Annotated in this window: 172 protein-coding genes, 4 tRNA genes and 1 pseudogene; 60 read left to right on the forward strand and 117 right to left on the reverse strand. The window is 69.2% G+C overall.

Features of this window, described 5'->3' with window-relative positions; all coding sequences use genetic code 11:
- From ABZ412_RS16830 to ABZ412_RS16860, 7 genes are all read right to left on the reverse strand, one after another.
- Window positions 1–23,089 (reverse strand): non-ribosomal peptide synthase/polyketide synthase (locus tag ABZ412_RS16830; RefSeq protein WP_357281663.1); only part of this gene is annotated, 23,089 nt, incomplete at its 3' end.
- A 301-nt stretch (window positions 23,090–23,390) separates the two neighbouring features.
- A complete protein-coding gene (cobM, locus tag ABZ412_RS16835) occupies window positions 23,391–24,149 on the reverse strand; it encodes a precorrin-4 C(11)-methyltransferase (RefSeq protein ID WP_357281664.1) in 759 nt (252 codons plus the stop codon).
- Window positions 24,150–24,171: 22 nt separating this feature from the next.
- A complete protein-coding gene (locus ABZ412_RS16840; RefSeq protein WP_357281666.1) occupies window positions 24,172–24,531 on the reverse strand; it encodes a DoxX family protein in 360 nt (119 codons plus the stop codon).
- The gene (locus ABZ412_RS16845; RefSeq protein ID WP_357281667.1) at window positions 24,528–25,136 is read right to left on the reverse strand and encodes a TetR/AcrR family transcriptional regulator; all 609 of its coding nucleotides are present in this window, start codon (window positions 25,134–25,136) and stop codon (window positions 24,528–24,530) included. Before ABZ412_RS16845 ends, ABZ412_RS16840 begins: the two co-directional genes overlap by 4 nt.
- Window positions 25,137–25,184: 48 nt before the next feature.
- A complete protein-coding gene (locus tag ABZ412_RS16850) occupies window positions 25,185–25,610 on the reverse strand; it encodes a PPOX class F420-dependent oxidoreductase (protein WP_357281668.1) in 426 nt (141 codons plus the stop codon).
- An 18-nt stretch (window positions 25,611–25,628) separates the two neighbouring features.
- On the reverse strand, window positions 25,629–26,264 hold the full coding sequence (locus ABZ412_RS16855) for a response regulator transcription factor (protein ID WP_357281670.1): 636 nt from the start codon (window positions 26,262–26,264) through the stop codon (window positions 25,629–25,631).
- Window positions 26,261–27,415, reverse strand: a complete 1,155-nt coding sequence (locus ABZ412_RS16860) for a sensor histidine kinase (protein WP_357281671.1) — start codon at window positions 27,413–27,415, stop codon at window positions 26,261–26,263. Before ABZ412_RS16860 ends, ABZ412_RS16855 begins: the two co-directional genes overlap by 4 nt.
- Window positions 27,416–27,544: 129 nt before the next feature.
- On the opposite strand from ABZ412_RS16860, the gene ABZ412_RS16865 reads away from it, so the two are divergent.
- On the forward strand, window positions 27,545–28,594 hold the full coding sequence (locus tag ABZ412_RS16865; protein ID WP_357281673.1) for an ABC transporter permease: 1,050 nt from the start codon (window positions 27,545–27,547) through the stop codon (window positions 28,592–28,594).
- Between the two features lie 35 nt (window positions 28,595–28,629).
- On the forward strand, window positions 28,630–29,355 hold the full coding sequence (locus tag ABZ412_RS16870) for an ABC transporter ATP-binding protein (protein ID WP_357281674.1): 726 nt from the start codon (window positions 28,630–28,632) through the stop codon (window positions 29,353–29,355).
- Between the two features lie 75 nt (window positions 29,356–29,430).
- Here the strand turns inward: ABZ412_RS16870 and ABZ412_RS16875 are convergent, their stop codons facing one another.
- Window positions 29,431–30,399, reverse strand: coding sequence for a YafY family protein (locus ABZ412_RS16875; RefSeq protein WP_357281675.1), 969 nt, complete (start codon window positions 30,397–30,399; stop codon window positions 29,431–29,433).
- A gap of 95 nt (window positions 30,400–30,494) precedes the next feature.
- Between ABZ412_RS16875 and ABZ412_RS16880 the strand changes: the two genes are divergently transcribed.
- The 3 genes from ABZ412_RS16880 to ABZ412_RS16890 all read left to right on the forward strand — a co-directional run bounded on the left by ABZ412_RS16880 (window position 30,495) and on the right by ABZ412_RS16890 (window position 32,898).
- Entirely contained in the window at window positions 30,495–31,643 is a 1,149-nt protein-coding gene (locus tag ABZ412_RS16880) for an epoxide hydrolase (RefSeq protein WP_357281677.1), read from the forward strand.
- Window positions 31,644–31,680: 37 nt separating this feature from the next.
- Window positions 31,681–32,262 (forward strand): TetR family transcriptional regulator, encoded by a 582-nt coding sequence (locus ABZ412_RS16885; RefSeq protein ID WP_357281678.1) that lies wholly within the window; start codon window positions 31,681–31,683, stop codon window positions 32,260–32,262.
- Between the two features lie 285 nt (window positions 32,263–32,547).
- The gene (locus ABZ412_RS16890; RefSeq protein ID WP_357281680.1) at window positions 32,548–32,898 is read left to right on the forward strand and encodes a DUF4254 domain-containing protein; all 351 of its coding nucleotides are present in this window, start codon (window positions 32,548–32,550) and stop codon (window positions 32,896–32,898) included.
- A 29-nt stretch (window positions 32,899–32,927) separates the two neighbouring features.
- On the opposite strand, the gene ABZ412_RS16895 is transcribed toward ABZ412_RS16890, so the two are convergent.
- Genes ABZ412_RS16895 through ABZ412_RS16920 form a run of 6 tightly spaced genes read right to left on the reverse strand, consistent with a single transcriptional unit; the run spans window position 32,928 to window position 40,968 of the window.
- Window positions 32,928–34,871: an acetoacetate--CoA ligase gene (locus ABZ412_RS16895; RefSeq protein WP_357281682.1), complete on the reverse strand. Its 1,944-nt coding sequence runs from the start codon at window positions 34,869–34,871 to the stop codon at window positions 32,928–32,930.
- A gap of 5 nt (window positions 34,872–34,876) precedes the next feature.
- Window positions 34,877–35,710: a CoA ester lyase gene (locus ABZ412_RS16900; RefSeq protein WP_357281684.1), complete on the reverse strand. Its 834-nt coding sequence runs from the start codon at window positions 35,708–35,710 to the stop codon at window positions 34,877–34,879.
- The gene (locus ABZ412_RS16905) at window positions 35,707–36,240 is read right to left on the reverse strand and encodes a MaoC family dehydratase (RefSeq protein WP_357281686.1); all 534 of its coding nucleotides are present in this window, start codon (window positions 36,238–36,240) and stop codon (window positions 35,707–35,709) included. Before ABZ412_RS16905 ends, ABZ412_RS16900 begins: the two co-directional genes overlap by 4 nt.
- Entirely contained in the window at window positions 36,237–37,397 is a 1,161-nt protein-coding gene (locus tag ABZ412_RS16910) for an acyl-CoA dehydrogenase family protein (protein ID WP_357281687.1), read from the reverse strand. Before ABZ412_RS16910 ends, ABZ412_RS16905 begins: the two co-directional genes overlap by 4 nt.
- On the reverse strand, window positions 37,394–39,397 hold the full coding sequence (locus ABZ412_RS16915; RefSeq protein ID WP_357281689.1) for an acetyl/propionyl/methylcrotonyl-CoA carboxylase subunit alpha: 2,004 nt from the start codon (window positions 39,395–39,397) through the stop codon (window positions 37,394–37,396). The genes ABZ412_RS16910 and ABZ412_RS16915 overlap by 4 nt, the downstream gene beginning before the upstream one ends.
- Before the next feature lie 8 nt (window positions 39,398–39,405).
- Window positions 39,406–40,968: a carboxyl transferase domain-containing protein gene (locus ABZ412_RS16920; protein WP_357281691.1), complete on the reverse strand. Its 1,563-nt coding sequence runs from the start codon at window positions 40,966–40,968 to the stop codon at window positions 39,406–39,408.
- Window positions 40,969–41,080: 112 nt separating this feature from the next.
- Here ABZ412_RS16920 and ABZ412_RS16925 point away from each other — a divergent pair, with 112 nt between their 5' ends.
- The 3 genes from ABZ412_RS16925 to ABZ412_RS16935 all read left to right on the forward strand — a co-directional run bounded on the left by ABZ412_RS16925 (window position 41,081) and on the right by ABZ412_RS16935 (window position 42,489).
- Window positions 41,081–41,674, forward strand: coding sequence for a TetR/AcrR family transcriptional regulator (locus ABZ412_RS16925; protein ID WP_357281693.1), 594 nt, complete (start codon window positions 41,081–41,083; stop codon window positions 41,672–41,674).
- Window positions 41,675–41,774: 100 nt separating this feature from the next.
- Window positions 41,775–42,185, forward strand: a complete 411-nt coding sequence (locus ABZ412_RS16930; protein ID WP_357281695.1) for a type II toxin-antitoxin system RelE/ParE family toxin — start codon at window positions 41,775–41,777, stop codon at window positions 42,183–42,185.
- Entirely contained in the window at window positions 42,178–42,489 is a 312-nt protein-coding gene (locus tag ABZ412_RS16935) for a helix-turn-helix transcriptional regulator (RefSeq protein WP_357281696.1), read from the forward strand. The genes ABZ412_RS16930 and ABZ412_RS16935 overlap by 8 nt, the downstream gene beginning before the upstream one ends.
- A gap of 331 nt (window positions 42,490–42,820) precedes the next feature.
- Here ABZ412_RS16935 and ABZ412_RS16940 read toward each other — a convergent pair whose 3' ends face one another.
- The gene (locus tag ABZ412_RS16940) at window positions 42,821–43,588 is read right to left on the reverse strand and encodes an enoyl-CoA hydratase (RefSeq protein WP_357281698.1); all 768 of its coding nucleotides are present in this window, start codon (window positions 43,586–43,588) and stop codon (window positions 42,821–42,823) included.
- A gap of 35 nt (window positions 43,589–43,623) precedes the next feature.
- Entirely contained in the window at window positions 43,624–44,067 is a 444-nt protein-coding gene (locus ABZ412_RS16945) for an SRPBCC family protein (RefSeq protein ID WP_357281699.1), read from the reverse strand.
- A 65-nt stretch (window positions 44,068–44,132) separates the two neighbouring features.
- On the opposite strand from ABZ412_RS16945, the gene ABZ412_RS16950 reads away from it, so the two are divergent.
- Complete coding sequence (locus ABZ412_RS16950; protein WP_357281701.1) at window positions 44,133–45,353, forward strand: TetR family transcriptional regulator; 1,221 nt, start codon at window positions 44,133–44,135, stop codon at window positions 45,351–45,353.
- A 19-nt stretch (window positions 45,354–45,372) separates the two neighbouring features.
- Here the strand turns inward: ABZ412_RS16950 and ABZ412_RS16955 are convergent, their stop codons facing one another.
- Window positions 45,373–45,576, reverse strand: a complete 204-nt coding sequence (locus ABZ412_RS16955) for a hypothetical protein (protein WP_357091198.1) — start codon at window positions 45,574–45,576, stop codon at window positions 45,373–45,375.
- 234 nt (window positions 45,577–45,810) lie between these two features.
- Between ABZ412_RS16955 and ABZ412_RS16960 the strand changes: the two genes are divergently transcribed.
- Window positions 45,811–46,686, forward strand: coding sequence for a hypothetical protein (locus ABZ412_RS16960; protein ID WP_357281703.1), 876 nt, complete (start codon window positions 45,811–45,813; stop codon window positions 46,684–46,686).
- 166 nt (window positions 46,687–46,852) lie between these two features.
- On the opposite strand, the gene ABZ412_RS16965 is transcribed toward ABZ412_RS16960, so the two are convergent.
- The 6 genes from ABZ412_RS16965 to ABZ412_RS16990 form a co-directional block, all read right to left on the reverse strand.
- Window positions 46,853–46,981 (reverse strand): hypothetical protein, encoded by a 129-nt coding sequence (locus tag ABZ412_RS16965; protein ID WP_357281705.1) that lies wholly within the window; start codon window positions 46,979–46,981, stop codon window positions 46,853–46,855.
- Between the two features lie 39 nt (window positions 46,982–47,020).
- Entirely contained in the window at window positions 47,021–47,167 is a 147-nt protein-coding gene (locus ABZ412_RS16970; protein ID WP_357281707.1) for a hypothetical protein, read from the reverse strand.
- Between the two features lie 120 nt (window positions 47,168–47,287).
- Window positions 47,288–47,506 carry an MbtH family protein gene (locus ABZ412_RS16975; protein WP_357091190.1) on the reverse strand — a complete coding sequence of 73 codons (219 nt, stop codon included), beginning with the start codon at window positions 47,504–47,506 and terminating at the stop codon, window positions 47,288–47,290.
- 28 nt (window positions 47,507–47,534) lie between these two features.
- A complete protein-coding gene (locus ABZ412_RS16980) occupies window positions 47,535–66,611 on the reverse strand; it encodes a non-ribosomal peptide synthase/polyketide synthase (protein WP_357281708.1) in 19,077 nt (6,358 codons plus the stop codon).
- Window positions 66,611–84,562 carry a non-ribosomal peptide synthase/polyketide synthase gene (locus ABZ412_RS16985; protein ID WP_357281710.1) on the reverse strand — a complete coding sequence of 5,984 codons (17,952 nt, stop codon included), beginning with the start codon at window positions 84,560–84,562 and terminating at the stop codon, window positions 66,611–66,613. The genes ABZ412_RS16980 and ABZ412_RS16985 overlap by 1 nt, the downstream gene beginning before the upstream one ends.
- Before the next feature lie 514 nt (window positions 84,563–85,076).
- A complete protein-coding gene (locus ABZ412_RS16990) occupies window positions 85,077–86,429 on the reverse strand; it encodes a GAF domain-containing protein (protein ID WP_357281711.1) in 1,353 nt (450 codons plus the stop codon).
- Window positions 86,430–86,736: 307 nt separating this feature from the next.
- On the opposite strand from ABZ412_RS16990, the gene ABZ412_RS16995 reads away from it, so the two are divergent.
- Both ABZ412_RS16995 and ABZ412_RS17000 read left to right on the forward strand, forming a co-directional pair.
- Entirely contained in the window at window positions 86,737–87,981 is a 1,245-nt protein-coding gene (locus ABZ412_RS16995) for a cytochrome P450 (RefSeq protein WP_357281713.1), read from the forward strand.
- The gene (locus ABZ412_RS17000; RefSeq protein WP_357281714.1) at window positions 87,982–88,308 is read left to right on the forward strand and encodes a nuclear transport factor 2 family protein; all 327 of its coding nucleotides are present in this window, start codon (window positions 87,982–87,984) and stop codon (window positions 88,306–88,308) included.
- Here the strand turns inward: ABZ412_RS17000 and mftF are convergent, their stop codons facing one another.
- Window positions 88,309–89,706, reverse strand: a complete 1,398-nt coding sequence (mftF, locus tag ABZ412_RS17005; protein WP_357281715.1) for a mycofactocin biosynthesis glycosyltransferase MftF — start codon at window positions 89,704–89,706, stop codon at window positions 88,309–88,311.
- A gap of 366 nt (window positions 89,707–90,072) precedes the next feature.
- On the opposite strand from mftF, the gene mftR2 reads away from it, so the two are divergent.
- A complete protein-coding gene (gene mftR2 / locus ABZ412_RS17010; RefSeq protein ID WP_357281716.1) occupies window positions 90,073–90,693 on the forward strand; it encodes a mycofactocin system transcriptional regulator MftR2 in 621 nt (206 codons plus the stop codon).
- 72 nt (window positions 90,694–90,765) lie between these two features.
- A complete protein-coding gene (locus tag ABZ412_RS17015) occupies window positions 90,766–91,821 on the forward strand; it encodes a ferredoxin--NADP reductase (protein WP_357281718.1) in 1,056 nt (351 codons plus the stop codon).
- Window positions 91,822–91,940: 119 nt separating this feature from the next.
- Here ABZ412_RS17015 and ABZ412_RS17020 read toward each other — a convergent pair whose 3' ends face one another.
- The 6 genes from ABZ412_RS17020 to ABZ412_RS17045 all read right to left on the reverse strand — a co-directional run bounded on the left by ABZ412_RS17020 (window position 91,941) and on the right by ABZ412_RS17045 (window position 97,831).
- Entirely contained in the window at window positions 91,941–92,525 is a 585-nt protein-coding gene (locus ABZ412_RS17020) for a transglycosylase SLT domain-containing protein (RefSeq protein WP_357281720.1), read from the reverse strand.
- Between the two features lie 323 nt (window positions 92,526–92,848).
- Window positions 92,849–93,607 (reverse strand): DNA alkylation repair protein, encoded by a 759-nt coding sequence (locus ABZ412_RS17025; protein WP_357281722.1) that lies wholly within the window; start codon window positions 93,605–93,607, stop codon window positions 92,849–92,851.
- A 102-nt stretch (window positions 93,608–93,709) separates the two neighbouring features.
- Window positions 93,710–95,239 carry a hypothetical protein gene (locus ABZ412_RS17030; protein WP_357281723.1) on the reverse strand — a complete coding sequence of 510 codons (1,530 nt, stop codon included), beginning with the start codon at window positions 95,237–95,239 and terminating at the stop codon, window positions 93,710–93,712.
- A 137-nt stretch (window positions 95,240–95,376) separates the two neighbouring features.
- A complete protein-coding gene (locus ABZ412_RS17035) occupies window positions 95,377–96,522 on the reverse strand; it encodes a lipase family protein (protein ID WP_357282030.1) in 1,146 nt (381 codons plus the stop codon).
- Window positions 96,523–96,700: 178 nt separating this feature from the next.
- Window positions 96,701–97,315, reverse strand: coding sequence for a TetR/AcrR family transcriptional regulator (locus tag ABZ412_RS17040; RefSeq protein WP_357281725.1), 615 nt, complete (start codon window positions 97,313–97,315; stop codon window positions 96,701–96,703).
- A 162-nt stretch (window positions 97,316–97,477) separates the two neighbouring features.
- Window positions 97,478–97,831 (reverse strand): SPW repeat protein, encoded by a 354-nt coding sequence (locus ABZ412_RS17045; RefSeq protein ID WP_357281727.1) that lies wholly within the window; start codon window positions 97,829–97,831, stop codon window positions 97,478–97,480.
- 157 nt (window positions 97,832–97,988) lie between these two features.
- On the opposite strand from ABZ412_RS17045, the gene ABZ412_RS17050 reads away from it, so the two are divergent.
- Together ABZ412_RS17050 and ABZ412_RS17055 are read left to right on the forward strand one after the other, a co-directional pair.
- A complete protein-coding gene (locus ABZ412_RS17050) occupies window positions 97,989–99,182 on the forward strand; it encodes an FAD-dependent oxidoreductase (RefSeq protein WP_357281728.1) in 1,194 nt (397 codons plus the stop codon).
- A 95-nt stretch (window positions 99,183–99,277) separates the two neighbouring features.
- Window positions 99,278–100,060: an aspartate/glutamate racemase family protein gene (locus ABZ412_RS17055; protein WP_357281729.1), complete on the forward strand. Its 783-nt coding sequence runs from the start codon at window positions 99,278–99,280 to the stop codon at window positions 100,058–100,060.
- A 153-nt stretch (window positions 100,061–100,213) separates the two neighbouring features.
- On the opposite strand, the gene tuf is transcribed toward ABZ412_RS17055, so the two are convergent.
- The 7 genes from tuf to hppD all read right to left on the reverse strand — a co-directional run bounded on the left by tuf (window position 100,214) and on the right by hppD (window position 107,401).
- The gene (gene tuf / locus ABZ412_RS17060) at window positions 100,214–101,404 is read right to left on the reverse strand and encodes an elongation factor Tu (protein WP_328602995.1); all 1,191 of its coding nucleotides are present in this window, start codon (window positions 101,402–101,404) and stop codon (window positions 100,214–100,216) included.
- A gap of 116 nt (window positions 101,405–101,520) precedes the next feature.
- A complete protein-coding gene (gene fusA / locus ABZ412_RS17065; protein WP_357281731.1) occupies window positions 101,521–103,626 on the reverse strand; it encodes an elongation factor G in 2,106 nt (701 codons plus the stop codon).
- Window positions 103,627–103,808: 182 nt separating this feature from the next.
- Entirely contained in the window at window positions 103,809–104,279 is a 471-nt protein-coding gene (gene rpsG / locus ABZ412_RS17070) for a 30S ribosomal protein S7 (protein WP_040813378.1), read from the reverse strand.
- Window positions 104,279–104,653, reverse strand: a complete 375-nt coding sequence (rpsL, locus tag ABZ412_RS17075) for a 30S ribosomal protein S12 (RefSeq protein ID WP_014353064.1) — start codon at window positions 104,651–104,653, stop codon at window positions 104,279–104,281. The genes rpsG and rpsL overlap by 1 nt, the downstream gene beginning before the upstream one ends.
- Before the next feature lie 278 nt (window positions 104,654–104,931).
- The gene (locus ABZ412_RS17080; protein WP_357281732.1) at window positions 104,932–105,495 is read right to left on the reverse strand and encodes a DUF3558 domain-containing protein; all 564 of its coding nucleotides are present in this window, start codon (window positions 105,493–105,495) and stop codon (window positions 104,932–104,934) included.
- A gap of 11 nt (window positions 105,496–105,506) precedes the next feature.
- Window positions 105,507–106,037 carry a DUF3558 domain-containing protein gene (locus ABZ412_RS17085; RefSeq protein ID WP_357281734.1) on the reverse strand — a complete coding sequence of 177 codons (531 nt, stop codon included), beginning with the start codon at window positions 106,035–106,037 and terminating at the stop codon, window positions 105,507–105,509.
- Between the two features lie 158 nt (window positions 106,038–106,195).
- The gene (gene hppD / locus ABZ412_RS17090) at window positions 106,196–107,401 is read right to left on the reverse strand and encodes a 4-hydroxyphenylpyruvate dioxygenase (protein ID WP_357281735.1); all 1,206 of its coding nucleotides are present in this window, start codon (window positions 107,399–107,401) and stop codon (window positions 106,196–106,198) included.
- A 163-nt stretch (window positions 107,402–107,564) separates the two neighbouring features.
- On the opposite strand from hppD, the gene ABZ412_RS17095 reads away from it, so the two are divergent.
- Window positions 107,565–108,083 (forward strand): Lrp/AsnC ligand binding domain-containing protein, encoded by a 519-nt coding sequence (locus ABZ412_RS17095; protein WP_357282032.1) that lies wholly within the window; start codon window positions 107,565–107,567, stop codon window positions 108,081–108,083.
- On the opposite strand, the gene ABZ412_RS17100 is transcribed toward ABZ412_RS17095, so the two are convergent.
- The 3 genes from ABZ412_RS17100 to ABZ412_RS17110 form a co-directional block, all read right to left on the reverse strand.
- Window positions 108,084–109,196, reverse strand: coding sequence for a winged helix DNA-binding domain-containing protein (locus ABZ412_RS17100; protein WP_357281737.1), 1,113 nt, complete (start codon window positions 109,194–109,196; stop codon window positions 108,084–108,086).
- 159 nt (window positions 109,197–109,355) lie between these two features.
- Window positions 109,356–110,330, reverse strand: a complete 975-nt coding sequence (locus ABZ412_RS17105) for an NADPH:quinone oxidoreductase family protein (RefSeq protein ID WP_357281738.1) — start codon at window positions 110,328–110,330, stop codon at window positions 109,356–109,358.
- 213 nt (window positions 110,331–110,543) lie between these two features.
- The gene (locus ABZ412_RS17110) at window positions 110,544–112,412 is read right to left on the reverse strand and encodes a protein kinase (protein ID WP_357281739.1); all 1,869 of its coding nucleotides are present in this window, start codon (window positions 112,410–112,412) and stop codon (window positions 110,544–110,546) included.
- Between the two features lie 241 nt (window positions 112,413–112,653).
- Here ABZ412_RS17110 and ABZ412_RS17115 point away from each other — a divergent pair, with 241 nt between their 5' ends.
- Both ABZ412_RS17115 and ABZ412_RS17120 read left to right on the forward strand, forming a co-directional pair.
- Window positions 112,654–113,433, forward strand: coding sequence for an acyl-ACP thioesterase domain-containing protein (locus ABZ412_RS17115; protein ID WP_357091144.1), 780 nt, complete (start codon window positions 112,654–112,656; stop codon window positions 113,431–113,433).
- A 137-nt stretch (window positions 113,434–113,570) separates the two neighbouring features.
- Window positions 113,571–113,795: a hypothetical protein gene (locus tag ABZ412_RS17120; protein ID WP_357281741.1), complete on the forward strand. Its 225-nt coding sequence runs from the start codon at window positions 113,571–113,573 to the stop codon at window positions 113,793–113,795.
- A gap of 168 nt (window positions 113,796–113,963) precedes the next feature.
- On the opposite strand, the gene ABZ412_RS17125 is transcribed toward ABZ412_RS17120, so the two are convergent.
- Window positions 113,964–115,631 carry an FAD-dependent oxidoreductase gene (locus tag ABZ412_RS17125; protein ID WP_357281742.1) on the reverse strand — a complete coding sequence of 556 codons (1,668 nt, stop codon included), beginning with the start codon at window positions 115,629–115,631 and terminating at the stop codon, window positions 113,964–113,966.
- A gap of 230 nt (window positions 115,632–115,861) precedes the next feature.
- Between ABZ412_RS17125 and ABZ412_RS17130 the strand changes: the two genes are divergently transcribed.
- Window positions 115,862–116,353, forward strand: a complete 492-nt coding sequence (locus ABZ412_RS17130) for a histidine phosphatase family protein (RefSeq protein WP_357281744.1) — start codon at window positions 115,862–115,864, stop codon at window positions 116,351–116,353.
- A 25-nt stretch (window positions 116,354–116,378) separates the two neighbouring features.
- On the opposite strand, the gene ABZ412_RS17135 is transcribed toward ABZ412_RS17130, so the two are convergent.
- Window positions 116,379–116,582, reverse strand: coding sequence for a hypothetical protein (locus ABZ412_RS17135; protein WP_357091136.1), 204 nt, complete (start codon window positions 116,580–116,582; stop codon window positions 116,379–116,381).
- A gap of 129 nt (window positions 116,583–116,711) precedes the next feature.
- Here ABZ412_RS17135 and ABZ412_RS17140 point away from each other — a divergent pair, with 129 nt between their 5' ends.
- Both ABZ412_RS17140 and ABZ412_RS17145 read left to right on the forward strand, forming a co-directional pair.
- Window positions 116,712–117,164, forward strand: coding sequence for a MerR family transcriptional regulator (locus ABZ412_RS17140; RefSeq protein ID WP_357281745.1), 453 nt, complete (start codon window positions 116,712–116,714; stop codon window positions 117,162–117,164).
- A 3-nt stretch (window positions 117,165–117,167) separates the two neighbouring features.
- A complete protein-coding gene (locus ABZ412_RS17145; protein ID WP_357281747.1) occupies window positions 117,168–118,178 on the forward strand; it encodes an aldo/keto reductase in 1,011 nt (336 codons plus the stop codon).
- 75 nt (window positions 118,179–118,253) lie between these two features.
- Here ABZ412_RS17145 and ribA read toward each other — a convergent pair whose 3' ends face one another.
- On the reverse strand, window positions 118,254–118,874 hold the full coding sequence (gene ribA, locus ABZ412_RS17150) for a GTP cyclohydrolase II (protein WP_357281748.1): 621 nt from the start codon (window positions 118,872–118,874) through the stop codon (window positions 118,254–118,256).
- A gap of 165 nt (window positions 118,875–119,039) precedes the next feature.
- Here ribA and ABZ412_RS17155 point away from each other — a divergent pair, with 165 nt between their 5' ends.
- The 3 genes from ABZ412_RS17155 to ABZ412_RS17165 are packed head-to-tail and all read left to right on the forward strand — an operon-like array spanning window position 119,040 to window position 120,846.
- The gene (locus tag ABZ412_RS17155; protein ID WP_357281750.1) at window positions 119,040–119,495 is read left to right on the forward strand and encodes a carboxymuconolactone decarboxylase family protein; all 456 of its coding nucleotides are present in this window, start codon (window positions 119,040–119,042) and stop codon (window positions 119,493–119,495) included.
- A gap of 3 nt (window positions 119,496–119,498) precedes the next feature.
- Entirely contained in the window at window positions 119,499–119,819 is a 321-nt protein-coding gene (locus ABZ412_RS17160) for a GNAT family N-acetyltransferase (RefSeq protein ID WP_357091126.1), read from the forward strand.
- A 40-nt stretch (window positions 119,820–119,859) separates the two neighbouring features.
- A complete protein-coding gene (locus ABZ412_RS17165) occupies window positions 119,860–120,846 on the forward strand; it encodes a pirin family protein (protein ID WP_357281751.1) in 987 nt (328 codons plus the stop codon).
- Between the two features lie 3 nt (window positions 120,847–120,849).
- Here ABZ412_RS17165 and ABZ412_RS17170 read toward each other — a convergent pair whose 3' ends face one another.
- On the reverse strand, window positions 120,850–121,689 hold the full coding sequence (locus ABZ412_RS17170) for a helix-turn-helix transcriptional regulator (protein WP_357281753.1): 840 nt from the start codon (window positions 121,687–121,689) through the stop codon (window positions 120,850–120,852).
- A gap of 168 nt (window positions 121,690–121,857) precedes the next feature.
- Here ABZ412_RS17170 and ABZ412_RS17175 point away from each other — a divergent pair, with 168 nt between their 5' ends.
- The gene (locus ABZ412_RS17175; protein ID WP_357281754.1) at window positions 121,858–122,865 is read left to right on the forward strand and encodes an aldo/keto reductase; all 1,008 of its coding nucleotides are present in this window, start codon (window positions 121,858–121,860) and stop codon (window positions 122,863–122,865) included.
- A gap of 2 nt (window positions 122,866–122,867) precedes the next feature.
- Here the strand turns inward: ABZ412_RS17175 and ABZ412_RS17180 are convergent, their stop codons facing one another.
- From ABZ412_RS17180 to ABZ412_RS17190, 3 genes are all read right to left on the reverse strand, one after another.
- Window positions 122,868–123,344, reverse strand: a complete 477-nt coding sequence (locus ABZ412_RS17180) for a DUF4442 domain-containing protein (protein WP_357281755.1) — start codon at window positions 123,342–123,344, stop codon at window positions 122,868–122,870.
- A 131-nt stretch (window positions 123,345–123,475) separates the two neighbouring features.
- Window positions 123,476–124,981 (reverse strand): malate dehydrogenase (quinone), encoded by a 1,506-nt coding sequence (gene mqo / locus ABZ412_RS17185; RefSeq protein ID WP_357281757.1) that lies wholly within the window; start codon window positions 124,979–124,981, stop codon window positions 123,476–123,478.
- 127 nt (window positions 124,982–125,108) lie between these two features.
- A complete protein-coding gene (locus tag ABZ412_RS17190; protein ID WP_357281759.1) occupies window positions 125,109–125,645 on the reverse strand; it encodes a CGNR zinc finger domain-containing protein in 537 nt (178 codons plus the stop codon).
- Between the two features lie 39 nt (window positions 125,646–125,684).
- On the opposite strand from ABZ412_RS17190, the gene ABZ412_RS17195 reads away from it, so the two are divergent.
- Together ABZ412_RS17195 and ABZ412_RS17200 are read left to right on the forward strand one after the other, a co-directional pair.
- Complete coding sequence (locus tag ABZ412_RS17195) at window positions 125,685–126,638, forward strand: DMT family transporter (protein ID WP_357281760.1); 954 nt, start codon at window positions 125,685–125,687, stop codon at window positions 126,636–126,638.
- A gap of 117 nt (window positions 126,639–126,755) precedes the next feature.
- Window positions 126,756–127,409 carry a hypothetical protein gene (locus ABZ412_RS17200; protein WP_357281761.1) on the forward strand — a complete coding sequence of 218 codons (654 nt, stop codon included), beginning with the start codon at window positions 126,756–126,758 and terminating at the stop codon, window positions 127,407–127,409.
- A gap of 18 nt (window positions 127,410–127,427) precedes the next feature.
- Here ABZ412_RS17200 and ABZ412_RS17205 read toward each other — a convergent pair whose 3' ends face one another.
- The 18 genes from ABZ412_RS17205 to ABZ412_RS17290 all read right to left on the reverse strand — a co-directional run bounded on the left by ABZ412_RS17205 (window position 127,428) and on the right by ABZ412_RS17290 (window position 149,834).
- Window positions 127,428–127,895 (reverse strand): hypothetical protein, encoded by a 468-nt coding sequence (locus ABZ412_RS17205; protein ID WP_357281763.1) that lies wholly within the window; start codon window positions 127,893–127,895, stop codon window positions 127,428–127,430.
- Window positions 127,896–128,034: 139 nt separating this feature from the next.
- Complete coding sequence (locus tag ABZ412_RS17210; RefSeq protein ID WP_357281764.1) at window positions 128,035–131,988, reverse strand: DNA-directed RNA polymerase subunit beta'; 3,954 nt, start codon at window positions 131,986–131,988, stop codon at window positions 128,035–128,037.
- A gap of 103 nt (window positions 131,989–132,091) precedes the next feature.
- Complete coding sequence (locus tag ABZ412_RS17215) at window positions 132,092–135,580, reverse strand: DNA-directed RNA polymerase subunit beta (RefSeq protein WP_357281766.1); 3,489 nt, start codon at window positions 135,578–135,580, stop codon at window positions 132,092–132,094.
- 577 nt (window positions 135,581–136,157) lie between these two features.
- Window positions 136,158–136,901 (reverse strand): hypothetical protein, encoded by a 744-nt coding sequence (locus ABZ412_RS17220; RefSeq protein ID WP_357281768.1) that lies wholly within the window; start codon window positions 136,899–136,901, stop codon window positions 136,158–136,160.
- Between the two features lie 12 nt (window positions 136,902–136,913).
- Window positions 136,914–137,588 carry a hypothetical protein gene (locus ABZ412_RS17225; protein ID WP_357281770.1) on the reverse strand — a complete coding sequence of 225 codons (675 nt, stop codon included), beginning with the start codon at window positions 137,586–137,588 and terminating at the stop codon, window positions 136,914–136,916.
- Between the two features lie 29 nt (window positions 137,589–137,617).
- Window positions 137,618–138,862, reverse strand: coding sequence for an MlaD family protein (locus ABZ412_RS17230; protein ID WP_357281771.1), 1,245 nt, complete (start codon window positions 138,860–138,862; stop codon window positions 137,618–137,620).
- Window positions 138,859–140,085 (reverse strand): MCE family protein, encoded by a 1,227-nt coding sequence (locus tag ABZ412_RS17235; RefSeq protein ID WP_357281772.1) that lies wholly within the window; start codon window positions 140,083–140,085, stop codon window positions 138,859–138,861. Before ABZ412_RS17235 ends, ABZ412_RS17230 begins: the two co-directional genes overlap by 4 nt.
- A complete protein-coding gene (locus ABZ412_RS17240) occupies window positions 140,082–141,341 on the reverse strand; it encodes an MCE family protein (RefSeq protein WP_357281774.1) in 1,260 nt (419 codons plus the stop codon). The genes ABZ412_RS17235 and ABZ412_RS17240 overlap by 4 nt, the downstream gene beginning before the upstream one ends.
- Window positions 141,342–141,344: 3 nt before the next feature.
- Window positions 141,345–142,352: an MCE family protein gene (locus ABZ412_RS17245; protein ID WP_357281775.1), complete on the reverse strand. Its 1,008-nt coding sequence runs from the start codon at window positions 142,350–142,352 to the stop codon at window positions 141,345–141,347.
- The gene (locus tag ABZ412_RS17250) at window positions 142,352–143,428 is read right to left on the reverse strand and encodes an MCE family protein (RefSeq protein ID WP_357282033.1); all 1,077 of its coding nucleotides are present in this window, start codon (window positions 143,426–143,428) and stop codon (window positions 142,352–142,354) included. Before ABZ412_RS17250 ends, ABZ412_RS17245 begins: the two co-directional genes overlap by 1 nt.
- Window positions 143,429–143,436: 8 nt before the next feature.
- Complete coding sequence (locus tag ABZ412_RS17255; protein WP_357281777.1) at window positions 143,437–144,771, reverse strand: MCE family protein; 1,335 nt, start codon at window positions 144,769–144,771, stop codon at window positions 143,437–143,439.
- 70 nt (window positions 144,772–144,841) lie between these two features.
- Window positions 144,842–145,645 (reverse strand): ABC transporter permease, encoded by an 804-nt coding sequence (locus tag ABZ412_RS17260; RefSeq protein ID WP_357091363.1) that lies wholly within the window; start codon window positions 145,643–145,645, stop codon window positions 144,842–144,844.
- Between the two features lie 65 nt (window positions 145,646–145,710).
- The gene (locus ABZ412_RS17265) at window positions 145,711–146,505 is read right to left on the reverse strand and encodes an ABC transporter permease (RefSeq protein ID WP_357091085.1); all 795 of its coding nucleotides are present in this window, start codon (window positions 146,503–146,505) and stop codon (window positions 145,711–145,713) included.
- Between the two features lie 10 nt (window positions 146,506–146,515).
- Window positions 146,516–147,574 (reverse strand): ATP-binding cassette domain-containing protein, encoded by a 1,059-nt coding sequence (locus ABZ412_RS17270; RefSeq protein ID WP_357281778.1) that lies wholly within the window; start codon window positions 147,572–147,574, stop codon window positions 146,516–146,518.
- Window positions 147,575–147,852: 278 nt separating this feature from the next.
- Window positions 147,853–148,233, reverse strand: a complete 381-nt coding sequence (gene rplL, locus ABZ412_RS17275; protein WP_357091083.1) for a 50S ribosomal protein L7/L12 — start codon at window positions 148,231–148,233, stop codon at window positions 147,853–147,855.
- A gap of 63 nt (window positions 148,234–148,296) precedes the next feature.
- Entirely contained in the window at window positions 148,297–148,860 is a 564-nt protein-coding gene (gene rplJ / locus ABZ412_RS17280) for a 50S ribosomal protein L10 (protein ID WP_357091081.1), read from the reverse strand.
- A 355-nt stretch (window positions 148,861–149,215) separates the two neighbouring features.
- The gene (locus tag ABZ412_RS17285; RefSeq protein WP_357281779.1) at window positions 149,216–149,518 is read right to left on the reverse strand and encodes a hypothetical protein; all 303 of its coding nucleotides are present in this window, start codon (window positions 149,516–149,518) and stop codon (window positions 149,216–149,218) included.
- A 1-nt stretch (window position 149,519) separates the two neighbouring features.
- Complete coding sequence (locus tag ABZ412_RS17290; RefSeq protein ID WP_357281781.1) at window positions 149,520–149,834, reverse strand: hypothetical protein; 315 nt, start codon at window positions 149,832–149,834, stop codon at window positions 149,520–149,522.
- 108 nt (window positions 149,835–149,942) lie between these two features.
- Here ABZ412_RS17290 and ABZ412_RS17295 point away from each other — a divergent pair, with 108 nt between their 5' ends.
- Complete coding sequence (locus tag ABZ412_RS17295; RefSeq protein WP_357281782.1) at window positions 149,943–150,194, forward strand: hypothetical protein; 252 nt, start codon at window positions 149,943–149,945, stop codon at window positions 150,192–150,194.
- 93 nt (window positions 150,195–150,287) lie between these two features.
- On the opposite strand, the gene rplA is transcribed toward ABZ412_RS17295, so the two are convergent.
- The 10 genes from rplA to ABZ412_RS17345 all read right to left on the reverse strand — a co-directional run bounded on the left by rplA (window position 150,288) and on the right by ABZ412_RS17345 (window position 155,281).
- Window positions 150,288–150,998, reverse strand: coding sequence for a 50S ribosomal protein L1 (gene rplA / locus ABZ412_RS17300; protein ID WP_357091073.1), 711 nt, complete (start codon window positions 150,996–150,998; stop codon window positions 150,288–150,290).
- A gap of 70 nt (window positions 150,999–151,068) precedes the next feature.
- Window positions 151,069–151,503: a 50S ribosomal protein L11 gene (gene rplK / locus ABZ412_RS17305; protein ID WP_357091071.1), complete on the reverse strand. Its 435-nt coding sequence runs from the start codon at window positions 151,501–151,503 to the stop codon at window positions 151,069–151,071.
- A 163-nt stretch (window positions 151,504–151,666) separates the two neighbouring features.
- A complete protein-coding gene (nusG, locus tag ABZ412_RS17310; protein WP_357281784.1) occupies window positions 151,667–152,470 on the reverse strand; it encodes a transcription termination/antitermination protein NusG in 804 nt (267 codons plus the stop codon).
- 138 nt (window positions 152,471–152,608) lie between these two features.
- A complete protein-coding gene (gene secE / locus ABZ412_RS17315; protein WP_357281785.1) occupies window positions 152,609–152,998 on the reverse strand; it encodes a preprotein translocase subunit SecE in 390 nt (129 codons plus the stop codon).
- A 29-nt stretch (window positions 152,999–153,027) separates the two neighbouring features.
- A tRNA-Trp gene (locus ABZ412_RS17320) sits at window positions 153,028–153,100 on the reverse strand.
- A gap of 180 nt (window positions 153,101–153,280) precedes the next feature.
- A complete protein-coding gene (locus ABZ412_RS17325) occupies window positions 153,281–154,324 on the reverse strand; it encodes a fused (3R)-hydroxyacyl-ACP dehydratase subunits HadA/HadB (RefSeq protein ID WP_357282035.1) in 1,044 nt (347 codons plus the stop codon).
- 200 nt (window positions 154,325–154,524) lie between these two features.
- Window positions 154,525–154,695: a 50S ribosomal protein L33 gene (gene rpmG / locus ABZ412_RS17330; RefSeq protein WP_029925945.1), complete on the reverse strand. Its 171-nt coding sequence runs from the start codon at window positions 154,693–154,695 to the stop codon at window positions 154,525–154,527.
- A 42-nt stretch (window positions 154,696–154,737) separates the two neighbouring features.
- Window positions 154,738–154,810, reverse strand: a tRNA-Met gene (locus ABZ412_RS17335).
- A gap of 81 nt (window positions 154,811–154,891) precedes the next feature.
- Window positions 154,892–154,964, reverse strand: a tRNA-Thr gene (locus tag ABZ412_RS17340).
- 235 nt (window positions 154,965–155,199) lie between these two features.
- Window positions 155,200–155,281 (reverse strand) — tRNA-Tyr (locus ABZ412_RS17345).
- 138 nt (window positions 155,282–155,419) lie between these two features.
- On the opposite strand from ABZ412_RS17345, the gene ABZ412_RS17350 reads away from it, so the two are divergent.
- Window positions 155,420–155,911: a YajQ family cyclic di-GMP-binding protein gene (locus ABZ412_RS17350; RefSeq protein ID WP_357281786.1), complete on the forward strand. Its 492-nt coding sequence runs from the start codon at window positions 155,420–155,422 to the stop codon at window positions 155,909–155,911.
- Window positions 155,912–155,990: 79 nt separating this feature from the next.
- On the opposite strand, the gene htpX is transcribed toward ABZ412_RS17350, so the two are convergent.
- On the reverse strand, window positions 155,991–156,872 hold the full coding sequence (htpX, locus tag ABZ412_RS17355) for a zinc metalloprotease HtpX (protein WP_357281787.1): 882 nt from the start codon (window positions 156,870–156,872) through the stop codon (window positions 155,991–155,993).
- 190 nt (window positions 156,873–157,062) lie between these two features.
- Entirely contained in the window at window positions 157,063–158,085 is a 1,023-nt protein-coding gene (locus ABZ412_RS17360; protein WP_357281789.1) for a polyprenyl synthetase family protein, read from the reverse strand.
- Window positions 158,086–158,264: 179 nt separating this feature from the next.
- On the opposite strand from ABZ412_RS17360, the gene ABZ412_RS17365 reads away from it, so the two are divergent.
- Both ABZ412_RS17365 and ABZ412_RS17370 read left to right on the forward strand, forming a co-directional pair.
- Window positions 158,265–159,539, forward strand: coding sequence for a geranylgeranyl reductase family protein (locus tag ABZ412_RS17365; RefSeq protein WP_357281790.1), 1,275 nt, complete (start codon window positions 158,265–158,267; stop codon window positions 159,537–159,539).
- Window positions 159,536–159,955 carry an AraC family transcriptional regulator gene (locus ABZ412_RS17370; RefSeq protein WP_357281791.1) on the forward strand — a complete coding sequence of 140 codons (420 nt, stop codon included), beginning with the start codon at window positions 159,536–159,538 and terminating at the stop codon, window positions 159,953–159,955. The genes ABZ412_RS17365 and ABZ412_RS17370 overlap by 4 nt, the downstream gene beginning before the upstream one ends.
- A gap of 56 nt (window positions 159,956–160,011) precedes the next feature.
- Here the strand turns inward: ABZ412_RS17370 and ABZ412_RS17375 are convergent, their stop codons facing one another.
- Window positions 160,012–161,655 carry a hypothetical protein gene (locus ABZ412_RS17375; RefSeq protein WP_357281792.1) on the reverse strand — a complete coding sequence of 548 codons (1,644 nt, stop codon included), beginning with the start codon at window positions 161,653–161,655 and terminating at the stop codon, window positions 160,012–160,014.
- A 202-nt stretch (window positions 161,656–161,857) separates the two neighbouring features.
- Between ABZ412_RS17375 and ABZ412_RS17380 the strand changes: the two genes are divergently transcribed.
- Window positions 161,858–162,307 carry a VOC family protein gene (locus tag ABZ412_RS17380; RefSeq protein ID WP_357281794.1) on the forward strand — a complete coding sequence of 150 codons (450 nt, stop codon included), beginning with the start codon at window positions 161,858–161,860 and terminating at the stop codon, window positions 162,305–162,307.
- Between the two features lie 57 nt (window positions 162,308–162,364).
- Here ABZ412_RS17380 and ABZ412_RS17385 read toward each other — a convergent pair whose 3' ends face one another.
- The gene (locus ABZ412_RS17385) at window positions 162,365–162,868 is read right to left on the reverse strand and encodes a DUF2505 domain-containing protein (protein WP_357281795.1); all 504 of its coding nucleotides are present in this window, start codon (window positions 162,866–162,868) and stop codon (window positions 162,365–162,367) included.
- 39 nt (window positions 162,869–162,907) lie between these two features.
- Here ABZ412_RS17385 and ABZ412_RS17390 point away from each other — a divergent pair, with 39 nt between their 5' ends.
- The 4 genes from ABZ412_RS17390 (at window position 162,908) to ABZ412_RS17405 (ending at window position 170,029) form a co-directional block, all read left to right on the forward strand.
- Complete coding sequence (locus ABZ412_RS17390) at window positions 162,908–163,402, forward strand: DUF3592 domain-containing protein (protein ID WP_357281797.1); 495 nt, start codon at window positions 162,908–162,910, stop codon at window positions 163,400–163,402.
- 150 nt (window positions 163,403–163,552) lie between these two features.
- On the forward strand, window positions 163,553–164,266 hold the full coding sequence (locus ABZ412_RS17395) for a demethylmenaquinone methyltransferase (protein WP_357281798.1): 714 nt from the start codon (window positions 163,553–163,555) through the stop codon (window positions 164,264–164,266).
- Window positions 164,267–164,412: 146 nt separating this feature from the next.
- Complete coding sequence (locus ABZ412_RS17400) at window positions 164,413–168,843, forward strand: bifunctional nitrate reductase/sulfite reductase flavoprotein subunit alpha (protein ID WP_357281799.1); 4,431 nt, start codon at window positions 164,413–164,415, stop codon at window positions 168,841–168,843.
- Window positions 168,844–168,961: 118 nt separating this feature from the next.
- Entirely contained in the window at window positions 168,962–170,029 is a 1,068-nt protein-coding gene (locus tag ABZ412_RS17405; protein WP_357281801.1) for an alpha/beta hydrolase family protein, read from the forward strand.
- A 4-nt stretch (window positions 170,030–170,033) separates the two neighbouring features.
- Here ABZ412_RS17405 and ABZ412_RS17410 read toward each other — a convergent pair whose 3' ends face one another.
- Window positions 170,034–171,068 carry an aldo/keto reductase gene (locus ABZ412_RS17410; RefSeq protein ID WP_357281803.1) on the reverse strand — a complete coding sequence of 345 codons (1,035 nt, stop codon included), beginning with the start codon at window positions 171,066–171,068 and terminating at the stop codon, window positions 170,034–170,036.
- An 85-nt stretch (window positions 171,069–171,153) separates the two neighbouring features.
- Here ABZ412_RS17410 and ABZ412_RS17415 point away from each other — a divergent pair, with 85 nt between their 5' ends.
- Entirely contained in the window at window positions 171,154–171,786 is a 633-nt protein-coding gene (locus tag ABZ412_RS17415) for a TetR/AcrR family transcriptional regulator (protein ID WP_357281805.1), read from the forward strand.
- A 64-nt stretch (window positions 171,787–171,850) separates the two neighbouring features.
- Here ABZ412_RS17415 and ABZ412_RS17420 read toward each other — a convergent pair whose 3' ends face one another.
- Window positions 171,851–172,429: a TIGR03086 family metal-binding protein gene (locus tag ABZ412_RS17420; protein WP_357281807.1), complete on the reverse strand. Its 579-nt coding sequence runs from the start codon at window positions 172,427–172,429 to the stop codon at window positions 171,851–171,853.
- 173 nt (window positions 172,430–172,602) lie between these two features.
- Here ABZ412_RS17420 and ABZ412_RS17425 point away from each other — a divergent pair, with 173 nt between their 5' ends.
- Window positions 172,603–172,836, forward strand: coding sequence for a hypothetical protein (locus ABZ412_RS17425; RefSeq protein ID WP_357281808.1), 234 nt, complete (start codon window positions 172,603–172,605; stop codon window positions 172,834–172,836).
- Window positions 172,837–172,924: 88 nt separating this feature from the next.
- Entirely contained in the window at window positions 172,925–173,179 is a 255-nt protein-coding gene (locus ABZ412_RS17430) for a hypothetical protein (protein WP_357281809.1), read from the forward strand.
- On the opposite strand, the gene menD is transcribed toward ABZ412_RS17430, so the two are convergent.
- The gene (gene menD / locus ABZ412_RS17435) at window positions 173,176–174,810 is read right to left on the reverse strand and encodes a 2-succinyl-5-enolpyruvyl-6-hydroxy-3-cyclohexene-1-carboxylic-acid synthase (protein WP_357281811.1); all 1,635 of its coding nucleotides are present in this window, start codon (window positions 174,808–174,810) and stop codon (window positions 173,176–173,178) included. The genes ABZ412_RS17430 and menD overlap by 4 nt on opposite strands.
- Window positions 174,811–174,898: 88 nt before the next feature.
- Between menD and ABZ412_RS17440 the strand changes: the two genes are divergently transcribed.
- Window positions 174,899–175,726, forward strand: a complete 828-nt coding sequence (locus ABZ412_RS17440; protein ID WP_357281813.1) for a siderophore-interacting protein — start codon at window positions 174,899–174,901, stop codon at window positions 175,724–175,726.
- 100 nt (window positions 175,727–175,826) lie between these two features.
- Here ABZ412_RS17440 and ABZ412_RS17445 read toward each other — a convergent pair whose 3' ends face one another.
- The gene (locus ABZ412_RS17445; RefSeq protein WP_357281814.1) at window positions 175,827–176,273 is read right to left on the reverse strand and encodes a hypothetical protein; all 447 of its coding nucleotides are present in this window, start codon (window positions 176,271–176,273) and stop codon (window positions 175,827–175,829) included.
- 351 nt (window positions 176,274–176,624) lie between these two features.
- Here ABZ412_RS17445 and ABZ412_RS17450 point away from each other — a divergent pair, with 351 nt between their 5' ends.
- The 8 genes from ABZ412_RS17450 (at window position 176,625) to ABZ412_RS17485 (ending at window position 183,179) form a co-directional block, all read left to right on the forward strand.
- Window positions 176,625–177,518: a 1,4-dihydroxy-2-naphthoyl-CoA synthase gene (locus ABZ412_RS17450; RefSeq protein ID WP_357281816.1), complete on the forward strand. Its 894-nt coding sequence runs from the start codon at window positions 176,625–176,627 to the stop codon at window positions 177,516–177,518.
- Between the two features lie 73 nt (window positions 177,519–177,591).
- Window positions 177,592–177,984: a VOC family protein gene (locus ABZ412_RS17455; protein WP_357281818.1), complete on the forward strand. Its 393-nt coding sequence runs from the start codon at window positions 177,592–177,594 to the stop codon at window positions 177,982–177,984.
- Between the two features lie 90 nt (window positions 177,985–178,074).
- Window positions 178,075–179,283, forward strand: coding sequence for an inorganic phosphate transporter (locus tag ABZ412_RS17460; RefSeq protein ID WP_357281819.1), 1,209 nt, complete (start codon window positions 178,075–178,077; stop codon window positions 179,281–179,283).
- Window positions 179,284–179,292: 9 nt separating this feature from the next.
- Window positions 179,293–179,562 carry a hypothetical protein gene (locus ABZ412_RS17465; RefSeq protein WP_357281821.1) on the forward strand — a complete coding sequence of 90 codons (270 nt, stop codon included), beginning with the start codon at window positions 179,293–179,295 and terminating at the stop codon, window positions 179,560–179,562.
- A gap of 25 nt (window positions 179,563–179,587) precedes the next feature.
- Window positions 179,588–179,965, forward strand: coding sequence for a DUF3349 domain-containing protein (locus ABZ412_RS17470; RefSeq protein ID WP_357281823.1), 378 nt, complete (start codon window positions 179,588–179,590; stop codon window positions 179,963–179,965).
- Between the two features lie 58 nt (window positions 179,966–180,023).
- Entirely contained in the window at window positions 180,024–181,160 is a 1,137-nt protein-coding gene (gene menE / locus ABZ412_RS17475; RefSeq protein ID WP_357282036.1) for an o-succinylbenzoate--CoA ligase, read from the forward strand.
- 169 nt (window positions 181,161–181,329) lie between these two features.
- A complete protein-coding gene (locus ABZ412_RS17480; protein ID WP_357281824.1) occupies window positions 181,330–182,343 on the forward strand; it encodes an ATP-binding cassette domain-containing protein in 1,014 nt (337 codons plus the stop codon).
- Window positions 182,340–183,179: an ABC transporter permease gene (locus ABZ412_RS17485; protein WP_357281826.1), complete on the forward strand. Its 840-nt coding sequence runs from the start codon at window positions 182,340–182,342 to the stop codon at window positions 183,177–183,179. Before ABZ412_RS17480 ends, ABZ412_RS17485 begins: the two co-directional genes overlap by 4 nt.
- 64 nt (window positions 183,180–183,243) lie before the next feature.
- Here ABZ412_RS17485 and ABZ412_RS17490 read toward each other — a convergent pair whose 3' ends face one another.
- A complete protein-coding gene (locus tag ABZ412_RS17490) occupies window positions 183,244–186,918 on the reverse strand; it encodes a BTAD domain-containing putative transcriptional regulator (RefSeq protein WP_357281828.1) in 3,675 nt (1,224 codons plus the stop codon).
- 149 nt (window positions 186,919–187,067) lie between these two features.
- Here ABZ412_RS17490 and ABZ412_RS17495 point away from each other — a divergent pair, with 149 nt between their 5' ends.
- The gene (locus ABZ412_RS17495) at window positions 187,068–187,523 is read left to right on the forward strand and encodes an SRPBCC family protein (RefSeq protein WP_357281829.1); all 456 of its coding nucleotides are present in this window, start codon (window positions 187,068–187,070) and stop codon (window positions 187,521–187,523) included.
- Window positions 187,524–187,583: 60 nt separating this feature from the next.
- Window positions 187,584–188,453, forward strand: a complete 870-nt coding sequence (locus tag ABZ412_RS17500) for a 1,4-dihydroxy-2-naphthoate polyprenyltransferase (RefSeq protein ID WP_357281831.1) — start codon at window positions 187,584–187,586, stop codon at window positions 188,451–188,453.
- A gap of 23 nt (window positions 188,454–188,476) precedes the next feature.
- Here the strand turns inward: ABZ412_RS17500 and ABZ412_RS17505 are convergent, their stop codons facing one another.
- The 4 genes from ABZ412_RS17505 to ABZ412_RS17520 all read right to left on the reverse strand — a co-directional run bounded on the left by ABZ412_RS17505 (window position 188,477) and on the right by ABZ412_RS17520 (window position 190,038).
- Entirely contained in the window at window positions 188,477–188,857 is a 381-nt protein-coding gene (locus ABZ412_RS17505) for a phage holin family protein (RefSeq protein WP_357281832.1), read from the reverse strand.
- 67 nt (window positions 188,858–188,924) lie between these two features.
- Complete coding sequence (locus ABZ412_RS17510; RefSeq protein WP_357281834.1) at window positions 188,925–189,515, reverse strand: Clp protease N-terminal domain-containing protein; 591 nt, start codon at window positions 189,513–189,515, stop codon at window positions 188,925–188,927.
- The gene (locus ABZ412_RS17515; RefSeq protein ID WP_067817856.1) at window positions 189,515–189,736 is read right to left on the reverse strand and encodes a helix-turn-helix domain-containing protein; all 222 of its coding nucleotides are present in this window, start codon (window positions 189,734–189,736) and stop codon (window positions 189,515–189,517) included. Before ABZ412_RS17515 ends, ABZ412_RS17510 begins: the two co-directional genes overlap by 1 nt.
- A 68-nt stretch (window positions 189,737–189,804) precedes the next feature.
- Complete coding sequence (locus ABZ412_RS17520) at window positions 189,805–190,038, reverse strand: hypothetical protein (protein WP_357281836.1); 234 nt, start codon at window positions 190,036–190,038, stop codon at window positions 189,805–189,807.
- Window positions 190,039–190,233: 195 nt separating this feature from the next.
- On the opposite strand from ABZ412_RS17520, the gene ABZ412_RS17525 reads away from it, so the two are divergent.
- Window positions 190,234–191,118, forward strand: coding sequence for a helix-turn-helix domain-containing protein (locus ABZ412_RS17525; protein ID WP_357281838.1), 885 nt, complete (start codon window positions 190,234–190,236; stop codon window positions 191,116–191,118).
- 38 nt (window positions 191,119–191,156) lie between these two features.
- Here the strand turns inward: ABZ412_RS17525 and ABZ412_RS17530 are convergent, their stop codons facing one another.
- Together ABZ412_RS17530 and ABZ412_RS17535 are read right to left on the reverse strand one after the other, a co-directional pair.
- Window positions 191,157–192,242 carry a PLP-dependent cysteine synthase family protein gene (locus ABZ412_RS17530; RefSeq protein ID WP_357281839.1) on the reverse strand — a complete coding sequence of 362 codons (1,086 nt, stop codon included), beginning with the start codon at window positions 192,240–192,242 and terminating at the stop codon, window positions 191,157–191,159.
- Window positions 192,239–192,550: a DUF4229 domain-containing protein gene (locus tag ABZ412_RS17535; protein WP_357091000.1), complete on the reverse strand. Its 312-nt coding sequence runs from the start codon at window positions 192,548–192,550 to the stop codon at window positions 192,239–192,241. Before ABZ412_RS17535 ends, ABZ412_RS17530 begins: the two co-directional genes overlap by 4 nt.
- Before the next feature lie 253 nt (window positions 192,551–192,803).
- Between ABZ412_RS17535 and ABZ412_RS17540 the strand changes: the two genes are divergently transcribed.
- From ABZ412_RS17540 to ABZ412_RS17550, 3 genes are all read left to right on the forward strand, one after another.
- Window positions 192,804–193,034, forward strand: a complete 231-nt coding sequence (locus ABZ412_RS17540; RefSeq protein WP_357281841.1) for a BldC family transcriptional regulator — start codon at window positions 192,804–192,806, stop codon at window positions 193,032–193,034.
- Window positions 193,035–193,116: 82 nt separating this feature from the next.
- Window positions 193,117–193,305, forward strand: a complete 189-nt coding sequence (locus ABZ412_RS17545; RefSeq protein ID WP_357281842.1) for a hypothetical protein — start codon at window positions 193,117–193,119, stop codon at window positions 193,303–193,305.
- A 172-nt stretch (window positions 193,306–193,477) separates the two neighbouring features.
- Window positions 193,478–193,678, forward strand: coding sequence for a hypothetical protein (locus ABZ412_RS17550; RefSeq protein WP_357281844.1), 201 nt, complete (start codon window positions 193,478–193,480; stop codon window positions 193,676–193,678).
- Between the two features lie 8 nt (window positions 193,679–193,686).
- On the opposite strand, the gene ABZ412_RS17555 is transcribed toward ABZ412_RS17550, so the two are convergent.
- The 7 genes from ABZ412_RS17555 to hemL all read right to left on the reverse strand — a co-directional run bounded on the left by ABZ412_RS17555 (window position 193,687) and on the right by hemL (window position 201,727).
- Window positions 193,687–194,877 (reverse strand): Rieske 2Fe-2S domain-containing protein, encoded by a 1,191-nt coding sequence (locus ABZ412_RS17555; RefSeq protein ID WP_357281845.1) that lies wholly within the window; start codon window positions 194,875–194,877, stop codon window positions 193,687–193,689.
- Between the two features lie 140 nt (window positions 194,878–195,017).
- A complete protein-coding gene (gene ccsB / locus ABZ412_RS17560; RefSeq protein ID WP_357281847.1) occupies window positions 195,018–196,007 on the reverse strand; it encodes a c-type cytochrome biogenesis protein CcsB in 990 nt (329 codons plus the stop codon).
- Complete coding sequence (locus ABZ412_RS17565) at window positions 196,007–197,626, reverse strand: cytochrome c biogenesis protein ResB (RefSeq protein ID WP_357281849.1); 1,620 nt, start codon at window positions 197,624–197,626, stop codon at window positions 196,007–196,009. The genes ccsB and ABZ412_RS17565 overlap by 1 nt, the downstream gene beginning before the upstream one ends.
- Window position 197,627: 1 nt before the next feature.
- Window positions 197,628–198,452, reverse strand: a complete 825-nt coding sequence (locus ABZ412_RS17570) for a cytochrome c biogenesis CcdA family protein (protein ID WP_357281851.1) — start codon at window positions 198,450–198,452, stop codon at window positions 197,628–197,630.
- Between the two features lie 5 nt (window positions 198,453–198,457).
- Window positions 198,458–199,096, reverse strand: a complete 639-nt coding sequence (locus tag ABZ412_RS17575; protein WP_357281852.1) for a TlpA disulfide reductase family protein — start codon at window positions 199,094–199,096, stop codon at window positions 198,458–198,460.
- Window positions 199,097–199,184: 88 nt separating this feature from the next.
- On the reverse strand, window positions 199,185–199,790 hold the full coding sequence (locus tag ABZ412_RS17580) for a histidine phosphatase family protein (RefSeq protein ID WP_357282038.1): 606 nt from the start codon (window positions 199,788–199,790) through the stop codon (window positions 199,185–199,187).
- A 599-nt stretch (window positions 199,791–200,389) separates the two neighbouring features.
- Window positions 200,390–201,727, reverse strand: coding sequence for a glutamate-1-semialdehyde 2,1-aminomutase (hemL, locus tag ABZ412_RS17585; RefSeq protein ID WP_357281854.1), 1,338 nt, complete (start codon window positions 201,725–201,727; stop codon window positions 200,390–200,392).
- Window positions 201,728–201,999: 272 nt separating this feature from the next.
- Here hemL and ABZ412_RS17590 point away from each other — a divergent pair, with 272 nt between their 5' ends.
- Complete coding sequence (locus ABZ412_RS17590) at window positions 202,000–202,383, forward strand: hypothetical protein (protein ID WP_357281855.1); 384 nt, start codon at window positions 202,000–202,002, stop codon at window positions 202,381–202,383.
- Window positions 202,384–202,429: 46 nt separating this feature from the next.
- On the opposite strand, the gene ABZ412_RS17595 is transcribed toward ABZ412_RS17590, so the two are convergent.
- From ABZ412_RS17595 to hemB, 5 genes are all read right to left on the reverse strand, one after another.
- Window positions 202,430–202,654 carry a hypothetical protein gene (locus ABZ412_RS17595; protein WP_357281857.1) on the reverse strand — a complete coding sequence of 75 codons (225 nt, stop codon included), beginning with the start codon at window positions 202,652–202,654 and terminating at the stop codon, window positions 202,430–202,432.
- Window positions 202,655–202,771: 117 nt separating this feature from the next.
- Complete coding sequence (locus tag ABZ412_RS17600; RefSeq protein WP_357281859.1) at window positions 202,772–203,008, reverse strand: hypothetical protein; 237 nt, start codon at window positions 203,006–203,008, stop codon at window positions 202,772–202,774.
- Entirely contained in the window at window positions 203,008–203,520 is a 513-nt protein-coding gene (locus tag ABZ412_RS17605; RefSeq protein ID WP_357281860.1) for a hypothetical protein, read from the reverse strand. The genes ABZ412_RS17600 and ABZ412_RS17605 overlap by 1 nt, the downstream gene beginning before the upstream one ends.
- 279 nt (window positions 203,521–203,799) lie before the next feature.
- A complete protein-coding gene (locus ABZ412_RS17610; RefSeq protein WP_357282039.1) occupies window positions 203,800–204,309 on the reverse strand; it encodes a hypothetical protein in 510 nt (169 codons plus the stop codon).
- A 31-nt stretch (window positions 204,310–204,340) separates the two neighbouring features.
- Entirely contained in the window at window positions 204,341–205,318 is a 978-nt protein-coding gene (gene hemB / locus ABZ412_RS17615; RefSeq protein WP_357281862.1) for a porphobilinogen synthase, read from the reverse strand.
- A gap of 184 nt (window positions 205,319–205,502) precedes the next feature.
- Here hemB and ABZ412_RS17620 point away from each other — a divergent pair, with 184 nt between their 5' ends.
- On the forward strand, window positions 205,503–205,823 hold the full coding sequence (locus ABZ412_RS17620; RefSeq protein WP_357281863.1) for a hypothetical protein: 321 nt from the start codon (window positions 205,503–205,505) through the stop codon (window positions 205,821–205,823).
- A gap of 87 nt (window positions 205,824–205,910) precedes the next feature.
- On the opposite strand, the gene ABZ412_RS17625 is transcribed toward ABZ412_RS17620, so the two are convergent.
- The 6 genes from ABZ412_RS17625 to ABZ412_RS17650 form a co-directional block, all read right to left on the reverse strand.
- On the reverse strand, window positions 205,911–206,153 hold the full coding sequence (locus ABZ412_RS17625; protein WP_357281864.1) for a hypothetical protein: 243 nt from the start codon (window positions 206,151–206,153) through the stop codon (window positions 205,911–205,913).
- Window positions 206,154–206,481: 328 nt separating this feature from the next.
- Window positions 206,482–208,044: a bifunctional uroporphyrinogen-III C-methyltransferase/uroporphyrinogen-III synthase gene (locus ABZ412_RS17630; RefSeq protein WP_357090970.1), complete on the reverse strand. Its 1,563-nt coding sequence runs from the start codon at window positions 208,042–208,044 to the stop codon at window positions 206,482–206,484.
- Window positions 208,041–209,069, reverse strand: coding sequence for a hydroxymethylbilane synthase (hemC, locus tag ABZ412_RS17635; RefSeq protein ID WP_357282041.1), 1,029 nt, complete (start codon window positions 209,067–209,069; stop codon window positions 208,041–208,043). The genes ABZ412_RS17630 and hemC overlap by 4 nt, the downstream gene beginning before the upstream one ends.
- 8 nt (window positions 209,070–209,077) lie before the next feature.
- Window positions 209,078–210,466 (reverse strand): glutamyl-tRNA reductase, encoded by a 1,389-nt coding sequence (locus ABZ412_RS17640; protein ID WP_357281866.1) that lies wholly within the window; start codon window positions 210,464–210,466, stop codon window positions 209,078–209,080.
- Window positions 210,463–211,275: a redox-sensing transcriptional repressor Rex gene (locus ABZ412_RS17645; RefSeq protein ID WP_357281868.1), complete on the reverse strand. Its 813-nt coding sequence runs from the start codon at window positions 211,273–211,275 to the stop codon at window positions 210,463–210,465. The genes ABZ412_RS17640 and ABZ412_RS17645 overlap by 4 nt, the downstream gene beginning before the upstream one ends.
- Window positions 211,276–211,618: 343 nt before the next feature.
- On the reverse strand, window positions 211,619–211,879 hold the full coding sequence (locus ABZ412_RS17650; RefSeq protein ID WP_357090964.1) for a glutaredoxin family protein: 261 nt from the start codon (window positions 211,877–211,879) through the stop codon (window positions 211,619–211,621).
- A gap of 183 nt (window positions 211,880–212,062) precedes the next feature.
- Between ABZ412_RS17650 and ABZ412_RS17655 the strand changes: the two genes are divergently transcribed.
- The gene (locus tag ABZ412_RS17655) at window positions 212,063–213,016 is read left to right on the forward strand and encodes an HAD-IB family hydrolase (RefSeq protein WP_357091350.1); all 954 of its coding nucleotides are present in this window, start codon (window positions 212,063–212,065) and stop codon (window positions 213,014–213,016) included.
- Between the two features lie 62 nt (window positions 213,017–213,078).
- Here ABZ412_RS17655 and ABZ412_RS17660 read toward each other — a convergent pair whose 3' ends face one another.
- From ABZ412_RS17660 to ABZ412_RS17700, 9 genes are all read right to left on the reverse strand, one after another.
- Complete coding sequence (locus tag ABZ412_RS17660) at window positions 213,079–214,098, reverse strand: lysophospholipid acyltransferase family protein (RefSeq protein ID WP_357281869.1); 1,020 nt, start codon at window positions 214,096–214,098, stop codon at window positions 213,079–213,081.
- A complete protein-coding gene (locus ABZ412_RS17665) occupies window positions 214,095–215,126 on the reverse strand; it encodes an NAD-dependent epimerase/dehydratase family protein (protein WP_357282042.1) in 1,032 nt (343 codons plus the stop codon). Before ABZ412_RS17665 ends, ABZ412_RS17660 begins: the two co-directional genes overlap by 4 nt.
- Before the next feature lie 222 nt (window positions 215,127–215,348).
- Window positions 215,349–215,450 carry an AURKAIP1/COX24 domain-containing protein gene (locus ABZ412_RS17670; protein ID WP_003402602.1) on the reverse strand — a complete coding sequence of 34 codons (102 nt, stop codon included), beginning with the start codon at window positions 215,448–215,450 and terminating at the stop codon, window positions 215,349–215,351.
- Window positions 215,451–215,645: 195 nt separating this feature from the next.
- Window positions 215,646–215,891, reverse strand: coding sequence for a helix-turn-helix domain-containing protein (locus ABZ412_RS17675; protein ID WP_154790969.1), 246 nt, complete (start codon window positions 215,889–215,891; stop codon window positions 215,646–215,648).
- A gap of 208 nt (window positions 215,892–216,099) precedes the next feature.
- Window positions 216,100–216,921, reverse strand: coding sequence for a pyrroline-5-carboxylate reductase (proC, locus tag ABZ412_RS17680; protein WP_357281871.1), 822 nt, complete (start codon window positions 216,919–216,921; stop codon window positions 216,100–216,102).
- 59 nt (window positions 216,922–216,980) lie between these two features.
- Window positions 216,981–217,877, reverse strand: coding sequence for a thioesterase family protein (locus ABZ412_RS17685; protein WP_357281873.1), 897 nt, complete (start codon window positions 217,875–217,877; stop codon window positions 216,981–216,983).
- 102 nt (window positions 217,878–217,979) lie between these two features.
- Window positions 217,980–218,900 (reverse strand): sugar phosphate isomerase/epimerase, encoded by a 921-nt coding sequence (locus ABZ412_RS17690; protein WP_357282043.1) that lies wholly within the window; start codon window positions 218,898–218,900, stop codon window positions 217,980–217,982.
- A gap of 22 nt (window positions 218,901–218,922) precedes the next feature.
- The gene (locus tag ABZ412_RS17695) at window positions 218,923–220,737 is read right to left on the reverse strand and encodes a hypothetical protein (protein WP_357281874.1); all 1,815 of its coding nucleotides are present in this window, start codon (window positions 220,735–220,737) and stop codon (window positions 218,923–218,925) included.
- Entirely contained in the window at window positions 220,734–221,726 is a 993-nt protein-coding gene (locus ABZ412_RS17700; RefSeq protein ID WP_357281876.1) for a Ppx/GppA phosphatase family protein, read from the reverse strand. Before ABZ412_RS17700 ends, ABZ412_RS17695 begins: the two co-directional genes overlap by 4 nt.
- Before the next feature lie 119 nt (window positions 221,727–221,845).
- Between ABZ412_RS17700 and ABZ412_RS17705 the strand changes: the two genes are divergently transcribed.
- Window positions 221,846–222,709: a hypothetical protein gene (locus tag ABZ412_RS17705; RefSeq protein ID WP_357282044.1), complete on the forward strand. Its 864-nt coding sequence runs from the start codon at window positions 221,846–221,848 to the stop codon at window positions 222,707–222,709.
- Between the two features lie 109 nt (window positions 222,710–222,818).
- Window positions 222,819–223,439 (forward strand): annotated as a pseudogene (locus ABZ412_RS17710) (hypothetical protein); the annotation flags it as partial.

Raw genomic sequence — 223,439 nt, forward strand, 5'->3', positions numbered from 1 at the left:
ACACCAGACGGTTCACGATCGCCGAATGCGGCACCGCCACACCCTTCGGGCGACCCGTCGAACCCGACGTGAAGATCACGTACGCGGTGTTCGAATCCCGCAGCGGCGCACGGCGATCGGCGTCGGTGAGCGGCGCGGCCGAGTAGCTGGACAGGTCCAGCTTGTCGATGCGCACCTGCGCGGTGTCGACCGGCAGATCCTCGCCGGAGGTCAGGACGGTCACCGGGTCGGCGGTCTCGAGGATGTACTCGGTGCGCTCGGCCGGGTGGTCCGGGTCCAGCGGCACGTAGGCGGCGCCGGTGACGGCGACCGCGTACATACCGACGACCAGATCCAGCGAGCGGCGCATACCCAGCGCCACGAACGATTCCGCGCCCACGCCACGCTCGACCAGCCAGCGGGCCAGGCGGTGCACGCGCTCGGAGAACTCGGCGTAGGACAGACTCGTCCCCTCGAACGCGACGGCGGTCGCCTCGGGAGTCCGCTCGGCCTGCGCCTCGAACATGGCGACCAGGGTGGCGTTCTCGGCCGCCAAGCGCGGGGAGGCGGAGCGATCGGTGAGCACGGCCTCGACGTCGAAGGCGGTCTCGTTCCAGGTCTCGACGACCTGGGTGCGCTCGGCGGCGTCGACCAGCTCGATATCGCCCACGGCGGCAGCGGGATCGGTGGTGATCGCGGTGAGGACCCGGATCAGGCGGTCCGCGATGCGCTCGACGGTGGCCTCGTCGAACAGGTCGCGCAGGTAGCCCGCGCGGATGCGCAGCCGGGTGTCGAGCTGGGCGATGAGGGTGAGCGGGTAGTGGGTGGCGTCCGCGGCGTCCAGGCCGGTGACGGCCATGCCGTCGATGTCGGCGGCCTGGGACCGGATGCCCTCGGCGTCGACGGGGTAGGACTCGAACACGACCAGGGTGTCGAAGAGTCCGCCGATGCCCGCGGCCGACTGGATGTCGGCCAGGCCCATGTAGTGGTGGTCGAGCAGGTCGGCCTGCTCGCCCTGGGTGCGGGTGAGCAGCGTGCTCGCCGCCTCGGCCGGGTCGAAGGCGACCCGCACCGGCACCGTGTTGATGAACAGACCCACCATGGACTCGACGCCCGAGAGTTGCGCCGGGCGACCGGACACGGTGGTGCCGAACAGCACGTCCTCGCGGCCGGTGAGGCGGCCGAGCAGGACGCCCCAGGCGACCTGGAGCACGGTGTTCGGGGTGACGCCGAGTTCGGCGGCCAGCCCGGTCAGGCGCGCGGTCGCGGCTTCGTCCAGGTCGAAGAAGTACTCGCCGGACAGCGCGGTGATCTCGCGGCCGGTGTCGGGGCGGGTGAGCAGGGTCGGCTCGGAGACGCCGAGCAGCGACTTCTGCCAGGCCGCCAGCGACGCCGAACGATCCTGCTGCGCAACCCATTCCAGGAAGTAGCGGTAGGACCGCACCGGCGGCAGCACCGCGGTGTCGGAGTGCGTGGCGTAGAGCACCAGCAGGTCCTGCATGAGCAGCGGCATGGACCAGCCGTCGAGCAGGATGTGGTGGTTGGCCACGGCCAGCTGGTAGCTGTGGGCGTCGGTGCGCACCAGCGTGTAGCGGATGAGCGGCGGCGCGGTCAGGTCGAAGCGCTGGACGCGGTCCTCGGCGATGATCTCCGCCGCGCGGGCCGCGCGGGCGTCGGCGTCGGCGATATCGGTGAGGTCGTGGTTGGTCCACGCCACCCGCACGCCGTCGATGACGACCTGCACCGGCACGCCGGACGCGTCGTTCACGTAGGCGGTGCGCAGGATCTCGTGACGCTCGATGAGCGCCTGCGCGGCCGACCGCAGCCGGGCGGCATCGACGCGGCCCTCGAGGGTGAGCACCGCCTGCGCGGTGTACACGTCCACCGAGGTAGCGGCCAGCTGGGCGTGGAAGAGCAGACCGGCCTGCAGCGCGGACAGCGGCCACACCTGGTGCAGGGAGCCGTAGCGCTTCTCCCAGCCGTCGATGTCGCGCTGGGTGACGCGGACCAGGCCGAAGTCCGACGGGGTGTGCCCGCCCTTGGCCGAATCGGCGTGCGCGGCAACGGCTTCCAGAGCCGACACCCACAGGGCGGCGAACTCGGCGATCTCCGCGGCGGAGATCAGCGTGCTCGGGTAGCCGATCTGCGCGGTCAGCTGGTCGCCCGCGACGATGGCGTTGATGTCGATCGGGGCCATGGCGGGCATGTCGGCGTCGTAGGAGCCCGCCAGGTCGGCCAGGTCGGCCGCCGGGATCCAGCCGAAGCCGCGCAGCGCCTCGGGCACGTCGCCCTCGTTGACCCGGCCCAGGTAGTTGAAGCTGACCTGGCCCGGCAGCTGCTTGGGCAGCTGGGCGGCGGTGTCGGAGTTCATGTACCGCAGCAGGCCGTAACCGATGCCCTTGTCGGGCACCGCGAGCAGCTGCTCCTTGACCGTCTTGATGGCCCGGCCCATGGCCGCGCCGCCGGTGAGGGCGGCGTCCACATCGATCCCGGACAGGTCGAAGCGCACCGGGAAGATGGCGGTGAACCAGCCGACCGTGCGGGACAGGTCGGCACCGGGCACGACCTCTTCCTCGCGACCGTGGCCTTCCAGGCGGACGAGGGCGGACTTCTCCCCCAGGCCCTTGCCGGCGCGGAACTTGGCCACCGCCAAGGCGAGCGCGGTCAGCAGACCGTCGTTCACGCCGCCGTGGAACAGGGCGGGCACGGTGGTCAGCAGCGAGCGGGTGGCCTCGGCCGACAGCTCGACGCGGTGCTTGACGATGGTCGCGGTGACGTCGACGGCCGGGTCCATGGCGCGCTCGGTGAGCAGCGGGTCCGGGCTCTCGACGACATCGCGCCAGAACGCGAGCTCGGCGACACGCTCCTCGGTGGCGGCCTCCCGCTCGAGGGCGTGCGCCCAGGTGCGCATGCTGGTGGCGGGGGCGACCAGCTCGGGGGTCTGCCCGGCGGACAGCTGGCCCCAGGCGGCGACGAAGTCCGGCACCAGGATTCGCCAGGTGACGCCGTCGACCACCAGGTGGTGACCGGCGACGATCAGGCGTCCGGCGCGGCTGTTGTCCGAGGGCTCCAGCCACACGAACCGGATGACCTGGCCCGCGGCCGGATCCAGCTTGTCGAGCGTGGCATCCAGTGCGGCCGCGGCGATCTCGAACAGCCGCTCGTCGGTGACGGCGGCGTCGAACCCGGTGCGGTCGATCAGCGAATCCGCGTCGATGGTTCCGGGCGCGGCGGTCTCGACGATCCAGTCCGCGTCCGGCACCCGGCGCAGGCGCGCCCGCAGCATGTCGTGGCGGTCGATGACCGCGCCGACAGTGGCGGCGATGCCGGCGCGGTCGATGCCGATCGGCAGCTCCAGCGCCATGGTCTGGTTGAAGCGGCCGAACTCGCCCGGCCGTCCCGCCATGAACCGCACCACCGGGGTCAGCGGCATGACACCCACGCCACCGCCCGGGAGCTCGGTCAGCTGCGGGGCCGAATCGCCCTGGCCGTCCGAGGTTTCGGCGATGGCGGCCAGACCGGACACGGTGCGCTGCTCGAACACGTCGCGCGGCGAGAACACCACGCCGCGCGCCTTGGCCCGCGACACCAGCTGGATGGAGACGATGGAGTCACCGCCGAGCGCGAAGAACGAGTCGTCGATGCCGACCCGCTCCAGACCCAGCACCTCGGCGAACACCTCGGCGATGGTCTGCTCGAGGGCATTGCGCGCGGCCCGGAAGACCACCTCGGTGGCGAAGACCGGCTCGGGCAGCGCCCGGCGGTCCAGCTTGCCGACCGGGGTCAGCGGCACCCGGTCGATGATCATGACCGAGGACGGCACCATGTACGCGGGCAGACGCTGCTCGACGTGCGCCGTCACGGTCGCCACATCGATCGAATGACCCGGCGTGGCAACCACGTACGACACCAGCGAGGTCGCGCCCGCGGCGTTCTTGTGGCCCACGGTGACCGCGAAGTCGACCGTCTCGTGCGAGGCCAGCGCCGCGTCGATCTCACCGAGCTCGATACGGAAACCGCGCACCTTGACCTGGAAGTCGGAGCGGCCCACGTATTCGACCAGGCCGTCCGGGGTCCAGCGCACCACGTCACCGGTGCGGTACATGCGCTCGCCGTCCACGTACGGGTTGGCGACGAAACGGTCAGCGGTCAGGCCCGGCCGCGCGTGGTAGCCGCGCGCCAGCTGGATGCCCGACAGGTACAGCTCACCCGCGACACCCACCGGCACCGGGCGCAGGCGGTTGTCGAGGATCAGCGACTGCATGCCCCGGATGGGACCGCCGATGGTGACCAGGTCACCCGGCACCAGCGCGTCGCTGATGTTGGTCATGATGGTGGTCTCGGTCGGGCCGTAACCATTGTGGAAGGCACGCATCGTGCCGTCCGCCAACGGAACCGCCCACTTCTCGACCAGATCGGCGGGCACCGCTTCACCACCGGCGACCAGCACGCGCAGCGAGTCCAGGCCCGCCGGTCCGAAGGTGGACAGCGCGGCCGGGGTGATGAACGCGTGGGTGGCCCGCTCGCGGCGGATCAGCTCGGCGAGCTCCTCGCCGCCGTAGGTGCCCGGCGGGACGACCACCAGGGTGCCGCCCTTGCCGATGGCGAGCAGGAATTCCAGCATCGACGCGTCGAACGAGGGCGACGCGAAATGCAGTGCGCGCGAGGAGGAGTCGAGCGCGTAGCGCTCGGCCTGCTCGACGGTGAAGTTGGCCAGACCGGCGTGGGTGACCACGACGCCCTTGGGCACACCGGTGGAACCGGAGGTGTAGATGACGTAGGCCGGGTGCTCCGGGCGCAGCGGACGCACCCGCTCGGCGGCGTCGATCGCGGTGTCCGCGAACGCGTTCAGATCCAGATCGTCCAGCACCAGCCACTCGACCGAGTCCGGCATGTCCGCGCGCACCGACGCCACGGTGAGGCCGACCGGCGAACCGGAGTCGGTGACCATGTGGGCGATGCGGTCGGCCGGGTAGTTGGGGTCCACCGGCACGAACGCCGCACCGGTCTTGGACACCGCCCATTCGGCGAAGTAGGAGTCGTCCGATCGCGGGACGGCGACGGCGACCAGGTCCTCGGCGCCGATGCCGCGCTCGATGAGCAAGCGCGCCAGGCGGTTCGAGCGGGCATCCAGCTCGCCGTAGGACAGACTCCGGCCCTCGAACACCACCGCGGGCGCGGCGGGGTCGATGGCGACGGCGTCGGCGATCAGCTCGGGCAGGGTGCGCGCCGGGACGGCGGGCAGGCCGAACCGGGCCACCAGATCGGCGCGCTCGCCGGAGTCCAGGATGTCGATCGCGCCGACACCGATCTCCGGGTTCGCGGCGACGGCCTCGAGCACCCGCACCCAGCGCTGCGCGAACCCGGCCGCGGTGGCCGCGTCGAACAGATCGGTGGCGTAGGTCAGGGCCAGGGCCATGCCGGAGTCCTGCTCCGACAGCGTGAACTGCAGGTCGAAGCGGGAGATGTTCTCGTCGAGATCCAGCGTGGAGACCGTGAGGCCCGGCAGTTCGATGCCGGCGCGGTCCAGGTTCTGGAAGGCCAGCATGACCTGGAACAGCGGGTTGCGGGCCTGCGAGCGCTCGGGCGCCAGCAGTTCCACCAGCCGCTCGAACGGCACGTCGGCATTGCCGAAGGCGTCGAGGTCGGTGTGGCGCACGCGGTCCAGCAGGTCGGTGAACGACTCGCCGGGCTCGATGCCGGTGCGCAGCACCAGGGTGTTGACGAACATGCCGACCAGGTCGTCGAGCGCGGCCTCACCGCGACCGGCGACCGGGGTGCCGACCGCGATGTCGTCGCCGCCGGACAGGCGGGCCAGCAGCACCGCGAGGGCGGTGTGCATCACCATGAACAGCGACGAACCACGCTGGCGGGCAACGTCTTCCAGCGCCGCGATCAGCTCGGGCGACAGCGTCCGCTGCAGGGTCGCGCCGCGGTGCGAGGCGATGGCCGGCCGCGGGCGGTCGGTGGGCAGGGCCAGCTCGTCGGGCACGCCGCCGAGCACGCGCTGCCAGTAGGCGACCTGGCGGGCCATGATCGAGGACGAATCCTCTTCCGAGCCCAGCACTTCGCGCTGCCACAGCGCGAAGTCGGCGTACTGCACGGCCAGCGGGGCCCAGCCGGGCACCGCGCCCTGGGTGCGCGCGGTGTAGGCGACCATGACGTCGCGGGCCAGCGGGGACATGGAGAAGCCGTCACCGGCGATGTGGTGCACGACCACCACGAGCACGTGCTCGGTGGCGTCCTCGCCGCCCGCACGGAACAGGCGGGCGCGCAGCGGAACCTGCTCGGCCACATTGAAGCCCAGCGTGGCGAACGCGGTCACGGTGGCGGTCAGATCTGCGGGCGCGACCGTGACCGGCCGCAGATCGAGGGCGATCTCCTCGGCCGGGACGACCACCTGCGTCGGGGTGCCGCCGTGCTCGGGGTACTTGGTGCGCAGCGACTCGTGGCGGCGAACCACGTCGGCGACCGCGAGTTCCAGTGCGGCGGTGTCGAGTTCACCGGTGAGGCGGATTGCCAGCGGCAGGTTGTAGGCCGCCGACGAGGTGTCGTACTGGTTCAGGAACCACATGCGCTGCTGCGCGAACGACAGCGGCACCGGCTCGCCGGGAATCCGGGTGCGGGCGGTCAGCTTGGCGCGCGAGGCGCCGTCGGCATGCGATTCGATGCGGGCCGCGAGGGCCTCGACCGTGGTCGCCTCGAACAGGGTGCGCACCGCGACCGTCGTGTCGAGGGCCGCGCCGATGCGCGACACGACACGGGTGGCGATCAGCGAGTTGCCGCCCAGATCGAAGAAGTCGTCGTCCAGGCCGACCCGCTCCAGGCCGAGGACCTCGGCGAAGACGGCGGCGACCGTCTCCTGGGTCGGGGTCTCCGGCGCGCGGAAGGCGCGGGCCTGCGCGGCGGGGGCCGGCAGGGCGCGACGGTCCAGCTTGCCGTTGACGGTCAGCGGGATCCGGTCCAGCACCACGATCGCGGACGGGACCATGTAGGACGGCAGCAGTTCGGCCGCGCCGTCGCGGACGGCGTCCACGGCGGGCGCGACACCGTCCTGCGGCACCACGTAGGCGACGATGCGCTGATCGCCCGGCTGGTCCTCGCGCACGATGACCGCGGTCTGCGCGACCCCGGCCTGCGCCAGCACCGCGGACTCGATCTCACCGAGCTCGATGCGGAAACCGCGGACCTTGACCTGATCGTCGGCGCGGCCCAGGTATTCGAGCTCGCCGAAGCGGTTCCAGCGGGCCACGTCACCGGAGCGGTACAGGCGGGTGCCCGGCGCGCCGAAGGGGCTGGCCACGAAACGGGCCGCGGACAGGTCCGGGCGGCCCAGGTAGCCGCGCGCCAATTGGGCGCCGGCGACGTACATCTCACCCGCGACGCCGACCGGCACCGGGTGCAGGCGATCGTCGAGGACGTACACGCGCAGACCGGCGATGGCCCGGCCGACCACCGAACCGGTGGCGGCGGCGATGGTGTCGGCGTCGAGCACCCGCACCGACACGTGGACCGTGGTCTCGGTGATGCCGTACATGTTCACCAGGTACGGGGTGGAATCCCCGTGGCGGGCAACCCAATCCGAGAGGCGACGCAGCTCGAGGGCCTCACCGCCGAAGACGACGTAGCGCAGGGCCAGGTCCTGCTGGTCGCCGGCGGTGGCCGCGATGCGGTCGGCCTCGGCCAGCTGGTAGAACGCCGACGGCGTCTGGTTGAGGACGGTGACCTGCTCGCGGCGCAGCAGTTCCAGGAACTGCTCCGGGGAGCGCGACACGTAGTAGTCGACCACGACGAGCTTGCCGCCGTAGAGCAGCGGGCCCCACAGCTCCCACACCGAGAAGTCGAAGGCGTAGGAGTGGAACAGCGTCCACACGTCGTCGGGTCCGAAGCCGAACTCGCGATCGGTGTTCGCCATCAGGCGCACCACATTGCGGTGCGCGACCGCGACGCCCTTGGGGCGGCCGGTCGAACCGGAGGTGTAGATGACGTAGGCGACGTGGTCCGGGTGCAGCGCCGAACGGCGGTCGGCATCGGTGACGGGGCCGTCGGCCGCGTCCACGATGTTCCCGGCCTCCAGCGAGAAGCCGTCCAGGAGAACGGTGTTCAGCTCGGCCGGGAGTTCGACCTGCACGGTCGAGTCGGTGATCACGCTGGTGGGCTTCGCGTCCGAGAGCACGAAGGCGATGCGGTCGGCCGGGTAGGACGGATCGATCGGCACGTAACCCGCACCGGTCTTGATCACGGCCAGCAGCGCCACGACCAGGTCCGCGGAACGCGGCAGCAGCACCGCGACCAGCGACTCCGGACCGGCGCCCTCCCCGATCAGCCTGCGCGCCAGCACGTTCGCGCGGCGATCCAGCTCGAAGTAGGTGAGCTCCTCGTCGCCGAACCGCACCGCGACCCGCTCCGGGTGGGCGGCCACGGCCAGGTCGAACAGGCCCGAGATGGTGGCCTCGGACGCGGCGAACGGGCTCGCCAGCGCTTCGAGGGGGTTGGGCAGGCGCTCGGCGGCCCCGCCCAGCGCGGCCAGCGCGGCGGCCTCGGGCGCGATGCCCGAGATGCCCTCGGCGACGGCGAGTTCGGCCTCGGCGACCGCGGCGCGCGCGGTCTCGGCCAGCTCCACGATGTCGTCGCCCGCGGAGACCCAGTACTCGGCCACGTCGTGGCGTTCGCCCTCGCCCAGCAGGTCGATGTCACCGATCAGCGCCGACGGGTCCTCGGCGACGGCGCGCAGGATGCGAACCAGGCGCTCGGCGAAGGAGATGACGGTCTCGGCGTCGAACAGATCGGTGGCGTAGTTCCAGGACAGACCCAGCGACCCGTCGGCGCGCTCGCTCACCGTGAGCTGCACGTCGAACTTGGCGGTGCCCGGATCGAATTCGACGACGTCGAGGGCCAGGTCGGGCAGCTCGACGGCGGCCGCGTCCTTGGCGCTCGCGGCCTCGAAGGTCAGCGCCACCTGGAACAGCGGGTGGTGCGCCTGCGAGCGGACCGGGCTGAGCACGTCCACCAGCCGCTCGAACGGCACGTCGGCGTGCGCGAAGGCGGCCAGGTCGGTGCGGCGCACCTGCGCGAGCAGATCGCGGAAGGCCGCGTCCGGCCGCACCTCGCTGCGCAGCACCAGGGTGTTGACGAACATGCCGACCACGTCGTCGAGGGCGCGTTCACCGCGGCCCGCGATCGGGGTGCCGATGGCGATGTCGGTGGACCGCGACAGGCGCGCGGACCAGGCCGCGAGCGCCGCGTGGACCAGCATGAACAGGGTGACGTCGTGTTCGCGGGCCACGCCGGTGAGGGCGCGGTGCAGGTCGGCGTCGATGGAGAAGTCGTGCACGCCACCGGCATTGGTGGCGACCTCGGGCCGCGGCCGGTCGGCGGGCAGCTCCAGCTGCTCGGGCAGGTCGGCCAGCTGGGTGGTCCAGTAGCCGATCTGCTGGGCGGCGATCGACTCGGGATCGGTCTCCGCGCCGAGGATCTCGCGCTGCCACAGCGTGTAGTCGGCGTACTGCACCGGCAGCGGCGACCAGGCCGGGGCCTCGCCGGCCGCGCGGGACAGGTAGGCGGCGACCACATCGCGCAGCAGCGGCCGCAGCGACGCGCCGTCGGCGCTGATGTGGTGCAGCACCAGCACGACCACGTGCTCGGTCTCGCTGAGGCTCAGCACCGTGGCGCGGAACGGCAGTTCGCGGGTGACGTCGAAGAAGACGCTCGCCAGCTGGGTGATGCGCGCGGTCAGGTCGGCCGCGGTGACGGACTCGGTCCGCACCTCGAAGTCGATCTCGGACAGCGGCAGGATGCGCTGGTAGCCGTCGCCCTCGATCTCGGGGTAGACGGTGCGCAGCGACTCGTGCCGGGCCAGCACGTCGCCCAGCGCGGCGGTGAAGGCAGCCGCGTCGATGGCGCCGGTGAGCTTCAGCGCCACCGGGATGTTGTTGACCGCGGTGCGGTTGTCGAAGCGGTTCAGGAACCACATGCGCTGCTGCGCCAGCGACAGCGGCACCAGCTCCGGGCGCTCCTGGGCGACCAGGGCCGCCCGGGCGCCGGTGCCGACGCGCGATTCCAGCTGTGCGGCGAGGGAGGCCACGGTGGAGGCCTCGAACAGCGCGCGCAGCGGGATGTCGGCGTCCAGCGCCGCGGACAGGCGGGCGATCACCTGGGTGGCGATCAGCGAGTTGCCGCCGAGCTCGAAGAAGTCGTCGTCCAGGCCGACCCGGTCCAGGCCGAGCACATCGGCGATGACGCCGGCGACCGTCTGCTGCACCGGGGTGGCCGGGGCGCGGAAGGTCTTGGCGGCGAAGGTCGGCGCGGGCAGCTGCTTGCGGTCCAGCTTGCCGGAGGCGTTGAGCGGGAAGGCGTCCAGCACCATGAAGGCGGCCGGGACCATGTAGGCCGGAAGCTGTTCGGAGAGCACGTCCTTCACGGCGTCGAGGTCGAGGTGACCGTCGGCGGCGATCAGGTAGGCGACCAGCTGATCGCCGGTGCGCTCGTCGTGGCGGACCACGACCACGGCCTGCGCGACCGCGGGCAGCGCGGTGAGCGCGGACTCGATCTCGCCGAGCTCGATGCGCAGACCGCGCAGCTTCACCTGGAAGTCGGTGCGGCCCAGGTATTCCAGCTCACCGTGGCCGGTCCAGGTGACGAGGTCACCGGTGCGGTACATGCGCGCACCGTCCCCGAAGGGGTTGGCCACGAAGCGGTCCGCGGTCAGGTCGGGGCGGGCCACATAGCCGGTGGCCAGCTGGTCACCCGCGAGATAGAGCTCACCCGCGACACCCACCGGAACCGGGTTGAGGCGCGAATCCAGCACGTACACCTGGGTGTTGAACACCGGCGCGCCGATCGGCACCGAGGCGACGTCGGCGTCGACGACCTCGTGGAAGGTCACGTCGACCGCGGCCTCGGTGGGGCCGTACAGGTTGTGCAGGCGCGCGCCGGTCAGCCGGCGCAGCTTCTGCGCGGTCGGCGCGGGCAGGCCCTCACCGGAGGCGAAGACGTTGGTGAGGCTGACACAGTCGGCGGCGGCCGGCTCGGCCACGAAGACCGCCAGCATGGACGGCACGAAGTGGGTGACCGTCACGCCCTCGCGGACGATGATCTCGGCCAGGTAGGCCGGGTCGCGGTGGCCGTCCGGCTTGGCGACCACCAGGCGCGCGCCGACCTGCAAGGGCCAGAAGAACTCCCACACCGACACGTCGAAGGTGGCCGGGGTCTTCTGCAGCACCACGTCGTAGGCGGCCAGGCCGTACTGGGCGTGCATCCACACCAGGCGGTTGACGATGGCCGCGTGGCTCACCGCCACACCCTTGGGGCGGCCGGTGGAGCCGGACGTGAAGATCACGTAGGCGGTGTTGCCCGGGCGCAGCGGCGAGCGGCGCTCGGCATCGGTGACCGGGCCGTCGTCGAACGCCGACAGGTCCAGCTCGTCGATCCGAACCTGGCGGGCCTCGATGCCTTCCGCTCCACCTCCCAGCGCTTGGTCGTCACCGGAGGTGAGCACGCAGACCGGCTGCGCGGTATCGAGGATGTACTGGGTGCGCTCGGCCGGGTGATCCGGGTCCAGCGGCACGTACGCGCCACCGGCGACGGCCACGGCGTACATGCCCGCGACCAGGTCGATGGAGCGGCGCATGCCCAGCGCCACAAAGGATTCCGGTCCGACGCCCTCCGCGATGAGCCAGCGCGCCAGCTTGCGCACCCGGGCCGCGAACTCGGCGTAGGACAGACTTGTCCCCTCGAACGTGACAGCCGTCGCGTCCGGAGTCAGCGCGACCTGCGCCTCGAACAGCGACACCAGCGTCGCCGCCGCGCCCTCTTCGATCTCCGGCAGCGCGGTGTCCAGCTCGAACGCGGTCTCGTTCCAGCCGACCAGCAGCTGACGGCGCTCGGTCTCGCTCAACAGCTCGACATCGCCGACCAGCCGGGCCGGATCCGTGGCCACGGCGGTCAGCATGGCGACGAAGCGCTGCGCGAACACGTTGGCGTAGGCGGCGTCGAAAAGATCTGTCGCGTAGACGAGTTCGGCGTCCATGGCAGAGTCGCCGTCGACGACTTCGCTCAGCGTCATCTGCAGATCGAACTTGGCCGACTGCTGATCGATGGCCAGCTCGGCGACGCTCAGGCCCGGTAGCTCCAGCGAGGCACGCCCCAGGTTCTGGAACGACAGCATCACCTGGAACAGCGGGTGGCGCGCCTGCGAGCGGGCCGGGTTGAGCACCTCGACCAGGCGCTCGAACGGCACGTCCGCGTGGGCGAAGGCCTGCAGGTCGCGCTCGCGCACGGACTTCAGCAGGTCGGTGAAGCTCGCGCCGGTGTCCACCGGCGACCGCAGCACCAGGGTGTTGACGAACATGCCGACCAGGTCGTCGAGCGCCTGCTCGCCACGGCCCGCGACCGGGATGCCGACCGCGATGTCGTCGGTGCCGCTCAGGCGGGCCAGCAGCGCGGCGAAGGCGCTGTGCACCACCATGAACAGGGTCGTGCCATGGGCCTGTGCCACCCGGTTCAGTCCGGCGATGAGCTCGCCCGGCACCTGGAACCGGTGGGTGCCCGCGTCGTAGGAGGCCACGGCCGGGCGCGGGGTGGTGGACAGGCGCAGCTCGTCCGGCAGGCCGGACAGGGTGTCACGCCAGTAGTCGAGCTGCTCGGTGATGAGCGAGCGCGGGTCCTCTTCCGAGCCCAGGGTCTCGCGCTGCCACAGCGCGTAATCCGCGTACTGCACCGGCAGTTCGGTCCAGCCCGGGGTCTCGCCCTGGCTGCGCGCGATGTAGGCGGTCATCAGGTCGCGGACCAGCGGCGTCATGGAGAAGCCGTCGGCGGCGATGTGGTGGGCCACCAGGACCAGCACGTGCTCGTCGGCCGCGAGGCGGTAGGCGCGCAAGCGCACCGCGGTCTCGGTGGTGACGTCGAAGCCCTGCGCCGCGAACGCGTAGACCGCGGCGAACAGCTCGCCCTCGGTCACGTCCAGGACATCCAGCTCCGGAATGGCGCGGCCGGTGGGCAGCACCTTCTGGTAGGCGACGCCCTCGTGCGACGGATACAGGGTGCGCAGCGACTCGTGGCGCGCCATCACGTCGGCGATCGCGCCGCGCATGGCGTCGAGATCCAGTGCGCCGGTGAGCCGTACGGCCGCCGGGATGTTGTTGGCCGCCGATTCGGGATCGAACCGGTTGAGGAACCACATGCGCTGCTGCGCGAGCGACAGCGGCGGGTACTCGGGGCGGGTGCGGACCGTGAGCGCCTGGCGCACACCGGTTCCCGCGTGCGACTCCACCCGCGCGGCCAGCGCGGCCACGGTCGGGGCCTCGAACAGCACGCGCACGCCGATCTCGGCGTTCAGCGCGGCCGACAGGCGGGCGACCACCTGGGTGGCGACCAGCGAGTTGCCGCCCAGTTCGAAGAAGTCGTCGTCCACGCCGACGCGCTCGGGGCCGTTCTCCGTTCCGGAGATGCCGAGCAGGTCGGCGAAGATCTGCGCGATGATCTCCTCGATCGGGGTCGAGGGGGCGCGGAACCGCTTGGCCTCGAACACCGGCGCGGGCAGCGCCTTGCGGTCCAGCTTGCCGGAGGCGTTGACCGGGAAGGCGTCCAGCACCACGAGCGCGGCCGGAACCATGTAGGCGGGCAGCGAGGCGCTCAGCGCGGCCTTCACGCCGTCGACGTCGACCGCGGCGCCGGGCTCGCGGACCACGTAACCCACGAGCTGGTCGCCCGCGTGCGCGTCGGTGCGGACCACCACGACGGACTGAGCGATGGTCGGCTGCGCCAGCAGCGCCGCCTCGATCTCGCCCAGCTCGATGCGCAGACCGCGCAGCTTCACCTGGAAGTCGGTGCGGCCCAGGTAGTTCAGTTCACCGGCGGCGGTCCAGGAGACCAGGTCGCCGGTGCGGTACATGCGGTCGCCGGAGACGAACGGGTTGGCCACGAAGCGGTCCGCGGACAGGTCCGGGCGGCCCAGGTAACCGCGCGCGAGCTGATCGCCCGCGAGGTAGAGCTCACCCGCGACACCCGGCGCGACCGGGTGCAGACGGGCGTCGAGCACGTAGGTCTCGGTGTTCCACACCGGGCGGCCGATCGGCACGAACACGGTGTCGGCGTCCACGACCTCGTGGTAGGTGACGTCGACGGCCGCCTCGGTCGGGCCGTACAGGTTGTGCAGACGCGCGCCGGTCAGCTCGCGCAGCTTCTGCGCGGTCGGCGCGGGCAGCGCCTCACCGGAGGCGAACACCTGCCGCAGGCTGTATCCGATTTGCCCCTCCGCTTCGCTCCGGGGCTGGTTCGGGGCGCTGGAAGTCTCGTTCTTCCCTCCCTCCGCTCCTCCGCTTCGCTCCCCCGCTCCACTCAGTCCAGAACGAGACGCGCCCCGAACCTCCGAGGATTGAGCGTCCAGTGCCGACACGAACACCGATAGCATCGACGGCACGAAATGCGCGGTGGTGATGCGCTGTTCGGCGATGATCTGCGCCAGGTAGACCGGGTCGCGGTGGCCGTCCGGCTTGGCGACCACCAGCCGAGCGCCGGTCTGCAACGGCCAGAAGAACTCCCACACCGACACGTCGAACGTGGCCGGGGTCTTCTGCAATACCGCGTCGTTCGCGTCGATCGGGTACTCGTGCTGCATCCACAGCAGGCGGTTCACGATCGCGCCGTGCTCGACGGCCACACCCTTGGGGCGGCCGGTCGAACCGGAGGTGAAGATGACGTAGGCCGTGTGCTCGGGCCGGATCGCCTGTCCCCGTTCGGCATCCGTGATCGGAGCGTCGGAGTAGGCGTCCAGGTTCAGGCTGTCGACCTCCAGCACCGGCACATTGCGGCCGGTCACGAAATCGTCGCGGCCGGTGGTCAGGATGGCGACCGGCCGCGCGGTGTCGAGCACGTAGTCGATGCGCTCCATCGGCTGGTCCGGGTCCAGCGGCACGTACGCGCCACCGGCCTCCAGCACGGCGTACATGGCGACGACCAGATCCAGCGAACGCCGGATCGCCAGGGCCACCGGCGATTCCGCGGTGACGCCCTGCGCGATGAGCTTGCGGGCCAGCTTGTGCACCCGCGCCGAGAACTCGGCGTAGGACAGACCTGTCCCCTCGAATTCCACGGCAGGCGCATCGGGGCTGGTCAGAGCCTGGGCCTCGAACAGCGAGACCAGCGTGGCGGCCTCGCCCTCGGGCAGTGCGGGCAGCACCGAGGCCAGGTTGAACGCGGTGTCGTTCCAGCCGTCCAGCACCTGGTCGCGCTCACCGGCGACCAGCAGGTCGATATCGCCGAGCGGCCGATCCGGGTGCGCCACCACGGCTTCCAGGATCAGATCCAGTCGCCGCGCGAACGCCTCGATGGTGGGCTCGTCGAACAGGTCCAGCGCGTAGGAGATCTCGGCCGACATGCCGGCGTGCTCGCCGTGGTCGTCCTGCGCCTCCTGCAGGGTCAGCTGCAGGTCGAACTTGGCCAGGCGGGCGTCGTAGTCGATGCCGTTGACCGAGAGGCCCGGCAGTTCGAGGCTGGCCTGCCGGGTGTTCTGGAAGGTCAGCATGACCTGGAACAGCGGGTGGCGGGCCTGCGAACGGGCCGGGTTGATGACCTCGACCAGACGCTCGAACGGCACGTCCGCGTGCGCGAAGGCGTGCAGGTCGGTGTCGCGGGAGCGGGCCAGCAGGTCGGCGAAGGTCTCCGAGCCGTCCACCTCGGTGCGCAGCACCAGGGTGTTGACGAACATGCCGATCAGGTCGTCGAGGGCGGCCTCACCACGGCCGTGCACCGGGGTGCCGATCGCGATGTCGGAGGTGCCCGACAGACGGGCCAGCAGCACCGCCAGAGCCGAGTGCATGACCATGAACAGCGAGGCGTTGTGCCGGCGGCCCAGATCCACCAGCGCCTGCTGGGTTTCGGCGGAGATGGCGAACGGGTAGGTGCCACCCTGGTAGCTGGCCACGGCCGGACGCTGCCGGTCGGAGGGCAGCACCAGCTCGTCGGGCAGGTCGGCCAGGGCCTCGGTCCAGTAGCGGATCTGCTTGGAGATCAGCGCGTCCGGATCGTCCTCGGAGCCGAGCACCTCGCGCTGCCACAGCGCGTAATCGGCGTACTGCACCGGCAGTTCCGCCCAGGCCGGGGCCTCCCACGAGGTGCGGGCCGCGTAGGCGACCATCACGTCGCGGGCCAGCGGGCCCATGGACCAGCCGTCGGCGCTGATGTGGTGGACCACCATGCCGAGGATGTACTCGGTGTCGCTGATCTCGAAAAGCGCCGCGTGCAAAGGCACTTCGCCGGTGACGTCGAAGGCCATGGTGGCCAGCTCGACCAGGTGGTCGATCAGGTTGGACTCGGTGACCGGCACCGGGGTCAGGTCCGGCACGATCTGCGCGGCGTCGAGCACCCGCTGCACCGGGCCGTGCGCGGTCTCCGGGAAGACGGTGCGCAGCGACTCGTGCCGGTCGATGACGTCGATGACCGCGACCTGCAGGGCCGCGATGTCCAGCTCACCGGAGAGCCGGATGGCGACCGGGATGTTGTTGACCGCCGAGGCGGTGTCGAAGCGGTTGAGGAACCACATGCGCTGCTGCGCGAGGGAAAGCGGAACCTCGTTCGGGCGTTCGCGCGCCACCAGGGCCTTGCGGCCGCCGTCGCCGACATGCGATTCCACGCGGGCCGCGAGGGCCTCCACGGTGGCCGCCTCGAACAGCATGCGCACCGGCACGCGGGTGTCGAGGGCGGTCCCCAGGCGGGTCGCCACCTGGGTCGCGATCAGCGAGTTGCCGCCCAGCTCGAAGAAGTCGTCATCGACGCCGACGCGGGCGATGCCCAGCACCTCGCCGAAGATCTGGGCGATGATCTCCTCGATCGGCGTTGTCGGAGCGCGGAATTCGCGCACCTCGAACCGCGGCGTCGGCAGCGCCTTGCGATCCAGCTTGCCGGAGGCGTTGAGCGGGAACGCGTCGAGCACCATGATCGAGCCCGGCACCATGTACGCGGGCAGGGTGCGCTGCAACGAGGTCTTGACCCCGTCCAGGTCCACCGGGCCGCCGGCCACGATGTAGGCGACCAGCTGATCGCCGGCCACGGTGTCGATGACCAGCACCACGGCCTGCTGCACCTTGGGGTGGTCCAGCAGCGCGGTCTCGATCTCGCCGAGCTCGATGCGCTGACCGCGGAACTTCACCTGGAAGTCGGTGCGGCCGATGTATTCGAGAATGCCGTAGCCGATTCCGCCCGCGGGCGCGGAGCCTGCGGGGCGCCCATGGTTCCAGCGCACCAGGTCGCCGGTGCGGTAAAGGCGCGAACCCGGCTCGCCGTAGGGGTTGGCGACGAAACGCTCGGCCGACAGGTCCGGGCGGCCGAAGTAGCCGCGCGCCACCTGCACGCCGCCGAGGTACAGCTCACCCGGGACGCCCGCGGGCACCGGGCGCAGGCCCTCGTCGAGCACATAGGTCTGCGCGTTCCACACCGGGCGGCCGATCGGCACCGAGGTGACCACCGGCGCGTCGATGGCGGCGGCGGTGGCGTGCACGGTGAACTCGGTCGGGCCGTACAGGTTGTGCACGGCCGCGGTGGAGAAGCGGCGGAACGCGGTCACCGTGGCCGGCGGCAGCGCCTCACCGGCGACCAGAACCGCACGCAGGGACAGGCATTCGGACGCCGAGGCCGTGGAGGCGAACACGCTCAGCATGGACGGCACGAACGAGGTCATGGTGACCCGGTGGCGTCCGATGACCTCCGAGAGGTACATCGGGTCGCGGTGGCCGTCCGGCGCGGCGATGACCTGCTGCGCGCCGACCGCCAGCGAACCGAACAGCTCCCACACCGACACGTCGAAGGTGACCGGCGTCTTCTGCAGGATCACATCGGTGTCGTCGATGCGGTATTCGGCGGTGATCCAGGCGATCTGGTTGAGCACCGCGGCGTGCGGGATGGCCACGCCCTTGGGGCGGCCGGTCGAGCCGGAGGTGAACAGCACGTAGGCGGCATTGTCCGGGCGCAGCGGCGCGAGCCGGTCCGCGTCGGTGACCGGGGCGTCGCTGTAATCCTCGAGGTCGAGCGAATCCAGCTGCAGCACCGGGCAATCCGCGGATTCCACGGCGTCGTCGACGGTGGTGAGCAACACCACCGGCTCGGCGGTGCGCAGCACGTAGTCGGTGCGCTCGGCCGGGTGGTCGGGATCGATCGGCACGTAGCCGCCGCCCGCGGTGAGGGTGGCGTAGATGGCGACCAGCATGTCCACCGAGCGGCGAATACCCACCGCCACCAGGGACTCCGGGCCGACGCCGGTGTCGACGAGCTTGCGCGCCAGGCGGTTCACCCGGGCGGAGAACTCGGCGTAGGTCAGCTCCTCGGCGGGGCCGAACATGCTGCCGCTGCGCTCGCCCGGATCGAAGATCAGGGCGGTGGCGTTCGGCCGGATCCGGACCTGCTGCTCGAACAGGTCGAGAACCGTTGCCGCGCCACGCAGTTCGCGAGCGGTGTGGTTCCAGGCGTGCAGGACGGTCTCGCGCTCACCGGCGTCGAGGACGTCGATATCGCGGACCACGGTGTCCGGGGCGGCGACGGCGGTCTCGAGAACGCGCAGATAGCGCTGCCCGAACTCGGCGACGGTCGACGCGTCGAACAGGTCGGTGGCGTAGGACAGGATCACCGACAGCCCGCCGGGGTCGCCGCCCAGACCGCGCTGCTCGGTCAGCGTCCACTGCAGGTCGAACTTGGCGATGTCGACCTCGAGCTCGTCCGCGGAGACGGTGAGGCCGGGCAGCTCCATGGAGCCGTGCGACATCTCCTGGAACGACAGCATGACCTGGAACAGCGGGTGCCGGGCCTGTGAACGGGTCGGGTTGAGCACCTCGACCAGTCGCTCGAACGGGACATCGGTATTGGCGAAGGCCGCCAGGTCGGTCTCCCGGGTGCGGGCCAGGAAGTCGGTGAAGCGTTCCGCCCCATCCACTTCCGAGCGCAGCACCAGGGTGTTGACGAACATGCCGATCAGGTCGTCGAGCGCCTGCTCACCGCGACCGGCGACCGGGGTGCCGATGGCGATGTCGCTGGTGCCCGACAGGCGGGCCAGCAGCACGGCCAGCGCGCTGTGCATGACCATGAACAGCGAGACGCCCTGGGCGCGAGCCAATCCCGCGAGCCGGACGTGCAGTTCGGCCGGGATCTCGAAGGTGACGCGGGAGCCGTGGAAGCTCTGCACCGGCGGCCGCGGCCGATCGGCGGGCAGGTCCAGCTGATCCGGCAGCCCGGCCAGCGCCGTGCGCCAGTAATCGTTCTGACGCGCGGCCATGGAGTCGGCGTCGGATTCCGAGCCGAGCAGCTCCCGCTGCCAGAGGCTGAAGTCCTGGTACTGCACCGGCAGCGGCGCCCACGCGGGCTCCTGACCGGCGACCCGGGCCAGGTAGGCCGCGGTCATGTCGCGCGAGAGCGGACCGAAGGAGAAACCGTCGGCGGCGATGTGGTGCACCACGAACGCGACCGCGAGATCCAGTTCGCCGTCGTCGGCGACGGCATGGCGGCCGGTCTCGGCGCCGGCGGCGACCCGGTACACGCGTACCCGGATCGGCAGCTGGGTGGAGACGTCGAAGCCCGCGGACGCGAACTGCGCCAGCGCGGAGGGCAATTCGGCCGCGGCGAGGTCGTGCACCTCGATGCCGAGATCCACCTCGTCCATGGGCAGCACCTGCTGGAAGCCGCCGTCGCCGGACTCGGGGAAGACGGTGCGCAGCGACTCCTGGCGCGCCACCACGTCGGTCAGCGCCAGCTGCAGCGCGTCGATGTCGACCTGCCCGCGCAACCGCACCACGAACGGCAGGTTGTAGGTCGGGACGTTCGGGTCGAACTGGTTGAGGAACCACATGCGCTGCTGCGCCAGCGACAGCGGCACCCGTTCCGGACGCTCCCGCGCCACCAGCGGCGGCCGCGAGACATCCGCGGGCCCAGCGGCTTCCACGCGCGCGGCCAGCCCGGCCACGGTCGGGGTCTCGAACAGCGCGCGCACACCCAGGCGGGTGCTGAACGCGGCCGAGATGCGGGCCACCACCTGGGTGGCGACCAGCGAGTTGCCGCCCAGATCGAAGAAGTTGTCGTCCACGCCGACCCGGTCGTGACCGAGCACATCGGCGAACACGCCCGCCACGATCTCCTCGGCGGCGGTGCGCGGGGCGCGGTATCCGGCGGCGCCGGCGCTGAACACCGGCTCCGGCAGGCCCTTGCGGTCCAGCTTGCCGGATGTGTTGAGCGGGAACGCCTCCAGCACCATGATCGAGGCCGGGACCATGTAGGTCGGCAGCTTCTCGGCGGCGAAACGGGTCAGCTCGGCCGGATCGACGCTCTGGCCCGGGACCGGCACCACATAGGCGACCAGCTGCTGACCGGTGGCGGTGTCCATCACCAGCACGGCGGCCTGGCTGACCGACGGGTGGGCCAGCAGGTCGGTCTCGATCTCGCCGAGCTCGATGCGCTGACCGCGGAACTTCACCTGGAAGTCGGTGCGGCCGATGTACTCCAGCGCACCGGAACCGTTCCAGCGCACCAGGTCACCGGTGCGGTACATGCGCTCGCCGGTGAGCGACAACGGATTCGCGACGAAGCGGTCCGAGGTCAGATCCGGGCGACCCTTGTAGCCGCGCGCCAGCTGGCGGCCCGCCAGATAGAGCTCACCCGCGGCGCCGATGGCGGCCGGTCGCAGATGCGAATCCAGTACGTAGACTTCGACATTCCACTCGGGCACACCGATCGGCACCGTGACGGTGTCGGCGGCGGTGTTCTCCCAGTAGGTGACCGAGACCGCGGCCTCGGTCGGGCCGTACAGGTTGTGCAGGCCGGCCGAGGTGATCTCGCGGAAGCCCGCGCCGGTCTCCGGCGGCAGCGCCTCACCGATCACGAAAACGTACTTCAGCGTGGCGCACTGGGCACGGGTGGCGTGCGCGACGAACACCGTCAGCATGGACGGCACGAAGTCGGTGACCGTGACGCCGTGGCGCTCGATCATCTCCGCCACGTACAGCGGATCGCGGTGACCGTCCGGGGTCGCCACGATCAGCTTCGCGCCGACCAGCAGCGGCATGAAGTAGCCCCACAACGACACGTCGAAGGTGGTGGCCGTCTTCTGCAGGTACACATCGTCTTCGGTCATCGGATACTCGTCGAGCATCCACAGTTCCTGGTTGACGATGGCGTGGTGGGTGACCGCGACGCCCTTGGGGCGGCCGGTCGAACCCGAGGTGTAGATGACGTAGGCGGTGTTGTCCGGGCGCAGCGGCGCGCGGCGGTCCGCGTCGGTCACCGGCTCGGCGGAGTACGCCGACACGTCGAGGGTGTCGATCTCCAAGCGCCGCACGGACTCCGGCAGCTCGAGCTCGTCGCGGGCTGTGGTCAGCACGCAGACCGGTGCCGCGGACTCCAGGATGTAGGCGGTGCGGTCGGCCGGGTGGTCCGGGTCGATCGGCACGTACGCGCCACCGGCGCGCAGCACCGCGTGCATGCCCACGACCAGCTCCAGCGAACGCCGCATGCCCAGGGCCACCAGAGATTCCGGGCCGACGCCGTCCTCGATCAGGAAGCGGGCCAGGCGGTTGACCCGCTCACCGAACTCGGCGTAGGTGAGCCGCTCGCCCTCGAACTCGACGGCCACATTGTCCGGGGTCAGCGGAATCTGCTTGTCCAGCAACGCCGGCAGCGTGGTGACCGGCACCTCGTGCGCGGCGGAGTTCCACTCCACCAGGGTGCGGGTGCGCTCGGCCGCGGTGGTGATGGGCAGGCCCCACACCGGCTGCTCCGCCTCCGCCGTCAGGAAGCGGTCGAAGAACTCCAGGAAACGCGCGTGGTGACTGCGGGTCTCGTGGTCGGAGTACAGGTTGGGGTTGGTCTCGAAGTCGATGTGGTTCCGGGTGCCCTTCACCGACTGGTAGAAGTTGACGCCCAGGTCCTCGATGGAACCGGTGGACAGCACGCTGTACTCACCGGTGATGTCGCCGAGCACGACCTCGTTGTGGAACAACATGATGTTGACCCACGGACCGAAGAACTGCGAACCGACCTCGCCACCGGAGAAGTCACCGGCAGCGCCCGAGTCACGGCTCGCCATGGTGCTGTCGCGCTTGATGTCCTCGGCGCGGTAGCGCTGGTGACGCAGGGCGCCCGAGACGGCCACCGTCACCTGCGCGAGCAGATCGGTCACCGTCGAGTCGTGGCCGACCTTCAGGCGCAGCGGCACGATGTTCGAGGCCGCGCCACCGGAGCGGCGCATGATCGCGGTGGTGCGCGCGGTCACCGGGAGGCTGAGGACGACGTCCTGGGTGCCGGTCCACTGCGCGAGGTAGGCGGCGAAACCGGCGATCAGCAGTCCCGCGGGCGAGGACTCGTGGCGGGCCACGGCCTGATCCAGCAGCGAGGTCTGATCCTCGGTGAGCGCGGCCGTGGCGATCCGGTTGATCGCCGCCGGCGGCGCGGAACGTCCGGCCAGGCTGGTGCCGTCCTCGACCCCGGCGATCCGCTCGGCCCAGTACTCCTTGTCGGACTGGAAGCGGCTCGAGTCGCGGTAGGCGAACTCCTGCTCGACCAGGGTGGGCAGGTCGGTCAGCTTGTGCGGCGGGGGTTCGACGCCCTTGACGAACGCGGTGTAGACCTCGGCGACCCGGGTCATGTAGGTCACCGCGCCGAGACCGTCCAGCACGATGTGGTGGATGCGCGCATACCAGTAGAAATGGCCGTCGGCCAGTTTCAGCATGCAGGTGCGGATGAGGCGGTCGCGGGTGAGCTCCAGGGGCGCGCTGTAGTCGGCGCGCATCCAGGCGTGGGCGGCGGTGGCCGGATCGGCCTCGGCGCTCAGATCGACGTGGTAGATGGTGCGGTCCAGCGAGTGGTCCACCATCTGCATGGGCTCGCCGTCACGCTCGACGATGCGCAGGAAGCCGGAACCGAACTCCTCCGAGCCGCGCACCATGGCGGCCTCGAGCAGCGCCATGTCGAGTTCCCCGCGCAGCTCCACGAACTGGGCGATATTGATCGGAACCTGCGGGTCCAGATGCTGGGAATACCAGATGCCGAGCTGCGCCGGCGACAGCGGGAAAAGTTCGCCCGATCCCGGTGCGATTTCGCTGCCAGCTTCGCCGATGCCGCCGAAATCCAGCCGGTCCAACCCAAACCTCGCTTCCGGAACACCACGACCGCAGCGTTCCCCGCCGAAAAACCCGAACGGGACGCCACCGCTGCTGTGAGCGTGGCGTCCGGCGTTCGGGGCTTACTTCACCGTATTGAGACTCCCTGGGAGGTATCCCCCCAGCTGGCCGATCTTGTTACATGGGCGCGACCACACCCGCCGGCCATTGCCGGGTCGAAGACGCAATCTTGGTGACGGACACTCGGTCCAATCTACCGTCAGCGCGCAAGCCACAAACAGAAAGGGTCATAGCCGTCGGCTATCGTCCCTTTTCGCTGTTTCACCCTGTGATATGCGACCTATCGCGACCAGGGTCGTACAAGTGGGACTGGGCACAATCGATACTTTCGGCCAGCGCCGGACCCACCAGGATGACCGCCGCCTGCCGCAATCCGGCCGCCTCCACTCGATCCGCGATATCGGTCAGGGTGCCCCGGAGAATTCGCTGCTCGGGCTGGGTCGCGCGGTAGACCACGGCCACGGGGCAGGCACTGCCGTAGTCGGCGGTCAGCTCCTGCGCCAGGGTGCGGATCCGGGTGATGGCCAGGTGCAGCACCAGCGTGGCCCGGGTGCGGGCGAAGTTGGCCAGCGCCTCCGAATCGGGCATAGCCGTCGAGCGCGCGTGTGTCCGAGTCAACACCACCGACTGCACCTGTTCGGGCACAGTCAGTTCCGCCCCGAGCAAGGCCGCGGCGGCCGCGTACGCGGGCACCCCGGGCGTCACGTCCCAGGGTATCCCCAGCACATCGAGGCGTCGCTTCTGTTCGGTGAGGGCCGAATAGATGGAGGGGTCGCCCGAGCACAGCCGCGCGACATCCTTGCCCTCGGCGTGCGCCCGCGCGCAGTGCGCCACGATCTCGTCCAGATCCAGCTTCTGCGTATCGATCAGCTCGGCGTCGGGCGCGCAGTACGCCAGCACTTCCGGGTCCAGATACGTCCCCGCGTACAGGCACACCGGGGACCGGCGCAGCAGTTCGACCGCACGCACGGTCAGCAGATCCGCCGCCCCGGGCCCGGCCCCGATGAAGTGCACTGTCATCGGGCGAGTCTCGCACACCCGCTCAGGCGAACCGTCCGACCGCCACCAGCACCGCCACCACGAACAGCACCACGTTCGACAGCGACCGCCCGTACTCCCCGCGCCGCACGTGGGTCACGAACCCGCCGACCATCACCAGGGCCAGCCCCACCGCGGCGACCGGCGTCAGCACCTTCGCGATCCCGGTGGCCCACGGCAGCACCACCCCCAGGCCGCCCAGGATCTCCACGATCCCGATCCCCCGCACCGCGTTCCGCGACAGGTCGTCCACCCACGGCATCCCGCCGCGCAGTTTGTCCTTCTCGATCGCCGCCTTCGCGACGCCCCCGAGCACGAACGACGCCGCGAGCACGATCTGCCCGATCCACAGCCAGGTGTTCATTGGTCCTTCTCCTTGTCGTACATCCAGCTCGCGGCAACGGAATCCGCGACCCGGTCGATCAGCGCCCGATCCCCCTGCCCACCGAGCATGGTGAGCCAGAGGAAGACCGGTCCCGCGAATTGCGCGTGCGCCCAATCCAAGTCGGGCACCCCGGACAGATCCCCGCGTTCGACCGCCCGCTCGGCGACCGCCCGGATGAGCTCACGCTCGGGCAGCAGGCAGACGTCCTCGAACACGGTCTGCAGGGCTCCGTCGCGCATCAGATCCGCCATGAGCTCGGGCAGCACCGCCCGCACCCGCGGATTGCCCATGCGCTCGACGAAGTCGGCCGCGACCTCGTGCAGATCACCGCGCAGACTGCCGGTATCGCGGTACTCGCGCGGCCGCAGGTCCCCGATCAGATGATGCAGTGCGAGTGCGGCTTTGGACGGCCAGCGTCGATACAGCGCCGCCTTGCCCACCCCGGCCCGCGTCGCCACGTCCTGCACGCGCAGTCCGGCGTAACCCACCTCGGCGAGCAGGGCGACGGTCGCCTCGCGAACGGCCAGATCGGTCTCGGCCGACAGCGGCCGGCCCGGCCGCGGACCCTCGGATACGGAACTCACGGTTCCGAATTTAACATACAACGGAACTCATGGTTCCGAAATCGGTGATCAGCCGCTGACCTGGAAGTCGGTGAGGACCTTCGTCGGGAAGAGCCGGACGACGAGCTCCCCGGGGACGCCGTTCCGCTTCCCGAACTCCTCGGCCCGGTCCGCGCCCATATACCGGGCGGCGATATCGGTGGCCGTGCGGATCAGCTCGTCCCGATCCTCCGAGACCTCGGCCACGCCCTGCACCTGGACGAAGGAGTACGGGGGTGCGGCCACATCCACGCAGAGGGTGACGCGGCCGTCGCGCAGGATGGACCGACCCTTGGCCGTGTCCTTGCCGGTATTGAAGACGATGTGGTCATCCTCGACGATGAACCAGATCGGGGCGACCAGGGGTCGGCCGTCGGCGGCCACGAAGGCCAGCTTGCCGGTGCGGGTGCCTTCGGTGAGGAAATCGCGGACGCGCTGATCGGACAGTGAGGCCATGGGCGACACGGTACGACCTCAGATGGCTCCGCGCTCTCGAGCCCTGGCCACGGCGGAGGTTCGGGATTTCACGCCGAGCTTCGAATAGATGTGGACCAGGTGGGATTTGACGGTGGTCTCGGAGAGGAAGAGGCGTTTGCCGATCTCGCGGTTGGAATGGCCGTCGGCGACCAGGCGCAGGACTTCGATCTCGCGGGGGCTCAGGGTGGTGTCGGGTTTGCGGACCCGCGTCATGAGGCGGGAGGCGACCGACGGGGAGAGGACGCTCTCGCCTTCGGCGGCGGAGCGCACGGCCGCGAGGAGTTCGGCGGGTGGGGTGTCCTTGAGGATGTAGCCGACCGCGCCCGCCTCGATGGCGCCGAGAATGTCGGCGTCGGTGTCATAGTTGGTGACCACCAGGACGTTCGGCGGGTTCGCGAGGCCGCGCAGGGCGGCGGTGGCGTCGGCGCCGGACTTGCCGGGGCCGAAGCGGAGGTCCATCAGGACCAGGTCGACCTGGGTGGTGGAGCAGAAGGCCACCGAATCCTCGGCGGTGGCGACCTCCCCCACGACTTCGATGTCGTCGGAATCGGTTTCGGCGACGCTGGAGTCGAGGAGGGCGCGCAGGCCCGCGCGGACGATGGCGTGATCGTCGGCGAGGAGGATGCGGATCATTGGTCCTCCAGGGGGAAGTAGACGGTGACCGCGGTGTGGCCGGGTTCGGATTCGACATCCATGGTGCCGCCCTGCTGCTCCACGCGATTGCGCATGGCGTTCAAACCGAAGCTGCCCGACGGGGATTCGGCCAGTACGGCCGGATCGATGCCCACCCCGTCATCGACCACGTCGAGGTGCACGGCGTCATCGCCGTAGGTGAGGGTGACCCGCATCCGCTGAGCCTGCGCGTGCCGCACCACATTCGACACCGCGCCCTGCGCGATGCGGACCAGCGCGGCCTCGATCGGCATGGGCAGCGCCTGCGGATCGCCCTCGACGAGAACCTGCGCGTCCAGTCCGGGCGCGGCGGCCCGCTCCGCGATCCGGTTGAGCGCGCCCGCGAGGGACTGACCCTCCAGCGCGGCCGGCGTGAGTTCGGCGATGAGATGGCGGGTTTCGACGAGACTGTCGGCGGCGGTCTCCCGGGCCAGCCGAATCCGTTCCAGCGCCGGATGATCGGGGGCGGCCCGCTCGACGGCGTGCAGCAGCAGTTGAATACTGCTGAGCCCCTGCGCGACGGTGTCGTGGATCTCCTGCGCGAGCCGCTCGCGTTCGGCCATCTTGCCCGCGGTGCGTTCCTGTTCGGCGAGAGTCTCTCGGGTGGCGAGCAATTCGTCGATGAGCCGCTGCCGTTCCGCGGCCTCCCGGAACAGGGCTTCGTAGCCGAGCCCGATGGCGACCGCGACCAGCGCGCCCAGCAGCGGGCCGATCACACCGGCGACCGTCCACCCGCGGTGCGCGGCGAACCCGACGACGGCGACCACGGTCGCCGCGATCACCGCCACCACGCCCCAATAGCGCGGCAGCAGATGCAGATAGAGGAAGAAGAGACCGAAGACCAGGTAGACGGCCAGCGGGGCGACGAGCACCAGGGCCAGCCAGAGCAGTGTCAGCGCGGCGAGCCAGATCCGCGCTCCCACCAGGTTCCGGCGGAACCGGCCCCCGGTGAAGTAGACGCCGAGGAAGACCCCGGCCAGCACGACCACCAGCACCTGATGGGCCCCGGAGACGACCTCCTGCACCGCCACCACCACGGTCAACGCCACGACCAGCACGTGCAGCCCGAGCTGCAGTGCGGAGAAGACGGGAGTCAGGGGGGACCGGTGCACGCGACCAGCTTATGCCGGGCAATTACCCCGGCATCCATCGAAAGTAGGAAACGCCGCCGTGCCGTTGGCGGACCGGGATTCGTTCGGCGGCGCGATGGCGGGACGGGCTTTCCCGACGAGGGTGTAAGTATGTTCGTCGCATTCAGAGATCTGCGGGCGGCCCGCGGCCGCTTCCTCCTGATAACCCTGGTGGTCACGCTGGTCGCGCTGCTGGTCAGCTTTCTCAGCGGTCTCACGGCCGGTCTGGCGCACCAGAACATCTCCGCCATCGAATCGCTGAAGACCGACACCGTCGTCTTCTCCGACACCGGCTCCTCCCCCTCCTTCGACGCCTCCACGCTGAGCACCGAACAGGTGCAGACCTGGGAGCGCGCGGGCGGCACCGTCGACCCGATCGGCATCAGCCGCACCCGCGCCACCGTCAACGGCGCGTCCCCGACCCAGGTAGCGCTGTTCGGCGTCCAGGGCACCCCCTTCGGCAAGCGCACAGCTACCGAGCCGGGCACGGTGATCCTGTCCAAGGCGGCCGCGAAGAACCTCGACGCGAAGACCGGTGACACGGTCGAGCTGGGCTCGGCGCGCTACAGCGTGGCGGGCGTGACCGACGACGACTGGTACGCGCACACCCCGGTGGTGTGGATGACCCTGTCGGACTGGCAGGCGCTGAACCCGCATTCGGGCGCGGCCACCATCCTCGCGGTCTCGGGGGTGAGTGAGCAGAAGGCCCTCGACGCAAGCGCCCACACCACCACGACGAGCAGCAAGGACTCGCTGTCGGCCATGGCCTCCTACCAGGCCGAGAACGGCTCGCTGACGCTGATGACCGTCATGCTGTTCGCCATCTCGGCGCTCGTGATCGGCGCGTTCTTCACGGTGTGGACCGTGCAGCGGCAGCCCGATATCGCGACCCTGAAGGCCTTGGGCGCGACCACCGGATCGCTGATCCGGGATGCCCTGAGCCAGGCCCTGATCGTGCTGCTGCTCGGCGTCGGCGTGGGTGTGGGAATCACCGTCGTGGCCGGACTGTTCATGGGCGGCGCGGTGCCGTTCATCCTCAGCGCGAGCACCACGCTGTTCCCGGCGGCCGCCCTGATCGCGCTCGGCCTGCTCGGCGCCGCGTTCGCGCTGCGCTTCCTCGTCACCACCGATCCGCTGACCGCGCTCAACCAGGCCCGCTGATGACCACAATCCCTTTGCCTCCCAGGAGCATCGCGATGACCAACACACTGACCGTCTCCGACCTCACCCTCACCTTCCCGGACGGCGCGGAGCGCATCACCGCGCTCGACCGCGTGAACCTGCGCGTGGGCGGCGGCGAGATCGCCGCCATCACCGGGCCGTCGGGATCCGGCAAGTCCACGCTGCTGGCCACGGTGTCGACGCTGCTGCGCCCGGAATCGGGGCGCGTAGAACTCGACACCGCCTCCGGGACCGTGAATCTCGCGGAGCTGAGCCGTCGGGATGCGGCGACGATGCGGCGGAATTCGATCGGGATCGTGTTCCAGCAGTCCAATCTGATTCCCGCGCTGACCACGATCGAGCAGCTCGAGGCCATGGTGCACCTGGGGCAGAGTTGGTTCGTTTCGCCCGGCAAGCGGCGTGAAGTTCGCGCGCGGGCGCGGGATCTGCTGCACGCGGTGGGGTTGAGCGGCCACGAGAACAAGCGGCCGGCTCAGCTTTCCGGTGGGCAGCGGCAGCGGGTCAATATCGCGCGGGCGCTGATGAATGATCCGTCGTTGCTGGTGATCGACGAACCGACCAGTGCGCTGGATCAGGAACGTGGGGCCGCGATCATCGATCTGATCGTCGGGATCGTGCGCGAGCACGGTGCGGCCACTCTGCTCGTCACGCACGATCTTTCGCATCTGGATCAGATGGACAGCGTCTACCAGATGGTGGATGGCGTTCTTACACAGCAGAAATCGGCGATTGCCGCCTGAATTGCCCAGGGATACCGGACGGGGTCGCCACGACTGCGTCCGGTATCCAGCTTTCGGTCCGGCGTCGTGCGCTCTTCAGCTCTTGCCGTCGACCGCACGCGCCGCACGGTCACGAATCTTCCGCATCTCTTCCACCAGCTCGGCCGGACCGTGCACCGTGATCTCGACCCCCAACTGCAGCAAGCGATGCGCCACCCACTCCGGCAGATCATCGCGCCGCATGTCCAGCGCACAAGCCTCCGGCCCCCGTTCGACGATATCGCCCGGCCCCTCCCCCAGCCGACCGATCACGGCCGAGGCCGGAGCGGCGATATCTACCTGGAAGTGCAAGGACGATGTCCCCCAGTCGGTTCGATCGCCGATGATGTAGGCGGCGGGGTCTGCCGCGGGAAGCTCCCGGGGCAAGAACCGAGCCCCGGTGGCGAGCACTCGACCGACCCGGTCGGCTCGAAAACTCCGCCAATCGCCGCGGTCGAGGTCGAACCCGACCAGGTACCAGCGGTGCCTGTACGGCACGAGGCCGACCGGTTCGACATGGCGACGGGTCTCGGCGCCATTCGCCGCCTCGTACCCGAAACGGACGCGTTCGGTGTTGGAGATCGCCGCCGCCAGTGCGGTGAGTAGTTCCGGGTCCACGATATTCGCTCCCGCGCCCGGGGCGATGGTGGCGACACCCAGCACCCGCACTCGGCGACGCAGCTTGGCGGGCAGGACCTGTTCGAGTTTGGCGAGCGCACGGACCGAGGCCTCCTCGATTCCGGCGATGGCGGATCCCGCGGCGCCACGCAGGCCGACGGCGACGGCCACGGCCTCGTCGTCGTCGAGGAGCAGCGGCGGCATGGCGGCACCGGCCACCAGGCGATAGCCGCCGGTCGCCCCCATGGTGGCCTCGACCGGGTAGCCGAGGTCGCGGAGCCGGTCGATATCGCGGCGCACCGTGCGGTCGGTGACGCCCAGGCGGTCCGCCAGTTCGCTGCCGGGCCATTCGCGCGGGGTCTGCAGCAGGGACAGCAAACGGAGCAGCCGGGCCGACGTATCGCTCATGAATCCCATCCTGCGCTCCAAATAGGACAAGAATAGTCCTACATGCTTCGTAGCCTGGTCATCGAACCGCTGACCGAAGACCAAGGGGAGCCACGATGACCAGCGCCGATATCCGTCCGTTCCGCATCGCCGTACCGCAGTCCGAGCTCGACGACCTCCACGACCGCCTGGCCCGGGCCCGGTGGAGCGGGCAGCTACCGGGGCCGGGCCGGGAGCGTGGTGTGCCGGTGGATTATCTGCGCGAGCTGGCCGAGTACTGGCGCACCGAATTCGATTGGCGTGCACAGGAAGCGGCACTCAATGAGTTTCCGCAGTTCCGGACCGAGATCGATGGGCTGGATGTGCATTTCCTGCATGTGCGTTCCGAGGATCCGGAGGCCGTGCCGCTGATCCTCACGCACGGGTGGCCGAACAGCTTCGTGGAGTTCACGAAAACCATTCCGCTGCTGACGAATCCCCGGGCGCACGGCATGGAATCGGCGCAGGCGTTCCACGTGGTGATTCCGTCGGTACCCGGGTTCGGGTTCTCCGAGGGGCCGCGTGAGCCGGGGATGAAGCCGCGCCAGGTCGCCCGCATGTGGGTGGAGCTGATGGCGCGGCTCGGTTACCACCGGTACGGCGCGCAGGGCGGGGATCTGGGCGCGTACGTGGCGCAGGAGATGGCGATCGCCGACCCGGATCATCTGATCGGCGTGCACATCGACGGCGGTATCGGGATGCCGACCGCGGCGGATGTGCCCACCATGACGGCCGAGGAGCGCGCCGAATGGGATCTCATGCAGAAGTGGCAGTCCGGGGTGAACCACCACGTGCTGTTGCGGCAGGCGCCGCAGACCTTCGCGCACGGGTGGACCGATTCGCCGGTCGGGCTGCTGGGCTGGCTGGTGCACAAGTTCACCGAGTTCTCGCCACTGGCGGAACACCTCGAGGAGGCGGTGGACCGCGACCAGCTGCTGGCCAACGCGAGCGTTTTCTGGTTCACCAACACCGCCGCCACCTCGTCGTGGCCCATGTACAACGGCCTCGGCGACGACGGATTCACTTGGCCGGCGGGCCAGAAATTGGTCCCGATCGGCGTGTATTCCGGCGGGTCGCCGCTCATGCGCCGCCTCGCGGAACGGGACAACACCATCGCGTACTGGCCCGAGGGCAATACCGGTAACCATTTCCTCGCCATGGACGTGCCCCGGGCGCACACGGCCGATATCCAGACCTTTTTCGACCTCGTGTCACGGCAGCGTTAGCGGACCGGACGGTCCCGAAAGACGTAGGGTGCTCGTCATGGCGAGGACCAAGGAGTTCGACCCCGGCACCGCCTTGCACCGCGCGCTCGAATTGTTCTGGGAGCAGGGCTACGAGGCGACGTCGATGGCGGATCTGGTTGAGCATCTTGGGATTGCCAAGGCGAGCATCTACGGCACCTTCGGCGGTAAGCGCGACCTCTATCTGAAGGCCCTGCGGCGCTACCTCGAGACCACCGATCCGGCCATCATGGCGGAGCTGTCGCAGCCGGGTCCGGTACTGCCCGCGGTGCGCGGTCTGGTCGAGCGGTTCGTGCGTGAAGCCTCCAGTCCCGATTCATATCTGGGTTGCATGGTGGTGAACAGCGCGGTCGAACGGGCTCGCACCGACGAGGCGGTGGCGCGGCTGGTGGAGTCGAGCTGGGCGCACCTGGAAACGACGCTGACTTCGGCGTTGCTGCGGGCTCGCGCGCAGGGGGAACTGGCCGCGGATTCGGATCCGCGTTCACTTGCCCGATTCCTCCTGGTCTTCCTCCAGGGTGTCCGAGTTCTCGAGCGAACACCGGATTCCGCTGCGCGCCTGCGTGATGCCGCGCGGACGGCTGTATCCCTGCTCGGCTGAACGGATTTCCGATTCATCCACAGTTTTCACGACCCGTCGGATTCGAGACTGATCGTTCCACATAGGACAGGCTCACCGATTGATCTCCGGTTATGGCGAGGTTCCCCTAGCGGAATGGCAGTGGGCTGTTGAACCGGCAGACACGTCCCTGTCATCTGCGCTGACTACTGTGCTTGGAATTCGCAGGTAGCGGTATTAGGAGCAGTAGCGATGAGGGACACACTGCCATCCAAGAACCAAGTCCTTCAGGCTTGCCGTGGGACAGGTTTTCCCGGACATCCACTATTGCGCGCCGCGCACGATCTGACCGGACTTCACGAGCGCCTGCTCAGTGCCCGGCCGGAGCAGCTCACCGAACTCGATACGCGCCGTTCGAATTTGGTGCACGAGATCGACTGCTGGGTGACAGCGCAATTGCCGCCGTCGCACGGCGCGGCCCGCGTGCACACCGAGACGCTCGGCGCGGTCATCGACCGGCTGGCCAGGCTCACCGCCGCCGCCTACGCCGCCTTGGCGCGCGAATCCGGCCGGGATCTCACCGTGGCCTGGGAACATCTGGCCGAATTGGCCGTCGGCTACGAGGATTTGGCGTCGGAGGTGTGCACCGGGCGGCGACGCCTGCCCGGTGCACACTGAGAAGCGCCGCGCATCCCGCGGGCTTCCGGTTATCCGCGCGGCTTCTGGGCGGCGTACCAATCGAGGAGCTCGGGCACGTCGACGGCGGTGGGGGCCACCACGGTGGCGGCTTCCGCGCCCTGGAAGAGCTTCTTGATCGGCACTTCCAGCTTCTTGCCGGTGCGGGTGTGCGGAATGCCGGGGGCGGCGATGATTTCGTCGGGGACATGCCGCGGGGACACCTCCGCGCGAATGGTCGCATTGATCCGGCCGCGCAATTCGTCGGTCAATTCGACGCCGGGGGCGAGCACCACGAACAATGGCATCCAATAGCCGCCGTCCGGTTGTTCCGCACCGATGACCAGCGCTTCGGCGATCTCCGGAATGCGTTCCACCGCCTGGTAGATGTCGGCGCTGCCCATGCGGATGCCCTGCCGGTTCAGGGTGGAATCCGAGCGCCCGTGCACGACGATGCTGCCGTGGCCGGTGATGGTGATCCAGTCACCGTGCCGCCAGACGCCGGGGAACATCTCGAAGTACGCGTCGCGGTAGCGGGAGCCGTCGGCGTCGTTCCAGAACGACACCGGCATGGACGGCATCGGCTTGGTGATGACCAGCTCACCGACCTCGTCCCGAACCGGATTGCCCTGTTCGTCCCAGGCGTCCAAAGCCACGCCGAGATACGGGGCCGACAGTTCGCCCGGCCACACCGGCACGGTGCGGACGCCGCCGATGAACGCCGACACCACGTCGGTGCCGCCGCTGATCGAGGCCACCGGCACCCGCTCGCCGACATTGTCGCGCAGCCACAGTGAGGACGACGGCGGTAGCGACGAGCCGGTGATGCCGACCAGCCGCAGCGCGGACAGGTCGTGGTCGACGCGCGGCACCGATCCGGCCTTCGCGCAGGCCAGCACATAGCCGGGGCTGGTGCCGAGGACGGTGGCACGGGTGCGGGCGGCCAGCCGCCACAGCGCGTCCGGGGTGGGCGCGGCCGGGCTGCCGTCGTAGCAGACGATGGTGGCGCCGACCAGCAGTCCGGCGACCTGGAAGTTCCACATCATCCAGCTGGGGCTGGTGTACCAGAAGAACGTGTCCTCGGGCCCGATATCGGATTGCAGGGCAACGGCTTTCAGATGCTCCAGCAGCACGCCGCCGTGTCCGTGCACGATGCCCTTGGGCTTGCCGGTGGTGCCCGAGGAGTACAGCACCCACAGCGGGTGCGCGAAGTCCACGGCTTCGATGTCGAGGTCGACCTCCGCGTCACCCGGATCGACGTTCTCCCAGGCGATCGCGTCCGGCACGGCCGCGCCGATGCGCGACACCACGACGGTCCCGGCCAGCGAGGGCAGGCCCGCGCGCAGCGCCGCGATATCGGCGGTCTTGTCGTGCACCTTGCCGCCGAAGCGGTACCCGTCGGCCGTGACCAGTACCTTCGGCTCGAGCTGGCCGAGCCGGTCGAGGGCGGCCTGCGCGGAATAGTCCTGGCCGCAAGCGCTCCAGATGGCTCCGATGGCGGCCGTGGCCAGGAACGCGATGACGGCTTCGGCGATGTTCGGCAGGTATCCGGCGACCCGGTCGCCTGGGCCGACGCCCAGTGCGCGCAGGGTGCGCGCGAATGCGGCGGCGGTGGCGACCAGCGCGGCCCAGGAGATCTCGGTGATCTCACCGGTCTCGTCGACCGACAGGATCGCGGGCCGGTCGTCACGGACCTGCCGCAGCACCTGCTCGACATAGTTCAACCGCGCCCCCGGGAACCACCGCGCGCCCGGCATCTCCACGGAGCCGAGCACATCGCCGGCCCGTTCGCCGAGGTCGAAGTAGTCCCAGAGCGCGCCCCAGAACCCTTCCAGGTCGTCGATCGACCACTGCCACAACGCCTGATAATCCGGGAAGGACCGTCCCGTGCGCTTCTCGACGAACAGCGCGAAGCTGGTCACCTGGGCCTCGGCGAGATCGTCGTCGCTCGGCACCCACTGTGGTTCCACCGCCATACCTCCTACGACGCGTATCCCGCGCTGCCGGCCGCGTCGGCCCGCTGCACGATGCGCTCGGCGTGCCGGATGACCGGCATATCCACCATGCGCCCTTCGAAGGTGAAGACACCCCGATGGTTGGGTGCTTCCACCAAAAGCCTTTGCGCCCAGTCGACCTCCGTGGCGGCGGGCGCGTAGGCGGTCCGGATGACCGGCAGCTGACTGGGGTGGATGGCCACCTTGGCGTCGAAGCCGATGGCCACCGCGTCCGCGGACTCGGCGGCCAGCCCGGTCAGATCCGGAATGTCGAGGTACACCGAGTCCAGCGCGAACTTGCCGTACGCCTTGGCCGCCAGCAGCGACTGCGACCGCACGTGCCGGGCCACATCGCGATAGCCGCCGTGCGCGTGCCGGCTGGAATTGCCGCCGAGCGCGGCGACCAGGTCCTCCGCGCCCCACATGACGCCGATGGCATTGCGCACCATGACCGCCCGCCCGACGGCGAGCGCGCCCAGCGGGGATTCGATGAGCGCGATCACCTCGTAGTCGACGAGCCGCGTGATCTGCTCGGCCGATTCGCATTTGGGCAGCATGATGCGGCGGTATTCGGTGCGCACCAGAGCGTCCAGATCGAGCATGTGCTCGAGGGTGCCCGCGGCGTTGACCCGGACGACGGTGCGCTGCGGGTCCAGCGGGTTGGCGATCAGCGCCTCACGAGCGGACGCCTTGTCGGCCTCGGCGACGCCGTCCTCGAGGTCGATGATGACGACGTCGGCGGCGGCCAGGGCCTTGCCGTACCGCTCGGGCCGGTCCGCCGGGCAGAAAAGCCAAGCGGGACCGGGCATTTCCCAACTCATGCGGGTTCTCCCGGTGTGCTGGACATTGGATTCCGTCTGACGAGGGTCTTGCGGACGGCGGTGGCCACGATGTCACCGTGCTGATTGCGTCCCGTGTGCGCGAAGGTCACGATGCCCTCGCCCGGACGGCTCTTGGATTCCCGCAGATCGGTCACCACGGTCTCCGCGTACAGCGTGTCCCCGTGGAAGAGCGGCTTGGGAAAGGCGATGTCGGAGAAGCCGAGGTTGGCCACGATGGTGCCCTGGGTCAGCTGCGCGACCGACAGGCCCACCAGCGTGGACAGCGTGAACATGGAGTTCACCAGGCGCTGATGGAACGGCGGCAGCGCATCGGAGAACGCCGCGTCCAGGTGCAGGGCCTGGGTGTTCATGGTCAGCGTCGTGAACAGCACATTGTCGGCCTCGGTAATGGTTCGACCCGGCCGGTGCTCATAGACGACACCGATCTCGAACTCGTCGAACCACAAGCCGCGCTGGACGACCCGCTTCACCTCGACTGTCTCCGATGGACGCTCGCTGCGCTCGCTCACAGGCCGAGCTCCCGACCGATCAGCATCAACTGCACCTCCGTGGTGCCCTCACCGATTTCCAGGATCTTGCTGTCGCGATAGTGCCGGGCCACAGCATATTCGTTCATGAACCCGTAGCCGCCGAAGATCTGCGTGGCGTCGCGGGCATTGTCCATGGCGGCCTCGCTGGCGACCAGCTTGGCGATGGCGGCCTGCTTCTTGAACGGCTTGCCGGACAGCATGAGCGCGGCCGCGTCGTAGTAGGCGGTGCGGGCCATGTGGGCGCGCGCCTCCATGCGGGCGATCTTGAAGGCGATGGCCTGGTTGCTGCCGATCGGGCGGCCGAAGGCCTCGCGCTCCTTGGCGTAGCGGACGCTCTCGTCCACGCAGCCCTGGGCCGCGCCGACCGACAGCGCGGCGATGGCGATCCGGCCCTCGTCGAGGATGCGCAGGAAGTTGGCGTAGCCGCGGCCGCGCTCGCCGAGCAGGTTCTCGGCGGGCACCCGGACGTCGACGAAGCTGAGCGGGTGGGTGTCGGAGGCGTTCCAGCCGACCTTGTTGTAGGCGGGTTCGGCGGTGAAGCCCGGGGTGTCGGCGGGAACGATGATCGTGGAGATCTCCTTCTTGCCGTCCACTCCCCCGGTGACCGCGGTGACCGTCACCAGCCGGGTGATGTCGGTGCCCGAGTTGGTGATGAACTGCTTGGAGCCGTTGATGATCCAGCTGTCGCCGTCGAGCACCGCGGTGGTGCGGGTGCCGCCCGCGTCGCTGCCCGCGCCGGGCTCGGTCAGGCCGAAGGCGCCCAGTGCGCGCCCGCTGGCCAGCAGCGGCAGCCACTCCGCCTTCTGCTTGTCGTTGCCGAAGCGGTAGATCGGCATGGCGCCCAGCGAGACACCGGCCTCCAGGGTGATGGCGACGCTCTGGTCGACCTTGCCGAGCTCCTCCAGCGCCAGGCAGAGCGCGAAGTAGTCGCCGCCCATGCCGCCGAACTCCTCGGGGAAGGGCAGGCCGAACAGGCCCATGTCGGCCATGCCGGAGACGACCTCGTACGGGAAGCTGTGCTCGGCGTCGTGCTTGGCGGCGACCGGGGCAACCACCTGGTTGGCGAAGTCGCGGACGGTGAGGGCGAGTTCGCGGTACTCGTCCGGAAGCGTTCCGGTGGACAGGAAATCGGTCATGACTGGGTGTTCTCCTCGGCGATGATGCGAGCCAGCGGCTGTTCGAGTTTCACCTGCGCGCCCGGCTCGACCAGCATTTCGACGCGGCCGGCGATGGGGGCGGTGAGGGTGTGCTCCATCTTCATGGCCTCTACGACCACGATGGGGGCGCCCGCCGCGACGACATCGCCGTCGGCGGCGGGGGTGGCGATGACCGAGCCCGGCATGGGGCTCTGGATCTCGGCGTCGCCGACGTGGGCGTCGCCGCCGCGGACATCGGCCTCGGCGACCTCGCGCAGCAGGGCGGTGCCGGAGCGGTCGGCGACCCAGAGGTGCCCGGGCGCGGTGGCGACCCGGTAGCGGCCGCGCAGACCGTCGATGGCGAGGGTGAGCGTGTCCCCGTCGGAATCGACGGTGAGGGTGCGCCGCTCGCCGTCCTCGATCCAGGTGGTGGCCCGGTCCGGGGTGCCGGAGAAGAACACGTGCGCGGTGCGGTCGCCGCCGATCAGGCGGATGCCGAAGGGCGCATGCGCGCCGACCCGCCAGCCGGTGGGCAGTTGCCACGGATCCACCGGACCGTCCGGCCAGTGCCGCAGCCACAGCCGCGCGGCGGCCGCGATGAACTGCTCGTCGGTGACGGCGGCGGGGACGAAGTCGGCGGCGCGGCGATCGAGCAGGCCGGTGTCGAGCTGTCCGGCGAGGACCTCCGGATCGGCGAGCAGGAAGCGCGCGAAATCGGTGTTGGTGCGCACGCCGAGGATCTGGGTGTCCCGCAGGGCCGCATCGAGTGTGGCGATGGCCGCGCCACGATCAGCGGCGTGGGCGATGACCTTCGACAGCATCGGGTCGTAGTCCGAGCCGACCACGGTGCCGGCGCGCAGGCCCGAATCCACCCGCACCCCCGGGCCTTCCGGCTCGGACAGGGCGAGCACGGTGCCGCCGGTGGGCAGGAAGTCGCGGCCCGGATCCTCGGCGTACACGCGCGCCTCGATGGCGTGCCCGGTCAGGCGCACGTCCTCCTGCGCGGCGGCCAGCTTCTGCCCGGCCGCGATCCGCACCTGGCATTCCACCAGGTCGACTCCGGTGACCAGCTCGGTGACCGGATGTTCCACCTGGAGCCGGGTATTCATTTCCATGAAGAAGAACTCGTCCGGCGTGTCCGCGGAGACGATGAACTCGACCGTGCCCGCGCCGACGTAGTCGACACTGCGCGCGGTGTTGCAGGCGGCCGCGCCGATACGCGCCCGGGTCTGCGCGTCCAGCAGCGGCGAGGGCGCTTCCTCGATCACCTTCTGGTGGCGGCGCTGCAGGCTGCATTCGCGTTCGCCCAGGTGCAGCACGTGACCGAACTGGTCGGCCAGGATCTGCACCTCGATGTGGCGGGGCTTGGTGACGAAGCGTTCCAGGAACAGGGTGTCGTCGCCGAAGGCGGCGCCGGCCTCGCGACGGGCGCTGACCAGGGCGGCGGGCAGATCGGCCGGGTCGTCGACGCGGCGCATGCCCTTGCCGCCGCCACCGGCGGACGGCTTGACCAGTACCGGATAGCCGATCTCGGTCGCGGCGTCGATCAATTCGGCGTCGGTGAGGCCGGGCTTGGCGATGCCGGGCACCACGGGCACGCCGTATTCGGCGACCGCGTTCTTGGCGGTGATCTTGTCGCCCATGATCTCGATGGCGCGGGCGGACGGGCCCAGGAAGGCGATGCCCGCGGCGTCGAGCGCGGCCGCGAAGGCCGAGTTCTCCGACAGGAAGCCGTATCCCGGGTGCACGGCCTGCGCGCCGGAACGCACGGCGGCGGCGACCACCTTGTCGATGTTCAGGTAGGACTCGCGGGCGGCCGCCGGGCCGAGGCGCACCGCGGTGTCGGCCTCGCGCACGTGGCGGGCATCGGCGTCGGCGTCGCTGTAGACGGCGACCGATCGGATTCCCATGTCGCGCAGGGTGCGAATGACCCGGACCGCGATCTCGCCGCGATTGGCGACGAGGACGGTATCGAACACTACGGGCTGAGCTTTGTTCATCAAGGTCATCACATCCGGAAGACGCCGTAGGAGACGGGCTCGAGCGGGGCCTGCGCGCAGGCCGAGAGGGCCAGGCCGACAACGGTTCTGGTGTCGGCCGGGTCGATGACGCCATCGTCCCAGAGGCGGGCGGTGGAGTAATACGGATTGCCCTGGGCCTCGTACTGCTCGCGGATCGGGGCCTTGAACTTCTCCAGGTCCGCTTCCGACTGGTCGCCGCGCACGGTCGCCAGCACCGAGGCCGCCTGCTCGCCGCCCATGACCGAGATGCGGGCGTTGGGCCACATCCACAGGAAGCGCGGCGAATACGCGCGCCCGCACATGGAGTAGTTGCCCGCGCCGTAGGAGCCGCCGATCACGACGGTCAGCTTCGGCACCCGGGCGCACGCCACCGCGGTCACCATCTTCGCGCCGTGCTTGGCGATGCCGCCCGCCTCGTAGTCGCGCCCGACCATGAAGCCGGTGATGTTCTGCAGGAACAGCAGCGGGATCTTGCGCTTGTCGCACAGTTCGATGAAATGCGCGCCCTTCATGGCGGATTCGGCGAACAGCACGCCGTTGTTGGCGACGATGCCGACCGGGTGGCCGTGGATCCGGGCGAAGCCGGTGACCAGGGTCTTGCCGTATTCGGCCTTGAATTCCTGGAACGCGCCGCCGTCGATCATGCGGGTGATGACCTCGCGCACGTCGTAGGGGGTGCGCAGGTCCACCGGCACCACGTCGTACAGCTCGTCCTGCGGCGCGATCGGGTCCACGGTTGGCGCGACATCCCACGGCGTCGGCGTCTTCGGGCCCAGCGTGGCCACGATATTGCGCACGATCCGCAGCGCGTCCTGATCGCTCTCGGCCAGGTGGTCGGTGACGCCGGAGGTGCGCGAGTGCAGGTCGCCGCCGCCCAGCTCCTCGGCGGTGACGACCTCGCCGGTGGCCGCCTTCACCAGCGGCGGGCCGCCCAGGAAGATGGTGCCCTGATTGCGCACGATGACGGTCTCGTCGCTCATGGCGGGGACGTACGCGCCGCCCGCGGTGCACGAGCCCATGACCGCGGAGATCTGCGCGATCCCCTTGGCGCTCATAGTGGCCTGGTTGAAGAAGATGCGGCCGAAGTGCTCACGGTCGGGGAACACCTCGTCCTGCCGCGGCAGGTACGCACCGCCGGAGTCGACCAGGTAGACGCACGGCAGATTGTTCTGGAGGGCGACTTCCTGGGCGCGCAGGTGCTTCTTGACCGACATCGGGTAGTAGGTGCCGCCCTTGACCGTCGCGTCGTTGGCGAGGATCACGCACTCGCGCCCGGAGACCCGGCCGATGCCGCCGATCATGCCCGCGCCCGGGCACTCGTCGTCGTACATGCCGTTGGCCGCCAGCGGCGACAACTCCAGGAACGGGCTGCCGGTGTCGAGCAGCTGGTCCACGCGCTGGCGCGGCAGCAGCTTGCCGCGCGCCAGGTGCCGTTCCCGCGACTTCTCCGGCCCGCCCAGCGAGCTCACGGCCAGCCGCTCCCGCAACTCGTCGACCAACGCCAGGTGCGCGGCCCGGTTCCCGGTCCGCGTCTGTTCGGTCAGCGTCATTCGCTCCGCCTCCCCGATCGGCCGATCCGGCCCATTCGGTTAGTCACCAATAACTGGAAAATAAGATAATCTTCATTAACTGAGTTGTCCAGCACCGGCGAAAGGAGCCACGGTGAACAGTGCGACGGAACCCGTGGGGCTGACCCGGCGCGAGCAGCTCAAGGCGCAGCGTCGGGAACAGCTGCTGGAGGCGGGTGCGCGGCTGATCGCGGACCGCGGCTTCCTCGGCATGCGGCTCGACGATCTGGGCGCGGCAGCCGGGATCAGCGGGCCCGCGGTGTACCGGCACTTCCCCAACAAGGAGGCGCTGCTGGTCGAGCTGCTGGTCGGGATCAGTCAGCGGCTGCTGGACGGCGGCCGCGCCGTGGCGCAGGCCGCGCGTTCAGCGCGCGAGGCGCTCGACGGCCTCGTGGATTTCCACCTCGACTTCGCCCTCGGCGAGCCCGAACTCATCCGCATCCAGGACCGGGACCTGGAGAACCTGCCGGAGTCCGCCCGCCGCCAAGTGCGACGTACCCAGCGACAGTACGTCGAGGTGTGGGTGGCGGTGCTGCGCGAACTGCGCCCCGACCTACCCGAGCAGGCCGCCCGCGTCCAGGCCCACGCAACCTTCGGCCTGATCAACTCAACCCCCCACAGCGCCCCAGCCAGCGCCACCAAGGCCCGCCCAATCCTGCGCCGCATGGCCCTCGCCGCCCTGAGCTGAGCACTCGAAACATGACCCTGACGTAGCGGTTCGAGTCCCCTTAACTCCACAAACAACGAAGCCGCAGGTCAACTCTTGCGGCTTCGTCGCATGTGCGGTCATGCGCGAATGCTGCGCCCAACGCCTCGCCCTCGCGGCGCACCGCTTCCTTGCCGTCGAGGTCGAACCCGAAGTGGCCGAATGGTTGCGGTCACTATCGGACCGCGACTTCGGTCGTGTCGACACCTACGTCGGGATGCTCGCCGAGAATGCTGAGACGTTGGGTGAACCGTGGTCCCGCAACCTTGGCGACGGGGTACGGGAACTCCGATTTCACCTGCATCCCAGAGAGATGCGCATTACCTACTGGTTGGCACCGGACCGCAGGGTTGTGCTGTTGACGGTCTTCCGGAAGACCCGGATGCGGGAGACTGCGGAGGTGGACCGGGCAAAGGCGCTGCGGAAGATGCGCGAAAGCGAGCATGAGCATGCCCGAAACAGCTTCGATCGAAAGGTAGACGGAGATGGCTGAGCACACATCGATGAACGAGCTACGAAACTCGAGGGTCGACCGACCGGAGTTCGATTCCGACGAGTACGACGCCGGGCGTCAGGAAGCACGGCTGGCGATCGAATTCGCCAATGCCATCCGTGAGCGACGCCTCGAACTCGGGCTTTCGCAGACGCAACTGGCGCAGCGGGCCGGGCTGCGTCAGCCCGAGGTGTCCCGGTTGGAATCCGGTGGCGGCACACCCACTATCGGCATGTTGGAACGGTTGGCTCACGCGCTGGAACTGCGGTTTGTCGCGCGGTTCGAGAAGAACGATGCCGCATGATCGTCGACGATCATGGGTGAGGGCGAAACGGTCGTTGGCTCATCGGTGCCCGCCCGTCGTGGCGCGGCGGGCACCGACCGCGCGGATCGCGATGTCCGGCCCTCGACCAGCACCGCACGGTTCGTATGCTGGTCCGTCAGGTCCACTCATATGGATCCGCAGGTTGGAATGCCTGCGGATTCTGTCTTGTGCAACAGCATCCAAACCGCGTAGTGGTTGGCTGCCAACCTGCTCAGGCGGAGCGCCAGGCCGGCAAGGCCTTCGGCAAGCGAACCGTATGTGCCCAGCTTATCGCCCGGTGCGGGCCTTCCGGTTTCGCCGCCAACAGTTTTCAGTTCTTCGATGCGCCGCTGATCCGGTTCTGAGCGGCAGCGAGGCGGGCGGCGAACTCCGGCGACTCCAGCGAGGCGAGCTGCGGGACCACCTCGGTGCTGACCGCTTCGGCGTGGGTGGGCAGGGCACGGGTGGCGCGCATGGTGCGCTTGGTGGTGATGAGCAGCTCGCGCGGGACTTCCGCTGTCGCGGAGGCGTATTCGACGGCGGCGGCGACCAGGGCGGCGTGGTCGCCGTCGACGACCCGGTGCACCAGTCCGGCCGCCGCCGCGTCGTGCGCGTCGAGCACCTCACCGAACAGCGTCATGGCCGTCGCCTGCTGCGGGCCCACCGCGCGCTGCAGCATCCAGGTCATGCCGCCGCCGGGGTGGATGCCCAGGCGCAGGAAGCGAGCGTCGAAGCGGGCGTTGGGATTCGCGAAGCGCAGGTCCGCGGCCAGGGCCAGGTTCAGGCCCGCCCCCACGGCCTGCCCGCCGACGGCGGCGATGGTCGGCAGTGTGCAGCGCGCCACCGCCAGGAAGCCTTCGTAGATGGCCCGCAGGCCCTCTTCCTTCGCCTCGCCCAGCGCGGTCAGGTTGGCGCCCGCGCAGAAGGCGGGGGGCGTGCCGGTGACCACCAGGGCGTGCACCGATGTATCGGCCTCGGCGTCCGCCACCGCGTCCGCGAGATCGGCGGATAGATCCAGCGTCAACGCATTCCGCTTGTCGGGGTCGTGCACCGTCACCAGCGCCACGGAGCCCAGACGCTCCACCTTGATCTCGGCCATGGCCCCAGATGGTAACGGCGCGCGGGGCGCCGCGTTCACGCACCGCGCAGTTCGCGCGCGGCGGTCCGCAGCACCATGTCGAAGCTGAGGCTCACCACCGGGGCCGACAGGAAGGTCCACAGCGACGCGAGCACGGGCGCGGCGACCTCGAAGGTCGTCGACCAGCGCACCAGCGTGCCGCCCTCGACCGGCTCGCAGCTGATCCAACCCTCTTGATGCCGCAGGCGCGGAACGGATTTCAGCCCGCGATACCGCATCAGCCGGGGCGGATCGTATTCGGTGATCTCCTGGGTGAGCCGCATGAGCGGGGTCACCACCAGCCGCACCGCTCCCACGCCGTTGCCCGCGGTATTACCGGGACGGACCAGCGTGACGCGGCGGACGAACGGAACCCGTTGATAATTCGCGACATCGGTGAGCCAGTCGAAGACATCCGCGGGCGGGGCGGCGATGGTGCGTTCGACGTCAACCGTGCGCATCCCGGCAGACTACCGAGATCGGCGGCGGGACGTCGGCCGAAAGGCCTGGTGATTACCATTGCGATATGACCGTCGAGGAGCAGCCGCAGCGCGTGATCCGCCGCCGCCCGAAGAATCGGCGCGCGCAGATCGCCGCCACTTCGGCCGCCGCCTTCGGATCACTCGGCTACCACGGCGTGAGCATGGAGGACATCGCCACCCGGCTCGGTATCTCCTCGGCCGCCCTGTACCGGCACTATCCGAGCAAGTACGCGCTGTTCCGGGAGGAATTGCTCCGCCTGTCGCGGCTCACCGCCGAGGCGGCGACGCTGCCCGACGAGTCCGAGGGCCTGTCCCCGCGCGCCCGGCTGAACCGGGTGCTGGATCGGATGATCGCCGAGACCATCGCCAATCGCGCCACCGTCACCCTGGTGCGCTGGGAGCGCCGCTATCTCGACGACACCGATCGGCAGATCCTGGAGGAGCAGTTCATCGTGGCACTGACCACGTTGCGCGCGCTCATCGCGGACGTGCGGCCCGAACTCGACGGGCACGACCGCGCGGTGCGGGCGGTGTCGATGCTCAGCGTCATCTCCAGCATCGGCGACCACCACGCCACCCTGCCCGCGAAATCGCTGACGGCCCTGCTGCATTCGGCCTGCGACGCCATCCTCGACACCGAGCTGCCGCCGGAGGGCACCGCGGCGGAGCCCCCGCGGGCGGTGGAGATCCCGCGCAGTTTCAAGCACGAGCTGCTGTTGAAGAAGGCGGTGGAGCTGTTCCACCAGCGCGGCTATCCCAATGTGAGCGTGGAGGACATCGCGGCGGCGGCCGATCTGTCGGCGGCCTCGGCGGTGTACCGGTACTACCGCAGCAAGGGCGACCTGCTGGCCGCCGCGTTCCGCCGGGCGGCGGACCGGGTGTCCGGGGCGATCGGCCCGGCGGTGGCGACCTCGTCGACTCCGGCCGAGGCGCTGCGCAAACTGGTGGATCTGTATGTCGCGGGATCGTTCGCCGAGCGCGAGCTGACCTTCGTGTACTACGCCGAGTTCGGCCATGTCTCGGCCGAGGAGCGCACGATGCTGCGCAATGTGCAGCGGCTCATCGTGGCCGAGTGGGTGCGGCTGCTGGTGGCGGTGCGCCCGGAACTGTCCGAGAGCGAGGCGCGCATCCTGGTGCAGGCCGGATTCGGTCTGGTGGTGGATCTGGGGCGGGAGTTCGGCGGTCACGCGTCGATCTGCCCGCCGCCCAGGGTGATCCGGCTGATGGAGGTCACCCTGTTCGGCGCGGACGCACCGCAGCGCTGAGCCTTCTGACGCCGGAGCGCTAGGCCTTCAGCGCGGTCAGTGGGACGAACGGCGCGTAGTCGCAGACGTGCCCGTTGTCCCACTCCCACAGCGAGACCGGGTCCACGGCCACGCCGCTCTGCAGGATGAGCCGCCAGCCGCCGTCCTCCCGCTGCCAGATATCGCCGTCCCGGTCCCAGTAGAGACCGATCACGTGTGGTTCCAGGGGCTCAGGCCGGCTCATATCTCCCTCTCATAGCTAATCTTCAGCGATTGCGCGAGTTCGGGCGCTCCGGGACTCTTTCGTGGTGAGCGTTATTTATGTTCTGAGCAAATATATTTGCCAATCGTTCGCTCACCCACGAAGCTGCGTGCGCGAGTCGAATTCGCTTCACCGAATTCCCGCGGACCGCCGGTATCGTGCACAGCGCATGGTCGGGGAGGACTGCACGACGAGGGCCGAAAGGCGTTGTTGCCCATGAGAATCATCAGCACTGTCGCGGTAGCGCTGAGCGCCGCCGTCCTGTGGTCGGCCGCGCCCGCGCAGGCCGCGCCGGAAACCGGGTCCGCGGATCGGCCGCTGCCGGTCGGGGACACCATCGAACCGGTCATCGACTGCGGGCCGACGGCGGCGCATCCATATCCCGTGGTGGTACTGCCCGGCGGGGACGGCACCACGGATCAGACCGCCGCGCAGTGGGAGACCATGGTCGGCGCACTGCGCGGGGCCGGATATTGCGCGCTGCTGTTCCAGGGCGGTGTGGTGAACGGGAAGCGATGGAACGGCGATATGCCTGCCGAGGCAGGGCAGATCGCGGATTTCATCGGGAAGGTGCGGGAGACCACCGGGGCCGAGAAGGTCGAGATCGTGGCCCACTCGGCGGGGACCATCGTGTCGAACTATTACCTGAAGCTGCTGGGTGGAGCGCCGACGGTGAGCCACGCCGTGTTCATCACGCCCGAGGTGCGCGGCTGCGACGGCGCGGGCGTCCTCGGCATCCCGAATCCGCCCATCACCCCCGTGCAACTGCTGCACGAGCTGCCCGTGCTGAGCACCCTGCTGGCGGCGGCCTCGCCGGAGCTGGCCACGGCCCTGCAGATGACACCGGATTCGCCGGTGTACAAGGCGATTTTCGACACTCGGGTCATCCAGCCCGGGGTCACCTATGCGGTGATCGCGACGCGCCGGGATCAGCTCGCCACGCCCGCGCCGCTGTGCTCGACCCTCGACGAACCGGGCGTCGAGAACGCGGTCTACGAGGACCTGTTCCCGGACGCGGCGCCGGTGGACCATTCCCTGATCCGATCCAGCGCCGAGACCGCGGGCTGGGTCCTGGACCGATTGCGGCGCTGAGCCCCGGGGGGCCGCCAGGACGGATTGTCCTGGCGGCCTTCACACACCTGCCCGAAAGCTGCTACGTAGTCGCCGGCGGCCAGGTGAAGGAGGAGCCGGTGCCCAGCGACTTCGCCAGGAAGCTGAGAAAGTCGTTCACAGCACTACCGCTGAACATGCACGCCTCCTAGACGACCGGAGTCGGGGTAGTGGTGCCGCCACCCGGCTGGGTGACCGAGGTCGAGGAGCCGGAGCCGACCACCTTGGCAATTGCGATGAGCAGGTCGGTCATACCGCTGCCAGTGTAGAAATCCATCGCGATTTCCTTTCGAGAATTTCGTGTGTCCGGCGCGAATTACTTCGCGCTGTGCTTCTTGAGCTTCGGGCCCTTGGGGTTGTAGCTCGCGGTGGAACCGGCACCCAGGAACTTCAGAACCTGGGAGACGACGGCGCCGATGTCGACCGAGGGCGCGGTGCCCGGATCCGGAGGAGTGGTGGTCATGGTGATTCCCTTTCTTTCACGACGCGGACAGACCCCCTCGATGTGTGTTTGTTCTCGGGACCGCCGCACGGGGTCGTTCGACCCCGGGTCTGTGGATGCGGAACTCGGTATTCCGCGGGTCTACTCGGGTTCGACCGCCATGGCCTGAACCAGCGACGCCGGTCGCATGTCGGTCCAGTGTGCCTCGACATAGTCCAGGCAGCTCTGCCGCAGGGCCGGACCGTGCGCGGCGGTCCAGCCGCCGGGGATGGCGGCGAACACCGGCCACAGCGAGTGCTGGGCCTCCTCGTTGACGAGCACGTAGAACTGGGCATTCTCGTCATCGAATGGATTGCTCATGGTGGATCAGCCTTTCTCACCTGGGAATTCAGTGCCACAGTGCGTTCAGCGACCGCGCGATGAGCGCGAGCGCCGTCGGCGATGTCATCTGCCAATGGGTTTCGGGTACCGCGTGATCGCGCACCGCGCCGTCGACGGCGGCGGTCCACCCGGCGGCGCCGGCGGCGGCCGGTTCCTCCAGGGCTGCGGTGAAATACGTGAGGTCGCCGTGGAAACGGCCGGGGCGGTAGGCCTGGGCCAGCTCCATCGAGCGCAGGCTCGACGCGAGGATGCGGGCGATCCGGTCCTCGCCGAGCGAGGCCGGACTCCAGCCGTCGCCCTGATCCGGCAGCGCGACCACGCGGGCCGCGAGGTCGGCGGGCGTGGTGACGGCCTCGAGATCCAGGTCGCCGGCGCGGTCACCGAGCAGGCTGCCCAGCAGTTCCCGCACCTCGGCCAGGGCGGCGTCGGTGGACACCGGCCCGGCCCCGGCCGGAGCCAGGTGGCTGTCGAGCATGGCCAGTGTGGCGACCTGCTCGCCCTCGCCCTGCAGTCGCACCGCGACCGCGTGGGCGAGGACACCGCCGAGCGACCAGCCGAGCAGGTGGTACGGCCCGGACGGCTGCACCGCCCGGATCGCGGCCACGTATTCGGCGGCCCAGTCCTCGATCGAATCCGGCAGCACGCCATCGGCTTTCAGGGCCGGTGACTGCAGACCGTAGATCGGGCGGTCGGCGTCCAGGTGGGCGGCCAGGCCCGCGAAGGACCAGGAGATGCCGCCGACCGGGTGGATGCAGAACAGCGGTTCCGCGCTGCCCTCGCGGCGCAGCGGCAGCAGCACGTCCAGCGCGGCCTCCGGATCGGCGCCGCTCGCCGCGTCCAGTTCCCGGGCCAGCTCGCCCGGGGTGAACGCGGTGAACAGCAGCAGCACCGGGACCGTGGTGCCGAGCAGTTCGCCCAGTCGCGACGCCAGCCGGGCCGCGACCAGCGAGGTGCCGCCGAGCTCGAAGAAGCTGTCGTCCAGGCCGACCCGCTCGACGCCGAGCACCTCGGCGAAGGCGGCGCACACGGTGGTCTCCAGCTCCGTTGCCGGAGCCCGGAATTCGCGGGCGGCGAACTCGGGAGCCGGGAGCGCCCGGCGGTCGAGCTTGCCGGAGGTGTTGAGCGGCAGGGCGTCCAGGGTCACGAAGGCCGAGGGCACCATGTACGAGGGCAGACGCTGCGCCAGTGCGCGGCGCACGGCGTCGGTATCCGGGGCGCCGGAGCCCGCGGGCACCAGGTAGGCGACCAGGTGCTCGCCGCCGCTGTCCTGTCCCGGCCAGACCACGACCACGGCCTGGTCGATCTCGGGCAGCGCGGTCAGCGCCGTCTCGACCTCGCCGAGCTCGATGCGCAGACCGCGCAGCTTCACCTGGAAGTCGGTGCGACCCAGGTACTCCAGCTCACCGTCACGGTTCCACTTGACCAGGTCACCGGTGCGGTACATACGCTCCGACGTCCCGAACGGGTTGGCCACGAAACGATCCGCGGTCAGGTCGGGGCGTTCCACGTACCCGGTGGCGAGCTGGTCACCGGCCAGGTAGAGCTCACCGGCGACACCCGCCGGAACCGGCCGCAGGCGCGAATCGAGCACGTACACCTGGGTGTTGAACACCGGACGACCGATCGGCACGGTGTCCACGTCGGCGTCCACGACCCGGTGGTAGGTGACGTCGACCGCGGCCTCGGTGGGGCCGTACAGGTTGTGCAGCTCCGCGCCCGTGAGCGCCCGCAGCCGCTGGGCCACGCCACCCGGCAGCGCCTCACCGGAGGCAAACACCTGACGCAGGCTGTGTCCGATCTGCCCCTCCGCTTCGCTCCGGGGCGGGTTGCTGCTCTCCAGCTCCGTGACGAAGGCGGCCAGCATCGAGGGCACGAAGTGGGCGGTGGTGACGCCCTCGGCGTCGATGACGCGGGCCAGGTAGGCCGGGTCGCGGTGGCCTTCGGGGGCGGCCACGACGAGGCGCGCGCCGACCTGCAAGGGCCAGAAGAACTCCCACACCGACACGTCGAAGGTGGCGGGCGTCTTCTGCAGCACCACGTCCGCGGCGGTGAGCCGGTACTCGGACTGCATCCACACCAGGCGGTTGACGATCGCCTGGTGCGACACCGCCACACCCTTGGGGCGACCGGTGGAGCCGGAGGTGAAGATGACGTACGCGGTGTTCCCCGCGACCAGGCCGTGCCGGCGTTCCCGCGCGGTGATCGGCTCGGACTGGTAGCCGCCGAGCTCGAGCCGGTCGAGTCGCACGGCCGGAATCGCCTCGTCCAGTTCGAGATCCGCGGCGGTCAGCACCAGGACGGGCCGCGCGGTGTCGAGGATGTGGGCGATCCGCTCCCCCGGCTGGGCCGGGTCGACGGGCACGTAGGCGGCGCCGGTCTTGAGCACCGCGTAGATGGCCACGACCAGGTCGGCGGAGCGCGGCAGCGCCAGGGCCACGGTGTCGTGGGCGCCGACGCCGTGCTCGATCAGGAAGCGCGCCAGGCGGTTCACCCGCGCGTCCAGGTCGGCGTAGGTGAGCGCCAGGCCCTCGGCCACCAGGGCGATGTTCCAGGGGTTGGCGGCCACCGCCGCGTCGAACAGCGAGACCAGGGTGGGTTCGGGTTCGACCCCGAAGACCGCCGCCGAGTCGTTCCACTCCTCGAGGATGAGCGTGCGCTCGTCCGCGTCGAGGAGGTCGATGTCACCGGTCCGCACCGACGCGTCGGCGATGACCGCGTCGAGCACCCGCTGGAAGCGGCGCACGAACGACTCCACGGTGGCGGCGTCGAAGAGGGCGGTCGCGTAGGTCATGGTGGCGGTCAGTCCGGCGGGAGTTCCGTCGGCGTCGTAGCTGTCCACGATCACCAGGTGCAGGTCGAACTGCGTGACGTCGCTGTCGAATTCGACGGCGGCGACGGTGAGACCGTCCAGGTCGAAGGCGGCCGGACGCTGGTTGTTGAAGGAGAAGCCGACCTGCACCAGCGGGTGGCGCGCGGTCGAGCGCTCCGGCTTGAGCACCTCGACCAGGCGCTCGAACGGCACGTCCGGGTTGCCGAAGGCGGCGACGTCGTCGGTCCTGACCCGGCGCAGCAGCGCGTCGAAGCCCTCGGCCGGGTCGACGCCGGTGCGCAGCACCAGCGTATTGACGAACATGCCGACCAGGTTGTCGAGCGCGGCGTCCTCGCGGCCCGCGATCGGGGTGCCGACCGCGATGTCGGCCGACCCGGTGAGCCGCGACAGCAGGGTCGCGAACGCGGCGTGCACCGTCATGAACAGGGTGGCCCCGTTCGCGCGGCCCAGATCGGTGAGCGCGGTGTGGGTTTCGGCGTCGACGGTGAAGTCGACGCGACGACCCGCGGTCTCCAGCACCACCGGGCGTGGCCGGTCGGTGGGCAGCTCGAGCTGCGGCGGCAGCCCGGCCAGGCGTTCGGTCCAGAAGCCCAGCTGACGGGAGATCAGCGAGTCCGGATCGTCCTCGGCGCCCAGCAGATCGCGCTGCCAGACCGCGAAGTCCGAGTACTGCACCGGCAGCGGCGTCCACGCCGGGACGACGCCGGACTTGCGGGCCGCGTAGGCGGTCATGACATCCCCGGCCAGCGGGGCCAGCGAGGCGCCGTCACCGGCGATGTGGTGCATGACCACCACGAACACGTGGTCCTCGGGGGCCAGCTCGTACAGCGCGGCCCGCAGCGGCACCGACGCGGTGACGTCGAAGCCCTGACCGATCAGCTCGGTGACCGCCGCGACGACGGTCTCCTCGGTGGCCGGAATCGCTGCCAGCGCCGGCAGTTCCGCGACCGCGGTGGCGGGCAGCACCACCTGCACCGGACCGGTCACCGTCTCCGGGTAGACCGTGCGCAGCACCTCGTGCCGGACCACCACGTCGGCGATCGCGGCCTGCAGCGCCGCCACCTCCAGGGGTCCGGTCAGGCGGATCGGGAGCGGGATGTTGTAGGCGGTCGAATCCGGATCCAGGCGATTGAGGAACCAGATGCGCTGCTGGGCAGGCGAAACCGGCGCGGGGCCGACCGCCGTGCGGGGCAGCAGCGGCGGGCGGACCGCGGCGTTCCGGTCGGCCGCGACCGCGGCGGCGGCCAGCGCCTCCAGGTTCGGCGCCTCGAACACCGCGCGCACGGGCACCTGTGCGCCGAACGCGGCGGACAGCCGCACGGCCACCTGGGTGGCGGTCAGCGAGTTGCCGCCGAGGGCGAAGAACTCGTCGGCCAGGCCGACCCGCTCCGCGTCCTCGATGCCCAGCACCTCGGCCACGATGCCGGCCACGGTGCGCTCGGCGTCGGTGCGCGGGGCGACGAACTCGGCGGTGCGGAGTTCGGGCTTGGGCAGGGCGCGGCGGTCCAGTTTGCCGTTGACGGTCAACGGGATTCCGTCCACCACCACGAAGGCCGACGGGATCATGTAGGACGGCAGCCGCTCGGCGGCCCCGTCGCGGACGGCATCCACGGCGGGCGTGATGCCGTCCTCCGGCACCAGGTAGGCCACGATGCGCTGATCGCCCGGCTGGTCCTCGCGCACGATGACCGCCGCCTGCGCGACGCCCGGCTGTGCGAGCACGGCCGCTTCGATCTCGCCGAGTTCGATGCGGAAGCCGCGCACCTGGACCTGATCATCGGCGCGGCCCAGGTATTCGAGTTCACCGTCGCGGTTCCAGCGGGCCACGTCACCGGAGCGGTAGAGCCGCTCGCCCGGCGCGCCGAAGGGGCTGGCCACGAAGCGGGCCGCGGACAGGTCCGGGCGGTTCATGTAGCCGCGCGCCAGCTGCGCACCGGCCACGTAGAGCTCGCCGGAGACACCGACCGGTACCGGGTGCAGTCGTTCGTCGAGGACGTAGGTGCGCAGCCCGCGGATGGCCTCGCCGATCACCGAACCGGTCGCGGCGGCGATGGTTCCGGCGTCCAGGGACCGGTGGGTGACGTGCACCGTGGTCTCGGTGATGCCGTAGATGTTCACCAGTCGCGGCTCGGCGCCGCCGCGGCGGGCGACCCAATCCGAGAGGCGGCGCAGTTCCAGGGCCTCACCGGCGAGGATCAGGTATCGCAGCGACAAGTCGTGCGCGGTGCCGGCCGCCGCCGCGAGGCGGTCCGCCTCGTCGAGCTGGTAGAAGGCCGAGGGGGTCTGGTTGAGCACGGTGACCCGCTCCCGGCTGAGCAGTTCGAGGAACTGCTCCGGGGAGCGCGAGAGCAGGAAGTCGACCACCACGACCTTGCCGCCGTGGAAGAGCGGGCCCCACAGCTCCCACACCGAGAAGTCGAAGGCGTAGGAGTGGAACAGAACCCACACATCGTCCTGGCTGAACTCGAACTCGGGAACGATGTTCTCCATGAGCTGCACCACGTTCCGGTGCGTCACGCCGACGCCCTTGGGGCGGCCGGTGGAGCCGGAGGTGTAGAGCACGTAGGCCAGGTTGTCCGGGTGCAGCGGGGCGGGACGGTCGGCATCGGTGACCGGCGTGCCCGGGAATTCCTCCGAATCCTCGTCCAGGCGAATGATGTTCAGCGCGGCGGTCGCGGCGCCTCCCAGCGCTTGTTCGACGCCGACGGTGGAGTCGGTGATGACGCTGGTCGGCTTCGCGTGCTCGAGCACGTAGCCGATGCGGTCGGCCGGGTAGGCCGGGTCCAGCGGCACGTAGCCCGCACCGGCCTTGAGCACGGCCAGCAGGGCGACGACCAGCTCCGCGGTGCGCGGCAGCAGCACCGCGACCAGGGATTCCGGGCCCGCGCCGTGGCTGATCAGCCTGCGCGCCAGCATGTTCGCGCGCCGATCCAGTTCGGCGTAGGTGAGCTGCTCGTCGCCGAAACCGACGGCGATCCGCTCGGGGTGGCGTGCCACCGCGTTCTCGAACAGGCTCGTGATGGTGTCGCCGGTCTCGCCGATGCCCGCGCCCGGACCGCTCCACAGCTCGAGCACATTGCGGCGCTCGGCCGCCTCCATCAGCTCGATGTCACCGATCGGCGGGGTCACGTCGGCGGCCACGGCGCGCAGCACGTGGTCCAGGCGGTCGGCGAAGGACGCGATGGTCTCGGCGTCGAAAAGATCGGTGGCGTAGTTCCATTCGATGGCCAGCCGCCCGTCGGCGTCCGGCTCGTCGGAGACGGTGACCTGGAGGTCGAAGCGGGACACCGGGGCCTCGTAGTCGACGCCGGCCAGGGTCAGGCCGGGCGCCGAGTAGGTCGGGGTGTCCAGGTTCATGTACGCCAGGGCCACGGTGAACAGCGGGTTCCGCGCCTGGGTGCGGGACACCCCGAGCGCGTCCACGACCTGATCGAAGGGCACGGTCGCGTGGTCGAACGCGGCCAGGTCGGCGTCGCGGGTCTGCGCCAGCAGCGCGTCGAAACCGCGGTCGAGTTCCGGCTGGGTGCGCAGTACCAGGGTGTTGACGAACATGCCGACCAGGTCGTCGAGGGCGGCATTGCCGCGGCCCTCGATCGGGGTGCCGATGGCGATGTCGGTGCCGGCCGACAGGCGGGCCAGCAGCAGCGCCAGCGCGGCGTGCCACACCATGAACGGGGTGACGTTGTGCGCCTCCGCGATTCGCTTGATCGCGGCGGCCAGGTCGCCGTCCACCGTGGTGTGCAGGTACGCGCCGCGGCCGGACGCCGCCTCCGGGCGGGGCCGGTCGGTGGGCAGGGACAGTTCCTCAGGCAGGTCGCGCAGCGTCTCGGTCCAGAACGCGAGCTCGCGGTCCCCGATGAGCTCGAGGGTGGCCCGCTGCCAGAGCGCGAAATCGGCGTACTGCACGGGCAGGTCGGTCCACTCCGGCGCGTGTCCGGCCGCCCGGGAGAGGTACGCGGTGACGGTGTCGCGCAGCAGCGGGTTCATCGACTGGCCGTCGCCCGCGATGTGGTGCTGCACCACGGCGAGAACGTGGCTGTCCTCGGATTCGCGCAGCAGCGCGGCGCGGATCGGCACGGTGGTGGTGACGTCGAATCCGGTGTTCGCGAAGGCCGCGATCCAGGCCGGGTCGGCGGCGTTCTCGCCGGTGTGGATCTCGAGCGGGAGCGGCGCGGTCTCGGCAGGCAGGACCAGCTGGTAGCCGACGCCGTCCGCGTCCGACGGGTAGATGGTGCGCAGCGCCTCGTGGCGGGTGACCACGTCGCCGAAGGCCGCCAGCAGGACGCTGGTGTCGATCTCGCCGGTGATCCGGACCGCCGAGGGCAGGTTGTAGGCCGCGGATTCCGGGTCCAGCCGGTTGAGCAGCCACATGCGGGTCTGCACCGGGGACAACGGGATTCGCTCCGGCCGGACCATGCGCCGCAGCGGCAGGCCGGTGCCCGCCGCGGTGGCCAGCGCGGCCAGGCCCGCGACCGTCGGGGCCTCGAACAGCTGACGCACACTGAGTTCCACGCCGAGGGCCGCGTTGGCGCGGGCGATCAGGCGCATGCCGAGCAGCGAGTTACCGCCGCGGGCGAAGAAGTCGTCGTCCGCGCCGAGGGTGACGCCGCCGAGCAGATCTCCGGCGAGGGCGGCCAGGGTGGCCTCCGCGCCGGGCGCGGGCTCCCGGAAGGCGACCGTGGTCGCGGTGAACTCGATAGCGGGCAGAGCCGCACGGTCGAGCTTGCCGACGGTGGTGAGCGGCATCGCGTCCAGTACCGCCACGTGGGCGGGCACCATGTAGGAGGGCAGCTGGGTGCGGGCATGGGCCAGCACCGCCTCGGCGTCGAGCTGCTCGCCGGAGACGTAGCCGACCAGGCAGTCCGCCCCGGTGGTGTCCTTGGCCAGCAGCACCACCGCGTTGGCCACGCCGGGCGCGGACAGCAGGGCGGCCTCGATCTCGCCGAGCTCGATGCGCTGACCGCGCAGCTTGATCTGGAAGTCGTTGCGGCCCATGTAGACCAGGTCGCCGGCGCGGTTCCAGCGCACCAGGTCGCCGGTGCGGTACATCCGCGCGCCGGGCACGCCGAACGGGTCGGCCACGAACCGGTCGGCGGTCAGCGCGCCGCGGCCCTGATAGCCGCGGGCCAGCTGGGCGCCGGCCAGATAGAGCTCGCCGATGACGCCCATCGGCACCGGGCGCATGCGGGCGTCGAGCACGTAGGCGCGGGTGTTCCAGTTCGGGCGGCCGATGGCGACCTCGAAATCCGGGTCGGCGTCGGAGAACTCGTGGTAGATGGTCGAGATCGCGGCCTCGGTCGGACCGTAGGCATTGTGCACCGAACCGCCGACCAGCTCACGCAGCCGGCCGAGCAGCTCGACGGGCAGCGCCTCACCACCGGTGTGCAGGTGGCGGAACGACTTCAGGGCGTCGCCGTGGCCCTCGGCGATCAGCGCGGCCAGCACCGACGGCACGTGTTCGGCGATGGTGACGCCGAATTCGCGCATCAGGTCGGCCAGGTAGTCCAGGTCCAGCGGGCCCGGGCGCGGAATCACCAGGGGCGCACCGACCATGGCGGGCAGGAAGCACTCCCACACCGAGACGTCGAAGGCCAGCGGCGCCCGCTGCATGATGCTGTCGTCGCGGGTGACGCCGTAGCGCTCCTCGAGCCAGCGCAGCTGGTTCATGATGGCGCGGTGGCTGGTGGCCACGCCCTTGGGCAGGCCGGTGGAGCCGGAGGTGTACAGCACGTAGGCGAGGTTGTCCGGGTGCAGGACGCCGAGCCGGTCCGCGTCGGTGATCGGTGCGTCCGAGAACTCTTCCAGCGCACCGGATTCCGCCAGCTCGGCGAGGTCGAGCACGCGCACGCCCGCGAGTTCGGGCAGCGCGGCCCCGCCGAGGGTCAGCACCAGGGTGCTGCTCGACGTGCCGAGCACATGCGCGATGCGGTCGGCCGGGTGGGACGGGTCGACCGGCACGTAGGCGGCGCCGGCGGCCACCACCGCGAACAGCGCGACCACCATGTCGACGGACCGCTGGGCGGTGACGCCGACGATCGCGTCCGGGCCGACGCCCTGCGCGATCAGCAGGCGGCCCAGGCGATTCACACGCCGGGCCAGGTCCGCGTAGCCGACCCGCTCGCCCTCGAAGACGAGCGCGTCCACGTCGGGATCCAGCGCGGCCCGCGCGTCGAGCAGCTCGGCCAGGGTCTCGACCGGCAGCGGCCGGATGGTGGCATTGCGATCCACCAGCAGCGCACCGCGTTCGGCGCGCGACATGATCTCCACGTCACCGGCGGCGACGCGGGGATCGGCGAGCAGCGCCCGCAGCACGCGTTCGAAGGTCTCCTGGAAGCCACCGATGGTGGCGGCGTCGAAGAGGTCGGTGGCGTAGGTGATGTAGACGTCGATGCCGCCGGGCGCGCCGTCGGCGCCGGTGGTCTCGGCCAGCGTCCAGTCCAGGTCGAACTGGGTGGCGGTGGCGTCCACGGTGAGCGCCTCGATGGCCAGACGGTTCAGCTTGATGCTGGGCCGGGCGTGGTTCTGCAGGGTCAGCGTCACCTGGGCCAGCGGCGCGTGCGCCTGGGAGCGCACCGGATTCACCGCTTCGACCAGCATCTCGAACGGCACCACGGCGTGGTCGAAGGCGGTCAGGTCGGTGTCGCGAACCTGGGTGAGCAGCTCGGCCAGGGCGGCGTCCGGGCGCACCTCGGTGCGCAGCACCAGGGTGTTGACGAACATGCCGACCAGGTCGTCGAGGGCCTCGTCGCCGCGGCCCGCGACCGGGGTGCCGATCACGATGTCGGCGGTGCCGGACAGGCGGGCCAGCGTCACCGACAGCGCGGTGTGCAGCACCATGAACGGGGTGACCCGGCGCTCGGCCGCGAAAGCCAGGACGGCCGAATGCAATTCGGCGTCGAAGCGGCCGCTGAAGCCCGCGCCGCGACCGCTGGCCACGGCGGGCCGGGGACGGTCGGTGGGCAGGGGCAGCACGTCCGGGACGCCGTGCAGGCGGCGGGTCCAGTGCGTGAGCTGCTGGGCCAGCACCGATTCGGAGTCCTCGGGACCGCCCAGGGCGGCGCGCTGCCACAGCGCGAAGTCGGCGTACTGCACCGGCAGCGGCGCCAGGTTGGGGACCTCACCGGCGCAGCGGGCCACGTAGGCGGTGGCGATGTCTCGGGTGAGCGGGCCGAAGGACCAGCCGTCGGCGGCGATGTGATGCACCACCAGGACCAGCAGGTGGACGCCCGGCTCGTCGGTGAGTTCGAGCAGCCGGATGCGGAACGGCACCTCGGCGGTCACGTCGAAGGCGGTACGCGCCACCGATTCCACCAGTCCGGGCAAGTCGGCGGAGGTGACGGGCTCGGGGACCAGGTCGATCAGGCGGGTGCCGGTGGGCAGGATGAGCTGGCCGGCCTGGCCGTCGTGCTCGGGGTAGATGGTGCGCAGGGTCTCGTGGCGGTCCACGACGTCGGCGACCGCGGCACGCAGCGCCTCGACATTGAGCGCGCCGGTGAGGCGCAGCGCGAACGGAATGGTGTAGCCGTCGCGGATGTCGAAGCGGTTGAGGAACCACAGCCGCTGCTGGGCGATGGACAGCGGGATGTGGTCGCCGCGTTCCTGCGCGACCACGGGCGGCAGCTCGACCAGCGTCTCGGCGTCGGCCGCGCGGATCTTGGCGGCCAGGCCCGCGACGGTCGCGTCCTCGAACACCGCGCGCAGCGGAATCCGCACGCCCGCGGCCTTGCCCAAGCGCGCCACCAGCTGGGTGGCGATGAGCGAGTTGCCGCCGAGCGAGAAGAAATCGTCGTCCGCGCCGACTCGCGCGGCGCCGAGCAGCGAGGCGAAGACCTCCGCGACGATCCGCTCCTCGGGGCCGGTGGCCGCACGGAAGGCGGTGGTGGCGGCGGCCGGGGCGGGCAGCGCGCCGCGGTCCAGCTTGCCGGAGCTGTTGACCGGGAAGGACTCCAGGGCCATCAGGACGGCGGGCACCATGTAGACCGGTAGTCGCTGCGCCAGTTCGGCTTTCAGCGCGGCCACCGAGATCTCCGCGCCCGGGGCGGGCACCACATAGCCGACCAGCTGCGCGTCGGCGCCGGAGCCGTGCACCACGACCACGGACTGGGCGACCCCGGGGTGCGCGGTCAGCGCGGCCTCGATCTCCCCCAGCTCGATGCGCAGACCGCGCAGCTTCACCTGGAAGTCGGTGCGACCCAGATACTCCAGCTCACCGTCACGGTTCCACTTGACCAGGTCACCCGTGCGGTACATACGCTCCGACGCACCGAACGGATTGGCCACGAAACGATCCGCGGTCAGGCCCGGGCGGGCCACGTAACCGACCGCCAGCTGGTCACCGGCGAGGTACAGCTCGCCCGCGACGCCCACCGGGACGGGGCGCAGCCGCGCGTCCAGCACGTAGAGCTCGGTGTTGAAGGTCGGGCGGCCGATCGGCACGGCGTCCACGTCGGCATCGGTGACCTGGTGGTAGGCCACCTCGACCGCGGCCTCGGTCGGGCCGTAGAGGTTGTGCAGTTCCGCGCCGGTCAGCTCGCGCAGCGTGTGCGCGGGCTTCGAGGACAGCGCCTCACCGGAGGCGAAGACGATCCGCAGCGAGGTGCACCGCGCGGCGGCCTCCTCGGCGACGAAGACGGTCATCATGGACGGCACGAAGTGCGCGGCCGTGATGCCCTCGCGAGCGATGAGTTCGGCGAGGTACACCGGATCGCTGTGGCCCTCGGGCTTGGCGATCACCAGGCGCGCACCGATCTGCAAGGGCAGGAAGAACTCCGGGACCGACACGTCGAAGGTCATCGGGGTCTTCTGCAGCACCACGTCGGCGGCGGTCAGGCCGTGCGCCGACCGGCCCCAGACCAGGCGGTTGACGATCGCGGCGTGGCTGACCGCGACGCCCTTGGGGCGGCCGGTGGAGCCGGAGGTGAAGATGACGTAGGCGGTGTTGGAATCCCGCAGCGGGGCAATGCGATCCGCGTCGGTGATCGGCGCGTCGGCGATGCCGGTCAGGTCGAGCAGGTCGATGCGCACCTGGGCGGTGTCGAGCGGCAGATCCGCACCGCAGGTCAGCACGGTCACCGGGTCGGCGGTCTCGAGGATGTACTCGAGGCGCTCGGCCGGGTGGTCGGGGTCCAGCGGCAGGTAGCCCGCGCCGGCGGCGGACACCGCGTACATGCCGATCACCAGGTCCAGCGAGCGGCGCATGCCCAGTGCGACCAGGGATTCCGGTCCGACGCCCTCGCTGATCAGCCAGCGTGCGAGCCGGCGGACCCGGCTCGCGAACTCGGCGTAGGACAGACTCGTCCCCTCGAAGGTGAGCGCGACGCTGTCGGGGGTGCGCGCGACCTGCTCCTCGAACAACGAGATCAGCGTCTTGGCGTCCGCGGCGGCGGCCGGGGTCAGGCCCAGCGCGGCGTCCACGTCGAAGGCGGTGGCGTTCCAGCCCCGCACGACGAGTTCCCGCTCGGCGTCGCCGAGCAGGTCGATGTCGCCGACCAGGATGGAGGCGTCGGCGGCCACGGCGGCCAGCAGGCGGCCGAACTGCTCGGTGAGCGAGGCCGCGGTGGCGGCGTCGAACATCTCGGTGGCGTAGCGCAGGTTGCCGGTCAGCCCGGCCTCGTCGCCGAGTTCGCCGACCACCAGGTGCAGGTCGAATTTGACGGTGGGGTCGTCGATCTCGACCGGGGTGACGGCCAGTTCGGGCAGTTCGAAGGTGCCGGCGCCGCCGCTCATGCGGGCGTCGTTGAACGACAGCATGACCTGGGCCAGCGGCGGCGCGCCGGTGGTGCGGTCCACGGCCAGCGCGTCCACGATGCGCTCGAAGGGCAGCTCGGCGTGGCCGAAGGCGGCCAGGTCGGCGGTGCGCACCGTGCCCAGCAGATCGGTGAAGGGCCGGTCGGCCTCGACCTGGGTGCGCAGCACCAGGGTGTTGACGAACATGCCGATCAGGGCGTCGAGTTCGCGTTCGCCACGGCCACCGATCGGGGAGGCGACCGGGATGTCGGCGGTGCCGGAGGTGCGGGCCAGCAGGGCCGCGAAGGCGGCGTGCACGACCATGAACAGGGTGACGCCGTGGGCGCGGGCCAGCTCGCGCAGTCCGGCGGCGACGGTCTCGTCGACCGAGAACGGCACGGCGGCACCGGCATTGGTGGCGACAGCGGGGCGGGGGCGGTCGGCCGGGAGGCTCAGCTGCGGCGGCAGGCCCGCCAGGGTCTCGCGCCAGAACTCGATCTGCTGGTGGGCGACGGTGCCGGGTTCGGCGGCGTCGCCGAGCAGTTCGTGCTGCCACAGGGCGTAGTCGGCGTACTGCACGGCCAGCGGTTCGAAGCCGGGCTCCTGCCCCGCGGTCCGGGCCAGGTAGGCGCGCATCAGGTCGCCGATGAGCGGCTGCAGCGACAGCGCGTCGGCGGCGATGTGGTGCACGACCACGGCCAGCACGTACTCGGTGTCCCGCGCGGCCTCGTCGGCGATCACGCTGTGCTCATCGACGATGAAAAGACCGATGCGCGACGGCAGTTCGGTGGTGACGTCGAAACCGGCGGACGCGAAGGCGGTGATCGCCCCGGCCATCTCGGCCGCGCTGACGGGCACCGGGCTCAGGCTCAGGCCGATGTCGTCGATATCCAGGATGTGCTGGTACGGACCGGCTTCCGAGTCCGGGTAGCTGGTGCGCAGCGACTCGTGGCGGGCCAGCACGTCCAAGGTGGCCTGCTCGAGGGCGGCGATGTCCAGGTTGCCGCGCAGGCGCAGCACGATCGGCAGGTTGTAGACGCTGTGCTCGCCGTCCTCGGCCTCGATGCGGTTGAGGAACCACAGACGCTGCTGGGCGGGCGAGAGCGGAATGCGCTCCGCTCCACCTCCCTGCGCTCGGCGCGGGCGCGCGGCCAGCGCCGGCCGGGCGGCATCGGGGTTGGCGGCGACCAGCGCGGCGGCCAGGCCCTCGACGGTGGAGAACTCGAACAGCAGGCGCACCGCCACCCGGGAGCCGAGCTCGGCGCCGATTCGGGAGGTGACCCGGGCGGCGTCCAGAGAGCTGCCGCCCAGGGCGAAGAAATCGTCGTCGAGGCCGACGCGCTCGACCGTCAGCACCTCGGCGAACACCGCCGCCACCAGGCGCTGGGCCGGGTCGACAGGCTCGCGGAAAGCCTTGGCGCGCAGTTCCGGAACGGGCAGCGCCTTGCGGTCCAGCTTGCCGCTGGAGTTGAGCGGCAGTTCGGGCAGCGCCATCAGGGCGGTGGGCACCATGTAGGGCGGCAGCACCCGGGTCAGGCCCTCGCGCAGGGTCTCCGGGTCCAGCTCGACGCCCGGGGCGGGCACCACGTAACCGGCCAGGAAATCGCCGGAGTCGGCGCCGACCAGGCGCACCGCGGCCTGGGCCACCTCGGGGGCCAGCAGCAGGGCGCTCTCGATCTCGGCCAGTTCGATGCGCTGGCCGCGGAACTTGATCTGGAAGTCGAGGCGCTCGAGGTAGACCAGCTCGCCGTCCTCGGTCCACTTCACCAGGTCGCCGGTGCGGTACATGCGCTCGCCCGGCCGCCCGAAGGGGTTGGCCACGAAGCGATCCGAGGTGAGGTCGAAGCGGCTGTGGTAGCCGCGGGCCAGCTGGGTGCCGGCCAGGTACAGCTCGCCGGGCACGCCGATGGCGACCGGGTGCAGGCGCGAATCCAGCACGAACACCTGGGAGTTCCACTCCGGCTCGCCGATCGGGACGGCGAGGGTGTCGGAGCGGTGCGCCTCCCGGAAGGTGATGGACACCGCGGCCTCGGTGGGGCCGTACAGGTTGTGCACACCGGCATCGCTGACCGCCCAGAAGGCGGTCACGGTCTCGGGCGGCAGCGCCTCGCCGATGACGAAGATGTCGCGCAGCGAGTCGAGTTCGCCCGCCTCGGCGTGCGCGGCGAACACCGACAGCATGGACGGCACGAAATCGGTCAGCGTGACCTGGTGCCGGGCAATGGTTTCCGCGATGTAGCGGGGGTCGCGGTGGCCGTCGGGGGTGGCGACCACCAGGGTCGCGCCGGCGCGCAGCGGCAGGAAGTAGCCCCACAGCGAGACGTCGAAGGTGGTGGCGGTCTTCTGCAGGTAGACATCCTGCGCGCGGACGCCGTACTCGGCCTGCATCCAGGCCAGCTGGTTGGCGATGGCGCGGTGGGTGACCGCGACACCCTTGGGCTTGCCGGTGGAGCCGGAGGTGAACAGCACGTAGGCGGGGTGGTCGGGGTGCAGGACCCCGTGCCGCTCCTTGTCGCCGATCTTGGCGGCGGAGTAGTCCTCGAGGCTCAGCTCGTCGAGGTGGTGCAGGGGCACATCGATGGTCTCGGGCAGCGTGAAACCGTCACGGCGGGTGGTGAGCACCGAGTGCGGGCCCGCGGTGGCCAGGATGTGGCCGATCCGCTCGGCCGGGTGCGCGGGATCGACCGGCACGTAGGCGCCGCCCGCGCGCAGCACGGCGTACATGGCCACGACCAGTTCCACCGAGCGCGCCATGGCCAGCACGACCAGTGATTCCGGGCCGACGCCGGCGGCGATGAGGTGCCGCGCCAGGCGGTTGGCCCGCTCGGAGAACTCGGTGTAGGTCAGTTCGGTGTCGCCGAAGACCAGGGCGCGGGCCTTCGGGCTGCGCGCGACCTGCGCGTCGAAACCCTGGTGCAGGAACAGATCCGGGACGCGCGAGCCGGTGGCGTTCCAGCTGGAGGTGACGTAGTCGTACTCCCCGGCGTCGAGCAGTTCGATATCGCCGACGGCGACCATGGCGTCCGCGGTGGCGGCGGCCAGCAGCCGGCTGAACTTGGCGGCCAGCTCGCGCACCGTGTGGTCGTCGAAAAGGTCGGTGGCGTAGGTGTATTCGACCCGGTAGCCGTCACCGGCGGTGTTCACGGTGAGCTGCAGGTCGAACTTGGCGATGCCCGGATCGAAGTCCAGTTCCTCGGCCGTGAGGCCGGGCAGCCCGGCGGTCAGCTCGCCCAGGTTCTGCATGAACAGGGCCACCTGGAACAGCGGGTGGCGGTTACGGGCGCGCGGCGGGTTGAGCACCTCGACCAGGCGCTCGAACGGCACGTCGCGGTGGGCGAAGGCGCGCAGATCCCGGTCGCGCACATGGGCGATGAGATCGCCGAAGGAGTCCGCGCCGCGCACCTCGGTGCGCAGCACCAGGGTGTTGACGAACATGCCGACCAGGTCGTCGAGGGCCTGATCGCCGCGCCCGGCCACCGGGGTGCCGATGGCGATGTCGGTGGTGTTGGACAGCCGGGCCAGCACGGCGGCCAGCGCCGCGTGCAGCACCATGAACGGGGTGGCGCGGTGCGCGGCGGCCAGCTTGTCCACCGCGGCCCGCAGGTCGGCGTCGAGCACGGTCTCGAAGGTCGCGCCGCGGCCGCTGGAGGCGGCGGGCCGGGGGCGGTCGGCGGGCAGGTCCAGCTGGGCGGGCAGATCGGCGAGTTCGTCGGCCCAGAAGGCGATCTGGCGGGCGGACACCGAATCCGGATCGGACTCGTCGCCCATCCAGGCGCGCTGCCACAACGCGTAGTCGGCGTACTGCACGGCCAGCGGCGCGAACTGCGGGCGCTGCCCGGCCTGGCGGGCCACATAGGCCATCACCAGGTCGCGCACCAGCGGGCCGATGGAGGCGCCATCGGCGGCGATGTGGTGGGCTACCACGACCAGGGTGTGGTCGCCGGGGCCCGAGCGCAGCAGCCGGGCGCGCAGCGGCACCTCGGCGGTGACGTCGAAACCCTGTGCGGCCAAACCGAGTACGGTGCCGACCAGCTGGTCCTCGGGCACGTCGCGCGGGGTCAGGTCGACCGCGGCGGCGGGCAGCACCATCTGGGCCGGGCCCTGCTCGGCGGCCGGGTAGTAGGTGCGCAGCGACTCGTGCCGCTCCACCACGTCGGCGAACGCGGCCGCCAGCGCCGCGGTGTCGAGGTCGCCGCGCAGCCGCAGCGCGAACGGCATGTTGTCCACCGCGGCCGGATCGAATTCGTCGGCGGCCGGATCGTATTCGCTGCGCGCGTAGTGGTTGAGGAACCACATGCGCTGCTGGGCGGGCGAGAGCGGGATGTGGTCCGGGCGCGGGCCCGCGGTCAGCGGCGGCCGGGCCGGTCCGGCGTTGTCGCCCAGCGCGGCTAGCGCGGACACCGTCGGCCGCTCGAAGAAGTCGCGCACGTCCACGGTGACGCCGAGGGTCTCGCGGATGCGGGCGATGGCGCGGGTGGCGATCAGCGAGTTGCCGCCGATGGCGAAGAAGTCGTCGTCCGCGCCGACCACCTCGAGGTCGAGCAGGTCGGCGAAGATGGCCGCGACCGCCTCCTCGGCGGCGGTCTCCGGCGCGCGGTAGGCGGTGACGGCGTCGGCGAAGTCCGGTTCGGGCAGCGCGCGGCGGTCCACCTTGCCGTTCACGTTCAGCGGCAGCTGCGCCATCGGCACCAGCAACGACGGCACCATGTACTCGGGCACGTGCGTGCGCACGGTGGAAAGCACGGCCGCGCTGTCGATCTCGTGACCGTCGGCGGCCACCACGTAGCCGACCAGGTTCTGCTCGCCGTTGGCGCGGGTGTGCATGAGCACGGCCGCCTGCGCGACGGCGGCGTCGCGGCGCAGCGCGGTCTCGACCTCGCCCAGCTCGATGCGCAGGCCGCGCATCTTCACCTGGAAGTCGCTGCGGCCCACGTACTCCAGCTCGTCGGGGCCGTTGTCGGGGTTGGACACCCAGCGCACCAGGTCGCCGGTGCGGTACATGCGGTCGCCGGAGGGGCCCTCCGGGTTGGCCACGAAGCGCTCGGCGGTCAGGCCGGAGCGACCGGCGTAGCCGCGGGCCAGCTGCGGGCCGGCGATGTAGAGCTCGCCGACCACGCCGACCGGCACCGGACGCAGATCCCCGTCCAGGACCAGCACTTCCACGTCGTCGCCGGGGCTGCCGATCGGGATGGAGTCGACGTCGGCGGCGGTGACCTCGTGCGAGGTGGCCAGCACGGTGGACTCGGTCGGGCCGTACACGTCGAAGAGGGTCGCGCCACTGACGCTGCGGAAGTCAGCGGCGGTTCCGACGGGGACGGTCTCGCCACCGGTGAGCAGGTAGCGCAGCGAGTCGGGCATCTCCTCGCCGCTGCGCATCACCTCGCCCACCAGCGCGGCCAGCATGGAGGTCACGAAGAACGCGGTGGTGACCCGGGATTCGCGGATCACGTGCACCAGGTAGGCCGGGTCCAGGTGGCCGTCGGGCCGGGTCATCGCGATCCGGGCGCCGGTGGTCAAGGGCCAGAAGATCTCCCACACCGAGGCGTCGAACGTGGTGGAGGTCTTGAACAGCAGGGCGTCCTGGTCGGTGAGCCGGAACTGCCGCTGCTGCCAGCGCAGGAAGGCGATCACCGCGCGGTGCGGAATGGCCACGCCCTTGGGGCGGCCGGTGGAGCCGGAGGTGAAGATGACGTAGGCCAGGTTGTCCGGGCCCGGCTGGGGCAGCTCCGGGTCGTCGGCCGGAGACAGCAGCCGGTCGCCGTTGATGCCCAGTTCCCGTGCGTTGTCCTCGAATTCGTCGATGCGCAGCACCGGGGCGGCGATCTCGAAGGGCGGGTGGTCGGCGGTGGTGGTGAGCACCACCGCGGGCTTGGCCACCTCGAGCACGTAGGAGGTGCGCTCGGCCGGGTGGTCCGGATCGATCGGCACGTACGCGCCGCCCGCCTCCAGGATGGCGAACATGCCGACCAGCAGTTCGAAGGAGCGGCGCACCGCCAGGCCCACCAGCACGTCCGGGCCGACGCCCAGGGTGCGCAGGTGGCGCGCGAGAACGGTGACGCGGGTGGCGAATTCGGCGTAGGTGAGGGTCTCGCCGTCGTAGTCCATGGCGATGGCGTCCGGCGTGCGCTGGACCTGCGCGCGGAACTGGGTGCTGAGCGTCTCGACCGGGGCCAGCTTGGGGTCCAGGACATCGGAGGCCGCGAGCACGGCGTCGTCGACCAGGGCCTCGAGCGCCGCGGTCAGGCCGCCCGCCTCGCCGTCCATGAGGCCGGGCAGCTGGCCGGAGACCACCACCTGGATCAGCGCCTCGGGCTCGAGCGCGCCGCCCATGGCCTCGCTCAGCATGGCGATCTCGGCGGCCAGGACACCGTAGGCGACGGTGTCGCCCGCGTAGCGCAGCGCGACGCGGTCGGCGTCCAGCTCGGCCACGACGGCGATCAGACATGGTAGGTCGCCCACACCGTAGGCCCGGCGCAAGGCCGTGACCCGTCCGGTCCGGTTGGTGGCGATCGACTCTGCGTAGTGCATCAGAGGCTTCCTTCCGACGTGCTTTCCGTGCTGAGGACCAGGGCCTGCGCGTCCGCGGTGAGCGTGCTCAGGACCTGACGGAGTCCGGCCGCGCCGAGGGCGGCCAGAATGCCGGGCACCAGCCCGGCGAGTGCCACGTTGACCAGCGCCTCCGGTTTCGCGGCGGCGCCCATGGCGCGGGCGGTGACGGCGATCTTCTCGGCGAGATCCCGGTACGTCACCGTGTGCTCGCCGTGCGTGACGGCGACCGCTGCGGGAGCGGCGGCCGCGGCGGCGGCGATCAGGGTGGGTAGGTCGGCCGCGGCAGAGGTGGAGGAATTCTGCTGCGGCGCGACCGCTTCGGCCTTCGGCGCACCGGTGCCGGGGCGGCGGTTGCGCTCCGCCTCGGTCCGGATGTCGATGGCGCGCAACGACACGTCCGGATTCGCGACGACGGTGTCGAGGACCGACCGCAGGCGCTGAGCCAGCAGACGCACGGAGTCGGCCTCGAAAATGTCGGTCGCGTACCCGAATCGCATGTCCAGACCGGTGACCTTCCCGGCCGCGTCGTGCTGCTCGATGCCGGTGAGCTGGAGGTCGAACTTGGCCTCGATCAGCTCGGGCTCGAGCGCCGCCACGGTCAGCCCGGGCAGTTCGACCGACACCGGCGCCATGTTCTGGAAGGCGAAAGCCACCTGGAACAACGGGTTCACCGAGGCCGAACGGCCTCGGCCGGCGGCGGCCAGCACGGCCTCCACCACCCGCTCGAACGGGACGTCACCGTGGTCGAACGCGGCCAGATCGCGATCGCGCACCCGCTTCAGCAGGTCGGTGAAGGTCAGCTTGCCGTCCACCTCGGTGCGCAGCACCACGGTGTTGACGAACATGCCGATCAGGTCGTCCAGTGCCCGCTCACCGCGACCGGCGACGGGAACGCCGATCGAGATGTCGCGCTGGCCGGACAGTTTGGCCAGCAACACGGTGAAAGCTGCGTGCACGACCCCGAACAGGGTGGCGCCGTGCGCGCGGGCCAGGGCCGACAGTCGTTCGACGGTGTCGGAGTCCACCGCGAAATCGATCGTCTTGCCCAGCATTTCCCGCCGGGCCGGCCGGGGCCGGTCGGTGGGCAGCTCCAACTGGTCCGGGGCGGAGGACAGTTCGTCCACCCAGAAGGCCAGCTGGCGCGAGAGCAGGCTCTGCGGATCGGCGTCGGAGCCGAGCACAGTGCGCTGCCAGGCGGCGAAATCGCCGTACTGGACCTCGAGCGGGGTCCAGGCGGGAGCGGCGCCGGACGTACGGGAGGTGTACGCCAGCACCAGGTCCCGGGTCATGGGCAGCACCGAGTAGCCGTCGGCGCTGATGTGGTGCAGCACCACCATGAGGACGTGCTCGTCCGGAGCCAGTTCGAACAGCACGACCCGCACCGGCGGGGCCACGGTCACATCGAAGCCCGCCGCGGCCACCTCGACGAGCGTGGCCTGAAGGTTGGTCTCCGACACCGGAACCGGGGTCAGCTCGCCGTCGAGCTCGCCGACCTCGAGCACCACCTGCACGGCCTCGCCGTCCACCTCGGGGTAGCGGGTGCGCAGGATCTCGTGGCGCTCCAGCACATCCCGCAGGGCCGCCGTCAGCGCGGCCCGGTCGAGGTGTCCGGAGAGCCGGATGGCGGTCGGCACGTTGTAGGCGCCCGACTCCGGGTGCAGGCGGTTGAGCACCCACATCCGCTGCTGCGCCAGCGACAGCGGGGCCGGGCCCGGGTCGGTGCGGCGCACCAGCGGCGGCAGCGCGTCGGCGTGGTCGGCGGTGGCGATCCAGGTCGCCAGGCCGTCCACGGTCGGCGCCTCGAACAGGGCCGAGACCGGCACCCGCACACCGAGATCCGCGCCGAGCCGGGCGGCCAGGCGGGTCGCCATCAGCGAGTTGCCGCCGAGGGCGAAGAAGTCGGTGTCCAGGCCGATGAGGATGTCCTCGGCCGCGCCGATCACCTCGGCGAAGCCCGCCGCGACCGCCTGCTCGACGGCCGTGGTCGGCTCGCGGTAGGCGGCCACCGCGAAGACCGGCTCCGGCAGCTGGGCCCGGTCCACCTTGCCGTTGGCGTTCAGCGGCAGGGCGTCCAGGACCATCAGCGCGACCGGGACCATGTACTTCGGCAGCTCGGCGCCCAGGGCGGCGCGCAGCGCGGCCGACACCTCGTCGCGGCTCTCGGCGGCGGTGCCGGGCACCGCGGCGTAGGCGACCAGGCGCGACCCCGCGTCACCCGCGGTGCGGGCGACGGCGACCGCGGCGGTGACGCCGGGCTGGCGGCGCAGCGCGGTCTCCACCTCGCCGAGCTCGATCCGGAAACCGCCGATCTTGACCTGGAAGTCGGCGCGATCGATGTACTCGAGCGCCCCGTCCTCGCGCCAGCGGACGATATCGCCGGTGCGGTACATGCGGCCACCCGCGAACGGGTCGGCCACGAAGCGGTCGGCGGTCAGGGCCGGGCGGCCGAAGTAGCCGCGGGCCAGCTGCGCACCCGACAGGTACAGCTCGCCGGGCACGCCGACCGGGACCGGGGAGAGCCGGGCGTCGAGCACGTACACGCGGCTGTTCCAGGCCGGCGAGCCGATCGGCACGGCCTGCCGGTGGCGCTCGGTCACCTCGAAGGCGGTGATCGAGACGGCCGCCTCGGTCGGACCGTACAGGTTGAACAGCACTGCGCCGGAGTCGTTCCCAGCGTGGTGGTCCAGGAACTCGGCGGCCGTGGCGGCGGGCAGCGCCTCGCCGATGGCCAGCACCGCGCGCACCGACCCGGGCAGCGGGCCGCCGGCCAGCAGCATGCCCAGCAGGGAGGGCACCGGGTGCAGGACGGTGACGCCGTGGCCCTCGATCAGGGCGCGCAGGCGGTCCGGATCGCGCTCCTCGCCCGCGGCCGAGACCAGCAGGCTGCCGCCGGTGGTCAGGGTGGACCAGAACTCCCACACCGACAGGTCGAAGGTGGCGGGGGTCTTCAGCAGCGCGCGGTCGCCCGCGCCCAGCTCGAAGGTGGCCCGCAGCCAGCGCAACTGGTTGACGATGGCCGCGTGCGGCACCGCGACGCCCTTGGGCAGGCCGGTCGAGCCGGAGGTGAAGATGACATACGCCGGGTGCTGTTCGCGCAGCGGGCGCACCCGCTCGGCGTCGGTGACCGGGGCGGCGGACAGCGCGGACAGGTCGAGCCGGTCCACCTCGAACACCGGCACCTCGGTGGGGAACGGCACGCCGTCGGCCGAGGTGGTGAGAACCACTGCGGGAGCGGCGGTCTCGACGATGTAGGCGATGCGATCGGCCGGGTGGTCGGGGTCGATCGGCACGTACGCGCCGCCCGCCTTCACCACCGCGTACATGGCGACCACCAGGTCGATACCGCGGCGCATGGCCAGCACCACACCGGTCTCGGGTCCGACGCCCGCGGCGATCAGGCGACGCGCCAGGCGGTTCACCCGGGCGTCGAATTCGCCGTAGGTGAGCGAGGTTCCGGCGTCGTCCAGCAGCGCGACCGCGCCGGGGGCGGCGGCCGCCTGCTCGTCCACCAGGTCGGCCAGGGTGGCCGGGGTCAGCTGGCGCGCGGTGGCGTTCCAGTCGTGCAGGATGCGCTGACGCAGGCCCGCGCCCAGCAGGTCGACATCGCCGATGGCCGTCTCCGGCTGCGCCACCACGGTTTCCAGCACCCGGGCCAGCGCGGCGGTGAAGCGCTGCGCGGTGGCCTCGGTGAACAGGTCGTGGGCGTAGCCGAGGGTCAGCTCCAGTCCGGCGGGCGCGCCGGACTCGGCGTAGTGGTCCACCGCGAACAGGTGCAGATCGAATTGCGCGACGTGGGTGTCGAATTCGACCTCCGACACGGTCAGGCCGGGCAGCTCGAGGTTGGCACGCTCATGGTTCTGGAAGGACAGGCCCACCTGGACCAGCGGGTGCCGGGCGGTGGACCGGGCCGGGTTGAGCACCTCGACCAGTCGCTCGAACGGCACGTCGGCATTGCCGAAGGCGGCGATGTCGCCCGTGCGGACCCGGGCCAGCAGATCGGTGAACGGCTCGGCGCCATCGGTTCCGGTGCGCAGCACCAGGGTGTTGACGAACATGCCGATCACGTCGTCGAGGGCGGCGTCGCCGCGGCCCGCGATCGGAGTGCCGACCGCGATGTCGGAGGTGCCCGACAGCCGCGACAGCAGGGCGGCCCAGGCCGCGTGCACCACCATGAACAGCGTCGCGCCGTGGCGGCGGCCCAGTTCGGTCAGGCCGGCGTGCAGCTCGGCGTCCAGCGGGAGCCGGATGTAGCTGCCGCGCAGGCTCTGTCGCGCCGGACGCGGGTGGTCGGCGGGCAGGTCCAGCTGGTCGGGCAGCCCGGCCAGGGTCTCGCGCCAGTAGGCGAGCTGGCCCGCGGCCACCGACTCCGGATCGTTCTCCGAGCCCAGCAGCGCGCGCTGCCACAGCGCGTAGTCGGCGTACTGCACGACCAGCGGCGTCCAGGACGGCTTGGCGCCGGCCAGGCAGGCGTTGTAGGCGATCATCAGGTCGCGCACGAACGGCACCACCGAGGAGCCGTCGGCCGAGATGTGGTGCAGCACACCGGCGAGCACGTGGTCACCGGTCGGCACGCCGTCCGCGTCCACGATGCGCAGCAGCAGCACCCGCACCGGCACGTCCACCGTCACGTCGAAGGTGGTCATGGCGAATTCGGTGACCTTGCCGACCAGTTCGGCCTCAGTGAGGTCGACCGGCTTGAGCTCCGCGACCACGTCCGCGGCCGGCAGGATCACCTGCGCGGGGCCCGCGGCCAGCTCCGGGTAGACGGTGCGCAGGGTCTCGTGGCGTTCGATCACCGCCGCGAACGCGGCCTCCAGCGCCGGGGCGTCCAGTTCGCCGGTCAGGCGCAGCGCCACCGGGATGTTGTAGGCCGTCGACGAGCGGTCGAAGCGGTTCAGGAACCACATGCGCTGCTGGGCGGGCGAGAGCGGCAGGTGCTCGGGACGGGCGCCCGCGGCCAGCACCGGGCGCTTCGGGCCGTCGGCCTCGGCCTGCACCCGCGCGGCCAGCGCGGTCACGGTCGGGGCCTCGAACAGCGCGCGCACGCCGACGGTGGTGTCGAACAGCGCGCCGATGCGGGCGACCGCCTTGGCCGCGAGCAGCGAGCTGCCGCCCAGCGCGAAGAAGTCGTCGTCCGCGCCGACCCGCTCGATGCCCAGCAGGTCCGCGTACACGTTGGCGATGAGTTCCTCGGCCACGGTGGCGGGCTGGCGGTACTCGGTGCCCTCGAAGACCGGTGCGGGCAGCGCCGCGCGGTCCAGTTTGCCGTTGACGGTCAACGGGATCCGGTCCACGACCACCAGGGCCGCCGGAACCATGTGCTCGGGCAGTTCGCGGGCGACGGCGGTGCGCAGCTCGGTGGTGGACACCACCGAGCCCGCCGCCGGCACCACGTAGCCGATGATGCGGGAGACATCCGCCGCCTCGTCGTGGCGCACGATGACCGCGGCCTCACGGACCCGCGAATCCAGCAGCAGCGCCGCCTCGATCTCGCCCAGCTCCACGCGGAAGCCGTGCAGGTTCACCTGCTGGTCGATGCGGCCCAGGTACTCCAGATCGCCGGTGGGGGTCCAGCGCGCCAGATCGCCGGTGCGGTAGGCGGATTCGCCGGGTGCGCCGTACGGGTCGGCCACGAAGCGGCCGGAGGTGAGCGCCGGGCGCTCGAGGTAGCCGCGCGCCAGCTGACCGCCGGAGACGTAGATCTCGCCGGGGACGCCGACCGGGACCGGACGCAGCCGCGAATCCAGCACGCGCACGGTCAGACCCGGCAGCGCGCCGCCGATCACGCTGGCCGCACCGGTGTCCGGGGTGATCGGGCGGTAGGACACGTGCACCGTGGTCTCGGTGATGCCGTACATATTGATCAGGGCCGGGCCCTGCGGGTGCCGGGCGAACCAGCCCGAGAGCCGCTGCGGCTCCAGCGCTTCACCGCCGAAGATCACATAACGCAGCGCGAGCTCGGAGTCGCTCTCGGCGTCGGCGGTGATCAGCTGGTAGAACGCCGACGGGGTCTGGTTCAGCACGGTCACGCCCGCGGTGGACAGCAGTTCCCGGAACTGCTGCGGCGACCGCGAGGTGAAATAGTCGACCACCACCACGCTGCCGCCGTACAGCAGCGCGCCCCACAGCTCCCACACCGAGAAGTCGAAGGCGTAGGAGTGGAACATGGTCCACACGTCGGCGGGCCCGAAACCGTAATGGCCCTGGGCATTGTCGAACAGCCGGATCACATTGCGGTGCGGGATCACCACGCCCTTGGGGCGGCCGGTGGAGCCCGAGGTGTAGATGACGTAGGCGATGTCGGCCGGGCGCAGCGGGGCGCGCCGGTCGCGGTCGGTGACCGGGGCGGCGTCGTAACCGTCCAGGTCGATGGTGTCGAGGCAGACCACCGGGCCGCCGAACCAGCCGGCGGGCAGCTGGGCCGCGCCGCTGCTGATCGCGCACACCGGGCGGGCGTCGTCGATCACGTACTCGATGCGGTCGGCCGGGTAGTTGGGGTCGATCGGCAGGTAGCCGCCGCCCGCCTTGACCACGGCCAGCAGCGCCACCGCCAGCTCCTCGGTGCGCGGCAGGGCCACGGCCACCAGGGATTCCGGGCCGACACCGGCCGCGATCAGGCAGCGGGCCAGGCGGTTGGAGCGCGCGTCGAGCTCGGCGTAGCTGAGCGTGACGTCGCCGGAACGCACCGCCGGGGCGGCCGGGTCGATGGCCGCCGCGGTCGCGAAACGGTCCGCCAGCGTGGTGAATTCGGCGATATCGGGTCCGGTGCCGGCCCACTCGTGGAGGACGCGAGCGCTCTCCTCGATGGTCAGCAGCGGGATGTCGCCGACCACCACGGTGTCGTCGGTGGCCACCGACGCCAGCACCCGGTCGAAGCGACCGGCCAGGGCGGCGATGGTGTCGGCGTCGAACAGCTCACTGGCGTAGCTGATCTCGATGTCCATGCCGTTCGGGCGGCCGTCCGGGCCGTGCTGCTCGAGCACGGTGAACTGGAGATCGAACTTCGACACCCCGGCGTCCAGAGCCTCCGGGCGCACGGTCAGCTCCGGCAGCTCCACCGCGGGCAGCGCGTAATTGTGGAACGTCAGCGCCACCTGGAACAGCGGGTGACGGGCCTGCGAGCGGGCCGGGGACAGCACCTCGACCAGGCGCTCGAAGGGCACCTCGGCGTGCGAGAGGGCCGCGATGTCGTCGGCGCGCACCGCGTTCAGCACGGTGTCGAAGCCGGCGCGCGGGTCGATCTCGCTGCGCAGCACCAGGGTGTTGACGAACATGCCGACCAGGGCGTCGAGCTGCTGCTCGCCGCGGCCCGCGACCGGGGTGCCGATCGCGATGTCGGTGCTGCCCGAGATCCGGGCCAGCAACACGGCCAGCGCCGCGTGCACGGTGCTGAACAGGGTGGTGTCGTGGGCGCGCGCCAGATCCACCAGGCCGCCGTGCAATTCGGCGTCCACGCGCATGCGGTGGGTGCCGCCGCGCAGCGACGCCACCGCCGGACGCGGGCGGTCCACGGGCAGCTCCAGCTGTTCGGGCAGCCCGGACAGGCGCTGCTTCCAGAACGCCAGCTGCCGGTGCGCGAGCGAGGCCGGATCGGTCTCGTCACCCCGGCGCTCGGCCTGCCACAGGGTGTAGTCGGCGTACTGCACCGGCAGCGGGGCCCAGGCGGGCGCCACACCGGCGCGGTGGGCCTGGTACGCGGTCATGAAGTCCGCGGCCAGCGGGCCCATCGAGAAACCGTCCGAGCTGATGTGGTGGACCACCAGCACCAGCACGTGATCGGTCGGCGACAGGCTGAAAACGGCCGCGCGCACCGGGGTTTCGACGGTCAGGTCGAACGGGCGGGCGACGACCTCGGCCACCCGGGCGGTCAGTTCGTCCGCGGTGATCGGCGCGGTGACCAGCCGGGCATCGCCCTCGGCCAGCACCCGCTGCACGGGACCGTCCGGGCCGTCGGGGTAGACGGTGCGCAGGGTCTCGTGGCGCGCCACCACATCCCGCAGTGCGGCGTGCAGCGCGGCCGCGGCCAGCGGGCCGGTCACCCGCAGCACCATGGGGATGTTGTCCGCCGCCGCGCCGGGGCCGACCCCGGTCGCGCCGGCGTGGTAGCGGTTGAGGAACCACATGCGGCGCTGCGCGTCCGACAGCGGCACCAGCGCCGGGCGCGGGCGCGCGGTCAGCGGCACCAGCGTGCCGCTGCCCGAACGGGATTCGGCGACCGCGGCCAGCCCGGCGACGCTCGGGGCGTCGAACAGGTCGCGCACCGACAGTTCGGCGTCCAGCGCCGCGCCGACCCGGGCCACCACGCGGGCGGCCAGCAGCGAGCTGCCGCCGAGCGCGAAGAAGTCGTCGTTCGCGCCGATCCGGTCGACGCCGAGCAGGTCCGCGAAGACCCCGGCCACCACGTCCTCGGCCACGGTCTCGGGCGCGCGGTAGGCCGCGGTCTCGAAGACCGGGGCGGGCAGCGCGGCGCGATCCAGCTTGCCGGAGGCATTGACCGGGAAGGCGTCCAGCACCACGAACGCGGCCGGAACCATGTACGCGGGCAGCAGGCCGCCCAGCGCCGCCTTGACCGCGTCCAGGTCGATGGCGTGGCCGGGCTCGCGCTGCAGGTAGCCCGCGAGCTGATCGCCCGCGCGTTCGTCCGAGCGCACCAGCACGACCGCCTGGTTGACGCCCGGCTGCGCCAGCAGCGCGGCCTCGATCTCACCCAGTTCGATGCGCAGGCCGCGCAGCTTCACCTGGAAGTCGGTGCGGCCCAGGTAGATCAGCTCGCCCTCGGCGGTCCAGGTGACCAGGTCACCGGTGCGGTACATGCGCGCGCCGTTGCCGAAGGGGTTGGCCACGAAGCGATCCGCGGACAGATCCGGACGGCCCAGGTAGCCGCGGGCCAGCTGATCGCCCGCGAGGTACAGCTCACCGGCGACGCCGGGCGCGACCGGGTTCAGGCGGCCGTCCAGCACATAGGTCTGGGTGTTCCAGACCGGACGGCCCATGGGCACGAACGCGACATCGGTGTCGGCGACCTCGTGGTGGGTGACCTCGACCGCGGCCTCGGTGGGGCCGTACAGGTTGTGCACGCGCGCGCCGGTCAGCTCGCGCATGCGGGCGGCGGTGCCGACGGGCAGGCCCTCACCGGAGGCGAACACCTGGCGCAGGCCGGTGCAGTGGGCGGCGGCCGGCTCGGTCACGAAGACCGCCATCATGGACGGCACGAAGTGCGCGTGGGTGATGCCCGCGCGAATGATCAACTCGGCCAGGTACTTCGGGTCGCGGTGGCCGTCGGGGGCGGCCACCACCAGCTTGGCGCCGATCTGCAAGGGCCAGAAGAACTCCCACACCGACACGTCGAAGGTGAAGGGGGTCTTCTGCAGCACCACGTCGTCGGCGGTCAGCCGGTAGCGGTCCTGACCCCACACCAGGCGGTTCACCACGGCGGCGTGCGAGACCGCGACACCCTTGGGGCGGCCGGTGGAACCGGAAGTGAAGATGACGTAGCAGGCGTTCGACTCCCGCAGCGGCGCGAGACGATCGGCGTCGGTCAGCGGGGTCGCGGCGTACCCGGCCAGGTCGACGGTGTCGACGGCCAGCACCGGGATGTCGCGGGTGGTGGTGAAACCGTCGCGGTCGGTGGTCAGCACGAGCACCGGGCCCGCCGCGTCCAGCACGTAGCCGGTGCGCTGCTCGGGCTGATCCGGGTCGACGGGGACGTACGCGCCGCCGGCGGCCAGGATCGCGTACATGCCGACCAGCAGATCGTGGGAGCGGCGGATCGCCAGCGCCACCCGGGATTCCGGGCCGACGCCGCACTCGACCAGCTTGCGGGCCAGGCGGTGCACGCGGCCGGAGAACTCGCCGTAGGACAGAGTTGTAGCCGGTTGGGAGGTATCGGCGTGCCCGAATTCGACGGCCGGGGCGTTCGGGCAGGTCAGAGCCCGCGACTCGAACAGGGCGACCAGGGTCGCGGGGGTGGTCTCGCCCCACGCGCCGACCGGCAGCGCCGAGCGGATGTCGTGGGCGGTGTCGTTCCAGCCGGTCAGCACCTGGGCGCGCTCGGCGTCGGTGAGCAGGTCGATATCGCCGACCGGGCGGTCCGGGGTGGCGGTGACCGCGTCCAGCACCACGTCCAGGCGACGGGCGAAGGCCGCGACGGTGGCCTCGTCGAAAATGTCGGTGGCGTAGGTGAACACGGCGTCCAGCCTGCCCGCCGCACGATCCTCGACCAGCGACAGCTGCAGATCGAACTTGGCGATGCCCGGGTCCAGCTCGACCCGCGAAGCGGTCAGGCCGTTCAGCTCGAGGCTGGTCTGCGTGGTGTTCTGCAGATCCAGGGCCACCTGGAACAACGGGTGGCGGGCCTGCGAGCGCATCGGACTGAGCACCTCGACCAGGCGCTCGAACGGGACGTCCGCGTGCGCGAAGGCGCGCAGATCGGTCTCACGCACCTGGGCCAGCAGCTCCCGGAACGAACGGTCCGGGGCCACCTCGGTGCGCAGCACCAGGGTGTTGACGAACATGCCGACCAGATCGTCGAGCGCCTGCTCGCCGCGGCCGGCGACCACCGACCCGATCGAGATGTCCGCGGTGCCGGACAGTTTCGCCAGCAGCGTGGCGTAGGCCGCGTGCAGCGCCATGAACAGGGTGGCGCGATCGGCCTCGGCCAGCTCGCGCAGGCGGGCGTGCCGCTCGGCGGAGATGGCGAAGCGGTACTGCGCGCCGTGGCGGGTCGCCACGGCCGGTCGCGGCCGGTCGCCGGGCAGCTCCAGAGTGTCGGGCTGCCCGGACAATTCGGCGCGCCAGAAGCGAACCTGGTCCGCCAGCAGGGATTCCGGGTCGTCCTCGGCGCCCAGCAGGTCACGCTGCCACAGCGTGTAGTCGGCGTACTGGACCGGCAGCGGCGTCCACGCCGGGGCCGCGCCCGTGGTGCGGGACGCGTAGGCCAGCATGAGATCCCGGGTCAGCGGCGCGATGGACCAGCCGTCGGCGGCGATGTGGTGCACGGCGAGCACCAGCACGTGGGTCTCGGGCGCCACCCCCAGCAGGGTGAGCCGGGCCGGAGCCTGCTCGTCCACGGCGAACGGCAGCACCGCGAGCTCGAAGATCCGGTTCTCCAGATCCTCGGCACGCACCTGCTCCGAAACCAGTGCGACACCGGACTGCTCGACCGGCAGCACCAGCTGACGGCCCACGCCGTCCACGGCCGGGTACACGGTGCGCAGCGTCTCGTGCCGCGCGACCACATCGGTGACCGCGGCGGCCAGCGCGTCGGCGTCCAGCGGGCCGTCCAGGCGGATGGCCGCGACCAGGTTGTCGGCGATCGAGCTGTTGTCGAAGCGGTTCAGGAACCACATGCGCTGCTGCGCGTAGGACAGCGGCACCACCTCGGGCCGCTCCCCCGCCACCAGCGGCGCGCGGCCGCCGGTACCGGCCAGGTCGGCCAGCCGGGACGCCAGCTCGGCGACGCTGGACGCCTCGAACAGCAGGCGCACCGGGACCGTGGTGTCCAGGGCCGCGCCGAGGCGGGCCACCACCTGGGTGGCGATCAGCGAGTTGCCGCCGAGCTCGAAGAAGTCGTCGTCCGCGCCGACACCGGCGGCGGGCGCGTCGGCCTCGACGACCGAATCCAGGTGCGCCACCGGAGCATTCGAGCCCAGCGCGGAGTCGGCGACGGCCACGGCCGCGGTGAGGGCCGCGTCCGCCGGAGTGACGTCGGCGGCGGGCGCGAGGCCCAGCACCTCGGCGAAGACCTCGGCCACCAGCAGTTCGATCGGCGTCGCGGGGGCGCGGAATTCGCGGGCCGCGAAGACCGGGGCGGGCAGCGCGCGGTAGTCGAGCTTGCCGTTGACGGTCATCGGCATGGCGTCGAGCACCATGAAGGCCGACGGAATCATGTACGCCGTCAGGCGATCCGCCAGCGCGGTCTTGATCTCGGCCACGTCCACGCCGCCGGCGGCCGCCACCAGGTAGGCCACCAGCTGGTCGCCGCGCACCGCGTCGTGGTGCAGGACCACCACGGCCCGGCGCACCTGCGGCAGCGCCGCCAGCGCGGCCTCGATCTCGCCGAGTTCGATGCGGAAGCCGCGCAGCTTCACCTGGGAGTCGTTGCGGCCCAGGTACTCCACCTGGCCGTCGGCGGTCCAGCGCACCAGGTCGCCGGTGCGGTACATGCGTTCACCGGGCGCCCACGGGCAGGCCACGAACCGGCTCACGGTGAGCTCCGCGCGATTGCGGTAGCCGCGGGTGACCGGCAGGCCGCCCAGGTACAGCTCGCCGATCGCGCCGACCGGCACCGGCCGCAGCCGCTGATCCAGGATCCACTCGCGCGCACCCGGCACCAGGTGGCCGATGGTGACGGTCTCGCCCGCCGCCAGCGCGCCGGTGATGTTCACGACCACGGTGGCCTCGGTGGGGCCGTAGGCGTTGATCATGTCGCGCCCGGCCTCGGCCCAGCGCCGCACCATCTCCGGCGACAGCGCCTCGCCGCCGACCGCGACGTGGCGCAGGGTGGGGACGTCGGCCGGATCGATGGTGCTCGCGCCCGAGGGCGTCATGAAGACGTGGGTGACCCCGTGCGCCCGAATGACTTCCGCCAGCTCGTCGCCGATGTGCGCGCCGGTCGGGGCGACCACCAGGGTGGCGGCCGACCGCAGGGCCAGCAGCAGCTCGCCGACCGAGACGTCGAACGAGGAGCTGGTCACGTGCAGCACCCGCGCCTCGGCGGAACCGCTGAAGCGCTCGTACTGCGCCTCGGACAGACCCGCCAGACCCGAGTGGGTGACCACGACGCCCTTGGGCAGACCGGTCGAACCGGAGGTGTAGATGGAGTACACGACATTGGCGGCGCGCAGCGGCCGCACCCGGTCGGCGTCGGTGATCGGATCGGCCGGGAAGGCCGTGCGGGCGCTGGTGAATTCGGCGTCGTCGAGCAGCAGCCAGGGCAGCGTGTCCGGCAGCGCGTCGCGCACCGGCGCCACGGTCAGGCCGAGCACCGCGCCCGCGTCGCGCACGATGTACTCGATGCGGTCGGCCGGGAAGGCGGGGTCCACCGGCACCCAGGCGGCGCCGGTCTTGGCGATGGCCCACACGGCGACGATGTACTCGATCGACCGCGGCAGGCTCACGGCCACCAGCTGCTCCGGGCCCAGGCCGCGCTCGATCAGCAGGCGCGCCAAGCGATTCGAGAGGGCGTCCAGTTCGGTGTAGGTGAACTGGACATCGCGCTCGATCAGGGCGATCCGGTCCGGGGCCGACACCACGGCCGCGGCCATGATCTCCGGCAGCAGGCGGACCGCGTCCACGGCTCCGCCGGAACGGGTTGTCAGATCGGCGTATTCGGCCTCGGACAGCAGCGGCAGCGCGTTCACGACCACGGCGGGATCGATGGTGATCGCCTCGAGCAGGCGCACATAGCGGCGCGCGAAGACCTCGATGGTGGCGGGATCGTAGAGATCCACCGCGAATTCGAACTCCGCGTGGATCCCCGCCGGTGCCGGACCTTCCCCGGGACCGGCACCGGCGAAGCTTTCGGTGACCGCGACCGACAGGTCGAATTTGGTCACCTCGGTGTCCAGGGTACTCGTCGTGGCAAGCAATCCGGGCAGTTCGAGGCTGATGTCTCCGGCGGCGGTGAACGACAGGGCCACCTGGAACAGCGGATGCCGGGCCGCCGAGCGCACCGGATTCAGGGTCTCGACGAGCTGTTCGAAGGGGACGTCGGCGTGCGCGAACGCGGCAAGATCGATGTCGCGGACCCGGTGTGCGAGGTCGCGGAAGCTGAGCTCGCCGTCGATCTCGGTGCGCAGCGGCAGCGTGTTGACGAACATGCCGATCAGGTCGTCGAGTTCGCGCGCGCCGCGGCCGCCGACCGGGGTGCCGATGACGATGTCCGATTCGCCGGAAAGGCGGGACAGCAGCACCGCCAGCGCGGTGTGCATCAGCATGAAGGTCGAGATGCCCTCGGCCCGAGCCGTTTCCGAAATGGCGGCGTGCAACTCCGCGGTGAGCTCGATGTCGAGCTTGCCGCCGCGGCCGGTGGCGATGGCGGGACGGGGACGGTCGGCCGGGAGCTCGAGCACGTCCGGCACGCCCGACAGGGTGCCGCGCCAGAAGTCCAGCTGCCGGGAGAGCAGCGACTCCGGGTCGTCGGCCGCGCCGAGCCGATCCCGCTGCCACAGCGTGTAATCGGCGTACTGCACCGCGAGCGGCTCCCAGGCGGGCGCCTGGCCGCCGGTGCGGGCCAGGTAGGCGGTGATCAGGTCGCGAGCCAGGATGGGCAGCGAGAGGCCGTCGGCGGCGATGTGGTGCAGCACGATGGCGACCGCGTACTCGGGGACGTCGAGGTCCGCGGCGTCGACCAGTACCGGACCGCCCAGTCCGCAATCGGAGGCGACGGCGCCGGTAACGGTGAACAGTCGTGCACGGAACGGGATCTCGCGCTCCAGGTCGAAACCCTGGGCGGCGAAGGCCCGCAGGCGGGCGTCCAGTTCGTCGGCGTCACAGGACTCCTGCGCCACCGGCTCGGTCGCCACCGCCACCGGCAGCACCTGCTGCTGCGCGAAACCCGCCGTGGTGGTGGGGAACACGGTGCGCAGCACCTCGTGGCGGCCCAGCACGTCGGCCAGCGCGGCCCGCATGACCTCCGGATCGGCCTCGCCGCGCAGGCGCACCACGAACGGCATGTTGTAGCCGGCGCTCGCGGTGTCGAAACGGTTCAGGAACCAGATGCGCTGCTGCGCCGGGGACAGCGGCAGCGCCTCCGGCCGGTCGCGGCGCACCAGGGCGACCGCGCTGCCGGACTCGGCGTCGGCGTCCACGAACTGGGCGTCGATCACGGCGGCCAGCTCGGCCACGCCGGTGGCGGAGAACATCTCGCGCACCGTGAGGTGGCAGCCCAGCTCGGCGTTCAGCCGCGACGCCACCTGGGTGGCGATCAGGCTGTTGCCGCCCAGGGCGAAGAAGTCGTCGGTGCGGCCGACCTGGTCGGTGCCCAGCACCTCGGCGAACATGGCGGCGACAGCCCGCTCGGTCACCGTCACCGGCGCCTCGTGCACCACCGCGACCCGGACCGGATCCGGCAGCGCGGCCCGGTCCAGCTTGCCGGAAGCGTTGACCGGCAACGCCTCCAGCAGCACGAACGCGCTCGGCACCATGTAGGCGGGCAGCGCCCGCGCGGCCGCGGCCTTGAGCTTGATCGCGTCCACCTCGTCGGTCGCGACCGCGTAGGCGACCAGCTGGTCGTCGCGCACGATCACCACCGCGCGGGACACGCCCTCGACATCGCCGAGCACGGTCTCGATCTCGCCCAGCTCGATGCGCAGGCCACGCACCTTCACCTGGAAGTCGGTGCGCCCCAGGTACTCGATCTCACCCAGCTCGGTCCAGCAGACCAGATCACCGGTGCGGTACATGAGTTCACCCGGGGCCGCGAACGGGTCGGCGACGAACCGCTCCGCCGTCAGACCCGGACGCGCCATGTAGCCCCGGGCGAGCTGAACCCCCGACAGATACAGCTCACCCGGAGTCCCCATGGGGACCGGCCGCAGGCGTGCGTCGAGCACGTACAGCCGGGTATTGAACACCGGCGCGCCGATCGGCACGGCGGTGGTATCCGCGGCGGTCACCTCGTGCGAGGTGACCTCGACCGCAGCTTCGGTGGGGCCATAGAGATTGTGGAGCGGGGCGCCGGTCAGGGCGCGCAGCCGCTGCGCGATGGGGCCCGGCAGCGCCTCGCCCGAGGCGAACAGCTGCCGGATCCGCAGCGGCGGTTCACCCGCGGCCGCGGCGGCCTCCAGCTCGGCCACGAACGGATCCATCATCGACGGCACGAAATGCACCACCGTGACGCCGAATTCGGCGATCACCGCGCGCAGGTAGGCCGGATCGCGGTGGCCGTCGGGCTGGGCCAGCACCAGGGTCGCGCCGATCTGCAGCGCGAAGAACAGCTCCGGCACCGAGACGTCGAAGGTCATCGGCGTCTTCTGCAGCATCACGTCCGAGGCGGACAGCGCGAAGGTCTCACGCATCCAGACCATGCGGTTGACGATGGAGCGGTGGCTCACCGCCACGCCCTTGGGGCGGCCGGTGGAACCCGAGGTGAAGATGACGTAGGCGGTGTTCGCCGGACGCAACGGGGACAGCCGGTCCACATCGGTCACCGTGTCGGCCGAGAACTCGGCCAGCGCGGCCTCGGTCAGCTCGGCGATGTCCAGCACGGCGGCGTCGGTGGCGGGACGGTCCGCGGCGGTGGTCAGCACCAGCGCGGGCGCGGCGGTGTCCAGGATGTGCGCGATCCGGTCGGCCGGGTGATCGGGGTCCAGCGGCACGTAGGCGCCACCGGCGGCCTGCACCGCGTACACCGCGACCAGCAGCTCCGGCGAACGGCGCAGGTGCAGCGCGACCAGCGACTCCGGGCCGATGCCGCGCGAGATCAGGTAACGGGCAAGCCGATTCACCCGTCCGGCGAACTCGGCGTAGGTGAGATCGCAGGCGGGGGTCCCGCCGAAACGCACCGCGAGCGACTGCGGCGTCCGGGCGGCCTGCGCCTCGAACATCGACACCAGGGTCGCCTCGGGGTCCACGGTGAACGCGGTGTCGTTCCACTCGCGCAGCACCACCTCGCGCTCCCGCTCGGTGATGACCTCGACCGCGGACAGCGGGGCCGCCGGGTCCAGCTCCACCAGCCGCTCGACGAACGCCACGAAACGCTCGATGTGGCGGTCGATCTCGTCGGCCGTGTACAGGTTCGGGTTCACCTCGAGGTCCAGGCGCACCCGGTCGTTCTCGCCGTAGAAGGCGTTGAGGCTCATGTCCTCGACCGGGCTGGTGGACAGCAGGTTCAGCCGGCCCTGGATATCGCCGAAGTCCAGCTGCGGGTGGAACAGCATGATGTTGACCATCGGGCCGTACAGCGCCCGCGAGGCCGGAGCGCCCTGCAGTTCGGCCGCGTCCCGGCGGATGTCCTCGTGCCGGTAGCGCTGGTGGCGCAGCGCGCCGGAGATCTCCAGGCGAGCCGCGGTGAGCAGCTCCAGCCAGGAGGTGTCCGGCCCGGCCGCCATCCGCAGCGGCACGATGTTGGACAGCATGCCGGTCGAGCGGCGCATGACCGCGGTGGTGCGGGCGGTGACCGGCAGGCTCAGCACGGCCTCGTCCTGGCCGGTCAGCTTGGCCAGGTAGGCTGCGAAGGCGGCGATGATCACGCCCGCCAGACCCGAATCATGCTGCGCGCCACACTCTTCCATGCGGCGGACCAGGTCCTCCGGCAGCACCACGCCGCGGCGCAGGTTGTCCGAGCGCGGCGGGGCGGTGCGGCCCTTGAGCGACATGGTGCCGTCCAGGCCCGCGGTGCGCTCCTGCCAGTAGGCGCGGTCGGTGCGGAAGCGGCTGCTCTCGCGGTAGGCCAGTTCGGATTCGACCAGCTCGCGCAGCGTGCCGACCTTCACCGTCTCCGGCTCCAGGCCGCTCTGCAGCGCGGTGTAGCGACGGGCCGTCCACTGCATGGTGTTCAGGGCGGCGTAGCCGTCGCCCACGATGTGGTGACCGACGAAGAACCAGAACCAGCGCTGGTCGGCGACCCGGATCAGGGTGGGCGAGAACAGCTTGCCGGTGAGCAGGTCGATCGGCTCGAGGATCTGGACCTGCATCCACTCGTGCGCGGCGGCGATGGGATCGGCTTCCGAGCGCAGGTCCATCAGCTCGGTGTTGTGCCCCGCGGTCGGGTCGATGTACTGGTGGGGCTGTCCGTCGATCTCGGTGAAACGCAGCTGGGAGGAGCGCCAGATCGGGACGCCGTCCTCGACGACGCGCAGCAGCAGGTCGACGTCGAAGTCACCCTCGATGTCGACGTACTGGACCAGGTTGAGGGGCACTTCGGGAGCCAGCAGCTGGGCGTACCACAGCCCGATCTGCGCGGGTCCGAGCGGGAACGGCGCAGACAATTCAGTCGACGTCGGAACTTCACTCGGTCCGAGACCACTCGAGTCCGTACCCTGCACCAGAGCCTCCCTTGTCATGGCGAATTGCTATGTCGACCAACGGTTTCGGGGCATCACGAAATAGACCTGAGTGCGCTCGGCTGACGAGAGCGCACCAGGCCGCGAGTTATCGCATCGCCCTGGGTTTTTCGACGAATGCGCGGCGAATCCGCGCGTGATCCAACTAGTGCTCGAAGCGGCCGGGCTTACTGGCTCGCCGGCCGGGATGCGGTTGCCTCCGGGTCACCGCATCCGGACTGTCCTACTGCCGATCTCCTCCAACTGTCACCTGCATCACAGGGATGCCGTTCATGCATGTGGACACTAGGCGTTTACACAATAAAAAGGAACTTTTTCCTGAAAAAAAGTTGGACGAGCGTCTAGTTGGCAGCCGATCCGGCGCGAAGATCGCGATGAATGTGGGTCAGACCACATAACAAGGCGGCGGTGTGACCGACCGCACTTTCGGATGTGGAGATTAGGAGTCGAAACGTTGCAACTGCGTTGCATCGGCGCCCAAGCGCCGATCCAGCACCCGGATCTTGGCCTCGATCTGCGCATACAGCGGAGACTCACGGTCCACGGTGGCCCGATAGGCCGCCCACGCCGCCGCGTCGTCGCGTCCTTCGGCGCCCGCGGTCCACCGACTCAAGACCGAAGCGTCGCCGGAACGTAATACAGCCGTTCTCAAGCGCACCCGCAATTCATCGCGAATGTCTATAACTCCCGGAGCGGTCGAACGCGGCAACACCGGGCCCGCGTACAGCCGCACGGCGGCGTCCACATCCCCGGAATCCAGGGCGGCGCGCAGCGCCTCCACATCCGTGGCGATCGGCACGCGCAACCGGTACGGGCGCGAGCCGAAGACGTTCGAACCGACCACCGAGCGCAGCCGCGACATGGCGGCGCGAATCGTGGCGTTGTCCAGATCGGCGTCATCGAGCAGCAGGGCCAGGTGATCGGCCGACAACCCCTCGGAATGTTCGGCGAGCAGCAACAGGATCTCGGCGTGCCGCTGCGACAATGGGACCCGCTCCCCCGCCACGGTGAGCTGCGGCTGCCCGAGTCCGAGCACCTCCAGGCCCAGGCGCTCCGGCGCGGGCGCGTCGGCGTGCGAACGCCGATCCTGACCCGAACGCACGGCGGCCAGCAGCAGATCCATCTCCGCGGCCGTGGCCGCCGCCTTCACCAGGGCCAGGATCTCCGGGCGCGCCACCCGCACACCGCCGGCGATCATCAGCACGCCGACCAGGCGGCCGTCCGGATCGTGCACCGGCGCAGCCGCTCCCGTGATCTGGTGCATGCGGTGCAGGAAATGCTCGGGGCCGTGGATCCAGGCCGCGCGGCCGGTGCGCACCACCAGGCCCACCGCATTGGTGCCGACCCGGCGCTCGCTCAGGTCATTGCCCTCGCGCAATCCCGCCTCGGCGGCCGGCTGCACCCGGTCGGCATTGCCGTGCACCGAGAGCACGCGGCCGAACTGGTCTGCCACCACCACGATCAAACCGGTACTGGTCGCGTCCCGCAGCAACAGCTTGTCCACCAGCGGCATCACCGCGGCGATCGGATGCGCGTCGCGATAGCGCTCGAGGTCCGCGCCGCGCAGGCCGCGACCGTCCCCATCGTCCATCGGGTCCACGCCGCCGCGCACGCTGCGCAGCCACGATTCCAGGACCATGGGACGTAACAGGCCGGGCAGTTGCCCCAGCTGTTCTCCACCCAGGCTGAGATATCCGTGAGCCTGGGCGGCATATGTTTCGAGCGCACCGAGTTGACTGCCCGGTTCGGCGCCGTGGTTAGGGTTTCCCCCACCCGCAAGATTGCTGACCATTTGCCTTTCTTTCCGCACCCAAAGGGTACCGGCGGACCTGAGAGCCCAAGGCGGAAGCAGGACGTTTGTCCGACAGGTCACACAGCAACCGTGCCCTAAGGAAATGTGAGCTACGCAGCATCTTGTTAAACACGCCGTGTTCAGTCACTCCGCGCGATCCGCGCGTCGCGAGGGACTTGCCGAGGTTGCGGTGGCGCCGCTGACCGGATCACGACCGCGCACCCCGCCCCGAAATCCTTGCGGCGGCCAGGTTTTCGGTTAACACGGTTCACCGAATGTACCGCCCCGGCTCGGGCACTGTGCGAGGGTGGGTGGGGTGGAGGACATCGACCTGACCGATCTCGACCGCTTCGCGCACGGCTTCCCGCACGCGGTCTTCGACCGGCTGCGAGCCGACGCGCCGGTCCGGTGGCATCCGCCCACCCCGCACACCCCCGACGGGGAAGGGTTCTGGGTGGTCAGCCGGTACGCCGACATCGTTGCCGTAGCCGGGGATTCGGTCACCTATTCCTCCGAGAGCGGCGGGGAACGGCGCGGCGGCGGCACCCTCATCGAGGATTTGCCCGTGGACTGGGCCGTCGGCGTGCTGCTCAACATGATGGACGACCCCCGGCACGCGGGCGTGCGGAAACTGCTCATGCCCAGCGTCGCGCCGCGCACCCTGAAACTCATCGAGGACGACCTACGGCGACGCGCCGCCGACCTGGTCGACGCGGCACTGGCCAAGGGCGAGTGCGACTTTCTGCTCGACCTCGCCGCCGAACTGCCGCTGCAGGCCGTCGCCCAACTGCTCGGAGCGCCGCAGGAGGACCGGCACCGGCTCTTCGGCTGGGCCAACGTCGCCCTGGACTACGACGATCGCGACCTCGGCGAGGCCACCGCGCGCACCCAGCGGGCCGTCGCCGAAACCCGGGCCTACGGGCGGGAACTGCTCGCCGCCAAGACCGCCGCACCCGCCGACGACCTGCTCTCCCTGGCCGCGCACGCCACCATCGACGGGCAGCCGCTCACCGATATGGAGAAGGCCATGCTGTTCAGCCTGCTCATCGCGGCGGGCAGCGAAACCACCCGCAACTCCATCGCTGTCGGGATGCTGGCGCTCATCGAACGGCCCGAGGTCTGGCGCAGCCTGCGCGAGGACCGGTCCCAACTGGACGGGGCCGTCGACGAAATGCTGCGGTGGGCCTCCTCCACCTCCTACAACCGGCGCACCGCCACCCGCGACACCGAACTCGGCGGTCAGCGCATCAAGGCCGGGGACAAGGTCACCCTGTGGTGGACCTCCGCGAACCGGGACGAGGCCGTATTCACCGACCCGCACACCTTCGACATCACCCGGCGACCCAACCCGCACCTCGCCTTCGGACGCGGCGGGCACTTCTGCCTCGGATCCAACCTGGCCCGGATGGAGATGCGGGTGGTGTTCGACGCACTGCTCGACCGGGTCGAGATCGCCGAACTCACCGGGACCGTCGAATTCACGCGCAGCAACAAGCACACCGGCGTCCGGCACATGCCGGTGCGGCTGCGTCCGCGCGGGGAGGAGGAGTAGATGAGCATCTCGGAGGACTACGTGCGGGCGGTCAACGCCGCCGACGAGCCCGCGCTGCTGGCGCTCTTCGCGCCCGGGGCCGAACTGCGCAATCCGCGAGGCGTTTTCACCGGTCACGACGAAATCGCCGGATTCTATCGGGATGTCGTGTTCGCGGGCCGGGCGCGGACCGAGATCACGCGGGTAATCCCGGGCCCGGCAGTCGAAGTCGCACAGCTCGAGGCGACCAGCCCGCTCGGCAAGCCCGGCAACCGCACCTACGCGATCGACGTCTTCGGTCTCGGCCCTGACGGGCGCATCACCACATTGGAGATCTACTACCGCTGATCAACTGGACGGGAGCGTCGGTTTCAGCGCCGCCGCGCTGCGGGTGCGGGCCGCGCCCCACCACACGCCCGTCCCGTAGGCCACATCGTCCAGCCGCCGGCAGAACACGTAGCGGATCGGATCCAGGCTGCCGGGCTCCCGATGGGTGAACCAGTCCGCCAAGCCCTCCGCCATGGCCAGGGTGATCGCGATGTGCCGGATCCGGCGCGAGCACAACATGCCCAGCAGGGTCACCGGCCAATAGTGCCGGCACATGGCCGACGCCAGCCGCCACACCGCACCGCCGAAACCGCGCGTCATATAGATGGCGGCCACCCGGGTCGGATTGTCGAGCCCGGCGAACACCCGGCGTAATCGAACCAGGGTCGCGCCCAGGGTCAGCACCCCGCCGAAGATGCCCCAGCCCGACGCGGTGCTCAGCAGGCCCGCCGACACCGCCGTCCAGATCGGTAGCGACAGCGGCGCGGCCATCCCCTTGTGCCGGTGCGCCAGTGGCGCCACACCCGTCCCATGGGTGACCTTGTGGGCGAACCACTTTCGCAGCGACACCGGATTGCTGTGCGCCACCCGGGCCGCGGGCTCGTAGCGCAGCCGCCAGCCCGCGCGGTCCAGCCGCCAGCACAGGTCGACATCGCCGCCCGCGCCCATGGACTCGTCGAAACCGCCCTCGCCCAGCACGGCCAGCCGGCGCACCAGCACCGCCGAACTCGGCACGTACGGCACCGGGCCGTGCGCCTGCACCGCCGACTCGCGGCGGCCGCGATGCACCGAACCGCGGGTGTGCTCGTAGCGGGCCAGCACCGTGGAATCGGGATCCATGGCCAGGATGCGCGGGGCCACCAGCGCCACCTTGGGATCGCTGAAGTGGCCCAGCATGACCTCCAGCCAGCCGGTCCGCGGCACCACCTCCGGATCCAGGAAGGCCACGAATTCGGTTGACGCGGACCGTAATCCGAAATTGCGTGCCGCGGCCGCGCCGTGCCGGCGATCGCGGCGCAGCACGGTGATCCGGCATCGGCTGCGCGCCTCCGGAATCCGCACCGGCTGATCCGAACCGTCGTCCACCACGATCACCGTGTGTCCGCGCAGCGCCGACAACAGCCGCGACAGCTCGGGAGTGTTGTTGTGCACCGGCACGATCACGGTGACGTCCTCCAGCGACGGCAGCAGCCGCGGGCGCGGATTCGCGACACCGGAATCGAGAAGACGTCTGGCAACCCGCGCCGACGCCGGGTCGGTCACCTCGAGGTACCCGTCACCGATCAAGGCCGCAGCTTCCGGAGCGAGCCGTAGCAACCTTGTCGGCGTGCCGCCGACCAGTAGCCGTCCACCGGAATAAGTGCGCACCTTGGGATCGATTCGCACCCCGAAACCATCGGGAAGGCGATCATGGCGCATTCCCGAATGCTAAGTCAGCACACCACTGGCAATGATGATTGCCACGCGGTGTTATCTGCCCTCCGCTTCGCTACGGGCGGGTTCGCGGCCCCCTGGTCCCGATTCTTCCCTCCTCCGCTCCTCCGCTTCGCTCCCCCGCTCCAAGGCGGAGGTCTATCGAGCCGCAGTCCAGAATCGGGGCGGCCGCGAACACTGGGGCGACATTCCGCAAGGGAGGAGGCGTATTCGGTGTCTCGCGCATCTGGTGGTAGCTCGACGGGTGCGGTCGTGGGCGCTCTACACTGCCGAGAGGAAAATCGGCAGTTGAACAGGTAGGGGACGGGTATCCGTGCCCGTGGTGGTCGAGGCGGTATGGGAGTCGGGCGCATGCAGACAGGCGGGGGCGGTAACACCCTCTCGGAATCCGAGATCGTCGAGGCCGCCCTGCGGGTGGTCCGGCAGGACGGCGTGGAGAAGCTGTCCATGCGACGACTCTCCCGCGAACTCGGAGTTTCGCCGATGGCCCCCTATTACTACGTCGCCGACAAGCGGGAGCTACTCGACTTGGTGGCGACCGCGGCGCTGACCGGCGTCCGCAAGCCGCCACCCGAATTCGGCACGTGGCAAATGCGTTTGCGGGATCTCATCGACCAGATCGACGAGAAATTGCGCAAGCACCCGGGTCTCGGCGACGTCCTGATCGAGCAGATGCTCGGCAAACAGCTCGACCTGATCGCGGCCGTGATGGAAATCCTCTTCGACGCCGGTTTCGACGAGCGCAATGTGCTCTCCGCCTACGCCACCATCCACACCTATCTGTTCGGTCGTTCCAAGGTGAACCCGCGCGACCGCTCGTCGCTGCTGGACCGGGTGCTGCCCGAGGCGGTGGAACGCGCCACCAAACACTTGGCGGATCTGCGCGGCAAGTTCTCCTACGACTTCTCGATGGACGTGCTGATCGCCGGTCTGGAAGCTCAGCTTGTCCGGCAGCGCGACAGCCACGTATAGTCAAACTAGAACACGTTCTAGTTTGGGTAGACTGCTCCGGCTGACCATCACTGCCGGGTTCGAGAGGACACTATGACCACCGTCGACGTACCGCACAGCTCGCGATCGGCCGTGCTGCGGGTCTCCGCGGTCATCAACGAGACGGCCGACTCCTGCTCGCTGGTCTTCGACGTGCCCGAGGAACTCAGCGAGCGCTTCGCCTACACGCCGGGCCAGTTCCTGACCCTGCGCATCCCCAGCGACCTGACCGGGTCCGTGGCCCGCTGCTACTCGCTGGCCAGCTCGCCGCACACCGACGACAAGCCGAAGGTGACCATCAAGCGCACCGTCGACGGCTACGCGTCGAACTGGGTGTGCGACAACGTGAAAGCCGGCGACTCCATCGAGGTGCTGCCGCCGTCCGGCGTCTTCACCCCCAAGAACCTCGACGAGGACCTGCTGCTGTTCGCGGCCGGCAGCGGCATCACCCCGGTGATGTCCATCCTCAAGTCTGCGCTCTCCCGCGGCAACGGCCGCATCGTGGTGGTCTACGCCAACCGCGACCACGAGTCGGTCATCTTCGCCAACGAACTGCGCGAGCTCGCCGACAAGAACCCGCAGCGGGTCGTCGTCATCCATTGGCTCGAAGCCCTCCAGGGCCTGCCGACCGCCGACGCCTTCGCCGCCCTGGTCTCGCCCTACACCGCCTACGAGGCGTTCATGTGCGGCCCCAAGCCGTTCATGGACCGGGTCCACGACGCCCTCGGCCAGCTCGGCGTGCCGCGCAACCGCACCCACGCCGAGGTCTTCAACTCGCTCTCCGGCGACCCGTTCGCCGAGGTCGCCCCGGTCGAGATCAGCGCCGAGGAGGCCGCCGACGCCGCCAGCGTCGAGGTCGAACTCGACGGCGAGACCCACGAGATGACCTGGCCGCGCAGCCAGACCCTGGTCGACATCATGCTCTCCAAGGGCCTGGACGTGCCCTACTCCTGCCTCGAGGGCGAATGCGGTTCCTGCGCCTGCACCGTCCTGGAGGGCGAGGTGGAGATGGAGAACGCGGAGATCCTCGACCCCGAGGACATCGCCAACGGCTACATCCTGGGCTGCCAGGCCCGGCCGGTGACGGACCGCCTGAAGATCCAGTTCTGAGACAACCAACTCTCGGAACCCTCGAGGGCTCGCCCCCGAACCGCCGAAACGAGTCGGCCGCCGCGTGATTCACGCGGCGGCCGATTTCCATTGCGCCCGAAGGGCTGTGTTCGCAGGGCTCAGTACGCCGAGAAGACGTTGTCGATCGAGCCGTAGCGGTGCGCCGCGTAATTGCAGGCGGCCGTGATGTTGGCGACCGGATCGTAGATGTCCCACGAGGTGCCGTCGACGTGGTACGCCTGGAAGGTCGGATCGATCACCTGGAGCAGACCCTTGGAGGGGATGCCCGCGGCGGCGTTCGAGTCGTAGAGGTTGATGGCCTGCGGGTTACCGCCGGACTCCCGCTGGATATTGCGGAAGATGCCGTCGTAGCTGCCCGGGATGCCGTGCTGGTTCAGCACGTACAGGGCATTGCGGATCCAGCCGTCGAGGTCGTTGGTGAAGGCGGGGGGCAGTACCTGGTTCAGGGGCGCGGGCAGGCCCTGCACGGCCGCGCGGACCTGGTCCTGCTGCGCCGCCGGGAGCGACGCGTTCAGGCCGACGGCCTGCTGCTGCACCTGCTGGGCGGTGGCCTGGAACTCGGGCGGCACACCGTTGACGACGTCCGCGGAGGCGGCGCCGGCGGTGATCACGGCCGACGCGGCGAGCGCGATGGCGGCCAGGCCGGTGACGGTTTTGACGGGCTGAGCGAAGAGTTTATGCATGGCGATTCTCACTGGCGCAGCGCTGACCACGGCGGGTCCCCCTTGGGGGCCTGCCGACGCACTGCATGGATTGTGATGTGCAAGGTGGCGGAACGGGATTCGGGAGATTTCCCAGCTATCACCGTTCGTTCACGCTCTCGCCGAAGTGCGGCGGTCTCCGCGTGTGGGGCTCCAACTCGTTTCGAGCTGGTATCGGTCGTCATCGACTGATCACAGAGTGGTCTCGATAAATGAATGTAAACTTAACTCAAGGTGAACAATCGGTGCGAATCCATCGAGCAATGCGTCACAGCAACCCGGCAGCGTGGGCTACGCCGCGGCGGTCACCGCTGGGCGCGGTAGTGCGCCCGCTGCTCCGGGGTGAGGTGCTCGGTCGCGTAACTCAACGCCGTGCGGCCCATCGCCGCCGCGTGCGCGTCCAGAAACCCGGTGAGAATCTCCGGATCCACCCGCTTGCCGATCTCGCGCAGCATCCAGCCCACCGCCTTCTGGATCAGATCACGGCGGTCGTCCAGCAGGCGCTCACACAATTCCAGCGTCGTGGCGGTATCGCCCTGTTTGATGAACGCGAACGTGGTCAGCAACGCCACCCGCCGCTCCCACAGCGAATCCCCCGCCGCGAATTTCTCGAGCAGATCGCGCGGGCGCTCCAGCAACCACGGACCCAGAATGAACTCCGCCGAGGCGTCCACCAGATCCCAGTTGTTCACCCGGCCCCGGCGCACCGCCGCCAGATACAACTCGACAATCTCGCGCTGCCGCGCCGCATCACCCCCGCGCTTGCGCGACGCCTTCGCCATCTCGCCATTCAGAATCACCAGCGCCGCCAGCCGATGCTCGTGCACCGGACTGTCCAGCAGAGCGTCGATCTCCGAAAGCGGCATTCCGGCAAACCGTTTCACCGCCTTCCGGGTCTGCGGAACCCGGACGCCGATGAATACATCCCCTTCGCCGTACTCGCCCGGCCCGGTCTTGAAAAAGCGCTGCAGATGCACCGCGGCGGCCGGATCGGCGAGCGCCGCCAAATCCGCTCGCACCGCGTCGGCGGTCAATCCATTCGACGCCGCATCGGTACCACTCATCGCGCCTCCCGAGTCAGTGATCCGAGGCCCTCTCGAACGAATCCTAAAGTGACGCCTGGTCCCATAACGGTCCGGGTAACCCGCCGGGGACGTCCTCGAGCTTTACCGTGTTTCCGCCGCGGCTCGTAAGAGGACCTCGCCAAAATTTCGCATGTGGTCCGCCCCTCCGTACCAGGCGGCGACCAATTCCACGGCCGCCGAACGGGTCCGGTGCGCGGCGTCGGCCAGCTGCGCGATATCCGCCTCGCCGGATTCGACGGCGGTGGCGGCCACGTCCAGATCGTGGCTGGCGACCAGCAGGCGCATGATGTGGTGCAGATCGATGGCGGCGTCGCTGGTGCGGAACTCGGCGGCGGCCTTCGACTCCGGTGTGGCGGCCGCCGACACGGGCGCGATGACCGTCGACTCCGTCGCGATCACCGTCGACTCGGTCGCGATGGGCGTCGGCTCCGCCAGTGCGTGCATCGGCTCGGGCAACGCGGCCACAGGCTCGGGCAACGCGGCCACAGGCTCGGACAGCGCGGCGACAGGCTCGGACAGCGCGGCGATGGGCTCGGGCACGCTCGAAACCTGGTGCTCGACAACGGGTTCCGGTGCGGCGCGACGACGCGAGGGGGCGCCCGCCGGGCGGGTGGACTCGCGGGGCGCCTCGTGCACGCTCTCCCGCAGGGACGCGGCGACCGCCTCCATGCTCGCCAGGCCGGCCGGGGCCTCCAGGCTCTCGAGGCGGGCCGGAGCCTCCAGTCGCTCCGGGATTTCCAGGCGCTCAGGGGTTTCCAGCCGCTCCGGGATCTCGTATCGGACAGGCTCAGGGTCCGGCGCGTAGCGGCGCGACACCGGAGCCTCGAATTCGACGGCGGGGCTCGCGCCGAAGGCGCTGTCTCGCGGTTCGGCCGGCAGGGCGAAGGACTGAACCTCGGGGGCGGGACGCAGACCCAGCGTGTCGCTGTCCATGGCGGACGGCGCCGCGAAAGGCTCACTCTCCGGGGCGGAACGGGTGAACTGCCCGCTGTCGGCGGGACGAGTCAGCGGACCGCTGTCATCGATCGAGCGGGCGAACGGCGAACCGTTGGTGGCGGGACGCGTTCCGAACGGCTCACCGTTGACCGGGACCGCGAACGGCTCACTGTCGGTGGTGATGCGGGCCGAGAACGGCTCGTCCGCGGCCAGCCGGGCGGCCACGGCCTCCGGGTCCGAGGTGCGCTGCGGCAGTTCGGGGGTGCGCTGCGGCAGTTCCGGAGCGCGCTGCGGCAACTCCGGCGCCCGCTGGGTCAGGTCGAAATTGCGCTGCGGCTGGTCGGCGGAGCGCTGTGGTAGATCGGGCGCGATCCGGCGCGACAGGGCCTCCGATTCCGGTGTGCCGCGCAGGGTTACGGGCGCCGACGACCACTGCACCTGCTGGTCGTGGCCGTTCCGACTCAGCCCGTCGTGCCCGTTGCGGGACAGACTGTCGTGACCGTTGCGGCTCAGACCGTCGTGTCCGTTGTGGGAAAACCCGGCGTGCCCGCCGGTATCGATGCCGGTCAGCACCGGGTTCGGCGAGGTACCCGGCGCGTCCGGGTGGGTGAGGCGGTAACCCGGCTGACGCGCGGAACGCGAATCCCCCGGGCCGGTGGTGAAATCGGCATCCATGGCCGCCATTCTTACCGGGCGGTGGCAGCGGGTGCGAGTCGGGCTACGGTCCGGCCGTATGCCCGGTCACCACGAAACCGGCTCACGACCAACGGTATTGGGGCATTGACGCATGCGCCGACCGGCGGCGCTCCGGCTCAGCAGGTGGTCGGAGCCGGTTCGCCGCGCAACCGGGCGTCCACCCAGTCCAGCGCCGCGGGCAGGCCCAGCACCGCCGCGGACAGGTGCTCCGGCGACGAGTTCAGATTGACGTCGACCGCCACCCCCGCCGCGCAGTAGCGGCGGTCGGTGTTCACGATGGCGTCCACCGGGATCAGCGGATCGGTCGGCGAATGCCATTCGAAGATCGGCGTATTCGGCACACCGTCGTACAGCTCCAGGCTGTTCTCCTGCAGCACCGACAACACCGTCGGATCGTCGATCATCGAGGTGCTGGCCGCGAACTCGCGCGCGTTGTGGCCCGCGCCGATGGCCATGATCTCGTTGGTGCAGCCATTGGCCATGGCATTGCGGGCGGACAGGCCCGCGGCGTTCATCTGGGTGCTGATCGGCAGCCGGTCCGGATACTCCCGCTCCAGGCCGATGGCGGCCGCCATGGCCAGCCCGAACGCCGGATGCGACTGGAAGCCCAGCTGGCGCACCATCTTCTCCAGGTTCATCGGCACGCCGCCGGTGGCCGCACCCGCGATATCCAGTTCCGGCGCGTAGCGCGGGGCCAGCGCCGCCGCCCACGCGGTCGCCATGCCGCCGCCGGAGTATCCGGCCATCGCGACCCGGCTCTCGCCCAAGCCCAGTTCCGGCGTCCGCTTGGCCGCGCGAATCCCGTCCAGGGTGATCTGCCCGCCCAATTTGGCCGCGCCGTAGGCGAAATTCGGGCCCAGGTGGTCCGGCAGCGCCACCGACCAGCCCCGCCGCAGCGCCACGTTCAGGGCGACGGCTTCCTTCACATACAGATTCGGATCGGTGGTGTACAGCACCCGCGACACCGCGCACTGCGCGCCGAGGCCGTTGATGATGTGCTGATAGGACAACAGCGGCCCGCCCGGCTGATGCTCGCGCGGCGTGAGCACCGTGGTGACCGCGGCGATCGGGCCACCCTCGGAACTGGTGGACCGGAATTTCACCATGGTGACCGTGGTCTCGGGGAACACCAGCAGCGGCGGCATGGGCCGCGTCGCCAGCACGTCGCCCGGCGCGTGGTCGGCGATATCGGCCGGTTGCGCGTAGAACGGATCCGGGTCCGGCGCGGGATAGATCGGATCCGCGTGTGCCGCGGGCGCCATCGCCGCGAGAGCCAGACCTGCCGAGAACAATCCGAAAATACGCAGCAACAGCTTGGCTTTCACCAGTTCCTCCACGAACTTCGCAGTGAGAATGGCATGTTTGCCCCACAAAGAGTGTGGTATGCGAAGGTTGGAGAAGAAATAGCGACACGCCAGCAAACATGATGCCGCGGCGAACTCAACCCATCTGGGTCATGCCCGCGGCCACCACATTCGCCACATTCAGGATCTCGTCGGCCGTCGGCAACGGCAGCCCGTCCAGCGCGTGCAACCGATCCGTGCTCGCGATGGCCAGCATCGCCGACACCCACGCCGCCGCGCAGGCCCGCAGGGTCCCCGGCTGCACCGGGCCCGGCGCACTCGCCGCCAGCACCCGCGCGGTCGCGTCCAGCAGCTGATCCCGCATGCGGCGCAACTGCTTGCGCACATCCGGATGGGTATCGGCCTCGCGCCACATGATGACGCGCAGCACCGAGGAATGATGATCGCGCAGATTCAGCGCGGCATCCATATTGACCAGACTCTTGGCCGGATCACCCGGCACCACCACCGAATAGATGTCGTCGATCGGCTCCGGCGGGACGCGCTCGGCCATCAGGGCCGACAGAATCGCGTCCTTGGTCGGGAAATAGTAGAAGACGAGGCCCTTGGGCACCGCGGCGGCCTCGGCGATGGCCGCGGTGGCCGTGGCGTCGAAACCATTGGCCGCGAACAGCTTCTCCGCGGCATCGAGGATGAGCTGGCGAGCGTCCCCGTCGACCTTCTTGCTGCGACGCTTCCGTGGTGCAGGCACTGCTCGACTTCCTCCTCACGCTTCGAAGCGGAGGCGGCCGCCACCGTTCGGGCGGACGTAGGGAACAAGCATATCTCGCGGTTGGAACACGGGAGGGGCGCGCCGGCCTCGTGGGGTCTCCCGCCCTTCACAGGAGAACGAGGCCGGCGCGCCGCGACCCGGTCAGTGGTGCGCCGCGGTGCCGAATCGGCCCGCAACCTCCGGCATCTCGGCCAACGCGACCACGACCGTCAACGCGCCCACGATCCATGCGACCCAGGAGGCGTTGCTGTAGGAGTGGAAGTTCATCACCCACGGGGAGATGAACATCAGGACACCGAGGACGCCGAGCGCTCGGCCCGTCATCGCGGTACCCATCTCGCGCAACTGCGCCAGGCCCGCGAGTGCGATCAGCACACCGAGCACGACGAGGGTCCACAGTGCGCGGTCGCTGTGCGCCACCCAGATCGGGGACAGCGCGGCTACTACGCCGAGCACGAACGTCAAGGCGTGCTCCGCGCGACTCACGGTGAACATGGAATGCCTCCTTTGAAAGGCCAGGAAATATGTTCTGATCCCGTTGTAATCCTGATTGACCGCCCGATCAATAAATCCCCGGATACGATTGGGCCGCATCTCGGGTGTGACGGCCGACACGTCGGTGGGGGCCTTCGGGAACCGCTAAGGTGGGCACATGTCGCACTCGGTAGAACAGGTTCTAATTGTCGGTGGTGGACTCGCGGGATTGCGCACCGCAGAGGAGCTCCGACGTGCCGGTTACACCGGTGAACTGACCCTGCTGAGCGACGAGAACCGCGCCCCGTACGACCGGCCGCCGCTGTCCAAGCAGTACATTCGCGGCGAGACCGACGACACCGCGCTGCGGCCCGCCGAGTTCTACGCCGAACAGGACATCCGGCTGCGTCTGGGCGTCACCGCCACCGGCGTCGACACCGACGCGCGCCGGGTCCGGCTCTCGGACGGCACCGAAGCCGCCTACGACGCCCTGGTCATCGCCACCGGGCTGCGGCCGCGCCGCATCCCCGGACTGCCCGAGGTCTCCGGCGTGCACGTGCTGCGCTCGCACGACGACGCCGCGGCGATGCGCGAACACCTGGGCTCGGCCCGCAAGGCCGTCATCGTGGGCGCCGGCTTCATCGGCTGTGAACTCGCGGCCGGCTTCCGGGCGCGCGAGCTCGACGTCACCATCGTCGAACCGCAGCCCACTCCCCTCTACGCCGCGCTCGGCGAGCAGGTCGGCGCGCTGGTGGCCCGGCTGCACGAGGCCGAGGGCGTCGAGCTGCGCTGTGGCGTCGGGGTGGAAACGCTTGTCACCGACGGCGACTCGGTGAGCGGGGTCCGGCTCGCCGACGGCAGCGTCGTCGACGCCGACCTGGTGGTCATCGGCATCGGCTCGGTGCCTGTCACCGAGTGGCTCGACGGCTCCGGCATTCCGCTGGCCGCGCCCGCCGACGGCGGCGGCGTGCTCGCCGACGAGACCGGGCGCACCTCGATCCCCGGCGTCTGGGCGCTCGGCGACGTGGCCGCCTGGCCGCACGCCATCGGCCGCAACAAGCGCGTCGAGCACTGGACCAATGCCGGCGAGCAGGCGCAGGTGCTGGCCGCCGCGCTGCTGGGCGAGACCCCGGCCGAGATCCAGGTGCCGTACGTGTGGAGCGACCAGTACGACATGAAGATCCAGGTGCTCGGCATCCCGGCACTGGCCGACGAGATCGAGATCGTGGAGGACAAGGGCCGCAAGTTCCTGGCCCACTACCGCCGCGCGGGCACGCTGGTCGCCGTGGTCGGCGCGAGCATGGCGGGCAAGGTCATGAAGGCCCGCGGCGAACTCGCCGCGAACCTGCAACCGGTGGCTACCGCGGGCTGAACCGGCGCCGGGAACCACTCGGCCACCCCCGGACAACCACGACATTCCGACCCGCGGTTCGCGATCAGGCCGGTGCCTTCACTACCGTGCATGGTGTGATCGTCGCGCTCATCGACTCCGGACTGGGGCTGCTGCCCACGGCCGCCTGGTTGCGGAAGCTGCGGCCCGATCTCGACCTGCTGCTGCTCAACGACCCCGACGGCGCGCCCTGGGGCCCCAAGTCCGAGCAGTGGGTCATCGACCGGGTGCTGGACACCGCGCGCCTCGCCCTGAACGAGGGCGCGGAAGTCATTGTGCTGCCCTGCAATACGGCCAGCGTCACCGCGCTCGAACACGTCCGCGCCATGGTCGGGCCCGAAGTGCCGGTGATCGGCACCGTGCCCGCCATCAAACCCGCCGCGGCCGCCTGCGCGAAGGTCGCCGTCTGGGCGACCGCCGCCACCACCGGCAGCGCCTACCAGGCCGGACTGATCGCGCAGTTCGGCGGGGACGCCGAGGTCACCGGGGTCGCCTGCCACGGGCTCGCCGACGCCATCGACCGCGGCGACCTCCCGGTCATCGCCGAGGCCATCGCCGACGCCGCCGCCCGCACCCCCGCCGACACCGAGGGCATCGTGCTCGGCTGCACCCACTACCCGCTCGTCCTGGACGACATCCTCGCCGCGCTACCCACCGGGGTGCGCGTCTTCGACAGCGCCGAGGCCGTGGCCGGGCAGACCCTGCGCCGCATGGACGCGCTCGGACGGCCCGCCGCGGGCGTGGGCGCCGTCCGCATCCTGGCCTCCGGGCGAACGGCCCAATTGCCTTCCGCCGCAGCGGCTTTCGAATCCGGCCGCCTGCTCGGCGCGACCTGCGAGGACCGGCTCACCGCTTCCTGATCACCCCCGGACACACGAAAGGGCCGCTCCCCGAGGGAAGCGGCCCTTTCGCATGCGGCAACTAGCGCGACGCCGAAAAGGCAGACGGCGCCGCCCCTTTCGGAGCGACGCCGTCTGTCAGCGATTCAAGGAATCACCAGATGATTCAGCGAATCACTTGATGATCTTGGTGACGCGACCGGCACCGACGGTGCGGCCACCCTCACGGATCGCGAAACGCAGGCCCTCGTCCATGGCGACCGGCTGGATCAGCTTGACGCTCATCTCGGTGTTGTCGCCGGGCATGACCATCTCGGTGCCCTCGGGGAGGGTCACGACGCCGGTCACGTCCGTGGTACGGAAGTAGAACTGCGGGCGGTAGTTGTTGAAGAACGGGGTGTGGCGGCCGCCCTCGTCCTTCGACAGGATGTACGCCTGGCCCTCGAACTCGGTGTGCGGGGTGGTGGTGCCCGGCTTCACGACGACCTGACCACGCTCGACGTCGTCACGCTTCAGACCACGAACCAGCAGACCGACGTTGTCGCCCGCCTGGCCCTGGTCCAGCAGCTTGCGGAACATCTCGACACCGGTGATGGTGGTCTTCTGCGACTTCTCGCGGATGCCGACGATCTCGACTTCCTCGTTCACGTTGATCACACCGCGCTCGATACGACCGGTGACGACGGTGCCACGACCGGTGATCGTGAAGACGTCCTCGATCGGCATCAGGAACGGCTTGTCGGTCTCACGGACCGGGTCCGGGATCGACTCGTCGACGGCGTTCATGAGCTCCAGCACGGACGCGGTCCACTTCGGGTCGCCCTCGAGCGCCTTCAGGCCGGAGACGCGCACGACGGGGGCATCCTCGTCGAACTCCTGCGAAGCCAGCAGCTCGCGGACCTCCATCTCGACGAGCTCGAGGATTTCCTCGTCGTCGACCATGTCGGACTTGTTCAGCGCGACCAGGATGTAGGGCACGCCGACCTGGCGGGCGAGCAGCACGTGCTCACGGGTCTGCGGCATCGGGCCGTCGGTGGCGGCCACGACCAGGATCGCGCCGTCCATCTGGGCGGCACCGGTGATCATGTTCTTGATGTAGTCCGCGTGACCGGGGGCGTCGACGTGCGCGTAGTGGCGCTTCTCGGTCTGGTACTCGACGTGGGAGATGTTGATCGTGATACCACGAGCCTTCTCCTCCGGCGCCTTGTCGATCTGGTCGAACGCGAACGCGGCGTTCACGTCCGGGTAGGTGTCAGCCAGCACCTTGGTGATCGCGGCAGTCAGCGTGGTCTTGCCGTGGTCGACGTGACCGATGGTGCCGATGTTGACGTGGGGCTTCGTCCGCTCGAACTTCGCCTTCGCCACTGTGGTCCTCCTGGACTAGTTAGTGCGTGCTTTTTTGCAGCAGTGCGGTTTGTATTACAGGGGGTCGTTCGACGACCACGCGGGGCGGACTCTCGAGAATCCGCCCCGACAGCGAATTACTCGCCGGTCGCCTTGGCGATGATCTCCTTCGACACGTTGGCCGGAACCTCCGCGTACGAATTGAACACCATCGAGAAGTTCGCCCGGCCCTGGGTCTTCGACCGCAGGTCACCGATGTAGCCGAACATCTCCGAGAGCGGAACCAGCGCCTTGACGACACGGGCACCACTGCGTTCCTCCATGGCCTGGATCTGGCCACGGCGGGAGTTCAGGTCGCCGATCACTTCGCCCATGTAGTCCTCGGGCGTGGTGACCTCGACCGCCATCAGCGGCTCGAGGATCACCGGACCGGCCTTGCGGGCCGCTTCCTTGAGGGCCATCGCGCCGGCGATCTTGAACGCCATTTCCGAGGAGTCGACCTCGTGGTAGGCGCCGTCGAGCAGCGAAGCCTTCACGTTCACCAGCGGGAAGCCGGCGAGCACGCCGTACTGCATGGCGTCCTGGATACCGGCGTCGACCGAGGGGATGTACTCACGAGGAACGCGGCCACCGGTGACCTTGTTCTCGAACTCGTAAGTGGCGCCGTCCTCGGCGTCGACCAGCGGAGCGAGCGCGATGATGACACGGGCGAACTGACCCGAACCACCGGTCTGCTTCTTGTGGGTGTACTCGTACTTGTCCACCGTCTTGGTCAGGGTCTCACGGTAGGCCACCTGCGGCTTACCGATGTTGGCCTCGACCTTGAACTCGCGCTTCATGCGGTCGACGTAGATGTCGAGCTGGAGCTCACCCATACCGCCGATGACGGTCTGGCCGGTCTCCTGGTCCAGCTTCACGTTGAAGGTGGGGTCCTCCTCCGCGAACTTCTGGATCGCGGTGCCCAGCTTCTCCTGGTCGGCCTTGGTCTTCGGCTCGATGGCCACCTCGATGACCGGGTCCGGGAAGGTCATGGACTCCAGCACGATCTGGTTCTGCGGATCGCACAGGGTGTCACCCGTGGTGGTGTCCTTCAGACCGATGACCGCGTAGATGTGGCCGGCCACGGCCTCGGGAACCGGGTTCTCCTTGTTGGAGTGCATCTGGAACAGCTTGCCCAGACGCTCCTTCTTGCCCTTGGTCGCGTTGATGACCTGGGCGCCGGAGTCGACCTTGCCGGAGTACACACGGACGTAGGTCAGCTTGCCGAAGAACGGGTGGGTCGCGATCTTGAACGCCAGCGCCGCGAAAGGCTCGTCCGAGGACGGCTTCCGGGTCAGCACCTCGTCCTCCTTGCCGGGCACGTGACCCGTCACGGACTCGACGTTCAGGGGCGACGGCAGGTAGTCGACGACCGCGTCGAGCATGGGCTGAACGCCCTTGTTCTTGAACGCGGAACCGCACAGCACCGGGTAGAGCTCGGAGTTGACGGTCATCTTGCGGATGGCGCCCTTGATCTCCTCGACCGAGAGCTCCTCGCCGCCGAAGAACTTCTCCAGCAGGGCCTCATCGGACTCGGCGACGGTCTCGAGCAGCTCCTGGCGGTACTGCTCGGCCTTCTCCGCGAGATCGGCCGGGATCTCGACGACCTCGTACTGCTCGCCGAGCTTGGTCTCGCCCTTCCAGACCTTGGCGTTCATCTCGACCAGGTCGACGATGCCCTCGAAGGTGTCCTCGGCGCCGATCGGCAGCTGGATGACCAGCGGCTTCGCGCCCAGGCGGTCCTTGATGGTCTGAACGGTGAAGTAGAAGTCAGCGCCCAGCTTGTCCATCTTGTTGACGAAGCAGATACGCGGCACGTCGTACTTGTCGGCCTGACGCCACACCTGCTCGGACTGCGGCTCGACGCCTTCCTTGCCGTCGAACACCGCGACGGCGCCATCGAGCACGCGCAGCGAACGCTCCACCTCGACGGTGAAGTCGACGTGGCCGGGGGTGTCGATGATGTTGATCTGGTTGTCGTTCCAGTAACAGGTCGTCGCGGCGGACGTGATCGTGATGCCGCGTTCCTGCTCCTGCGCCATCCAGTCCATGGTGGCGGCGCCATCGTGAACTTCACCGATCTTGTAGGTGATACCGGTGTAGAACAGGATGCGTTCGGTGGTGGTGGTCTTGCCCGCATCGATGTGGGCCATGATGCCGATGTTGCGGACCTTGTTCAGGTCGGTGAGCACTTCCTGTGCCACGGAAATCTTCCCCGCTCGTAGCTAGTTGGGATTCAACGGGATGAGCCAGGGAGTTTTTCCCTGAGCCCTCGGTGTCAACGTCGGGCGCGACGCGTAAGTGCCTCGCTTGCGAACAGCTCGGCTGTCGCGCCCGACATGTGACTCGTCTCCCGGCACTTCCGAACGGAGGGCCGGGCCACAGGTCACCAGCGGTAGTGCGCGAAGGCCCGGTTCGACTCGGCCATCTTGTGGGTGTCCTCACGACGCTTCACCGAAGCGCCCAGGCCGTTGCTGGCGTCCAGCAGCTCGTTGGCCAGACGCTCGACCATGGTCTTCTCGCGACGGGCGCGGGAGTAGTTGACCAGCCAGCGCAGCGCCAGGGTGTTGGCGCGGCCCGGACGGACCTCGACCGGCACCTGGTAGGTGGCGCCACCGACACGACGGGGCTTGACCTCGAGGGCGGGCTTGACGTTGTCCAGCGCGCGCTTGAGGGTCACGACCGGATCGGTGCCGGTCTTCTCGCGAGCCTGCTCGAGGGCGCCGTAGACGATGCGCTCGGCGGTGGACTTCTTGCCGTCCAGCAGGATCTTGTTGACCAGCTGCGTCACCAGGGGCGAGCCGTAGACCGGGTCGTTGATCAGGGGACGCTTGGGAGCGGGACCCTTACGCGGCATTAGCTCTTCTCCTTCTTGGCGCCGTAGCGGCTGCGGGCCTGCTTGCGGTTCTTGACACCCTGGGTGTCGAGCGAGCCGCGGATGATCTTGTAGCGCACACCCGGGAGGTCCTTCACACGACCGCCGCGCACGAGCACCATCGAGTGCTCCTGGAGGTTGTGGCCCTCACCGGGGATGTAGGCCGTGACCTCGACCGCGCTGGTCAGGCGAACACGCGCGACCTTACGGAGCGCGGAGTTCGGCTTCTTCGGGGTCGTGGTGTACACGCGGGTGCACACGCCACGACGCTGCGGGCTCCCCTTGAGGGCCGCAGTCTTGGTCTTGGCGACCTTGTCGCGGCGACCCTTGCGGACCAGCTGGTTGATGGTTGGCATAGACCGGCTTTCCTTATTAGTAACCAGGTGTCTGGAACTTCATGTCTTTGTCATTCGAGCTTTCCGCCCAGTTCCCACGGCATTTCGCCGCCACGGGGTCGGGCGTGTCGTACGCAGCTCGGAGCCCTTTTCAAGGCACGCTGAAAAGGTCAGCCGCTCTCGCTGGCCTACGTACTGCGCATCAACTTGCCCGAATGCTTCCGGGCACAGCGGTCCACGATACCCGCGGGCTCGATGGGGGGCAAAAGAGGGTCCCCCCGCCGGGGCTGGTAGAGCCCTTATCGAGCCAGGTTCAACGTCAACTCCACCAGCTTGCGAGCCGCTTCACAGGGGTCCGCGTGCCGAGATCCGTTGCGGTAGTTGACCCACCAGCCGACGATGCCGGTATCCGCGGCCGGGGCGCTCACACCGCACGAGTCCGGATCGTTCGGGCGGTGCGTCTCCAGCGAGCGCCGGCCCTGCACGGTTATGTCGTTGGTCACATACTTCAGGCGGTCGTTGTTGGCCTTCTCGTTGGCCAGCGAACCGAGCTCGTACCAGCTGAGCGTGACCATGCCGCTGCCCGCGGCGCCGCCGGTCAGATTCCACATGCAGACCGCGCCGTTGAACGACGGCTCCACATACATGTTGTCGCCGACCGCCTTGCCGATGTCGTCGACCGCGACCACCTGGCATTCGCGCAGCAGCTTGTCGAAGTTGGTGTTGATGCGGGGCGCGCCGCCGGTACCGGTGGTGCCGCCCGCGGGCAGCGCGGTGCCCGGCACCGTCTTGCCGCAGCCCGCCAGGGCCGCGGTCAGGGCGAGCACGGACGCGGCGACGGCCAGCTTGCTGCGACGCGGCATGACGGTCCCCCTCATCCGAGCCGCTGCACGGTCAGTTCGGCCATCTTGCGGGTGCGATCGCAGGGGTTGCCGAGATTGCCGCTGTTGAAAGCGCCGTAGGAGATGGACCATTCGAAGAAGTCGTCGTCGAGCTGCACCGCGAGATCGCAGACCGCGTTGCTGGGGTCCAGCGCCTGGAAGCCCTTGCGCCCGCCGACCTCGATGGTGGCGGGGGTGCGGCCGACGCTGGCCACCCACGCCTTCTCACGGTCGATGGGGCTGCCGCGGTAGGAGGCGAAAGTCACGCTGGAGGAACTGATTCCACCCGCCTGCCAATTGCAGCCGGTGGAGTTCTTGAAGACGGTGGTGAGGGTCCCCAGCCCGCCCAGGTCCCGGACCTCGTCGTCGGTGAGGTGACCGCACTCCCCCACGAACGGCCCGAGCGTCGCCACCTTCGGCGGCGGGCGCAATCCCGGAGCGTCCTCGGAATCCTTCGTCCCCCCGCACGCCGACAGCACCAGAGCGAGGACCGACCCCGCGACGATCGCTGACGAGGTGCTCAATTTGCCCCTCCGCTTCGCTCCGGGGCGGGTTCGCGGCCCCGAGGTCTCGATTCTTCGCTCCTCCGCTCCTCCGCTTCGCTCCCCCGCTCCGTCGGTCCAGAATCGAGACGGCCGCGAACCATCTGAGTTCATGGTCTGGACGGTACCGGAATTGGTGGCTAGAGGTTTCCACGCAGCTCTTGCTCACGCTCTATCGCCTGGAAGAGCGCCTTGAAGTTCCCCTTCCCGAAACCGAGGGAGCCGTGGCGTTCGATGAGCTCGAAGAACACGGTCGGGCGGTCGGTGACGGGCTTGCAGAAGATCTGGAGCAGGTAGCCGTCCTCGTCGCGGTCGACCAGGATGCCGCGGCGCTGGAGTTCGGCGACCGGGACCCGGACGTGGCCGATGCGGGCGCGCAGTTCCGGATCCTCGTAGTAGCTGTCGGGGGTATCGAGGAATTCGATGCCCTCGCGGCGCAACACGTCGACCGCGGTGAGGATGTCGCCGGTGGCCAGGGCGATGTGCTGGACGCCGGGGCCGCGGTAGAACTCGAGGTACTCGTCGATCTGGGAACGCTTGCGGCTCGGGGCGGGTTCGTTGAGCGGGAACTTGACCCGGTGATTGCCGTTCGCCACGACCTTGCTCATCAGCGCCGAGTAGTCGGTGGCGATGTCATCGCCGACGAATTCGGCCATGTTCTCGAATCCCATGACGCGCCGGTAGAACTCGACCCACTGGTCCATGTGCCCGAGTTCCACATTGCCGACCACGTGGTCGATGGCCTGGAAGATGCGCGCCGGCTGCCCGGGGCGCGGGACGTACGCGGAGCGGCGGGGCTGATAGCCCGGCAGGTAGGGGCCGTAGTAGCGGGAGCGGTCGATGAGGCTGTGCCGGGTGTCGCCGTAGGTGGCGATGGCGGCGGAGCGGACGATCCCGTATTCGTCGCCCTCGTCGTGCGGTTCGACCAGGACGGTCGCGCCCTGGGCGCGGGCGCGCCGGATGCAGCGGTCCACGTCCGGCACCTCGAGCGCGATGTCCACCACCCCGTCCCCGTGCCGATCATGGTGCGCGACAAGCGGACTGGCCGGGTCCACCACGCCCTGCACCACGAAGCGGGCGCCGCCGCTGCGCAGCACGAACGCCTTGTGGTCGCGATTGCCGGTCTCGGGCCCGGAGTAGGCCTCCAGCCGCATGCCGAACGCGGACTGCAGATAGTGCGCGGTCTGGGTGGCATTGCCGACCACCCACACCAGCGCGTCCCAGCCCAGCACGGGGAAGGGGTCCGCGGCGGCATCGTGGTCGATCAAGCCGACCAGGCGGCGCAGGTCGTCGTCGCCGGGCAGGTCGCCGGACCGCGGGCGCTGGTGTCCTGCGTCGATGCTCATGTGATCAGGAAAAGCCCACCGGCCGCCACTAGGCAATATCGCCGAAATTCACTGAACACTGTGGTGAATCGCACCACCATCCGCCGCCCGGTGCTGGACAATTTGAATAGCAGCGAACTCACGAGCGGAGGTTCCGCTCGACCCCATGAGTGGAGGCTCCGCGATGTCCCGCACGCCCGCCCGGCTGGATGAACTCGACCTGGCCATCCTCACCGCCATGCACGAGCACCAGAAGGCGGGCATCCTGGAACTCTCCCGCCGCACCCGGGTCGCCCGCGCCACCGTGCAGTCCCGCATCGCGCGCATGGAGGAGGCGGGGGTGATCTCCTCCTACGACCCGCAGATCGACGTCACCGCGGCCGGTTTCGACGTGCAGGCCTTCGTCACCCTGGAGATCGCGCAGGGCGCGCTGGACGCGGTCGCCATCGACCTCGCGGCCATTCCCGGCGTGCTCGAGGCCTACGCGACCACCGGTTCCGGGGACGTGCTGTGCCGGATCGGCGCGGACTCGCACGCCGGGTTGCAGGCGGTGCTGCTGAGCATCGACCGGACCAGTTCGGTGGTGCGGTCGCACAGCGTGGTGGTGTTGTCCACGGTGGTCCCCCACCGCACGCTGCCGCTGCTGCGGACGCTCACGCCGACGGGATCGAGCAAGGCCCCGGCCTACCGCGCCGCGCACTGATCAGGGGCGCAGGTCTGCTCCGGGATCGAGGATCTCGACGGCCGGGGTGCGATCCGGCTCCGAGAAGGCCAGCAGGGCACAGGCTTCCGCCTCCACCGCGGCGCGGTCCGCGTCGGACCACACCGCGCGCGGGCTGATGCGCAGAGCCGCGGTGTCGCCCTTGGTGAAGACCTTGTAGACGCCGGAGAGGAAGCCGTCGACGAGGATCGGGGAGACCTGGTTGGCGAAGGCGCGCAGAGGCGGGGCGTTGCCGTCGGGGACGATGCGGGTGCGGTCCTGGTGGGACAGCAGGGCGTTGTCGTACCAGCCGAGCAGGCGGACGGGGGCGGGGGTGTCCGGGTCGGCCAGGGTGGCGTCGGCGGCGTCGTAGAGGGTGCGGCCGCGGTCGTCGGTGTAGGTGCGGACGCGGTCGCCCAGTTTCGCGACGGCGGCTTTCATGCCGGTCAGCTTGGACCAGGTCTGCATGTCCATGGTGGTGGCCGGGCCGAAGGCGCGCAGGTAGCGGAGGAGCAGTTCTTCCAGGGGGTAGCCGGGGTCGAGGGGTGCGCCGAGCCACGGCTGGACGCGGGACCAGACCGGACGGCTGCTGTCGCCCCAGCGGCCGCGGGGCGGGGTCTGGAGGACGGGCAGTTGGTAGAGCCAGGCCTGGACGATCGCGCCCGGATCGCGGTCGGGATAGCGGGCGGCGGCGTGCTCGCGCAGGGTGGCGGCGGGAGTCGGGTCGTCGCCCAGCACCGATTCGCCCTGGGCGCGAACCTCTTCCGGGTCCAGGCCGACCAGGGCGCCGTAGTTGAAGCCCTTGCGGAACGGGATCTTCTCCAGCTCCGGCTGGATGTGCGGGGCGATGCGCAGCGCGTCCGGCGGGGTGACCAGGTGAATGGTGCCGCGCATCAGAGTGATTCGCACCAGGGAGCGGTCGTCGAGCGCCTTCGATACCGCCGCCGGGTCGAAATCGGCTGTGCGGCTCCACAAGGCGACGAAGGGCGGCAGCATGTCCTGCGCCTGCAGGCCGACGAGACGGTCGCACAGCTCGTACACGCCGAGCGTGGACCGCTCCAGCAAATACTGGCGTTCGAGCAGAGTCCGGTTCAGAACTCGGGTGGACAGCTTCACGATTCGTGACGCTACGCGAACCACACCCGCCGCGCCCGCGTCAGCGCAGGGTGACGCCGGCACCGGCCGACGCGCCCGTCGAGCACACGAGGGCCGCCTCGAGCGTGCGTGGTCAGCGCACGGACGCCGCCCTGCGCACGGACAGGGTGACGACGCGGGTCAGCGCAGGGTGACGACGACTTTGCCGGTGGCCGTGCGCTTGTCGAGCGCGGAGACCGCCTCGGCGGTGTGCGCGAGGCTGTAGAGCAGCGGCTCCGGCGGGGTGATCCTGCCGTTCGCCAGCAACGGCTCCACCTCGGCCCACTGCTCACGCAGGTAGCCCGGGTGGGTCATGACCCATTCGCCCCAGGCCGCGCCGATCACCTCGACGTTCTTGAGCAGCAGGCGATTCACCTTCACGGTGGGGATGTCGCCGGCGGTGAAGCCGACCACCAGGACGCGGCCGCCCGAGGCCAGCGAGCGGATGCTGTCGGTGAAGCGGTCGCCGCCCACCGGGTCCAGCACGATGTCGACGCCGCGGCCGCCGGTCAGTTCCTTGACCGCGGCCAGCCAGCCGTCGGTGAGCACCACGTCGGTGGCCCCGTTGGCGCGCGCCACCTCGGCCTTCTCCTCGGTGCTGACCACGGCGATCACCCGGCCCGCGCCCAGCGCCTGCGCCATGCGCAGCGTGGAGGTGCCGATGCCGCCGGCCGCGCCGTGCACCAGCACGGTCTCGCCCGGAGCCAGGCGGCCACGGTTGCGCAGGCAGAAATGCACGGTCAGGTCGTTGAACAGCACGCCCGCACCGGACTCCAGGGAGACGTTGTCGGGCAGCTTGAAGACCATGTCGTTCGGAGCGATGGCGACCTCGGCGGCGGCATTGCCGAGCAGCGTCAGCGCGATCACCCGGTCACCGGCCTGGACATGCGAGCCCTCGGGAGCCTCACGCACGATGCCGCCGACCTCGCAGCCCACGACATAGGGCAGCGGCGGCTTCATCTGGTACAGGCCCCGGGTCATGAGCACGTCGGGGAAGGCGATCCCGGCGGCGTGCACGTCGATGACGACACCGCCCGGGTAGGCGACCGGCTCCGGAATATCGAGAACCTCGATCGCTTCCGGACCTTCCAGCTTGCTCACCACGGCTGCGCGCATCTGCGAACTCCACCGCCTCTCCGTACCTTCAGCGGGCGGCTGAGAGCCGTCGGCTGTCCTGCCTCCGTGCTTGCGTCGGGTGCGAACCTAGTTCTGGACGTACCCGGGGATTTACCCCAAGCGCCACGAAATCAGTCGTCACGTCGCGCATCGCCACCATACATCCGGTGGCTGGAAGCCGTTGGCCACCGCGCACTCCACGATCCGGTTCGCTCAGCGGTGGGCGTACTCGACCATGGATTCGGTGGCCAGAGCCTTGCCGTCCTTACTGATGATCAGGGCGTAGCCGGTGATGCGGTACTGGGTGCCGTCGGTGGGGTTGGTGACAGTGAACCCCCCGGTGCCGTCGGGCACCGGATCGTTGATCCGGATGGTCGCGCTGTCGCTGATGCGCAAGCCGCTGTAGTAGTAGCGGCCACTGGCGTTGCGGCACACCACCAGCCGCGAATACTGCGTGCGACCGATGACCATCGCGGGATCGGTCGAATCGCAGCGCGGATTCGAGTCGAAACCCTGGGCGTCCGAGTCGGATACGTTCGCGCTGAGCGGGACCAGCGTGGTGGTCGGGGCCATCGTCGGCGACGTGTAGGTACCCGGACTGTTTCCCGCGTGAGTCGTGGTGACGGTGGCGCTGTCCTTGCCGTCACCGGAGTCGTTGCCGGACAAAAGCACCCAGGCCAGCACCGAACCCAGCACCAGGACCACTCCGAGCAGCGCGCCCACCACCAGCGGCAGCGAACCGCGGTCCTTGGGCGGCAACGGCAATGGCGCGGAAGGATGTTCGCGCGGCGCGGACTGGTCGACGAACCCTGGGAGGTACCCGGCCTGCCCGGCGACGGTCTGCCGTCGCACCGTCGGGTCGATATTGCCCGGCGCGACCGGGGTCGGCTGCCCCGGGACCTGGTCTGCGCGCGAGTAATCCACCGGACCGGCCGAAGGGCCCACCCGAGAGTTGTCCACAGCCATCCCACGGGAATGATCCACCGGCCCCGCCGGGAACGCCTGTGCGGCACGCGCATTGTCCACGGGCACGGACGGGTGCGGCTGCGGTCCGGACGGATGCCGCACCGGACCGGACGGGTCGACGCTCCGCGCCGGGCCGCCGACCGGCGGAGTCATCTGGCGCGCGGGATCGGCCGGGCCCGAGGGATGCTCGAGATAGTGCGGTTCCGAATGCCCGCGCGGGACCGCCGGATTGCCGATGGTCGGCGGAGCGGGCGGCACCGTGGTGCGGGTCGGTTCGCCGTGTGCGGCGCGCATCAGCGCGGCGCGGGCGGCCCGCGCGAGCTGACCCGCGGTGGCGTAGCGACGGCCGGGCTCCTTGGCCATGCCGATGGCGACCACCTGGTCCAGGCCGACCGGGACGCCGGTGCGGACGCTGGGGCGCGGCGGCGGGGTCAGCATGTGGGCGCGGATATTGGCCAGATTGCCGGTCACCCGGAAGGGCGGCCCGCCGGTCAGGCATTCGTAGAGCACGCAGGCCAGCGCGTAGATGTCGGCGCTCGGCGAGACCGAGGCATTGTGCTCGAACCGTTCCGGCGCCATGTAGGCGAAGGAGCCGATGGCGTTGCCGGTCTGGGTGAGCTGCACGTCGGATTCGGTGTGCGCGATGCCGAAATCCACCAGGTAGGCGAACAGGTCGCCGGTGAGCAGGATGTTGGCGGGCTTGACGTCGCGGTGCACCAGGCCGCTCTCGTGCGCGGAGTCGAGGGCGGCGGCGATCTGCTCCACCACGGCGACCGCGCGCTCGGGCGGCAGCGGGCCCTCCTCGAACAGGTAGGCCTTGAGGTCGCGGCCGCGGACCAGCCGCATGTCGATGAACAGGACCCCGTCCACCTCACCCCAGTCGTGCACCGGAATGACGTGGGGTTCCTGGAGTTTGGCGGCGGTGCGGGACTCGCGGCGGAAGCGTTCGACGTAGGTGGGCTGCCGGGCCAGGTCCACATCGAGCAGTTTCACGGCGACCACCCGGTCGCGCACGGTGTCGTAGGCCTCGTAGACCTCGCCCATGCCGCCGACCCCGAGCAGCCGCCGCAGTTCGTACTGCCCGAACCGCGAACCAGCCCTCTCCCCTGCGGCCACCCGCGTCGTCCTCCCTACTGCCGGATGCACTCCGGGAACCCACCGGAGATACACCTGGAAAGGCTACGGGGCGCACGGCCCGGTGTCATTCCTTCGAACAGCGCACCGGCATTCCTTCGACTCGGCGCGAACGGGTACCGCGAGCCCCGTAGAGTCATGTCACCGACTTCGGTCAGCAGGCGCCGCACCCCCGGCGCCGCTGGATAGACATGCGGCACACCGTGCAGCGCGAGGAGCACCAGTGTCACTCGATGAGCCACTCGCCCCGCTTCCCCAGGAGGGCATGGGCTTCGCTTCCGCGTGGCCGGTGCGAGCCGGCGATGTGGACCCGTATCAGCGGCTGCGATTCGACGCCACGGCCCGCTACCTCCAGGACATCGCCTGGGAGGAAATGCAATCCGGCTTCTTCCACCGCACCGATCCGGCCTGGATCGTGCGGCGCACGGTGGTGGACGTGGTCCGGCCCGTGCACTGGCCGGACCGGGTGGAGCTGCGCCGCTGGTGCTCGGCCATGTCGACCCGCTGGACCAATATGCGGGTGCGCATCACCAGCGACAACGGCGGTCTGATCGAGACCGAGGGCTTCTGGATCAATATCAACGAGTTCACCAATATGCCGACCCGGATCAGCGACGAGGGTCTGGCCGAACTCGCCCGCACCACCGATGAGCACCGGCTGCGCTGGCGGCCCTGGCTCACCGACCCCACTCCGCCGGAATCGGATGTGGACCTGCCGTTCCCGGTCCGCGCCACCGATATCGACCAGTACAACCACGTGAACAACGCGGCCTACTGGCAGGCGGTGGAGCAGTACCTGGTGGATTACCCGAAGCTGCTGGCCGGGCCGCATCGCGCGGTCATCGAGTATGTGGCGCCGGTGCTGGCCCGCCAGCATGTGAGCGTGCGCAGCCGGTACGAGCCGGGCGACCGGGCCGGGCATCCCGCCTCACTGCGGCTGTGGTTCGTGGTGGGCGGGGTGACGACCACCGCGGTCCGGATCGGGCCGCTGCCCGGCGCCTGAGCCGGCCCCGGAGGGGGACGCGTTGCGCACCTGCGCCGCGGTGTCACAACTGCGAAATCGATTGCGCGCCACCGGTCACCACCACGCCCCCGCCGACCACCACCGAACCCCCACTCGCGGACGCCAACTGCGGCACCGTGACCGACGCGGGCGGCGGCTCCCGCTCGGTCGTCGCCGTCGGCACCCCCGCCGGGCGAGTCGGCTGCACCGAGGCGATCACCGTGGCCACCAAGTACGTGCGGCAGGTCAGCAACACCGATGTGGCCACCATCGACGGCTGGTCCTGCAACGCCGTCCCCGGCAACCCCGCCGTCCCGTCCATGTGCGCGAAGGACGGCCTGGTCATCAATCTCGGCAACTGACCCGGAGCCCGAAACCCGAAAACGACTGCGGCCCCACCCATTCCGGGGTGGGGCCGCAGCCATCGGTACACGTTCGGCCCGAGAGGCACTGTGCCAGGGGCGGGGGCCGAGCCCCCGCCATCCCTAGGAGGTTCGGGGGCGAGGCCCCTGAGAGTCCCGAGAGTTGGGCTACCCCTTGGCGGCCTTCAGCAGGTCCTCGACGCTGGTGAACTTCACGCGGGGGCGCCCGGCGGCCTTGCCCGCGGTCTTCTCGGCGGCGTCGATGGCCTTCCAGCCCTCGCGGCCGATCTGGTCGGGCTGCCGCTCGGCGAGCAGCGCCTCCAGAGCGGCCCGATCGCCCTGCGGGGCGGCCAGCTTACCGTTGGTGTAGTCCTCGATGATCTGATCGACGGTCTCGGTCGAGTCGACCCGGTTGGAGCCGATGACGCCGCGCGGGCCGCGCTTGATCCAGCCGGAGACGTACACGCCCTGAACCGGGTTGCCGTCGGCCAGGACTCGGCCCTTGTCGTTCGGGATGACGCCGTTGGACTCGTCGAACGGCACGTCCGCGACCGGCTCGCCCTTGTAGCCGATGGAGCGCAGCACCAGCGACGCCTCCAGGCTGCCGGTGCGGTCCGAGGCGCGGGCCACGGTGCGGCCGTTCTCCTCGACCAGCTCGTTGTGCACGTACTCCACGCCCTCGGCCTTGCCCTCACCGGTGACGGCGGTGGGCGAGACCAGGTAGCGGAACACGATGCGCTTGTTATCCGGGTTGCGGGCGCCGGCGGCGTATTCCTGGGCGAGGGTGTACTTGAGCTGCAGCGAGGGCTCGACCTCGGGGCTGTCCAGCTCGGCCTGCGAGGCCGGGTCCATGACCAGGTCCTCGGGGTCGACGATGATGTCGACGCCCTTCAGGTGGGCCAGCGCCAGGAACTCCGGCGAGGTGTACGCGGCCTGCAGCGGGCCACGGCGGCCCAGCACCACGACCTCCTTGATGTTGCTGCGGCGCAGCGCATCCACGGCGTGGTCGGCGATGTCCGTCTTGGCCAGCTCGTCCGGGTTCACGGTGAGCACGCGGGCCACGTCGAGCGCCACATTGCCGTTGCCGACGATGACGGCGCGCTCGCCGGACAGGTCGAACTCGCGGTCGGCGAAGTCCGGGTGGCCGTTGTACCAGGCCACGAACTCGGTGGCGGAGTGGCTACCGGGCAGGTCCTCGCCGGGGATACCGAGGTGACGGTCGGTGGCCGCGCCGACGGCGTAGATGACGGCGTGGTGGTGGCCGAGCAGTTCCTCGTGCGAGATGTGCTTGCCGACTTCCACGTTCAGCCGGTACTGCAGCGCCTCGCGCCGGAAGGCCGACTCGAACAGGTTCGCCACCGACTTGGTGCCCGGGTGGTCGGGCGCGACGCCCGCACGAACCAGGCCGTACGGCGTGGGCAGCCGGTCGAACAGCTCCACCTCGACGTCGGCGCGGCGCAGTAGCTCCTCGGCGGCGTAGCAGGCCGCGGGGCCGGCGCCCACGATGGCGACGCGCAGCGTGCCCAGCTCCTTGGGCGCGCGGGTCGGGGCGACCAGCGGCTCGAAGTTGGACTCCAGCGGGTGGCGCTGGAAGTAGGCGGCGTTGATATCGCGGAAGCGCGCCAGCGAGGACAGCAGGTCGTCCTCGGAGAAGATCGCGTCGACCGGGCAGGCGTCGACGCAGGCGCCGCAGTCGATGCAGGTATCCGGGTCGATGTAGAGCTGCTCCGTCGTCGCGAACTCGCGTTGCTCGGGCGTGGGACGAATGCAATCGACCGGACACTCGGGTACGCAGCTGGCGTCGTTGCAACAACGCTGCGTGATCACATAGGCCATATCTCGCAGATCCTCGAAACTGTCGCGTGGTGCTACTCCGCTCGGGGTTCGAGCAGGGTCGGTAGAACACGTTCTAATATAGGCGGGCATTCCAACGGGTGTCGGCACAGCTGTGTGCCGCCAACCACCAGTGTGCCTCGAGTGTGAGCAGTGTCTCGCGGCGGTACCTGGCACGCACCGCTGTGAGTCCGGTCTCCGGGCTCCGCTCGAGGACACCTACCGTAGTGCGTATGGTGCGGACTCTCATCCTGATGCGGCACGGCAAGTCCGGATACCCCGAAGGCGTGGCCGACCACGACCGGCCGCTGGCCCCGCGCGGGCGGCGCGAGGCGGCACTGGCGGGCGCGTGGCTGCGCGCCACCCAGCCGGAGATCGACGCCGTGCTGTGCTCCACCGCGACCCGGACCCGGCAGACGCTGGCGGCCACCGAGGTCACCGCGCCGGTGTCCTACGAGACGTCGATCTACGAGGCGTCCCCGCACACCCTGATCGAACTGGTGCAGCTCACCGATCCGGCCGTGGAGACCCTGCTGCTGGTCGGCCACTCCCCCGGAATGCCCTGGACCGCATGGGAATTGGCGGCCAACCGGAACTCCGGTCCGGCCGGGGAGATGAGCGAGAAGTTCCCCACCTCGGCGCTGGCCGTGCTCGAATTCGACCGGCCGTGGTCAGACGCCGACCCGGGCACGGGTGAGCTGGTGCGTTTCCACGTGCCGCGTTAGCCGCCCGGACCGGGCGGGCTCGAGCTCAGCCGAATAGCTTGCCCTTCCACACCACGACTCCCGCCATGATCAGCAGGAGCAGCAGCGCCCAGCCGAAACCCGCGAGCGCCCACACGACACCGAGCACCGCCACCACCGGCAGTACGGCGATGGCCGTGATCACCGGCTGTTCCTTGGCCGTCTCCAGAGCCGATCGCGCTCTGATCCGATCCATGTCTTTTCCAGGCATGCCCCCAGGGTAGGCCCGGAATCGGCCGATTCGCCGACCGTTCGAATCTTCGCGCGCCCAGCCCTTGCTTGGAGTGCACTCCAAGCAAGTAGCGTCGATACCGGGGTTCGGCACAGGAGGGTGAGACCGATGAACGCAGCACCGGCGACGAGCGAGGCCGTGGACTTCGAGCGACCGCGGTATTCGATCGGCGAAGCCTCCGAGCACAGTGGGCTCACTCGCGACACGCTGCGCTGGTACGAGCGCATCGGGCTGATGGACTACGTGGATCGCGACCATTCCGGTCAGCGCCGCTTCAGCGACCGCGACCTGCAGTGGCTCGCGTTCATCGGCAAGCTGCGCAGCACCGGCATGTCGGTGGCCGACATGGTCCGCTACGCCGAGCTGGTGCGCGAGGGCGACCACACCTTCCCGGAGCGCCTCGCCATGTTCCGCCGGACCCGCGAGGAGGTGCTGGCGCAGATCGAGGAACTCCGATCGACGCTGGTGGTCCTCGACCGCAAGATCGCGCTCTATCAGAGCGGCCCGGTCTGCGCACCACCGCCGGTCCGGGCGAAGAGCAGTGCAAACCAAGGGGATTGAGAGATGACCAGCACAACGGCGCTGCCCACCACCGCGCTCGGGACCACCCGGGTCGGCGCGCAGGGCTACGGGGCCATGGGGATCAGCGAGTTCTACGGCCCGACCGACGCCGCCGAGGCCCGGGCCACGCTGGAGCGGGCCCTCGAACTGGGCGTGACGCTGTTCGACACCGCCGACATGTACGGCAGCGGCCACAATGAGGAGTTCGTCGGCGATTTCGTGCGCGCACACCGCGAGACCGTGGTGCTGGCAACGAAATTCGGCCTGGAGCGCCGCGCGGACGATCCGGGCTTCCGGGGTATCAACAACTCGCCGGAGTACATCCGCGCGGCGGTGGACGCCAGCCTGGGGCGGCTCGGCATCGACGTGATCGACCTGTACTACATGCACCGCAAGCAGGACGGCGTCCCGATCGAGGAGACCGTCGGCGTGATGGCGGAACTCGTGGCGGCGGGCAAGGTCCGGCAGCTGGGGCTGTCCGAGGTGACCGGCCCGGAGCTGCGCGCGGCGCACGGCGTGCACCCGATCGCGGCGGTGCAGTCGGAATGGTCGCTGTTCTCGCGGGACGTGGAGCGTGCCGTGGTGCCCGCGGCGGCCGAACTCGGCATCACGTTCGTGCCGTATTCGCCACTGGGACGCGGCTTCCTGTCGGGCGCCCTGCCCGCTACCGGCGAGCTGGCGGAAGGGGATTTCCGGCGGCGGCATCCGCGCTTCTCCGGTGCGAACGCGGTGAGCAATGCCGAATTGCTGGCCCCGCTGCGGACGATCGCCGCGGCCCGTGGTCTCACGCCCGCACAGGTGGCGCTGGCCTGGGTGCACACCCGGGCGCAGGTCCACCAGCTGCCGGTGGTGCCGATTCCGGGCACGCGCAGCCGCGCCCGGGTCGCCGAGAACGTCGCGGCCGCGACGGTGACGCTGACCGTGGCCGAACTCGCGGAGCTCGACGCGATCGCGGATCGGGTGGCCGGAAATCGCTACGCGGACATGAGCTTCGCCTCGGCGGGCCGCGAATAGTCCCGCCACGCAAACGAACCGGGGCCCCTCGCGAATGCGCGAGGGGCCCCGGTCGTTCCGGATCAGCCGATCCGGTCAGCCCACGAGGCGGATGGTGTGGCCGGTGTGCTCGGCCTTCGCCCGCAGGTAGCGGAGGTTGCCGGGATTGGCGTGGACGCCGGTCGGGACGGTGTCGCGCACGGTGACGCCGAGGGCGGTGAGCTGCCGCACCTTGTCCGGGTTGTTGGTGAGCAGGTCCAGCTCGCCGACGCCGAGCGCGGTCAGCATCTGGGCGGCCGCGGTGTAGTCGCGGGCGTCCTCGTCGAAGCCGAGGGCGGTGTTGGCCTGGTAGGTGTCGAGGCCGTCGTCCTGCAGGGCGTAGGCGTCGAGCTTGTTGTAGAGGCCGATGTCGCGGCCCTCTTGCCGCAGGTACAGCAGGACGCCGCCGGTCTCGGCGATGCGTTCCACGGATTCGCGCAGCTGGGGTCCGCAGTCGCAGCGGGCGGAGCCGAAGACGTCGCCGGTGAGGCATTCCGAGTGCAGCCGCACCAGCGGCGTGGCGGCGCCGAGGTCGGGGTCGCCGAGGATGAGGGCGACGTGCTCGCGGCCGTCCTCCAGACCGTCGAAGGTGACCGCCTGCGCGGTGGTCGAGTAGCCGTCGGCGAAGGCCAGCGGGATCCGCACCCGGGTGCGGACGCCGGCGAGGCTGCTGCTCATTGATTGCTCCAGAGACCGAGGACCGTGTCGTCAAGTGGTGAACCACGGATGCGGGCCGGTTATTTCGCGACGGTTCGGAATGACCATTTTTCAGACCAGAAGGCACGGTTCACCTTCTCGGCTTACGATGCAGCCACTATGCAGTCACCTGTTACTCATGACCGAGTGTGGATCGACAAGCAGTCGCCCGAGATCTTCCACGCGCTCAACGGCGTCGCGCTCGCGGTGCGGAACGCCGCCGCCGCAGCCGATCTGGACCGGGCCGTCATGGAATTGGTGAACGTGCGGGTGTCCCAGCTCACCGGCTGCCCGTTCTGCCTCGACCTGCACACCCGCGCGGCCCGCGAGGCCGGCGTCACGCAACAGCAATTGGATGTGCTCCCAGGCTGGCAACGCAGTCCGTATCTGTTCACGGAACTGCAGCAGGCGGCGCTCTCGGTGGCCGAGACCGTCACTTCGTTGCCGGATGAGGAAAGCATGGCGCGTGAGTATGCTGCTGCGCGGCAACATTTGTCGGATGACCAGATGTCCGTTCTCATCTGGGCTGCCACCGCTATCGGCGCGTTCAACCGAGCGTCGATTGTGAGCAAACATCCGGTGCGGGTGCGGAAGGAGAACTGAACAATGAGCGAACAGGCCGTGGCGGCTACAGTCGTTCGTAACGACGCGCAACACCGGTACGAGGTGTGGTACGGGAATTCGCTCGCCGGATTCAGCGAGTACCGCGAGCGCGACGACAACGACACCACCTTCATTCACACCGAGGTGGATCAGGAATTCAGCGGCAAGGGCCTGGCGAATCTGCTCGCGCAGGAGGCGATCAAGGATGTGATCGCCCGCGGCCGCACCATCGTGGCGCGCTGCCCGTTCATCAAGGGCTGGCTGGACAAGCATCCGGAGTTCGACGAATACGTGGTCGGCAAGGGCATCAAGCGGGATCGGTGAGCGGCGTCGAACGGAAACACTGAGCTAGGGAGGTGCGGGTGTGAGTGATCTGGAGCCGCGGCCGGAGGAGTCGCTGTGCGAGTCGTCGGGCCGTCCGGGACCGCGGGCGGAGTTCTTCCCGGCCCGGGAGGTGCCGCTCGGCGGCGTCCGGGGGGTGACCGTGTTCCGGTCGCTGCCGCAGCGGGATCTGCCGACGGTCGGCGCGTGGTGCTTCCTGGACCACTTCGACGGCGCGTCGGAGGCCAACCCCGAGGGCCACGACATCGACCCGCACCCGCACATCGGATTGCAAACCGTCACTTGGCCTCTGGACGGGCGGATCCGGCACCGCGACAGTGTGGGCTCGGATGTGGAGATCGCGCCCGGCCAGCTCAACATCATGACCTCGGGCCACGGCATCGCGCACTCGGAATACCGGGTGCCGGGCCATGTCTCGGGGCACGGTTTGCAGCTGTGGGTGGCGCTGCCGGGTGAATCCCGGGATATCGCACCGCATTTCGAGCAGCATCGGGAACTGCCCGCCTTCCGGGCGCCGTCGGTCGAGGGCACGGTCCTGATCGGCATGCTGGACGGGGTCACCTCCCCGGCCACCGCGTACACCCCGATCGTCGGCGCGGACCTGCGCGTCGCGGCCGGAGCCGACACCGCGCTGCCGTTGAACCCGGCGTTCGAGCACGCGGTGCTGGTGATCGCGGGATCGCTGAGCCTCGACGGCACGGTGGTCGAGCCGGGCAGCCTGTTCTACCTGGGCAGCGACCGGGACGCGATCCGCGTGCACGACACCGCGGGCGCGCACGTGTTGCTGCTCGGCGGTGAACCGTTCGGCGAGGACCTGGTCATGTGGTGGAACTTCGTGGCCCGCAGTCACGAGGAGATCGAGCAGGCCCGCAACGACTGGGAGAAGCACGATGTCGGGCGGTTCGCCGATATCGCGGGCCACACGCCCGAACAGCGGATCCCCGCTCCCCCGCTGCCGGGACTGCATCTCAAACCCCGCAAGCGGCGCTGCGGCGTCCCCCACGAGTAGGAATCAGCCGCCGGTCATCGACTGGGTTCCGATGACCCGCAACAAATCCAGCTTGTCCTGGGTGTCGGTACCCGGCGCGGGGTAGTAGATCAGCACGTGCCGGGTGGCGCTGGGAGTGAGCAGCGGCTCGCAGATCAGTTCCAGCACACCGACTTCCGGGTGGATCATGCGTTTGACGTGCCCGGTGCCGGTGCCGACCTCGTGTTCGTGCCACAGCCGCTCGAATTCCGGGCTGGCGGCGCGCAGCCGGGCCACCAATTCGGTCACGTCGGCGTCGCCCGCGCGGCGGGCGGAGACCGCGCGCAGGTCGGCGACGTGCTTGTGGCTCATGGCTGCCCAGTCCTCCGGCGGGAAGATGGCGCGCGAGCCCGGCTCGGTGAACCAGCGCCACGGAATGCAGCGGTCCAGGCCGCGCCGCCGCGCGTAATCCCCGGACAGCAGGGTGTACATGCGGTTCTGCACCAGCACCTCGCCCAGGTCGGAGATGACCACAGCCGGGGTGTCGTCCAGTTTGGACAGCACGTGCAGGATGCCGGGCCCCACGTGGCTGTCGCCGCCGCGGGCCGGGGCCTGATGTCCGGACAGATGGAAGAGGTGGTCGCGTTCGCTGTCGGTCAGTCGCAGCGCCCGCGCCAGCGCGGCCAGCACCTGCACCGACGGTCGCGGCCCGCGCCCTTGCTCGAGGCGTGTGTAGTAGTCGGTCGACATGCCCGCGAGCAGGGCTACCTCGTCGCGGCGCAGACCGGGCGTGCGGCGGCGGGCGCCCGGCGGCAATCCCACGGTCTGCGGTTGCAGCTGCTCACGGCGTCGGCGCAGGAAGTCGGCCAGCTCGGTTCGATCCACCTCACCACTGTCCCCCGTCCCCGGCCCGGTAACCAGGTATCGGCAGTCCCAGCCTGGGTGCGGATCCATCCACAGCCGTCCACAGCCCGGCCCGGTAACCAGGGATCGCCGATCCCTGGATCAGCGCTCCTCTCCCGCACTCCCGGGATCGGGCGCAGTGTTGTTCCCATGACCACGAACCTCAGCACCGTCCAGCTCGGCAAGACCGGGCCCGCCGTCTCCCGTATCGCCCTGGGCGCCATGGGGATGTCGGGCATGTACGGGGCGGCCGACGACGCCGTCTCGATCGCCACCGTGCACGCGGCCCTCGATTCCGGCGCGAACCTCATCGACACCGGCGACTTCTACGGCATGGGCCACAACGAACTGCTCATCCGGCAGGCGCTGGCCGACCGCAAGCGGGAGGACGTCCTGCTCAGCGTGAAATACGGGGCGCTGCGCGGCCCGGACAACAGCTTCGGCGGCGTCGACACCCGGCCGGCGGCCACCAAGAACTTCCTGGCCTACTCGCTGCAGCGCCTCGGCACCGACTACATCGACATCTACCGGCCCGCCCGGCTGGACCCGAACGTGCCGATCGAGGAGACCATCGGCGGGCTGGCCGAGCTGGTCCAGGCCGGGTACATCCGCCACATCGGCCTGTCCGAGGTGGGCGCGGAGACGCTGCGCCGAGCCGCGGCCGTGCATCCGATCGCGGATCTGCAGATCGAGTACTCGCTGATCTCGCGCGCCCTCGAGGCCGAGATCCTGCCCGTCGCACGGGAACTCGGGATCGGCATCACCGCGTACGGGGTGCTCTCGCGCGGCCTGCTCAGCGATTCGGTGCGGGCCGGCCAGCAGTTCGCGCCCAGCGACTTCCGCGCCCACAGCCCGCGCTTCCAGGGCGAGAACCTGGACGCCAACCTGCGGCTGGTGGACGCGCTGGGCACGATCGCGGCCGAGCGCGAGGTGAGCGTGGCCCAGCTGGCCATCGCCTGGGCGCTGTCGCGGGGCACCGACATCGTGCCGCTGATCGGTGCGCGGAAGCCGGAGCGCTGGGCCGAAGCCGTTGCGGCGGTGGACATCCGGCTGTCGGAGGCCGAGCTGGCCACCATCGAGGCCGCGGTGCCCGCCGACCGGGTGGCGGGCGGGCGCTACGCCCCGGCGCAGATGGCCATGCTCGACAGCGAACGCTGAGATTACTTGCGGCGCGGCCGGATGACGGCGGTGAAGGCGGCGCGGGCCACGGGCTTGCCGGTGACATCGGCGATGATCACCGGCACCTCCAGCTCGATCTCGGTGCGGGACTCGATGTTCGCGCGGGTCTCGGCGATGGTCTCGGGCATCAGTTCGGCGGTGCCGGTGAACGGGCCCTCCTGCCCCTTGGCCCGGGCCAGGTATTCGATGCGGCCGTCGCGGGCCACGATGAAGGTGTCGGCGAGCAGGTCCACGATGCCGGAGATGGACGCGCCCATGGCGGCGGTCTCGGCCAGGCCGAACAGCAGAGCCGCGTGGATGTCGCCATTGTGGTTGAAGTGCTCGGGGCGCGCGGCCATGCCGACCACGCTGCGGCCCGGGCCGTATTCGACGCTCTCGATGCCCGTGAACTGGATGAAGCCGAGCTTCTTGAAGCCCGCCATCACCATGTCGCCCATGGTCGCATTCGCGCTGTCCATCGCGTCTCCCGCCGATCAGAATTGAAACCTGTTCCAATTTCATACCGGGCGGGAAGCGTCTTTGTCCACGGCGGTCCGGGACCCAGGGCCTGGCAGTTTCCTGCCGGATCAGCCCACGACTCCCTGAAGAATCAGCCCACCACCCGGCCCGCCAGACCCAGCGCCTCCGCGGTCCGGGCCATGGTCTGCCGGGCCAGCCGCGCATCGTCGGCCAGACTGTGGCCCAGCGTCGGCATCAACTCCCGCAGCCGCGGCTCCCAGATCCGGGCGTAGCGCGGGAAGCAGCGCTGCAGCACCTCGAGCAACACCACCGGCGCCGTCGACGCGCCCGGGCTCGCCCCCAGCACCGCGGCGATCGAGCCGTCCTGCGCGGCCACCACCTCGGTGCCGAACTCGAGCACCCCGCCGCGTTCGGCGTCCGGCTTCACCAGCTGGGCGCGCTGCCCGGCGGTGATCAGCGACCAGTCCTCGGCGCGCGCCTCGGGCACGAACTCGCGCAGCGCGGCCAATTTCTTCTTGCGGGTCGAGGCCAGCTGCCCGGCCAGCAACCGCAGCAACTCGGTATTCGCCTTCAACATGGCCGCGATGGACCCGGCATTGCCCACCCGCAACGAGGCGGGCGCGTCGAGCAGCGAACCCTGTTTCAGGAAGCGGGGATTCGCGCCCGCGTACGGCCCGAACAACAGGGCGCGTTCCCCGTTCACGATGCGAGTGTCCAGGTGCGGCATGGCGATCGACGGCGCGCCCGACAGCGCCTTCCCGTACACCTTGGCGTCGTGCCCGGCCACCACCTCGGGATTGCCACAGCGCAGGAACCGGCCGCTGACCGGCAGTAGCCCGTAGCCGTCCGCCTCGGGAATCCCGGCCTTCTGCAGGATCTTCAACGCCCAGCCGCCCGCGCCCGCGAAGACGAAGCGGGCGTCGGCCTTCCGGGTGAGCCGGTCGTTGTCGGTGCGCCAGTCCACCCGCAGCTGCCAGGTGCCGTCATTGTTGCGGCGCAGTCCGCGCACCTCGCAATTGCGGTGGATCTCCACGTCCTGCCAGCGCAGCCAATGGAACAGCTGACGGGTCAGCTCACCGAAATCGACATCACTGCCGGTGATATCGCGGGTGGCGGCGATCGGCTCGCCGTCGTCGCGGCCGGTGGTGAGCAGCGGCGCCCATTCGCCGATCACCGCCGGATCGTCACTGAACTTCATATTCGCGAAAAGGTGATGCGCGGACATGGTTTCGTGGCGGCGGCGCAGGAAATCCACCTCGGTCTTGCCGCGCGCCAGTGTCATATGCGGGACCGGATTGATGAAGGTCTCCGGATTGCGCAGAATCCCCGAGCCCACCAGCGACGCCCACAATTGCCGGGTCAGCTGGAACTGTTCATTCAGCGCGAGCGCCGGCTCGATATCGATGGAGCCGTCGGGATTCTCACCGGTGTAATCGAGTTCGCACAGGCCGGCGTGCCCGGTGCCCGAATTGTTCCAGGCCGCCGACGCCTCGGTGCCGACCTCCGGCAATCGTTCGTAGACCCCGATGGTCCAGCTGGGTTCCAGGTGCTTGATCAGCACCGCGAGCGTCGCGCTCATGATGCCGCCGCCGATCAGCACGACGTCGTAGGGACGTAGCGGCAGTTGTGTTCTCATCGTCATTACCTGGAACCCCGATTGAATTCGTACAGCGGGCGTGCTGGCACCAACGACCGGCCCGCCAGGGCGGCCTCGAGAACACTAATGCCGAAGCCCTCTCAGCGCACGCGGAGGGCGGGAAAACTCAATTCGCGGACTTGCGGGCCCGGTACGCGGCGACCGCGTTGCGATTGGTGCAGGCCGTCGAACAGTAGCGACGGGAACGGTTGCGGGACAGGTCCAGCACGATGCCCGCACAGGAGTCGTCGGCGCAGATCGCCAGGCGGGAGAGCTCGTCGGCGCGGATCAGGTCGATCATCGCCATGGCCGTCTCCACGGCGATCCGGACCTGCAGCGGAGCCTGGGGCGGGACCGCGTGGATGTGATAGTCGAGGCCGTCGTGGCGGACCAGTTCGGGGACCGCGCGATGCTCGGCGAGGATGGCGTTCACCACGGCGACGGCGGAGTCGCGGTCGGCGGTGAGCAGGCGGCGCAACGGTGCGCGCTGGGCGCGGACCGCCGCGAGTTCGGCGGCGGTCCCGGCATGCGCCCCGGTGTAGCGGTGCTTCTCGAAGAAGGCGTCCAGCTGGGCGATCTCGGTCAGGGTGTCCGGCTCCTCGGCCGAGTTCACCAGCTCGACCGCCGCGGCCAGGGAGGCCACCGTGTCATCAGCGAAAAGCACGTTGACATATTACACACGTGACCCTTAGCGTCATTTGCCATGGCGACTTTGACTCATGACAGGACGGTGGTGTCGCACCGGATCCGCTCCGGGCTGATCTGCGCCGCCCTGTCGGCCGCCGCGTTCGGACTCTCCGGGCCGCTGGCCCGCGGACTCATCGACGCGGGCTGGAGCCCCGCCGCCGTCGTCATCGTCCGCGTCCTCCTCGGCGCGGTCGTGCTGCTGCCCGCCGCCGTCGTGCGATTGCACGGCGACTGGGACCTGCTGCGGCGCAATATCTCCCTGCTCGCGGGATACGGGCTGCTGGCCGTCGCCACCGCACAGCTGTCCTATTTCAATGCCGTCGCCCATATGGATGTCGGGGTCGCGCTGCTCATCGAATACACCGCGCCGATCGCCGTGGTGGTCTGGTTGTGGCTGCGGCACAGTCAGAAGCCCGGTCGCGCAACCGTTCTCGGTGCGATCATCGGCGTGACCGGACTGGTGCTGGTGCTCAATCTGCGATCGGGCACCAGCACCAGCTGGGTCGGCATCGCGTGGGCCCTGGGCGCGATGGTCGGTGCGGCCGCCTATTTCATCCTGAACGCGCACGCCGGGGACGCGGTGCCCGGCACCGTGCTGGCCACCAGCGGACTACTGGTCGGCGGACTCGGCATCCTGGCCGCGGCCCTGCTCGGCGTCGTCCCACTGCACGCCACCACCACTCCCGTTGCCTTCCAGGGGTTCACCGTGGACTGGTGGGTGCCGCTGCTCGCGCTCGGCGTGATCACGGCCGCCATCTCCTATGTCACCGGTATCGCCGCCACCCGGCTGCTCGGGTCACGCCTGGCGTCCTTCGCCGCGCTCGCCGAGGTCCTGGCCGCCATCCTGTTCTCCTGGGCGCTCCTGGGTCAGACACCCGCGCCGATCCAATTGTTCGGCGGCGCTTTGATTCTCATCGGCGTCGTGGTCGTGCGACTCGGGGAACCCGACGACGACACGAATGCGCCATAACGCTTCACATCTCGAGTTGATAACGGTAGTTTGTCGCAAAGGTCGGGAAACCTATCGCAAACTCGAGGACCAGCCACCATGGGTATCACCAAATACGTTGCGCCTGCCTTGCTTTGCTTGACCGCGACCACCGTCGCCGGCACGGCCACCGCCGCGCCCGAGCAGGCCCCCGCGAAGCCCGCCCTGCAGATCAAGGGTGCCGATCACAGCATCGGCTACGACGTGGCGCTCTCCTCCGACCACCGCTCCGCGGTCAGCACCCTGCGGGCGGGGCAGTTCCTCGCCACCTGGGACGGTGAGGCCGTCATCGTCACCGACGACAAGGGCAGCCTGGTCTCCACCGTGCCCCTGAAATACGACATCGACGGCAAGACAGCGGAATTCACCCCGGTCATCGACCAGAGCAACCGCCGCCTCACCCTCACCCCGGTCGCCGCGTCCGACACCGAGCTCCGCAACGTGGATGCCCAGCAGCACTTCTTCGACGTGGTCCAGGCCAATATGCCCGCGGTCGCCACCGGCGCGGCGATCGGCGCCACCATCGGCTTCATCGCGGGCTTCCCGCTCGGCCTGTTCGTCCTGGACTTCATCACCGCCCCGCTGCTCGCGGTGGTCGGCGGCGTGGTCGGCGGGGCCATCGGCCTGCAGATGTCCGGCGGCCACGAGGCCTCCGAAGCCGCCCTCGCCTACGTCGACACCCTGGCTCCCGGCGCGTCGAACATCTTCCGGCCCGCCTTCGCCGCTATCCCGACTCCCCCGCCCGCCAACTGACGCCTCCCCCACCGGGATTCACGCCAGGAAGCTGACCGACTCCACCGGCATGCTGTGGTTCCAGTGGTACCACCACACGTTCATCTCCTGCGCGAGGTCGAAACGGAAGGTGTGCCCGTTGCCGGGGCCGTCCACAATCGTCCACAGGCCGTTGGGCCGGCCGATCACCCGACTGACACTGCCGTCGGTCCAGTCGAATCGGCCCAGCGACGGCGAATCGAGGGCGTTGAACGGCAATTCGGCGGTGAAGTGGCCGGATTCGATACCGGGCAGCAGCGGGCTCGAGCAGGCCCAGACGTCCGCCTCGCGGTGGACGCTCTGGCCTACGCTGCCGGTCCCCGGAATCAGCGCGCCGGTCAGGACGCCGCCGTGGCGGCAGCCGCCCAGTGCGCCACCGGGATCGGCGGCGGCGAGCGAGAGCGGCAAGGACAACGACAGGGCCGCTCCACAGCAGACGACCGAAACGAGAGCACTTCGAGCGAACACGTCAGCTCCTCCCCTGCGACGGGGGCCGGTTACTTCGTCGCAAACAGCATAGACCCGCGCACCGCGCTCGAGCGGGAAAAGAGTTCGGCCCCCGCTCCGACAGGGAGCGGGGGCCGAATTCTATTGCCTGGCTACACGCTTAGCGGTAATCGCTGAAGCCGTAGTCGTCCAGCGGAACCGCGGCACCGGTGGAAGTGCCGAAGCCGTCCGGGCTGTAGTAGCTGTCGTCGTAGGACGGGACAGCGTACGCCGCCTGGCGGGCCTCTTCGGTCGGCTGCACCTGGATGTTGCGGTAGCGGTTGATACCGGTACCGGCCGGGATCAGCTTACCGATGATCACGTTCTCCTTCAGGCCGATCAGCTTGTCGGAGCGGCAGTTGATCGCGGCGTCCGTGAGCACGCGGGTGGTCTCCTGGAAGGAGGCCGCCGACAGCCACGAATCGGTCGCGAGCGACGCCTTGGTGATACCCATGAGCACCGGACGACCCGAGGCGGGCTCGCCACCCTCCGCGACCACGCGGCGGTTGGCGGACTCGAACTCGGCGCGCTCCACCAGCGAACCCGGGAGGAACTCGGTCGCACCCGAATCGATGATGGTGACGCGGCGCAGCATCTGGCGGACGATCACCTCGATGTGCTTGTCGTGGATGGACACACCCTGCGAGCGGTACACCTCCTGGACCTCGTGGACCAGGTGGACCTGCACCTGACGCGGGCCCATCACGCGCAGCACCTCGTGCGGATCGGCCGAGCCCTCGAGCAGCTGCTGACCGACCTCGACGTGGTCACCGTCGGCCAGGAGACGCTCGGAGCCGTCCTCGTGCTTGAACACCCGCAGACGCTGACGCTTCGACAGCTTGTCGTACAGGACCTCGTCCGACCCGTCGTCCGGGATGATCGTGATCTTGTAGAAGCGGTCGTCGTCCTCGAGCCGCACGCGACCCGACACCTCGGCGATGGGGGCCTTGCCCTTGGGCACACGAGCCTCGAAGAGCTCCTGCACGCGGGGCAGACCACCCGTGATGTCGTCACCCGCGACACCACCCTGGTGGAAGGTACGCATGGTCAGCTGAGTACCGGGCTCACCGATGGACTGGGCTGCGACGATACCGACGGCCTCACCGATGTCCACCAGCTTGCCGGTCGCCATCGAGCGGCCGTAGCAGGTGGCGCAGACGCCGGTGCCGGTGGTGCAGGTCAGCACGGAGCGGACCTTCACCTCGGTGATGCCGGCCTCGAGCAGCGCCTCCAGGGCGGGGTCGCCCAGGTCGTGGCCCTTCTCGACGACGACATTGCCGTTGGCGTCGATCGCGTCGGTCGCCAGGGTGCGAGCGTAGGTGCTGGTCTCGACGTGCGCGTCACGGATGACGGAGCCGTCGGCCTGCTTCTCCGCGATCGGCACCACGATGCCGCGCTCGGTGCCACAGTCGGTCTCGCGCACGATGACGTCCTGCGACACGTCCACCAGACGACGGGTCAGGTAACCCGAGTCGGCGGTACGAAGCGCGGTGTCGGCCAGACCCTTTCGCGCACCGTGGGTGTTGATGAAGTACTCCAGAACCGTCAGGCCCTCACGGAAGGAGGACTTGATCGGCTGCGGGATGAACTCACCCTTCGGGTTGGTCACCAGACCCTTCATGCCCGCGAGGGTACGAGTCTGGGTGAAGTTACCCGTGGCGCCCGAGTCGACGATCGTGATGATCGGGTTGTCGGCCGGGTAGTGCGCGCGCAGCGCCTTACCGACCTCTTCGGTCGCTTCCTGCCAGATCTTGACCAGGGCGTTGTTGCGCTCCTGGTGGTCGAGAGCACCACGCTGGTACTTCTTCTCGATCTGATCGGCCTGCGCGTCGTAGCGCGCCATGATCTCCGCCTTCTCCGGCGGAACGAGCACGTCCGACATGGAGACGGTGACACCCGAACGCGTGGCCCAGTAGAAGCCGGCGTCCTTGAGCTTGTCGACGGTCTGCGCGACCACGATCATCGGGTAGCGCTCGGCGAGATCGTTGATGATCGCCGCCTGACGCTTCTTCGGCATCGGCTCGTCGATGAACGCGTAGTCCGCCGGGAGCAGATCGTTGAAGAGCACGCGACCCAGGGTGGTCTTGCAGGTCCACGCGTCACCACGCTGCCAGCCGTCCAGGAACAGCTCGGCCTCGACGTCCTTCGGCGGACGCTGATCGGTCAGGCGGACCTTGATCAGCGAACGCACGGTCAGGTCGCCGCGGTCCACGGCCATCTGCGCCTCGGCGGGCGAGGAGTAGACGCCGAACTCGGCCTCGTCCTTGGTGGCGGCCTTGTACTCGCCGACCGCGCCCTCTTCCAGACGGGTCAGGTAGAACAGGCCGGTCACCATGTCCAGACGCGGCATGGCGAGCGGACGACCCGAGGCCGGCGACAGGATGTTGTTCGAGGACAGCATCAGGATGCGGGCCTCGGCCTGCGCCTCCGCGGACAGCGGGAGGTGCACGGCCATCTGGTCACCGTCGAAGTCGGCGTTGAACGCCTCACACACGAGCGGGTGCAGCTGGATGGCCTTACCTTCGACCAGCAGCGGCTCGAAGGCCTGGATACCCAGGCGGTGCAGGGTGGGCGCACGGTTCAGCAGCACCGGGTGCTCGGAGATGACCTCTTCGAGGACATCCCACACCTGGGGACGCTGACGCTCGACCATCCGCTTGGCGGACTTGATGTTCTGCGCGTGGTTCAGGTCGACCAGACGCTTCATGACGAACGGCTTGAACAGCTCGAGCGCCATCAGCTTGGGCAGACCGCACTGGTGCAGCTTCAGCTGCGGACCGACCACGATGACCGAACGGCCGGAGTAGTCGACACGCTTGCCGAGCAGGTTCTGACGGAAACGACCCTGCTTGCCCTTGAGCAGATCGCTCAGGGACTTCAGCGGGCGGTTACCCGGACCGGTGACCGGACGGCCGCGACGGCCGTTGTCGAACAGCGCGTCCACCGACTCCTGAAGCATGCGCTTCTCGTTGTTCACGATGATCTCGGGCGCACCCAGATCGATCAGTCGCTTCAAACGGTTGTTGCGGTTGATGACGCGGCGGTACAGGTCGTTCAGGTCGGAGGTCGCGAAGCGGCCACCGTCCAGCTGCACCATCGGGCGCAGCTCCGGCGGGATCACCGGAACGGCGTCGAGGACCATGCCCATCGGCGAGTTGCCGTTGGTCTGGAACGCGGCCACGACCTTCAGACGCTTCAGGGCGCGAAGCTTCTTCTGGCCCTTGCCCGTCCGGATGGTCTCGCGCAGGTTCTCGGCCTCCGCGGCGATGTCGAAGGTCTCCATGAGCTTCTGGATCGCCTCGGCGCCCATGGCGCCGGTGAAGTACTCGCCGTAGCGGTCCTGCAGCTCGCGGTAGATCACCTCGTCGATGATCAGCTGCTTCTTGGCCAGCTTGGTGAAGGTGGTCCAGATCTCGTCGAGCCGGTCCAGCTCACGCTGGGCGCGGTCGCGCAGCTGACGCATCTCGCGCTCGCCGCCGTCCTTGACCTTGCGGCGGACGTCGGACTTGGCGCCCTCGGCCTCCAGCTCGGCCAGGTCGGCTTCCAGCTTCTGGGCGCGGGCCTCGAGGTCGGCGTCACGCTGGTCGGCGACGGTCTTCTTCTCGACCTCCATCTCCGCCTCGAGCGTGGAGAGCTCGTTGTGGCGCAGCTCGTCGTCCACCGAGGTGATGACGTACGCGGCGAAGTAGATGATCTTTTCCAGATCCTTCGGCGCGAGGTCGAGCAGGTAGCCCAGACGCGACGGGACACCCTTGAAGTACCAGATGTGGGTGACCGGAGCGGCCAGCTCGATGTGGCCCATGCGCTCACGACGCACCTTGGCGCGAGTCACCTCGACACCACAGCGCTCGCAGATGATGCCCTTGAAGCGGACACGCTTGTACTTACCGCAGTAGCACTCCCAGTCCCGGGTGGGACCGAAGATCTTCTCGCAGAAGAGGCCGTCCTTCTCCGGCTTCAGCGTGCGGTAGTTGATGGTCTCCGGCTTCTTGACCTCGCCGAAAGACCAGTTACGAATGTCTTCGGCGGTCGCCAGGCCGATCCGGAGTTCATCGAAGAAGTTGACGTCTAGCACGTAACTTCCTTTCCCCTGTTCGGGTTGAGTATGAGCAAAAGTTCGCTAAATCCGTTGCCCGGGAAGGCTTCTCGAATCCGATCGGCCTTCCCGGACCGTTCGCTCACTGCGCCAGGTCGTCGACCGTCGCAGCCTCGTTGCGGGACAGGTTGATACCCAGGTTCGCCGCGGCGCGCTCCAGGTCCTCGTCGTCGCCGTCACGCATCTCGATGGCGGCGCCGTCCGAGGACAGCACCTCCACGTTGAGGCAGAGCGACTGGAGTTCCTTGAGCAGAACCTTGAACGACTCCGGGATACCCGGCTCCGGAATGTTCTCGCCCTTGACGATCGCCTCGTACACCTTCACGCGGCCGACCACGTCGTCCGACTTGATGGTGAGCAGCTCCTGCAGGGTGTAGGCCGCGCCGTACGCCTGCATGGCCCAACATTCCATTTCACCGAAGCGCTGACCACCGAACTGCGCCTTACCACCCAGCGGCTGCTGCGTGATCATCGAGTACGGACCGGTCGAACGCGCGTGGATCTTGTCGTCGACCAGGTGGTGCAGCTTCAGGATGTACATGTAGCCGACGGACACCGGGTACGGGAACGGCTCACCGGAGCGGCCGTCCAGCAGGATCGCCTTGCCGTCGTCGTTGATCATCTTCTCGCCGTCGCGGTTCGGCAGAGTCGAACCGAGCAGGCCGGTCAGCTCCTCCTCGCGCGCACCGTCGAACACCGGGGTGGCGATGTTCGTGTCGGCGGGCTGACCGATCATCTCGGCCGGCAGGTTCTTCGCCCAATCGGGAGAACCCTCGACCTGCCAACCGGTCTTGGCGATGTAACCCAGGTGGGTTTCCAGCACCTGACCGATGTTCATACGACGCGGCACACCGTGGGTGTTCAGGATGATGTCGACCGGGGTGCCGTCGGGCAGGAACGGCATGTCCTCCTGCGGGAGGATCTTGCCGATGACGCCCTTGTTGCCGTGGCGACCGGCGAGCTTGTCGCCGTCCTGGATCTTGCGCTTCTGCGCGACGTAGACGCGGACCAGCTCGTTGACGCCCGGGGGCAGATCGTCGTCGTCGTCACGCGAGAACACGCGCACGCCGATGACCTTGCCGGACTCACCGTGGGGCACCTTCAGGGAGGTGTCGCGGACCTCCCGGGCCTTCTCACCGAAGATGGCGCGCAGCAGGCGCTCCTCGGGGGTCAGCTCGGTCTCACCCTTCGGGGTGACCTTGCCGACCAGGATGTCGCCGTCCCGGACCTCCGCGCCGATGCGCACGATGCCACGCTCGTCCAGGTCCGCCAGGACCTCGTCGGAGACGTTCGGGATGTCCCGGGTGATCTCCTCGGCGCCGAGCTTGGTGTCGCGAGCGTCGATCTCGTGCTCCTCGATGTGGATCGAGGTGAGCACGTCGTCCTCCACGAGGCGCTGCGACAGGATGATCGCGTCCTCGTAGTTGTGGCCTTCCCACGGCATGATCGCCACGAGCAGGTTCTTGCCCAGGGCCATCTCACCGTTCTCGGTGCACGGACCGTCGGCGAGCACGTGCCCGGCCTCCACGCGGGTGCCCTCGTCCACGATCGGACGCTGGTTGGCGCAGGTGCCCTGGTTGGAACGCTCGAACTTGCGCAGGCGGTACGAACGACGGGTGCCGTCGTCGTGCATGACGGTGATGAAGTCGGCCGAGACCTCTTCGACCACGCCGGCCTTCTGGTTCACGACCACGTCACCGGCGTCGACCGCGGCACGCAGCTCCATACCGGTGCCGACCAGCGGCGACTCGGAACGGATCAGCGGCACGGCCTGACGCTGCATGTTCGCGCCCATGAGGGCACGGTTGGCGTCGTCGTGCTCGAGGAACGGAATCATGGCGGTCGCGACCGACACCATCTGGCGCGGCGAGACGTCCATGTAGTCGACCGCGCTGGCGTCGACGTATTCCATTTCCTCGTTGCCGTGGCGGGCGAGGACGCGGTCCTCGAGGAAGCGGCCGTCCGCGTCGACCGGCGAGTTCGCCTGGGCGCGGATGTGGCGGTCCTCTTCGTCGGCGGTGAGGTACTTGACCTCATCGGTGACGCGGCCGTCGACGACCTTGCGGTACGGGGTCTCGATGAAACCGAACGGGTTGACCCGCGCGTAGACCGAGAGCGAACCGATCAGGCCGATGTTCGGGCCTTCCGGGGTCTCGATCGGGCACATGCGGCCGTAGTGCGACGGGTGGACGTCACGGACTTCCAGGCCGGCGCGCTCACGGGACAGACCACCCGGGCCCAGCGCCGACAGACGACGCTTGTGGGTCAGACCCGAGAGCGGGTTGTTCTGGTCCATGAACTGCGACAGCTGCGAGGTGCCGAAGAACTCCTTGATCGCCGCCACGACGGGACGGATGTTGATCAGGGTCTGCGGGGTGATGGCCTCGACGTCCTGAGTGGTCATGCGCTCACGCACGACACGCTCCATACGCGAGAGACCCACGCGGATCTGGTTCTGGATCAGCTCGCCAACCGTCCGCAGACGACGGTTGCCGAAGTGGTCGATGTCGTCGACGTCGACCGGGACCTCGGAGCCGCCGGGGGCGGTCATGAGGCGATCGCCCTGGTGCAGACGGACCAGGTACTCGATCGTCGCGACGATGTCTTCCTTGGTCAGCGTCGAGCCGGTGACCGGCTGGTCCAGGTTCAGGCCCAGCTTCTTGTTGATCTTGTAGCGACCGACGCGCGCCAGGTCGTAGCGCTTCTCCTTGAAGAACAGGTTCTCCAGCAGGGTCTGCGCGGACTCCTTGGTCGGCGGCTCGCCCGGACGCAGCTTGCGGTAGATGTCGAGCAGCGCCTCGTCCTGACCCGGGGTGGAGTCCTTCTCGAGGGTGGACATCATGATCTCGGAGAAACCGAAGCGCTCGGTGATCTCCTCGGTGGTCAGGCCCAGCGCCTTGAGCAGCACGGTGACCGGCTGACGACGCTTGCGGTCGATGCGGACACCGACGGTGTCGCGCTTGTCGACGTCGAACTCCAGCCACGCGCCGCGCGAGGGAATGACGCGCACGGAGTGCAGCGTCTTCTCGGTGGACTTGTCGATGGACGAGTCGAAGTACACACCCGGGGAACGGACGAGCTGCGACACGACGACGCGCTCGGTGCCGTTGATGATGAACGTGCCCTTGTCGGTCATCATCGGGAAGTCACCCATGAAGACCGTCTGAGACTTGATCTCACCGGTGTTGTTGTTGATGAACTCCGCGGTCACGAACAGCGGAGCCGCATAGGTCATGTCCTTGTCCTTGCACTCCTCGATGGAGGCCTTGACCTCTTCGAAGCGCGGGTCGGAGAAGGACAGCGACATGGAGCCGGAGAAGTCCTCGATCGGAGACAGCTCCTCGAGCACCTCCTCGAGGCCCCCGGTGGGGTTGGTGACGTCGCCGCGCGCGGTGGCACGCTCACGCCAGTCTGCTGAACCGACCAGCCAGGCGAACGATTCGGTTTGTAGATCGAGAAGTCCGGGAACCTCCAGGGGTTCACGAATCTTCGCGAAAGACACCCGCTTCGGGGCTCCGGGGATACCGGCCTTGGTCTGGGTGGAGACTGCCAAGATGCGTCCTTCCAGCACCTAACGCGCGTCGCGTGGTGGTCCGCGACCGTCGCTTGTCTGCTACGAATTCCGCTGGTTACGACCCGAACGAAACCCGAACAGCAGACAGCGGAAGTAACACCGGAAGGCGAAACTTTCGTGATGCGATCGAGGTATGGACAGGAGGCAGCCAGCGCAACGTCCAAAACTACACCCAAACCTACGGGGGTGTCAAAGTACCACCCGTGGCGATCCGTGGGCGTCAACTTCGCCCCGGTGTGTCCGTGTCGATATTCCCGGCGTTCAGATCGCCGATACCGCCACAGCCGAGTGGCGGTCTTCACAAGTGTCCGGCCGGGCCTCAGAGTCCGCTGGCTGCGTTCACAGTGCCCACGCCGGCGAGTTGTCTCCTGTGACAGCCGCCGCTGTTGTGAATAGCGTGACGGCTAGGACGAAAGTCGTCAAGTGGCGGGCCGAGTTGACAAAACGCGAGATCGCCTGTCGCAGAGCAAGATCACCCTCCGACGTCGCGCAATGCCGGAAAGACGGCGGCGAGCAGGCGATGTGACGACCGACTTGCCGGTGATCCCCGACTCCCACCGGGGATCTCCACGGCCTACTTGTCGGTGATCTCCGAGGCCAGCCAGTGGCCGTCGGTCTTCTGCATCCGCAGCACGATCGGGCCCGACGCGAGGGGCTCGGGCTTGCCGTCCTTGACGGCGGAGATGTTCAGATTCACCAGCAGCTCGGCCCGGTCGCCGGTGAGCAGCGTCACGCCGATCGGGTCGGTCTTGACCGTGGTGGCGGTCTGGGTCTGCTTGATGGTGTCGACGGTGGTGTCGACGAACTTGGCGAAGTCCTTCTGCATCTTCTCGGTGAGGACCGAGTTGACCGAACCCTTCCACTTGTCGATCTCGGCGGCCTTGTAGCCGTAGAGCGTGGTCAGGGCGTGGTCGGCGGCGGCCTTGACCTCGTCGGTGGCCGCGTTGTCGACGTAGGCGAGATTGCCGGAGCCGGAGTTGGGCTTGCTCACCCAGTGATTCACCGCACCCACGATCGCGAAGGCCAGCAGCAGGGCCGACAGCGCCGCGCAGACGGTCGCGATGCCCCAGTTGGGCCAAAACCCGCCCTGCCCGGTCAGCTTGGAATACTGTTGCGAGGCACGGTCTTTGGCCGGGCCCCGGCCGCGGATACCGGCCCGGACCCGACCGCGCGGGGTGGCGCGCGAGGCGGTGTTCTCGGAACGCTCGGTGGTGGACCGGGCGCTCACGTCCGCGGCGGTGGTCCGCGACGCGGTGCCGCGCTGGGCGGCCGGGCGGCGCGGGGTGACGCGATTGACGGGTCGTTTCCGGTTGGCCATGGTCACTCCCTCCTAGTTGCCCGGCTTGGGCGCCGTGGTCGGCTGCTGGGCGGGCTGTCCGGAGCCCAGCGGCACCGGTTCGCCCAGGTTCTGCGCCTTCTCGGCCTTCCAGGTGCTGCCCTGCTTGACCAGGTCGAGGGTCCACAGCTGGCGGAAGGAGGCGGGCTGGCCGCCGGGCCAGCTGCGGGTGATCTTCAGGACCGCGAAGGCCGAGGCATGGTCGCGTTCACTGTTGAGCGAGGTGAGCGTGATGCCCTCGACCGCGGACTCGATCCGCGTCTTGGACTCCTGCGCGGTCTGCTTGAGCTGTTCCTGCCCGTCCTCCTGCTGCTTCAGCAGGTCCCCCGTCATCGATGACCGGATGTTCGCCAGCGATCCGTCGATGTCGTCGGGATTGATCGACATGAGGTTGACCGCGGCCTGTCGGGCGTCGGTGAGGGCGGCGTCGCGGGCCTCGGCCCGGGACTCGTCCTTGCTGTCCCCGATCCACAGGAACCCGATGACAGCGGCGGCGACGACCGAGACGGCCAGCAGACCGGCCGCGCCGATCCGGGCCAGGGTGCGCGGATCGCGAGGTTCGGTGGTGACGGCGTCGGCCTGGGACGCGTCCGGGGTCGTGTCGGGAACCGGCTCGACCGCCGGCTTCTCGAGGTTCGCCCCCGATTCGCTGTCCTTGTCCTGGCTCACGCCGCCACCATACTTTCCTCTCCTGCCGGTCAGTGCTTGGGAGTGATGCCCATGAGGGTGGACAGCTGGGTGGCCACCGGGTTCAGGTTGAGCTTCTCCGGGTCGTACTTGGGCTTGTCGTCCCACGGCTGCGCGACATTGGGGTCGGCCAGTTCGGCGCGGGCCCCGCCGCGCACGGCGGTCTCGCTGCCCTGCGGCACCGCACAGGTGGCCGCGGTGTTGAGCGGGAAGTCGTCGCGAGTGTCGTCGAAGTTGGGGTTCTGGGCCTTCATCTGGTCCAGAATCCGTTGCGTGCCTTCGTATCCCAGCGTGCAGGCGGGCGGGTTGTTGGTCTCGAGCACCAGGCCGAAGTGGGTGGTGCCGTCACCGGGCGCGGTGGACGAGCCGCCGAGCGGCAGCAGCGGCAGCATGGCCAGCACCGGGCCGAGGGCGTAGAACTTCGGCGAGATGGCCCGCAACAGGACCCGCAGGTTGGTCAGGTCCTTGGTGAGGGCCGGACCGCTCTCCTGCAGCAGGCGGTTGATCGAGGAGCCCGCGTCGGTGCCGGTGCCGATGAGGCGGCGGATGTCCGGGTCGCTGGACTTCAGCTGCGCGGTGAGCTTGTCGAGGCCGTCGCTGAACTGCAGGATCGCCGGGGACTGTTCGGCCTGGGTGCCCAGCACGGTGTGGGCGGACCGGATCAGGGCCAGGGTCTGCTGCAGGTTGTCGCCGCTCGCGGTGGCGGTGAACTTGTTGAGCGAGTCGATCAGGATCTTGAGGTCGTCGCCCTTGCCGTCGAAGGCCTTGCCGAGCTCGGTGATGGTGGTGGACAACGCCTTCAGGTCGGTGGTGCCGGCGAAGGTGTCGACGCTGGTGAGCAGGTCCTCCACATGGATGGGCAGCTGCGCGCCGGTGATGACCGAGCCGTCCTTCAGGTACGGCCCGCCGTCGCTGGAGGGCAGCAGGTCCACGAACTGCTCGCCGATGGCGGAGCGGTCGGCGACCACGGCCTTGGCGTTGGCGGGGACCTTGGGCTTGGAGGAGTTCATCTCCAGGGTGATGAGCACGCCGTCGGGGGTGATGTCGAGGTCGCCGACCCGGCCGACGGGGACGCCGCGGTAGGTGACCTCCGCACCCTTGGACAGGTTGCCGGTCTCGGTGGCCTGCACCTTCACCTTGTACAGACCGAAGCCGAGCATATTGTCCAGCCGCACGTATTTGGCGCCGACGAAGACGACGCCGAGCACGGCGATGATCGCGAAGGCGATCAGCTGATTACGCACCAGACGAGTCATCGCGGACCACCCACTCCCAGCTGCTCGAGGATCGATCCGAGCGGATCGGTCGGTCCCGGCTGCCCGGTGGGCCGCGCCACGGTAGACGGCAGGGGCAGCAGCGAGACGGTCGGCCAGCCGCCGCGCGGCCCGTTGCCGTTGTAGTACGGGTTGGTCGGATCCACATTGACCTGGCGGCCCGCGGGCGCCAGGTACTGCGGATCCGGCTTGCCCACACCGAGATTCGACAGCAGGCCGCCGATCTGCAGATCCACCGAGAGCCAGGTGTTGACCTGGCCGCCGAACGCGGACTTGATGGCCTCGTCCGGGAACGGATAGGTGGGGATGAGCGGGAACGCCGTCACCAGGTCACCGGCCGACGCGCCCAGCGCCTGCAGCGTGGGCCGCAGCGAGGACAGGTCGGTGATCAGGTTCTCCTTGGACTTGTCCAGCACGTCGATCCCGGCCTGGCCGACTCGGTCCAGCTGGGTCAGCAGCTGGATCAGTTGCGGCCGTTGCTCATTGAGGATCTTGATGCCCGCGGGCAGCTCGTCGAGGATCTTGGTGATCTGGGTGGTCTGGGTGCTCACCCGGCTGCTCAGCGTGTTCAGGCTGTCCAGCGCGCGGGTGATGTTGCCGACCTGGTCGTCGAGGCCCTTGATCAGGGTGTTGGCCTGGTTCAACAGATCCCGGACCTTGCCCTCGCGGCCGTCCAGAGTCTTGTTGAGCTCCACGATGATCGGCTGCAGCTGCGCCACGCCGCCACCGTTGAGCAGCAGCGACAGCGCGCCGAGCACCTGCTCCACCTCGGTGGCGGTGCGGGTGTTCTCGACGGGGATGCGGGCCCCGTCCTTCAGGCGCGCGGAATCGGCGTCCTTGGCGGGCGCGGACAGCTCGATGTACTTCTCGCCCAGCAGGTTGGTCTGCTTGACCTCGGCCCGGGCATTGGCGGGCAGGTTGACGTCATCGTTGACCAGCACCTGCACGCTGGCTTCCCAGGCGTTGTCGGGGGCGATGCGGATCTTGTCGACCCGGCCCACGGCCACGCCGTCCACCTTCACCGTGGACTGCGGGACCAGGTCCAGCACGTCGGCGAAGCGGATGTCGAGGTGCAGCGGATTCTTGCCGATGTTCGGGCCGCCGGGCAGCGGAATGCTTTCCGCGCTACAGCCCGCCGCCACCAGCGTCACCGCGCCGAGCGAGGTGGCGACCAGCGCCGCGCGCCGGATCCGGTTGGCGCTCATCGCTGTCCACCTTCCTGCTGCGACGGCGGCAGCTGGTCGGACGGATTGCCGGGCACCGAGCCGGGCACCGCGTTGCGCTGTTCGTTCTCGCCGCTGAGGATGCCGAAGGGCAGCACCAGCGACGGCGTCTTCACGCCCGCGGTGAGCTGGTCGGTGATCAGCTTGCAGTTGTTCAGGATCGGCCCGAGCTGCCGCGAGATGGCCTCGAACTTGGGGTCGCCGGGGCGCAGCTTGCCCAGGTCCAGCATCTTGCAGATGACGCCGAACGGATCCTGTAGATCGGTGAAGTTGGGGCGCATGTCGAGCGTGCCGCTCTCACCGTTGTGCACGTTGATCAGGTTGCTCAGCGCGGTCGGGATGAGCGGCAGCGCCTTGGCCAGATCGTCGCGCTGATCGGCGAGGGTCTGGGTGACCTTGGTCAGCGCGTCCGCGTTGGACTGCACGAGTTCCCGGTTGTTGTCGATGAACCGGGCCACGTCGCCGAGCGCGACCGAGAGCAGGCTCAGCGCGTCGCCGAGGGTCTGGCGCTCGTCGGACAGGAACCCGGCCAGCGAGGCCAGCTGCGTGTTGAAGGTCCGGACCTGCGCGTCGTTGTCGGCCAGGGTCTGCACGAAGGTCTGCAGGTTCTTGACCGTGTCGAAGATGTCGGTGCGCGAGTCGGAAAGCACATGCGCGGCCCTGGACAGCTGGGTGAAGCTGTTGCCCAGCGCGTCACCGTTGCCGGCCAGGTTCTCGGCGCCGGTGCGGGCCAGCTGATTCAGCGCGCCGTCCTTGTTGGCGCCGTTGGGGCCGAGCGCCTCGGACAGTTCGGTGATGCTCTTGTAGAGGCGGTCCACCTCGACCGGGGTCGCGGTGCGCTCCTTGGGGATGGTGGCGTTGCGCCCCATCTTGGGTCCGCCCTTGTAGGCGGGCGCGAGCTGGATGTACCGGTCCGACACCACCGAGGGGGTGATCTGGGCGGCCTTGGCGTCGGCGGGGATGTCGTACTTGCGGTCGACCTTCATGACGACCTCGACCACGTCGCCCTTGGGGGTCACCGAGTCCACGCGGCCCACCGGCACGCCCAGGACCCGGACGTCGGAGCCCTTGTAGATGCCGATCGACTTGTCGAAATACGCGGTGATCTTGGTGGTTTCGAGCCGGTCGTAGCTCCACCACGCGACGCCCGCGAGCGCGACCGCCAGGACGGCCACCACGGCGATGATCTTGCTCTTACGGCTGGTGCCGCTCAGCGCGGTCAGCGGATTCTTCGCCACGAGTTACCCTCCCAACTTGCGAATCGGATCGCGGTTGCCCGGAATATCGGGCAGCGCCGGCGGAATCAGGTTCGTGATGACCGCGTCGAACCAGCGGCCGGTGCCCAGCACGTTGGAGTACAGCCCGTAGAAGGGCGCCGCCAGCGTGAGGGTCTTGGACAGGTCGGCCTGGTGGTCGTTGAGCATGTCGATCGTCTTGTTGAGGTTGGTCAGCGCCGGGCCGATCTGCTCCTCGTTGTCCTTGACCAGCGCGGTCAGTTCCGCCGCAACGGTTTTCGCGCCGGTCAGCAACTGGTGGATGGCCTGCTGGCGGACATTGAGTTCCGCGATCAGCTGGCCGCCGTTGGCGAGCAGCCGCTCGAACTCCTGATTGCGGTCGGCCAGCACCTTGGAGGTGGTCCGGGTGGCGGCGAACAGCTTCTTGAGCTGGTCGTCGCGCTTGGCCAGCGACTCCGAGAGCCGGGCCACGCCGTCGATCGACCCGCGCAGCTGCGGCGGGGTCGCGGAGAAGGCGTCCGAGAGCACCTGGAAGCTCTGCGCGAGCTGCCCGGTGTTGGTCTCCTCGATGTTCTTGGCGGCATCGCTGAAGGCGTCCACCACATCGTAGGGAGACACGGTGCGCGACAACGGAATCCGATCGCGCGGGTTCGCGGTGCGGTCGCCCTTGGGGTCGAGCGCCAGGTACTTCTGGCCCAGCAGCGTCTTGATCTGGATGGACGCGGTGGTCTCGTTGCCGATCCAGGCGTCCTGGGTGCGGAAGTCGACCAGCACCTTGTCGCCGTCGAGGCGGACATCGGAGACCGCGCCGACCTTCACGCCGGCGATGCGGACCTCGTTGCCCTTCTTCAGGCCCGCGGCCTCGGAGAACTCGGCGGTGTACTTGGTGCCCGCCCCGATCAGCGGCAGCTTGTCCAGGTTGAACGCGGACAAGGTCACCAGCAGCACCAGGAACAGGCCCAGCCCGCCCATGAATGCCGGACTGCGCTTGCCCATGACAATGCGGTCATCCATCAGCGGCCTCCCTTCCCGTGGCAGCGCGGCGCCGGGTTCGTGTAGATCGGCTGATTCACCGTCGGCAGGTTCTGGAGCGCGGGCGGGAAGTTCAGCTGCGGCGCGTCCTTGATGCCCGGCCCCGCGACGATGTCGATGCCGCACAGATAGAACTGGAACCAGGAGCCGTAGGAGGCGGCGCGGCCCAGCTTCTCCATCTTGATCGGCAGGTTGGTCAGGCCCTCGTCGACCTCGTCCTTTCGCTGATTCAGGGTCGAGGTCAGCTGGTTCAGGCCCGCGATCGCGCCCTGCAGGTTCGGCCGCACCGGGACCAGCAGGTCGGCGGTGGCCTGGGCCAGGCCGCCCAGCGAGGAGACCGCGGAACCGATGGTGCCGCGCTCGGCGTTCAGGCCGGAGACCAGCGCCTCGGTGTTCACGATCAACTGGTCGAGCTGGTCACCGCGCGAATTGATGCTGTCCAGCACCAGATTCAGGTTCTTGATCAGCTCACCGATCACCGCGTCCTTGTCGGCGATCTTGTTGGTCAGCGAGGCGGTGTTGGCCACCAGATCCGCGATGGTGCCGGACTCGCCCTGGAAGACCTGGATGATCTCGTAGGACAGCTTGTTGACGTCCTCGGGGGTGAGGGTCTGGAACAACGGGCGGAAGCCGTTGAACAGCTCGGTCAGATTGACCGCGGGCTTGGTGCGCTCCAGCGGGATCGTCGCGCCCTTGTTCAGCTTGCGGCCCTGCTGCCCGGTCCCCTGCTCCAGTGCGATGTAGCGCTGGCCCACCAGGTTCCGGTACTTGATGGTCGCCGTGGTCGAGGCGGGCAGCCAATCCCGGTCGGTCAGTTCGAATTCCACATTGGCCAGGCGCTTGTCCACGATGGCCACATTGGTCACCTTGCCGACGCGGACACCCGCGACTCGGACCTCGTCACCCTTGTTCAGGGAGGTCACGTCGGTGAAGCGGGCATTGAACTTGGTGCCGCCGCCACCGTAGTTGGCGATGGTGAGCGCCAGCACGCCCGTCAGGAAGACCGTGACGAGAATGAAGGCGATCAGTTTGGTCAGCGTCGGCCCGAGGCCGCGCAACAGATCCTTCACTTGACGCTCACCTCACTGCCGCGGAAGGCGGGCGCGGCGATCTTGGTGACCCAGCTGGGTACCTCCTCGGGCGAAACGCCGTGGGCGGCACCGTAGATCGTGCCCAGCGCCTGGGACTCCTGCGGCGAGTACGCGGTCGTCGGCGTCTGGGGCCCGTACACCTTGTACTGCGGCGCCTGCATCCGGCCGATGTTCTGGTCACCCGGGTTCCGGCTCGGCGGCTGGTAGGAGCCGTCGTTCGCGGAACCGTCGGTGTACTGACCAGGATCGGTGAAGGGCGGGTACATCGGAATGCAGAGCGGGCCGCGCGAATCGAACCAGCGCGGCTCGTCCTGGTTGGGAACGTAGCGTCCGCGCGGGTTCACGATCGAGACGCTCACCCGCGAACCCGGCATGTCGGTGCCCTTGCCGAAGAGCGTGTCGATGCGCGGCTTCAGCTCGGCGAAACCGGCCAGCGCGCAGCTGTAGCTGGGCGAGTACTTGGCCAGCTGCTCCAGCGCGGGCCGCGAGTCCGCGGCCACGTCGATGATGTTGTCGCGGTTGAGCAGCAGGAAGTCGGCGGTGGTGGTGGCGCTCGGGGTGAGCGTCGCCAGCAGGGTGTCGATCTGCGACTTCTTCTGCACCACGGTCGCGTTGGTGGTGCGCAGGTTGTCCAGCGCGGACACCAGCTGCGGCGCGGCGTCGGAGTAGGTGGTCGCCACGTCGGCCAGGCTCTTCAGATCGTCCTGCAGGGTCGGCATCACGCCGTTCACCTGGGTCACGATGTCGTCGAGCCGGTCGATGGTCTTGCCCAGCTCCTCGCCCTGACCCTGCAGCGCGTTGGACAGCGCGCCCAGCGTGGAGGACAGGTACTGCGGCGGAATCGCCTGCAGCAGCGGCAGGATGTGGTCCAGCAGCTGGCTCACCTCGACGGCGTTGCCGGAGGTGTCCTGGTGCAGGGTGAGGCCCTCGGTGAGGTGGCCCTGCGGGCTGTCCGGCCACACCAGGTCGATGTAGCGCTCACCGAACAGCGTCTTGGGCAGCAGCCGCGCGGTCACGTTGGACGGGATCTTGTCCGCCTTGGCGGGGTCGATGGCCAGGTCCAGGTGCACGTTCTTGCCGTCGTAGCTGCTCGAACGCAGCTCGCCGACGGTCACGCCGCGGACCTTCACGTCCGCGTTGCGGGTCAGCGCGTTGCCGACGGTGTCGGTGACCAGGTTGACCCGCACCGTGTCCACGAACTGCTTGTTGTAGACGGCGATGGTGGTCCACAGGAACAGCGCCACCAGCGCGAAGAACAGCACGCCCAGGGTCCGCTTCTTCAGCGTCTGCCCGCGCTCCGGGTTGCTCATGCTGACTCCATCCGGGATGAGCGGGCGGCCTGCGTGGTTACGCAAGCTGCCTCCTCCGGCCGCTGACCGTTCATCCCGCCACCCGCACCGTCGTCGTCGTGCCCCAGATCGCCAGGGAAAGGAAGAAGTCCAGCACGTTGATCAGCACGATCGCGGCGCGCACGGCGCGGCCCACGGCCACGCCGACACCCGCGGGACCGCCGGTGGCGTTGTAGCCGTAGTAGCAGTGCACGAGGATGATCACGAACGCGAAGACCAGCACCTTCACGAACGAATAGAGCACGTCCTCGGGTGGCAGGAACAACGCGAAGTAGTGGTCGTAGGAGCCGCTCGACTGCCCGTTGAAGTAGATGCTGATCAACCGCGAGGCCAGGTAGGTGCCCAGCAGGCCGACCACGTACAGCGGGATCACCGCGAGGAAGCCCGCGATGGCGCGGGTGGTCACCAGGAACGGCACCGACGGCACCGCCATCACCTCGAGCGCGTCGATCTCCTCGGAGATCCGCATGGCGCCCAGCTGCGCGGTGAAACCACAGCCGACCGTCGCCGAAAGTGCCAGTGCCGCAACCAGGGGCGCGAGCTCACGGGTGTTGATGTACCCGGTGAGGAAGCCGGTGAGCACGCCCGAGCCCAGCGCGTCGAGCGCCTTGAAGCCCTGCAGGCCCACCACCACACCGACCGAGGCCGACATGAACACGATGACGCCGATGGTGCCGCCGATGACCGCCAGCGCGCCCGACCCGAAGGTCACCTCGGCCAGCAGCCGGGTGACCTCCTTGCGGAAGTGCACGATGGTCCGCGGGATGGCGCCGATCGCCCGCGAGTAGAACGACATCTGGTCGCCGGCCTTGTCGACCATGTTGACCGGTGCCATGAGCGCGGGCTTGACCCGGCGCGCCGACCGGGAGAAAACGGTGGAGCGCTGCGAAACAACCATTGTCACGCGCCCTTTGCGGGTACGACCTGAAGATAGATCAGGGTGAGGATGAGGTTCAGGAAGAAGAGCACGAGGAACGTGATGACCACCGACTGGTTCACCGCGTCACCCACGCCCTTCGGTCCCCCCTTGGGATGCAGGCCCTTGTAGGCGGCGATCACGCCCGCCACCACACCGAAGATCAGTGCCTTGATCTCACCGATCACCAGGTCGGGGATCTGTGCGAGGGCGGAGAAGGACGCCAGGTACGCGCCCGGCGTGCCGCCCTGCAGACCCACGTTGAAGAAGTAGCCGCCGCAGATGCCGACGACCGAGACCATGCCGTTGAGCAGGAAGGCGACCAGCATCATGCCCAGCACGCGCGGAACCACCAAGCGCTGAATGGGATCGATGCCGAGCACTTCCATGGCGTCGATCTCCTCGCGAATGGTGCGCGAGCCGAGATCGGCGGCCACAGCGGAGCCGGCGGCTCCGGCGATGATCAATGCGGTCACCACCGGTGCGGCCTGCTGGACCGTGGCCAGCACGCTGGTCGCGCCGGTGAAGTTCTCCGCCCCCAGCTGCTTGATGAGCGAGCCGGTCTGCAGGGCCACCACGGCGCCGAACGGGATTGCCACCAGTGCGGCGGGGAGGATCGAGACGCTCGCGATGAACCACGATTGCTCGATGAACTCCCGCCACTGGAAAGGCCGGCGGAACGTCTTCCGGAACACGTCGAGAAAGAGTCCGAAAACATTGCCGGCCTGGGCAAGTCCCGACTCGACCGAGGTGCGCAGTCGCGTCGAGGAGGGGTTCACGGGCCGTATGTTACCCGTTAGTTAGGTTCTGTCGAACCGTGGAGTCGTAGCCACCCTGGTACGCGGGCATCACCTGCGTGTCGTCATCGCCGTTCTGGGACATGGACTCCCGGATCGCTTCCTGCGCGGAAGGCGGCAGCGTGTGCATGATCTGCTTGACCCGCTCGCGACGACGGTGCACGGCGCCGCGCACCGGCATGCCGGGGGTGGCCACCATCTGCGGGATGATGCCCTCGATCTCCTCGGCGCCACCGGCGTGGTGACCCGAGTCGAACATGGCCTGCTCGCGGGCCATCTGGGCTTCGTCCTTCTCCTCGGACATACCGATGGGGCCCTGCATGCGGCCGTTGAGAAACTGCTTGACCACCGGCTCATCGGAGGTGAGCAGCACCTCGCGGGGGCCGAACATGACCAGATTGCGGCGGAACAGCATGCCGATGTTGTCCGGCACCGTACGGGCCAGGTTGATGTTGTGCGTGACGATCAGGATCGTCGCGTCGATCTGCGCGTTGATGTCGATCAACAGCTGCGAGAGGTAGGTCGTACGAACGGGATCCAGACCGGAGTCCGGCTCGTCGACGAGGATGATCTGCGGGTCCAGCACCAGCGCGCGGGCCAGACCGGCACGCTTGCGCATACCGCCGGAGATCTCGCCGGGCAGCTTGCCCTCGGCGCCGAGCAGACCGGTCAGCTCGAGCTTCTCCATGACGATCTTCTTGATCTCGGATTCGCTCTTCTTGGTGTGCTCGCGCAACGGGAAGGCCGTGTTGTCGAACAGGTTCATCGACCCGAACAGCGCGCCGTCCTGGAAGAGGACGCCGAACAGCTTGCGGATCTCGTAGAGTTCCTTGTTCGAGCAGGTGGTGATGTCGGTGCCGTCGATGTAGATCGAGCCCTTCTCCGGACGGAGCAGACCGATCAACGACTTCAGGAAGACGGACTTACCGGTACCCGAAGGGCCGAGCAGAGCGCTTACTTCCCCCGACGGCAGCGTCAGCGAGACGTCCTGCCAAATACGCTGGGATCCGAACGACTTCGTGATGCCTTCGGTCCTGACCTCGACGCCCACGCCAACCTCCACTTTCTCCGACGAGCGCCCTACATGTGGGACGTTCCGCCACAAATTTCGCGCGGTGTGGCGCGTCACAGTAGGTCCGGTCACTGTATCGCATATATACCGTCTCGGACACCGGGACCTGACCGGTCGGTAGCAACATTCGCATTGCAGTACCGATCACGCGCCAATCACGGCAGCAGAATACGCGAAAAGGGCGGTCCCACAATGGGAACCACCCTTTTCACAATTACCGCGCCACCGGGGTTGTGACCCCGGTGAGACACACCGTCTTACTTGATGGTGATCTTGGCGCCGGCCTCTTCGAGCTTCGCCTTGGCAGCCTCGGCGGCGTCCTTGGCGACCTTCTCCAGGATCGGCTTCGGGGCGCCCTCGACCAGGTCCTTGGCTTCCTTCAGGCCCAGGCCGGAGACGATCTCACGCACGACCTTGATGACCTGGATCTTCTTGTCGCCGGCACCCTCGAGGATGACGTCGAACTCGTCCTGCTCCTCGGCGGCCTCGGCCGGGGCACCGGCGGCACCCGCGACGGCGACGGCGACCGGAGCGGCAGCGGTGACCTCGAACTTGTCCTCGAACGCCTTCACGAACTCGGACAGCTCCAGCAGGGTCATGCCGGCGAAGGTCTCGAGCAGCTCATCAACGTTGGCCATTGATATTTCCTTTCGGTAGTTCCGTCACCGCGCCGCGGCGACGAATAGGTTTGGGGTAGTGACTTATTCGGCGTCGGCAGCAGCGTCGGCGGCCGGAGCGGCAGCGCCACCCTCGGCCTGCTTCTTCTCCTGCAGCGCGGCCATGAGGCGCGCGACCTGGTTGCCGGGGGCGGCGAACAGGCCGGCAGCCTTCGACAGGTTGCCCTTCATGGCACCGGCCAGCTTGGCCAGCAGCACCTCGCGCGACTCGAGGTCGGCGATGCGCTCGACCTCGGCCACGGACAGCGCAGCGCCGTCCATGTAGCCGCCCTTGATGATGAGCGCCTTGTTGTCCTTGGCGAACGCCTTCAGCGCCTTGGCGGCCTCGACCGGCTCGCCGGTGATGAAGGTGATAGCGGTCGGACCGACGAACAAGTCATCCAGGCCAGCCACGCCCGCCTCGGCGGCAGCGCGCTTGACCAGGGTGTTCTTGGCGACGGAGTAAGTAGCGTTCGCGCCGAGCGCACGACGCAGCTCGGTGATCTTGCTGACCGACAGACCGCGGTACTCCGTGACAACCGTCGCGGTGGACGCCTTGAACTGCTCGGTGATCTCCGCGACCGCGGTGACCTTCTCAGAATTCGCCATACTTCGCCTCCTCTCTGGATGGTCGGTTCTCGTATGAACTACCGAGTTCCGCCAACAGGGGCCGGCGACAAAGCTAACGCCCCGGTCGCAGAGCGAACCCGGGGCGCACAAGAAACGATCGCGATCTCTCGCGGGTTTCCCGACCTCGGCTCTCCCTGCGTGGGTCGCCGGCAATATCGCCGGACCTTCAGCCGCCTGACGGCAGCAACCAACGGTCTTCGGTAGAACGATGTGGGGTGATCACCGAAACTCCGGAGAGCATGTCGATGACCGTCGTCCAATATAGCGGACCAGCATCGATACGCCAAAACGGGGTGCGGAGAGCAGCGCAGGCCCGCTCGATCGCCGTGCGCTGCTACGCACTGCCGAAGTAGAGGTTGTCCAGCATCTTGCAGTGTTCGGGACGGTTGGGGTCCTGAGTGCCCTGGCCGGTGCCCGACCCCGAGCCGAGCGGGCAGCCCAGCGCGATCGCCGATCCGGCGTAGGGGAAGAAGAGCACGATCAAGGGCAGGGTGCCCAGCGGGCCGGAGCCGTCGGCCAGCGAACCGCTGTCGGCGATGGCGGTCGGCGGTTCGAGGGGCTGGGCGGATGCGACGGGCGCCGCGATCGCGCCCGCCGCCACCGTGGCGGCGGTCAGGGCGAAAACGAGTCGGCGCATGTCAGCGCACCCCGCTCAGGGTGCTGCTGCCCGAGAAGAAGGCGTACATCAGCTGACATTGCGGTGTGGTGGAGCGAGGAGCGTCCCAGTATCCGCAGCCCAGCAGCTCGGCGGATCCCATGAATGGAATCCCCACCAGCACCGCCCCTGGCAGCAGGTAGAGCAGAGACCCGTCGCCCCAGTTCGTGGGGATGGCAGATCCGGAATCGGCGACCGGCGCCGGCACCAGCGTGACAGGCTCGGCAACGGCGGCTGGGGCGGCCAGCAGTCCGGCGAGGAGGGCGGCTGCGGTGAGAGTCAAGGCGAGGCGGCGCATGTGCGCACCCTGTCATCGAATTTCCGGACGCGACAGACTGTAAAAATGGGGTATTTCAAACTGGCTGATCTCGGATAGTGTCGGCGCAACTGGCTCCAGGAGGAAACAATGACCAGAACGGTCTCGAAAGTCCTTGCCGCCGTGGCACTTTCCACCGCGATCGCGGGCCTCGCCGCGGTTCCGGCGAACGCCGATGTCACGTTGCCCCCGCGCACGACCGGATCGGCGGGCGTCGACGCCGGATCCGCACTGCTCCAGGCCGGATCAGCCGCCATCGTCACCCCGATCGTGGGCACGCTCATCCGATCCCTGTGCACCATGAGCACCGGCGACCCGATCTGCGGCCTCCACGACCTGTGACGCTCGGGGCACCCCAACCAACACCAAGGGCCGGCACGATTTCTCGTGCCGGCCCTTGGATGTTCTTGCGTCGCTACGCTACGCGGAAGAGACTCAGTCCTCTTCGGCGAAGTTGCGGGTGCGGTTCGGATCCACCGGGATGCCCGGTCCGGTGTTCGTCGAGAACGTCACCTTCTTGACGTAGCGGCCCTTCGCGGTGGAGGGCTTGACACGCAGGATCTCGTCGAGGGCGGCGCCGTAGTTCTCGGCCAGCTTCTTCTCATCGAAGGAAGCCTTGCCGATCACGAAGTGCAGGTTGGCCTGCTTGTCGACGCGGAAGTTGATCTTGCCGCCCTTGATGTCGTTGACAGCCTTGGTGACATCGGGGGTGACCGTGCCGGTCTTCGGGTTCGGCATCAGGCCACGCGGGCCCAGCACGCGAGCGATACGACCGACCTTGGCCATCTGGTCCGGGGTGGCGATCGCGGCGTCGAACTCCAGCCAGCCGCCCTGGATGCGCTCGATCAGGTCCTCGGCGCCCACGGCGTCGGCACCGGCGGCCTCGGCCTCGGCGGCCTTGTCGCCGACGGCGAACACGATGACGCGGGCGGTCTTACCGGTGCCGTGCGGCAGGTTGACGGTGCCGCGGACCATCTGGTCGGCCTTACGCGGGTCGACACCCAGACGGACGGCAACCTCGACGGTCGCGTCGGTCTTGGTGGTGGCGGTCTCCTTCGCGAGCCGCGCGGCGGCCAGCGGAGCGTAGAGAGCAGCGCGGTCGACCTTGGCGGCCGCCTCGAGATAAGCCTTGCTTCGTTTTGCCATGTTGATCTGTCCTTGTCTAAGTCAGAAGTGGTGCGGGACAGGCGGTCCCTCCCACCGAGCCGGAAGGCTCTTACTCCGCGATGGTGATACCCATCGAGCGGGCAGTACCAGCGATGATCTTCGCCGCGGCGTCGATGTCGTTGGCGTTCAGGTCTTCCTGCTTGGTCTTGGCGATCTCACGGACCTGGTCCATGGTGATCTGCGCGACCTTGGTGCGGTGCGGCTCGGCGGAGCCCTTCTGCACACCGGCGGCCTTCAGCAGCAGACGCGCGGCGGGCGGCGTCTTCAGCTTGAAGTCGAACGTGCGGTCTTCGTAGACCGTGATCTCGACCGGGATGACGTTGCCACGCTGCGACTCGGTCGCCGCGTTGTACGCCTTGCAGAACTCCATGATGTTGACGCCGTGCTGACCCAGCGCCGGACCCACCGGCGGAGCCGGGTTGGCCTGGCCGGCCTGGATCTGGAGCTTGATGAGCCCAGCGACCTTCTTCTTCTTCGGGGGCATCTTTCTTCCTTGGTTAGGTTCCTTACGGATCACCCGTAAGCCTTTTCCGGGACTTGCGCCCAGGGCAGCTCGAGATCAGGCCCTAGGCACAACCCGGCAAGTCTACGTGAACGCGAAAAAGGCGGTGACACCGGGTGAAACCCGGGCCACCGCCTCCCTGCGACTAAATCTTGGCGACCTGCGTGAACGCCAGTTCGACCGGGGTCTCGCGGCCGAAGATCGAGACCAGCACCTTGAGCTTCTGCTGCTCGGCGTTGACCTCGGAGATGCTGGCCGGCAGGGTCGCGAACGGGCCGTCCATGACGGTCACCGACTCGCCGACCTCGAAGTCGACCTCGATGATCGGCTTCGCGACGGCGGTGTCGCCACCGGTCGTGGCGGCGGCAGCGGCGGCGGCCGGCGCGGCGGCCTTCTTCTGCTGCGCGGCCGGGACCAGGAACTTCACCACGTCCGGAATGGTCAGCGGCGAGGGACGCGAGGTGGCGCCGACGAAACCGGTGACACCGGGCGTGTTGCGCACCGCGCCCCAGGACTCGTCGTTCAGCTCCATGCGGACCAGGATGTAGCCCGGCAGCACCTTGCGGTTGACGTTCTTCTTCTGGCCGTTCTTGATCTCGGTGACCTCTTCGGTCGGCACCTCGACCTGGAAGATGTAGTCCTCGAGACCGAGGTTCTGCACACGGGTCTCGAGATTGGTCTTCACCTTGTTCTCGTACCCGGCGTAGGAGTGCACGACGTACCAGTCACCGGGCGCGCGACGCAGCGCGGCGGTCATCTCGGCGACCGGGTCGGCGGGCTCGTCGGAGATCTCGGCCGCGGGCTGTGCGGGCTCGGCCTCTTCGGCGTCCGCCGCGAACTCGTCGGCGTCGGCGAAGCCCTCAGCGTCCTCGACGTCCGCGGTGGTCTCTTCGATCACCACGTCATCCACCGGGAATTCCTCGGTTGTGCCGTTCTCCGGGGTGCTCACTGGGGCACTCGCTTCCTTAGTCGTCACGTAATCCTCTGCGCGCCGGGGCAAGGCATAGCCCGGCGGATGTTCCCGCTCCCCGCCTCTGCCCGGGGGCCGGTCACCGGCCGCGACGGTCAGACGCGGTCACCGTGCCGCCTAGCCGAAGAGCCAGTTGACACCCTTGATGAACGCCACATCCAAACCGCTGATGTACGCGATGATGAAAATCACGAACACCAGGACAACGCTCGTATAGGTGACCATCTGCTTGCGGTTGGGCCAGATGACCTTGCGAAGTTCCGCGATGACTTCCTTGAGGAACTTCATCAGGCGCTTGAACGGATTGCCCGAACCGCTCTGCCCGGCCTTCTTGCCTCTGCCGGACTGCTTGGTGGCTGCCTTGGCCGAATCCGACGGTCGTTCGATCGTCGCGACGGCGCTGGACGACGCGGCGCGGGTGCGCCGGGCGGACCGCTTGCCGCTCGGACGAGCCACCGCGGCGGTGTCGTCGCCATCTTCGTGGCGAGTGTCCCGCTCGTCGCTCACGTCGATCCTCTCTAAGTCGGCATCCAGGGCAGGGGCGACAGGACTTGAACCTGCAACCTGCGGTTTTGGAGACCGCTGCTCTGCCAGTTGAGCTACGCCCCTTCGGCTGGACGGGGTTGCTTCCAGCCACTGTTCTTTTCAGTTGTACTACAGGGTCATTTCATACAACACGCGCCGCTCCTCGGAGCAGCGCGCATCGGCTGGTGACCCCAGATTTTCGAGTGTACGTTACCCCGACTGACGATCGCCAATCGGGGTGTCGCGGCCTACCCCGGTTTCCGGTCAGCCGAGCTGCACCGTCGCGGTGGCGCGACCGAAGATCTTGCGGCCCTCCGACTTCGCCACGATGGCGATCACCGCGGTGCGGGTCTCGGGGTCCACCGACTTCACCTTGCCGGTGTACTCGATCTCCGCGGGACTGTCGATCGGGACGTACACGGGGCTGGTGAAGCGGACGTTGTACTCCTTGACCGAACCCGGGTCGCCCAGCCACGAGGTGACGAAGCCGCCACCCAGGCCCATGGTCAGCATGCCGTGCGCGACAACGTTTTCCAGGCCGACCAGCTTCACGACGTCGTCGCTCCAGTGGATCGGGTTGGCGTCGCCGGAGACGCCGGCGTAGTTCACCAGGTCGCCGCGGGTCAGCTGCACGGTGCGGGAGGGCAGTTCGTCGCCGGCGGCGACATCCTCGAAGCGGCGGGTCTGCGCGCTGGCCACCACGGCGGCGGTCGGCAGCGCCGCCACGGACTGGTCGGGGGTGTCGATCTCGATGGGCTCGCCCGCGTCGGCGGCGTCCGGGCCGACCCCGTGCATGAGCACATTGCGCACGGCGTCACCGATATTGGGGTCGATGTCACCGCCGCTGCGGCCGATCAGGGTGGTGTAGGTGGTGAGCACCAGTTCGTCGTTCTGGGCCAGCACGTCGTTGCGGGTGACGATGATGTCGCCGCCGAAGGCCTGGCGGAACGAGTGCAGGTAGACGACGCAGGTCAGCTGGTCCCCGGCCCTGATCGGACGGTGGAACTCCAGGATCTGGTCCGTCTGCATGATCTGGCTCAGGTCGTAGCCGGTGACGATCTGCTCGAAGAGCTTGCGCTGGGCCAGGATTCCGACCAGGGAGATGAAGGTGAGGGGGGCGACCAGGCCGTCGTGACCGTGCGCGGCGGCGGCGTCCTCGTCCCAGTGCACCGGGTGGTAATCCTGCACCGCGCGGGCGTACTCGCGCACCTTCTCGCGGCCGACCTCGTAGTAGTCCTCGACGCGGTAGTGGTGGCCGACCATGGCGGCGGCGTGCGCGGCGGGGTCGAAGAGCTCGGATTCGACCATGTCGGCCTCGATGTCAATCTCGGTGTTGATCGTCACGGCAGGAAGTCCCTATCTGCTCCCAGGAAACGGGAACGGGCGAGAGCGCAGAACCACCGCTATATACGCCAAGTGCCGGACCGGGTCCCTTGTCCCTTTCTAAGAGACTAGGTGACTTACCGATCCGGCACTCTGTCCACGCGGATGATTCGCGCGGGTTTAAGTTAGCGAGACTCGCGATGCGCCCGGTGGGTACCGCAGTTCGGGCAGAACTTCTTCAGCTCGAGACGGTCCGGGTCGTTACGCCGATTCTTCTTGGTGATGTAGTTGCGGTGCTTGCACTGCTCGCAGGCCAAGGTGATCTTTGGCCGGATATCAGTGGACTTCGCGGCCACGATTGCCTTCTTTCCGGTCAGCCTGATTGGGATATCAGTATGTAGCGATGGCCGGACTTGAACCGGCGACACAACGATTATGAGTCGTTTGCTCTACCGACTGAGCTACACCGCCATCTGGTGTCGGTACTTGACGGCGGGGAGGTCCCGGGTCCTGCTAGGAGAAGCCGAGCCGTTCACCACCGGCAATCCGGCGAGCCCCCTAACGGAATCGAACCGTTGACCTTTTCCTTACCATGGAAACGCTCTGCCGACTGAGCTAAGGGGGCGTGTCTGTCTTGCTCCGGTCTGGACCGGGGCGCTGACGACTTGAACGAGATTACACACATCCCCGCGCACTCTCCAAACCGGCTGGTCATCGACTGTTTTCGAGACGGGGTAGCTGCCGCAGGCCACGAGGCGGAGGGCCGGCCGCGGACTGTGCGCCTACCCGTCCGGCGCGCCGAGTCCTGACCCATGAAACGCAAAGAGCCCCTCAGACTCTCGTCTGAGGGGCTCCAGCTGTGGCGGATGAAGGATTTGAACCTCCGAAGCATTACGCGGCTGATTTACAGTCAGCTCCCTTTGGCCGCTCGGGCAATCCGCCGGGGTACGCCTTCCAGCGCTTCAGCAGAATACCCTGAACCCACGCCCGGAATGCAAACCGGCTGGATACAGCCATGCCGGAGCGGCTAGCGTCGGCGTTGGAACATCCCGAATATCCGATCTCGGACAGGAGAAGAGTGTGGCGGATTCGTCGTTCGATGTGGTCAGCAAGATCGATCGCCAGGAGGTGGACAACGCCCTGAACCAGGCTGCCAAGGAGCTGAGCCAGCGCTACGACTTCCGCGGCACCGGGGCGAGCATCGAATGGTCGGGCGAGGAGAAGATCATCCTCAGCGCCGAGTCCGAGGACCGCGTGAAGGCGGCCCTGGACGTGTTCAAGGAGAAGCTGATCCGCCGCGACATCTCGCTCAAGGCGTTCGACGCGGGCGATCCGCAGGCCTCCGGCAAGGTGTACAAAATCACAGGCACCCTGGTGCAGGGCATCACCACGGAGAACGCGAAGAAGATCGCGAAGAAGATCCGTGACGAGGGCCCCAAGAGCGTGAAGGCGCAGATCCAGGGCGAGGAGCTGCGGGTCAGCAGCAAGAGCCGCGACGACCTCCAGTCGGTCATCTCCCTGCTCAAGGGCAGCGACTTCGAGATCGCCCTGCAGTTCGTGAACTACCGCTAGGAGCGGCGGAACAGGTGGGGGCTTCGCCCCCCACACCCCAGAAAATGGGAATCCCGGGGGCCTGGCCCCCCGGACCCCCTCAATGGCGGGGGCCGCCCGCCAACTCCTCGAGGCGGGCGATGCGGTCCGCCATCGGGGGGTGGGTGGAGAACCAGCGGGCCATCTTGTCGCCGGCCCGGAAGGGGTTGGCGATCATCAGGTGGGACTGGGCGGTCAGCTGCGGTTCGGGGGGCAGCGGGGCGGCCTGGGTGCCGCGTTCCAGTTTGCGCAGGGCCGAGGCGAGCGCCAGGGGGTCGCCGGTGAGTTCCGCGCCGTCCTGGTCGGCCTGGTATTCGCGGGAGCGGGAGACGGCCAGTTTGATGAGCGTGGCCGCGATCGGTCCCAGCAATGAGACCAGCAGCAGCGCAATGACATTCGGGCCCTCGCCATTGCGGTTGCCGCCGCCGAAGGCGCCCGCGAAGAAGGCCAGATTGGCCAGGCCGGAGATGACCGAGGCGAGCGCGCCCGCGACCGACGAGATCAGGATGTCGCGGTTGTAGACGTGGGACAGCTCGTGCCCCAGCACCGCGCGCAGCTCCCGTTCGTCGAGGATCTGCAGGATGCCGGTGGTGCAGCAGACCGCGGCATTACGCGGATTACGGCCGGTGGCAAAGGCATTGGGCGCATTGGTAGGACTGATGTACAGGCGCGGCATGGGCTGGCGCGCGGCCGTGGCCAACTCGCGCACGATGCGGTACATGGCCGGGGCTTCCAGCTCGGTGACCGGCTGCGCGTGCATGGCCTTCAACGCGAGCTTGTCGCTGTTGAAGTACGCGTAGGCGTTCATGCCGACGGCCAGCACGATCGACAGGATCAGGATCGTGGGGCTGCGGAACAGCGCTCCCACGAACACGATCAGCGCCGACATCCCGACCAAGAGTCCGAACGTCTTCAACCCGTTCGCATACCCGTGACTGTGCAATTCTTGCCCTCCGCTTCGCTCCGGGCGGGTTCGCGGCCCTGGAGGTCTCCGCTTCGCTCCCCCGCTCCAAGGCGGAGGTCTATCGAGCCGCAGTCCAGAACGAGACGGGCCGCGAACCACCAAGTGGCGCCCATACGGGTCGTTACACCTGGTCAACGATACGGGCCAGGAACAGGTTCCCCCGGGAGCGTCAGCCGACCCGTTCGATGGTGTAGCGAACCAGCTGCTCGAGCGCGTCGTTGGCCGGGCCGCCGGGCAGGGCCGAGAGTTCCGCGTGGGCGATGTCGGCGTAGCCGTGCAGCTTCTCCTTGGCCAGCACCAGGCCGCGCGAACGCGACAGCAGGTAGAGGGCCTCCTCCACGTCGGCGTCGGTCTGCGGCGGGGTGGCCAGCAGCTTGCGCAGGCGGTCGCCCTCGGCGCCCTCGTCACGCAGCGCGTAGAGGACGGGCAGGGTGTGCACGCCCTCGCGCAGGTCGGTGCCGGGGGTCTTGCCGGACTGCTCGGACGCCGAGGAGATGTCGATGATGTCGTCGGCGATCTGGAAGGCGGTGCCCACGGCGTCGCCGAGGCGGGCCAGGCGTTCCACGTGGTCCAGGCTCGCGCCGGAAAAGGTGCCGCCGAAGCGTCCGGCGGCGGCGATCAGCGAGCCGGTCTTCTCCCACACCACGCGCAGGTAGTGCTCGACCGGGTCCTGGGACTGCCGGGCGCCGATGGTCTCGCGCATCTGGCCGGTGACCAGCTCGGCGAAGGTCTCGGCGATGATCCGGACCGCGTCCGGGCCGAGGGTGGAGACCAGGCGGGAGGCGTGCGCGAACAGGTAGTCGCCCGCGAGGATGGCGACGGAGTTGCCCCAGCGGGAGTTCACGCTGGGGGCGCCGCGGCGCATGGAGGCCTCGTCCATGACGTCGTCGTGGTACAGGGTGGCCAGGTGCACCAGCTCCACCACGGTGCCCGCGACGACCAGGTCGGGGCTGGTGGGGTTGGGGCCGAGCTGGCCGGTGAGGATGGTGAACAGCGGGCGGAAGCGCTTGCCGCCGGCCTTGGCCAGGTGCAGCGCCGCTTCCTGCAGGAATTCCTCGCCGTCGGACAGCTCGGTGATGAGCAGGTCCTCGACCTCGATCAGGCCCTTGCGCACTGTGGCGGCGAGCTCGGGATCGCCAAGATCCACCCCCGCGACCACGGTGCTCTCATCGCTCACAGCTGATGCGCTCATTTCTTCTCCCAGTGCCGCGTCCGACCCCACGCCAAAGAACCTAGCGTGTGCGTCGATCACCCCCTATGGACACCACCGTAGTGCGACCAACGAAACACCCGCCACGCGAATCGAAACGCCCGGCGGCGAACCCCGGGGCAAATATGCGCGCGTGGTGATGTGCTGCGAGTATTGGTCGCATGGGTTCATCGGAAGTCGCGCCCGAGCAGGGGAAATCGTCGGATGTTCTGCCGGCGCACGCCGATATTCTGGTCGTCGGAGCCGGTCCCGCCGGGTCCGCGGCGGCGGCGTGGGCGGCGCGCGCGGGGCGGGACGTGCTATTGGCCGATTCGGCGCTGTTCCCCCGTGACAAGACCTGCGGCGACGGGCTCACCCCGCGCGCCACGGCCGAGCTGGAGCATCTGGGACTCGGCGACTGGGTGCGCGCGCACACCGTGAACCGGGGCCTGCGGATGGCCGGCTTCGGGCGCGAGGCCCTGTTGCCCTGGCCGAACGGCTCCTTCCCCACCTACGGAAGTGCCGTTCCGCGAACCGAACTCGACGACAAACTGCGCGAGACCGCGGTCAAATCGGGGGCGCGGATGGTGGACGGCGCCAAGGTGGTCGAGGTGGCCCGCGAGGGCGACCGGGTCACCGGCGTGACCATCAAGACCGATGGCGGGCTGCGCGCGGTGTCCTGCAAGACGCTGATCGTGGCGGACGGGGTGCGTTCCCCCGTCGGCAAGATGCTGGGCCGCACCTGGCACCGCCAGTACGCGTACGGGACCGCGGCGCGGGCGTACATCAAATCCGAGCGCAGTGACGACGAGTGGATCACCTCACATCTCGAATTGCGTGATGCGAACAATGAATTGATTCCCGGCTACGGCTGGGTCTTCCCGCTCGGCAATGGCGAGGTGAATATCGGCGTCGGTTCGCTGGCCACCGAGAAGCGGCCCTCGCATATCGCGTTGAAACCGTTGCTGCAGCACTATGTGTCGCAGCGGCGCGCGGAATGGGGTTTCGAGGGCGAGGCGCGGGCGGTGGCGTCGGCGCTGCTGCCGATGGGCGGCGCGGTGTCGAACCTGGCCGGGCGCAACTGGGCGCTGGTCGGCGACGCCGCGGGCTGCGTGAACCCGCTCAACGGCGAGGGCATCGACTACGGCCTGGAGGGCGGGCACATGCTGGCCGCGCTGCTGGACCAGCCGGACCTCACCCATATCTGGCCGGACCTGCTGCGGGAGCGCTACGGCCGCACCTATTCGGTGGCGCGTCGACTGGCCGGACTGGCCACGCATCCGCGCACGGTGCCGCTGGGCGGGCCGCCGCTGATGCGGTCGAAGCTGTTGCAGCGCACCGCGGTCCGAGTGATGGGCAATCTGGTGACCGACGAGGACCTGGATCTGACCGCCCGCCTGTGGCGGGGCGCGGGGCGGGCCTCGATGCGGATCGACAAGCTGCAACCGTTCTCGTGAACGCCCGGCCGGTTCCCGAGGAGCTGCTGCCGCATCTGCGGCGAGCGCGGGATCTGGCCGACCGGAACTACGCGGAGCCGCTGGACCTGGACAGTCTGGCGGCGGCCGCGGGGGTGTCGAAGTACCACTTCCTGCGGTGTTTCGCGGCCACCTACGGCAAGACGCCCGCCCTGTATCTCGCCGAGCGGCGGATCGAGCGGGCGCAGGATCTGCTGCGCGCCACCAATGTGACGGTGACCGAGGCCTGCATGCTGGTGGGCTACTCCAGCCTCGGGTCGTTCAGCCGGAAGTTCACCGACCTGGTCGGGATGTCGCCCTCGGAGTATCAAGCGAAGTTCGCGGCCGAGGGCGCACCCCATATCCCGGGGTGCTACGTCTTCATGCACGGGCTCTCGGATCGGAAACGCACGGACTGACGCGACCCCGTGGCGAGGCCACGGGGTCGCGGGGTGAATTCAGCCGGGTGCGGGTCTCATCGCGACGGCAGGACGTGGATGCCGGTCTTGTCGGTGGAGAGGGCCAGCGAGCTGATGTACTGGATCTCGCCCTCCGGTCCCGGCACCGCCGAGGCGATCATGTCGGGGCGCTCGAATTCCATGCCGGTGACGACGCAGGTGAGCGTCTCCCCCGACGGGTTGCCGTGCTCGTCGAACATGGGCAGGTCGATGCCGTCGTGGTCGCGGCGCAGGTAGTACTTGCCCTTGGTCAGGACCGCGGTCAGCGGGGTGGCCAGGAACGAGACCACCACGGCCACGATGGGCGAGTACGGCTTCAGGGTCTCACCGAACAGGCCGAAGAAGGTCATGATCGACAGCACCGCCGACAGGCCGAAGCCGACCAGTCCGACCGGGTTGAAGTCGTAGAGCATGCCGCGGCGGAACTCCGGCTCCTTGGGCGAGAGCTTCAGGACGTACTTGTTGATCGCGATATCCGTTGCGACGGTGACGATCCAGGCGATGCCGCAGTTGGCGTAGAAGCCGAGGATGTTGTTGAGGAAGTCGAACATGTTGGCTTCCATCAGGATCAGCGCGATGGCCAGGTTCAGGCCCAGGAACACGATCCGGCCCGGGTAGTTCCTGGTGACGCGGGTGAAGGAGTTGGTCCACGCCAGCGAACCCGAATACGCGTTGGTCACATTGATTTTGATCTGGCTGATCACGACCAGCACCACGGCCAGGGTCATGGCCAGCCAGGACGGCATCATGTCGCGGTAGATCTCGAGGAACTGGCGCACCGGCTGGTTGGCGATGTCCTGCGCGCCGGGCAGGTTGGCGATCAGGTAGACCGCCAGGAACAGGCCGACGACCTGTTTGATGGCGCCGAACAACACCCAGCCGGGTCCGGCCAGCAGCATCCAGCCCCACCATCTGCGGGCGTTGTCCGGGGTGCGGGGCGGCATGAAGCGCAGGTAGTCGATCTGCTCGGCGATCTGGGCGATGAGCGAGAGGCAGACGCCGGCGGCGAGCAGCGCGCCGGACAGGCTGACGCCCTTGCCGTCCTGGCCGCCGTAGGACAGGAAGGCGCCCACCGAGTCGGGGTGGCGGACCAGCAGGAAGCCGAACGGCAGCACCATCAGGATCAGCCACAGCGGAGTGGTCCACACCTGCAGTTTGGCGAGGGTGTTCATGCCGTAGATGACCAGCGGGAAGATCATCACCGTGGACACCAGGTAGCCGATCGGGAGCGGCACGTGCAGGCCGAGTTGCAGGCCCTGCGCCATGATCGAGCCCTCGAGGGCGAAGAAGATGAAGGTGAAGGAGGCGAACACGATGTTCGTCACCACCGAGCCGTAGTACCCGAAGCCGCTGCCGCGGGTGATCAGGTCCAGGTCGACGTTGTAGCGGGCCGCGTAGTAGGCCAGCGGGAAGCCGGTGATCATGATGACGATCGCGAAGATGCCGATGCCCAGCAGCGCGTTGCCGGTGCCGTTGGCGATGCCGATGTTCGCGCCGATGGAGAAGTCGGCCAGGTAGGCGATGCCGCCGAGCGCCGAGACGCCGACCACCGCCGGACTCCACTTCCGGTAGCTGCGGGGCGCGAACCGCAGCGTGTAATCCTCCAGCGTCTCCTTGGACGCGGCCACCGCGTTCGCCGTAGGGGTTTCGACTTGAACCACCGGCACTCCTCGTTCGGGCTCGTCGCGAGCTGTTTTCCGATTCGAGGGTGCGCAGTGATTGTTGATCTTGGCTTTCCGGCCGATTGCACGGCTGTTACGGCAGCCTCACCGAGGTTCCGAGTGTGTGAACTCAGCAATCCGGGCGTGAATCGCGCAATTTCGGAGAAGCCGGCGGCGGGGGCTCGTCCATAGCCTGGAAACCATGACGACCATTACCAATGTCTCGCTCGTGACCGTGTACGTGACCGACCAGACCGAGTCCAAGCAGTGGTACATCGACAAGCTGGGTTTCGTGGAGCGCTCCGACATCACCATGGGCGACAACGGCTTCCGCTGGGTCACCGTGGCGCAGCCGGACCACCCGGAGCTGGAGGTCACCCTGATGGTGCCCGGTCCCCCGCTCACCGACGATCTGGCCGAGGCGATCCGCCGCTCCATGGCCAACGGCACGCACGGCGCGCTCGGCCTGCGAACCGAGAACTGCCAGAAGGCTTTCGAGGAGCTCACCGCGAAGGGCGTCGAGTTCATCCAGCCGCCGGCCGAACGCCCTTACGGTGTGGAGGCCATCATCCGCGACAACTCCGGCAACTGGCTGGTGCTGGTCGAGAACCGCGAATTCGATCCCGGCAAGGGCGACTTCGGGCCGCAGTAGCGGTGCACTCGATCCCGGTGTGGATGCGGGACCACCCCCGCATCCACCTTCCCGGGATCAGGCGTTCTGCGCGGCGAACCAGGTTTCGACGGACTTGCGTTCGCTGTTCATGACCTTCTTGAGCAGGTTCTCGACCAGCGGTTCGATGGCCCCGCCGACCAGCGGGACCTTCACGTCGACGGTGCCGGTGGCCTCGATCTCGGAACCCTGGGCGGTGGGCCGCAATTCGAACGCGCCCGCCATCTCGGTGGTGATGCCGCCGGAGCGGCCGCTGAAGCTGCCCCGCGCGACGCCGCCGGTCAGCGGACCCCAGGTGTCGGTGCGCTCCAGCATGAGCTCGCTCTTGAGGACCTTCTTGACGATGCCGGGAATCTGGTCCTCGGGGGCCTTTTCGGTCATCTGGATCCGAATCGTGCCGGGCCCGTCCGGGTGGGCGAGCTCCAGCGTGGCGGTCGGCGCCGCGGCGAAGCGGGACTGCCACATCTCGTCATTGGTGAGTGCCCGGTGAAGCTCTTCGACCGGGATGCTGTATGGCACGGTGAAGCTGAATTTTCGGGACATGGCGAAGACCGTAGCCCAGCGATGGAATAGCCTGCTGAAGTGTCGGAAACTAGCCAGTCTCCCAGGACTGAACAGCGGCAGGCGGTTCGGTGGCGGCGGGCTCGGCTCGGGATCGTCATCGCCGCGGCGACGGTCAGCTTCCTGGCCGTGCTGCTGGTCCTCGCGGCCTGGCGCGACGACCATCTCATCAATAGCGATCGGGGCGTGACCAGCGCCGAAGTGCTCTCGGCGGGCACGCTGCGGTCCGCGGTCATCTTCGTCACGCCCGACGGCGAGACCCACAACCCGAAGACCGGCGTGCTCTACCCGACCAAACTCACCGTCGGCGAGCGCATCAATGTCGAATATCGGCGCAGCGATCCCGATCTGGTTCGGGTGGCGGGTCGCGACGCACGTGTCGCGGTCATCCCGGCGCTGTCGGTGATCGTGGTCGCCTGGGCCATCGCCATCCCCGCCCTCTGGCTGCTCGGCTCGCCCCCCACCCGCTGGCTCGGCGCACTGCGGGCCCGCGTGCGAACTAGGCTGCGACGATAGGCAGTCCCGACATTCACCCGAAGGTTCGCGGCCCGTCTCGTTCTGGACCGAGCGGAGCGGGGGAGCGAAGCGGAGGAGCGGAGAGAGGGAGAACGAGACCTCCAGGGCCGCGAACCCGCCCGGAGCGAAGCGGAGGGCAAAATAAGCACCGTGGCGAAAATCAGGCAGCGGGAGTCGTTTCGGGCCCAGCTGGACAAGCAGCCGGGCGAAGTCGCGTCCATGTTCGACGGAGTGGCCAAGCGGTACGACATCACCAACACGGTGATGACCGGCGGCATCGACCGGTACTGGCGGATGGCGACCCGGAAAGCCCTGGCGCTGCGGCCCGGCGAGCGGGTGCTCGACCTGGCCGCCGGAACCGGTGTTTCGACCGTGGAGCTGGCCAAATCCGGGGCCTGGTGCCTGGCCGCCGACTTCTCCCAGGGCATGCTCACGGCCGGACGCTGGCGCAATGTGCCCATGGTCGCCGGTGACGCCATGGCCCTGCCCTTCGCCGACGACTCCTTCGACGCCGTCACCATCTCCTACGGGCTGCGCAATGTGTCCGACCCGGACCTGGCGCTGCGTGAGATGCTGCGCGTGACCAAGCCCGGCGGGCGGCTCGTGGTGGCCGAGTTCTCCACCCCCACCCTCCCGCCGTTCCGGACGGTCTACATGGAGTACCTGATGAAGGCGCTGCCGCGGGTGGCCAGCGCGGTCAGCTCCAACCCGGACGCCTACGTGTACCTGGCCGAGTCCATCCGGGCCTGGCCCAACCAGCCGCAGCTGGCGATGCGGATCGCGGACGCGGGCTGGTCGGCGGTGAAGTGGCGCAATCTCACCGGCGGCATCGTGGCGCTGCACCGCGGCTACAAACTGGGCTGACGACCGCCTCCGACCTGTGGCGTTGCTCACGGCAGCGACCCGCGGTCCCCACCTCACAGCCCTGGAAAATGGCTGTGAGGTGGATTGTCATCTGCCGATAACTTTCGGTAAATCCCCCGCAACTCGGGGTGGCTTAACTCGGAACCATGCCCGAACAGCCGACGCCCCCGACGAGCACCCGGACCGCGTGCTCGTACTGCGGGGTGGGCTGCGGCATCACCGTGGAAACCAAGATCGGCGCGCTCGGGCTGCCGGTGATCGCCAAGGTCAAGGGCGACAAGGAGCACCCGGTCAATGCGGGACGACTGTGCACCAAAGGCAACACCCACGCCGAGATGATGGCCGCGCCCGGCCGCATGGAGACCGCGTACCGCCGCCCCGAACGCGGCCAGCCGCCCGTTCCCATGCCGGTCGACGAGGCCGTTCACGAAGCCGCCCAACGACTTCGCGTGATCCTCGACACAGATGGACCGGACGCCATCGCGCTGTACGTGTCCGGTCAGCTGTCGATCGAGGCCCAGTACCTGGCCACCAAACTCGCCAAGGGCCACCTGCGCACCGTGCACATGGAAGCCAATTCACGGCTGTGCATGGCCAGCGCGGCCAGCGGTTACAAGCTGTCACTGGGCGCGGACGGGCCGCCCGGCTCCTACGACGACCTCGACCACGCCGACCTGTTCTTCGTGATCGGCGCGAACATGGCCGACTGCCACCCGATCCTGTTCCTGCGCATGGCCGATCGGCTCAAGGCGGGAGCGAAACTCATCGTGGTGGACCCGCGGCGCACCGACACCGCCGCGCGCGCCGACCTGTTCCTGCAGATCAAGCCGGGCACCGATCTGGCACTGCTGAACGGGCTGCTGCACCTGCTGGTCGAGAACGGCGACATCGACGCCGAATTCATCGCCGAGCACACCGAGGGCTGGGAGGACCTGCCCGAATTCCTGGACGCCTACACCCCGGACCTGGTCGCCCAGATCACCGGGCTCGCCGAGGCCGACATCCGGACCGCCGCCGAGTGGATCGGCGCGGCCGGCGAGTGGATGTCGCTGTGGACCATGGGAATCAACCAGTCCACGCACGGCACCTGGGCCGCCAACGCCATCATCAACCTGCACCTGGCCACCGGCGCCATCTGCCGCACCGGCAGCGGGCCGTTCTCCCTCACCGGGCAGCCCAACGCCATGGGCGGACGCGAAATGGGTTACATGGGACCGGGACTGCCCGGCCAGCGCAGTGTGCTCGCCGCCGCCGACCGGGCCTTCGTGGAAGCCGAATGGGGACTGGAACCCGGCACCATTCGCGCCGAGCCCGGGCCCGGGTCGATCGAGATGTTCCGCGGCCTGGCCGACGGGCGGATCAAGGCCTGCTGGATCATGTGCAGCAATCCGGTCGCCTCCATGGCCAACCGGCGCACCGTGATCGCCGGGCTGGAGGCCGCCGACCTGGTGATCGCCCAGGACGTGTACACCGACACCGCCACCAACGCCTACGCCGACCTGCTGCTGCCCGCCACCCTGTGGGCGGAGGCCGATGGCGTGCAGGTGAATTCGGAACGCAACCTGACCCTGCTGCAGCGCTCGGTCGAGCCGATCGGCGACGCCCGGCCCGACTGGCAGCTCATCGCGCAGATGGCGACGGCGCTCGGCTTCCCCGGCTTCGACTACGCCTCCAGCGCCGAGATCTTCGACGAGATCCGCCGCTTCGCCAACCCGGCCACCGGATACGACCTGCGCGGCATCGACTACGACCTGCTGCGCGCCGGGCCCGCGCAATGGCCCTGCCCCGATCCGGCCCAGCGGCGCAACCCGATTCGCTATGTGAACGACGGTGTCAGCCAGACCCGCTTCACCGACGCGGACGGGAACACGCCCCGCCTGGCCTTCGCCACCGCGAGCCGCAAGGCCGTCTTCTGGCCGCGCCCGCACCTGCTGCCCACCGAGATGCCCGACGAGGACCACCCGTTCGTCCTCAATACCGGCCGCCTGCAACACCAGTGGCACACCATGACCAAGACCGGGAAGGTGGCGAAACTGAACAAGCTCAACGGCAAACCGTTCCTGGAACTGCACCCCGACGACGCCGCCCGCCTCGAGGTCCGCGACGGCGACCAGCTCGAGATCGCCTCCCGCCGCGGCCGCGCCGTGCTGCCCGCCCTGCTCAGCGACCGCGTCCTGCCCGGCACCTGCTTCGCGCCCTTCCACTGGAACGACGAACAGGGCGAATACCTGACCATCAACGCCGTCACCAATGACGCGGTGGACCCGATCTCGCTGCAACCGGAGTTCAAGGCCTGCGCGGTGCGCCTGCGCAAGGTCGCGGCGCTGAGCACGGCGAGGACCGGCGACCCCGAGACGGAAACGGACGCCGCCGAACGGATTCCGGCCGCGCCCGAGATCGGCGGCGCACCCGTGCCCGCGAGCGGCGGCGTGGATCTCGGCGCCCCGCATCCGCTGGCGGTCATGCTCGGGCTGGAGTCCGCCACCGCGCCCACGCTCAGCGAGGTCGAGCGCATCTACCTGGGCGGGTATCTCGCGGCGCTGCAGAGCCTGCCGGTCAGCGGGGTACCGGTGCTGCCGGTGACCGCGCCCATCTCCGACCGCAGCCGGGCGTGGATCGACGGCCTGCTGGGCGGGATGTACTCCCGTGGCGCGCAGCCGCTCCCGGCCGGGTTCGCGGAGGCGTCGATCGGATTCGCGGCGGATGTGGGCGCCGGTTTCACCGGCCGGTCCGACGGCGGCGAGAGCGCGGAGGCTCCGGCGCGGACCGTCGCGATCCTGTGGGCCTCGCAGACCGGAACCGCGGAGGATCTGGCCGCGGCCCTGACGACTCATCTGGTGGAGTCGGGCTTCGCGCCGCGGCTCCTGGACATGGACTCGGCCGAACTGTCCGATCTCACCGGGGATGTGCTGGTCATCAGCAGCACCTTCGGCGACGGCGGGCCACCGGACAATGGCGCGGACTTCTGGGAACGGTTGAACGACAGCGCGATCCGGCTGACCGGGATGCGCTTCGCGGTGTTCGCGCTCGGCGACTCCTCCTACGACGACTTCTGCGGCCACGGCCGCAAGCTGGACGAACTGCTCGCCAAGCGCGGCGCGACCCGGCTGCTGCCGCGCGTGGACAGCGAGCCCGACCACGAGGACGTGTCCGCGGCCTGGTTCGACGCCGTGACCGGCGTGCTCGCGGACGCAGCGGGCGATGCGGCCATCGACGGCGGGAACCGGGGCGGGTCCGGTGTGGGACCGCGGGGCGGACATTCCACGCCGCCCTTCGGCGCTCCGGGCGGCCGGGGTTCCGGCGGCGCGTCCGTTGGCGACACGCCCACCTGGAACGCTGCCGGTAGTGGCGGCGCGGGCGCTTCGAGTCCGCTCGGACACGGTGCCGGCGGCCCCGGAAGCGGGCGGGGCGCAACGGCTGTCGCTCCGGGTCGGGCCGGCACCGCCGCGCCTTTCACCCGGAATTCTCCGGTGCTCTCGAAACTGGTTCGCAATGAATTGCTTTCCCGCGAAAGTTCCGGGAAAGAGGTGCGGCAGTTCGGGTTCGATCTGAGCCATCCGGAAACCACCTACGAGGTCGGGGATTCGCTGGGCATCCGGCCCGCGAATTGCGAGTCACTGGTGCGGGAATGGCTGGCGGCGACCGGTCTCCACGGCCACCGGCTGATCGAGATCGACAATGGCGAGCTACCGCTGGCCGAGGCGCTGCGCACGCATTACGACATCACGCGGGTGAGCACGGATCTGTTGTCGTTCGTGGCCGAGCACAATGCCAATCCACGCCTCGCCAAGCTGTTGCGCCGGGACAATCGCAATGAGCTGGACGGATATCTGTGGGATCGGCAGGCGGTGGACGTGCTGCGCGATTTCCCGGTGCGGGCCGATCTGGTGGAGTGGCTGGGCGCGCTGAAGAAGCTGCAGCCGCGCCAGTATTCGATCTCGTCGAGTCCGCTGGTGAGCCCGGACGAGGTGCAACTGACGGTCGGCGTGGTGCGCTACGGCGATCCGGCGGCCATCGGGTCGGCGGCCCGGCGCGGCGGCGTGAGCTCGACCTTCCTGGCCGATCGCGCCCATTCCGAGGTGCCGATCTTCCTGCAGCGGGCCCCGCACTTCCGGCCGCCGCTGGACCCGACCGCGCCGATGATCATGGTGGGCCCGGGCACCGGCATCGCACCGTTCCGCGGCTTCCTGCAGGAGCGCCGGGCGCTGGGGTGCCCGGGCCGCAACTGGCTGTTCTTCGGCGATCAGCACGCGAAGGACAATTTCTATTACCGGGCCGAGCTCGAGGACATGTTCCGCTCCGGTTTCCTGACCCGGCTGGATCTGGCGTTCTCGCGCGATCAGCGGGAGCGGATCTATGTCCAGCACCGCATGATCGAGCACGGCGCGGAGTTGTGGGCGTGGCTGCGGGAGGGCGGGCATTTCTACGTGTGCGGTGACGCCGCGCGGATGGCGAAGGATGTGGACGACACCCTGCTGAAGATCGCGCGCATTCACGGCAAGCTGGGTGAGGACGGCGCGCTGGCGTTCAAGAAGCAGCTGGTGGCGGAGAAGCGGTACGTGCGCGACGTGTACTGACTGGTTCGATTCCGGCACCCCAAATGTGAAACTGTGGTATTTGTAACTCGCCCGTCCAGTCTCACAGGCGGGCGAGCCGTCCCCGCGACGGCTGCCAGCAGCACGAAGGGCCGGGAGCGTGAACGGTCGGATCAGTCGAATCACCGGACGAATCGCGGTAGCGGCCCTCGCGGCCGCCGCGACCCTGAGCCTGGGCTGCGTGCCCGCCGGCGCGGACCCCACCGCCGCCCCCGTCGCCCCCGGCGTCAGCGTCCCCGACTTCAAGACCGAGGACGGCTCCTACATCAAGAGCGTCGCGGCCACCGACAGCCGCCACGTCGTCTTCACCGTCTACTCCGCGGCCATGAACCAGACCTTCCCGGTCGATGTCCAGCGCCCGGCCGACACCTCCGAACCCGCGCCCACTCTGTATCTGCTCAATGGCGCGGGCGGCGGCGTGGACGCGGCGACCTGGCAATTGCGCACCGACGCACTGGATTTCCTGTCCGACAAGAACGCCAATGTCGTGCAGATCATCGGCGGCGCGTTCAGCTGGTACACCGACTGGATGCAGGCCGACAAGTCGCTCGGCGTGAACAAGTGGTCCACCTACCTCGGCAAGGAACTGCCGCCGCTGATGGACGCGGCGCTGGGCAGCACCGGCAACAACGCCATCGCCGGGATCTCCATGGCCGGTCTGCCCGTGCTGAATTCGGTGATCTTCAACCCCGGCCTGTTCAAGAGCGCCGCCGTCTACAGCGGCTTCTTCCAGACCACCACGCCGCTGGCCCGCGAGGCCATCAAGATGGTCACCGAGCTCTACGGCGGCGGCAAGGTCGAGAACATGTGGGGCCCCGAGGGCGGCCCGATGTGGGCGGCCAACGACCCCACCCTGAACGCCGAGAAACTGCGCGGCACCAACCTTTTCATCTCCACCGGCAACGGCATCCCGGGCACGTTCGACATGCCCGGGGCGCGCGGCCGCATGGAGAAGCCCGAGGACACCGCCAAGACCGTCGCGCTGGGCTCGCTCATCGAGGCCAATTGCGAACTGTCCACGGTGATCCTGCAGAAGCGCCTGGAATCCATGCGCATTCCGGCGACCTTCGAATTCCGCAGCAGCGGCACCCACATCTGGGGCTACTGGCAGGACGATCTGAAGGCGTCGTGGCCGGTGCTCGCGCAGGGTCTGTTCCCGCCCGCGTAACCGCCTACACGACAGGCGGATTGACGCGCGCGAAGTCCCCCAGCCGGTAGTACGGGTAGTAGGGGTAGGGCGGCGTCACCGCGCTCACCTTGTCCAGGCGGGCGATCTGCTCGGCGTCGAGGCTCCAGCCCACCGCGCCCAGATTCTGGCGCAACTGCTCCTCGTCGCGCGCGCCGACGATGACGGTGGCCACGGTCGGGCGGCGCAACAGCCAGTTCAGGGCGATCTGCGGGACGGTGCGGCCGGTTTCGGCGGCGATCTCGTCGAGCACGTCGACCACGTCGTAGAGCAGCTCGTCGTCGACGGGCGGGCCGGCCTCGGCGGTCTTGTGCAGGCGGCTGCCGGGCGGAAGCGGTTGGCCGCGACGGATCTTCCCGGTGAGCCGCCCCCAGCCGAGCGGGCTCCAGACCACCGCGCCGACGCCCTGGTCCAGGCCCAGCGGCATGAGCTCCCATTCGTAGTCGCGCCCGGCGAGCGAGTAGTAGACCTGGTGCGCGACATAGCGCGGGAAACCGTGCCGGTCCGCGGCGGCCAGGGATTTCATCAGCTGCCAGCCCGCGAAGTTGGAGGCGCCGACGTAGCGGATCTTGCCGGAGCGCACCAGCGAGTCGAGGGCCGAGAGCACTTCCTCGACGGGCGTGCCCGCGTCGAAGGCGTGCAGCTGGAACAGGTCGATGTGCTCGACGCCGAGCCGGCGCAGCGAGCCCTCGACCGCCGAGATCAGCCGGGCGCGGCCGGATCCCGCGTCGGCCGGGCCTGGCCCGGTGGGCAGGGTGGCCTTGGTCGAGATCAGCAATTGGTCGCGGCGGCCCCGGATCGCCTCGCCCAGTACCTCTTCCGAGGCGCCGTCCGAATAGACGTCGGCGGTGTCGAACAGGGTGACGCCCGCGTCCAGGCTGATGTCCACCAGGCGGCGGGCCTGAGCCGCGTCGGTGTCGCCCCAGGCCGAGAAGAGTTCGCCGCGGCCGCCGAAGGTGCCCGCACCGAAACTCAGGGCCGGAACCAGCAGACCGGATGCGCCGAGCCGGCGGTACTCCATGATCACCACTCCTAACGGAACAAAAGTTTCATTAACACCAGGGACGCTACACTCGTCTCGCCGCAAACGGAACTGGAGAACCGTTATGAATCAGGACACAGCGAGCCCCGGCTCGGTTCGCCCCGGTGGACGCACCGCGCGCGTCCGCGAATCCGTGCTGCGCGCCGCGGGCGACCTGCTGGCCGAACGCGGCTACGCCACCCTCGATCTGGCCGAGGTCGCGGCCCGCGCCGAGGTCGGCAAGACCACCGTCTACCGCCGCTGGCGCAGCCCCGCCGGACTGGTCTCGGATCTGCTCGCCGACATGGCCGAAACCTCACTCCCCCACAGCGATACCGGCACCCTGCGCGGCGACCTGCTCGCCAATGCGCGGCTGGTCGGGAAGACCCTCACCGACCCCCGGCAGGGCCGCCTGTTCCGGGCCGTCATCGCCGCCGCCACCAGCGACGACACCGCGGCCGCGGCGCTGCGCGCCTTCTACGACACCCGGCTCACCGAATGGTCGCCATGCGTCGAAGCCGCCGCCGCGCGCGGCGAGGTTCCGGCCGGAACCGACCCGCGCGCAGTGCTTTCCGCCGTCTCCGCCCCGCTCTACTACCGCCTGCTGGCCAGCGGCGACCCGGTCGACGACGCCACGATCACCGCCGCGGCGACGGCCGCCGCCCTCGCCGCCGAACGGGGCGTATTCGTCTCCGGCGCCGGGCGATCCGCGCCCTGAGTCTTCTGTCCAGGGGCGTGGGCGCGACCCCTCGCCGCGCCCACGGCCCGGCTCCGAGCCCCGATCAGTCCCGGGTCCAGGCCGGATCGCGGCCGGTCAATCCCAGGACGCGGTCCAGCAGCGGCGCCTCGGCCGGAATGTCGACCACGGGCCCGAAGAGTCCCGGGACGCCCTCCCTCGGGGTGTCACGCAGCATGCCCAGCAGCACCGCGAGATCCGCGTCGGCCGGATCGTAGGGTCGCGCCGTCGCGCGGGCCAGGTCCCAGCCGTGCACGATCAGCTCGTCCAGCGCGAACTCGGCCATCGTCCGAGCGGGGGCGAGGACGCCGCCGACCTCGGTCTGCCCCGACCACGCGGCCGGTTCGCGCCAGGCCGCCACCAGTGCCTTCAACTGCGCCGGAATACGGTCCCGCCAGTCCTCGGGCAGGGTCCCGGCACCGGGCTCGGGCGGCTGCGAGCGGCCGATCATCTCCTTGGTGGCGCCCTGCCGGAAGCCCTCGGTGAAGCCGAGCACGTGGACCAGCATGTCGCCAACGCTGATCCCGGACGGCGTGCGGCGCTCGAGGTCGGCGGCGGAGACGGCGGCGACCACCGCCTCCAGCCCACCCGCGGCGGCTTCCAGATCGAATTCCGGAGTGGTCATGGTTCCTCCCGGAGGCATGCCGAACCGCCGGTGCGGCCCGGTCGGTCATAAGGACGGGGCGGGGCCGCGGAATTCATCGCCGGGCGCGCGAATGCGCTTGCACCGCCGCGTCGCAACCGGTTCGTTAGGTGCGATCAGCGGCGAAAAGCCCTGGTGGGGAGGAGAATTGATAGATGAAGGGTGATCGTGTGGAGATCGTCGTCGACACCGGCGACGGGTCTCGGAACTACGAAATCGTGGCCACCAGAGCGGGCCGCCGCATCGAAACCCGCATCGCGCGCGGGATTATCGAAGTCAGTGAGGTGACCAGAACCGGGGGTCCAGTACGTACTGCCCGCTTCATGGCCGGGCGGGTACTCGCCCTGGTCGAGCATCCCGCCGACGACGGCCCCCAACCCGGCGAGTGACGCCCGGCGGCGGTTGCCGATCGCCGTGAGCAGGGGCATTCTCGAAGGTGGCCGCCTGCACGACCCCACCGGCAGAGAGGAGCCAGCGATGATCGATCGAATCGACGCGGTGCCCGAGGCCGACTACGTCGAACAGCACATCCCCGCCTTCCCGGCGGACGAGCCCTACCCCGATACCGACGCCTACCCGGACCGCGACGTACTCGCCGATCGGGTCCTCGAATCCGATACCGAGATCACCCCGCTGCCCGCCGACGACAACGGCTGGACCGCGTCCGAGGGCGACCTCGTCGAGCAGGCGATCCCCGTCCCGATGGGCGACGACTGGGACCTGCCCGGCTAGTTCGACACTCCCGCGCGCACGGTGGCGTGCAGTTCCCGCAGGCTGGACCGCTCGGTCGCGACCTCGAGCACGCGGATGCCGTGCGCGCGGCCGGTCAGCTCGTCGGCCAGCTGGGACGGGTCGACCTGGCGGTGCGGAATCCGGTAGGCGGCGCACAATGCCGCCAGATCCATGCCGTGCGGGGTGCCGAAGACCCGCTCGAACACGCCTGCGTACTGCGGGTCGCCCTGTTCGAGCAGTTCGAAGATGCCGCCGCCGTCGTCATTGGCGACCACGATGGTGAGATCCTCCGGCCGCGGCTCGCCGGGGCCGATGAGCAGGCCGGACGCGTCGTGCAGGAAGGTCAGGTCGCCCATCAGCGCGATGGTGCGGCCGGGATGGGTGAGCGCCGCGCCGACCGCCGCCGAGACGGTGCCGTCGATGCCGGCCACGCCGCGATTGGACAGCACCCGGATGCCGGGGCGCGGGTGCGCGACCAGGGCCGCGTCGCGGACCGGGTTGGACGCGCCGAGCAGCAGCTGGTCGCCGTCCTGCAGGGCGCCGAGCACCACCGCCGCGACGTGCAGACCGGTCGGCTTCGGGTGTCCGGCCAGCTCGGCCCGCACCACCGACACGGCCTTCTCGTTCAGATCCCGGCACAGCTCCAGCCATTCCGGCCGGGGCGCGCCGTGCGTCACCGCGCGGGTGCCGGTGCCCACCACATTGCCGGACACATCGGGCCAGCGCGGGCCCGTGGTCAGCGCGAACACGGTGACCTCCGGGTCGGCGAGGACCTTGGACACCTGCCGGTGCAGGGTCGGCCGGCCGGTGATGATGGCCTGCTTCGGCTTCAGCAGCGGCAGGGCCAGCGGATGCAGCGCCGGGCCGTGCATGGGCGCGGTCGGCTCGGCCACGGTCGGCAGCGCCGCGAGTTCGGGGCGATGGCCCGCGCCGTGACCGGAGATGACCACGGTGTCCGGGGTCAGGTCGATGTCGAGCGGGACGTCCAGGGTCGCGTATTGGGTTGCGGTCCAGGGCTGTTCGCCAACCCGGCCGGCGGGCAGCGCGTCGCCGGGCGCCAGGTCCGGGACCAGCGGTTCGCGCAGCGGGATGTCGAAGTGCACGGGTCCGGCATTGCCGGAGCGGGTGCCGCGGGCGGCGGCCAGCACCCGGCACACCGCCGAGCGCCACACGCTGTTCTGCTTCGGGTACAGCTCGGCGCCGGGCTCGTCCTCGGCCAGTCCGAGGCTGATGGCGGCGCGCACCTGGCTACCGAACAGACCGAACTGCTCGACCGTCTGGTTCGCGCCGGTGCCGAGCATCTCGTAGGGCCGGTTGGCGCTGAGCACGATCAGCGGAACGCGGGCGTAGTTGGCCTCGAGCACGGCGGGCCCGAGATTGGCGACGGCGGTGCCGGAGGTCATCACGACGGGCACCGGGCGGCCGCTCGCCACGGCCAGGCCGACGGCGAGGAATCCGGCGCTGCGCTCGTCGATGCGCATGTGCAGCCGGATCTTCCCGGCCTGGTCAGCGGCTTGTAAGGCGAAGGCCAGCGGCGCGTTTCGCGATCCCGGGCACAGGACCACGTCTCGCACTCCGCCGCGCGCGAGCTCGTCGACGACGACGTGCGCCTGTGCTGTCGATGGATTCACGCCTCCAGCCTCTCAGACAGCCCGGCCGGGCGCTGCGTCGGCCCGATCACACCTATACTGAAAAGTTAGGGTTTGCTAACCTAATCGAATGGCGAAGCGCAGCAAGCATGTCAAGCCCGAACACCGGGAAATCCTCACCGCCGAAGTACTGGCCAGCAAACGGATCAGCCCGCACTTCGTGCGGGTCACCCTGGGTGGACCGGGCCTGACGGGCTTCACCGCCATGGGCTTCGACCAGTGGTTCCGGCTGTTCATGCCGGGCCGCGACGGCGACCTCCGCCTGCCCACCTCGGCCACCAACCTCGGCTGGTACGCGCAGTACCTGATGATGGGCAAGGAACACCGGCCGCTGGCCCGCAACTACACCGTCCGCGACTACCGGGCCGCCGGATTCGGCGAATACGGCAGCACCGCCGAGATCGACATCGACTTCGCCATCCACGGCGACGACACCCCCGCCTCCGCGTGGGCGAACACCGTCACCCCCGGCTGCAAGGCCGGACTGCTGGACGAGGGCATCACCTACCAGGCCCCCGACCACTGCGAGTGGACGCTGCTGGTGGGCGACGAAAGCGCGCTGCCCGGCATCGCGGGCGTGCTGCGCTCGCTGCCGCGTGAGGCGAAGGGCGCGGCCTACATCGAGATCCCGTCCGCCGAGGACAAGCAGGAACTGGGCGAGCCCGCGGGCGTCACGGTGAACTGGCTGGTCCGCACCGACGCGCACGGCGAGGTCGGGGTGCTGGCCGCGGAGGCCGTGCGGCAGGCCGAGATTCCCGGCACCGGCGTCTACGCCTTCGTGGCGGGCGAGCAGAAGTTGGCAGCCGGCGTGCGGCGGCATCTCGCGCAGGAGCGCGCGATCCCGAAGGCGGACATCACCTTCACCGGCTACTGGCGGGTCGGCAAGTCCCAGGGATGAATCGGTCGCGAGTGCCCCCGAACCACCTCGCGGGCATTCGCAATGACCTCAGACGGACCCCGTTCGCGGCCCCTCGCCGGGCCGCGAACCGGTCGGTTGATTAACCAGCGTGACGCTGAACCAGGTCACCCAGGCGCGGAAGAGCCTCGGCGACATGCTTCTTCGCCGACGAGCGCATGGAGTTGTAGACCTTGGTCAGCGCCGGACGCGACGAGGCCTCGGCCCGCGCGTCGGTGACGGCGAGCAGTGCGTCGGCGACCTCGTCCTGCTTGGACACCAGCAGATCGGCGAACGAACCCGAGCCGCCGTTCTGGTACTCGGCCCAGTACGGCTCCAGCTGCTCGACGAACTTGGGCACGAAGGACTCCAGCGCGTCACCCACGATCGAGGGGCTGACCTTCTTGATCGCGGCGTAGCCGCCCTTGACGACGAGGCCCGACGCGCCGCCCTTGTCCGACACCTCCCCGTCCAAAACCTTCTCCGCATCCGCGATGAAGGCGGGACGCTTGGCGTCATCGAGCAGGGATTCAGACAGTGCTGCAACCACTTTCAGGTTCCTCCGGATAGTTTTTCGATGAACGAGCGCACGCAACTATACGCACCGGTGTCCCCACGCACACGATGCCAATGCGCCGCTACTGCCACAGCAGCAACAGCACTGTAAAGCACCCGCAATCGATTGGCAGCGTTTCACTTTCGGCGACTGTTCCCCGGTCGTTCATTTCCCCACGGGTAACAAGTGACCGCTTTGGCCTTCGGACGGTCCATCGGCTAACGATCAGCGCCCTTGCCGGATGGCCGAATTCCGCCGCCGCAATTCCGGGTGACCTGCGAAACACCGCGCCGAACTGCGGTGGGTCTTCACCACGGCGAGAACCGGAACAGTATGTTCACTCCCGTGACCTTCAATGCGACGCTGTGGCGGCCCGTTCCGGGATTCGAGAACCTCACCGACATCACGTACCACCGGCACGTCGAGCAGGGCACGGTCCGGATCGCCTTCGATCGCCCCGAAGTCCGCAACGCTTTCCGGCCGCACACCGTCGACGAGCTCTACCGCGCCCTCGACCACGCCCGGATGACCTCCGACGTCGGCGCGGTCCTGCTCACCGGGAACGGCCCCAGCCCCAAGGACGGCGGCTGGGCCTTCTGCTCCGGCGGCGACCAGCGCATCCGCGGCCGCAGCGGCTACCAGTACGCCTCCGGCGAGACCGCCGACACCGTGGACGCCGCCCGCGCCGGACGCCTGCACATCCTCGAGGTGCAGCGGCTCATCCGCTTCATGCCCAAGGTGGTCATCGCCCTGGTCAACGGCTGGGCCGCGGGCGGCGGGCACAGCCTGCACGTGGTCTGCGACCTCACCCTCGCCTCCCGCGAGCACGCCCGGTTCAAGCAGACCGACGCCGATGTCGGCAGCTTCGACGGCGGATACGGCAGCGCCTACCTGGCGAAGATGGTGGGACAGAAGTTCGCTCGCGAGATCTTCTTCCTGGGGCGGCCGTACACCGCCGAGGAGATGCACGCCATGGGAGCGGTCAACGCGGTCGTGGATCACGAGCAGCTCGAAGACGTCGCGCTGGAGTGGACGGCCGACATCCTGGGCAAGTCGCCCCAGGCCATCCGGATGCTGAAGTACGCGTTCAACCTTCAGGACGACGGACTGGTCGGTCAGCAGCTGTTCGCCGGAGAGGCGACGCGACTGGCCTACATGACCGACGAGGCGGTGGAGGGCCGTGACGCGTTCCTCGAGAAGCGCGACCCGGACTGGACGCCGTACCCCTACTACTTCTGACGCTCCGGAACTCGCGGGGCCTTCGCCCCCGAACCTTCGGGTGCGGCAAACGACGAGCTGTCATGCTGCACTCATGGAGATACTGAGCAGTCGGGTCATTCTCCGGCCGAGCGATTACGAGCGGACCCTGGCCTTCTATCGGGACGCGCTGGGGCTGGCCATCGCTCGCGAGTATCCGGGCGGGACGGTCTTCTTCGCCGGGCAGGGACTGCTCGAGGTGGCCGGGCACGGGCGCGCGGGCGACGCGCCGAGCGGGTTCGCGGGGGCGATCTGGTTGCAGGTGCGTGACTGCGAGGACGCCGCCGCGGAACTCGCGCTGCGCGGGATCGCCATCGACCGCGCGCCCATGCGCGAACCCTGGGGACTGATCGAGATGTGGCTCCGCGACCCCGACGGCGTGCCGCTGGTGCTCGTGGAGATCCCGGCGAATCATCCGATCCGGCGAGACATCCGGGGCGACGACTGAGGCCCGCGGGCCTTAGCACGAAGGTAACTGTGAAACACGTCCGGGGCACCGGTTAACAGACCGTAAAGACCATGACGCAAACTGATCGGTGTGTCTGCCGAACTGCTCGTTCTGCTGATCGTTGTTTGCACAGCCTTGGCGTTCGACTTCACCAACGGATTCCATGACACCGCGAACGCGATGGCTACCTCCATCGCCACCGGGGCGTTGCGGCCGCGTACCGCCGTACTCCTGTCCGGGGCGCTGAATCTCATCGGGGCTTTCCTCAGTGTGGCCGTCGCGGCGACGGTGGCCTCGGGCATCGTCGACCTGTCGGAGGTGAGCGGACGGGCCCTGCTCGACATCGTCTTCGCGGGTCTGGTCGGCGGCATTCTGTGGAATCTGTTCACCTGGCTGTTGGGTTTGCCGTCCAGTTCCTCGCACGCCCTGTTCGGCGGCATCATCGGCTCGACACTGGCCGCTCTGGGCCTGCACGGCGTGATCTGGACCGCGGGCAGCAAAGGCGTCATCGCCAAGATCATCATCCCGGCGGTGCTCTCCCCCGTCGTGGCCGCGCTGGTCGCCTCGGCCGCCTCCTGGCTGGTGTACCGGATCACCAGCGGCAGCAACGAGAAGACCGTGTCCCGCGGTTTCCGCTGGGGACAGATCGGCACCTCGTCGCTGGTCTCGCTCGCGCACGGCACCAATGACGCGCAGAAGACCATGGGCATCATCTTCTTGGCGCTGATCGCGCACGGTTCGGCCAAAGCCACCGATCCGCTGCCGCTGTGGGTCATCGTGTCGTGTGCCGTCGCCATGGCCGCGGGCACCTGCCTGGGCGGCTGGCGCATCATCCGCACCCTGGGCAAGGGCCTGGTCGACATCGCGCCGCCGCAGGGCTTCGCCGCCGAATCCACCAGTGCGGCGATCATTCTCACCTCGGCCCACTTCGGCCTGCCGCTGTCCACCACGCAGGTGGTGACCGGATCCATCCTCGGCTCCGGCATCGGACGGCCCGGCGCGGAGGTGCGCTGGAACGTGCTCGGCCGCATGGTGGTCGCCTGGGTGCTGACACTGCCGCTGGCCGGTGTGGTCGGCGCGATCTGCTGGGCCATCCTGCACGGCATCGGCGGCACGGTCGGCGTGCTGGTGGTCTTCGGGCTGCTGATCGCCATGGCCGCGCTGATCTGGTACCGCTCCAAGCGCGCCGAGGTGAACTCGCACAACGTCACCGCCGACTGGGAGGGCGCGCCCGCTCCGGCCGCCCCCGCGGCGCCGGCGCAGCCCCACCGCAATGACGACACCGTCGGAATCGGCTAGGAGACCGCGATGCACACCCTGCTCTCCAACCTCTCCGACCTGTGGCGAGTCGTGCTCGCCGCCATGCTCTTCGGGGCCGGGCTGCCCACCGTCTTCGCCGTCGGCATCCGCTGCCGCGCCCACGTGGACGACGGCGCGACCGGGGCCACCCGTACCGCCGCGCTGGTCGCCTCCACCGTCTGCTTCGCGGTGGTCATGATCGCGGTGGTGGTCGGTGTGCTCTTCATCGCACGCGGCTTCCTCGCCACCCGACTCGGAATTCACCTGCTCGGCGCGTGACGCCGCCTCATCGAAAGGCACGCTCGTGAGTACCCCCGAACAGCCGACCCCGCCCGTCGCCGACCCGGCCCCCGCCACGCCGCCGCGCCAGAACGTGCTGCAGAAGGTGCTGGACTGGCTCAAAGCCGGATATCCGCAGGGCATCCCGCAGTCCGATTACGTGGCGTTGCTGGCCGTCCTGCACCGGCGGCTCACCGACTACGAAGTGCACCTGGTGGTGGAGCGGCTGGTCCGGGACCGGGTCGCGACCCCGGATATGGATCGCGAGGACATCGAGCGCGCCGACATCGAGGCGGCCATCGCCCGAGTTGCCAAGGAGCAGCCCGGCGAGGACGATATCGCTCGGGTGGCCTCCAGGCTCGCAGCCGGCGGTTGGCCGCTGGCGACACCGACGTCCGACTGACCGCACTAGACGGAATGACACGATCGCGAACGTGAGCAATACCCTCCGAACCCTTCCCATGCCCACCGGCGCAGCGGTGGGCGAAGTATTGCCGCATCTGCGAGAAGCCTTGGAGGGCAACGGCCCGGCCTGGCTGCCCGTCCCCACCGCCGACCGCCGCGAGACCCAGCGCCTGAGTTCCAGCCTGCGGCCCGGCGAGGCCATCGACGAGGAAGTGGCCCTGGTGGTCACCACCTCCGGCACCACCGGAAACCCCAAGGGCGCCATGCTCACCGCCGCCAATCTGCGGGCCAGCGGCGACGCCACCCACGAGCGCCTGGGCGGTCCCGGACAGTGGCTGCTGGCGCTGCCCACCCATCACATCGCGGGCATCCAGGTGCTGCTGCGCAGCATTCTGGCCGGGACCGAACCGGCCGTGCTCGACGTCTCCGGCGGCTTCCTGCCCGAGGCCCTGGTCGGCGCGATCGCCGGCATGCGCGGCCCGCGCCGCTACACCTCCCTGGTCCCGACCCAGCTGATCAAGGCCCTCGACGAGCCGGCCGCCACCGCCGCCCTGGCCGGACTCGACGGCGTACTGGTCGGCGGGGCCGCCACCCCGAAACCCGTGCTGGACCGCGCCCGCGCCGCGGGCATCACCGTCTTCCGCACCTACGGCATGAGCGAGACCTGCGGCGGGTGCGTGTACGAGGGAGTACCGCTGACGGGCACCGAGGTACGCATCGAGGACGGGCGGGTGCTGCTCGGCGGCGACATGATCGCCAGGGGCTACCGCAATATCCCCGACCATCCCGCCTTCGCCGAACCCGGCTGGTTCCGCACCGAGGACGCGGGATTCGTCGAGGACGGCGTGCTCACCATCACCGGCCGCCTCGACGAGGCCATCATGACCGGCGGGCTGCTGGTCATCCCGCAGGTCGTCGAGGCCGTGCTGATCACCCACCCCGCGGTCTCCGAATGCGTGGTCCTCGGCCTGCCCGACGACCGGCTCGGCCAGCGGGTGGCCACCGCCATCGTCCCGGCCCCCGGGGCCAGCGCCCCCACCCTCGACGAACTGCGCGACCACGTGGTCGCCGAACTCGACGCCATCGCCGCCCCGCGCGAGCTGGCGGTGCTCGACGAACTGCCGCTGCGCGGGCCCGGCAAGCCCGACCGCGCCGCCCTCCGCCGGCTCCTGCTGGCCGCCTCACCCAACTGACACTCGATCGATCCGGGCCCGCCCATCCGCCGATGGACGGGCCTTTTCGCTGCTCAGGGCATCCCTGGAACCCCGTGCAAGCGGCCCTTGCGCCGGCTCGCGACGCCCTTGCGTGCGCGTGCAATCGCCGTGCAAGCGGGGTGCAAGGCGCGGTCCGCAAGGTGTAGCCATGACTTCTTACACACCTGCTGAGACGCTCGCCATCGAGGCGGACGGCCTGGTCAAGGTCTTCGGGGAGCAGCGGGCCGTCGACGGCGTCAGTCTCGCGGTGCCGCGGGGGGCTGTCTACGGCGTGCTGGGCCCGAACGGGGCCGGCAAGACCACGACCATCCGTATGCTCGCCACCCTGCTCCGCCCGGACGGCGGCAGCGCCCGCATCTTCGGCCGCGACGTGGTGGCCGAACCGACCGCGGTCCGCTCCCTGATCGGCGTGACCGGCCAGTACGCGTCCGTCGACGAAAAGCTCACGGCCACCGAGAATCTGGTGATCTTCTCGCGACTGCTCGGCCTGTCCCGGGCCGAGTCGCGACGCAAGTCCGCCGAACTGCTCGAGGAGTTCGGCCTGACCGAGGCCTCCGACAAGGCGCTGGAGAACTTCTCCGGCGGCATGCGGCGGCGCCTCGACCTGGCCGCCAGCCTGATCGCCCGGCCGCCGCTGCTGTTCCTCGACGAACCGACCACCGGCCTGGACCCGCGCACCCGCGCCCAGATGTGGGACACCATCCGGCGGCTGGTGCGCGACGGTTCCACAGTGCTGCTCACCACGCAGTACCTGGACGAGGCCGATCAGCTCGCCGACCGGATCGCGGTCATCGACCGCGGCAAGGTCATCGCCGACGGCACCTCCGACCAGCTCAAGTCCTCGGTCGGCCTGTCCACCCTGCAACTCACCCTCGCCGACCGCGACCGCATCGACGAGGCCCGGATCCTGGTGGGCGAGTACCTGTCCCGCGCCGCGGGCCGCGCCGTCGAGGCCACCATCACCCCCGAGGCGGGCCGCGTCACCGCGCCCCTGCCCGACCCCTCCATCACCACCGACGTCCTGATCCGGTTGCGCGATAACGACATCCGCATCGACGAGATCAATGTCGCCAAGCCCAGCCTGGACGAGGTCTTCTTCGCCCTCACCGGGCACGGCGCCGAGGACGAGACCGACAACGACACCGAACGGAGCGCGGCATGACCACGACTCTCACCGCCCCCACCGGGCGGCACGCGGCCACCGCCGCCCCCATCCCCGAAGTCTCCAACCACATCCCGTTCCAGCAGACCGTGGCGAACTCGCTCACCATGGCCTACCGCGGGATCGTCAAGATCAAGCACAATCCCGAGCAGCTGTTCGACGTCACCGTGCAGCCGATCCTGTTCACCGCCCTGTTCGCCTACATCTTCGGCGGCGCCATCGGCGGCAACGTGCACGACTACCTGCCCATCCTGATCCCCGGCATCCTGGTCCAGACCGTGGTGCTGACCTCGGTCGTCACCGGCACCCAGCTGCGCGAGGACATGGACAAGGGCGTGTTCGACCGCTTCAAATCCCTGCCCATCGCCCGTATCTCGGCGCTGGCCGGCGCGCTCATCGCCGATATGGTCCGATACGGGCTGGCCACCACGCTGACCATCGGCATGGGCCTGATCCTCGGCTACCGTCCCGCCGGCGGCGTGGCCGGTGTCGTGGTCGCCGGACTGGTCGTGGTGTTCTGCTCCTTCGCGATCAGCTGGATCTGGGCGCTGATCGGCATCACCGGCAAGAGCGCCCCGGCGGTCCAGGGCATGTCCATGATGATCATGTTCCCGCTGACCTTCATGTCCGGCGCCTTCGCCCAGGTGTCCACCATGCCCGGCTGGCTGCAGGGCATCAACAAGGCCAACCCGGTCTACTACATGGTCGAGTCCGCCCGCGAGCTGATGAACGGCAACGTCTACAGCTCGAACCTGGCCTGGTCGCTGATCGGCTCGGTCGTGGTCATCCTGGTCTTCGCGCCGCTCGCGGTGCGGGCCTACATGCGCCGCGCCTGACCCGCTCGAAAGATGCGCCCGCCCACCGGAATCCGGTGGGCGGGCGTTTCTCGCGGGTCCGGGATCAGAGCACGCCGTCGAGCTCGCCCAGGAGCTCGATGATGCGCTCGGCGGCCTTGCGGCGGCCCAGCCCCGCGACCGAGTGCAGCGCGGCGTCCAGCCGCTCGTCGCCCTGTGTCGAGCGGTGCAGGTCGAGATGCCGGGTCCAGCGCATGGATGGATAGTCCTGGCGACCGAAGACCCGCTGCGACAACGCCAGCAGCTCCAGACCGCGATCGACCTCCGAACCGGTGGCCAGCAGGCAACTGCCGACCGCGCACGCCACCGAACCCAGCTGCGGCAGGTCCCAGTACTGGCCCAGCTTGCGGACCGCGATGTCGGCCAACTCGGCGGCCATCCGGCGGACCAGGTCCGCGCGGCCGTGCAGGACATGCGCGTCGATGGTCACCGAGGCCAGGATCATGTCGCCGGGGCCGGGCACGGTGACGCTCTCCGGCCAGTCCAGCAAGGGCAGCACCTGCCGGAACCGGCGTAACCCGGTGTCGGTGTCGCCTTCGACGAGTTCGATTTCCGCGAGCGCGGCCGCCACCACGGCCAGCCGGTGATTCGGCTGGGTCACGGGCGCATCGACCGCGGGAATGCCGCCGTAGGAGCCCAGCACCGGCTCCAATGCCCGCCGCGCCGCCGCCGGTTCGCCCGAACCCGCCAGCGCCACGGCCAGATAGCTGCGCATCTCGACGCTCTCGTCCCAGGCCCGGAATTCCTCCATGAGCTCGACGGTCCGGCGGTAATAGCCGACCGCCGCCGGGTACCGGCCCGACTGACCGTGCAAGCTGCCCAGGTGCTGGGAGGTCATCGCCGAGTTCCAGATGTCACGATCGGCATTGATGCGCATGGCGGTCTCGGCGTCGCGGATCGAGCCGTACACGATGCCACTGTTCTCACACAGGTTGGCGCGCAACAACAATGCCGTGACCTGGATCTGCTGATCGCTCGACCGGGTGCCGTAGGCCAGCCGCCTGGCCAGTTGCATGGTGGTGTACGACCGCGTCACCAGTTCGCCGAGAAAACGGAACACCGGGCTCATCGGAGCGCCGGAGCTCAGGGTGCGGCGGATCCAACCGCGGACCGTCGCCACCTCGCGCAGCTCGGGATTGCCGAACAGCATGTGCAGGCCCAGCATCAGATTGCCCAGCACCTGCAGATCGGTCTCCGCGGCGACCGGCGGGCGGACGCGGGCCGGCACCGTCATGATCCGCCGCGACCAGCTGATCAACTCCATGTGCGCGCCACGCAGCACCCACAATCCCGCCAGCACCGGGAACACCGTGTGCACCACGGCCGCGTCCCGGCGCTCGACGGCGTGCCGCAGCACCGCGACCAGGTTGTCCTGTTCATCGGACAGGGTCAGCACGGTGGAGATCTGTTCGGGCGATTGATAACCGGCCACCGTCTCCACCGCGAAAGCCCTGGCCCACTCCGACATCCGGTCCATCAGCGGACCGGCCTCACCGGTGAGGGCGAGCTGCTCGTCTCCGAATTCCCGGACCGTTTCCAGCATCCGGTAGCGGGTGCCGCCCTGTTCGTCCTCGAGCACCGTCAGCAGGGACTGGCTCACCAGACCGTCGACCGCCGTGGGGACATCGCCGATCTCGGGTCCGGACAGCACTGTCTCGGCCGCGGCGAGGGTGAACCCCGCAGGAAATCGGCACAGCCGGCGCAGCGCGATGCGCTGCGGCTCGTCGAGCAGGTTCCAGCTCCACTCGATCACCGCGTACAGGGTGCGGTGCCGCTGCGGCGAACTGCGATCACCGCTGCGCAGCAGGGTGAATCGGTGATCGAGGCGGGAGTCGATCTCCTCCACGCTCATGGTGCGCACCCGCGCCGCCGCCAATTCGATGGCGAGCGGCAGACCGTCCAGGGTGCGGCACAGTCGGGCCACCACCTCCGGGTCCAACCGCACCGACGGCCGCACCGAGCGGGCGCGGGCCTCGAACAGTTCGGTGGCGGGCGAGCCGGCGGAGTCGATTGTCAACGGCGGCAACGGGTAGACGGCCTCGGCCGTGATCTCCAGCGGCGCGCGGCTGGTGGTGAGCACGGTCAGCTGCTCGCTGGCGCCGACGAGGTCGGCCACCAGTTCGGCCACCGGCTCGATCAGGTGCTCGCAGTTGTCGAGGATGAGCAGGGTCGGCCGCACCGCCAGCGCGTCCCGCAGCCGCTGGCCGATATCACGGCGGCGCTGCTGGATCAGCATGTTCGTTTCCCAGTCGGCGACGCCGAGGGTGGCCGCGATGGCGACCTCGATCTCGGCTCGCGTGTCGGCCGCGCCCGCCGCATCGGCGCGCAGCGAGGCCAACTCCACCAGAGCCACCGCGGTGTCGTGGGACAGGCGCGCGCCCAGCTCATTGGCGACGCGGGTCTTGCCGGTGCCGCCCGGGCCGAGCACCGTGGTCACCCGGGAGCTCCGGACCAACTGCTCGAGCCGCTCCAGATCGGATTCGCGGCCCAGCAAGGGATTCGGCGCGACCCGCAGGCCGATGGCGGTCTCCCCCACCGGTTCCCGCGCACCCGCGGCGTGCTGTGCGCCCAGCACTCGGCGGAGAGAACGTACCTGTCCGGCGGTCACTGGTGTGTCGGCCAGGGCCGAGCCCGAATCCTCCTGCGCGCGAACCGCGATCACCCCGGAACCGTTGCCGTGCCGGCGACCGAGGCGGTCGTGGTCCGCGGGTTCGGGCGCCCCGCTCATCGAGCCGGGCCCGTGACCCGCTGCGTTGCCGCGCCCCTCGGCATGACTCCGCCCGGGCGGATACCCCGCTCCCGTGACATGGCCCTGGACCGACGGATCGCCGTCATCGTCCGAATAGCTGGGGACCGCAATGATTCTCGTGTCCGGCCCGCCGCGGCCCGGAGCCGAGCTCCTCGGCACGGCGGGCGCGCCGGGGAGTGGTTCGCCGCGCAGGATGGCGGTGTTCAGCGCCACCAGCGCGGGGCCCGGGTCCGCGCCGAGCTGGTCGACCAGGCGGGTGCGCAGGGTGGCGAAGACATCGAGGGCCTCGTTGACGCGGCCCGCGGTGGCCAGCAGGCGCATGAGGGTGGCGTGCGCGGGCTCGTCGAACGGGTCGGCGGCCACGGCGTGCTGGGCCAGTTCGATGGCGGCGGGCAGATCGCCGATGGCCTCGCGGGCGGTCAGTTCCAGGGTGTCCAGGGCGCGGCGGCGGGTCGCGGCCTGAGCGGCCAGGTCCTCGGCGACCGGTCCGGGCGGCAGGTCCGCGCCGGGTTCGCCGCGCCACAGGGCGCGGGCGGCGGCCAGCAGTTCCAGGCAGGCGGCATGGTCACCGGCGGTATGGGCTTGGCGGGCTTGCCTTTCGAGGGACCGCGCCAGACTCAGGTCGACCTGGTCGGCGGTCAGCATGAGCCGGTATCCGGCCGGGCCGATCTCGAGCACACCGTCGGGCAGCGCCGAACGCAGCCGCGAGACCTGGGTGTGCAGGGCGTTCATCGGCGCGCGCGGCGGATCCTCGCCCCACACCTCGTCGATCAGGGCCTGCGCGCTGCGGCTGCGGCCGGGGTGCACGGCCAGGGCCGCCACCAGCAGCCGGGCCCGGGCTCCGGGTACAGCGGCGAGCGCGCCGTCGCGGCGCAGGGCGATCTCACCCAGCAGTGCCACCAGGATCGAGTCGCCCACATCCGCCACCCGCGCGCTGCCCGCGCCGCTCGAACTGCCTTTTTCCGAATTCATTCCCAACCAATCGTAGGTGAGCGATCCCGCTGCCGCCGGACGCGCCGGGCCGCGAGCGCGGGTACCGGCTTACCCGAGCGACCGGACTCGCGGCCACCGGTTTTGCCGAGGGTCGGCCGTCGGCGGGCGGCAGCACCTAGGCTCTGGACATGGCCGAATTCGACATACAGCGGGAAACGGTCATCAAGGCCGATCCCGCTCAGGTTCAGGCGCTCGTCGACGACTTCCACCAGTGGCGCAAGTGGTCGCCGTGGGAGGACGCCGACCCCGCCATGGAACGCACCTACAGCGGGGCCGACCGCGGTATCGGGGCCCGCTACTTCTGGAACGGCAACCGCAAGGCCGGGCGCGGCGATATGGAGATCACCTCCGCCACCGCGGACGCCATCGGCATCAGACTGCACTTCGAGAAGCCGTTCAAGGCCACCAACCAGGTCACCTTCGAATTCCGCCCGCAGGGTGACACCACCGCCGTGACCTGGCGCATGCGCGGCGAGCAGAACGGCCTGATGGCCCTCGTCGGCAAACTGATGCCGATGGATCGCCTGGTGGGCAAGGACTTCGAGAAGGGCCTGGCCCAGCTCAAGGCCGTCGCCGAGACCTGAGCCACACCGCCGTCGAACTGGACGGGCACGGCCCGCGCCCCTCGCATTAGGCTGCGGTGCATGGCTACAGCAGCACAGTGGATCGAGGGCGCGCGGCCGCGCACCCTTCCGAACGCCATCGCCCCGGTGCTGGCGGGCACCGGCGCCGCGGCCTCGGTCGGCGGGTTCGTGTGGTGGAAAGCGGTGCTGTGCCTGCTGCTCTCGGTGGCGCTCATCATCGGCGTCAACTACGCCAACGACTACTCCGACGGCATTCGCGGCACCGACGACGAGCGGGTCGGCCCGCTGCGGCTGGTCGGCTCCAAGCTCGCGAGTCCGGCCGCGGTGCGCAATGCCGCCATCGCCTGCCTCACGATCGGCGCGATCATCGGGCTGGTGCTGGTGTTCACCACCGCCTGGTGGCTGATCCTGGTCGGCGCGGCCTGCCTGGCCGGAGCCTGGTTCTACACCGGCGGCCGGAACCCGTACGGGTACAGCGGCTTCGGTGAGATCGCCGTGTTCGTGTTCTTCGGCCTGGTGGCGGTGCTGGGCACCGAGTTCGTGCAGGCCGGGCGGGTCGACTGGGCGGGGCTGGTGTGCGCGGTGTCGGTCGGCGCCTTCTCCAGCGCGGTGCTGGTCACCAATAATCTGCGCGACATCCCCACCGACACCGAGTCGGGCAAGCTCACCTTGGCCGTGCGGCTGGGCGACGCCCGCACCCGCACCCTGCACCAGGTGCTGATCCTGGTCCCGTTCCTGGCACTGGCCCTGCTGGCCTGGAGAAGTCCCTGGACCCTGGCCGCGCTGGTCGCGCTGCCGGCGGCGGTGAAGGCCAATGAGCCGGTCCGGTCCGGCGCGAACGGGCCGGGTCTGATTCCCGCCCTCGCCGGAACCGGTCAGGCGATGCTGATCTGGTCGATCGTGGTGGCCGCCGCGCTGGCCATCGGCTGACCCGCGCGGACGGTCCGCGGTGCTCAGTCCTCGTCGGGGACCAGGACGCCGAGCACCCAGTTCACCAGCGAGATGATGATTCCGCCGAGCACCGCGGCCCAGAATCCGTCCACCCGCAGGCCGTACTCCGTGGTCTCGGTGATCTTCGCGGTCAGCCACAGCATGAGCGCGTTGATCACCAGCAGGAACAGGCCCAGCGACACCACGATGAAGGGGAACGAGAGCACCTTCACGATCGGTTTCACGAGCGCGTTCACGATCGCGAACACGACCGTGATGGCGGCGATCACCAAGATCTTGCTCTGGGTGGTGTCCTCGGGGGTCTTGATCTCGATGCCGGTCACCCAGGCGGCGGCCAGCCAGATGGCCACCCCGTTGATCAGCAGACGTATCAGTAGCGTCATGCCCCGATCGTAGGGCGAGATCGGCGCGGCGGCCGGATATCGCGAACCGGCCGGACGGTGGCACCGGTCAGGCCGCGCGATCCAGGTACCCGGTCACCGCGTCGCGCAGGGTGCGGACCGCGTCGTCGTCGCCGAGCAGGCGGCGGGTGACCGGGTTGGGCGCGCGCAGCACGGCCAGCACCATGTGCCCGGCCTCGATGCGGTCGGCCTTGCGGGCCAACGCCTCCCGCAGCGACAGCTCGACGATCTTCTTCGAATCCGAGGTGAAGGGAATGTGGCCGCGCGGGCCGCCTTCCGCCCCCCAGTACTTGCGCCAGCGCGAACCCTCGGGGGGAACGGCCGCCTCGTCGAGGGCGTTCTCGCCGAAGGTCGCCTCGAGGCTCTCCCGGACGGCGTCGAGATCGATGCCGATGGAGCGCAGGGCCTCCGCGTCCTCGGCGCCGAGCGGTTCCCCGGTCCGCTTGCGGGCCAGCGCCTCTCGCACGTCGTCGGCGGCGAGGCCGTGCGCCGCGAGGATTTCCCGCAGGCCTCCGTCCGGGCAGACCAGCAGCCCGAGCAGCATGTGCTCGACCTCGATGGTCGAGGAGCACAGATCGCGCGCTTCCTCCTGGGCCAGGACGACCGCGGTGCGGGCGGGTTTGGCGAATCGTTCGAACATCAGCGGATACCGCCCTTCCGGTTGTACTTCTGGTGGACCGCCTGCCGGCTGACCTCGAGCGCGTCGGCGATGGCTTGCCAGGACCAGCCCTGCCTGCGGGCATTGGTGACCTGGATGGCCTCGAGTCGCTCGAGCAACCGGCGCAGTGCGAGCACCGCGCGGAGCCCGACCTGGGGGTCGGGGCTGCCGGCGGCGGCCGCCAGAGTCGTTGCTTCACTCATGATTGTCAATTTACGTTGACACTCACGGCGCGTCAACGAAAATTGACAATCAGGAAGGGTTTTCGCCGTCAGCAGAAGGGGACGAACGGGGCGTAGTCGCGCACGCAGCCGTCGGTCCAGTCCCACAGCTCGTCAGGGTCGGCCGGGATGCCGTTCTGCAGCCGCAGCCGCCAGCCGCCGGGCACCTTCTCCCACAGATCGCCGTCACGGTCCTTGTAGAGACCGAACGCGGACGGCTCCCAGGCGTTGATCTTCGTGCTGCGCTGCGTGGTGATGGCGCTGCCGCGCGCCGATGAGATCACCCATGGCCCGACTGCGACATTCACATCTCCGGCCGACCGCGGTTGCTGCCCCAACTCGACTCCCCATTTGTTGTTGTTTCAAACTATTGGAGCAGAACGGACTGCCCGAACCCTCGTCGAGCGGGAACCGCACGGGTATCCGTCGGCAACCGCGCGTGTAACTGACGGCCATACAAGTAAGGTCTGCCTAAGTAAATGGATGGAGTACCTACGTTCGGCGAGTACATTCGCCAGCGCCGCACCACCGCGAATCTCACGCGTCCCCAACTGGCCTGGCTGGCCAACCTCTCGGTGCCCTACCTGACCAAGATCGAAGGCGGCGCCAATCCCTCGCGACGGGTCATCGAATCCCTGGCGACCGCGCTCAAACTGACGCCGGTCGACTTCGAGTACGCGCTCGTGCTCGCCGAGGGACCGCTGCCGCGCATCGAACCCGACCTGCCGACCCCGGCCGACCTGGACTACCTGGACCTGCTCAACCCCGGCATCGGCGCGTACGTCAGCGGACTATGGGACGTCCTCGCCGTCAACGCCGCGCACCAGGAGTTCTTCCCGGAACTGGTGGCCGGATCCAACTACCTGGAATGGCTGATCTTCAATCCGATCTCCCGGACCGTCATGGTGAACTGGGACAACGAGGTTCGCATGGCGGTCAGCCGCTTCCGCATGCAGCTGGCCCGCACCTGCGAGGAGGAGCGCGGCGCCCAGATCCTCGACCGCTGCCTGGCCGATCCGGACTTCGCGCTGCTGTGGCATTCCGACACGGTCGCGGTCGAGCGCGGGGATCTCACCAAGTTGGTGCGGGATCCGCGCACACTGGCGATTACCGAGATGCGGATCAATATGTGGCGCACCCAATCCACGTTGCATTCGTGGCTTCTGGTGATGGGAACGGTGGTCGATCGACCCACCGCGGTGACCCGTCCGGTGATGCGTCAGCGCCCCGAAACGTCAAGGGGTATTAACACCTCCGAGGGTGGCGTTACCCCGTCGAGACGCGCGAAAAACGTTGCGCCAGGTAAGGATCCGATGCCCACAACCCCATTACAGCAACTCGATAGCAAACTCTCCGATGGGTGACCAACCGATATCGGCCGACCCGTCGTGCCGTGCGAAAACTAGCCCGACCAAGTACCGGTGGCGATGAATTCGGTCAGCACCGCGGTCGGCTCGGCCAAGCTCAGCCCCTGGTCGGCAACCCATTCGTCATTGAAATAGGTTCCGGCATAACGGTCTCCGCCGTCACAGAGCAGCGTCACCACGCTGCCGGTACGGTTCGCGGCGATCATCTCGGCAATCAGGGCAAAGGCCCCCCACAGATTGGTGCCCGTGGAGCCGCCCACGCGCCGGCCCAGCACCGTGCTCGCGTGCCGCGTGGTCGCCACCGAGGCCGCATCGGGCACCTCGATCATGCAGTCCACCACGGTCGGAATGAACGACGGTTCCACCCGCGGCCGGCCGATGCCCTCGATCCGGGACGGCATACCGGTCTGATAATCCAGGTCATCGAGCTCGTAACCGCCGTAGAACGCCGAGTTCTCCGGATCCACCACGGCCAGCCGGGTCTCGTGCCGCTTGTAGCGCAGGTAGCGGCCGATGGTCGCGCCGGTACCGCCGGTCCCCGCGCCCACCACCACCCACGCCGGCACGGGATGGGTCTCCAGGGTCATCTGCTGGAAGATGGACTCCGCGATGTTGTTGTTGCCGCGCCAGTCGGTGGCGCGCTCGGCATTGGTGAACTGGTCCATGTAGTGGCCGCCGGTCTCGGCCGCCAATCGCGCTGCCTCGGCATAGATGTCGGGGGCGCGTTCCACCAGGTGACAGCGCCCGCCCTGGGCCTCGATGAGGGCCAGCTTCTCCGGAGACGTCTTCGCCGGGACCACGGCCACGAAGTCCAGGCCCAGCATCTTGGCGAAATAGGCCTCGCTGATCGCGGTCGATCCTGACGAAGCCTCCACCACCGTGGTGCCCTCGGCGACCCAGCCGTTGCAAATGGCGTAGAGGAACAGCGATCTCGCCAGCCGGTGCTTGAGACTGCCCGTCGGATGGGTGGATTCGTCCTTCAGGTACAGCTGAACGCCCCACTCCGGGGGCAGCGGGTAGCGCAGCAAATGCGTGTCCGCGCTGCGCTGGGAGTCCGCGTCGATGAGCCGGACGGCATTGTCCACCCAGGCCCGGGGTGCGCTGCGATCGCAGCGTTTCACTGCTCGCCCTTGCCCTGCAGCCTCGAGCGCAGCTGGTCGCGGTCCGCGCGGCGCTTGGCGTCCACGGCGGCGATGTCCCGGTTCACCTGGGTCCGCAGCTTCTTGAACAGCACCAGCGACAGCGGCATGGCGATGAGCAGCGCGAACAACAGGGCGACGATGAGGGGAATGGACACCTTCACCGCGGCGGCGACGCCCACGATGATCGCGGTGATGACGGCGACCAGCCCGAGCCGGGCCACCGTGTAGAGGGCCAGATTGCGCGCCAGGCTACGGCCCGCACCGTCGGGTCGGGTTGCTTCACTCACGCGGTCCAGACTAGGGGACGGCGGATCGGGAAACGGCCGCGACCCTCGTCCGCCCAGGTCAGACAGGCCAACCGGTCTGTATGTCGCTGGCCGTTCGCTACGGCACGGCCAAAAGTGACCGTAAACACATAACGGATATCCGTTTTGTCTATTACTTCCTCTTTACCAAAGCGAGACCGTTCGAACACCCAGGGGGTGCAGTGCAACGATGTCGCTACTGATGAGGGATCTGTCGAAACGGAAAGGTTTGCGAATGACTGCGTTCACCGCGGCGAGCCGCGCATTGGGTTCCGTCACCGGTCAGGACACCCTGCTCACCCCAGGCCAAGTCGCTGCCATGTTCCATGTCGATCCGAAGACCGTGACCCGGTGGGCTCACGCGGGTCGGCTCGGCTCCCTGCGGACTCCGGGCGGTCACCGCCGGTTCCGCGAGTCGGAAGTTTTGCAACTCCTGCGGTCCCTCACCACCGAGGCCCGCCTGTAGCACCGATATTCACGGATTACCGTCCGCTTCACGTGCCGCGGGTACGCGCTCGGATTACCCTCGAAGTCAGGAGGTGAGCGACGTGGCGTACCTGTTGGCACTCATCGCGGTAGTGACCGTCGCGATGCTGTGCTGGAAGGCCTTCGGACCCCAGCGATCGGCCGGCACCGGCCCAGCACCCGCTCGGCGCAATCGCGTTATCGGTCCCGAAGACGATCCGGATTTCCTCGCCAAACTCTCCCGGGAGCATCGCGATGGCGAATCCACCTGATTCACCGAAGTTCCGCCAATGAAGTAGCCATAGCGATATATGTGACCGTCCCCCGTGGAACCGCTTCGGCGCAGCCCACGGGGGATCGTCGTTTTTCCGGGCCTGGTCCGCGCCCGACGCGCGCATACTGGGGCAGTCCGGTTCCACAGCTGGGCCCATCCGGAGGTGCCTGATGGAGCGTGAACAGAACCTGTCGCAGGACGCCCGGCGCAAAGCCGGGGACGAACGAGCCGCCGCACGGCGGGCCGAGCGACACGGGCAACTATCGGACATGCACCTGATCCGTGAGGAATCGGGCGCGGACTACGAGCCGTTGACTCGGGGTCAGGTGCGTATGACCGACGTCGAACTAGGCGAGTACGAGCACGGCTGAGCAAACTCTCAGTGGCTGAGGGCGTCCTCCTCCGCCTTGCGGCGCAGGTTCTCGGCGACCTCGGCCTCCCAGGCCTCGTTCGCCTTGGTGGTGTCGACCTCGAACTCGAAGCGCTGCACCGACTTCGGGTCGATGTCGGCGACGTCCACGTAGAACTGGTCGTACCAGCGGCGCAGTTGGTAGACCGGGCCGTCCTCCTCGGTCAGCAGCGGGTTCTCGATCTTGGACTTGTGCTTCCAGATCTCGACGTCCTGCAGGAAGCCGTCGCCGATGCCCTTGGTCATCTTCTTGGCGATCTTGTCCGCCTGGGCGTCGTCGACACCCTGCGGCTTGCGCACCGACATGCCGTACTGCAGCACGAACGCGTCCTGCGAGATCGGGTAGTGGCAGTTGATCAGCACGGTCTCGAGCTCGAAGCCGCTGTAGTTGTTGATCAGCGGATTGACCATGTACGACGGGCCGAAGTACGAGGCCACCGACTTCAGGGTGGAGTCGCCGCCGTACTGGGTGGCCATGCCCTTGTCCGGGCGGGCCGTGGAGTCCAGGTACTGGGTCGCGATGTGGCCCTCGAAGACGTTCTTGAAGTACGTCGGGTACGCGTAGTGGATGTAGAAGAAGTGGGCCATGTCGACCACGTTGTCGATGATCTCGCGGCAGTTGGAGCCCTCGATGATCATGGACTCCCAGGTCCAGTCGGTCCAGCCGTCCCCGATCGTCTCCAGGCCATTGCCCTCGGCGTCGGTGAACGGACCCTCGATGTAGGGGATCGTCACCTCGTCGGTGGGCGGGTTGCCCTCGTGGTCGTGCCACACGAACAGTTGTCCGTTGCGCTCCAAGGTGATCCACGAGCGTGTACGGGCCAGCGGCGGCACCCGGCGGGCATACGGGATGCCGGTGCACTTGCCGTTTCCGCCCCAGCGCCAGTCGTGGAACGGGCACGCGATGGAGTCGCCCTTGACCTCACCCATGCTCAGATCGCCGCCGAGGTGACGGCAGTACGAGTCGAGCACGTGCAGTTCGTTCTTGCTGTCGGCGAAGATCACCAGCTTGGTCCCGAAGGCCGAAACCTGGTGCGGCTTACCGTCGCGGAACGCGCCGGCCAGTCCGAGGCAGTGCCATCCCCGCGCGTACCGCGTCGGCGCCTCGCCCACATCGATCTCGCGCACCTTGCGAACCCGGCCCTCCGGCGTCACTGCCATCTCGAGCACCCCTTCACTAAAACTAGAACGTGTTCTAATCACTGTCGCTTAATACCGTACAGCGCAACAGCACTCAGGGGTAGTGCCAGCACGAAGAAGGCCCCGGCACAGATGCGCCGGGGCCTTCGAGAACAGCGGGATCAGTTCAGTCCGGCATACGAGTGCAGGCCGCTGACCACGATATTGATGATGAAGAGGTTGAAGAGCATCGCGACGAAACCGGCGATGTTGATCCAGGCGGCCTTGGTGTCACGCCAGCCGGAGGTGGCGCGGGCGTGCAGGTAAGCGGCGTAGAGAACCCAGGCGATGAAGGAGCAGGTCTCCTTCGGGTCCCAGCCCCAGAAGCGGCCCCAGGCGGCCTCGGCCCAGATCGCGCCCAGGATGACGCCCGCGCCGAAGATGGGGAAGCCGATGATGGTGGTGCGGTAGGCCAGACGGTCCAGCAGCTGGGCGTCGGGGAGGCGGCGGGCCAGCTGGCCCCAGATGTTGTCGGCCTCCGCGCCCGCGGGCTGCCAGATGCGGAACAGGAACAGCAGGCTCGCGATACCCGAGACCAGGAAGACGCCCGAACCGATCGAGATCACGGTGACGTGGATCGGGAGCCAGTAGGACTTCAGGGCAGGGACGACGGGAGCCGCGTCCACGTGCAGCTTGGTGCCCGCCAGGAACAGCAGGATCAGCACCGGGGTCAGCAGGAAGGACCACATGCCGCGGTAGCGCTGGTCGTTCAGCAGGAACAGGCCGAGCAGGACCGCGGCGGCACAGGCCATCGAGATGAACTCGAACATATTGCCCAGCGGGAAACGGTGGGTCGCGAAGCCGCGCAAGACGATCGAGGCCACGTGCACCCCGAAGCCGACGAACAGGACCGCGAAGCCCATATTGCCGAGACGCTCGGAGAACGGGCGACCGGCGCCGCGCGACTCCACCTTGCCAGGCACGTTCGGCGCGGGCGGCTCGGCGACCGGGTCGGAACCGCCACCGGCGGTGACCAATTCGCGGGTGGTGGTCGGCACCGTGCGGGTGAGGGCGAACTGCCAGACCAGCATGATCCAGACCAGCGCGTAGATCACGATGGCCGATTTGAATCCGAGATCGCTGTAAGAGGCGAGATTCTCGTCGATCGGCATTACTTCTCTCCCGTCAGCAGCCGCTCACGTAGGCGGTCGAACTCGCCGCCCCAGCCGGCCTGGTCGGTGCGGGCCAAACCACCCATTTCTACTACGGTACGTCGTACACCGTCGGACGCCTCGCCGGGGTACACCCGCAACCAGATGCGACGGCGCTTCACCAGCAGCGACACCAACAGGCCCGCCATCATGGTCAACGCCGACACCAGCACCCACTGCTGCGCCGGATCGTGCGAGACCTGCAGGTTCACGAACTCTTCCGCGCCGTCGAAGGTCACCTTGGTGCCGTCGGACAGGGTCGAGGTCTCCCCCGGCTTCAGGTTCACCCGCTGTTCCTTCACCAGGCGGCCCTGCTTGATCATCTCCGGATCCAGCGCGAACAGCGACTGCGCGCGGCCGGTGTCCAGACCGGTGTCGCCCTTGTAGATGTCGATGGCCACCGCGGGATCGCTCATCGCCGGATACCGGGAGGTGAGCAGCTGACCGTGCATGAGCGCGGTCGGCGCGAACAGGCCCTGGATCGCCACCTGATGCTTGCGGCGCTCCTCCTCGCTCGGATACATGCCGCCCGGTGGATCGATGCGCAGCACGCCCGAGGACAGGAAGGTGGTGGCGTCGTCCGGCTTCCATTGGATGGCCTCGGTGCGGGTCTGCCCGTTCGGGAAGGTCACCGTGAACTTGGGCGCGAAACCGTGGCCCTGCAGATACACCCGGTCCCCCGCGACGCGCAGCGGGTGGTTCACCTGGATGGTGGTGTCGTTCCACCGGCCGGAGGCCAGGTCGGCGCCGGTCTGGTACTGGATGTTCGAGGTGAACATCGCCGCCTGACCGTTCTTCAGGTAGTCGGCCTTGAAGTCCTTGACCCGCACGCACATCGGGGTCAGCCCGGTGCCGTCGTTGACATTGCCCGCGCGGAACGAGTCGAACACCGCGGGCGAGGTGGTGCAGAAGCCGGGGCCGTCATTGGCGAGCACCACGACATTGCCCTCGTAGCCGAACAGCTTGCCGATCGCGATCGCCGCCAGCAGGCCCACCAGCGCGAGGTGGAAGACCAGGTTGCCGAGTTCGCGGGTGTAGCCCTTCTCCGCGGACAGGGTCAGCTCCCCGTCCCGATCGCCCGGCTGCACCACCGTGCGCCAGCCGCGCATCTGGCCGCGGGCCCGATCCAGCACCTGCTCCGGGGTCTCCGCGTCGGTGCCGGACCAGTGGTGCGGCAGACGGGACAGGTTGCGCGGAGCCTTGGTCAGCGGCGCGCGCAAGGCCCGGTAGTGGTCCACGCAGCGCGGCAGGATGCAGCCCACCAGCGAGACGAACAGCAGCACGTAGACGGCCGTGAACCAGAAGCTGGAGAACACGTCGAACAGCTGCAACCGGTCCATCCACGGACCCAGGGTCGCGCGATTGCGGATGTAGTCGTCGACCTTGCCCGCGTTGAGACTGCGCTGCGGCAGCAGCGCGCCCGGAATGGCGGCCAAGGCCAGCAGGAACAGCAGCATGAGCGCGGTGCGCATGCTGGTCAGGCCGCGCCAGGTGTTGCGGACCAGGCCGAGGACGCGGCGCGGCGGCGACTGACGCGGCGGACGGGCGGGGGCGCTGGGGGTTTCGATGGTGGCAGTCATGTCAGATCGGCAGGGTCACATTCGAGACGAAGGCATCGCGGACCCAGGAGACGAACACGTCCCACGATCCGGTCACCAGGGCGATGCCGACGGCCACCAAGAGCAGCCCGCCGGTCACCTGGATGGTGCGGGAATTACGGCGCAGCCAGCCGACGGCCCGCAGCGCGGTCGCCGAACCGAAGGCCAGGATGATGAACGGCAGCCCCAGGCCGAGGCAGTACGCCACGATCAGCGCCACGCCGCGCACCGCGGTGGTGCCCTCGGTGCCCGCCGACACCGCCATCACACCCGACAGCGTCGGGCCCAGGCACGGGGTCCAGCCGAGCGCGAACACCGCGCCCAGCAGCGGGGCCCCGACGATGCCGGTGAAACGGCGCGGCTCCATGCGGGTGTCGCGCTGCAGCATCGGGATCAGGCCGATGAAGGCCAGACCCATCACGATGGTCACCACGCCGCCGACCCGTTGCAGCAGTTCACGATTGAGGGTCAGCGCCTGCATGGTGCCGAACACGGTGGTGGCGGCCAGCACGAACACGACGGTGAAGCCCGCCACGAACAGCGCCGCCGCGCCCGCCACCCGCAGGCGCGCCGAATTGCGGCCCGCCACCGCGGTCTTCGCGCTCCGCGCCGACTCCACCGTCACCGGCGGGGCCTCCGCGCCGACCACGCCCGCCAGATACGACAGGTAGCCGGGCACCAGGGGCACCACGCACGGCGAGGCGAACGACACCAGGCCCGCCAGCAGGCACGCGCCCAGCGCGAGCAGCAGCGGTCCGGAGGCGGCGGTCTGCTGGAACGAATCCCCCACGCTCGCCAGATAGGTCACGTGATTCACTGCTCGGCCGCCAGTCGATCCACCACCGGCCGCAGGTCCTCGGCCAGCAGGCTGCGCAGGAACACCGCCGCCACCCGATGCTGCTTGTCCAGCACGATGGTGGTGGGGATGACGCTGGTCGGGAACTTGCCGCCGAGCGCGAGCAGGCTGCGCATGGCCGGGTCGTAGATGGAGGGGTAACCGACCTTGTTGTCGGTCACGAAATCCTGGGCCTTGTCCTTCTGGTTGTCGCGCACGTTGATGCCCAGGAAAGCGACGCCATTGTCCTTCGTCGCCTCGTAAACCTGTTCCAGCGCACCGACTTCCGCGCGGCACGGGCCACACCACTGGCCCCAGATGTTGAGCACCACGACCTTGCCGGGGAAATCGTCCACCGACGTGGTCTTGCCGTCGTGCATCAGATCCGGGCCGGACAGCTTGCCGATGGTGCCGCGCGCGGACGGCGGATCGTAGAAGATCTCGGTCTTGCCGCCCGGCGAGACGAAGTCGAAGGTGCCGCCCTGGGCCACCGCGTCCTTGCCCGCCGTCGTGCACCCGGCGAGCAGGGCCACCACGGTCAGCCCCGCCAGCAGGCCCGCCACCCGCCGCAGCGGGTGACGGACGAACGCGGGCCGGGACGCGATGGCGCGGCTCATGCTGCGCCCTCCAGGTATGAGCGGGGGCCCTGCGTGGTCACGCGAGCAAGCGCGGAGAGGCGGAGCGACGCCTCCGGGCCTGACCCGCTCATGCCCCGGTCACCGTGGGATCGGAGGCGCCGGCGGGCTCCGAGTAGACGATGTCGATCAACGTATCGCCCTGGTAGACCAGGGAAGTCAGCGACGCCAGCGAGCACTGCCGGTTCCGCGGGTCGTGCCAGAGGCGCTGACCCTGCAGGAAACGGCGCAGCGTCCACACCGGCAGCTGATGCGACACCAGCACGGCCTCGCGACCGGCGGCCTCCACCCGCGCCTTGTTCACCGCGGCCAGCATGCGGTGCGCGATCTGCAGATACGGCTCCCCCCAGGACGGGGTGAACGGGTCGCGCAACTTCCACCAGTGGCGGGGCTTGCGCAGCGCACCGTCGCTCGCCGAGACCCGCAGGCCCTCGAAGGTGTTGCCCGCCTCGATCAGATTGTCGTCGGTGCGGATGATCAGGCCGTGGCCCTGGGCGATCGGATCCGCGGTCTCCTGCGCGCGCTGCAGCGGCGAGGCCACCACCAGCGCGATGTCGTGATCGGACAGCGAACGCGCCACGGCCTGGGCCTGCGCGCGGCCGGTCACCGACAGCTGGAAACCGGACAGGCGGCCGTAGAGGACACCGTTCGGATTGTGGACCTCGCCGTGGCGCATGACGTGGACGATCGTCTCGACGTCGTCGGCCACGTCACCGGGGAGGATCAAGCCGCCGGGGCCGGTGACCGGGGCCGGAGCCTCGGTGTCGGCGACCGCGACGTCGGCTTCCGAGACGACGGACTCGTCGGTCTGGGGATCGACCTCGACAACGATCTCGGACGAGAACGCGGCGGGGGCGGATTCCACAGCCTCGGCGGGGACGGATTCCACGGCCTGGGCGGGGGCGGGCTCCGCGGCCTCGGCGATCGCGGGCTCGGCCTCGGCGGGTGCGGAGTCCACCGGCTCGGCGGTCTCCTCGGTCCGGGTGGAGGCGGCGGCGAATCGCTCGGCCGCGGCGACGGCGGCCTCGAAGACCGGCTCGGGGTCGTCGACCACGACGGAATCATCGGATTCCGTTGCGGCGGGCTCGGGTTCGGCCTCGGTCACCGGGGCGACGGTCACGTCGCCCGCCGGGGCGACAGCGATGTTCTCACCGGTCTCGGCGAGTTCGTCCTCGGCTTGGCGGATGGAATCCAGGAGGCGGGTGGCCTCTTCGGCGGAGAGAGGAGCCTCGTGCTGGGCGGGGGCGGGTACGCCCGAGTCGGGGTGGACGGAGCTCACGCGGCGGATCCTTCGGGAGTGGCGGCCGCCGCGGCGCGCGCGGCGGCGGGGAGGGCGGCGGCGATGCGGTCGAACGCGTCCTCGTCGAGAGCGGCCGAGACGAACCAGGCTTCGAAGGCGCTCGGGGGCGCGTACACACCGGCATCCAGCAGCGCGTGGAAGAAGGCTGGGAAACGCCAGGTCTCGGCGGCCTTGGCGGCGGCGTAGTCGGTGACCGGGTTCTCGGCGAAGAACACGCTCACCATATTGCCCGCGAATTGCACCCGGTGCGCGACGCCTTCGGCGGTCAGCGCCTCGGTGAGCAGCCCGCCCAGGCGCTCGGAGTTCTTGTTCAGGGTGGCGTACACCGACTCGTCGGCGGCGCGCAGCGTGGCCAGGCCCGCGGCCACCGCGACCGGGTTCCCGGACAGGGTGCCCGCCTGGTAGACGGGGCCCAGCGGGGCCAGGTGATTCATGATGTCGGCGCGACCGCCGAACGCGGCGGCGGGCAGGCCGCCGCTCATCACCTTGCCGAAGGTGTACAGGTCGCCGGCCACGCCGTCGATGCCGAACCAGCCGGAGTGGCTGACCCGGAAACCGGTCATGACCTCGTCCATGATCAGCAGCGCGCCGTGTTCGGTGGTCAGCCGGCGCAGGCCCTCGTTGAAACCGGGGACCGGCGCGACCGCGCCCATATTGCCCGCGGCGGCCTCGGTGATGACACACGCGATCTCGCCCGGGTGGGCGGCGAAGGCGGCGGCCACGGTCTCGAGGTCGTTGTAGGGCAGCACCAGGGTGTCGGCGGCCTGGGCGCCGGTGACGCCGGGCGAGGTGGGCAGGCCCAGGGTGGCGACGCCGGAGCCGGCGTCGGCCAGCAGCGCGTCCACGTGCCCGTGGTAGCAGCCGCTGAACTTCACGATCTTGGTGCGGCCGGTGAAGCCGCGGGCCAGCCGGACCGCGCTCATGGTGGCCTCGGTACCGGAGTTCACCAGGCGCACCCGGTCGACCGGAGCGACCCGGGCCGCGATGGCCTCGGCGAGTTCGATTTCGGCCTCGGTCGGCGCGCCGAAGGACAGACCGCCGGTGGCGGCCCGCTGCACGGCCTCGACGACGGCCGGGTGCGCGTGCCCGAGGATCATCGGGCCCCACGAGCACACCAGGTCCACGTAGTCGTTGCCGTCGGCGTCGGTCAGCGTGCACCCGCGCGCGGAGGCGATGAACCGCGGCGTGCCGCCCACGGAATTGAACGCCCGCACCGGCGAATTCACGCCGCCGGGAATGACCGCCGCGGCGCGTTCGAAAAGGTGGGCTGAAACCGGGACCGACGCCTGGCTCACACGCGGAGAAGAACTCACGGCACCCAGTCTCTCAGCCGCCCTCGCCCCCGTCGACGACAGGGTGTAGTCGAGTGGCCCTTCCCACAGCCAACCTGTCATCTTCGCACCCCGGATCGAAGCGCGCATCCCGAAGGCCGACGGCTGAGATCACGGGAGCCGGCGAGCGGGTCCTCGACGACGCGGATCCGAGCAACACGCCGAAATGAGATTCGGACAACGTAATTCGCTACTAGATAGCCGATGCGTAAGGTCTCGACATAGGAAACGGCTTCGGAGAGAGGGCGGGACGTATGCGGGTCGTTCGGTTCGGGGTAGGAATCATCGCGGTGGCGGCCGGGCTGGCCGCCGCGCCCGGGGTGGCGCAGGCAGGGGTGCCGCTGGTGCAGATCGACCAGGGGCGGGTGGGGGTGGCGCTGTCACATCAGGAGACGGCCGCCATTGCCGATGGACCCTTACCCGCGGTGGTCAGCCTGTTCGTGCCAATGAGCCGGATGGGCGCGGGCCTGGAGCCCGACACCACCATCTACAAGGACGACAAGGGCGGCGTGCACGCCTCCCTGCGCCAGGTGATGATGGAGGCCGCCGATCATCCGGACGGCACGGTGACCCTGTTCCTGAACCTGCCCGGCACCAAGGGCGGTCGCGTGCTGGATGTTTACCAGAGCTGGAACTGATGCGGAGACGGCGGCGCGGTCTGCGGTCGCGCCGCCGCACCCCCCGCTACGGGAGCGGAATCCCCAGGCAGAACGCCGCCCATCCGGTGGACAGCAGGCAGTTCAGCGGGGGCGGTAGTAGGTCTTGCCAGGACATCGCCACCATCGGTGACCGGTAATCCGGGACGGCATCGACCGGGGCCGCGGCGACCGGAGCCGCGACCACAGTGCCGACGAGCCCCGCGGCCAGCACCGCGGGGGCGATGCGTTTCACGAGTTCTGTGCGCTTCATGCGGATGATTCTCCGCGCGGGTCCGAGGGCGACCAAGGCTGAACCCAGACTTCGCACCCGTCAATACGGTGTGTCGGACCAGGCTCGCCGAGCGCGGACCGTCGAATCGGACAAACGTCAGCGGGTGAGCCGAACCACCCGCGTGGCCCCGTCGATCAGCGACAGCCCGGCCATGATCACCAGCGCCGCGGACCCCGCCAGCCACGGCCCGACATAGCGGGTCGCACCGAACGACGGCGCCTCACCCTGCGCCTTGAACACCGTGGTCTGCACCCCGTGCCGCCAGCACCACACCGCCGCGACGGCCAGCACCGGAACCAGCACGATCTCGGCCGCTATCGTCAGCCATCGCATCACAGCGCCTCCCGAGGCTCGTCGTCGGTCCCGCGCGGGTGGCCCAGGGCCTCGGTCAGCGCCGCGCGCAGCGTGACATGGTCACGCGCCCACGCCTGCACCAGGCGACCGTCGGTCAGCTTCAGGCCGATTCCCTTGCGCCGCCGCGGTACTCCGGTCAGCTCGCCCAGCGCCCGCGCGGACTGCCAGTCCTCATAATCCCAGGACTCCTCGTCGTCTTCGGGCAGCACCTCGGCGATGTCGCGCAACGGCACCACCTCGGTGCCCTCGCGCAGCTGCTCCGGGGTCAGCTCGACACTGATGTGCCGCTTGCCCGCGATCACCTGCAACCAGACGAACCCGGCCAGCAGCACGCCGCAGAAGACGAGCCCGAACCAGTGGATGTCGCCGCCGCGGAACAGCTCGATGACCAGGATGATCGCGCACAGCGCGGGTCCGTAGGCGATGGTCCGCCAGCGCGCGCCGGGTTCGGAGAACAGCACGGCCCCGGGGGCGTTGATGGCCTCACTCATAGGTCGAGCGTAAAGATCGCGGAACGAATCAGTGGGCCAGGCCCGGAATCAGGAGTACGGCGAGGGTCAGCAGGCCGAAGAGGAACAACAGGCTCAGCACCGCGATATCGCGCCGCAGGCTGTGCGGCTGCTGGATCACCACTCGCATCGTTGCTCCGCCTTCCCGGGGGGCTCGAGGCGCATGGATCAACGCGCGACGGCCGACTTCCGGTTCCCGAAATGGTTGTGACAGCCCTCACCATAACGCGTTGTCATCCCCGTAACAAACTCGGCGGTAACCTAGCGCGGTCCGGGCCGGAAGTAGGCCTCGGATTCGCTTCGGTAGCAGAGGAATACGGCCCCGCCCGCGAGCACCGCCTGCACGATGCCCGCGCCGCCGGCGACCAGCGCGGCCACGCCGCTCTCCTTGACGCCGACGCCGAACAGCGTGCCCGCCGCGCCGAGCACCAGGAAGATGCCGAAACCGGTGAGAACCGCTCGGGCCCAGTTCTTTCCGCGCCCGAGCTGCCACACCACCGCCACCCCGGCTCCGGACAGCACCAGCCAGAACACCGCGACCAGCACGAACACGACGGCGGCCCAGACCTCCACCTGCGCCAGGGTGACCGCCGGTTGCTGCTCCTTCACCTGGTCGAACATCTGCTGCGCCAATTCGTTCCGCTGCCCGAACTGCGCGATCAGCGAGGCGATCAACTGCACCAGCCCGACCCCGAGCGCGGCGTACCAGAGCTGACAGGCGGTGCCGACGTCCTCGGGCGCCGGACGCGCCGGATTGTTCGGCGGGACCATGGGATTCACGATCAGAGCTACTCGTTCCGGTTCAGGCCAGCCAGTGCGCGGCCTCGGTGGCCCAGTAGGTGAGCACCATGTCCGCGCCCGCCCGCCGGATCCCGAGCAGCGATTCCAGGATCGCGCCCTTGCGGTCGATCCAGCCGCGCTCGGCGGCCGCGGTGATCATCGCGTACTCGCCGGAGATCTGATAGGCCGCCACCGGCACCGTGGACCGGTCCGAGACCTCGCGCAGGATGTCCAGATACGACATGGCGGGCTTCACCATGACGATGTCCGCGCCCTCGAGCAGATCCAGTTCCAGCTCGCGGATCGCCTCCCGGCGGTTGGCCGGATCCTGCTGATAGGTGCGCCGATCACCCTGCAGCGAGGAGCCGACGGCCTCCCGGAACGGGCCGTAGAACGCGGAGGCGTACTTGGCCGCGTAGGCGAGGATGCCGGTGTCGGTGTATCCGGCGGCGTCCAGCCCCGCGCGGATCGCGGCCACCTGGCCGTCCATCATGCCGCTGGTGCCGAGCAGGTCGGCGCCGGTCGCGGCCTGCGCCAGCGCCATCTCGACGTAGCGGGTGAGGGTGGCGTCGTTGTCGACCGCGCCGCGCTCGTCGAGCACGCCGCAGTGGCCGTGGTCGGTGAATTCGTCGAGGCAGGTGTCGGCCATGACGACCGTCGAGTCTCCGACCTCCGACACCAGCGCGGACAGGCCGCGGTTCAGGATCCCGTCCGGGTCGCTGGCACCGCTCCCCTGGGCGTCCTTGTCCTCGGGCTTCGGCACGCCGAAGAGCATGAGGCCGCCCACGCCCGCGGCCACGGCTTCGGCGGCCGCCTTGCGCAGCGAGTCCATCGAATGCTGGAAAACGCCTGGCATGGAGGAGATCTCACGCGGTTCGCCGATACCGTCGGCGACGAACATGGGCAGAATCAGGTGCCGCGGCTCCAGGCTGGTCTCGGCGACGAGCCGACGCATCGCGGGAGTGCGGCGCAACCGCCGAGGGCGGTCCATTCCGGTCATGCTCGCATGATATGCCCGGCTCGTGACCGGGGTGCGCGCGCCTCCGACGCCGGGCCCGGCCGACTTCCAAAGTCATTGTGAGCAGCCACTTTTGTCGGTGGGTCCGAGTAGAATCGAAGATGTGTTCGAAGGGATCGCGCCGCGTTCGAAGGCGCGATCCCGGATCGCGACGGGAGGATTGGCCGTGCTCGCAGCCGTTACCAGCATGTCCGGCAAGGTGAACCGGGACGCCGGGGTTCCGAAGAAGGGGGAGGTCATCGATCACGCGTGGCGGCCGCTGGCCAAGCAGCCGCTGCCGGCGGGGCGGCCGCGCACGTGGTACGTCTCGCACAACCGGCGATTGAAGGCCATGCGGCTGGCCATCGCGCTCCTGGATTCCGGGTCCTTCGGGCCCGACCAGGCCACCAACGAAAAGATCAGGGAGACAGCCGAAGTCATCGGCGTGCACCAGCCCTCGGACGCGACCTGCCGCATGGTCCGCCGCCTGATGGCGGCCCAGCGCTGACCACCGCGCGGCTCCGCTGAACGCGACGGAGGCGCGCCGACGTCCCCACGACCGGACGTCGGCGCGCCTCCTACGCACGTGCGGCCGCTAGGAGTTCAGGCAGCCGGTCTGGGTCGATCCCGGCGTGCCGGGATTGCTCGAACCGCTGGTCAGGCACTTCAACAGAGTCTGCAGGACGGTCACGGCGGGAATGCCGGACGAGCTGACCCCCGGCGCATCGGCGACCGGCGCCGCCGCGCTCGGGGCCTCGGCGAGAGCCGCCGCCGGGGACAGGCCCGCGCCCAGCGCGAGTCCACACATCGCGATCAGGCCGACTGCAACACGCTTCATGAATGTTCACCTCTCGAAGATCGAATACCGAATGCAGCGTATGCATTTCGCTTCCGGATGAAACGACGACATTTCCTTGGGCATCCACCCAGCGAATCGGCGAGGCCGACATGCTCGCCCTGGCCGGAGGTCCTGCCGCGGTCCGGACCCGTTGTCCGCGACCGGGCCGATCGATGACACGCAATCGCCGCGCCGCGCCGGAATCGGTCTCCGGGCCGAGCCGAACCACTCCGCGCCGTCACAGGTCCCGACCGTGCCGGGCGTGAGAACGACCCCGGCCCCGCGTCATCGTGACGCGGGGCCGGGGTGGCCGTATTTCGTGCCGAAGCTAGCGGCTGCGGCGGCTCTTCTTGCGCGGCGGGGGCAGCAGGCCCTCGGCGCGCAGGTGGGCGGCGTGCTCGGCGAGCGCCTCGACGAGCGGGCCGACCTGGGCCACCTCGGGCTGCACGTCCACGCGCAGACCGAACTCGATGGCCGTCTCGGCGGTCTTGGGTCCGATGCAGGCCACGATGGTGCGGGCGTGCGGCTTGCCGGCGATGCCGACCAGGTTGCGGACCGTGGAGGACGAGGTGAACAGCACGGCGTCGAAACCGCCGGTCTTGATCATCTCGCGGGTCTCCGCGGGCGGCGGGGACGCGCGCACGGTGCGGTAGGCGGTGACGTCGTCGATCTCCCAGCCGCGGTCGCGCAGGCCCTCGGCGAGGGTCTCGGTGGCGATGTCCGCGCGCGGCAGCAGCACCCGGTTGACCGGGTCGAAAACGTCGTCGTAGGGCGGGAAGTCGGCCAGCAGGCCCTCAGAGGACTGCTCACCGGACGGCACCAGCTCGGGGTTGATACCGAAGGAGCGCACCTTCTCCGCGGTGGCCTCGCCGACGCAGGCGATCTTCACGCCGCTGAACGCGCGGGCGTCCAGACCGAATTCGCCGAACTTCTCCCACACCGCGCGCACCGCGTTGGTGGAGGTGAAGACGACCCACTGGTAGCGGCCGTCGACCAGGCCCTTGACCGCGCGCTCCATCTGGGCGGGGCTGCGCGGCGGCTCGACCGCGATGGTCGGGACCTCCATGGGGATGGCGCCGTGGTTGACGAGCTTCTCGCTCATCTCGCCGGCCTGCTCCTTGGTGCGCGGCACCAGCACGGTCCAGCCGTACAGAGCACGGGACTCCCACCAGGAGGTCTTGGCGCGCTTGTCCACTTCCTTGCCGACCGTGACCACCAGCGGGCCGACCAGTTCGGAGGCGGCGTTGTTCAGGGTCGCCAGGGTGGCGTCGATGGTGCGCTGCTGGCGGGTGGTGCCGCGTACCGTCACCGCGACGGGGGTCTGCGGCGCCAGGCCGTGTTCCACCAGCGCCGAGGCGGTCTCGGCCAGGTGGCCGGAGGTGGCGTGCAGCACCAGCGGGCCGGGCGCGGCCGCGACGGCCGCCCAGTCCACCTCGCCGCGGACATCCACCACGGTGTGGCTGGAGCCGAGTTCGATACCCGCGTAGGCGGGCACGGTGGTGCCGGCCGAGAGGCCTGGCAGCACCTCGAAGCTCAGATGCGAGCGGGTGACGGCGTTGATCTCCTGGATGACCGAGTCGGTGGTCATCGGGTCGCCGGAGACCAGGCGCACCACGTCGGAGCCGCCGCGGGCCTCCGCGATCAGGGTCTTGGCCACTTCGGCGGCGTCGCCCAGGGCGGGGCGCACGTCCACCGGGCGGGTCCCGTCGGCGCTCTCCTCGACCGCGATGCCGATCAGGGCGAGCACGCCCTTGTCGACGTCGGGATCGGTGAAGGCCAGCGTCGCCCGGCCGAGCACCTCGCGGGCCCGCACGGTCAACAGCGCCGGGTCACCGGGCCCTGACCCCACGAAAAGGATCCGACCGGGATTCTTCTTCGTCACTCGGCTCATCGGCTGTTCTCCATTGGGCTGGGATTGCTGTCGTCGGTGAGCTCAGCGGATTCCTCTGTGACGCTGAGCAGTTCGCGCGCCCCCAGCTCCAAGAGCTCGCGCGCCAGTGCCCGCCCCAGGTCCGCGGCATCCGCGACCGGTCCGACCACTGAAGCCCGGATCACATCCGAGCCGTCGATCGCCGCCGCGCAGGCGCGCAGCGACAACTCCTCCACCACCCGGCCGTCGTCGTCGAGCGATTCGACGACCTCCGCCAGCGCACCGATCGGCGCGGTACAACCGGCCTCCAAGTCGGCCAGCAACGCCCGTTCCGCGGTGATCGCGGCACGGGTGCCGGGATCGTCGAGGGCGGACAGGATGGTCACGAGTTCGGTGTCCTCGGTGCGGCATTCGACGGCCAGCGCACCCTGCGACGGGGCGGGCAGCATCTGCACCGGTTCGAGCGATTCGGTGACGACGTCCAGGCGGTCGATGCGAGCCAGCCCGGCCCGCGCCACCACCACGGCATCCAGTTCACCGGAGGAGACCTTGCCGATCCGGGTGTCGAGATTGCCGCGCAGCGGCACGATCTCGATGCCCAGGCCCAGCGCCTTCAGCTGCGCGGCGCGCCGCGGCGCGGAGGTGCCGACCTTGGCGCCCGCGGGCAGCTCGCCCAGCACCAGGCCGTCGCGCGCCACCAGCGCGTCGCGCGGATCCTGCCGGGGCGGGATGGCGGCGATGTCGAAGCGCGGATCCTGCGCGGTCGGCAGATCCTTGTACGAGTGGACGGCGATATCGACCGTGCCCGCGGCCAATTCCTCGCGCAGCGCGGCGGTGAACACGCCCACGCCGATCTTCTGCACGGGATCGGTGGCGTTCTGGTCGCCGGCGGTCTTCACGATCACCAGCTCGGCCTGCTGGCCGTTGGCGATCAGGGCGTCACGCACGTGCCCGGCCTGGGTGAGGGCCAGCAGACTGCCGCGGGTGCCGATGCGCCACGGGGCGTCGACCGTTCCGCGAGCGGTTATGTCGTTCTCGTGCACCATTGCTCCGGTCATGCGGTGTGCCCCTGTTCGTCCCCCGGGTGGGCGGCGGTGAAATCATCGGCCAGTTCGCCCTGCAGGGCGGAGATCTCCATCGGCGCGGCAACCGCTTGCGCCGCACCGGGTTTGAGTTCGAACAGCTCGCGCAACGCCTCGGCGTAGCTGTCCCCGCCGGGTGTGGAGGCCAGCTGCTTGACCCGCACCGTCGGCGCGTGCAGCAGTTTGTCGACCACCCGTCGCACGGTACGGGCGACCTCGTCGCGTTCGGTGGATTCGAGTCCCGGTAGTCGGGAGTCCAGACGCAGTAGCTCGGCCTCGACCACGTCGGCGGCCATCTGGCGCAGCGCGGCCACGGTCGGGGTGACCTCGGCCATGCGCTGTCCGGCAAGGTATTTGGAGAGTTCGTCGGCGACGATGGTGCGCGCGGCGGCGGTGTCGTCGGCGGCCGCGCCGGCCGACGGGTCGCGCTGCAGCGTCTCGATGTCGATGACGGTGACCCCGGGCAGCCCGGCGACCGCATGGTCCACGTCCCGGGGCAGGCCCAGGTCGCAGATGACCAGTTCCTCGGCGCCCGGCTTGGCCGACAGCGCCCGGTGCACATCCGCGAGGGTGACCACGGTGCCCACCGCGCCGGTACAGGTGATCACCACGTCGGCGGCGGCCATGGCCTCGGCCAGCCGGTCCATCTCGATGGCCTCGGCCTCGACGCCGTGCATGGTGGTGGCCGTGTTGGCCAGCCGCTGTGCCTTCTCCAGGGTCCGGTTCACCACGATGACCTTCGCGGCCCCGCCGCGCGCCAGCTGCGCCACCGCGAGCCCGCCCATCGCGCCGGCGCCCAGCACCAGCGCGGTGCGCCCGGCCAGCGGGCCCTGCACGGCGGCCGCGCGATCCAGCGCCACCGACACCACCGACGCGCCCGCGCGGTCGATCCCGGTCTCGGAGTGCACCCGCTTGCCGACCCGCAGCGCGTGCTGGGCCAGCTCGTGCAGGGTGCGCCCGGCGGCCTGCTGGGCGTCGGCCGCGGCGTAGGCGGCCCGGATCTGGCTGAGGATCTGCTGCTCGCCGACCACCATGGAATCCAGGCCCGAGGACACCGCGAACAGGTGCTCGGCCGCGGCCTCCGCGTAGCGCACGTAGGCGTGCTTGGTGAGTTCGGGCAGCGGCAGCCCGGAATGCTTGGTGAGCAGTTCGCCGATCTCGCCGAGCGCGGGGTGGAAGGCGTCGACGACCGCGTAGACCTCGATGCGGTTGCAGGTGGAGACGATCATCGCCTCGGACACGTGCGTGGAGGACAGCATCTTGTCGGTCAGCTTGGGCCGGTCGGTCTCGGTGATGGCGATCTTCTCCAGCACCGCCACCGGTGCGCTGCGATGCGAGATGCCGACGAGAAGCACGCTCATGGCTGGACCACCGCTCCCTTGCTGGTTGTGTCCGCGGTCTGGATCGTCGTCACCCGGCGGATCGGGGTGGACACCACGTTCGCGTCGGCGGAGCCGACCACGGCCGCGGCCGCGCTCATCGCGTCCTCGGCGGCCGATTCCGCGTTGCGGGCCCGCTCGAACGACAACAGCTGCATCTCCACCGCGAGATCCACCCGTCGCACCTCGACGGTGGCCGGGGCCTCGAGAGCCAGGGCCGAGAAGCTCAGCACGCACTGCAGACCGGCCTCGACCAGCAGATCGCACACGCCCTGCGCGGCGGCGTCGGGCACGGTGAGCACGGCGATGGTGGGTTCCAGCGTGGCCACGGCGTCGGTCAGCTCGGCCACGTCGCGGACGACGAGTCCGCCGACGGTGGTCCCGATGACCTCGGGATCGTTGTCGAACAGCCCGACCATGGCGAAACCGCGGCGGCGGAAACCGCCGTAGCCGACCAGCGCGCGGCCCAGGTGACCGGCTCCGACCAGCACCACCCGGTGTCCCTCGGACAGACCGAGCACATCCTCGATGCGGTCGCGCAGCTTGATCACGTCGTAGCCGACACCGCGCACGCCGTTGGGTCCGAGGAAGGAGAGATCCTTGCGCAACTTGGCCGAACCGACACCCGCCGCGACAGCCAGTTCCTCACTCGATACGATGGCTACAGCGTCGTCGGCGAGTACGGCGAGCACCCGGAGGTAAGTGGCCAGCCGGGCCACCGTGGCCTGCGGGATGTCCTTCTGCAGAGCCTTGGAGACGCCAGTCGGCGGCGTCTCTTGCTGCTCTGTCACGTCGCTTGCGCTCCTCGTCCGGCCGGGGGTGAGTGTCCGGGTTCTTTTGTCGACCCGACGCCGGGAGACCGTCGCGGTCCTTACAGGCGAGGTCGAGTCAGGTTCAGGGGGTCGCTTCCGCTGCCCGAGAAGGCGGGTCGCGTGCCACCACCGTAACCGCTTGTGAAGCCCTGCACAAAGTCGGTGAATTCAGTCACTTTGCGGCGGGCTCCGGCCCCGGGTTCATTCAACCCTCATCAGCGCGAACCCGCTACGCAACACACCGGAGGGCACGGACGGAGGGGGACCCGGGCAGAAAGCCCGGAAAATCCCCTCTCACGCCAGGTTTCGCGAGGTAGGTCCGTTATTTCGCGAGGTCGGCGCGCAGCCGCGGCTCGTCCACGTCGAAATAGCTGTGCTCCCGGCCGTCCAGCAGCACCACCGGCAGCCGGTCCCCGTATTCGGCGCGCAGGCCCGGATCGGTGGCGGCGGCCACGTCCACGTCGACCGTGGTCACCTCGACGCCGAACTCGGCGCAGATCGGGCGCAATTGTTCGAGTGCGGTGTGGCACAGCCCGCACCCGTCCCGGGTCAACAGCGTCACAGCATGTGGCGAATCGCTCATGGCCACCATCTAACAACTTCCCGATATGTCGTTCACCGTCTACGTTGCGGCCACTCCCGGGCGTTACTGTTGAGTTGTTCGCGCTAACAGGCGGAGGTACTGGTGCCGGAACGTTCGAAAGAGCAGGGAACGGGCTTCATCGCGGGACGATTCGGTGAATTCCCGGCGCGCTGGGGTCAGGGACTGGCTGACCTGCAGGATCAGTTCACCCGCATCACCCGCAGCCCCTTCGGTCCCACCGAGGAAGAGGTCCGCGCCAACCTGGCCGGTGAGGCCAGCGCCGACGCCGCGATCGCCCTCCACGACGCCGAGCTGGCGCTGCGCGACCTCGGCGACACGCCGACGCCCACGATCGCCCGCGACCTCACCGCCGCGGCCTTCTTCGACGTCGACAACACCATGGTGCAGGGCGCGTCGATCGTGCACTTCGCGCGCGGGCTGGCCTCGCGCAAGTACTTCAAGACCTCCGACCTGGTCGACATGGCCTGGAAGCAGGTCAAGTTCCGGGTCACCGGCAAGGAGAGTCACTCGGACATGGCGTCCGGCAAGGAGAAGGCGCTGTCCTTCATCGCCGGCCGCCCGACCGCCGAACTCGCCGCGCTCGGCGAGGAGATCTACGACGAGATCATCGCCGACAAGATCTGGCCCGGCACCCGGGCGCTGGCCCAGATGCACCTGGACGCGGGCCAGCAGGTCTGGCTGGTCACCGCCACGCCGGTGGAACTCGCGCAGGTGATCGCCAAGCGGCTCGGCCTGACCGGGGCGCTGGGCACGGTCGCCGAGAGCGAGGACGGCGTCTTCACCGGCCGCCTGGTCGGCGACATCCTGCACGGGCTCGGCAAGGCGCACGCGGTGCGCACCCTCGCCATTCGTGAGGGCCTGAACCTGAAGCGCTGCACGGCGTACTCCGACAGCCACAACGATGTGCCGATGCTCTCGCTGGTCGGCACCGCGGTGGCCATCAACCCGGACGCGGATCTGCGCGAGGTCGCCAAGAATCGCGGCTGGGAAGTGCGCGACTTCCGCACCGGGCGCAAAGCCGCGAAAGTCGGTGTGCCCACGGCCCTCGCGCTCGGCGCGGCGGGCGGCGCGGCCGCGGCCGTACTGTCCCGGAAACGCGAAGCCAAGGCCAGCTAGCACGAAAAGCGACCGGCCCGCTCCCATTCGGGGCGGGCCGGTCGCTGGTCCGTACCAATTATCTAGCCGGTGAACGGATTCCGGCGCTTGATCAGATTCTTGTACAGCGAGCCCTGAATGGTTTCGCGGACCTGATCGGTGATTTCGAACATCGTCATCGGATCATCGGCGTCGGCGGGCTCGTATCCGGCGGTGGAAATCGGCTCGCCGAATTGGATGTACCACTTCGACGGGAACGGAATCGCGCCGAGCGGACCCAGATGCGGAAACAGCGGCGTCACAGGGAAATACGGAATACCGAGCAGCCGCGCCAAAGGTTTGATATCGGCCAGCTTCGGATAGATCTCCTCCGAACCCACGATCGAGCACGGAATGATCGGCACCCCGGTGCGCACCGCCGCCGACACGAAACCGCCACGGCCGAAACGCTGCAACTTGTACCGGTCCGAATACGGCTTGCCGATGCCCTTGTAGCCCTCGGGGAAAACACCCGCGACTTCGCCCGCGCGCAAAAGCCTTTCGGCGTCCGCGGGGCAGGCCAGGGTGTGCCCGGCCTTGCGGGCCAGCCCGCCCAGCAGCGGCGTCTCGAAGATCAGGTCGGCGGCCAGCAGGCGCAGCGCGCGCTGCTTGGGATGCCGGTCGTGCACGGCCAGCTGCAGCATCAGCCCGTCCAGCGGCACCGTGCCCGCGTGGTTGGCCACGATCAGCGCGCCGCCCACCTCGGGAATGTTCTCGATACCCGACACCTCGACCCGGAACCACAGGTCGGACAGCGGCCGCAGCATCGGCAGGATCACCGATTCCAGCAGGTGCTCGTCCAGGCCGTACTCGTCGACCTGGTAGTCGCCGGTGAGGCGGCGGCGGGCGAAGTCGGCCGTGTAGCGGACCCCGTCGGCCACGGTTCCCCGGATCATCTCCCCCAGCGACTTGGGCTGACGCGCTTCGACTTCAGCCAGCCGATCGGTCAGCGAGGTCACCGGGGTGAGCGCCGGTTCCCCCGCCGGCCACACCCGCGACGGGCGATTGTGCCGCGCCTCGAAATCCACGTCGTGAAGTCGAATCACCTTCGCTACATCACTCATTGGTGTGCTCCCGTCCCGGCCCCGAGCAGGCCGAGAAGCTTGTTTTCTGCGGCGTCGATCCACGCGGGATCGATCACGGGCCGCAACGCTGCGCCCCCTATGAAGTCGTCGAAGGCCTGCACCGTGGTCCAGCGTGGACCGAAGCCCAGTTCGGTCCGCATCCGGGTGGTGTCGAGGCCACAACCGAAATGGAAATAGTCGATCTGCTCGGCGGTGAACTCTCGCATCACCGGGCCCATCACGGTGCGCCCGACGCTGCGGAACACCGAGTACGGGACAGGCAGTTCGACCCGACCGGCCCGCCGGATCGCCTGCGACAGCGCCATCGCGCCGTCCCCAGCCACATTGTAGGTGCCGCCGGGGGCCGTCATGGCCCCGTGCACCAGGGCGGCGATGGCGTCCTCCTCGTGCAGCAGCTGCATGCGCGGATCTCGGCCCAGGATGGTCGGCGTGATCGGCGAGCGGAAGTACTGCACGCCCCGCTTGGCCAGCTGCGGGCCCACGATCGGCGGGAACCGCAGGATGGCCGCCGAGATGTCGGGCCGGCGCCGGGCCAGCCCGCGCACGAAACCCTCCACCTCGATCATGTCCCGCGCGAACCAGCCGCGCGGTGGTGTGCGGGCGCTCATCTCCTCGGTGAACTTCACCGGGTCCTTGGCGCTGCACCCGTAGACGGCGGAGGAGGAACGCACCACCACCCGCCGCACGCTGGACGCCTTGCGGCACACCGCGAACAGCTGCATGGCGCCCAGGACGTTCATGTCCTTCATGGCGGCCCGTCCGCCACCCGAGGGCGGGCGCGACAGCGCGGCGGGATGCACCACCGTATCGACCTGATTGCCGTCGATAACCTTGCGGATCAATGGATTACGAATATCGGCGCGCACGAATTCGGCACGGCCCATACGGCGCAGCAGTTCACGGCTGGGCTGTTTGGCGTCCACGGCGATGATGCGTTCGACGGCCGGGTCGGCCGCCAACCGGGCCACCACATTGCCGCCGAAGAACCGGCTCGCACCGGTCACCATCACCACCTTGGGCGGTTGCCCGTCCCGAGTCCCTGCCACTCCGGATCCCACCTGGCCCCCATGCCTTGAATTGTCATCGGGCGTTTTTCCCGCTCCCAGGGTAACCGGCGAGTAGGGGGCATTCGAAGGGTATTAACCAGGATCTAACGATGAGTTCGATCACCCGTGACGAACGAAAGCCCGCCACCGACGGTGACGGGCTTCCAGCTACGACGCAGCGGCTTACTTGCCGAGTTTTCTGCGCTGCACGCGCGTGCGGCGAAGCAGCTTGCGGTGCTTCTTCTTCGACATGCGCTTGCGGCGCTTCTTGATCACAGAACCCATAGGGTTGTTCCTCGCGTTCTCTCGGGTCATCCCCGCTTCCGCGGGGTGCACACTGTCTGACCCTGCACAGTCCCTACCCGATACGGGCCGAGATGGACCCGGCGGCACCACCGGCACGTACAGGATGCCGGTTCATGCTACCGGGCCACTCTCGGGCGAACGAAACGGGTGGGGCCGATCGGTTATCGGGCCGTACTACCCCGCGTCGAAGTAGGACGTCTCCAGATAGTCGTGCACCGCCTTGGCGTGCACCCGGAAGGAACGCCCCACCCGCACCGCGGGCAGCTCTCCCGAATGCACCAACCGGTACACCGTCATTTTGGAAACCCGCATCAGATTCGCGACCTCGGCAACGGTGAGGAACTGCGTTCCCCCTCCGATGACGGATCCCGCGGTGATTGGGCTGTTTCCGGACCTCGCTTGGCTGTTTCCAGACATCATTGCGCCACTGACCTCCGGCACGTCCGCGCCGCCGGCTTCCCCACCGGCGGAACAGACACGCACGTGCTCCTTGAAGCTTAGCGGGACCAGTGGGATTGCTGCGACGGGTGTGAGAAATCAGCCTTTGCTGTGGCGAGTCGGCCTACGGCAGCAAACTAGCAACCGAGCAGTATTGGAAAGTGGGGAGCACACTCACCCACTCTCAACGTTAGTCCGCGATCGCACCGAGTTCGGCGGAACGGCGTTTTGCGGCGTGCAACGCATCGTGGAATGCCGATCGCACCGCACCCCGCTCCAACTCCCGCAAGCCCGCCGCGGTGGTCCCCGCGGGCGAGGTGACGGCCGCGCGCAATTCCACGGCAGACTGACCCGACTCCTCCAGCAGCGCGGCCGAACCGAGCATCGTCTGCGTGACCAACTGGGTGGCCACGTCGCGGGTCAGGCCCAGGCCCACCGCGCCGTCGATCATCGCCTCGACGATCAGGAAGAAGTACGCCGGACCCGAACCGGACACCGCGGTGACGGCGTCCATCTGCGCCTCGGAGACGGTCACCGCCTTGCCGACCGATTCCAGCATCTCGGTGACCAGGCCCAGCTGTTCCTTGCGGGCGTAGCGGCCGGGGGCGATGGCGCTCATGCCCTGGCCGACCAGCATCGGGGTGTTCGACATGACCCGCACGACCGGGAAGCCGGCGGGCAGCTTGGATTCCATGCGCGCGGTCGTCACCCCGGCCGCCAGCGACACCAGCACCTGATCGTGGTCCGCCGCGCCGAGCTCGGCCTTGCCCAGCTCGGTCAGGACCGCGTCCACATCGTTGGGCTTCACCGCGATCACGATGAGATCGGCCGCCTTGCCGGCATCGGCGATGTCGTCGGTGGCACGGATCCCGAACCGGTCCGCCAGCGCCTCGGCGCGCGCCGGCACCGGCTCGACCACCACCAGATCCTTGTTCGCCCGCCCGGACTCGAGCAGGCCCGCGATCAGCGCCTCCCCGATCCGACCCCCACCGATTACCGCAATCCTCGTCATAGCCTTCAAGGCTATCCCGCCTCCCCGAGCCTTCAGCGCGGGGCTGAGAGCCGTTGGCGTCAGCGCGCTTGGGGAATCAACGCCAGCTGGCGGCTCTGGGCCACGATCGCGCCCGTGGAGTCGATGACGAGTTGGTCCTCGTCGAACATGCGGTTGCCGACCTCGCGGGAGTGCGCGATGACACGCAGCCAGCCCGGGGCCGGGCGGCGGCGAAGGTAGGTGGTGAGCTGGACCGTGGGGGCCCAGCCGAAGTGGCCGAGGTTCATCGGGACCGGCGGGCTCATGTCGGCGGACATGAGGGCGAAGAAGGCGGACACGTCCGGATCCTGCTCGTCGCCCGCGAAGGGGCGGATCCACAGGCGCAGGCGGGGTTCGGACTTCTCGCCCGCGAGGAAGCGGGCCCAGGTCGGATCGAGGGCGACCGAGGAGCCGCGGGCCACGTGCACGATCTTGCCCATGGGGTTGCGGTCGTCGTAGACGAGCGCGTCGGCGGGCGGTTCCGCGGGCATGTCGCCGACGTGGTCGGCGGCGTACTGCGGATCCCCGTCGTCAAGGTGGCTGAACGTGAGGGCGGTGTGCACCAGGGTGCGACCGTCCTGGATCAGGCTCGCGTCGACGAGGGCGATCTGGCGGCCCAGCTTGCGGGTCCGGACCTCGTACTCGACCGCGCCGGGGACGGGCGCACCGAGGAAGTCGGTGCTGGCCGAGATGGGGAACATGGCGGCCTGTTCGGGGGCCGTGCGGCGCAGCCATTCGGTGGCCGCGGCGGCGCTGCCCGCGACCATGGTGCCGCCGTGCAGTTTGTCGCCGATGGTCCAGGTGGACTCGATGGATCCCGCGTAGCGGCCGGTGTCGGGAGTGGGCGCGTCGAGCTCGGTCAGCGTGCAGACGCGACTGAACGGCGCGTCGGCCAATTCGCTCGTCGACGCCGGGTCGACGGTCAGCTCCGTTGTCATCCGCTGTCCTTCCACTGGGTTTTGTACAGCGTAAATGGACCCGGTGAAAATTCCGGACGGGTCGTGGGATGAATCACCCCGGCAACCGCGCCGAATGACGATTCAGCCGCGATGCGCGGCCGTCGGCTCCGGCGTCGGGGCGGGCGAGAATCCGTTCAGATGCTCGCGCGCGAAGGACAGTGCCCGATCCAGCATGGCCGCGCGATCCATCGTGGTGCGAGCCATCTGGGTGTTCACCTCGATGACCGCCTGACCATCGAAACCGTTGCGCGTCAACATGTCACAGAGCTCGGCCACCGGCTGGGTGCCCTCCCCCGGGATCAGATGCTCGTCGGTGGCGGCGCCGCGGCCGTCGGCGAGATGCAGATGGGTCAGGCCCGAGCCCATGCGCTGCGCCAGCGCCAGCGGATCCACGCCCGCGGTCGCGGTGTGCGAGGTGTCCAGGGTGTAGTGACGGTAGCCGGTCTCGGTCGGGTCGTAGGAGGGGCTGAACGTGGTGATCGACGGCCCGGGCCCGCCACGGCGGCGCAGCCGGTCGATCGAACTGCCGCGCAGCAGGGTGTCGGCGCGCATCGGGAACATGTTCTCCACCGCGACCGCCACCGGCGACGAATTCTCCAGTTCCGCAACCTGTTTCGCGAAGCCCTCGGCGTAGCGGCGCTGCCAGCGGAAGGGCGGGTGCACCACCACGGTGGCCGCGCCCAGCGCCTCGGCGGTGTGCACGCTGCGGGTCAGTTTCGCGATCGGGTCCGACCCCCAGACCCGTTGCGAGATCAGCAGACACGGGGCGTGCACGGCCAGCACCGGCACGTCGTATTTGTGCGCGAAATGCTGCACGGTGGAAATGGACTGGCTGGCCGGTTCCGCCCAGACCATGAGTTCGACCCCGTCGTAACCGAGTTCGGCCGCGTACCGGAACGCCGCCTCGGTGTTCTCCGGATACACCGACGCCGTCGACAGCCCGACCCGGACTTCCCCGCGCCCCGCCCGGCCCTCGGTGCTCGCCCCCTGCGCTTGCACGATATTCCCCACTGCCGCTCCCTGCTCAGTTCGTACTGAGTAGAAAGGCTAGCGGTCCGAGCGTCACGAAGACGCCTACGACGACGGCAATCACAGTGCTGAAAATGTCATCGGTGCGGCGCAGCACGCGCACCAACGCGACCAGGCCGAGGATCACGACCATGGCCAGGGCCAGGGCGACCCACGGCAGCACTTCCCACATGCGTTCGAAGCCCTTGAACAGCAACATGCCCGCGACCGCGGCGCCCACGCTCTGACCCGCGATCACCAGCCACTGCCGGCGGTGCTCGTCCTCGTCGGACCGGCCCGCCGACCGCGCGCCCGCGGCCCGCGACCGCGCGGGGCCGGCGGCCCCGCCGCGACCGGCCTTGCGGGTGAAGGCGCCCGCCTTCTGGGTGAGCGCGGAGAACCGCGCGCCCATCGACGACGCGGGCTCGTCGTCGTAGTCGTCGTAATCGTCCTCGTCGAGCGGCTCGTAGAAGTCGGTGAGGTGGTCGTCGGGTTCGGGCTCCGGCGCGACCGCCCCGCGGCCCCGGGAACCGAAGCCGCGGCGTTTGCCCGCGTTCCGCGCATTCCGCTCGGCGCGCTCGTCCTCGCGCTGCTGAGCGTCGCGCAGCAGATCCCCGGCGACCGACTGGCCCGACAGCAGCTGCTGATCGTCATCGGCGAGCGAGGACCACGCGGCCGTCGGCACCGCCGCCTGGTCGCCACGGTCCGGCTCGGCGTCGGGTCCCGGCCGTCTTCGCGCCGACCACTCCGGCAGCCCGGTGGCCGCTCCGTGATCGACACCGCCGCGGCGATCCCCGAACGGCGGGGCGGGCTGCGGTTCGGGGGTCTGCTGCCGCTGCGACTGGGCCTCGGCGTGCCTGCGGGCCGAGCGCGACATCGGCGGGGCGGCGGCCTGCGGCGGTTCGAAGGCGGGGCGGTCCTGGTGCGGAGCGCGCGGCAGCGGCTCGGGCCCCGGCGTCGGCGACCACGCGGGGGCGGCCTGGTCGAACTGGGTGTGGTCCTCGAAGGGTGGGCGGGCCACCGCGGGGTTGAACTGGGTGCGCGAGTCGCGCTCGGCGCGGGCGGCGATGTCGCGCATGGCGTCCGAGGCGGCGTCGCGGGTCGCGGCGTTGTCGCCCATGACACCGCTGTCGGTCCGGGAGCCGTTGTCGCCGCGGAAGGGACGCACCTCGTCGGTGGTGTCGTCCTCGGGGTCGTAGCGGCGGCGGCGACCGCCCTCGCGGGGTGCGGGCGGTGCGGGCGCGGCGGGCGGTTCGGCGCCCAGGCCGTCGAGCGCGAAGTCGGAGTCCAGCGGATCGGGCTTGCGGCGGCGACCGCCGGAGCGGGGCTCGACGGGGGCCGGGGCCGGGGTCTCCGTGGGGGGCCAGTCCAGACCGGCGGACCAGCTCTGGCCGGACGGCTCGGGTAGGGACGGCGGCTGCGGGGCGGGGGCCAGCGGGTCGTAATACGAGATGGGCCCGGAGAGCGGCGAATAGGCTGGTTCGGGCTCTGCGACCGAATAGGACGAATAGTCCGGTTGGGGCGGGGCCGCGGGAGTGGAGAAGTCGGAGTAATCCGAATAGTTCGAGGAATCAGAGTAATTCGAGAAGTTCGAATAGTTGGAATAGTCCGATTCCGTGGCGGCGGGCTCGGGCTCGGCGGCGGCTTCCTCGTCCGGCGCGGCGTGGGAGGAGGATCCGGGCACGATCGGAATGTCACCGGTCAGTTCGGCGACGGAAATACCCCGACCGCTTCGGCGTCTGCGACCCCCACCGTTCGCCGAGCCGCCGCTTTGCTGCCCGTTTCGCGCCAGTAGCTCGGCGACGGACAGCTGACTTGAATCCTCGGTCATCGAGACACCGTTTCGATCGGGCCCGTCAGGCCGCTGTCGGGGCCGCCGGCTATCGGTTCGCTATCAAGGTCGGTATCCAATTTGCGCAAGATCAATCCCTCTCGCAGCGCCCAGGGACAGATGTCGAGCGTGTCCAGGGACAGTGCCCGCATACTCGCCTCCGCGACCAGCGCACCGGCCACGAGTTGTTGTGACCGATCAGAACTTACGCCTTCCAATTCTGCCCGGTCGGCGGCTGTCATTCTCGATATGAACGCAATCAGCTGCCGCAGGCCGGAACTGGTCAGGGTACGCCGCACTCGCGGTCCCGCAACAGAGGGGGCGGCACCGGTCAACCGGGCCAGCGAGCGGAAGGTCTTGGAGGTGCCGACCGCCAGATCCGGGCGGCCCACCTCGAGCAGTTGCTTGCTGGGCAGCACCAGCTCGGCGTCGAGCCAGTCCCGCAGTACCGCGACCCGGCGCTTGCCGGGTGGGTCGTGGCGCAGCCAGTCCCGAGTGAGGCGACCCGCGCCCAGTTGCAGCGACAGGGCCATGTCCGGGTCCTCGTCCGCGCCGTTGCTCATCTCGAGCGAGCCGCCGCCGATATCCAGGTTGAGGATCCGCCCGGGGCTCCAGCCGTACCAGCGGCGCACCGCGAGGAAGGTGTGTCGAGCCTCATCGACACCGGAGAGCACCTGCAGATTGACGCCGGTCTCGGCGCGGACCCGGGCCAGCACCTCATCGGAGTTGGTGGCCTCGCGGACCGCGGAGGTGGCGAAGGCCATCAGCTCCACACAGCCGGAAGTCTTTGCGATACTTGCGAATTCGGTTACGGTGGCGGTCAGCTTGGCGGCCCCCGCGGGGGTGATCCGCCCCTGGTCGTCCATGCTCTCCGACAGTCGCAGGGCCGACTTCGTCGAACTCATCGGCATCGGGTGTCCACCACGATGCGCGTCCACCACGAGCAGGTGGACGGTATTGCTTCCCACATCGAGTACACCGAGCCGCACATGAACACGGTACTGGGTGCGTCAGGACTTCTGGCCAGGCGACTGAGCTGTTAGCGTTCCGCATTGTGACGACAGGGGCATCGGCGAGCGGACCGACCGGGCTGCGACCAGCGGCGAAGATCGACCCGACGCCCGAAGTAGAACTCGACTTCCCGCGCGAGTGGATCGAATTCGTCGATCCAGCAAATGACGAGCATTTGATCGCGGCGGATCTGACCTGGCTGCTCTCGCGCTGGACCTGCGTTTTCGGCACACCGGCATGTCAGGGCATCATCGACGGCCGCGAGAACGACGGCTGCTGCTCGCACGGCGCGTTCCTCTCCGACGAGGAGGACGGCAAGAAGCTGCACAAGGCTGTGAAAATGCTCACACCCGAGGATTGGCAGCTCATGGGCGAGGCGACCGACGACCAGGGCCGGGTCCGCAAGAAGCTGTACCTCGAAGCGGACGACCTCGACGACGAACCCGCGCTCCGCACCCGGCGTGTCGACGGCGCGTGCATCTTCCTCAATCGGCCCGGTTTCAGTGAGGGCATCGGCTGCGCGCTGCACACCATGGCGCTGCGCAAGGGCCTGGAACCGCTCACCGTGAAGCCGGAAGTGTGCTGGCAGCTGCCGATCCGCCGGACCCAGGAGTGGGTGGAGCGGCCCGACGGCGTGGAGATCCTGCGCACCGCGATCGGCGAGTACGACCGGCGCGGCTGGGGTCCGGGCGGCCTGGACCTGAACTGGTACTGCACCGGTTCCCCGGATGCGCACGTCGGCACCCGGCCGGTATGGGAGGCTTACGCGCCGGAGCTGATCGAGTTGATCGGCAAGCCCGCGTACGACGAGCTGGCCGCGCACTGCCGTCGGCGGCAGGGCCTGGGCATCGTCGCGGTGCACCCGGCGACGGCCATCGCGGAGGAGAAGGCGGCGGCCGCTGCGGCCAAGCCGGTGACCAGCGCGAACCCGCCGAAGAAGGCACGCGCCGCGAAGAAGTAGCGGAATACTTGCCAGTAACTTTCTGAAAACACCGCATTTCACATAGCTGCTCGCTTACTGTGCCTCGACCCCTACCTACCTCGGGGGTCGCAGCACAGGAGTACGCATAGTGAGCACAATCCCCTTGGGCGGCCGTCACATCGGCGCCGGACTGGCCGCTCTGGCCATCGCGACCGGCGCCGTCTCGGTCCTGGTCACGCACGAGGCCCCCGAGGCCCACGCGACCGTCGACTCGATCACCATCTCGGGCTCGAACTGGACCGTCGGCCAGACCTACACCCTCTCCGCCAATCTGAGCGGCTGGGAGTTCGGCCTGCTCTGCTACTGGGAAGACAACGGCAACCCGATCACGAATCCGCCCTCCAAGGTGCCGTGGCCGGCGTATCACTCCAGCACCGACTGGACCCCGACCACCCCGGGCAAGCACACCATCAGCCTCAAACAGGGCGGTTCGACCAAGACACTGGTCGTGAACGTCAGCAGCCCCACCACCGTGCCGCCGACCACGACGACCACCGTGCCGCCGACGACCACCACGGTCCCGCCGACCACCACCACCGAACCGCCCACCACGACGGTTCCCCCGACCACCACCACGACGGTTCCGCCGGTTACCACCACCGAGCCGCCGACGACGACCACCACGGTCCCGCCGACCACCACCACCGAACCGCCCACCACGACGGTTCCCCCGACCACCACCACGACGGTTCCGCCGGTTACCACCACC

Origin of the sequence: Nocardia sp. NPDC005746 (assembly GCF_040630785.1) — a bacterium.
In the GTDB taxonomy this organism is placed as follows: Bacteria; Actinomycetota; Actinomycetes; order Mycobacteriales; family Mycobacteriaceae; genus Nocardia.

What these genes read in the sequence shown, in the direction of transcription:
- cobM (WP_357281664.1), bottom strand. Translation starts at nt 24,149, where the DNA reads ATGACAGTGCACTTCATCGGGGCCGGGCCCGGGGCGGCGGATCTGCTG.
- ABZ412_RS16840 (WP_357281666.1), bottom strand. Translation starts at nt 24,531, where the DNA reads ATGAACACCTGGCTGTGGATCGGGCAGATCGTGCTCGCGGCGTCGTTC.
- ABZ412_RS16850 (WP_357281668.1), bottom strand. Translation starts at nt 25,610, where the DNA reads ATGGCCTCACTGTCCGATCAGCGCGTCCGCGATTTCCTCACCGAAGGC.
- ABZ412_RS16855 (WP_357281670.1), bottom strand. Translation starts at nt 26,264, where the DNA reads ATGATCCGCATCCTCCTCGCCGACGATCACGCCATCGTCCGCGCGGGC.
- ABZ412_RS16865 (WP_357281673.1), top strand. Translation starts at nt 27,545, where the DNA reads ATGTTCGTCGCATTCAGAGATCTGCGGGCGGCCCGCGGCCGCTTCCTC.
- ABZ412_RS16870 (WP_357281674.1), top strand. Translation starts at nt 28,630, where the DNA reads ATGACCAACACACTGACCGTCTCCGACCTCACCCTCACCTTCCCGGAC.
- ABZ412_RS16875 (WP_357281675.1), bottom strand. Translation starts at nt 30,399, where the DNA reads ATGAGCGATACGTCGGCCCGGCTGCTCCGTTTGCTGTCCCTGCTGCAG.
- ABZ412_RS16880 (WP_357281677.1), top strand. Translation starts at nt 30,495, where the DNA reads ATGACCAGCGCCGATATCCGTCCGTTCCGCATCGCCGTACCGCAGTCC.
- ABZ412_RS16885 (WP_357281678.1), top strand. Translation starts at nt 31,681, where the DNA reads ATGGCGAGGACCAAGGAGTTCGACCCCGGCACCGCCTTGCACCGCGCG.
- ABZ412_RS16895 (WP_357281682.1), bottom strand. Translation starts at nt 34,871, where the DNA reads ATGGCGGTGGAACCACAGTGGGTGCCGAGCGACGACGATCTCGCCGAG.
- ABZ412_RS16900 (WP_357281684.1), bottom strand. Translation starts at nt 35,710, where the DNA reads ATGAGTTGGGAAATGCCCGGTCCCGCTTGGCTTTTCTGCCCGGCGGAC.
- ABZ412_RS16910 (WP_357281687.1), bottom strand. Translation starts at nt 37,397, where the DNA reads ATGACCGATTTCCTGTCCACCGGAACGCTTCCGGACGAGTACCGCGAA.
- ABZ412_RS16915 (WP_357281689.1), bottom strand. Translation starts at nt 39,397, where the DNA reads ATGAACAAAGCTCAGCCCGTAGTGTTCGATACCGTCCTCGTCGCCAAT.
- ABZ412_RS16920 (WP_357281691.1), bottom strand. Translation starts at nt 40,968, where the DNA reads ATGACGCTGACCGAACAGACGCGGACCGGGAACCGGGCCGCGCACCTG.
- ABZ412_RS16930 (WP_357281695.1), top strand. Translation starts at nt 41,775, where the DNA reads ATGCGCGAATGCTGCGCCCAACGCCTCGCCCTCGCGGCGCACCGCTTC.
- ABZ412_RS16935 (WP_357281696.1), top strand. Translation starts at nt 42,178, where the DNA reads ATGGCTGAGCACACATCGATGAACGAGCTACGAAACTCGAGGGTCGAC.
- ABZ412_RS16940 (WP_357281698.1), bottom strand. Translation starts at nt 43,588, where the DNA reads ATGGCCGAGATCAAGGTGGAGCGTCTGGGCTCCGTGGCGCTGGTGACG.
- ABZ412_RS16945 (WP_357281699.1), bottom strand. Translation starts at nt 44,067, where the DNA reads ATGCGCACGGTTGACGTCGAACGCACCATCGCCGCCCCGCCCGCGGAT.
- ABZ412_RS16950 (WP_357281701.1), top strand. Translation starts at nt 44,133, where the DNA reads ATGACCGTCGAGGAGCAGCCGCAGCGCGTGATCCGCCGCCGCCCGAAG.
- ABZ412_RS16955 (WP_357091198.1), bottom strand. Translation starts at nt 45,576, where the DNA reads ATGAGCCGGCCTGAGCCCCTGGAACCACACGTGATCGGTCTCTACTGG.
- ABZ412_RS16960 (WP_357281703.1), top strand. Translation starts at nt 45,811, where the DNA reads ATGAGAATCATCAGCACTGTCGCGGTAGCGCTGAGCGCCGCCGTCCTG.
- ABZ412_RS16965 (WP_357281705.1), bottom strand. Translation starts at nt 46,981, where the DNA reads ATGGATTTCTACACTGGCAGCGGTATGACCGACCTGCTCATCGCAATT.
- ABZ412_RS16970 (WP_357281707.1), bottom strand. Translation starts at nt 47,167, where the DNA reads ATGACCACCACTCCTCCGGATCCGGGCACCGCGCCCTCGGTCGACATC.
- ABZ412_RS16975 (WP_357091190.1), bottom strand. Translation starts at nt 47,506, where the DNA reads ATGAGCAATCCATTCGATGACGAGAATGCCCAGTTCTACGTGCTCGTC.
- ABZ412_RS16980 (WP_357281708.1), bottom strand. Translation starts at nt 66,611, where the DNA reads ATGCACTACGCAGAGTCGATCGCCACCAACCGGACCGGACGGGTCACG.
- ABZ412_RS16990 (WP_357281711.1), bottom strand. Translation starts at nt 86,429, where the DNA reads ATGGTCAGCAATCTTGCGGGTGGGGGAAACCCTAACCACGGCGCCGAA.
- ABZ412_RS17000 (WP_357281714.1), top strand. Translation starts at nt 87,982, where the DNA reads ATGAGCATCTCGGAGGACTACGTGCGGGCGGTCAACGCCGCCGACGAG.
- mftF (WP_357281715.1), bottom strand. Translation starts at nt 89,706, where the DNA reads ATGCGCCATGATCGCCTTCCCGATGGTTTCGGGGTGCGAATCGATCCC.
- mftR2 (WP_357281716.1), top strand. Translation starts at nt 90,073, where the DNA reads ATGCAGACAGGCGGGGGCGGTAACACCCTCTCGGAATCCGAGATCGTC.
- ABZ412_RS17015 (WP_357281718.1), top strand. Translation starts at nt 90,766, where the DNA reads ATGACCACCGTCGACGTACCGCACAGCTCGCGATCGGCCGTGCTGCGG.
- ABZ412_RS17020 (WP_357281720.1), bottom strand. Translation starts at nt 92,525, where the DNA reads ATGCATAAACTCTTCGCTCAGCCCGTCAAAACCGTCACCGGCCTGGCC.
- ABZ412_RS17025 (WP_357281722.1), bottom strand. Translation starts at nt 93,607, where the DNA reads ATGAGTGGTACCGATGCGGCGTCGAATGGATTGACCGCCGACGCGGTG.
- ABZ412_RS17030 (WP_357281723.1), bottom strand. Translation starts at nt 95,239, where the DNA reads ATGGATGCCGATTTCACCACCGGCCCGGGGGATTCGCGTTCCGCGCGT.
- ABZ412_RS17035 (WP_357282030.1), bottom strand. Translation starts at nt 96,522, where the DNA reads ATGGCGCCCGCGGCACACGCGGATCCGATCTATCCCGCGCCGGACCCG.
- ABZ412_RS17045 (WP_357281727.1), bottom strand. Translation starts at nt 97,831, where the DNA reads ATGTTCACCGTGAGTCGCGCGGAGCACGCCTTGACGTTCGTGCTCGGC.
- ABZ412_RS17050 (WP_357281728.1), top strand. Translation starts at nt 97,989, where the DNA reads ATGTCGCACTCGGTAGAACAGGTTCTAATTGTCGGTGGTGGACTCGCG.
- rpsG (WP_040813378.1), bottom strand. Translation starts at nt 104,279, where the DNA reads ATGCCGCGTAAGGGTCCCGCTCCCAAGCGTCCCCTGATCAACGACCCG.
- rpsL (WP_014353064.1), bottom strand. Translation starts at nt 104,653, where the DNA reads ATGCCAACCATCAACCAGCTGGTCCGCAAGGGTCGCCGCGACAAGGTC.
- ABZ412_RS17080 (WP_357281732.1), bottom strand. Translation starts at nt 105,495, where the DNA reads ATGCCGCGTCGCAGCAAGCTGGCCGTCGCCGCGTCCGTGCTCGCCCTG.
- hppD (WP_357281735.1), bottom strand. Translation starts at nt 107,401, where the DNA reads ATGAGCATCGACGCAGGACACCAGCGCCCGCGGTCCGGCGACCTGCCC.
- ABZ412_RS17095 (WP_357282032.1), top strand. Translation starts at nt 107,565, where the DNA reads ATGTCCCGCACGCCCGCCCGGCTGGATGAACTCGACCTGGCCATCCTC.
- ABZ412_RS17105 (WP_357281738.1), bottom strand. Translation starts at nt 110,330, where the DNA reads ATGCGCGCAGCCGTGGTGAGCAAGCTGGAAGGTCCGGAAGCGATCGAG.
- ABZ412_RS17125 (WP_357281742.1), bottom strand. Translation starts at nt 115,631, where the DNA reads ATGGCCTATGTGATCACGCAGCGTTGTTGCAACGACGCCAGCTGCGTA.
- ABZ412_RS17130 (WP_357281744.1), top strand. Translation starts at nt 115,862, where the DNA reads ATGGTGCGGACTCTCATCCTGATGCGGCACGGCAAGTCCGGATACCCC.
- ABZ412_RS17135 (WP_357091136.1), bottom strand. Translation starts at nt 116,582, where the DNA reads ATGCCTGGAAAAGACATGGATCGGATCAGAGCGCGATCGGCTCTGGAG.
- ABZ412_RS17140 (WP_357281745.1), top strand. Translation starts at nt 116,712, where the DNA reads ATGAACGCAGCACCGGCGACGAGCGAGGCCGTGGACTTCGAGCGACCG.
- ABZ412_RS17145 (WP_357281747.1), top strand. Translation starts at nt 117,168, where the DNA reads ATGACCAGCACAACGGCGCTGCCCACCACCGCGCTCGGGACCACCCGG.
- ribA (WP_357281748.1), bottom strand. Translation starts at nt 118,874, where the DNA reads ATGAGCAGCAGCCTCGCCGGCGTCCGCACCCGGGTGCGGATCCCGCTG.
- ABZ412_RS17160 (WP_357091126.1), top strand. Translation starts at nt 119,499, where the DNA reads ATGAGCGAACAGGCCGTGGCGGCTACAGTCGTTCGTAACGACGCGCAA.
- ABZ412_RS17175 (WP_357281754.1), top strand. Translation starts at nt 121,858, where the DNA reads ATGACCACGAACCTCAGCACCGTCCAGCTCGGCAAGACCGGGCCCGCC.
- ABZ412_RS17180 (WP_357281755.1), bottom strand. Translation starts at nt 123,344, where the DNA reads ATGGACAGCGCGAATGCGACCATGGGCGACATGGTGATGGCGGGCTTC.
- mqo (WP_357281757.1), bottom strand. Translation starts at nt 124,981, where the DNA reads ATGAGAACACAACTGCCGCTACGTCCCTACGACGTCGTGCTGATCGGC.
- ABZ412_RS17195 (WP_357281760.1), top strand. Translation starts at nt 125,685, where the DNA reads ATGGCGACTTTGACTCATGACAGGACGGTGGTGTCGCACCGGATCCGC.
- ABZ412_RS17220 (WP_357281768.1), bottom strand. Translation starts at nt 136,901, where the DNA reads ATGGCCAACCGGAAACGACCCGTCAATCGCGTCACCCCGCGCCGCCCG.
- ABZ412_RS17230 (WP_357281771.1), bottom strand. Translation starts at nt 138,862, where the DNA reads ATGACTCGTCTGGTGCGTAATCAGCTGATCGCCTTCGCGATCATCGCC.
- ABZ412_RS17235 (WP_357281772.1), bottom strand. Translation starts at nt 140,085, where the DNA reads ATGAGCGCCAACCGGATCCGGCGCGCGGCGCTGGTCGCCACCTCGCTC.
- ABZ412_RS17245 (WP_357281775.1), bottom strand. Translation starts at nt 142,352, where the DNA reads ATGGATGACCGCATTGTCATGGGCAAGCGCAGTCCGGCATTCATGGGC.
- ABZ412_RS17255 (WP_357281777.1), bottom strand. Translation starts at nt 144,771, where the DNA reads ATGAGCAACCCGGAGCGCGGGCAGACGCTGAAGAAGCGGACCCTGGGC.
- ABZ412_RS17260 (WP_357091363.1), bottom strand. Translation starts at nt 145,645, where the DNA reads ATGGCACCGGTCAACATGGTCGACAAGGCCGGCGACCAGATGTCGTTC.
- rplL (WP_357091083.1), bottom strand. Translation starts at nt 148,233, where the DNA reads ATGGCCAACGTTGATGAGCTGCTCGAGACCTTCGCCGGCATGACCCTG.
- rplJ (WP_357091081.1), bottom strand. Translation starts at nt 148,860, where the DNA reads ATGGCGAATTCTGAGAAGGTCACCGCGGTCGCGGAGATCACCGAGCAG.
- ABZ412_RS17285 (WP_357281779.1), bottom strand. Translation starts at nt 149,518, where the DNA reads ATGCGCCGACTCGTTTTCGCCCTGACCGCCGCCACGGTGGCGGCGGGC.
- ABZ412_RS17290 (WP_357281781.1), bottom strand. Translation starts at nt 149,834, where the DNA reads ATGCGCCGCCTCGCCTTGACTCTCACCGCAGCCGCCCTCCTCGCCGGA.
- ABZ412_RS17295 (WP_357281782.1), top strand. Translation starts at nt 149,943, where the DNA reads ATGACCAGAACGGTCTCGAAAGTCCTTGCCGCCGTGGCACTTTCCACC.
- rplA (WP_357091073.1), bottom strand. Translation starts at nt 150,998, where the DNA reads ATGGCAAAACGAAGCAAGGCTTATCTCGAGGCGGCCGCCAAGGTCGAC.
- rplK (WP_357091071.1), bottom strand. Translation starts at nt 151,503, where the DNA reads ATGCCCCCGAAGAAGAAGAAGGTCGCTGGGCTCATCAAGCTCCAGATC.
- ABZ412_RS17325 (WP_357282035.1), bottom strand. Translation starts at nt 154,324, where the DNA reads ATGGTCGAATCCGAGCTCTTCGACCCCGCCGCGCACGCCGCCGCCATG.
- ABZ412_RS17360 (WP_357281789.1), bottom strand. Translation starts at nt 158,085, where the DNA reads ATGAGCGCATCAGCTGTGAGCGATGAGAGCACCGTGGTCGCGGGGGTG.
- ABZ412_RS17365 (WP_357281790.1), top strand. Translation starts at nt 158,265, where the DNA reads ATGGGTTCATCGGAAGTCGCGCCCGAGCAGGGGAAATCGTCGGATGTT.
- ABZ412_RS17380 (WP_357281794.1), top strand. Translation starts at nt 161,858, where the DNA reads ATGACGACCATTACCAATGTCTCGCTCGTGACCGTGTACGTGACCGAC.
- ABZ412_RS17385 (WP_357281795.1), bottom strand. Translation starts at nt 162,868, where the DNA reads ATGTCCCGAAAATTCAGCTTCACCGTGCCATACAGCATCCCGGTCGAA.
- ABZ412_RS17400 (WP_357281799.1), top strand. Translation starts at nt 164,413, where the DNA reads ATGCCCGAACAGCCGACGCCCCCGACGAGCACCCGGACCGCGTGCTCG.
- ABZ412_RS17410 (WP_357281803.1), bottom strand. Translation starts at nt 171,068, where the DNA reads ATGGAGTACCGCCGGCTCGGCGCATCCGGTCTGCTGGTTCCGGCCCTG.
- ABZ412_RS17415 (WP_357281805.1), top strand. Translation starts at nt 171,154, where the DNA reads ATGAATCAGGACACAGCGAGCCCCGGCTCGGTTCGCCCCGGTGGACGC.
- ABZ412_RS17420 (WP_357281807.1), bottom strand. Translation starts at nt 172,429, where the DNA reads ATGACCACTCCGGAATTCGATCTGGAAGCCGCCGCGGGTGGGCTGGAG.
- ABZ412_RS17425 (WP_357281808.1), top strand. Translation starts at nt 172,603, where the DNA reads ATGAAGGGTGATCGTGTGGAGATCGTCGTCGACACCGGCGACGGGTCT.
- ABZ412_RS17430 (WP_357281809.1), top strand. Translation starts at nt 172,925, where the DNA reads ATGATCGATCGAATCGACGCGGTGCCCGAGGCCGACTACGTCGAACAG.
- ABZ412_RS17440 (WP_357281813.1), top strand. Translation starts at nt 174,899, where the DNA reads ATGGCGAAGCGCAGCAAGCATGTCAAGCCCGAACACCGGGAAATCCTC.
- ABZ412_RS17455 (WP_357281818.1), top strand. Translation starts at nt 177,592, where the DNA reads ATGGAGATACTGAGCAGTCGGGTCATTCTCCGGCCGAGCGATTACGAG.
- ABZ412_RS17465 (WP_357281821.1), top strand. Translation starts at nt 179,293, where the DNA reads ATGCACACCCTGCTCTCCAACCTCTCCGACCTGTGGCGAGTCGTGCTC.
- menE (WP_357282036.1), top strand. Translation starts at nt 180,024, where the DNA reads ATGCCCACCGGCGCAGCGGTGGGCGAAGTATTGCCGCATCTGCGAGAA.
- ABZ412_RS17480 (WP_357281824.1), top strand. Translation starts at nt 181,330, where the DNA reads ATGACTTCTTACACACCTGCTGAGACGCTCGCCATCGAGGCGGACGGC.
- ABZ412_RS17485 (WP_357281826.1), top strand. Translation starts at nt 182,340, where the DNA reads ATGACCACGACTCTCACCGCCCCCACCGGGCGGCACGCGGCCACCGCC.
- ABZ412_RS17490 (WP_357281828.1), bottom strand. Translation starts at nt 186,918, where the DNA reads ATGAATTCGGAAAAAGGCAGTTCGAGCGGCGCGGGCAGCGCGCGGGTG.
- ABZ412_RS17495 (WP_357281829.1), top strand. Translation starts at nt 187,068, where the DNA reads ATGGCCGAATTCGACATACAGCGGGAAACGGTCATCAAGGCCGATCCC.
- ABZ412_RS17500 (WP_357281831.1), top strand. Translation starts at nt 187,584, where the DNA reads ATGGCTACAGCAGCACAGTGGATCGAGGGCGCGCGGCCGCGCACCCTT.
- ABZ412_RS17505 (WP_357281832.1), bottom strand. Translation starts at nt 188,857, where the DNA reads ATGACGCTACTGATACGTCTGCTGATCAACGGGGTGGCCATCTGGCTG.
- ABZ412_RS17510 (WP_357281834.1), bottom strand. Translation starts at nt 189,515, where the DNA reads ATGTTCGAACGATTCGCCAAACCCGCCCGCACCGCGGTCGTCCTGGCC.
- ABZ412_RS17515 (WP_067817856.1), bottom strand. Translation starts at nt 189,736, where the DNA reads ATGAGTGAAGCAACGACTCTGGCGGCCGCCGCCGGCAGCCCCGACCCC.
- ABZ412_RS17525 (WP_357281838.1), top strand. Translation starts at nt 190,234, where the DNA reads ATGGATGGAGTACCTACGTTCGGCGAGTACATTCGCCAGCGCCGCACC.
- ABZ412_RS17540 (WP_357281841.1), top strand. Translation starts at nt 192,804, where the DNA reads ATGACTGCGTTCACCGCGGCGAGCCGCGCATTGGGTTCCGTCACCGGT.
- ABZ412_RS17550 (WP_357281844.1), top strand. Translation starts at nt 193,478, where the DNA reads ATGGAGCGTGAACAGAACCTGTCGCAGGACGCCCGGCGCAAAGCCGGG.
- ABZ412_RS17555 (WP_357281845.1), bottom strand. Translation starts at nt 194,877, where the DNA reads ATGGCAGTGACGCCGGAGGGCCGGGTTCGCAAGGTGCGCGAGATCGAT.
- ccsB (WP_357281847.1), bottom strand. Translation starts at nt 196,007, where the DNA reads ATGCCGATCGACGAGAATCTCGCCTCTTACAGCGATCTCGGATTCAAA.
- ABZ412_RS17565 (WP_357281849.1), bottom strand. Translation starts at nt 197,626, where the DNA reads ATGACTGCCACCATCGAAACCCCCAGCGCCCCCGCCCGTCCGCCGCGT.
- ABZ412_RS17575 (WP_357281852.1), bottom strand. Translation starts at nt 199,096, where the DNA reads ATGAGCCGCGCCATCGCGTCCCGGCCCGCGTTCGTCCGTCACCCGCTG.
- ABZ412_RS17580 (WP_357282038.1), bottom strand. Translation starts at nt 199,790, where the DNA reads ATGCGCCACGGCGAGGTCCACAATCCGAACGGTGTCCTCTACGGCCGC.
- ABZ412_RS17590 (WP_357281855.1), top strand. Translation starts at nt 202,000, where the DNA reads ATGCGGGTCGTTCGGTTCGGGGTAGGAATCATCGCGGTGGCGGCCGGG.
- ABZ412_RS17595 (WP_357281857.1), bottom strand. Translation starts at nt 202,654, where the DNA reads ATGAAGCGCACAGAACTCGTGAAACGCATCGCCCCCGCGGTGCTGGCC.
- ABZ412_RS17600 (WP_357281859.1), bottom strand. Translation starts at nt 203,008, where the DNA reads ATGCGATGGCTGACGATAGCGGCCGAGATCGTGCTGGTTCCGGTGCTG.
- ABZ412_RS17605 (WP_357281860.1), bottom strand. Translation starts at nt 203,520, where the DNA reads ATGAGTGAGGCCATCAACGCCCCCGGGGCCGTGCTGTTCTCCGAACCC.
- ABZ412_RS17610 (WP_357282039.1), bottom strand. Translation starts at nt 204,309, where the DNA reads ATGGTCCCGCCGAACAATCCGGCGCGTCCGGCGCCCGAGGACGTCGGC.
- hemB (WP_357281862.1), bottom strand. Translation starts at nt 205,318, where the DNA reads ATGACCGGAATGGACCGCCCTCGGCGGTTGCGCCGCACTCCCGCGATG.
- ABZ412_RS17625 (WP_357281864.1), bottom strand. Translation starts at nt 206,153, where the DNA reads ATGAAGCGTGTTGCAGTCGGCCTGATCGCGATGTGTGGACTCGCGCTG.
- ABZ412_RS17630 (WP_357090970.1), bottom strand. Translation starts at nt 208,044, where the DNA reads ATGAGCCGAGTGACGAAGAAGAATCCCGGTCGGATCCTTTTCGTGGGG.
- hemC (WP_357282041.1), bottom strand. Translation starts at nt 209,069, where the DNA reads ATGGTGCACGAGAACGACATAACCGCTCGCGGAACGGTCGACGCCCCG.
- ABZ412_RS17640 (WP_357281866.1), bottom strand. Translation starts at nt 210,466, where the DNA reads ATGAGCGTGCTTCTCGTCGGCATCTCGCATCGCAGCGCACCGGTGGCG.
- ABZ412_RS17650 (WP_357090964.1), bottom strand. Translation starts at nt 211,879, where the DNA reads ATGAGCGATTCGCCACATGCTGTGACGCTGTTGACCCGGGACGGGTGC.
- ABZ412_RS17660 (WP_357281869.1), bottom strand. Translation starts at nt 214,098, where the DNA reads ATGAGTGATGTAGCGAAGGTGATTCGACTTCACGACGTGGATTTCGAG.
- ABZ412_RS17665 (WP_357282042.1), bottom strand. Translation starts at nt 215,126, where the DNA reads ATGGTGACCGGTGCGAGCCGGTTCTTCGGCGGCAATGTGGTGGCCCGG.
- ABZ412_RS17670 (WP_003402602.1), bottom strand. Translation starts at nt 215,450, where the DNA reads ATGGGTTCTGTGATCAAGAAGCGCCGCAAGCGCATGTCGAAGAAGAAG.
- ABZ412_RS17675 (WP_154790969.1), bottom strand. Translation starts at nt 215,891, where the DNA reads ATGATGTCTGGAAACAGCCAAGCGAGGTCCGGAAACAGCCCAATCACC.
- proC (WP_357281871.1), bottom strand. Translation starts at nt 216,921, where the DNA reads ATGACGAGGATTGCGGTAATCGGTGGGGGTCGGATCGGGGAGGCGCTG.
- ABZ412_RS17685 (WP_357281873.1), bottom strand. Translation starts at nt 217,877, where the DNA reads ATGACAACGGAGCTGACCGTCGACCCGGCGTCGACGAGCGAATTGGCC.
- ABZ412_RS17695 (WP_357281874.1), bottom strand. Translation starts at nt 220,737, where the DNA reads ATGACCGAGGATTCAAGTCAGCTGTCCGTCGCCGAGCTACTGGCGCGA.